This is a genomic window from Methylobacterium phyllostachyos (assembly GCF_900103445.1).
In the GTDB taxonomy this organism is placed as follows: Bacteria; Pseudomonadota; Alphaproteobacteria; order Rhizobiales; family Beijerinckiaceae; genus Methylobacterium; species Methylobacterium phyllostachyos.
This window is the reverse complement of the sequence record NZ_FNHS01000011.1, coordinates 1-227,601: the sequence shown is the minus strand read 5'-3', so window position 1 is coordinate 227,601 and position 227,601 is coordinate 1. Positions and strand designations below refer to the sequence as shown.

Here is a 227,601-nt window from a genome sequence, read left to right as displayed (position 1 = left end):
AACTCGTCCTGGGGCAGCCCGCCGCCCACGGACAATTACAACACCATCCCAGGCTTACGCCAAGCCTACACGAAATTCGACGGCCAGCTCGGCTATGTCGATGCCTTGTCCGATGTCGCCAAGCAGTACGGCATCATCCAGGTCTTCGCTGCGGGAAACACCGGCTGGGACAATCCAAATGTCCGCTCGTCCCTGCCGTATTTCAGGCCCGAAATCGAGAAGAACTGGCTCGCGGTCGGCGCGGCCGATCGAGGCATCAACAAAAGCACGGACCCGGACGATGTCATCCTCGCCGGATTCTCGAACCGCGCCGGCGTCGCCAAGTATTGGTATGTCGTTGCCCCGGGCGAGGACATCAACAGTACGGTGCCGACGTACACGCGAAGCGCCGTCTGGAACGCCAATGAATGGGGCATCGATCCGAACCATCAGACCGGCTACACCACGGTCGGCGGGACCTCGATGGCGGCGCCGCACGCCACCGGCGCGCTGGCGGTCATCATGCAGCGCTATCCGTACATGACCAACACGCAGGCCCGCGACGTCCTGCTCACCACCGCCTATCACCGCGATGCCGTCGATGGCGTGCCCGACGCCAATCCCAATGCACCCAATGCGGTCTGGGGCTGGGGCTTGATCGACCTCGACAAGGCCATGCGGGGGCCCGGCCAGTTCCTGGGATCCGTCGCCGCGAACCTCCCCGCGGGCGTGAAGGACACGTGGTCCAACGATATCTCCGAGGACGCGCTGATCCAGCGCAAACAGGAGAACGACGCCGAGGCGGCCACCTGGGCGACCCGCAAGGCCACCCTCGATTCACGCCTTCAGACGCCGGTCCTGACGGCCGGCCTCCCGGCCAGCCGAACCGCGCTCGACGGCGTCGTCAGCGCCCTGCGCAACGGCAGCGAATCCGGGATCACGAACGCCATCAAGGCCGCCAACGACGATCCCGTCGCCAATCAGGTCCTGGCGACGTTCATCCGGTCCAACGGATATGACAGCGTCTGGCCGCTCACGGACCCGGCCTACGCCTCTGCCCGCACCGATGTGGGCAACCTCCTGAACAGCTATATCTCGGGGCTGACGAGCGCCGATTACGACAGCACCATCGCTCAGATCGTCCGCGATTGGCAGAACGAGTCTCGGTTCGAGCCCCTGCGGATCGCCGCGTTCGCCGACATCCCCACCCAGGGTAGCTTGATCAAGCTCGGGGATGGCACGCTGACGCTCTCCGGTACCAACACCTTCTCGGGCGGCGTCACCTTCGCGGGCGGCACCCTCTCGGTCGCGCGGGATGCCAACCTCGGCGCCGCGGGCGGTCCCCTCGCCTTCGACGGCGGAACCCTCCAGATCACCGGAACCGCCTTCACCGCCACGACCCGCCCGATCACCTGGGGCCAGAACGGCGGCGGTCTCGACATCGCCGATCCCGCCAACACCTTCACCCTCGCCCAGGCGCTTTCCGGACCCGGGGGCCTGACCAAGCTCGGCGCCGGAACCCTCGCCCTGGCCGGCACCAACACCTACACCGGCGCCACCACCCTCGCGGAAGGCACCCTCCTGGCGCAGGGCGGGCAGGCCATCGGCGATCTCAGCGCCGTCACCATCGCGGCCGGCGCAACCCTGGCGCTCGCCGACGGCGAGACCATCGGATCCCTCGCCGGGCAGGGCCGCGTCGCGCTGGTCTCCGCCCGCCTCACCGCCGGCGGGGACAACACCTCCACCACCTTCGCCGGAACCCTCGACGGAACCGGCGGCCTGACCAAGGCCGGTGCCGGCACCCTGACCCTGACCGGCGCCAGCACCTACACCGGCGGCACCACCATCGCGGCCGGTACACTCAGCGCGGCCAACGCCGCGGCGCTCGGCACCTCCGTCGCCACCGTCACCGCCGGTGGAACCCTCGACGTGAACAGCGTCACCCTCGCCAACGCCCTGACGCTGGCTGGCACCGGCGCGGGCGGCGTCGGCGCGCTCACCGGTACCGGCACCGCCGGCGTCTCGGGGGCGATCACGCTGGCCGGCAACGCAGCCCTCGGCGGCAGCGGCACCCTGACCCTCTCCGGCACCATCGGCGACGGCGGCAATGGCTACGGGCTGTCGAAGGTTGGCACCGGCACCGCCATCCTCACCGGCGCCAACACCTATACCGGCACCACCACGATCTCCGGCGGTACCCTGGCGCTGGCCGGGGCCGGCTCGCTCAGCGCCGCCAGCGGCGTGGCGCTGGCCACCGGCGCCCGCTTCGACATCGCGGGCCTGGCCGGGGCCGGCACCACGATCGCCGGCCTCGTCGACACGGCCGCCGGCCAGGCCGGCACCGTCACCCTCGGCAGCAAGACCCTGACCCTGGCCGATGCCAGCGGCAGTTTCGGCGGCAGCATCGCCGGCACCGGCGGCCTGACCCTCACGGCGGGCACCCAGACGCTGACCGGGACCAGCACCTACTCCGGCCGCACCACGATCGCGGGCGGCACCCTGGCACTGGCCGGGGCCGGCTCGCTCGGCGCCGCCAGCGGCGTCGCGCTCGCCACCGGCGCGCGCTTCGACATCGCGGGCCTGGCCGGGGCCGGCACCACGATCGCGAGCCTGTCGGATACCGCCGCGGGCCAGGCCGGCACCGTCGCGCTCGGCGCCAAGACTTTGACGATCGCCAGCGCCAGCGGCAGCTTCGGCGGTGGGATCAGCGGAACCGGCAGCCTGAGCCTGACCGGCGGCACCCAGGCGCTGACCGGCGCCAGCACCTATTCCGGCGGCACCACCATCGCGGCCGGCGCGCTCAGCGTGGCCAATGCCGCAGCGCTCGGCACCGGAGCGGCGACGGTCGCGGCGGCGGCCACCCTCGACGTGAACAGCGTCACCATCGCCAACACCCTGACGCTGGCAGGCACCGGCGCGGGCGGCGTCGGCGCGCTCACCGGCACCGGCACCGCCGGCGTCTCGGGGGCGATCACGCTGGCCGGCAACGCCGCGCTCGGCGGCAGCGGCACCCTGACCCTCTCCGGCCCCATCGGCGACGGCGGCAACGGCTACGGCCTGTCCAAAATCGGCACCGGCACCGCCATCCTCACCGGCGCCAGCAGCTACACGGGCGCCACCACGATCTGGGGCGGCACCCTGGCGCTGGCCGGGGCCGGGTCCCTCGGCGCGAGCGGCGTGGCGCTCGCCGCCGGCGCCCGCTTCGACATTGCGGGTCTGGCCGGCGCCGGCACCACGATCGCCGGCCTCGCCGACGCCGCGGGCGAGGCCGGCACCGTGACCCTCGGCAGCAAGACCCTGACCCTGGCCGACGCCAGCGGCAGCTTCAGCGGCAGCATCGCCGGCACCGGCGGCCTGAGCCTGACCGGCGGCCGGCAGATCCTGACCGGGACCAGCACCTACACGGGCGCGACCACCGTGGCGGACGCCACGCTGGAGATCGACGGCGTGCTCAGCGCCTCCGAGGTGACGGTCCGGCGCGGGGGCACGCTGTCGGGCACGGGCAAGATCGGCGATCCGCTGATCGAGGCCGGCGGCCGGCTGGCACCGGGCAGCGCCGCGGCCATCGGCACCCTGGCGATCCACGGCCCGCTGACCTTCGCGCCGGGCGCGTTCTACACGGTCCGGATCACGCCCACCGCCAACGACCGCACCGACGTGACCGGACCGGTGACGATCCAGGGCGGCACCGTGCAGGTGCTGGCGGGTTCGGGCACCTACACGCCGGCGCTGCGCTACACGCTGCTCACCGCCACCGGCGGCATCACCGGCACGTTCACCAGCCTGCAGACCACGAGCAACCTCGCCTTCCTGACGCCGTCGCTGAGCTACGAGACCCACGGCATCGCCCTCGGCTTCGCCCAGACGGCCCCGCTCACCAGCGTGGCCACGTCGCCGAACCAGGCCAGGATCGCGGGTGCCCTCAACGGCACCGGGCCGACCGTCACCAGCACGCCGACCACGGCCGGCGGCGCGCCCGCCGTGACCACGAGCGTGTCGGCCACAGGCACGGTCACGACCGCGGTGAGCACCGGCACCGGCACGACCACGGTCGTGTCGAGCCCGGCCGCGCAGGTGACCACGGCGCTGCTGAACCAGACCGCGTCCGGCGCCGTGCGGGCGCTCAACAGCCTATCGGGTGAGATCCAGGGCTCGGCCGCCTCCGTGCGGGCGCAGACCGCCGTCGCCGCGCAGGGCAGCCTGCTTGAGCACCTGCGCTTCGGCGCCGGTCCGGCCGGTGGTCTCGGCCTGACCGGCGCTGCCGGCCAGCGTTTCGCCCCCGGCACCACGCTGACGGCCGGCTACGCGGCCCTCACCCCGGATGAGCCTGCCACCGGTCTCGTGCCGGTGCGGCCGCTCGCGCCGCGCTACGCCGTCTGGGGGCAAGCCTTCGGGGTGTTCGGTTCGAGCGATGCCACCCGCAACACCGCCCGTCTCACCCGGGAGACCGGCGGCTTCGTGCTTGGCGCCGAGACCGGCCCGGGCGTGCTCGGCGACGGGCTGGGCGCTGTCCTCGACGGTTGGCGCTTCGGCGTAGCGGGCGGCACCAGCGTCACGCAGTTCGACGCGACCACCCGCCAGTCGTCCGGTCGGATCGAGGGCAGCTTCGGCGGGGCTTACATCAACGGAACGCTCGGACCCGTGCAGGTCCGGCTCGGGGCCCTGTATGGCAGGGACGCCCTCGACACCCGCCGGACGGTGCTGTTCCCGGGCTTCTCGCAGGCAGTCAGCGGCCGCGCTGGCGGCAGCACGCTGCAGGGCTTCGGCGAGATCGGCTACCGGATCGGCGGGGCGGAGCGCTATGTCGAGCCGTTCGTGGGCGGGGCGGTATTGCGCATGCGTCGGGACGGCTTCACCGAGACGGGGGGCTCGGCGGCGCTGGCGGCGTTCGGGCGGACCGATCTGATCGAGACGGCCACGGCCGGCGTTCAGGCACAGGCGGTGGTGGCGGATCTGTTCGGGGGCGCCGGCCCCCTGCTGGCGCAGGGTCTGATCGGCTACCGGCGGGCGTTCGGGGACGTGGCGCCGGCCGCGCTGGTGACATTCCGGGGCAGCACGGCCTTCCGGACGGCGGGCGCGCCGCTGGCCCCGGACGCAGCGGTGGCGTCGGCTGGCCTGGACTGGGCGGTGGCGCGGGGAACGGTGGTGGGTCTGAGCTATGACGGCCAGCTCGGGGTGCGGACGCGCGAGCACGCCATCAAGGCCAGCCTCTCGTACCGCTGGTGAACGCGGCGGGCCGGCCTCAACCCGACGCCGGGGCGACTGTCGCCGCCCCCCGGCGTGTCCGTATCGGCTCCTCTTCACTATGCCGACGCGCGGACGTGGAGACCGGTCAAAGGGTCGCGGAAGCCGTGGCCGCAGGTGACTCGAAGCTGGCCTGGTTGAAGGCTGCCGGAGGGTCACGCTGGGCCAGCGCGGGATCAAGACCTCGGACGCCAGGAAGCCCCCTCACGCATTCTGGGCGGACTTCAAGGATCAGGCAGACCTGGACGCGCGCGGACAAACGTCACGCGCCCAGGCCGACACACGACCCGCACCCGCGCACAAACCTGTGCCGGTAGACGAAGTTTGTCGGCGCACGCCTTCTAAACCCTCGATATCGCTGACCGCGGATCTCCGGTGTGCAGCGCGTGTGGCGGCCTCTGAGTACGACGTTTATCGGGCAAGCTGATGCAAGGCTCCTGCGGACCGTCTTGCTCCGCGTCGCACCGGCCGGTGGGTGAAGAGGCAACAGTAGTTTCCGGCGATGTTTGAGCTGCCCCTTCAATCTGAACGAGCAACCTGGTGAACCCTCGATGGCGTTCCCGGCCGCAAAGTCGGGCGGTTTCCAATCAATCCGGTTTCGGGTGGCGAAACCGAAGAATCGGACGCTCGATCCGAGGGAAGCATCCGGCAACTTTGCGCCTTGAGCGAATGTCGGCTGCACGCCCGGGAGCAGATATTCAGTTTCAGGTCGGCGTCCGTTCGGCCTCGACCCCACGCAGTCATTCACGCGCGGTCGTACGGATCCCAGAAGCGAAAGATTGTTTCGCTGCGCCTATGGTGGTGATGTGTCCAATCCGGTCCTCGAGTGCTGAAGAGCGGGGCCCCGAACGCAGACACAAAGGCGTTTCGAGCGCCACCCGCACATCCGTGCCAAGTTGAGCCGTCCTCGAAGCGCACATGGCTGACCCAACTTCAAGTTCCGCTACGGCTTCCCGAACAGAGAAGGCTGGCGGGCACGGCGCCGTCGACGCCCCGTCCGAAGCCAGCACCACGGTTGTCTGAACGATCAAGACCGGCCCGGGCGGCTCAGATGCCCGCACGTGCGATGCGGTCGGCCGCCCAGGCTATGCGCGTCGCTGGCCCGAGGAGGCATGCCTCAAGCGGCGGATGTCCGCTTCGACACCGATGCCAGAGGCGGGGCATGCCGCAGGTCGGGCGGTGTCTTGAAGTCCCGGGCCGCGCCGCGGGACGCCTGGACGCCGCGCGGGAAGCCGCTGCGATCCCGGTAGGAGCGTTTCCGGCCCACCGCGCGGCTGTGCCGGGCCGTGCTGGCCTGGGCGTCGATCAGGTCGACCGCTGTGATGCCAATGAGCAGGGCCAGGGCGATGGCGACGTTGCCGCGCTTCGGGTTGTCCGGCCGGAACGCCGTCAGCACGGTCGCGATGTCGAGGCCGTCCCCGGCGACCCGGCTCCACAGGCCGAGGTTCTTGTCGACCGACAACGAGAGGATGCCGCTGCCGATCTCCCGGGCGCCGTAGACGCGCACCAGCGCCTCCTTGCCCTCCATGCCGAGCGCCCGGGTGATGCTCCGGGGCGCCAGGAGTTCGGTGAGGCCGAGGCCGAGGCTGAACCAGCCGAGACCCTTGGCGAGGCTGTCCGGCACGCCGCGCGAACTCGGCCCGGAGCGCAGGACCTTCGGATCGCCCTCGGACCGCGTGATGTTCGAGAGGCTCGCTAGGCTTGAGATGTTGGTCATGGTCTTCCTCGCGAAGGGTCAGGGCTTGAGTACGACCTTGATGCAGCTGTCCTGCTTGTCCCGGAACGTCCGGTACATCTCGGGTCCCCGGTCGAGCGGGACCTCGTGCGTGATGACGAAGGAGGGGTCGATCTGCTCCTCCTCGATCCGGCGCAGGAGATCGCCGGTCCACCGCTGGACGTGGGTCTGGCCCATGCGGAACGTCAGGCCCTTGTTCATGGCCGCGCCCATCGGGACCTTGTCGGCGAAGCCCCCGTAGACCCCCGGGATCGAGATCAGGCCGCCCGGTCGGCAGACGTAGATCATCTCCCGCAGCACGTGCGGCCGGTCGCTCTCGGCCAGGAGGATCTGCTTGGCCCGGTCGTAGACCGTATCGGGCATGGCGGGGCTGACGTGGCTCTCCATGCCGATGCAGTCGATGCACTTCTCGGGGCCCTCGCCGCCGGTCAGCTCGTTGAGCCGCTCGACGACGTTCTCGGTCTCGAAGTTGATCGTGATGGCGCCCGCTGCCTCGGCCATCTCCAGCCGCTCCGGCAGACAGTCGATCGCGACCACCTGCTCGGCGCCGAGGAGGATGGCCGAGCGGATCGCCATCTGGCCGACGGGCCCGCAACCCCAGATCGCGACGGTGTCGGTGGGCTGGATGTCGGCCTGCACCGCCGCCTGCCAGCCGGTCGGGAAGATGTCCGAGAGGAACAGCAGCTTCTCGTCGGGGATGCCCTCGGGCACCTTCTGGACCGTCGTGTCGGCGAACGGCACGCGCAGGTACTCGGCCTGACCGCCCGGATAGCCGCCGGTGAGATGCGTGTAGCCGAACAGGCCCGCGGTGGTGTGGCCGAAAACCTTGTCGGCGAGATGCTTCTTGCGGTTGCTGCGCTGGCAGACGGAAAAGTAGCCGCGCTTGCACTGGTCGCATTCGCCGCAGACGATGGTGAACGGCACCACCACACGGTCGCCCTTCTTCACCTTGCCGTTGAGGCCGCGCCCGGTCTCGACGACCTCGCCCATGGTCTCGTGGCCCATGACGTCGCCCGGCAGCATGGCGGGGATGAAATTGTGAAACAGGTGCAGGTCGGAGCCGCAGATCGCGCAGCTCGTGACCTTGATGATGGCGTCGCGCCCGTCCTCGATCTCCGGATCGCTGACGGTGTCGCAGCGGATGTCTTCCTTCCCGTGCCAAACCAGGGCTCGCATAGCCGTCTTCTCCCATCGGCTGAGATGCGAGCGCCAGATCCGGGCGGTACGACCGGTTCGGGCTGGGCGCTCGCGGGGATGGTGGTCGGTGTTGCAACGAGGCGAACCGAGGCGGCAGCCGGCCCGTTCCTGCGGACGATCCCCTAGGAGACCTCCGGCGTGAGCAGGCGTTTCGGGCCGGGAAGGGACCGTACGCTCGGGCGGTCGGGCTCGCGAGGGACCGATGCAGAGACCCGGATCGTCCGGAAGGACGCGCACCGCATGGGGGCTCGGGAGCTCGTCCGCCGTCGCGTCCGGTCCGTGCCGGGATCCTCAGGCATCCGGCAGCGGATCGCATCTCTGGACGAAGGCCTGGGTGGCATGGATCGAGCGCAAAGTGCCTGGATCCGCACCGCGCTCCAGCGCCTCGCGCTCAAGCGCGCGGAGCTGCTCCAGCAGGAGAACTCGGCCCTGCTGCGCCGAGTTCGGCAGCCGCTCCCGCACCAGCGCAACCAGCTTGTGCATCATCGGATCGTCGACCGGCTTGGACGGGTTCTGCATGCGGCACCTCTCACAGTGCTGCCGACCGGCCGGAGACGATCGCACGGAGCCGCGTGCCGGCGATGCCAAGACGAGGTTGCCAAGTCGATGTTGCCAAGACGATGACGTGACGCGCGATCACCGTCATCCGGATGAACGGGCCTGACCGGCCGCCTCGTCGGACACGTCCTGCCTGGTCTTTGCCCCCGACAGCCTTTGAAAGCCGAGCGGGATCGCTCGAAGCGCGTCGCGGGTGCGAGGCTGTTCCGTTGCCCCGGGACGGATGCGTAAGCCCGCCCGGCACGATCGCCGAGCGGGCTGCCGCGGCGGCAGGATGCGAACCCGCCGCGCAACGCTTGGGTCAGCGCGAGCCTGACGCGGCGCGTGCGTCGCCGCTGCCTTGTCCAGCGGCCGCGTCGGACTTGGCGGAGCCGCCATCCGCAGCGCCCGATGCGGAGCCGCCCGAACCGTTGAAGGACCCGGTCGTCTGCGGGTTCGGATTGCCCGGCGTGTTCGCACCCGCCGTCATGCCGCCCATGAACTCACCCCGCTCCCAGCGCGACATGCCCACCGTGGCGAGCAGGTTCGTGGTCAGCGTGCCGGTGGGCTCAAGACCTTGCGCCTGCTGGAAATGCGTCGCGGCGATCGTCGTGTCGTTGTTCCAGTTGCCGTCGAGATGGCCGGCGGCATAGCCCCGCTGGTTCAGCACCTGCTGGATCTGGCGCACGCCGTCGGCATTCATCCAGATCGGCTCGCCGGGGCTGTCCGTGCGCTCCACGGCGATGCGCTGGTTGTCGACCTGCCGGTCGCCGCCAGGACCCGCCGCCTGGGTCGGCTGCGGCCGTGCCGCGTTGGCGGCCTGCGGGCCCGTACCGTGCCCGGCCGAGAAGATCGAGTCGGTCAGGCCGAGGGCAGCGACGAGGCCGACCTCAAGCCGCCCCGTCGGCTCGAGCGCATGCGCCTGCTGGTAGCTGCGCGTCGCCTGAACGGTCGCGGGCCCCCAGCGTCCGTCCACCTGCCCCGTGTTCCAGCCCTGCTGGTTCAGCGCCTGCTGGATCTGCCGGATGCCGGCCGGGCTGACATAGAGCGGCGTGCCGCGGCTATCGGCCCGCTCGACGACGATGCGCTGATTGTCGGCCTGCTTGGTCCCCTGATCGCCGCCCTGGCCGCCACCCTGCCGGTCGCGATTGCCGAAGATGATATCCTGCTCGAGACCGAGACCGTAGACGAGCGGGATGGTGAGCGTGCCGGTCGGCTCCATGTTCTGCGCCTGCTGGAAGCTGCGCGCCGCCGTCGCGGTCTGCGGATTCCAGCGCCCGTCGACCGCGCCCGTGCTGTAGCCCTTCTGGGTCAGGGCCTGCTGGATCTGCCGCACGCCCGCCGAGCTGACGTAGATCTGTGTCCCCTGCCCATCCGCCTGATCCTGGGTGACGCGCTGGTTGCTGACGGCCGATTGCTGAGCCTGCGCGTAACCGCCGGCCAAGGCCACGATTATCGTGCTGGCGAGAAAGACTTTCTTCAGTGCCATGAAGACCTCCTGGTGTGGACGAAGGGACGAACCGGGCCGGCAAGCGGTCGTTTCCTCCGGGTGAATCCGTAGGAGCTCTCCGATGGCGGTGAATTTCTGAGGCGGAGAAAGAACTTACTGGAACAATTCGATCGGATCCGCGCCGAGCCTACGGAGATGACCGGATCGTACCGGGAAACGTTGACCGTTACTGTCACGCCCCCGAGCGCGCCCAGGCCGCCGGTCCGGAGAGGCGCCATGACCGATCTCGTCTCGGATGCAGACTGCGATGCCTGCGCACGTGAAGCCGCCGCAGCGATCGAGGCGGTCCTCGACCAGCGGTGCCCGGAACTGAAGCGCGCCTTCTGGAGCGCCGTCGCGAAGCACTATCGGATGAGCTTCGGACAGAGCGGTCAACCCCCGGCAGCACCGAGGCCGACCCCGGAGGCTCGGCCGCCGGCCTGATCCTGATCGGGATTGCCCTAAGGATGGATCGCCGGAACGGGGCCGTCAGTGGCCGGTTCGCGACCAGAGTGGCGACGGCGCACGGGGCCTCGCGACAGGCTGATTGATCATGGTGTCCGTCCTCGAACGCATGTCGGGCGTCCTCGTGATGGGAATCGTCCTCCTCGACGTCTTCCTCACCGTTCTCTACGCCCGCATCGGCACCGGCCTGATCGCCGATCGTGCCGCGCACCTCACCTGGATGGCCTTCCGCCGCGCGGCCGAGGCGGCCGGGTCGCATCGCGGCGCGGTGCTGTCGTTCTGCGGACCCGTCATCCTCCTCCTCTACGTCCTGCTCTGGGCCATCGGCCTGACGCTCGGCGCCGGGCTCATCATCCATCCCGGGCTCGGAGCGGACGTGCAGGCCAGCAATGGCCCGACTCCCACGGATCTCCTCACGGCGCTGTATGCCGGGGGCAGCAGCATGGCGATCGTCGGGGCCAGCGACTTCAGGCCCGCGACCGACGCCTACCGGCTCGTCTACCTGGTGAATTCCTTGATCGGGGTGTCGGTGACTTCGCTGGTCCTGACCTACGTCATGCAGGTCTACGGCGCCCTGCGGCAGCGCAACGCGCTCGGCCTTCAGTTCCATCTCCTCTCGGCGGGAACCTCCGACGCGGGTGAATTGCTGGCCCGGCTCGGACCCAGCGGGCAGTTCAGCGCCGGCTACAGCCACCTTATCTCGCTCGGCGACGCGATGGCCGCGATGAAGGAGACCCACCACTTCTACCCGGTCCTGTTCTACTTCCGGTTCCAGAAACCCTACTATGCGGTCTCGGCACAGGCCTACCTCGCCCTCGACACCGTGTCGCTGATCCGCAGCACGCTCGCGGGCGAGGACACGGCTTGGTTGAAGGAGGCTGCGGCGGTCGAGGCGCTCTGGCGGGTGGCCCAGATGCTGGTCGTCACCCTCGAGACGACGTTCCTGCCGGGTGATCCGCCGACCGCGAACGCCCTTGATCCGCGCGAGCAGCAGCGCTGGCGCACCCATTGGGAGCGGGCTGCGACCCGGCTTGCCGAAGCGGGCATCGCGGTCGCCCGCAAGGAGGCGGCTGCACAGGCCTATCTCGACCTGCGCGCGCAGTGGTGGCCGCACATTGCCCGGCTCGCCCCCGCGATGGCCTATCGGACCACGGAGATCGATGAGCGCGGATCGGAGGCGTCCTAAGGAACGGGCCGGATGTACGCGCCGCGTCGGAACGGGTGAATAGAGTCCCCATCTTGGAGCAAGCCCAATGGAGACAATCGTCCCGGTCACCGTGATGAATTCCACCGGACCCGAACCTGCTGATCCCTCGCGGCGGACGGCTCCGGAGGAAGCCGACCCCGTCTCGGCACTGATCTGCAGGCTTGATGGATTTGCCCCGCTCACGGAGCCGGAACGGGCGGCGCTCTTGGGCTTGGCCCGCTATGTCCGGACGGTCGAACGGCACACGATCCTCGTGGAGCAGGACGGCGTGGCCGACCACGCTCTCATCGTCTTCTCCGGGTTCGCCAGCCGGTACAAGCGTCGCGCGTCGGGCCGGCGCCAGATCCTGGCCTATCTCATCCCCGGGGATTTCTGCGACCGCGGCGCCCTCCACGGGTACCCGCTCGATCACACGATCGAGGCTCTGACCCGCTGCCGGATCGCCAAGGTTCCGCGCGCGGTCTACCTGGAGCTGCTTGGCCAGCATCCCGGCATCGCGCTCGCGTTGCAGAGGGCGAAGCTCGCCGAGGAGGCGACGGCCCACGAGTGGTTGGCCAATATCGGCATGCGCTCGGGCCCTGAGCGCATGGCCCATCTCCTGTGCGAGCTGCTGGAACGCCTCGGATCCATCGGCCAGGTCGTGGCCGGCCAGTTCGAGATGCCGTTGACCCAGACGGATCTGGCGGAAACGCTCGGCCTGTCGAGTGTCCACGTGAACCGCGTGCTGCAAGCCCTGCGGCGCGAGGGGCTGATCGCATTGCGGGGCCGTCACGTGCGGATCCTCGCGCCGCGACAGCTGCGGGAACTCGCGGAGTTCGAGGCGGGGTATCTCTAGAACGCCCTCCCGAGTGCCGGGGGCCGGCCCTCGGGAGGCCGCGAGATCACCGGCCAGAGGCATTTCCCCGGTTCAGGTTTCCGGGACGGTGCTTCACCGTTCGCCGCGGTCGCACGGCGGGCGGCTTCTATCGTTCGCCGATCTCGACCGCGTCGCTGTCCTGCTGAGCGGGGCGCACGCCCGCGTCCGACGCGATGAGGACGGCCTCGGGCAGGGTATGGGCGCCGAGCGTCTCCATCACCCGAGCCCGGTGGATCTCGACCGTACGCGGGCTCAGGCCCAGCGTCCGGGCGATGGTCTTGTTGGTCCCGCCCGCGAGCAACCCCTCCAGAACCGCGCGCTCGCGGCCCGACAAGGTTGCAATCCGATCCCGAGACTCGTCGCGCGCGCGCGACCGCTCCGCGACGTCCCGGATGCCGGCCAGGGCCGTCCCCACCGCGAGGAGCAGCAGCTCCGATGTCCAGGGCGCATCGAGGAAATCGACCGCCCCCGCCTTCATGGCGCGGACGCCGAAGCCAACATCGCCCCCGCTGGCGCCGACTGCCACGACGGGCAGCTGCGCGCGGAAGGCCTTCATCTGGCTTGCGGTCACGAATCCGCTCGCCGCCTCCAAGTCGAGCACGACGCAGCCCGGGATCAGGGAACCCGCCATCTTGAGGAGCGTCTGATCGTGCGCGAAAGCCTGAACGGCGTACCCGCCGGCCTGCAGGGCGCCGACGAGCTGTTCGCGGCTGTCGTCCCGGGCCGCAACGACGTAGGCGCGCTGGCCGGTATCGACGGTGACGTCCTGCGCGATCCCACCCGCCGATCGGATGCGTCCGTCCTCCGCCGGGACCGGGAAAAAGGTATCGCGGATCCGGCGCACGGCCTGGTCCGACGCGCGCAGGATCCGGTACTCCAGAACCAACGTCTCACCGGTACCGACACGCGCCAAGGCATGCGCAGCCGCGTCGCGATCGTCCGGGTGGACGCTCGCGAGCCAAGCCGCGATATCCGGCATGTCCGCGCAGGGCATGCCCCAGACCTGTGCGAAGGCCGGGCTGAGGTAATCGAGCCGTCCGCTCTCGAGATCGGCGAGCCAGAGGACGTTCGCCGAATGCGCGGCGTAGCGCCGGAAGCGCTCCTCACTCTCGCGCAGGGCGGTCTCGGCGCGCTTCTCCCGATCGACGTCCTGCACCACCACGATGGCTTGGCGGATCCGGCCCTCGCCGTCATGGACCGGAATACCGCTGATACGCATCCAGCACTCGTTGCCCTCCCTTGTCTGATGCAGAAAGCTCACGTTCTGCGTGAGCTCGCCCCGCATCGCCCGCGCGAAGGGGTAATCGTGCGGGCTCAAGACCCGGCCCTCCGGGTCGAAGCCGGTCCAGTGCGGCTGCTCCTCCGGATCGAGGGAGGGGGGCCTGCCGGCGGGGAGATATTCTCGGAGGAGCGAATTGGTGAGCAGGGCTCGTCCGTCGACGTCGAACAGCCCAGCCCCGAACGGGAGATGCTCGATCAGGGCGTCAAAGCGCGTCTGTTGCGTCTCGATCTCCCCTAAGGCGGACCGGAGACGCTGCTCTGTGTGAATCCGGGAGGTGGTTTCGTGCACCTGACAGAGCACGCCCTGCACGCTGCCGCCTGCATCCCGCACCGGAGAGTACGCAAATGTCCAGACACTCTGCTCCCGCGTGCCATGGCGATCCACCGTGACGGCGTAGTCCTGCAAGTAACTGGCCTCACCCCGCAGCGCGCGCTCCGTCAACGGCCCAACCTGCTCCCAGGCCTCCGCCCAGACCTCGGGGAAGGGGCGGCCCAGTGCCTCGGGCTTGATGCCGAGGATGGGCCGGTAGGCGTCGTTGTAGAAGCTGATCAGGCCCGGCCCCCAGGCAAGGTAAGTGGGAAAGGCCGAATTGAGCATGCCGCTGAGCGTGTACCGCAGCGCATGGGGCCACGTTTTGATCGGACCGAGCGGCGTGGGCCTCCAGTCATGCTCACGGATGCGCATGGCAACCTGACCGCCACCCGTGAGAAAATCTCCGGCCTCCACGTCCTCCGCCTCCCTGGCTCGCGTCGGAGCAGCGGATCGGGGTGCGGCCCCGATCCGCAGCCGTCATCGTCCGCCCCATCGTTGGATCTGCCGTGGGGGCTTAAAATCAAATAGGTTAGAATACCGGTCTCTGAATCCGACAACTGCGAGCTTTGTTAGGCCAATCAACGGCGATAGTCCCGGTTGATATTACCTGGGTCGGCCGCGATGATATCTACGGCAAAGCTCTTCTTGGGCGTGGAAGCGAATTGCTATTTTCCGAAGGCGAGGTTGATGGTGACCACGATCGAGGTGGTCTCGTACGCGGTCGCGGCCTGGGATCTCGTTGATCGGCGTGCCATCGAAGGCGATCTCGGCGAATCCTTGGCCAGGAGCAGCTTGGCGATCGTCCGAAGCAGCCGGTATAGGGTACCGGCTCCGCCCGCTCGGCGTCGAACCGCTCCCAGACGGTGCGCTCCCGCTCCGCGGGATGAGGGTGGGCCTTGGCGAGCGATCACACCGTCGAGCAGCAGAGCGTTCCGTTCGTCGTAGCTCCTCACCCGGATGCGCGGCGTGAACAGGCGCTCGCGCACCAAGTCGATCTGGTTCTCGACCCAACCCGTCTCCCATCCTGAGGAAGGCGTGCAGGCCACCGGCGCGACGAGGCCGTGCGAGCACATCTGCGGGAAGCGGCGGTTGTAGGCGCTCGCGCCCGACGGAGATCGTCTCCACCGCGGTCTTCATGGTGTCGGAGATCCTGCGGCTCATGGAGGATACGTTCGGCACCGCCGCGACGTTCAGGAGCGGCGGCGCCTGGACCTTCCGGGCCGATCCAGACGGCGCAGAGGTGACGATCTGAGCCGAGTCGGTGGCGCGGCGCGTGGTGTGACAGGCTCGGACGACCCTGGCGGCAACAGTGTTGCCTCCCTGTGGGTCGCACTTCATGCGGGCAAGCCGATCGTAGCGCGGCGAAATCGCCGGGCGTTACAGGAATGGCCGCCTTCGAGAAGCGCCCACAACTGTCAGTGCTGCTGGCATTGGTCAGGAGGTACCCATCCGCTTTCGCGGCGGTTCCCCTCCGACCAGACGAACGGCTTTCCGATACGCGACGACGCTGGCAGAGCGAGATGCAAGGGACACTGCTCGCCCCCCAGCAATCAGCGTGATTTGACGTCCGCTGGTGATCGGGACAGCCCCTACCGCGCCATCACCGATGACGCCTGACATCAGCACCCGAGACGTGCAAACTGAAGACCCTGCAAAAGCCCGCGGTCCTTTAATCTAAGCTTCACGAGGTACAGCCTTGGAGACTGGGCTTTCCAGCTAACCTTGCGGATTGATTTCGCTCACCTTGATCCAGTGCGGCTCGCCATCCCATGCAGGCGTTGTGTGGGCCGAATGGCGCGACCTCAGGCCGGTGGGATCGCGGCGCCGGCGACGCGCAGGGCCCTGATCAGCCAAGTCCGGATCGCCCAAACGCTCCGAATGAGGACGGCTATCGCATAGGCAGAGCTGGCCGCGAACAAGGCCGCACCGATGAGAGTGTTACCAGTATCGTCGTACTTCATCGAATCCGTAAGCGGCAAAAACATCACATAGGAGTGCGAGAACGCGAACAGGCCGAACAAGGACCAAGCCAGAATGATCACAAATGCGCCGACAATCCAAAGATCCAGTTCACGCATAGTCCGCTCCCCCTCATGTCAGCTTCATACTCATAATGATCTTTCAAAACCATCCTAGTTCCTGGTTTGTAATTTGAAATCGAAATGAAACTTCGAAAATAAATGACAGGGACGTGACCGAATTTAAGAAATTGAAGTTTCAGGGTGCAGCCTACGAACGGACGGCTGCATAGCTGCTGCTCAGATCGAGCCCGGGCACGCCCTCCGTGGCGCTCGCGACCGCAAGACACGGCGTCCGGGCCAGGTGTTCGATTTGAAATCGAAATTCTCATTTAGAATTGCAATATCAATTTCCAGAGCAAATCGCAATTTATTTGTCTAAGAAAGATCGTTTCGATACGGTCAAGCTGCCGGCTTCGTTGACGGCCAAATCTCTTAAATACTGCGGCAGACTGCTGGAAACGAAAGCATTTCGTGGCCTGAACGCGGAGCTTTGGGTTGGCGCGTGCACGCACGTGCTCGCGGTGTCGTATGCGGGGACCACATGACTGATCTCAAAACGCTTCTGTTGTGCAGTTCGGCTGTCTTAGTTTCGGGCGTCGCGGCGGAGGCGGCCGACCTTCCGACCACGAAGGCCGCGCCGATCGAATATGTGCGCGTGTGCAACGCCTATGGTGCAGGCTTTTTCTATATTCCCGGCAGCGATACCTGTATCCGCATTTCGGGTCGTGCGCGGTACGATTTCCTGTATCAGACCAGCAAGGTTCGCACCGGAACCGGCGGCGACCAGACCGGCTATCTCGGGCTCATGCGGATCAACCTCGATGCCCGCACACAAACCGATTACGGGTCGCTCCGCGCCTTCCTGCGTCTCGACATCGCCGACCGCAGCGGCCCCTTCCTCACCTCGGGATCGCGCCAGCGGGAGGGCTTGGCCTTCCCAGGCCTCGGGGCCGACGCCTTCAATCGGACCCAGACCTACGTCAACGCCGACAAGGCCTTCATCCAGTTCGCCGGGCTGACCGCCGGCCGGGCCTCCTCGTTCTTCGATTTCTACGCGCACGACTTCGAACTGATCGGCGGCACAGCCGGTTCAGATACGTTCAGCACGAACGTGCTGGCCTACACGGCGACGCTCGGCAACGGCGTCACCATGAGCGCCGCGATGGAGGATCCGACCTATCGCCGCTTCCCGATCTTCGGAACCGGTTCCGCGGTCGGCGCCTTCACGGGCGCAGGCGGGTTTGCCGGTTACAGCAATGCCTTCAATCCCTTCACCCCCTCGACCTTCCTGGCTCCCATCGTCATAGGGCCCGGCAACGTCGCCTTCGTCGACGTGACCCAGAAGGTCCGCATGCCCGACTTCATCGGCGTCGCGCGCATTGATCAGGCTTGGGGGTCGGCCCAGCTGTCGGCGGCAGTCCACGAGATCAATGCCGGCGACGCCAGCAGCGCGGTGGCCGGTGTCACGACGGCGACGACCGCCCTCGGCATCTCGCCCACCGGCCGTGCCGCGAGCGCCTACGGCTGGGCGGTGCAGGGCGGCCTGAAGGTCAATCTGCCGTTCATAGCAGTGGGCGATACCCTCTACCTTCAGGGCGCTTACGGCCAGGGCGCCCTGAGCTACACGGGTATCTCGAACTACACGGCTCCGTACGACGCTCTCGCGGCGGCGCCGGTGGGCGGTGGCTCCTTCGCGCAATACTACGCCGACGCCGTACTGAATCCGAACACAGGTCGGCTTGAGCTGTCGACCACATTCTCGGCCGTCGCTTCGCTGCTCCATTACTGGGGGCCCGCCTGGCGCTCGGCGTTCTTCGGAAGCTACGCGGAAATTGACTACAACCAGAAGGGCCGCAACGCCCTCGGTCTCCTCGGCTTCGGCTTCGCGCCCGCGGGCGCCAGCGCCGCCAACGCTTTGGCTTTCGCGACGAGCCCGGTGCTGCGCGGCAACAACCAGATCGTCACCGGCGCAAGCCTGATCTGGACCCCGGTGAAGGATCTCGATATCGGAGTCGAGGGTGAGTACGTCCGCACGGCGCTCAACAGTGGTGTCACGCCGGATATCTCGAAGAACGCGCTGCGCTACGTGAATGCACAGGACGCGGCGCAATTCCGGTTCCGCGTGCAGCGGGATTTCTAGCGCGATCGCTCCACATCTCGTCTGCCGTTCGATTGTCGAGGGCTTGGCCGAAAGGTCGAGCCCTCATTTATGTTCTGAATAGATTGCGGCTTAAGCATTTAAAATCTATTTTTATTGCGCGTCCCCCAGGGTATTGTACAAGTCAATCAGCTCCTCGGAGGCCTTTCTTGTCGCTGAGCGGGCGTTGGCTGCGGGTTCGAATTCGGCGGGCTCAGGTACCGGGGCAGGTCGTATCGAACCCAAAGCTTCAGACCCATACGACTTCGCCGACCGGGCAACCGGTCGGCTTTTTCGTGTTGCAGCCTCGCTCCCGGGCATTTCACCGGCGTCGCCGGAGCCTCCACGCGGTCGTCCGACGCGATGGCCGCGTCCCGGCTTCGCGGTGCCTCACGGACGATCGCCGCCCCCGCGACCATCCCTCCGGCAGGGCCGCAGGGCGGGATGGTGAGGGCCGAGCGCCAGGGGCCGAACGCGAGAGATCAGGGGTCGGAGCATCAGGCGCGGTGGCAGCAACTACGGGTAGATCCGCTTGAAACAGGTTTTATAAATTCAAACCCGTTCAAAGACCGAAAGAATTATTCCGCAAGAAAACATAGAATTTAAATCGAGGCTGCCGCACTGTGTACTCCCGTCGCTGATACGCGATAGTTCAGATAAGAGATCGGGTCATGAAAAATCTTGTTCTGGCGTGCTCGTTCGGCGCGATGCTGATCTCGGGCTCTGCCTTCGCCCAGGAAGCCGGCGCGCAGATCGATCCCAGCCTCATCGTCCGGACGAACGGCAGTGGTCTCGACGCGTGGTCTTACGCCGAGGGGAACGATAAGTCGGGTGGCATGTGGGAGGGCGCGACCGGCTACAGCGCGCCCGTGCCGCAGCAGCCCATCTATACCGGGTCCGTTCCGTCGAACCGCCAGTGGAGCCATCTCACCACCCGCCCGCGCCGTCACCGCGCGCCGGCCTACTGACCGGTCCCAGCGGCTCGTCGCCTGCCGCGGCAGGCGACGCCAGCCCTGGTGCGACGCCCGCCGGGTATGGCGCGGACCTCAGACGGCTTCGGTCGTGGCTGCGGCGAGAGCGATCGATACGTGGCCCTGATCGGGCCAGAGCAGCGTGACCCGACAGCCCGCCCCATCGCTGGCGATGTCGAAGACCGCGCTGTGCAGCCGCGCAATCGAATCGACCAGGCTCAGCCCGATTCCGAACCCGCTCTTATCGGTCCTGGACGCGCCGCGGCGGTACCGGGCTCGGACGGCGGTCAGCTCCGCGGCCGGGATGCCGCAGCCGTTATCGGTGACGCGGATGGCCGTGGGGTTCTGCAGGAGTGCGACTTCGACCCAGCCTCCGGACGGGGTGAATTTCAGGGCGTTGTCGATCAGGTTGCTCACGGCCTCGAAGATTAAGCTGCGGTCGCCCTCCACCACGGAGGCACCGTCGGGTCGCACCCATCGGAGCTGGATGTCCCGCTCAGCCGCGAGCGGCTCGTAATACTCGACGGCATCCTCAAGCAGCCGGCTCAGGTCGACCAGCGTGAAGCCCGATCGGCGCAGGCGATCCTCCATCTCGGAGATGCGCAGCAACGCCGAGAACCGGATGACGATCGACTTCACTTCGGCGAGCACGTCCTCGTTGCAACTGCGGAACGCCTCGATGGTGTCGGCCTTGCGCAGGGACCGCTCCAGCGTGCCGACGACCCGGGTGAGCGGCGTCCGCAGGTCGTGGGCGATGTTCTCGTTGACGCCCTTGATCTCCAGCATCAGCCGCTCGAGCTGGTCGAGCATGTCGTTCACCACGCGGGTGAGGTGGGCGAGGTCGGCCGAGACGCCGCGCGTCGGCAGCCGTTCGCTCAGGTCGCCGCGCATGATGCGGACCACCGCCGAGGTGATCGCGTCGTTCTGACGGAGCGATCCGACACCGAAGATCACGGCGCCGATCAGGCCGATGACGATGGTGGCCGCCATGCCCCAGGAGAAGGTCTCGACCAGGGCGTTCTCGAGGGACTGGAGATCCTTGGCCGAGCGGCTGACCAGGACGTACTCGCCGCTCGGCAGCTGCGTGAGCTCGCTGAACAGGGTACGCGTCCCGTGCTCCGTCTGCTGCGTCAGGACGAAGGGATGCCCGATCGGCGCCGTCGCCGGGTAGGGGATCGGCGCACCGGCGCGGCGCGCATGATCCGGTCCGAACAGTACGAGCGGGCGCCCGCCCTCCGCGAAATCCTCCGACGCGTCGATGCGGTCGCGCAGGGCCCGGGGCGGCAGGCTCAGGAGGTGCTTCGACTCCCACTCCACCCACTCGAACGCGGCCTTGCGGCCGTAGCTGCGCGTGTCGACATACAGGAAGCCGCACAGGGCGAGCGACGCGCCGCCGAAGGTCGCGAAGAACAGGCTCGCGACCCGGAAGCCGCTGGTGCGGCGAACCTCAAGAAGGCGCACGGAGGATGAAGCCCGTATTGCGCACCGTGTGGATCCGGGGATTCATCCCGTCCGGATCGAGCTTCTTGCGGATCTTGCCGATATGCACGTCGATGACGCTCGACTGATGGTTGAAGCTATAGCCCCAGACCGACTCGAAGATCATCTTGCGGCTCACCAGCACGCCGGCGTTCTGCATCAGGAACTCGATGATGGCGAACTCCTTGGGCAGCAGCTCGACTTCGCGCCCGGCGCAGCGCAGGACCCGCTCGATCAGGTTGAGGCGCAGGTCGCCGACGACCAGTTCGCTGACCGTCTCGGCGGCCATCTTGCGGCGGGCCAGCGCATCGACCCGGGCGGTCAGTTCGATGAACTCGAAAGGCTTAGCCAGATAGTCGTCGCCGCCGGCGCGCAGGCCGTCGACGCGCTCGTTGACGGCCGACAGCGCGCTGAGGATCAGCACGGGCGTCGAGACCTTGGCGGCGCGCAGCTTGGTGAGCAGCGACAGGCCGTCGATCTCCGGCAACATGCGATCCAAGACGATCACGTCGAAGTTACCCTCCAGCGCCTTCCGCAGACCGGTTGTCCCGCTCGGCGCCTCGTCGACCTGGAAGCCGTATTCGGCGAGCGCCAAACCGATCTCGGCGGCAACGCGGCGATCATCCTCAACGACCAATACACTGGGCATTCTTTTTTCCTTCTTATTTTGTATTCGGCTGGTCGGTTTGGTCTCCTGCGGTTTCGCAGGGGGGCTGGACTTATCCTCTTCAGGCGCGCTGTCAAATGGCGTTCGGTCTGCGCCGGCGGAATGCGTCATTTGGCCGGCAAAGCCTACGCGATCGTGAGGGGACTGGACCATGCGCCTCACTCCGCACTGGCCTGCTCGGGCAGCTTGGCGGTTGCCGCCGTTACGGCGGAATCGCCCTTCGGATCGACCCGGTCGCCGTCCCGAAGGGTCGCGGGTGGATTGAGGACGACCGTCTCGCCGGTCTTGAGCCCGGTGCGCAGCTCCAGCCGGGTGCCGAGATCGCGCGCAATCGTGATCGGGCGGAGCTGCACCGTGTCGTCGGGCTGAACGACCGCGACCCGTGTGCCCGTCGCATCGAAGATCAACGCCTCGGAGGGCACGGTCACGCGGGGATGCGTGCGCGGCACCGCGAAAGTGACCGTGACGTAGAGGCCGGGACGCAGGATCCCGCCCGGGTTCTTCACGTCGACCTCGGTGTCGAGGGTCCGCACGGAGGAGCGCAGGGCGACCGAGCTGCGCGAGACCGTCCCGTCGAACACGTGATCCGGCATCTGCGCGACGCGCACGCGGGCCTGCACACCGTCATGGATGCCCACCGCCGCCGATTGCGGCACCTGAACCGTGACGCGCAGGACATCCGTGCTGTCGATGGAGAAGAGCGGTGTCCCTCCACCGGAATCGGCGTGGACGAGGTCGCCCACATCGACCATGCGGGCGGTCACGACACCGTCGAAGGGCGCGACCACGTTCTCGAACGTGGTCAGCGTCCGCAGCCGGTCGACGGTGGCCTGCTGGGCCGTGATGTTCGCCTCGGCGACCTTCACCTTCGCGTCGGCGGCGGTCAGGGCCGCGGTGGCCGTCAGCATGCCGGCGCGGGTCTGATCGGCGTTCTGCTTCGAGGCCCAGCCCTGGCCGGCCAGCGTCGTGGTCCGGGCATCGGTGGCGTTGGCCAGCGTGACGTTGGCCTTGGCCTGCTCGACATCCGCGCGGGCGACGGCAAGCTGGGCCTGAAACTGGCCGAGCTGGGCCTCGGCCTGGCGTGCCTGCTGATCGAGGTCGGGGGCGGCGATGCGCACGAGCAGGTCGCCCTTCTTCACCCGCGAGCCGATATCCACCCGGCGCTCGGCGATGTAGCCGGTGGCGCGGGCGAAGATGTCGGCATGGTCGAAGGCCTCGGTCTGGCCCGGCAGGGTCAGGGATGTCGGCCGATCGTCCTCTGTGGCCGACAGGGTGCGCACCGTGGGAACGAAGTCGACCGCCTCGGCCTGCGTCTCCAGCGAGGCCTGGTAGGTCTGCCAATGGTGCCAGCCGCCGAGGCCGAGGGCGCTTCCGAGTGCCAGGACCGCCACCAGGAACGGCCGCTTGCGCGGGGGCGGCAGATCGGCGTGCGCCAGCGTCTCCCCGGCCCCGTCCTGCCGCAGCGGATCGATCTCGACGGCGTGGCGATGTGCCCGCTCGGCGGCCGCGTGGGCGTCGAACGCGTGAGCGTCGGAATCTAGGCGCATCAATAATCCTCGAGGGGCTTGATCGGGTTGTGCCGGAGCAGGGTGTAGAGGAGCGGGACGAAGAGCAGCGTCGAGAGCGTGCCCATGCCGATCCCGCCCATGACCGCGCGGGCGAGGGCGGCGTTCTGCTCGGCGCCTTCGCCCGATCCGATCGCCATCGGGATCAGGCCGAGGAACATCGCGGAGGCGGTCATCAGCACCGGCCGCAGCCGGGTATGGCCGGCCATCAGGGCGGCCTCGCGCGCCGAGCAGCCCGTGGCCTCCCGGTGTTCCTTGGCGAAGGTGACGAGCAGGATTGAGTTCGCGCTCGCCACGCCCACCGACATGATCGCCCCGAAGAGGGCCGGGATCGAGAAGGCCGTGCCGGTGATGAACAGGCTCATCACGATGCCGCAGAAGGCGAGCGGCAGCGCGGCGATGACCACGAAGGGATCGACCCAGGTCTGGTAGTTCAGGACGAGCAGCAGGTAGACCGCCACCAGCGCGATCCCGAGCCCGATCTCGATGCGCGTGAAGGCGCTCTCCATGCTCTCGATCTGGCCACGAACCCGGATCTTGTCCGGGGCCGGCAGACGGGCCTGGGCCTCGGCGACGATCGCGTCCACGGCGTTGCGGACGCTGCCGAGATCGGCATCCTGGACGTTGGCGAGGATGTCGAAGGTCGGCTGCTGGTTGACGTGATTGATCACCGTCTGCTCCGGCTGCCGCTGCATCGTGGCGATGTTCGACAGCAGGATCGGAATGCCCGGCCTGTCATGGCCGGTCGCATGGACCGAAACCGGCGTATTCATCAGCTGGTCGATGTCGGCGTTGCGCCATTCCGGCGTCTGGACCCAGAGCTGATAGGGCATCCCAGACTTCGGATCGGCCCAGAAGTTCGGACTGACCTGGAAGGAGCCCGACAGCGAGACATTCATGTTCTGCGCGATGGACTGTTCGCTGACGCCCATCTCCGAGGCGAGCCTGCGGTCGACGTTCACGGACATCTGCGGCGCGTCGACGATCTGGTGGAGGTGGACATCGACCGCCCCGCGGACCGCCGAGATTCGCCGTACGAGATCGCGTGCCACGGCCAGATCCTGGGCGTCGTGGCGTCCCGACACCTGTACGTCGATCTGCGCGATCGTGCCGAAGTTCAGGATCTGCGTGATGATGTCGGAGGGCTGGAAATAGAAGACATCGTCCGGGAAGGCATCGCGCAGGACCCTGCGCAGGCGCTTCTCGTAGAAGGAGATCGGCTTGTGCTCGCCCTTCAGGTTGATCAGCATCTGACCGTCGTTGTAGGCGACGAACGATGCATCCATGAAGGCGAAATTGTAGTTCGAGGCCGGCAGGCCGATATTGTCCAAGATGAGGCCGAGCTCGTCCTTGGGGACCACCTGCCGGACGACGTCCTCGACCTGCGCGAACCGTTTTTCAGCCTGCTCGATCCGCTGGCCCGGACGGGTGCGGATATGCAGCGTCATCTGGCTGGATTCGATCGGCGGGAAGTAATCCTGCCCCACGAGGGGGAAGATCGCCGCGGTCAACACGAAGACGGAGAGCACGCCGGACAGGGCGCGGCCGGGGTGGCGGAGCACCGCGGAGAGAAGGCCGACATAACCCGCGTGGAACCGCGTGAAGCCCCGCTCGAAGGCGCTTCGGAAGGCGAGCGCGCCGCGCAGCGGATACCGCAACACCCAGAGGAGCGGGCGTCGCGCAAAGCCGAGCAGCCGGCCGAGGAGCGAACGCCGTCGCTGCGGCGCCACCCCGTCGGCTGCCGGCTTCGGGCCGCCGTGATGCCGGGCGTATTCCGGGGCCACGAGGACGTCGATCAGGATGGCGACGAGCGTCCGCGACAGCAGGTATGAGGTCAGCATCGCGAACACCACCGCCTCGGCCTGCGGCACGAACAGGTAGCGGGGCGCGTCGGTGAGGAAGAAGACCGCCGAGAAGGCCGAGCAGATCGCCAGTGTCGAGATCAGCGCCGGCTTGGCGATGCCCGCGACGCCCTCGACCACCGAGCGCCGGAACGGGAACCCCTCCTCGAACATCCGGTAGGTGTTCTCGATCGCCACCGTTGCGTCGTCCACCAGGATGCCGACCGCGAGCGCAAGGCCGCCCAGCGTCATCACGTTGATGGTCTGCCCGATGGCGACCAGGATCGACAGGGACGTCAGGATGCAGAGCGGGATCGAGACGAGCACCACGAGGGTCGAGCGCCACGAGCCCAGGAACAGCAGGATCGCGAGACCGGTGAGGCCGGCCGCGATCACGGCCTCGCGCACCACGTCGGCGATGGCGTCCGAGACGAAGACCGACTGATCGAACAGCGGCGTGATCGTCATGCCCTTCGGCGCGGCCGCATGGATGTCGGGCAGGGCGGCCTTGACCGCGTTCACGACGTCGAGGGTCGAGGCCGCGCCGTTCTTCAGCACCTGCAGGAGGACGGAGTGGTGACCGTCGGCGCGGACGATGTTGATCTGCGGCGGCGAGCCGTCCCGGACCTGGGCGACGTCCCGGAGGAGGACCGGCTGGTTGTTCTCGACCTTGATCGGGATGCGATTGAGCTGATCGACGAGGAGCGGGCTCGAATTCAGCCGGACCGTGTATTGCTGCATCCCGATCTTTGCGAGCCCGGAGGGCACGACGAGGTTCTGCTTGAGCACCGCGTTCAGGACATCGAGCGGCGTCATGCCGATCGCGCGCAGCTTGGCGGGGTCGAGATCGACCATCACCTGACGCGGCGCACCGCCATACGGGGACGGCAGGGTCGAGCCCGGCACCTCGGCGAGCCGTCGGCGGGTCCGATACTGGGCGTAATCGAACACCTTGGTGAGGGGCGGCGCGGACGACGACAGGGCCATCTGGATGACGGGGACCGAGGATGCGGAGAACCGCATGATCACCGGCGGCTGCACCCCGGGCGGCATACGCGAGCGGATGGCGTTCATGGCCGAATCGACCTGCGTCATCGCGAGATCGATACTGACCGCGGAATCGAAGTAGATCCGTTCGGTCACGGTCCCCTGGATCGAGGTCGACTCGATCCGCCGGATGTTGTTCACGTTGCTCGACAGCGAGAACTCGCTGTAGTTCGTGATGCGCTGGACCATATCGGTCGCGTCAAGGCCGTTATAGGTCCAGACCACGACGACGACGGGTATATCCACGGACGGCAGCACGTCCTTCGGCGCCACCGCGATCGAGCCGATGCCCGCGAGGAACATGAGAACGGCAAGAACATAGAAGCTCTTGCGGAATTTCAGGGCGAACCGAACAAGATCCATCGGTCAATCGCGTTTTTCGCCAAAATTCTGCGGCTCTTCAGGCCGTGTTTCGGGCCTCAGTCAAAGACGGCAGAAGGAGGCTCGGATTGTGGAGGGGGAGCGGGACTTATGCTCTGCTTCACGGTTATATAAATCACTCCCGAGAGTGCTTCGAATGAATTCGCCCTTACATCTTGAACAATTTTTTTGTTACCGAAAAAGACGTCTCCGGTATTTTAATAACTGAGCTTCGGGGTGCATGTGCATCCCAGCCCTATGACGGGACCGCAGAGGGATCGTTTCAGCAATGAAATTGGTTTTTAGAAATTAAATCCGGTTTGATTTTCTAGCATCGTGTTCAATTGCGTTCGGCACGGGCGACGTATAGCTAAATGGTGATCGTTGTTGATTTATCGATAATTAATCTTCGACTCATTGGCTCATTGATCTTATGCGATCAGCCCATGGAGTTGTCTTGATCATATTGAAATAGACTCTCTAACGATCGCATGATCTCAGTCCGATATTTCGCTTAAGCTGTCCAATTTTCGATGAACGATGCTGTAAATCTTATCGATGTCTCGACACATACACCTTAATCATTGCAATGAATGTCGGAATTGATCTGTTTGGAAAAACCAATGCTTTTCCGAAAAAGTCTCATCGTCTCTATCCTTCTAACCTCGTTCGGCCTGATGACGCCGGCGTGCTCTGAAAGCGAGATGCCTGCCGGCGGCGCATTCATGAGTAGTTACACATCCGATCCCTATTTCGATCCGCGATCACAATACTCTCAGCGTCACGCGTTGGGGGACATCGGCGGACAAACCATGCTGGCAGAACCTTTGGGCGCTCAGCCACCGTGCGCCCTTTTTGATAAGCCGTGTGCCGACCGGTTCGAGCGGACACGGCACCATGCTTATCCTTAGAACCGGTTGATCGCCGTCCGAGCTGCGACCGGCCGGCCACCGCAGCCCGATACCGCGCACTTCGGAGGCCTGTGGCCATGCCGGGTGTAAGCAGCCGGCTGGGCTGAGGATGCTACAGCGCAGGCCGTGCCCACCCTCGATCGCTTGCGAAAGGCCGCTGAACGGCTGGATCGGGCGTGTCATTGCTAGAACGGCGGCAAAACAGACGACCGCTTCCGCGAACTGCACGGCCACGTGTGGTCGCCTGCGTTGGGGTGTCAGGAGGCCGTTTTCGGCCAGACTGCGCCATGCTGGACCGCCATCCAGCGCAAAGCCAGCCATTCGGCTTCGCGCCCAATCAGGACATCCAGCCGGCGCATCGCGAAAGCAGACGCGTCTGGGCGCCTCTGACGTGAGGGAGCAGGGGCCACTCTCGGTCGTGACAGCATCGAAGCGGACCGGCGTCAGCGCCGAAGCGCAGCCTCTCAAGACCGCCAGAGGTGCCCGGAACTGTCCCGATCACCTGTGGTTCCCCAATCGCATGGCCCGTTGCTTCCGAGGTGTATCGTGCGTGTTCGCGAGCCCGTCTCACGCCGTCGCCTGATCCAGTCCGGAGCTGTCGCCGCCACGAGTACCTTGATCGGGATCAGAGGAGCCGCAGGCTTGGAGACGACGTCCGACCGGCCGACCGACGCTCCAACAGGGCGTCGAACGAAAACCCTCGATCCGAACTACTTCCAGGGAATGTACGCGACCGAAGCGGATCCGTGGCACTTCGCCACGAGCCCGTACGAGCGCGACAAGTACGCCGCGACGCTGGCTGCCCTGCCGCGCGCCCATTACGCATCCGCCCTGGAAGTCGGCTGCTCGATCGGCGTGTTCACGCACCAGCTCTGTCGCCGCTGCGACACGCTGATCGGCCTCGACGTGGTGCCGTCCGTTCTGGAGGCGGCTCGTGCGCGATGCGCCGATTGCCCGAATGCGCACTTCCAGCTGGCGGCCGTCCCTGGCGCTTGGCCGGACGGGCGGTTCGACCTCATCGTGATCTCGGAGGTGGCGTACTATCTCGACCGCGCCGATCTCGCGCGTCTGGTCGCACGGGTCGAAGGCGCCCTGTTACCCCAAGCCGATATCGTTCTGGTCCACTGGCTTGGCGTGACCCACTATCCACTCTCCGGCGACGAGGCGGCCGAAGGCTTCATCGCAGGCGCGCGGGACTTCGCGACGGTCGTGAAGCAGGCGAGGACGGCCGAGTATCGGCTCGACGTGCTGCGCGCCAGCAAATCCGACGCCGGCTAGAGTTCGGTGACAAGAGTACGGGTGCATGGCCGTCAGGCTCTGCGCCGTCTTCGCACCGTCGCGAGCGCGTACAGGACGAGGCCAGCCAGCATCATGAGCAGACCCGCCAGGGACTGGAAGGGTCTCACCGCCACGAGATAGACCATCATGAACAGGGTCACCGCGAGGAAGACCAGCGGCGTGAACGGATAGCCCCAGGTCCGGCACGGTCGTGGAAGGTCGGGCCGGGTGATCCGGAGCTTGATCAGGCCGAGCACGGTCAGGAAGGAGCAGGCGATCAGGCCGAACTGGACGAAGGCCAGCACCGCCTCGAAGCTCTGCGTCAGGAGGAGGAGGCTGGCGACGCCGCCTTGAAGCAGGATTGCGGCGGTCGGTACGCCGTTGCGCGCGCGGCGCGCGAACAGCCGCAGGGGCGCCACGTCCTCACCCATCGCCACCGTCACGCGGGGACCGATCCACATCATCGCGCTGATCGTCGGAATCAGGCCGGCGCAGATCAGGAGGCCGACGAGGCGGCCACCCGCCTCGCCGAAGACGTGACGCCCGGCGATCACGGCGACCTCGACTTGGCCGGCGAGCTCCGTCAGCGGCGTCGTGTAGAGGAACACCGCGTTCAGCGCGACGTAGAGCACCACCACGCAACCCGTCCCGGCCAGCAAGGCCCGCGGCAGGCTGCGCTGCGGATCGCGGAGCTCGCCGACGATGTAGGTCGCGGCGTTCCAGCCTGAATACGCGTACATCACGAAGACCAGGCTGACCGCGAAGCCGGCGCTGACGATCTGCGTGAGGTCCTGCGCGCCGGGGGCGAATCCGATGGGTTGCCCCCCGCCTCGGGTGACCCCCACCCCGATGAACACGACGATCAGGGCGAGCTTCAGCACCGTGAAGCCGACCTGAAACACGCTGCTGTGGCGCAGGCCGCGCAGGTGAACGGCCGAGACGAGCCCGATCACCGCCAGACCGAGTAGAAGCGCGGGCGCGCCGGGCAGAACAGCCTCGGCGTATTGCCCGAACGCCATGGCGGCGAGCGCCACCGGCGCGGCGAACCCGACGGTGGCCGAGAGCCAGCCGGCCATGAACCCGACCGCCGGACCGTACATGTGCGAGAGGAACGTGTACTCGCCGCCGGAGCGGGGAAACATCGTGGCGAGTTCGGCGTAGCAGAGCGCCCCACAGAGCGCGACGCCGCCGCCGACGGCCCACAGCAGGACCAGGGCGAAGCCGGACGGGACGTCCCGGGCCTGGAATCCAAGGCTGGTGAAGACCCCGACGCCGATCATGTCGGACACCACGATGGCCGTCGCCGTCAGCGTCGAGACAGCTGGCAAGCTCCGGGTGGCCCTTGGTCGATCAACCATCACTGCCACCTGCCGGGATCCGTGGCGCTCATGACAAGCCGAATGAGCGCCAGCCAGTGCTGCGTCTGTGAGAAACCAACTGAACGGCGGTCGCGGAGCCGTCGATTAAGTCGCAGGCCGCGATGGCTCGCAAACCGGGAGACTGGACTATCGTCCGGCAGCACCCGCGCGCCGACGCGTGACCGCGCGAGCCCGACGCGGATTGCGGCTCGTCGAGAGGCTACGATGAAGCGGCGCGCGCTCCTGGGTTAGGAGCGCGGACCGCGGCGCGGAGCCGGGTGTCTCCGGGCTCGCCCCGGTGCGCAGGCGTTCGCGCGCCGCAGAGCTGGATCCGATACGAAGGCGAGACCGATGACGACCCAGGATCTGCCAGACTTTCCGCCCGAGGCGTTCGCGAAGCCTGATCCTGCGCCCGACTCGCTCTTCTACGCGCAGCCGCGCTTCGTCACGCATATCGACGCCGCGGCGATCGCCGCCGTCACCGATCTCTACAGAACGGTCGTCCCCGAGGGCGGCATCGTCCTCGACCTGATGTCGAGTTGGGTCAGCCACCTCCCGGACGAGGTCGCCTACGCGCGCGTCATCGGCCACGGATTGAATGCGGCGGAACTCGCCGCCAACCCGCGCCTGACCCAACACTTCGTGCAGGACCTCAACGCAGAGACGAACCTGCCCCTCGAGACCGCGAGCGTCGACGCCGCTTTGATGTGCGTCTCGGTGCAGTACCTGCAGCGGCCCGGGGCCGTCCTGTCCGAGGTCGCGCGCGTGCTGCGTCCCGGCGCCCCAGTGGTGATCAGTTTCTCCAACCGGTGCTTCCCGACCAAGGCGGTCGCCATCTGGAATGCCCTCGACGGCGCGGGGCATGCCCAGCTTGTCGGTCTGTACCTTCAACGCGCCGGCTTCGCCCGTATCGAGGGCCATGCCCTCAAGCCTGAGGGAGGGCCCGGCGATCCCATGATGGCGGTGATCGGATGGACGGCTGCGGGTTGAGTCACCCTGCAGAGGTCGGTCCCGTCGGACAATCCGTCCTGGTTCGTGCGCGCCGATCGCCTTGACGCCGCTCCGACCGTCAGGACGCCGCGTCCGCGTCGGATCAGACCATTCCGGACGGGTCGTGCGCCGGGAACCAGTTGCCGTGAAAGCCCGACGGGATCCGGTGCCCGAGGCGGCCCGGCTCGTCGAGCCCGCCCCCGATAGCGGTGAACACCGTGGCGTAGGCGATCACGTCCAGGATCACCTGCCCGTCCGCGTCCTCGTAGGCGTTGGCTATGTGGAACACGAAGCAGGGATCGACCTCGCACCGGAGGATGTCGGCGCCGTCGCCTTGCCGGGGCAGGAGGCCCACCCGAGCCCCGTGGCGGGGGTTCCATCGGAACGGGAAGCGGTACCCGGCGAGCAGGGCCCGGAACGAGAAGGTCACGGGTAGATCGAGCACGATCACGAAGCGTGCCGTGAACGCGCAGTCATGGATGCAGGGGCCATGCGCGACCGGGATCGCCACATCCCGCACGACCTGCCCGGTCGGCGCGACGACGACGTGGCGGACGCTGTCCCAGACGCGGCCGTCGTAGGCGATCGCGTGGGTCTCGCCGGTCCGCGGGTCGCGATGCGGGTGCCCGGTGAAGGACCCGGCCAGGGTGCCGTCGAACGATCGCCTTGCCGGACCGTGCTTGCGACGCCGCGCGGCCGTGAGCCCACGACAGGTCGGTCAGACCGTGCGTGGCCTCGCGCATCGATCCGACGGGTCCACGGTGTCCCCTGGCGGATCCAGGATCGACGATGCGCAGGAACCGGGGTCTCTCATGGTGATTGGCTTGCCGAGCCGGCGTCCTCGCCGGCCGGGAGGATGACATGTCCGAGGATACCGAAAAGCACCGGGCCTTGCTCAGCGCCCTCAGGGCCGCACAGGGGACGGGCGATGGCTCCTTCGAGCAGGCTGTCACGAAGGCCTTCGAGCACGTCTTCGACCATCTCGGACGCCTCAACGATCACGTCTCCCCCGGTGGCCCCGATGGCGAAGACCGCCACCTGAAACCCGGCGAGTCGCCGACCCTGCGATAGGACAGGAGGGGCCGTCAGGTGACGCGCACGCGCACCCGGTGCCAGCAGGTGCAGAGGTAGCCCTTGTGGTTCCAGACGTCGTCGGGCAGCGCCGGCTGGGTCTGGCCGGCCGAGTCCCAGGCCCGGACGGCGAGGTCGTGCTCCCCTGGCGGCAGGTCGAGCTCGGCGGTCCAGAAGGTCCAGGCGAACGGCGCGTCGGGGGCGTGTTCGAGCGCTGCCTGGATCCAGCTCCGCCCGCCATCCCCGGAGACATCGACGCGGATGACGGCCCGGTCGCCCGCGACCGCGTAGCCCCGGATCCGGCACGCCCCGGGCCCCAGAACGGCGCCGCGTGCGGGCTCGCAGATCGCCGCGTTCAGCGGCAGGGTGTCGATGGTGTGGCCCCGGGCCGGATCAGCGGTCTCGGCGGTTACATCCGGCGGATACAGCTTGTAGTCGCCCGCCTGGATCGGGTGGTCCGAGGGATGATCCTGCACCGTGATGCGCCGCAGCCATTTGGGGCTGCGCACGCCCGCGAAGCCCGGCACCACCGCGCGCATCGGGAAGCCGTGCTCGGGCAGCAGGGGTTCGCCGTTCATGGCGAAGGCCAGCAGGGTATCGTGAGCCAGCGCCTTGGCGAGGGGGATGGAGACTCCGTAGGGGCGGCCATCGACCACGTCGTGGCTCTCGAAGGCGACGTGGCGGTCCGTGCCTGTGCGGGCCCCGGCGGCGCGCAGGAGGTCGCCCAGGCGGACGCCCGTCCAGTCGGCCGTGCCGATGGCGCCGCCGTCCCAGGGGTCTCCCGAAACGGGCGCGACGGCACGCATGTCGGCCCGCCGATTGCCGGCGCACTGCAGCGTCGCCGTCACCGTGACGGTGCGGAAACGGCCACGCAGATCATCCAGCGAGACGTCCATCGGCGTGTCCACAGCGCCATCGAGGGTGAGGCGCGATGTCTCCGCGTCGATCTCCGGCACGTCGCCGTGGCAACGGACGTAGAAGTCGCCGGCACGGGTCCGGTACGCGGCGCGCAGACGGTCCAGGGGCGGCTCGGCATTGTAGGGTCGGTCGCCGTGGACGATCAGGCGCGCCTTGCGCTCGGTCAGACTCGACATCGGGGCTTCGGCTCCATGGGTCCACGGCGTGCATTCGGTGGGCGAAGTATGCCGGAGGGCAAGCCGTCACCGACCCGGCCAGACCGGTTTCCCGACGCGCGGCCGCCCTCTCCCGCCGCGTGCAGGCCCGTTATTCAGCCTTGCGATGACCGCGCCCGTGCTGATCCTTGTCGGCGCCTGCCGCCGCGGCGGCTTCCTTCTCGGCCTTTCCCGCAGTTGCATGACTCGTGGCAGCGTCGCTGGTCGCGCCGGCCTGTGCGTTCGACGCGGCCGATTTCGGGTGGCCCTTGCCCTCCGTCGGCGCCTCAGCCTTCCCACCCTCAGCGACCATAGGATGGCCGGCATCGGCCTTGGCGCTTCCGGCCGCTTGGACCTCGGCCGCCTTCTGCTCCTGCGCGCTCCTCGTCGTGTGCTGCTGTCCGTCGCCGGACTGACCCTTCGCGGGATTCGACATCGTGACCTCATCTGCCGTGGTCACGCGGCAACGGCCCATTGCGGTCGCAGTTCGGATGAGGCGATCCGGTGCGACGAATGGCCGAACGCGGCGCACCGCCCGCGCGGCGTCCCGCCCAGACATTTCGACGACGTGTGGGCCTGGACGCGCCAGGGCGATCACCGTCGTCATCGTCGGTCCCTGCCGCCCGACCGCTTCGAGCAGGCGGACAACCGCGCCGTCATCGGCGAAGCCCCCCGCTCTCTGGCGGTTTGGGGGCTGCAGTCCGCTCGAAGGCTTTGTCGTCGGCGAATGGGTTGGATCGCGGCGCCGGTTCGCTTCTCCAACAGCTGGTTTGGGGAACGGACGGGGCGCTTTCGGCCCCATGCTGTCGGCCACGCTGCTCGATCTGCCGGCGAGCGGACGTTCCGGAAGCCTGCGTTGGGCGGTGCCTAGCCTTAAAGATACGCGGACCGGATGGCGGCACTTGGCGCGGAGCGGAACTGGTCGTCGCGGCCTTGGTTGCTAAGCCATGTTTTCACCATGTCCCCTCCGGCCCCGCAGCCTGGCTTTCGCGTGAGCGTCGATCTCAACGTCGGCCAAGGCTACGCGCAGTGCTGCCACGCCGCGCCCCAGCACTTCCGTATCGAGGGACGCGAGGCGCTGTTCTCCGACCGCGCACCCGCCGCGTGGGACCGCGCCAAGATCGAGCGCGCATGGATCGCCTGTCCCGTTCCGGTGATCCGGGTCGAAGGCAACGGCCAAGAAGGTGCATGAGATGGGCCATGGCCAGCCCCGCCGCGCGGTGCCGGCCTCGCAGCCCTGCGCGGGGCCGAGGCGATGCGGGATGCAGGCTTCTCCGGCTCTCTCACGATGGTCGGGGCCGCACCCTGCCAACTCTACGACCGGCCGCTTCCTCGCCCTCTACGGCCGAGAGGGATGGTGTATCGCGGCCGTAGAGGGCGATGGCGGGCGCTGGCTGCCAGCCTATGCCGAGCAGATCGCGGCAGCTGCACCCGTCCCGCCCGGGGAGACGGTCATCGACCGGGCGGGCTCACGCGCCATCCTGGCCCCCGGCTTTTCTTGACGCGCAGGCACCGGATCCAACATGGCCGACGCAACTCTCCTCAACCAGATCAAGGACTTCTCCAACCGCGCCGACCCGTACCCGCTGTACGCCCGGCTGCGGCAGACCCCGGTCTCGCGCCAGAACGACGTGGGTCCGGAGACCGAGTCTCCGAAGGACGAAGCACAGGGTGTGTGGGTGGCAGCGAGCCACGATGCGATCCTGCGCTTGCAGAACGACCCGCGCATCAGCGTCGAAACCACACCACCGACGAAGCGCCCGTCCACCGGCAATCCAGTCACGGACTACCTCGTCAATCCGATCAAGAACCGGATCACCGACAGACACCAGCCATTCTTGTTCCGCGACCCGCCCGCGCACGACCTCCTGCGCGCGGCCACCGTTCATCAGTTCACCCCTACGCGCGTCCAGGCGATGCGCGCCCGCTCGGAGAAGCTGGTCGGCGAGATGCTAGACCGCAAGCTGGGCTCACGCGAGATCGACGTCGTCGCCGACCTCGCCTACCCCCTGCCCGTCGCGGTGATCTGCGAGTTGTTCGGCGTACCGGAGGGGGACGAAGCGAGTTTCCATGACTGGTCGAGCCAGCTTGCCACGGCGGTGGAGCCTGGTGTTGTCGTCAGCGAAGAGACGCGCATCGAGAACGCCCGGATCTTCGATGCCATCTCGGATTACTTGGCCGACCTCGTGGCCGAGAAGCGTCGCCGACCGCGCAACGACCTCCTCTCAGGGCTGGCCAACCACGCCACGCCTGACGGCTACAGGATGGGCGATCTCGATCTGATCTCGACGGCGATCCTGATCCTCGTCGCCGGTCACGAGACCGCGGTGAACCTGATCAGCAACGCTTGGCTCACGCTGATGCGCCACCCGGACGAGTTGGAACGCCTGCGCGCCGATCCGGGCCGTGCCCCGCGCGTGGTCGAGGAGGTGATGCGCTACGATCCTCCGGTGCAACTCGTCAGCCGCAAGACCCTCAGCGCCATCGACATCGCCGGCACAACGATCCCAGAGGGCGAGGCTCTCGTCCTGATGCTCGCCGCCGGCAATCGCGATCCCGCCGCGTTCACGGACCCGGATCGGTTTGATCCGGATCGCTCTGGCACGCGCCACCTCGGCTTCGGCGGGGGCCTTCACTACTGCGTCGGCGCGCCCTTGGGCCGGTTCGAGGCCGAGGCCGCACTGACGGCACTGGCTCGCCGCCTGCAGGCTCCGCGCCTGATCGAGGATCCTCCGCCCTACCGCCGCCCGGCGACCCTGCGCGGACCTGAGTGTTTGCGAGTGGCCGTCGAGAGGATCCTATAGCCTGCATCAGCGTCCGACAGGCTGTTCCCAGCCGACTGCTTCGCGCCCAACGCAATGACGCGAAGGGCGTGCGCAGCGCCCCCGCGGCGACATGGCCTGCTGCCCGCGACACGCCTCCCCTGATCTGCCGCTGACCAGGAGCGAGCGAGATACCGGTCAGGAAGTCGTTTCTGTCGTGCAGGACATGCACCGGTACGCAGGCCCTCGCACATCCGGCCGGGCGTTCTTGGAGACGAAACGCGGGTCGCGACGTTATGGAGAAGCTGTCTGGTGCCAGGCAGCGAGGAGTTTGCGTATGCCAATCGATGTGCCGGACGCCCTGAAGCCGCCTGCCCAGGTGCCTCCGCCGCTCGTGCCGGGCCTGCGGGGCCTCCTGACCCTCGCCGTCGGCGTCGTGCTGGTTGCAGCCCTGTATTTCGGCCGCGAGGCGTTCGTTCCCCTCGTGCTGGCCATTCTACTCAGCTTTGTCCTGGCGCCCGTGGTCCAGCTGCTGCGGCGGATCAAGTTCGGGCGCGTTCCCTCGGTCATCGTCGCCGTCTTGCTGGCGCTGGCCGTGGTCGGCGGCATCGGTGCGGTCATCGGCACCCAGGTCGCTGGGCTCGCCGGCAACCTGCCGCAGTACCAATCCACAATTCAGAAGAAGTTCGCCGGCCTGCAGCAGGGTTGGCTCGGCGAGGCGAACAAGCTCCTGCAGAAATTCAATCACCAAGTCCAGGACGTTACGCAGAAGGCTGACGCCGCCGGCACGACCGCTGCGACCGGCCCAACCGGCGACACGCCGAAGGCGCAACTCGTGCGCGTCCAGGAGCCCGAGCCCTCGCCCCTGGCGCTGGCCGAGAAGGTGCTCGGCCCGGTCGTCTCGCCGCTGACCGACGTCGGCATCATCCTCGTCGTCGTCGTGTTCCTGCTCCTGCAGCGTGAAGATTTGCGCAACCGCATGATCCGCCTGTTCGGGTCGAGCGATCTGCACCGCACGACGGTGGCGATGGACGACGCGGCCGGCCGGCTCGGCACCTACTTCCTGGCCCAGCTCGGCATGAACGCGACCTTCGGCGTCATCGTCGGTGTCGGGCTCTGGTTCATCGGTGTGCCCAACCCGCTGCTGTGGGGCGTGCTGTCGGCGATCATGCGCTTCATCCCGTATATCGGCGCCATCGTCTCGGGCGTGTTCCCGGTGGCGCTGGCCGCTGCGGTCGACCCGGGCTGGTCAATGGTGATCGCCACCGCCGCCCTGTTCCTGATCGCCGAGCCGGTGTTCGGGCAGGTGGTCGAGCCGCTGCTCTACGGTCACTCGACCGGCCTCTCGCCCTTCGCGGTGATCGTCTCGACGCTGTTCTGGGGCTTCCTGTGGGGGCCCATCGGTCTGATCCTGGCAACCCCGTTCACGGTTTGCCTGGTGGTGCTTGGACGGCACGTGGACAGCCTCGAGTTCTTCGACGTGCTGCTCGGGGACCGGCCGCCGCTGACCCCCGTCGAGAATTTCTATCAGCGTATGCTGGCTGGCGACCCCGATGAGGTGCGGGAGATCGCCGAGGGCATGCTGAAGGACCGTTCGCTGTCGTCGTACTACGACGAGGTGGCGCTCAAGGGGCTTCAGCTCGCCGCCAACGACCACGCCCGCGGCGTCGTCACCCCTGCCCAACTGGAGAATATCCGCGCCTCAGCACGCTCCCTCGTGGCGGACTTCGACGGCCTCGACGACGTCGAGCCGTCCGTCGACCCCAAAGCGGTCAACCCATCCGAAACCCCGACCCTGGCCGAGCGCGTGCATCCAAAAACCGAGGCGGTGCCGGCTCATGCCCCACCGCGGGATGCCCTGCCCGAAGCTTGGCGGGGCGATGCGCCGGTGCTGTGCATAGCCGGCCGCGGGCCGCTCGACGAAGCGTCCTCGGCGATGCTGGCCCAGTTGCTGCGCAAGCACGGGCTTGGCGCGCAGGTGACCCCGTACCAATCCGCCTCCCGCGAGGGCATCCGCGCGCTCGACCTCTCCGGCGTCGCAATGGTGTGCATCTCCTACCTCGACATCACCGGGAACCCCTCGCACCTCCGCTACCTGCTGGAGCGGTTGAAGCGACGCGCGCCGGGTATTCCCATCCTGGTGGGCCTCTGGCCGGTCGGCGAGAAGGTGCTCACCGACGCGGCGCTCGGCCGGGAGGTTGGTGCGGATGCCTACGTCTCGTCGCTGCGCGAGGCCGTGGATGCCTGCCTGAGGGTCGCGACCGAATCCGCGCCGTCTCAGGGGTCACCCACCGCCGTACGGGCGGCTTGACCGGTTGTCGGGGATTCACCCCCGTGACCTGCAACGTCGCGGCGGACGGATGCCGAGACTGAGATCGAACGCTGACAGCCGTACTGGGTCTGCCGCAGCAGGACCCGGTACGCCCAACCGGTTTGGCAGGAACTTCGAAGGTCGGCCCTCATGCAACGGCCAGGGGAAGCGTCTCGGCGGTCTCGTGGCACGCATGTTTGGGCATGGCGTAGGTCAGCAGGCGATCGCCCGCCTCGATGGCGGCTTGTTCGTGATCGACGGAGATGAATTCGACCGTTCCATCCGACTTGATGATCAACAAGCGTATGGCGTCTGACGCCAGAGCGGATTCCGCAGGAACGACGTCGAACTGCCAACCGGCGTCGTGGTGTCGTGCAAGGGTGTCGAAGTCGGTCTTGCCCCCACCCAGCACCTTTCCGCGGGCATCTCGGCTCACGCCCGTATCCTCGTGCAGGAGGTGGTCGGCCGATGGAGCCAGTTGGTACACGCGCTCGCGGCCGATCTCGGGGGCCAGTCTGGTGCAGACCAGGGCGTTGTAGAGTTCGTCGCGGGTCGCCGCGAGCAGATGGTCCGGCGGATTGTCGGCGAGGCCTTCCTCGGCATGGCGGGACAGGAGTTCGGCCTGCAGCGTCGGGACACCTGCCTCCTGCGCCGCGTGCAAGGCACCGGGATAGGTGTCGATCAGGACGACCGGCACGCCCGCACGGTGGAGGGCGACGACCATGTCGGTCGACCACGGGCAGGCGCCAACGACTGCGAGTCGCTGGCTCTCGGCCGCTGCGGAGAGGCCGAACCGGCGGGAGAGCGGCCCCAGGGAAAAGCCGTGCAGGATCACCGTCGCGACGATGACCGCGAACACGGTCGGTTGGATGAGATCGCCGCCGGGGTATCCCGCCTCGGTGAGGCGGGGGCCGGCCACGCCCGCGACGGCCGCCGCGACGATGCCGCGGGGCCCGATCCAGCCAACGAAGATGCGCTCCTGCCGCGATAGGTCGCTGTTCAGCGTCGCCAGCCAGGTGGCGGCTGGACGGACCAGAAACACGATGGCGGCGGCCAGGCCGATGATGGGCAGGGACAACTTGCCGAGGACCCCGAGGTCGAGGTCGGCCGTCAGCACCACGAAGAGGCAGGAGACCAGCAGGACGACCAGGGCTTCCTTGAACCGCCGCAACTCCGCGATGCCCGGCACATGCCGGTTGGCGAGTGCGATGCCGAAGACCGTGGCGCCGATCAGCCCCGCCTCGTGCATGAAAAGATTCGGGACGACGTAGGCGATGAGCGCCAATGCGAGGAGCACCGGGGTCTTCAGGGTCTCGGACACGAGGTCGCGCCGGAACGCCCAGGCTACCAGGAAGGCCGAGCCCACGCCGAGGGCGACGGCCACCATGACGCCCTCGGCGAGATGGAGCGTGAGTGCGATGACAGGATTCTCCCCGGCCTGATGCGGCACGCCCACCAGGATCTCGATCACGACCGCCGTGAGGATGGCCCCGACCGGGTCGTTGATGATGGCCTCCCACCTGAGGAAGGCGGCCGAGCGTCGCTCCAGGCGCGCGTGACGCAGCAGCGGCAGGATCACCGTGGGACCCGTCACGACGAGGATCGCACCGAACACTGCCGAGGGGCCCCACATCATCCCGCCGACCAGGTGGGCCGCGAGCGTGCCGAGGACGAAGTTCATCGGGAGGGCGAAGGCGGTCAGCCGTAACACGCCCTCGCCGGATGCCCGGAGTTCGCGGAAGTCGAGGGCGAGGCCGCCCTCGAACACCACGATGGCCACCGCGAGCCCGATCAGCGGCCGGAGATTGTCCCCGAAGTCCCGGGTCGGGTGCAGCAGGCCGAGCACGGGCCCCACGAGGAACCCGAGCCCGAGCAGCAGCACGATGGCCGGGATGCGCAGACGAGCGGCGAGAACCTGGGCGGCGATCCCACCGCCCACGATGCACAGCACAGCCGTCGTCAGTCCGTGTTCCATGCGCGATGCTCCGGACGAATGTCCGGAGATGCCCAAGGGCGTCCGAACCGGGTTTCAGGTGCTAGGGACGTCGAGGGCCGCGCGGCTCCCCCGGACAGGCGGAGACTTGGCAGTGCGATAGCAACAATCTCGGTGCAGGATCTCGGTTCCCCTGAGCGCCTTCGCCTAGCCTAGCTCTCCGGCACCTCCGATTCACGGGGTCCTATCCGACGGGGAGACGCGTCGGCTCTTCGAACGTCACGGCGCTGTTCCCGGCACGGTGAGCACGGGCGGCGGCGTAGGCGGGGCGCCCGCATGATCGGGCCAGGCGGCCGATGCGCGGCCAACCCCGTCCAGGGGTTGAAAGCCGAGCGGTCCTCCACCTGCTGGCGATGTGCGTCGGACCACGTCTCCTGAGGGAGGGCGCAGTCAGGTCCCTCGGTGCCGACGTCGAGCATGCTCTGACCCTGGCTGAAGGAACCGAGATTTGAGCGTTCGGCCCCGCGGCTTCATTGTCGAGGGGCTTCGAGACCGGCGCGGCAGCAAAGCGCCTATATCGGACGCTGAGGGAGCCGTAATACCGTCTCCAAAGCGGGCTTCGCGCGGAGATGCGCCGATCCTGGATCGCTGGCGCCATCCTTGCCTCGGGTGATGTGTCCGAAGCCGGAGCCGCATGCCATGACTGTCACCGATCATGCCCTCGCCTGGACACAGCTGTTCGGGGACCTCGACCGGAGTGGCTTGGCGCTACACCTGCAGATCCGTCGGGCGATCGTGACGGCCATCGAACGGGGGTTGTTCACCGCAGAGGCCCGGCTGCCTTCGACGCGTCAGCTGGCGGCGCTGCTCGGGGTCGCCCGCAACACCGTGGTGAACGCGTACCAGCAACTCATCGATGAGGGTTTCCTGGTCGCTCACGAGCGCAGCGGGATCTTCCTGGCGCCGGATCTGACCGTCTCCGAGACACGCGGACCGACCCATGGACGAACCATCGCGTGGTCGCGGCGCTTCGCGGTCCGGCCGGCGCAGTTGCGGCAGATCACCAAGCCCCGGGACTGGCTCGACTATCCCTATCCCTTCCTGTTCGGCCAGTTCGATCCGTCCCTATTCCCGGCCAACGATTGGCGCGAGAGCGTGCGGGCCGCCTCCGGAGTATCCGAGATCAACGCCTGGGCGGGCGACCTGATCGACGAGGACGATGCCGATCTCGTGGAGCAGCTCCGCCTGCAGGTGCTGCCGCGGCGGGGCATCTTCGCGAGCGCCGACGAGGTGATGGTCACCATCGGCTCGCAGCAGGCCCTCTCGCTGCTGATCCAGCTGCTGGTCGGCCGCGACACCCCGGCGGGCGTCGAGGATCCCAGCTACCCCGATACCCGCAACATGCTGACCCTTGCCACCGACGACCTCGCGACGCTCGCCATCGACCGGCACGGGGTCGTGCCCGATGCCGCCTTCACCAGCCGGGACGTGGCGTTCGTCACCGTGGGGCATCAGTGCCCGACAACCGCGGTGATGCCGCTGGAGCGACGCCGCGCCCTCCTCGAGGCCGCGCGGCGCCACGACGTCGTCCTGGTCGAGGATGATTACGAGGCCGACCTCGCCCTGGCGGACGAGATCCCGTCCCTCAAGAGCCTCGATGCGGATGGCCGCGTGATCTATGTCGGCAGCTTCTCGAAGGTGCTCGCCCCGGGCCTGCGGGTTGGCTACGTGGTGGCGCCCCGGGCGGTGATCGCGGAGCTGCGCGTGCTGCGGCGGCTGATGCTGCGCCACCCCCCCTCGAACAATCAGCGCGCTACCGCGATGTTCGTGGCGCTCGGGCATTACCGCACGCATCTGCGCCGGACCGCCACCGTCCTGGAGGAGCGCGCCGCCCGGATCGCCGGCCTGCTGCCCCGCCTCCTGCCCGCCTTCCGCTGGCGGCGCGATCCGGGGGCCACGAGCTTCTGGGTGGAGGGGCCTGCGGGCCTCGATGCCCGGGATCTCAGCGTGCGCGCCCGCGCCCGCGGTGTCCTGATCGAGCCTGGCGACATCTTCTACGCCGATCCGGAGGCCGGCCGGGCTTGCTTCCGCCTGGGCTTCGCCTCGATCCGCACCGACCGGATCGAGGCGGGTCTCACCCGCCTCGCGGGACTGGTCACGTCGGCTGGAATCCTCGCGTCACAGGGGATGCCCGAGCAGGTCTGAGACCGCCTGCGCCACGCTCGTGACCGCGACGGCGCAGAGCAGCAGGATCGACAGGGCGCGATGCCCCCGTCCGCCGCCGCGATGGAGGATCGCCTCGCCGAGCCGGCTGCCGGTGACGATGAGCGGGACGCCGATCATCACCGGGATCGCCAGGGAGGCCCTGAACAGCCCGGCGGTCGCGAGGCTGACGGCGCTGGCGATCGACGTCGCCAGGAAGAACACCAGCAGCGAGGCGCGTCCCTGCTGCGGCGAGAGAGGCGTCGCGAGATAGTAGGCGACCACGGGGGGACCCGGCATGGCCGCAAGCCCGTTGCACAGGCCGGCGGCCAGCCCGACCGCCAGGGTCGCACCGCCGCGCGGGAGCCCGGCGAAGCGGAAGCCGCGCAGGAGCGCGACGGTCCCGCAGCCGCAGACCAGCGCGATGCCGAGCCGGGCGACGTCCGGGCTCGCCGCAGCCAGCGCGGCCACGCCGAGCGGCGATCCGACCACCGTGCCGGCGACGAGCCAGCGGAGCGACGGCCAATGGCAGGTCCGGCGCGCCCGCGGGAGGTCGGACAGGCTCGCGCAGAACTGGAGGGCGACGGCGAGTGGGACGCACTGGCTCGGCGGGAGCGAGAAGCCGAGCAGCGGCACGGCCGCCAGGGCGAACCCGAAGCCCGTGAAGCCGCGGATGAGCGCCGCGGCGAAGATGGCCGCCGCGATGGCGACCAGGGATCCCAGCTCAGGCACGAGGACGGTGGGAACGGGGCCCATGCCCTAGCGCATGTCGACCACGATGGTCTTCTTGCGGGTGAAGTGCTCCAGCATCGACTCCAGGGAGGCCTCCTTGCCGAGACCCGACTTCTTGAAGCCGCCGTAACTGAGGTTGGGCTGGATCGTCAGGTTCTGGTTGACCTGGACATAGCCTGCATCCAGCGCGTGCGATACGCGCAGCGCCCGGCGCAAGTCCTGCGTCCACACCGTCGCGGCGAGGCCGAAATCGCCCGCATTCGCCGCCTGCAGGACGGCTCCCTCGTCGGAGAACGGCACGACGCAGGCGACCGGACCGAAGATCTCGTCGCGCATGAGCGGGCTGTCCTCGGTCAGACCGGTGAACAGGACCGGCTCGACGAACAGGCCCTCGGCGAGATCCGGCGCGGCCGGCAGGCGCCCGCACCGCACGGCCCGCGCGCCCGGCGTCGCCTCGCCTTGAGCGATGTAGTCCAAGATCTTGGCGCGCTGCCGGGCGTTGATCACGGTGCCGATATCGGTGGCCTCGTCCAGGGGGTCGCCCATCCGGAGGTTCGAGACGGCGGCGGCGAGTCGCTCCACGAACCGGTCGTGCAGCTGAGCGTCTACGTAGATCCGGCTGGAGGCGGTGCAGCTCTGGCCCTGTCGGGTGAAGCGCATCCCGGCCACCGCGCCGGCGACGGCCCGGTCGAGGTCCGCATCCGCGAAGATCAGCATGGGGCTCTTGCCGCCGAGTTCCAGGCTCACCGGGATCAGCTTGTCCGCGGCCTCGCGGTAGATCGCCTCCCCCACCGCCTGCGAGCCCGTGAAGGTGACCTTGGCAACGTCAGGATGCCGGACCAGCGGCGCCCCGCAGGCGGGACCGGTCCCGCAGATCACGTTGAGGACGCCGGGCGGCAGGAGCTCGGCCAGGAGGCGCGCGGCCTCGATCGTCGCGAAGGGCGCCTCCTCGGAGGCCTTCACCACCACGGTGTTGCCGGCGACCAGGGCCGGTCCGATCTTGAGCGCCATCAACACGAGGGGCACGTTCCAGGGCAGGATCGCCGCCACCACGCCCAGGGGCTCGCGCGTTGTCAGCGCGAGCATGTCCGGGCTGAACGGCAGCGTCTCGCCCTTCAGTTCGGTGGCGAGACCGCCGAACATCGCGAGGATGTCGGCCGCGGTGGCGATCTCGGGTCGGCACTCGGTGCGGATCGCCTTGCCGGTCTCAGCCGCCAGCAGCGGGGCGAGACCCGGGGACGCCGCCGCGATCCGGCGCCCGCCCTCCGCCACCAAGCGACCGCGCTCCCGGGCCGGTACCCGCGCCCAGGCCCGGCCGGCGGCGCGGGCCGCCGCGACCGCGGCCTCGACATCCGCCGGGCCGGCCGCCGGTGCCTCGGCCAGGGCGAGCCCGGTGGCCGGATCGAGGACGGTGAGGCAAGCGCCGCCCGCCGGGCCCACCAACGCGTTGCCGATCAGGTGGCGGCCGGCTAGCGCGGCCAGGAGGTCGCCCACGCCCCGGGGAAGACGCGCTCGCCCACGCGTCGGGCTCTCGGGGTCGTTCGACATGGGCGGCTCACTCGTGCGGACTGGGGCGTCCCGCCGTCGATAGGGGTGCCTCCGCCGCCGGGACAGGTCCAGCCGGCGGCGCGTGAGGGGGCCAGGGCGAGCCCGGGCTGCCCTCAGGCCTTCCCTTTCCAGGGCACCAGCACGCGCTCGAGCTGCCGCAGGCCGACCTCGAACAGGGTCGCGAACAGGCCGATCAGCAGGATCCCCATCACCACCACGTCGGTGCGCAGGAAGTTGGAGGCGTTGAGGACGAGCTGGCCGAGGCCGGCCTGGGCCGCCACCATCTCGGCGGCGACTAGGGTGGTCCAGCCCACGCCCATGCCGATCCGCAGGCCGATCAGGATCTCCGGCAGCGCCGCCGGGAGCACCACGTAGCGCAGGACCTGCAGGCGGTTCGCCCCGAGGGCGCGGGCCGCGTTGATCTGGTCGGCGGAGGCCGAGAGCACGCCGGAACGGGTCGCCAGCGCCACCGGGGCGAAGCAGGCGAGGACGATCAGCAGCACCTTCGACAATTCGCCGATCCCGAACCAGATGATCATCAGCGGCAGGTAGGCGAGCGGCGGCAGCGGCCGGTAGAACTCGATCAACGGATCGAGGATGCCCCGGGCGATCCGGCTCGTTCCCATGGCCAGCCCGGCCGGGATGCCGAGCAACGTGGCGACCCCGAACGCCCCGAGGACGCGCATCAGGCTGTCGCGGACATGGATGCCGAGGGGAGCACCGTCCAGGTCACCGTTCCAAGCCTGGCCGAGGGCCGACAGGATTGCCTCCGGCGGCGGCAGGAACAGCGGCTTGATCCAGCCGCTATGGGTCGCGGCCGCCCAGAGGCCGAGGCAGGCCAGCACCGTGGCGGTGCTGACGATCGGCACCAGCGCGCCGCTGCGGCGGATGCCGCGCCGGGGGCGGGATCGCGGCGTTTCGGAGACGGCCGTCGCGTCGAGGGGCAGGCCGCTCATCGGGAGCCCCCGAGCGCCGGATCGGTCCGGTGATGGATACGCGCGAGCACGCGCTCCCGCACGGCGATGAAGTCGGGGTCCGACTTGACCGCCCGGGCCTCCCGCCCGGCCACGACCGCGCGCGAGAACGGCAGGTCGATCGTCTCGACGATGCGGCCCGGCCGCGGGCTCATGATCAGGAGTTTCGTGGCCAGGAACACCGCCTCCTCGACGTCGTGCGTGATGAAGAAGGCCATCTTGCCGGTCCGGTGCCAGATTCGGAGGATCAGTTCCTGGACCTGCTCGCGCGTGAACGCATCAAGGGCGCCCAGCGGCTCGTCCATCAGCAGGGCGCGCGGGTCGGCGGCCAGCGCCCGGGCGATGCCGACCCGCTGCTGCATGCCGCCGGAGAGTTCGTAGACCTTCCGGTCGGCGCATTCGGCGAGGCCGACGAGGTCCAGCATCGCCTCGGCGATCCGGCGCCGCTCCGGGCGCGCGACGCCGCGCAGCTTGGGACCGAACGCCACGTTCTCGGCCACGCTCAGCCAGGGCATCAGGGCGTGGCGCTGGAACACCACCCCCCGGTCGGCCCCCGGCCCCCGGATTGGCACGCCGTCGAGGAGGATGCTGCCCTCGGTCGGTTCGAGGAACCCCGCGATCGCCGAGAGCAGGGTGGTCTTGCCGCAGCCCGAGGCGCCGAGCGCGACCACGAATTCACCGGGCCGGATCGTCAGGTTCACCTGCGAGAGGGCGACGATTCCGGCCTCGCCCTCCCCGTAATGGACGCTGACGTTGCGGATCTCGATCATGCCGCCCTCCGAAGCCGCCGCCTACTGCCGGGCCGCCGCCACGTACTCCCCGGTGACGAACCGGCCGTAATCGGGCGCCAGGGCCTGGACGCGGCCCTGGGCCTTGAGGAAGGCGGCGGTCTCGGTCAGCGCCTTGGCGGCCCCGCCGCCGAGCCAGGCCGGGGAGGCCTGCGCGTCGAGGGTCGGGAAGCGGTAGCTCGCGAGGCTCGCCGGCACATCGGCGGGATCCGCGCCGGTGATCTTGGCCACCGCCTTCACCTCGGGCGAACCGGCGGCCCAGGGCTTGGCCGCGTAGGCGGCGTCCTCGGCGGCGATCAGCTTCACCAGCGTGACCAGGAAATCCCGGTTCTGCGCCGCCCAGGCCCGGTCGACCACGAGGCCGTCGAAGGTCGCCTTGCCCTTGCGGGCGATGTCGCCGGCCGAGATCACCACCGTGCCGGACTTCTTCACCCGTGCGAGCACTGGATCCCAGATGAAGGTCGCGTCGATGTCGCCGCGCTCCCAGGCTGCGGCGATCTCAGGCGGGCGCATGTTGAGGATCGTCACGTCCTTCTGGCTCAGCCCGGCCTCCGCCAGGGCGGCGATCAGCTGGTAATGCGAGGTCGAGACGAACGGCACCGCGACGGTCTTGCCGCGCAGGTCGGCCACGCTTGTGATGCCGGTGCCGTTGCGCGCCACGAGCTGCTCGGCATCGGCGATCTGGTCGAGGATCCAGAACAGCTGGATGTCGAGCCCCTGGGAGGCCGCCGCCGCGATCGGGCTCGAGCCCGCCTCGCCGATCTGGACGTTGCCCGACGCCATGGCGCGGATGACGTCGCCGCCGCCGCCGAACTTGCGCCACGTCACCGTGTAGCCGGTGGCCTTCTCGATCGCCCCCGAGGCCATCAGGGCCCGGAACGGCACCACCATGTCTTGGTGGGCGAAGGTGACCGCCTTCTCGGCTGCCCGCGCGGGGCCGGGCGCGAGGAGGCCCAGAACCAGGGGCGTCAGCGCCGCCAGGGCGGCCAGGGTCGCTCGCCCCACGGAGCGGCGCGGGTTCGATCGCGGTCTTACGCTGTCCATGTCCACACTCCCCTCGGGCCCCCCGGATCGATGCGACTCGGCGTGCCCGCGACAAGGTCCGACAAGGCAAGCCCCGTGCACAAGGGGCCAGACGCCGTTCAAATCCCCTCCGACTGGCTCCTGCATGTCCGACGAGCCCCGGCGCGAACGGCCAACTGGATGCGTCTTTGGCACCGCTCTGGATCTCGCCCGCCGGCCCGCGGCGGCGCTAGGTCGTCGCGAACGACAGCCGCCTGCGGGCGCGCAAGGGGAGCGCGGGTCCATGAGTGAAGCGACGATCGAAGCCGAGCGCCACGCCCTGCTGGAGCGCCTGTTCGCGGCCTTCAACCGCCACGACGCCGACGGCGTCATGGCCTGCTTCACGCCGGGGGTCGTGTTCGACACCGCAGCCGGACTGGAGGCACACGGCCGCCGGCTGACCGGACAGGACGCGGTGCGGGCGGCCTTCGTGGCGGTCTGGACCGACATGCCGGACGTGGCCTGGACGGTGTCGCGCCACACGCTGGCGGGGGAGCGGGCGACGTCGGAATGGCTGTTCACCGGCACCCGGGCCGATGGCGGCCGGGTCGCCGTGGAGGGCGTCGACCTGTTCGTGTTCGAAGGTGGGCTGATCGCCCGCAAGAGCGCCTTCCGCAAGGATCGCCCGGTCCAGGCGGCGTAAGGGAGGCGGAGCGTGAGCCTGACCCCCGATCCCGTCCCGCGTCCGACCGGTGCACCTTATGATCCGACCTACGACCCGCTGACCGACGCTACCCCGGGGACGGACCGCGCCTATGCGCCGACCTACTGGGTCGCCACCGCAGGCCCGCCGCCGGAGGATGACGGCCCGATCACGGGGGACGTCGATGCGGATGTGGTGATCGTCGGCTCGGGCTTCACCGGATTGTCCTGCGCGCTCAGCCTCGCCCGCGATCATGGCATCAAGGCCACCGTGCTGGAGGCCAACCGGGTCGCCTGGGGCTGCAGCACCCGCAACGGCGGCCAGGGGCAGAACGCCTCGGGCCGGCTCAGCCGCTCGCAATGGATCGCCCGCTACGGCCGCGAGACCGCGCTCCGGCTCCACGCCGAGATCCTGGAGGGCTTCGAGTATTTCACCGGCCTCGTGCGTGAGTTCGACCCGGATCCGCAACCCGGCGGCCACATCTACGTCGCCCATCGGCCCCGCACCTTCGCCAAGCTCTCGGCCGAGTCCGAGGTCGCTAACTCGGTCTTCGGCTACCGCACCCGGATGCTAGGCGCGGACGAGCTGCGGCGCGACTGGATGGACGAGGCCGGGGCGGTCGGCGCGCTCCACGAGCCGCTCGGGATCGGCATCCATCCGGCCAAGTTCGCCTTCGGCTATCTCCGGGCCGCACGGGCGGCCGGGGCCAAGGTTCACCCCGCCAGTCCGGTGCTCGGGATCGATCGCGACGGCGGCGGTTTCCGGGTGCGGACGCCCCACGGGACCGTGCGGGCCCGCGCCGTGGCGATTGCCACCGGGGGCTACACCAGCCAGGGGCTGCACCCGCGCCTGCGCAGCCGGATCATGCCGATCCTGTCGAATTCCCTCGTCACGCGGCCCCTGACCGCCGACGAGACCGCCGCGACGCTGCGCACCACGACCTTCGTCACCGACACGCGCACCCTGCGGTTCTACTACCGCCGGCTGCCCGACGGCCGGGTGCAGATCGGCAGCCGCAGCGCCATCACCGGCGCGGACGCGACGCATCCGCGCCACCTGCGCCTGCTGGTCGACGGCCTGCACCAGAAGTTCCCGGCCTTGGAAGGGATCGCGATCGATTATTCGTGGTGGGGCTGGGTCGATGTCAGCCACGACATGATGCCCCGCATCGTCCAGCCCGAGCCGGGCGAGCCCTTGTTCTACGCTCTGGGCTACGGCGGCAACGGCGTCTCGTTCTCGGCCCAGGCCGGCCGCCGGCTCGCCGGGCTGGTGGCCGGGCGCAGGCCCGCCGGCCTGCCGATCTTCGAGGGGGCGCTCCCGGGCCACCCCTTCGCTCCGTTCCGGCGCATCGGGCAGCGGATGCTGTATCGCTGGTACCACCACCGCGACGAGGCGGCCTGAAACGGCTGCACGACGGATTGAATGGGCCGCCCCGTGCGTTTGGGGCGGCCTTTTTCGTAGGAGGAACAGGGCGAGTTCAGGCCGCCTGCGCTCGGTCGAAATCCGGCGCTTCGATCTCGCCGACCCGGTGACAGGCGACGTAGTGGCCCGGGCCGGTCGCCAGCAGGGCGGGATCCTCGGCGCGGCAGCGCTCGACCGCGAACGGGCACCGCCCGGCGAACCGGCAGCCAGCGGGCGGATCGATCGGGCTCGGCGGCTCGCCGCGCACGAGATAGCGCGCCTTCAGGGCGTCCCGCGCGGGACCGGCCGGCACCGCCGCCGAGATCAGCGACCAGCTATAGGGATGGCGCGGGGCGGAGAAGAACGTCCGGGTCGGCGCCTGCTCGACGATGCGGCCGAGATACATCACCGCCACTTCGTCGCAGAGGTGCTGCACGACGCCGAGGTCGTGCGAGATGAAGATGTAGGCGAGGCCGCGCTCGGCCTGGAGCTTGGCCAGGAGATTGAGGATCTGCGCCTGGATCGCGACGTCGAGGGCCGACACCGCCTCGTCGCAGACGATGATGTCGGGCTCGGTCGCCAGCGCCCTGGCGATGCACAGGCGCTGGCGCTGCCCGCCCGAGAACTGGTGCGGGAACAGGCTGCGCGCCTCGGACGGCAGGCCCACCGCGGCGAACAGCGCGTCGAGCCGTGCCGCCGCCTGCCTGCGCGAAAGCCCTTCCAGCAGCCGCAGCGGCTCGGCCACGAGATCCCCGGCGCAGCGGCGGGGATCGAGGGACGCGAACGGGTCCTGGAACACCATCTGGATGTGGCGCCGCGCCTGCCGGAGCCGGGCGCCCCGGAGGCCGAGGATGTCGGCGCCGCGCAGGACCACCTGACCCGCGGTCGCCGGGACGAGGCGCATGATGCCCTGCGCCGTGGTCGACTTGCCCGAGCCGGATTCCCCGACGATGCCGAAGCTGGCGCCCCGGCGCACGACGAAGCTCACGCCATCGACCGCGTGGACCCGCCCGCCACCCGGGACTGGGAAGTGAACCTTCAGGTCGTTGACCTGCAGGAGATCCGCCCCGGTCGGGGCCGATGCGGCGTTCGACGTCATGCTGCGCGGGCCTCCGGGTGCCAGCAGGCCACCGCCCGGGCCGGGCCGGCTTCGGCCAGGGGCGGCTGGGGATTGTCCAGGCAGGTGGCGTCGGCTCGGCCGCAGCGGTCCGCGAAGGCGCAGATCGCCGGCCGCCGGCCGAGCGGCGGGACGAGGCCCGGGATCTCCCGCAGCGGCCCCGTTCCCGCATCGGCCGCCGCGCCGAGGCGCAGGTGCGGCGTGCAGCCCATCAGTCCCCGCGTATAGGGATGCTGCGGCGCGCGCATCACCGACCGGGTGTCGCCCTGCTCGATACAGCGCCCGGCGTAGAGTACCGCCACGGTGTCGGCGATGTCGGCCACCGCCCCGAGGTCGTGGGTGATCAGCACGATGGCGGTGCCCATCTCGTCCTGCAGGGCCTTCAGCAGGTCAAAGACCTGCGCCTGGACGGTCACGTCGAGGGCCGTGGTCGGCTCGTCGGCGATCAGGAGCTTGGGCCGGCAGGCCAGCGCCATGGCGATCATCACCCGCTGGCGCATGCCGCCGGAGAGTTCGTGCGGGTAAGCGTGCAGGCGCCGCTCGGCCGCGGGGATCTGCACGGCCCTGAGCATCGCCAGCGCCCGCTCCAGGGCGGCGCGGCGCCCGAGCCGCTGGTGCAGGCGCAGCGCCTCGGCGATCTGGTCGCCGACCGTGTAGACCGGGTTCAGGGCCGTCATCGGCTCCTGGAAGATCATCGACAGGGCGCTGCCGCGCAGAGCCCGCAGCCGGGACGGCTGGGCGGCCGCGATATCCTCCCCGGCGAGCCGGATGCGGCCGTCGGTGCGGGCGAAGCCCTCCGGCAGCAGGCCCATGATCGCCAGCGCCGTCATGCTCTTGCCGCAGCCGGATTCACCGACCAGCGCGACGGTGCGGCCGGCCTCGACGGAGAAGCTCAGGCGTTCCAGGACCGGCACGGGGCCGTCCGGCCGCGTCAGGGTCACGGTCAGGTCCTCGACGGCGAGAACGGGGTCCATCGCTCAGCTCCGCTTGCGCAGGCGCGGATTGACCGCGTCGTTGACCGCGTCGCCCACCAGGCTGACCCCGAGGACCGCGAGGAAGATCGCCGCCCCGGGCAGCAGCACCGTCCACCACGCCTCGAGGGCGTAGGCGCGGTTCTGGCCGATCATCAGCCCCCAGCTCATCACGTTGGGGTCGCCCAGCCCGAGGAAGCTCAGGGCCCCCTCGAACAGCACGGCGGTGCCGATCGCCAGCGTCGCGGAGACCACGATCGGCGGCGCGGCGTTCGGCAGGATCACCCGGCCGATCAGGTAGAGCGGTCCGGCGCCGGCCGCTCGGGCCGCCTTGACGAAGTCGAGGCCGCGCAGGCGCAGGAACTCGGCCCGGGTCAACCGGGCGGTGGGCGGCCAGGAGACGATGCCGATCGCGATCGTCGTGATGGCGATCCTCTGGCCGAACAGGGTGACCAGAACCATCGCGAACAACAGGGTCGGCAGCACCTGGAAGAACTCGGTGACCTTCATCAGCGCCGCGTCGACCCGGCCGCCGAAGAAGCCGGCGAGCGCCCCGAAGGTCACGCCGATCACGACGGTGATGAGCGCCGCCGAGAACCCGACCAGCAGGGTCGCGCGGCCGCCCTGGAGCAGGGCCGCGAGGATATCCTGGCCGAGGTAATCGGTGCCCAGCAGCGGGTCGCCCCCCGGCGGCTGGAACGGGGCGCCGACGATCTCGAACGGATCGACCCCGTAGAGGTGCGGGCCCGCCAGCGCGGCGAACAGGAGGCCGATCAGGATAAGGGAACCCAGGAGCCCGCTCGGGTTGCGCAGGAACAGGCGCAGGGCGGCGAGGCCGGGATTCACCGCCGGGCGTGGCATTGGGGCCGCCGCCTCGGAACGCATCGGCTCGGGCCGCACCGCCGGCTCGGCCGCGACGAGGGCGCTCATGCCGGCCTCCCGGCGCGGATCCGCGGATCGATCAGGCGATAGAGGAGGTCGGTGACGAGGTTCGCCGCGATGACCAGCAGCGCCGAGCAGAACAGGATGCCGAGCAGCGTCGGGTAATCGCGCCGCAGGATCGAGTCGAAGGTCAGCCGACCGAGCCCCGGCCACGCGAACACGGTCTCCACCAGGATCGCCCCGGCGAAGAGCTGCCCGAACTGGAGCCCGACCATGGTGACGAGGGGGATCAGCGCGTTGCGCAGGGCGTGCTTGCCGACCACGATCCGCTCCGGCAGGCCCTTGGCCCGGGCGGTCCGGACGTAGTCGGCGTTGAGCGCGTCGATCATGCTGGCGCGCATCAGGCGGCTGTACTGCGCGACGTAGACGATGCCGAGGGTCAGCGCCGGCAGGACCAGGTGCTGGGCGACGTCGAGACCGTAGGCGAGGCCGTGGCGCGGGGTGGCCACGTCCTCCATCCCGGCGACCGGGAGCACCGGCCACAGGGAGGCGAACACGACCAGCAGCATCAGACCGGTCCAGAACACCGGCGCGGCGTTGCCGGCGATCGCCACCAGGGAGACCACGTGACTGAGGAGGCCGTTCGGCCTGCGGGCACCCAGGATCCCGAGGCCGGCGCCGGCCAGCACCGCGAGGCCGAGGGACGACAGGACCAGCAGGGCGGTGGCCGGCAGCCGACCCAGGATCAGCCGCGAGACCGGCTCGTTGAAGAAGAACGAGTAGCCGAGATCGCCCCGCACCACCTTACCGACATAGGTTGCGAGCTGCTCGGGCAGGCTGCGGTCGAGGCCGTAGCGCGTGCGGATCTCCGCCATTATTTCCGGCGAGGCGCCGCCCATCTCCCCGGCGATGACCTGCGCCGGATCGCCCGGCGCCGCCTGGATCAGCAGGAAGTTCAGCACCACCACGGCGAGCAGCAGGCCGGCGGCGTTCGCCGCCGTCGCGCCGAGCCTGCGCAGGCCCGTCATCGCTCGGCTCCGGCGGCGCCCTGCGCCCAGGCGACCTCGTCGAGGGGCGAGAGCGGTCCCCAGATCGACAGGGGCAGGTTCGTCAGGCGCTTGTCGTAGACCGCCTTGTAGGGCGTGAGGTTGAGATAGGCGATCGGCGCCTCGGATACGACGATCTTTTGGAATTCGTCGTAGAGCGCCTTGCGCTTCTGCAGGTCGGTCTCGACCGCGGCGGCGTTCAGCAGCTCGTCGACCTTCGGGTTCTTGTACTGCTGGGTGTTCGACCAGATCACACCCTTGCGGATGTTGGTCGACAGGTAGGTCCGCGCCACGCCAATCACCGGGTCGCCCCAGTTGAAGACGTTGTCCATGGTCAGGTCGAAGTCGAAGTTGGAGACGCGCTGCGCCCAGGTCGGGAAGTCCGGCGCGGCCCGGACCTGGAGGGCGATGCCGATCCGCTTGAGGCCGGCCCGCAGGTACTCGGCGACGTTGCGCTGCTGGTCGTTGTCGTTGGGGATGTAGTCGATGGTGAGCGAGAACCGCGTGCCGTCCGGCCCCTTCTTCAGCCCGGCCTCGTCGAGCAGGGCGTCCGCCTTGGCGATGTCGAGCTTGTAGAGGTCGACGGCGGGCTCGTAGAACGGCGAGCCCGGCACGATCGGGCCGGTGGCCGCCTTCGCCACGCCGCCGAGCAGCTTGCCGGTGATGAAGTCGCGGTTGGCCGCCAGCGCGATGGCCCGACGGACGCGCACGTCGTCGAGGGGCTTCTTCCCGCAGTTGAAGGCCAGCCAGTTGATCGGGCCGATCCCCTCGAAGCCGCGATCCGTCACCGTCAGGGTCGGCGCCTTGGCGAGCCGTTCGATGTCGCGCACCGAGGACAGGAACGGCAGCATGCCGATCTCGCGCCTTTCGGTGGCGATGACGAGGCTGTTCTGGTCCGGCAGGATCCGGTAGACGAGCCGCGCCAGCTTGGGCCGCCCGGGGATGAAGAACCGGTCGAACCGCTCGAGCTGGATCGACTCGCCCTGCTTGTACTCGACGAACTTGAACGGGCCGGAGCCGACGGGCTTCAGGTTGGCCGGGTGGGTCTTGATGTCCTGGCCGTCGCCGTAGACGTGCTTGGGCAGGATCGGCATCAGGCCGGGCGACATGGCCAGCAGCAGCGCCGGGTGCGGGCGCGCGAGCCGGATGATGACCGTATGGGCGTCCGGGGTCTCGACCGTCGAGACCGGCTCCAGCATGGTCTGGAACGGATGGTTGGCCTTGATCACTCCGATCGAGAAGGCGACATCCTCGGCGGTCAGCGGGTGTCCGTCGTGGAAGACGGCGTCCTCCACAAGGTGAAGCGTCACGCTCAAATTATCGGGGGCGACGACCCAGGATTTCGCCAGGTAGGGTTGCGGGTTCCACTGGTCGTCGTAGCGCAGCGGGCTCGCGAAGATCTGCGTCGAGACCATCCCGGTGGCGATGCCGGACTGCACGGCGCCGTTGAAGTGGCGCGGCACTTGATTGGTGCCGATCACCAGCGGCGCGGTCGCGTCGTCGGCCAGAGCCTCCGGCAGGCCGAGGATCGGGGCCGTCAGGGGCGCGGCGAGGACCGAGAGGCCGGCGCCGAGGAGCGTGCGTTTGGTCAGGCGCATCGGGTTCGGTCTCCGTGTGGGATGTGCAGGGGGCGCAGCGCGGCGTCGAGGAGGCCGGCCAGCGCTGGGCCGGCTTCGGGATCGGTGGCCGCGATACCGACGAGCTCGGCCGCGTCGGGCGCGGGCTCCGGCAGCAGCGACAGGCTCCAGCGGCGCCCGACCATCTGAAGCAGATGCATCCCGGGCCTGTCGGCCAGACCGAGGCGCCCCTTCAGCCGCAGGAGCGCGGCCGGCATGCCGGTGAGCGCGCGCTCGAGCGCGACGCGGTCGAATGCGCCCGTGCGCCGGTACAGCAGGCGCTGGAAGGCCTCCTCGTGCGGGACCGCCTCGGCCCGCAGCCGGGTCGATCCCCGCCGGGCCCGGTCCGGACCCGCGCCGCCCAGATCGAAGATGGCCGCAGGCAGCGCGGCCGCCACGGTCTCGACCACCGGGACGCCCGGCGCGAGGGCGGCGAGCGTATCCCGGGCTGCCGCGCGGCCCGCTTCATCCACGAGGTCGCGCTTGTTCAGCACAAGGAGATCGGCGGCGCGGATCTGGCGGGCGAGCGTATCGCCCAGGCGCGGGTCTGCGGCGAGGCCGGGCAGGCGCTCGGCATCCGCCAGCACGACGACGCCGCGCAGGACGAGGCCGGGCTCCACCAGGGCAATCTCCGCGATGGCGCCCGGATCGCCGACGCCGCTCGCCTCGATCACGATGTGATCGAAGGGCTCGGGCTCCGCGAGGACGCGCATCAGCGTGTCGAGGAAGCCGTCGGCGAGGCTGCAGCAGACGCAGCCATTGGTCAGCCGCAGGGTCTGTCCATCATGGTCCTGGATCAGGCCCGCATCGACGTTGATCGCCCCGAAATCGTTGACCAGCACCGCGTAGCGGCCCTGCGAGCCGGCGAGCAGCCGGTTCAGCAGCGTCGTCTTTCCGGCGCCGAGGAAGCCGCCGACGACCGTGAGCGGGCAGCGCGTCGCCGGCGCGGGAAGCCCGCGCCTCATGCCGGCGGCACCGCGAAGACGCGGCCGCCCAGCACCGTGGCGTAGACCGGGATGTCCTTGAGCGCCTCCAGGGGCGTCTCGAACGGATCTGCGTCGAGGACGGCGAAGTCGGCGAATTTCCCGGCCTCGATGGAGCCGACGCACTGGTCCATCCGCAGGGTGTAGGCGGCCCCCAGCGTCACGGCGTGCAAGGCTTGGGCGACGCTCAGCCGCTCCTCGGGGCCGAGCACGCGCCCCGACGACGTGGTCCGGTTGACGGCGCACCAGGCGGTGAACAGCGGTCCCAGCGGCGTCACCGGCGCGTCCGAATGGATCGCCAGCGGGATACCGAGCCGCGCCGCGCTCCCGGCGGCGTCGATCCGGGCCGCCCGCTCCGGCCCCATCGTCAGGTCGTGATGGGCGTCGCCCCAGTAATAGAGATGGTTCGAGAACAGGTTGAGGCACAGGCCCAGGGCCTTGACCCGCCGCAGCTGCGCCTCGGTCGCCATCTGGCAATGCTGGAGGGTGTGCCGGTGGTCGGGCCGGGGATGGGTGATCTGCGCCTTCTCGACCGCGTCGAGCGCCGCCTCGGTGGCCTCGTTGCCGTTGGTGTGGATGTGAAGCTGGATGCCGGCGGCGTGGTAGATGCCGACGATCCGGTCGAGATCCTCGGGGGCGACGTACCAAAGGCCGTTCGGCGCGCCGTTGTGATAGCCCGGCGGCAGGAGCCGGGCGGTGAAACCCTGGATCGACCCGTCGACGACGATCTTCACGATGCCGAAGCGGAGGCGATCGGTGCTAGCCGCGGCGAGGCGGCCGATCTTGGCGACCCCGTCTTCCGGGGGGCACGAGACCGAGGCCAGAGCCGGCACGATCCGCACCGGAAGGCCCTCGGTGCAGGCGGCCCCGTAGACCGCCACGGTCGCGTCCGTGAGGTCGTTGTGCAGGTCGGCGATGGTCGTGATGCCCTGGAGTTGCGCGGCCGCGCCGAACCGGGCCACGTCGGCGGCGTCGAGGGTCCCGCTCATCGGGTTGTAGCCGAGCCCCCGGAACAGGCGCAGCCGGGCGGCGATGCCCTGCAATTCCCCGGACGGTGTGCCGTCCGGAAGCTTCGGCACGCCGTCGATGGCCGTGTTCTCATCGAAGCCCGCCATCTCCAGGAGCAGGCTGTTGACGTTGGTGATGTGCAGGCTGGCGTGGTGGACCATCACCGGCCGGGTGGTCGAGACCCGGTCGAGGTCGTGCCGGGTCAGGCGCGCGCCGCCGAGATGCAGCGGATCGAATCCCCAGCCGTAGAGCAGCTGGTCCGGGTCGGCGATGGACCGGTCCGCCTCCGAGAGGCGGTCCACGACGGCGCCGATGTCGCGCAGGCCCGGCACGCGGCGTCCGTCCGGGCTGCGGCGGTCGCCGGCGCCGACATAGGTCTGACGCCAGAGGGTCCCCTCCATCACGTGGGCGTGCCCCTCGACGAAGCCGGGGAGGATGACCTTGTCGGCGAAGCGGCGGTCCAGAACCGCGTCGAGCCCGTCGAACTCGGGCTGCGTCCCAACCATCAGCACGCGCCCGTCCCGCACGGCGATATGCGTCGCATCCGGCCGCGACGGATTCATCGTGATGACCCGCCGGGCCTCGAAGAGGGTGATCTCGCTCGGCATGGCTGTCCTCGGCACGACGCCCAGGATGTCTGCCGTTCGCCCGGGCCGCTAGCGCCAGACGGCGGGGATGAAGGGAGCCAGGGCGCGGCGCCGCGAAATGGGGACCCCCGGGTTACGCGGAGATGCGGGCGGTACCGGCGGCATACAGCGTGGGCGCACTCGACCTCTGAGCCATGGTCTCACGGCCGGCCGCCGTCCGTTTCCGCGGTCGACCTGCTCCGCAGCGGACATTCTGCTTCCGGCCAGTTTCGGACGGCTTGGCTCGGTCTTGTCGCGGGCAGCGAACGGATCTTCAGGCGACCGATGCCACGTTGATTGGAGCGCCCGCCCGCCAAGCGGCGATGACCGACACCACATCGCGAAAGAACAGGCGGTATGATCCTTCGGTAACATAGCCGAGGTGTGGCGTGAGGTAGGCATTCCCCAGGCTGCGCAGAGGGTGATCGGCAGGCAAGGGCTCCTGATCGTACACGTCGAGCGCCGCACCACGGATCCGGCCGGCGCGCAAAGTCTCGATCAGCGCATTCTCGTCGATCAAGGGACCGCGCGACGTATTCACGAGGAGCGCTTCCGGCCTCATCAGGCCGAGTTCGAACGCGCCGACGAGATGCTGAGTCGCTGGGCTGAGCACCATGTGCAGGGTAAGAACGTCCGAGGTCGCAAACAGCCTGTCCTTGTCGACCAGGGTCACGCCAGCAGCCTCGGCACGCTCGGCGGTGAGATTGGGACTCCAGGCGATACGCTGCATCCCGAAGGCCGCGCCGATCGTCGCCACGCGCTGCCCGAGCTTACCGAGACCGAGCAGGCCAAGGGTCCGACCCTCGAGAACGGTGCCGACCGTCGTCTGCCAGCCGCTGTCCCGCATGCCCGCCATCTCGCTCGGCAGATGGCGCATCGCTGACAGGATCAGGCCCCAGGTCAGCTCGGCTGTCGCCGGCTGCATCTCCCCGCCCCCCGTGTGGCAAGCGATGATCCCCCGCTCGGCGAGCGCCGCGAAATCGATCGAGCGCGTTCGAACGCCCGTGAAGATCACGAGCCTGAGGTTCGGCAAAGCCTCGATCAGCCCGCTTGGCAGAGCCATGCGCTCGCGCATGAGGCAGAGTACGTCGTAGGGCGCGAGCGCAACCTTCCCCTCTTCACGATCGAGATTGCGGTCGAACACAGTCACGTCGAGGTCGGGGCCGAGCCGTTCCCAATCTCCATATTCGAGTGCCACGCGCTGGTAGTCGTCGAGAACGGCCACCCGGAGGCTGCGGCCTACAGGGCTGTTCGAGACTTCGGTTGATGCGGCGTCGTTCATGTCAGGCGACCACAGTCTTGGAGGTCGGCTCGGAAGTGGCGAGCCGGTCATTGAGGAGCGCGGCGATCAGGGCGGCCAGGAACGCAAAGCAGGCCAGCGCGGCCAGCGCCGCCGTGAAGCTGCCGGCCCAATCGCGGACCACACCGGTCATCCAGGGACCGATGAGGCCGCCGAGCTGGGCCAGCGTGTTGATGAGCGCGATACCGGCAGCGCGGGCTCCCCCGGAGAGAAAATCACCGGTGAGGCTCCAGAAGATCCCCAGGCCGCCCCAGATTCCGGCGGCTGCCACGCACAGACATGCGAAGCTCGCCAGCTTGTCCGGCGCATAAGCACTGCCCAGAAGCCCGAGACCGCCCAGACTCAGCGCGGCCGCCAAGTGCCATTTGCGCTCCCGCTTGCGGTCGGAGTGGCGCCCCCAGAGCAGCATCGCGGTCGCGCCGCACAGGAACGGCAGAGCCGAGAGCAGGCCGACCGCGACGTCCGTGAGGCCACCGAACGCCTTGACGATCTGCGGCAGCCACAGCAGCACGCCGTAGAACGCGGTGAGGAAGCAGGTGAAGAGCGCGGCCAGGGCCCATACCCGCCCAAGTCTGGCGACCCGCCAGAATGGGAGATCACCCTGTGTTGCCGTGAGGCTCTCCTCCTCACGCAGACGTCGTGCCAGCCAAGCCTTCTCGTCGGCTGGCAGCCAATCTGCAGTCTCTGGGCGTTCTGTCAGCCAGAATAGGACGGCGATACCCAGTAGAACTGCTGGGATGGCCTCGACGAGGAACATCCACTGCCAACTGCGCAAGCCGAGAACTTCAGGCATGTAGGTCAGGATCGCACCCGAAAGGGGTGAGCCGACCACGGACGCCACGGCAGTCGCCGCGACCACGCCCGAGTTCGCCTTGGAGCGGTGTTCGATCGGGAACCACTGGGTGAGATAGTAAACGATGCCGGGCAGAAATCCGCCCTCCGCGACGCCGAGGAGGAAGCGGAGGATGTAGAAGCTCGTCTCGCCTTGGACGAAGGCCATGCAGCCCGAGACCAGCCCCCAACTGACGAGAATGCGGGCGATCCAGACGCGCGCTCCGACCTTATGCAGGATCAGATTCGAGGGGACCTCGAACAGGGCATAGCCGACGAAGAAGATGCTGGCCCCGAAACCGAATGCGGTAGCGCTGAGACCGAGATCGGCATTCATGCGCAGGGCGGCAAAACCGATGTTGACCCGGTCGAGATAGTTGACGACCAAGAGGAGGAACAGGAACGGGATCAGCCGCCAGTAGACGCGACGCATGGTGCGCGCCTCGATGTCGTCGCTCATGCGTTCCTCTCTCAAACGTATTCTTTGCTGTACGAGGCTCAGGACCTCCTGCGCGAACGGAACACCGCCGCGGTTGGCCACGGCTTTTCGCTCTTGAGCTCGCAAGATCGCCACGGACGTGAGGAGCATTCTTTCGAAGTATTGTTTCTGAACGATGCGACTGTCGGTGCGCCCCATGAATCAATCGCCTCACGAGTGCGTCATCCGACGATTCCTTCCTCGATCGAACAGCACGCGCTGGGAGCCCCTCATTTCGGCAGCGCTGATGGCGTGATCCTGACGACGTTCAGTTCGGTGGGGCCTGAGACTTCCGGCAGGGGGGCTGGCCACAGGGGTCCAACCGCGACGGCCCTTGCCAAGCGTGCGGATTGAGGCGCGGGCTGAAGGCGATGCGGTCCATGCCGACGCCAAGGGGCGAGCCTCCGCACGCAAGCGCGGGATCTGCGAGCAGCGACGAGATCGTGGTCAGTGCCTGCGCTGCAGGTTGTGGTAGCCGAGGGCTTCCCGCGCTTCCTTGAGGCTCTTGCCCCGCGCGATCTCCCCACGGATCTGATGCTCGACAGCCTCGATCTCGCGAGCGAGTTTGGCGACCTCGCGGACGTGTTCCCGCGGCACCACGACCACACCGTTTGCATCGGCCACGACGATGTCGCGTGGGCCTACGCGCGCTTGACCGACGGAGATGGTGACGTTCACCGCCTCCACCTGCACCCGGTCCTTGCCGGTCCGCATGAAGCGGCCACGCGTGAACATCGGATAACCGTCGCCGAGCGCCTTGGCCACATCGCGGCAGACCCCATCGATGACCGTTCCAGCAAAGCGGCGCGCGCCGGCGTATTGGGTCATGATGTCCCCCCACACCGTACAGTCGGTCCGACCGTCGTTGTCGATCACGACGACGTCGCCCTCGGCAACGTCGTCGATGAAGTCGCCGACCGTGCCGGGTGGGGTCGTCGCCGGCACGTACTTTACCGTGAACGCCGGCCCGACCACCGTCTTCGTGTAGTCGTCGAGGGGGGCGATGCCGAAGCATTGTCCCGGCAGGCCGAGCTTGTCCATCGCGTCAGAGACGCTTGGCGTATCGAGCCCCTCGAACAAGGCGACGAGTTCCTTGTCATCCTCCGCCATAGCGCTGTTTCCGCCCCCGAGAGCTGAGTCTGCACATATTCCTGCCGGATCGACCCGCCAGAATGCGAGATTACCTTGACGACGGTCCGCTCGTTCTGCGAGCCCACTCCTCAGTAACCCTGCCGCTGACGGCCGAGTTCGGCCCGCTGTCAGGCAGATTTCGGCAGTTCGCCGGCTTCGGCGATGGCATCCCGCGCGATCTTGACTGTCACGCCCATCACGTGACGTCGCAGAAGACGGGACAATCGAGCGGCATTGCGAACCTTTAGGGCGCCCATGATGGCGTGGTGATCCCGCACCGCGGCCTGCCAGTTCTCCGGGCTCTTGCGAGCCACGAAGCGAAACGCTCGAGTGCGCGTCAGGATCTGCATGTAGCTCGCTGTCAGCGTGGCGTTTCCAGCCGCGGACACGAGGGTTTCGTGGAAGCTGCGGTTCGCCTGCAGATATGTCGGCTCATCCTCGACAGCGTGAGCGCTCATCATGTGATCGTGGATGGCGCTGAGTTGCGCCAAGTCGGCATCGCTGGCGTGCTTACATACCAGTTCACCCGCGAGCGCCTCGAGCGCCGCCATTATGGGGAACAGCTCGTCGATCTCCTCCGGGCTGACGCTCGCCACGACGGCGCCGCGTCGGGGCAGCAGCTGGAGCATGCCTTCCGAGCCAAGGACCTTCAGCGCTTCCCGCAACGGCGTACGCGAGACCCCGAATCGCTGGCAGAGCGCTTGTTCCGAGATTTTGTCGCCCGGGCGCAGCACCCCGGCGATTACCATCTCGCGAATGCCGGCGACGAGCATGTCGTGGAGGTTGGTCCGAGTAAGGGGCGTCGGCTGCATCATCGCGGTCGTCAGAAGGTCTCTTTGTCCTGCCGTTTCATAGCGAACCTGTCCGTCCGGTAACATCCTAAGGTGGCGGCATCGACTTAAACCGCGTTTCCGGGCACCCCCGTCGGCGACAGACTGGATGCTGCCTTGCTCGCCGTCACTTCACCGCGCGGCAGGCCCCGCCAAGCCAAGACCGCCCCGACGAGCAGCAAGGCGATCGAACCGACGAACGGTAGGGCGTAACTCCCCGAGAGCTGGGCGATCACCCCGAAGGCCAAAGGTGAGACGATACCGGCGATCGCCGAGCCGGTGTTCATGATGCCGCTAGCGGTGCCCGCATGCTTCGGAGCCACGTCCATCGGGATCGCCCAGATCGGGCCGACCGTCAGTTCGAGGAAGAAGAACGCACCGCTCAGACAGAGGGCGACGACCGCCAGCTCGTGAACGAAGAGCACCGGGAGCAAGCAGACCATCGAACCGAGCAGGCTCACCACGATGACCGTGCGGCGCGCCCGCGCAAGGTCGTTGGTACGGCGATAGATGCGGTCGGCCCAGATACCGCCCAAAGCATCGCCGACGACGCCGGCGCCGAACACCCCGAAGGCGAAGAACGCCGACTCCTTGATGTTGAGACCCTGCGCCTTGACGAAGTAGCTCGGCAGCCACGTCACGTAGAGCCACAGCGTCCAGTTGTAGCAGAAGTACACCAACGTCGTCGGCAGCATGCCGCGCAGGAGCGCCGCCCAAGGGGTCGCGTCCGATGGGCCACCGGCCGACTTGCGCGGCGCCGGCAGCTCCGCCAGCTCCTCCGGCGTGCAGCCCGGATGGGCACTGGGCTCATCCCGAAAATACAGGCCCCAGACAACAATCCAGCACAGGCTGACCGCTGCGAGCGCCATGAAGGTGCCCCGCCAGCCAAAATAGGTGGCCATCAGGACGACGAGGGGTGGCGTCACGGTGTTGGCCAGACGCGAGCAGGAATGCACGACACCTTGAGCGTAGCCGCGCTCGGCGGTCGGAACCCAGCGCGTCATTGCGGTCGTCGCAGCCGGGAAGGTCGCGCCCTCGCCGACGCCCAAGAGCAGGCGCGCGAGGACGAGGGAGAGCAGGCCACCGACGAACCCGGTCAGCAGCGTTCCGACCGTCCACACGATCCCGCACAGGACCAAGGTCCGACGCGCGCCGAGCCGGTCCGCGGTCATCCCGCCCAGGATCTGGAACAGCGCGTAGGTGTAGCCGAACGAGGAGAGGGCAAAGCCGAGTTCGACGTTGTCGAGGTGAAGGTCGGTCGCCATCAGCGGCGCCAGCGTCGAGAGGTTCACCCGATCGACGTAGGTGATGAAGTAAACGAGGCACAGCAGGGCGAAAACGCGCCCCCTCGTCGTTGTGAACGTGCGGCGCAGGGCGTGCGTGACGCCGCCGGATCCAAGGCTCATACGCTGTTCCTCCCGTGAGTGCGGTTGGCTCCGCACCCATCGCATGTTGCTGCTTGTCTTCGTTCAGACTGCGCGCGGGAACCGGGCTGCACAAGATGAATTCTGCACGCAAAATGCATTTTTTCGCGTGTGGTCCGGAATTCGGTTGCATGCCCCGGAAATCGCCTTATGCATGCAGAATGCAAAAGGCGACGCCCCGAATGCGTCGCGGGAGGAGAGCCCCAGATGGATGAGATCGGCCGTCTCAACGATCGCTCGGCTCAGGCGCTGGAGGACGGGGAGGCTTCAGCGACCGCCCGTCCGCTGCCGCTCGCGGGGCTGCGGGTTTTGGACGTCACGCAGGTGATGGCAGGTCCGTTCTGCAGCATGCTGCTGGCGGATCTTGGCGCCGACGTCATCAAGGTCGAGCCGCCCGGCACGGGTGACCAAACCCGCAGCGCCATGGGGTTCAAGATGAAGGGGCCCGACAGCATGGGCTTCCTCAACATGAACCGGAACAAGCGCAGCATCGCCCTCAACCTGAAGAGCGAGGCTGGCCGCGCGCTGTTCATGAAGCTCGTCGCCACGGCCGATATCCTGGTCGAGAACTACCGGCCTGGTGTGATGAAGAAGCTCGGGCTCGGCTACGAGGTGCTACGCGAGCACAATCCGCGCCTGATCTACGCCAGCATCTCGGGCTTCGGTCAGTCCGGTCCCTGGGCGATGCGGCCGGGATACGACCTGATGGCTCAGGCGATGTCGGGGGTGATGAGCGTGACCGGCCATGCCGGTGGGCCGCCCGTCAAAGCGGGCGTCCCGGTGGCCGATATCGGCTGTGCGCTGTTTTGCGTCTACGGGATCCTGAGCGCATACATTGGCCGGCAGACGAGCGGTGAAGGCCAGTATATCGACGCGTCGCTGTTTGACTCCGCCCTGGCATTCTCGATCTGGGACATCTCGGAGTACTGGGGCACCGGCCGCATTCCCAAACCGCTCGGAACCGCGAACCTGATGAGCGCGCCCTACCAGGCCGTGCGCGCCTCGGACGGCTACTTCGTCATGGGCGCAACCAATCAGAAGCTTTGGCGGCTGCTCTGCGATGTGCTTGCGCGGGCTGACCTCGTCGATGATTGCCGCTTCGCCGACATCCCAGCGCGCCTCGCCAACCGGGATGTGCTGATCGAGGAGTTGGAGAAGAGCTTCGCCGAACGGACCGCTGAGGAATGGGTGACCCATCTCCTCGCGGTCGGCATACCGGCGGGGCGAATGAACACCTATCCGGAAGCGTTCGAGAGTGAGCACGGCCGCCATCGTCAGATGCGGATCGAGGTTCCACATCCGAACGAGGGCAGCGTGCCCAACATCGGCTTCCCTGTGAAGTTCTCGGGTACGCCGCCACGCACCCGGATGCATGCTCCGCTTTTGGGCGAGCATACAGAAAGCTTGCTTCGGGAACTCGGTCTTGACGACGAAGACACCGAGGCGCTGCGCGCGGGCGGCGCGTTCGCACCGTGAGCGCGTCCGAGCGGCAGGGCGAAGTTCGCTATCGCGCCGAGGGCGGCGTCGCCCATTTGACTTTCGACCGGCCCGCCGCCCGCAATGCAATGACGTGGCGGATGTACGAGGAGTTGGCCGACGGCCTCGCTCGGATCGAGGCCGACCCGGCGATCCGCGTCGCCGTCCTGCGCGGGGCCGGCGGCAGAGCTTTCGTGGCCGGGACCGATATTGAGCAATTCGTGGGTTTCTCCGGAGAGGACGGGGTGGCCTACGAGATACGGATCGACTCCTATGTCGCCGCCCTGGAGCGGGTCCGTGTGCCGACCATCGCAGTGGTGGAAGGGCTGGCGGTCGGCGGCGGCCTCGCGATCGCCAATGCCTGCGACCTGCGCGTGGCCACACCGGGGGCGCGGTTCGGCGCTCCGATCGCCCGCACCCTCGGCAATTGCCTGTCGCCCGCGAACTTGCGTCGCCTCACAGCGACGCTGGGCCTGAGCACCGTCAAACGGATGCTTCTGCTCGCCGATATGCCGACGGCCGAGAGCCTGGAACCGCTTGGCTACCTCGTCGCCATCGAGAGCCCCGAGACCCTCGATGCTTGCGTGGTGCAGATCTGCCAACGCTTGATCAGCCACGCGCCGGTGACCATGCGCGTCACCCGGGAGATGCTGGCTGCGCTCGCCCTAGATCCAGATGCTGACGGCAGCGCCGGCATCCGGACCTGTTACGGCAGCCTGGACTTCGCCGAGGGCGTTCGGGCATTCCTCGACAAACGACCTGCGGCTTGGTCGGGCGCCTGATGTCGCCACTCTGAGCCAACAATCGGCACGGCTCGTCCGCGGTGGCACTGGAGGCGGGCCCGTCCGTCATGGATTGGTTGGCGCCCGTCTGCATCTTCGGAGAGCCTGCTCTGAAACGGACTGGCTGCGTCCGGCCAATATCAGCTGTTGCGGCTGATTGTGCGGGCATCTGGGCTGGGTGGATGTCCGCCCGTCTGTACGTGGCAGCGATGGCATCAGCGCAGACAACGCTGCCTCCTCCGGAGCCGTATGGCCATCAATCCCCTTGTTGGCCGCCCGAGGTGGGTCGATAGGCGGCCGTCCGCCGTCCCAGCAATCCCTCTCCAGAGCGGACGAGCCGCTTTCGCCCGTCTCCGGCCGACCGTTTCGCGCCCATCGCAGACATCGGGCGACGTCCGCCGGCACCGAGCGTCTCCGGGCAGCGATCCGGCGCGGCGGAGCTGGCTTCAATCGAAGGCGTCGGACGCCTCGGAAAGGGGCGCACCGAAGCGGGGCACGAACCTCGGGGGGCCATCACGCGGCGACCCCAACGCTGTCCTCGCGGGCGATGGTTGCCGCTGCACCGTGCTGCTTGAGCGGCCGGTTACCCGAGAGGCGTCGGAGCAATACATAGAAGACTGGGGTCAGGAATAGGCCGAAGGCCGTCACGCCGATCATGCCAGAGAAGACCGCCACGCCCATGGCGCTGCGCATCTCGGAACCGGCGCCCGTGGCGGTGACGAGGGGCAGGACGCCCATGATGAAGGCCATGGAGGTCATCAAGATCGGGCGCAGCCGCAGGCGACTCGCCTCGATGGCCGCGTGAATCGGGCTCCGACCGGCAAATTCCAGTTCGCGGGCGAATTCCACGATCAGGATGGCGTTTTTCGCCGAGAGTCCGACCAGCACGATAAGGCCAATCTGCGTGAAGACGTTGTTGTCTCCGGCCGAGAGCCAGACCCCGAACATCGCCGCGAGCAGGCCCATCGGCACGATCAACAGGATGGCGAGCGGCAGGGCGAGACTTTCGTACTGCGCGGCGAGCACGAGGAACACCAGCAGCAAGGCCAGGGGGAAAACCCAGATGCCAGAATTGCCGGCGATGAACTCTTGGTAGGTCAGGTCGGTCCACTCGAAGGCGAAGCCCCGCGGCAGCGTTTCGGCGGCGATTCGGGCCGCCGCGTCCTGGGCCTGCCCCGAGGAGAAGCCAGGGGCGGCGGCGGCGTTGATATCGGCGGAGAGGAAGCCGTTGTAGCGCATGGCCCGCTCCGGCCCCGCCGTCTGGCGGACGCGCAGCAGGGCCGAAAGCGGCACCATCTCCCCCGATCCGGCGCGGAGCTTGAGCAGCCCGATATCGTCCTGCCGCGCGCGGAACGGCGCGTCCGCCTGGACGCGGACCGAGTAGGTGCGGCCGAACTTGTTGAAGTCGTTGACGTAGAGTGAGCCGAGATAAATCTGGAGCGTGTCGAAGACGTCCGTCACCGGAATGCGGAGTTGGCGCGCCTTGGTCCGGTCGATGTCGGCGAAGAGCTGAGGCACGTTCATCTGAAAGCTGGAGAACAGGCCGGCCAATTCGGGCGCCTTGGCGGCCTTGGCCATGAACGCCTTCGTGGCCTCGTTCAGCGCCTCGTAGCCGAGGCCGGCCCGATCCTCGATCTGCATCTTGAAGCCGCCAATGGTGCCGAGCCCATTCACCGGCGGGGGCGGGAACATCGCGATGAAGGCGTCGGGAATGGCGGCGTATTTCCTGTTCAGGGATTGCGCGATGGCAACGCCGTTCAGCGCCGGAGCCTTCCGCTCGTCAAACGGCTTCAGCGTCGAGAACACGATCCCCGAGTTCGAGCTGTTGGTGAAGCCGTTGATCGAGAGGCCGGGGAAGGCCACCGCGCTTTCGACGCCGGGCTCCTTCAGGGCGATCTCGCTCATCCGACGGATCACCTCCTCGGTCCGGTCGAGGGTGGCGCCGTCGGGAAGCTGGGCGAAGCCGACGAGGTACTGCTTGTCCTGGCCCGGCACGAAGCCGCCGGGGATCTGGCGGAACAGCGCCACGGTCACGCCCACGAGGACGAGGTAGACGACCAGCATCGCGCCCTTGCGTGAGACAACGCCGCCGACGCTCCGCCCGTAGCCGCCGGAGGCCGCCCCGAAGGCGCGGTTGAAGCGGCGGAAGAACCATCCGAGCAGCGTGTCGAGGACGCGGGTCAGCCGGTCCTTCGGGGCGTGGTGATCCTTCAGGAGCAGCGCCGAGAGGGCCGGTGACAGGGTCAGCGAGTTGATCGCGGAGATCACGGTCGAGATCGCGATGGTCAGAGCGAACTGCTTATAGAACTGGCCCGTCAGCCCGCTGATGAAGGCCAGCGGCACGAAGACAGCGACCAACACGAGGGCGATGGCGATGATCGGCCCCGAGACCTCGCGCATGGCCTGGTAGCTCGCCTCCCGCGGGGACAGGCCCGCCTCGATGTTGCGCTCGACGTTCTCGACCACGACGATGGCGTCGTCCACGACGATGCCGATGGCGAGGACGAGGCCGAACAGGCTCAGCGCGTTGATCGAGAAGCCGAAGACATGCATCACCGCGAAGGTGCCGACGATGGAGATCGGCACGGCGAGCAGCGGGATGATCGAGGCCCGCCACGTCTGCAGGAACAGGATCACCACCAGCACGACGAGGGCGATGGCCTCAAGCAGCGTGTGGATCACCGCCTCGATCGAGGCGCGCACGAACTGCGTGGGATCGTAGACGATCTGGTAGTCGACCCCCTCCGGCATGTTGTTCTTGATCTCGGCCATGGTCCGGCGGACCGCGTCCGAGATCTGGATCGCGTTCGAGCCCGGCGATTGCGAGATCGGGATCGCCACGGCCGACTTGTTGTCGAGGAGCGAGCGCAGGGCATAGTCCGACGCGCCGAGCTCGACCCGTGCGATGTCGCGCAGCCGCGTGATTTCGCCGTTGTCCCCGGTCTTCACGACGATGTCGCCGAACTGCTCCTCGCTGGTGAGCCGCCCCTCGGCGTTGAGGGACAGTTGGAGGTCGAGGCCGGGCACGGCGGGCGACGCACCGATGACGCCCGCCGCCGCCTCCACGTTCTGCGCCTGAATTTCGCGCACCACGTCGCCCGCTGAGAGGCCGTGCTCGGCGACCTTTTGCGGATCGAGCCAGATCCGCATCGCGTAGTCGCCCGAGCCGAACAGCTGCACCTGGCCGACCCCGTCGAGGCGGGCCAGCCGGTCCCTGATGTTCAGCACCGCGTAATTGCGCAGATACGTCATGTCGTAGCGCCCGTTGGGCGAGACGAGGTGCACCACCATGGTGAGATCCGGCGAGGATTTCACCGTGACCACGCCGAGCTGGCGCACGATGGCGGGGAGGCGCGGCTCGGCCTGCGACACGCGGTTCTGGACGAGCTGCTGCGCCTTGTCGGGATCGGTGCCGAGCCGGAACGTGACGGTCAGCGTCATGATGCCGTCGGTCGTGGCTTGGCTCGACATGTAGAGCATGCCCTCGACACCGTTGATCTGCTCCTCGATCGGCGTCGCCACGGTCTCGACGATGACCTTCGGGTTGGCGCCTGGGAAGGTCGCCCGCACCACGACGGAGGGCGGCACCACGTCCGGGTATTCGGAGATCGGCATCGCGAACAGCGAGATGAGGCCGCCGATGAAGATGAGCACCGAGAGCACGCCCGCGAAGATCGGGCGGTCGATGAAGAACTTGGACAGGTTCATGGCGCCCTCGGAGATTAGGCACGGGGGGACCGGGCGGCCGCCCTGGGGGCGGTCGCGGGGTATCTTCTGGGAGTGCCGGAAGGGTTAGGAGGCGGTCAGCGCTCGGCGAACCGGCGCGGGGTGCCCGGACGGTCGCCCATCGCCACCGGCTCGGGCCTCAGGAGCATGCCGGGGCGCAGTCGCTGCAGGCCGTTGACGACGATGCGCTCGCCGCCGGAGAGACCTGACGTGACGACGCGCAGGCCATCGACCGCGCGCCCGAGGGTGATCGCCCGAAACGCGGCACGGCTGTCCGCCCCGACGACGAGGACGAACTTCTTGTCCTGATCGGTCCCCACGGCCCGCTCGTCCACGAGGAGCAGAGGCTCGGGCTTGGCTTGGCCGAGGCGCATCCGCGCGAACTGGCCGGGGATGAGGTGGCCGTCGCTGTTGGCGAAGGTGGCCCGTACCCGCACCGTGCCGCTCCGGGCATCGACCTTGTTGTCGATGAACTGGAGGTGCCCCTTGGCGCGGGTGCCCTCCACCGTCTCCATTTCGACGGGGATCTGGTCGAGCTTGCCGCGCCCCCCCGCTGTCCCGGCGATGGAGGAAAGGGCCTTGAGGACGACGCCCTCGTCCGCGTCGAAGCTCGCGTAGACGGGATCGACGGAGACGAGGGTCGTGAGCACCGCGGCACCCGCGCCGGTCGCTACGAGGTTGCCCGGCGTGATCTCGCGGCGGCCGACGCGCCCGCCCACCGCCGCCCTGACCTCCGTGAAGCTCAGGTTCAGCCGCGCCGACTCCAGCGCTGCCTTGGCCGCATCGAGGCTCGCTTGCGCCTCCTTGAAGGCGTTGGCGCGAACGTCGAGATCGCGCGCCGTGACGATCTGCTGGTCGGAGAGCCGACGCCCGCGCTCCCAGTCGCTCGCCGTGAGGGCGACCCGCGCCTCGGCCCCGGCCACCTGGGCCTCCAGGCGCCGGACCTCGGCCGCGTAGGGCGCCGGGTCGATGGTCACGAGGAGGTCGCCGGCCTTTACCAGTTCGCCTTCCACGAAGTGCGTTGCCTGGATCGCGCCGCCGACGCGAGCCCGGACGTCGATGCGCTCGACGGCTTCGAGGCGGCCCGAGAACTCATCCCACAGGATGACGTCGCGGGGCTGGACGGTGGCGACCGGAACGGCCGCCGCCTGTTCGGGCTCCGGGGTCGCGGCGACGGCCGGGCCGGTGGGCAGGAGCGCGGTGGGGGCCAGCCGATAAGACGCACCCGCCAGCAGGGCGAGGGCCAGAGCGACACCAGCGCTGCGCCGGACGGGAAAATGGCTTAAGGAAACGTCGCGATGAGAGTCCACGGCCGGCTCCGACATCTGTAGAGTTCACTACACATGTCGGCATGGACGAGGCACGTCAAGAGACTTATCTACCACTCGTTACAAAAGCTGGAGCCCGCGGACAATGGTGATGGGGCGACCCCGGTCGTTCGACACGGACAAGGCCCTCGACGACGCGATGGAGGTGTTCTGGCGCCATGGCTACGACGGCGCGAGCCTCGCGATGCTGACCCGGGCGATGGGCATCAAGGCGCCGAGCCTCTATGCCGCCTTCGGCAGCAAGGAGGGGCTCTTACGGGCGGCCCTCGACCGATATGCCCAGCGCCGATCCGAGCACATGCGTTACGTGCTGGCCGCGACCAGCGCCCGCGAGGTGGCGGAGCGATTCCTGAACAGCATCGCCGAGAGCCACACCGACCCAGCCAATCCACCCGGTTGCCTGCTGGTGCAGGGCGGCCTGGCCTGCGGCGAGGGCTCGGAGAACATCCCGTTCGAGCTGGCCTCCCGGCGGGCGCTGAGCGAAACCGAGCTGCGTGAGCGATTCATCCGGGCCCAAGAAGACGGGGACCTTGCAGAGTCCTCCGACCCCGGCGCGCTGGCGCGCTTCCTCTCGACGGTCGCCTCGGGCATGGGCGTCTTGGCTTCGTCCGGCGCTGATCGAGACGCCCTGCGCGAGGTCGCTCTCGTGTCGCTGAGCGCATTTCCACAACAGGCCGGTCGCTGAGCACTCAATCCGGGCGGCTGGCCGACTGCCGGTGGTGTGTGCGCCGTTGCTGGTCCATATCCCTTCGCAGTTCGCCGCCCGATCAAGCGCAACAGGTCTCGGGCCCGTTTCAACAGCTCGCGGCCTCAACCTATGGGTTGAGTTTGCGTTTTCGAGCGTAACCCAACAGCTTCCGATCCTGGTCGAGACTGCGCCCGCTTATCCGTCATGAGGGGTCGGGGGTTTGAGTCCCGCTTGCAGCACGGCTTGAGGCATTGCCGGATCCCGCTTGTTAGGCCCGTGAGCCTGCTCCGGGCTCGTTCGAAGCCACCCGAATCTTACGGTACGGGAGTCCGGCAGCGACCACCTCAGGCCTCTGGCATGGTACGGGGACTCAACTACGCCGAAGAGAGACACGCAGCGCCCGCCGCAATCCGCGCCGGTGAAGACCTGCGCAGATCTTCGTTCAGGCCCGCAGGAATCCCGCGATGGCCTCCGCGATGACGGCGGCATGCGTTTCCAAGGCAAAGTGACCCGTATCGAGGAACCGCACCTGGGCATCCGGGATGTCGCGCCGGAACGCCTCCGCGCCGGCCGGCAGGAAAAACGGGTCGTTGCGGCCCCAGATGGCCAAGAGCCGCGGCCGGTGCGCGCGGAAATAGGCCTGGAAGTCGGGGTAGAGCGCCACGTTGCTGGCATAGTCGCCGAACAGGTCGAGTTGGATCTCGTCGACCTCCGGCCGCTGGATGTACCACGCGTCGAGGGCGCTCCCGTCGGGCGAGACCAACGCAGTGTCCGGCACGCCATGCTCATACTGCCAGCGGATCGAGGCCGGGGTCAGCAGGTCGCGCAACGCCTGCCGGTTGGCGTCGCTCCGGTCGCGCCAGTAGCGCTGGATCGGGTTCCAGCCCTCGCTCAGCCCCTCCTCATAGGCGTTGCCGTTCTGTGAGACGATGGCGGTCACCCGTTCGGGATGCGCCATGGCCAGGCGGAAGCCGGTGGGCGCGCCGTAATCAAAGACGTAGAGCGCGTAGGTGTTCAGTCCGATCACCTCCGTGAAGCGGCCGATCACCTTCGCGAGCGCGTCGAAGCTGTAGGCGAAGGTGTCGCGCGGCTTCACCTCCGACAGACCGAAGCCCGGCAGATCGGGGGCGACGAGGTGGAAGCGGTCCGCGAGCAGCGGGATCAGGTCGCGGAACATGTGGCCGGACGAGGGGAAGCCGTGCAGCAGCAGGAGCGTCGGCTTCGCGGGGTCTCCTGCCTCCCGGTAAAAGACGTTGAAGCCGTCGACGTCGACGGTGCGATAGGCTGTCTGGGTCATCGTTCGCCCTCCGGTGCGGGCGATGCAGCCCCTGCTGCACGCCGTCGGTAGGGCCTGGATACCGGCTTGCGGTCTACGGTATAATCGAGCTTTCCCAAGAGTGACCTTTGCCGAAAACGAGAGGGTTGGATGGATCGGCTGGAGGCCATGACCCTGCTGGTCGCCGCCGTGGAGGCCGGAAGCCTGTCGGCCGCCGGGCGCAAGCTCGGCATCCCCCTGCCCAGCGTGAGTCGCAAGATCGCGGATCTGGAAGCCCATCTCGGGGTCCGTCTCCTGATCCGCACCACCCGCAAGCTCACCCCCACCGACGCGGGGGCGGCCTATATCGAGGCGTGCCGGCGCCTCCTGAGTGCGGTGGAGGAGACCGAGCGGGCGGTGAAGGGCGAGTACACCGAGCCCCGCGGCGAGTTGACGATGACGGCCCCGCTGGTCTTCGGGCGCCTCCACGTCCTGCCGGTTGTCACGGCCTTCCTGTCCCGGTTCCCCGACATCACCGTACGCCTCGTCCTGACCGACCGGGCCCTTGATCTGGTCGAGGACCACGTGGACTTGGCGGTCCGCATCGCGCACCTGCCGGACAGTGACCTGGTGACGGCGCGGCTGGGCATGGTCACGCGCGTGGTCTGCGGCTGCCCGAACTTCCTCGCCGCCCACGGAACGCCCCGGACGCTGTCCGACCTCGCCGAGATCCCGTGCGTGACCTTCAGCGACCAAGCCGCCGGCCCGGCCTGGCACTTCGCCACGCCCGACAGGAAGGCCGTCCAGGCGGTCCGGGTGCGCTCGCGCCTCCACGTCAACACGGCCGAGGCGGCCCTCGACGCGGCGGCGGCCGGCGTCGGCCTCACGCAGGTGCTGTCGTACCAGGCGGCGCCCCTCGTCGCCGCGGGGCGCCAAGTCCTCGTGCTGCGGTCCTTCGAGCTCGACCCGGTCCCGGTCAGCGCCGTCCATGTCGGCCACGGCCGCCTCCCGCTCAAGCTGCGGGCGTTCCTCGACTTCGCGACGCCGCGCATCCGCGCGTCCCTGGGGGCCGTGATCCAGCCGACATAGGGGCCGGTGCGTCCGCGCCCCGGAACGATCAGTGGCCGGGTGAGGCAATCCCGGTCCCGTCAGGGATGCCGGACGGCCGACCTCTCGGAATCCGTAACGGTGCGTCTCGAAAACCCCGTGTTCTCGCGAGTGCCGAGAGCGTTCATCGTGCTCATACCGTCCGGTCCCGAGCCTGGGAGCCGCGGCACGGGCGGGGCTATCGCGGCGCGGGCCGGTGCATCCCCCGATGGGCTCGACATAAGCGGTCGCGAGGCGGGCGATCCGGACGTTCCCGGACGCGTGGATAGGGGAGTGGCGCGATGAGGCAGGACACGGAAGTCCGGACATTCCGGGACGGACCTTCCCCGGCGACGCGGCGGCGTGTCCTCGCCGGCGGCGCCCTGGCGGCGGGCTTGGGCGGCGTCGGTGCCGCTGCGTCGGAAGCCCGGACCGCCGAGGTCGGAGGAGTCCGGCACGGCACGGTCCGGGCCGACGGCGTGGACGTCTTCTATCGCGAGGCCGGCAGACCCGACGCCCCGGTGTTCTTGCTGCTGCACGGCTTCGCGAACTCGTCCTTCTACTTCCGCCACCTCATGCCGCGGCTCGCGGACCGGTTTCGCCTGATCGCGCCGGACCTCCCGTCCTTCGGCTTCACGGTGGTCCCGGACGACCGCGGCTACGTCTACGACTTCGCGTCGCTGTCACGCACGGTCGGGGCCTTCGTCGACGCCCTCGGCCTCCGGCGCTATCTCCTCTACACCTTCGACTACGGAGCCCCCGTCGGTTGGGACCTGGCGCTCGCCCATCCCGAACGTATCGCCGGCATCGTGTCCCAGAACGGCAACGCCTACCTGGAGGGGCTCGGGGAGGCGGCCTGGGCACCGCTGCGGGCCTACTGGGCGAAGCCGAACGCGGCCGCCGTGGAGTCCATCCGCGCCCGCATGACCCTCGACGGCGTCAAGGCGCCCTATTTTCACGGCGTGCCCGACCCGTCGGTCATCGAGCCCGAGTCCTACACGCTTGACGCCGCCATCCTGGCCCGGCCGGGCAACGCGGACCGACAAGTCACGCTCAAGCTCGACTATAAGCGCAACCTGGAGCGCTATCCGCTGATCCAGGCCTATTTCCGCGAGCGACGCCCGAAGCTTCTCGCCGTTTGGGGCCGCAACGATCTCTTCTTCATCCCGCCCGGAGCGGAGGCGTTCCGACGTGACATCCCGGACGCGCGGGTCCGCTTCCTCGACACCGGCCACTTCGCCCTCGAAACGAACGGGGACGACATCGCCCGGGAGATCCGGGATTTCTTCTGAGCCTCCGGCGCGCTGGGCCATCCGCGCGGGCCCGACACGCCGGGGGATCGGGCGCGCAGTCAGCTCTGGGCGGCCATGGTCCGCGCCACGTCGGCGGCGCTGATGCCCTCAAGGGCCAGCCCGTAGCCGGTTCCCTCCTCGACGAGCCGCCGCAGGCGCTGTGTCAGTGCGATCCGGGTGTAGCGGCCGGTGAGCGGCGGCAGGGCCGCGATGCCGTCCGCGATCTCATGCGCCCGGGCCAGCAGCCGGTCCCGCGGCACGATCTCGTTGACCACGCCCCAGTCCTGGGCGGTCTGGGCATCCAGCACCTGCCGCGTCAGCAGGAAGTACCGCCCGCGGATCGAGCCGATCACCTCGGGCCACAGGATGTGCATGCCATCGCCCGGCACGATGCCGAACTCGAAATGCGGCTTGTCCTGGAAGACCGTCTCCGGTGTCGCCAGCACGATGTCGGTGAGCAGCGCGTACTCGCTGTGCAGCAGGACCGGGCCGTTCAGCGCGGTGATCATCGGCACCTCGATGTCGAGGATGTTGCCGAGCACCTTGCGGCCCTCCCGCAGGATCTTGTCGTAGCCCTGCGGCGAGAAGAAATCGAAGCCCTCGGGGCTGATCGCGTCCATGAAGGCGTCGCCCGTTCCGGTGAGGATCACCGCCCGGTTGTCGCGGTCCTCGCCGATGGCGTGGAACAGGTCGACGAACTGCTCGTGGGTGTGGCCGTCGAAGACGAGCTTGCCGCCCCCGGTGTGGAGCATGACCTCCAGCACGCCGTTCGGCTTGCGGGTCAGGCGGGCATTGGGGAAGGCGTCGCGGTAGGTGTCGAAACGGGCCATCGGTGCTGTCCTCGTGGTGGCCGGCCCCGTTCGGTCGGCATGGGGACGAGGTAGACCGATCGGTCCGGCGACGGAGGACGGTGCGCGGCGATAAGGCTTATGCCGCCACGGAATGGGGCTCGCCGGTCCCGGCCATGGCGGCCTGGACGAAATCGGCGAACAGCCGCGCCTTGGCGCTGGCCATGCGGCCGGTCGGGAAGACCGCCCAGAGGTCGATGGCGGGCAGCGCCCAGGGCTGCAGCAGCCGCCGCACCGCGCCGCTCGCGAGGTCCGGGGCGAACATCCAGTCTGAGGCGATGGTGAGGCCGATATCGGCCAGCACGGCCGCACGCAGACCCTCGGCCGCGCTGACCCGCACGCGGCCGTGAACCGCGACCGAGACCGCGGCGCCATCCCGGGTGAAGGACCAGGCGTCGGGCTGCTGGCTGTAGACCACCGCCTCGTGCCCGGCGAGGTCTGCGGGACTGAGCGGCTCGCCGGCGCGGGTGAGATAGGCGGGCGTGGCGAGCACCGAGCGGCCGCCGGTGGCGAGCTTGCGCGCGACGGCGGCCGAGTCGGGCAGGGCCCCCATGCGCAGGGACAGGTCGATCCCCTCGCTGACGAGGTCGATCACCCGGTCGTCGAGGATGATCTCGATGTCGAGGTCCGGGTGCGCGGCGAGGAAGCGCGGCAGCAGCGGCACCACGTGGAGCCGCGCGAAGGTGGTCGCCGCCGAAACCCGCAGCCGCCCCGAGAGCCCGGCGCCCGCGCCGCGGGCGGCGCGCTCGGCCTCGTCCGCCTCGGCGATGGCGGCCCGCGCCCGCTCGTAGAAGCGCAGGCCCGCCTCCGTGGGGCTCAGGCCGTGGGTCGAGCGGACGAGCAGGCTGACCTGCAGCCGGTTCTCCAGCTGCGCGATCGTCTTCGAGACGGCGGGCTGGCCGACGTTCAGGAGCCGGGCGGCCCCCGAGAAGGATCCCGATTCCACGACCCGCACGAAGGTGGCCATCGCCTGATACCGGTCCACGCCATTCCTCCCTGGAATGAGCGTTATCGCCCCGGGCTGCCTGCCCTGTCCATTGTTGGCGGCGCATCACTCCGGCCGTCTTCACCGCGTCGCCTCGGCGATGTCTCCGGAGCCCGCGCCATGACCCTGCAATCCAAGCTCGACGCATTCAAGTCCGGCTTTGAGGCCGGCAAGCCGCCCTACAGCGTCCCACCCTCGGTCATCGCAACGATGCACCGGGCGACCGCGGAGCTGATCGCCTCCGGCGCCGCGAGCCGCGCCCTCAGGGCTGGCGACCGAGCGCCGGCGTTCACGCTCAACGACCCGGACGGCCAGCCCGTCTCGTCCGCTGACCTGCTGGCGCGCGGGCCGCTCGTGATCAGCTTCTACCGCGGCGTATGGTGCCCCTACTGCAACATGGAGCTGCAGGCGCTCCAGGAGACGCTGCCACGGTTCGCGGCGCTCGGGGCGAGCCTTGTCGCCGTCTCGCCGCAGACGGCGGCCAACAGCCGCAAATCGGTCCGTCAGAACGCGGTCGGCTTCCCGATCCTGTCGGATCCGCACAACGCCGTCGCGGCTGCGTTCGGCCTGCGCTTCGCGCTGCCCGATTATCTGGTCGATCTCTACAAGAGCCTGAAGAACGATCTGCCGGCGTTCAACGGCGACGCGAGCTGGACGCTGCCGATGCCCGGGCGCTTCGTCGTCGGGCGGGACGGCGTGATCCTCTACGCCGAGGTGAACCCGGACTACACCCGCCGACCCGAGCCCGCGGACATGCTGCCGGCGCTCCGCCGCGCGGCTTCCGTCCCCGCCTGATCGAGCACGGATGCCAGGAGATTCCGAAATGTCCAGAACCTATCTCGTGACCGGTGCCAGCAAGGGCATCGGGCTGGCGCTGGCCCATCGTCTGGCCGGTGAGGGCCACCACGTCGTCGGCCTCGCGCGCCGCGGTCTCGACGGCTTCCCCGGCACGCTCGTGCCGGTCGACCTCGCCGACGGCGACGCCACCGACGCGGTCCTCGCCGACCTCACCGGACGCTTCGCCTTCGACGGCGTGGTCAACAATGTCGGACTGGTGCGGCCGCAGCGGCTCGGGGCGGTCGAGATCCCCGCGCTGGACGAGGTCCTGCGCGTCAACCTCCATCCGGCGGTCCAGACCGTGCAGGCCCTGTTGCCGGCCATGCGCCAGCGCGGCTGGGGCCGGGTCGTCAACATCGCCAGCCTGACCGTGCTCGGCAGCGTGGAGCGCACGGCCTACGCGGCCGCGAAGGCGGCGCTCGTCAGCTTCACCCGTTCCTGGGCGCTCGAACTCGCCGTGACAGGGATCACCGTCAACGCGGTGGCGCCGGGGCCGACCGAGACCGAGCTGTTCCGGGCCAACAACCCACCGGGCAGCGCGGGCGAGACGCGCTACCTCGCCGGCGTGCCGATGGGCCGCTTCGGACGGCCGGAGGAGATCGCAGCAGCCATCGCGTTCCTGATGTCGGACGAGGCGGCGTTCATGACGGGGCAGACCCTCTACGTCGATGGCGGTGCCTCGATCGGCCGGGCGGCTTTATAGCGCCGGGACGCAGCTCAACGCGTTCCGGATGCATCGAGCTCGTACTCACGGCCAGCAGCTGCAGATACCCGTCCCTGACGGCGCGGACCTTGGCGATGCGAGGCTGCCGCGACGGGTCAATTTGCGTCGCCAAACTTCTCCCCAGCCTATGTCCGCGTTCGGGCAGCCCTCGTCGCTGCTTGTCCGACCGCGTTGGGTTGAGGCTGTGTCACAACGCGGTGTTCCTGTTCGCCAGCGCCGATCAGTTGGATGACGACGGCGCGGTGGGCCGCTTCAGGCTCGGATGGACTGGGATCGGCGTTCCATGATGAGGCAGGCCTGGACGCGCGCCGACACACTTCGCGCGCCCAGGCCGACACACGACCCGCGCCTGCCGACAAACGTCCTGCGCGCACACAAAGTGTGCCGGTAGCCGAAGTTCGTCCGCGCACGCCCCTTTAGATCCTTGATATTGCTCACTGCGGATCTTGGGTGTGCAGCGCGTGTGTCGGCCCCTGAGGACGATGTTTGTCGGTCAAGCCGATGCAAAGCTCCCGTGGACCTTTTTGATCCGCTTCGCATGGGGCGGTGCGTGAAGAGGCAACGGAAATCTTCCGAAGGTGTTCGAGCCGCCGCGGCGATCTGAGTGAGCGGCGCGGAGAACCAACGACGGCGTTGCCGGCGACGGGGTCGGGTGGTTGAACGAACCAACCCGTGCGGGATGGGTAGCAGCTTCGAGATCTGCGTGTTGATCCGAGCGTCCCGCCTTGATTGAGCGTCGCCCGATCCGGGCGGACGATGCCGGTTCCCTTCATCCGAGCGGAGCCATTTCTCGCTCGCGATGCTGGCCTACCAGACCCGGCGTATCCGGCAGATCCTGAACGGCGAACCCGCCGGGCAGGTGGTCCCGCGCTGCCCGATGCCACCAGCGTCGGGCCACCCACCCCATCTGGATACATATCTAGCAAGTTATAATACCAATAGTATTTGGTCGCTATCGATCAATCAGGATAATTTCGCCAGTTTTTTCGATGTAATTGGTATTTGTCAAGATAAAATCTCGGATTGTCGCGCATTTGTCATCATGTCGACCTAACGCGGCGGCTGGTACGGGGGTGTTTTATCTTGGAACAGCGTAAGGTCCGCATCGGTGTCGCCGCGCTGGCGGCGCTGTCCGCCGAGGTTTGGACTCCGCCAGCCTGCGCGACCGACTATCCGGTGCCGGCGAACACGAAGGACTCCGCAGTCAAGACGGTGTCGGGCACGGATACCGTCACGGTCGAGGCTGGCGGCAAGCTGTCGGTCAACAAGAAGGCGGCCATCGACTGGAACAACGCCTCGACCGACTTGAAGATCACCAATTCCGGCACGATCGAGTCGACCAAGACGGGCGGCCGGGCGATCGACGCCTCGGGCGACGCCAACAACCGCAGCCTGACCCTGGAGAACAAGAAGGACGCGATCATCACGTCCGATGACGACGCGGTTCGCATCAACGTCAACCCGACCGGCGGCACCATCACGGTGAACAATGCCGGGACGATCCAATCGACTGGGACGAGGCAAACGACATCGAACCTCGGGCAGGCCCTGGATTTCGATAAGGCTGCCAGCGGGCTCGCGACGATCACAATCAACAACGCCGCCACCGGGACGATCACGTCCGGCGGCGACGACGCGATCCGGCCCGGCCAGGGGGCGACAATCAACAATTCCGGCACGATCCGGACGGATGGTCTGGCCGTCGACAAGGCGGACGGCATCGATTTCAAGGGCGCCACCGCCGGGACGGTGAACAACAAGGACAGCGGCACGATCTCCGGCGCCCGCCACGGCGTCACCCTGGGCGGCAACAACGGCGCCGGCTCCGTCACCGTGACCAACGCGGCGGGCGCCACCATCACCGGCCGCAGCGGCTCGGGCGTCGGTTCGGATGCCGGCGGTACGGTCACGAATTACGGTACGATCGAGGGGGCCTATTCCGGTACGGGCGACGGCGACGGCGACGGGGTCGATATCGACTTCGCCGGCACGATCACCAATTCCGGCACGATCAAGGGCACCGGCGCCGGCGGCTACGACAAAGGCGGCCGGAAAAACAACAGCGAAGGCATCTCGCTCGGCGGCGGCACCATCACCAATTCCGGCACGGTCTCGGGCGCCAAGTACGGGATCGTGGTCAACAACGACTCGAATCCCGATAACAGCCGCAGCGGCGTCGCCGCGACCACGATCACCAACGAGGTCGGCGGCACGATCGAGGGCAAGGACGGCTACGCGATCCGGCTGGAGAACAAGCTCGGCACCGCGGCCGACAACGACACGATCGTCAATAAGGGCACGATCATCGGCAACGGCACGATCCCGGATCCGACCGCGGTGGTGCTCCTCCAGAGCGGCAGCGTGGACGGCGGCTCGGTCGGCACGCTGGACGGCGTGCGCTACACCGGCACCGGCTCGGCGCGGTTCATCCAAGGTGACGGCGCCGCGATCCAGATGGGCGAGGGCGACGACACCCTGACCAATTCCGGCACGATCACCGGCAACACCGGCCGGGCGATCAGCCTGGAGGGCGGCAACGACACCCTCAATCTCTTCACCGGCTCGTCGATCACCGGCCGGATCGACGGCGGCACCGGCACCGACACGCTCAACCTGGACAAGGCCGAGACGGGGACCGGCGCCGGCACGCTGGCGAACGTGATCAATTTCGAGGTGCTGAAGGTCAAGGGCGGCACCTGGAAGCTCCTGGACGACCAGACCTACGCGAACGTCGCCACGGTTGCGGCCGGGGCGACGCTGCAGGTCGGCGACGGCGCCACCGCGGGATCGCTGGCGGCCGATATCGCCAATGGCGGCGCGCTGATCTTCAACCGGACCGACGCGTCGAGCTACGCCGGGGTTATTTCCGGCAGCGGCAGCCTGACCAAGGCGGGCACCGGAACCCTGACCCTGACGGGCGCAAACACCTATACCGGTGCCACCACGGTGTCGGCCGGGACGCTCACGATCCAGAACGCGACGGCTTTAGGCGCAGCGGACGGCACGGCGGCCACCGGCACGACGGTCGCCGACGGCGCGACCCTGGCGCTGCAGGGCGGCATCGCGGTGGGCAACGAGGCGCTGTCGCTCACCGGATACAGCCTGAACGCCTGCGGTGCCCTGTGCAACGTCTCCGGCATCAACAGTTATGCCGGGGCGATCACCCTGAGCGGCACCACGAGGATCGGCGCGGATGCCGGCAGGCTGACCCTGTCGGGCCCGATCACGGGCGGCGCCGAGCTGGACCTGGGCGGTGCTGGGGACGGTATCGTCGCAGGCGACATCCGGAATGTCGGCACCGTCATCAAGCTCGGAGCCGGCACCTGGACGCTGACCGGGAAGAGCAGCCTCAGTGACCTCCTGTACGCATTCGGCGGAGCCCTGCGGCTGGAGGGGGGCGGCACGGTCGCGAGCGACAGGGGCATCGTTGGCAGCGACACCACCACGACGGCTTCCGCGACGGTGACGGGCTCTGGCTCGACGTGGACGAACCGGAGCACGCTCGTCGTCGGTGACATCAACGGCACCGGCATCCTCACCGTGGCGGCGGGCGGCACCGTGTCGATCGGAACGAACGGTGCCGGTACGATGACGCTGGCGAAAGGCAGCAACTCGAGCGGCACGCTCAACATCGGTTCCGCGGCGGGCGAGACGGCGGTTGCTGCCGGCACGGTCACGGCCGGCGAGGTGCATTTCGGCGGCGGCACCGGCACGATCACGTTCAACCATACTGGCAACCCGGACGGTTCGGCCGTCACCTTCGCACCGACGATCACCGGTGCGGGCAGCGTGAGCCAGCTCGCCGGCATCACGATCCTGACCGGAGCCAACACCTATACCGGCGCCACCATGGTCTCGGGCGGCACGCTCACCCTCCAGAACGCCACGGCGCTTGGCGCGGCGGACGGCACGGCGGCCAACGGCACCACGGTCGCCTCCGGTGCGACCCTGACGCTGCAGGGCGGGATCGCGGTGGGCAACGAGGCGCTGTCGCTCGCCGGCACGGGCGTGGACAACGGCGGCGCCCTGCGCGGCGTGTCGGGCACCAACAGCTTCGCCGGCGCGATCACGCTGACCGACGCCGCGCGGATCAACGTCGATGCCGGAACCCTGGCCCTGTCGGGTGCGGTCGCGGGTGCCGCCGGGAGCGACCGCGATCTGACGCTGGGCGGGGCTGGCGCGGGCCGCGTGACGGGCGCGCTGGCCGGTAACATCGGCAGGCTCACCAAGGACGGGGCCGGCAGCTGGACCCTGACCGGGCAGGACACGCTCTCGGGCGATGTCCGCGTGAATGGCGGTGCGCTGACGGTCGCCGAAGGCGGCCACGCGTCGAATTACCGAGGTTATCTCGGTTACGATGCCGCCTCGTCCGGGACGGTGACAGTGACCGGGACGGGCTCGACCTGGACCAATAACAACAGCCTCTATGTCGGCCACAGCGGCACGGGCACGCTCGCTGTCCAGGCCGGTGGCCAGGTGTCGGACACCTCTGGCGTCCTCGGCAACTTCACCGGCTCATCCGGGACGGCGACGGTTTCGGGGACCGGCTCGGCCTGGATCAACAGCAGCAACCTTTATGTCGGCAACAGCGGCACGGGCGCGCTCGCCATCCAGGGCGGCGGCCGGGTATCGGCCAATCACAGCGTCCTCGCCGCCGATCCCCACTCATCCGGGGCGGCGACAGTGACGGGGCTGGGCTCGACCTGGACCAACAGCGGTGACCTCTACGTCGGCGCCGTCGGCACGGGCACGCTCGTCGTCCAGGCGGGCGGTCAGGTGTCGAACGGGTACGGCTATCTCGGCCACTTCTCAGGCTCATCCGGGGCGGCGACGGTGGCGGGGGCGGGCTCGACCTGGACCAACACCGATGTTCTCAATGTCGGCAGTAGTGGCACCGGCACGCTCACGGTGGCGGATGGTGGCCTCGTATCGGCCGGCGCCAATGGCACGGGCACCGTGTCGGTTGCCTCCCTGAGCGGCTCGACCGGCACGCTCGCCATCGGTGCGGCCGCGGGGCAGCCGGCGGTTGTCGCCGGCACGGTGCAGGCGAGCAAGGTGGCGTTCGGCGCCGGCACCGGCACGATCACGTTCAATCATACCGGCAACCCGGACGGAACGGCCGTCACCTTCGCGCCGATGATCACCGGAACCGGTACGGTCAGCGATCTCGCCGGCACCACGATCCTGACCGGCGCCAACACCTATTCCGGCACCACCACGGTCTCGGGCGGCACGCTCAGCGCCGCCAACGCCACGGCTCTCGGCACCTCAGCCACGACGGTCACGGCCGGTGGCTCCCTCGACGTCAACGGCGTCACCCTCGCCAACACCCTGACGCTGTCCGGCACCGGCGCGGGCGGCATCGGCGCGCTCACCGGAACCGGTACGGCCGGGGTCTCGGGCCCGATCACGCTGGCCGGCAACACGGCGCTCGGCGGCGCCGGTACCCTGACCGTTTCAGGCGCCATCGGCGACGGCGGCAACGGCTATGGACTGTCGAAGCTCGGCACCGGCACCGCGATCCTCACCGCCGCCAACACCTATACCGGCACCACCACGATCTCCGGCGGCACGCTGTCCCTGAGCGGCGCCGGCACGCTCGCCAGCTCCAGCGGGGTGGCGCTGGCCACCGGCGGCACTTTCGACATCTCCAACGTCACCGGCGGTGGCGCCACGATCGCTGGCTTGTCCGATACTGCCGCCGGCCAGGCCGGCACCGTCACGCTGGGCACCAAGACCCTGGCCCTGTCCAACGGCACCGGCAGCTACGGTGGAAGCGTCGTCGGCACCGGCGGCCTGACCTTCGCCGGCGGCGTGCAGACCTTCATGGGCGCCAGCACCTATTCAGGCGCCACCACGGTCTCGGGCGGCACGCTCACGATCCAGAACGCGACGGCTTTGGGCACGGCCGACGGCACGGCGGCGACCGGCACCACGGTCGTCTCGGGCGCGACCCTGGCGCTGCAGGGCGGCATCGCGGTGGGCAACGAGGCGCTGTCGCTCGCCGGGTTGGGCGTGGGCAATGGCGGCGCCCTGCGCAGCCTCTCGGGCGACAACAGCTATGCCGGGGCGATCACGCTGACCGACCGCAGCCGGATCGGTGTGGATGCGGGCACGCTCACCCTGTCCGGCGATATCGCCGGCGTCCAGAACCCCAACCTGATCCTGAGTGGCCAGGGCACCGGTGTGGTGTCGGGCAATATCCGCGACGTCAATATGCTGTCCAAGCGAGGGGACGGCACCTGGAGTCTGACCGGCCAGACCGCGCTGGTCACCAACACGTATGTCGATAGTGGCACCCTCCGTGTGGCGGCCGGCGGCACGCTGTCCGACGTGACGGGCCATGTCTCTTCCGAAGGCGGAGGGGCCGCCGCCGCTCTGGTGACCGGCACGGGCTCTCGCTGGATCAGCACCCGGGATCTCTTTGTCGGCGAAGCCGGCACCGGTACGCTCACCGTTGCGGCGGGGGGCAGCGTCTCGGTCGGGACCGACGGCACCGGCACCCTCACCATCGCCAAGGGCCGGAGCGTGAGCGGCACGCTGAATATCGGCGCAGCGGTGGGTCAGGTGGCGGTCGCCGCCGGTACGGTGGCGGCCGGGGAGGTGCATTTCGGCGCCGGCACCGGCACGATCACGTTCAACCACACCGGCAAGCCGGACGGCTCGCCCGTCACCTTCGCACCGAGGATCACCGGTGCCGGCAGCGTGAGCCAACTCTCCGGCACGACGATCCTGGCCGGCGCCAACACCTATACCGGCACCACCACGGTCGCGGGCGGCATCCTCAGCGCCGCCCATGCCGCCGCGCTCGGCACCTCCGCCGCCGCCGTCACGCCCGGCGGCACGCTGGACGTCGGCGGCGTGACGATCGCCAATGCCCTGACGCTGTCGGGCACCGGCGCCGGCGGAATCGGCGCGCTCACCGGTACCGGCACGGCCGGGGTCACCGGCCCGATCACGCTGGCCGGCAATGCCGCGCTCGGCGGCAGCGGCACCCTGACCATCACGGGCAGCATCGGCGATCGCGGTAACGGCTACGGCCTATCGAAGACCGGCACCGGTACCGCGATCCTCACCGGCGCCAACACCTATACCGGCGCCACCACGGTCGCGGGCGGCATCCTCAGCGCCGCCCATGCCGCCGCGCTCGGCGCCTCCGCCGCCGCCGTCACGCCCGGCGGCACGCTGGACGTGAACGGCGTCACCCTCGCCAATGCCCTGACGCTGTCGGGCACCGGCGCCGGTGGGATCGGCGCGCTGACCGGCACCGGGACGGCCGGGGTCATGGGGACGGTCACGCTCGCCGGCGATGCCGCGCTCGGCGGCAGCGGCACCCTGACCGTGGCGGGCAGTATCGGCGATCGCGGCGCCGGCTACAGCCTGTCGAAGACCGGCACCGGTACCGCGATCCTCACCGCCGCCAACACCTATACCGGCACCACCACGATCTCCGGCGGCACGCTGTCCCTGTCGGGCGCCGGCACCCTGGGCAGTGCCGGGGCCACCACCACGATCGCGGGCGCCACCAGCGTGCTCGATCTCGGCGGCACCCACCAGACCCAGGCCGCCGTCAGCCTCAGCCAGGGCGCGACCCTGCAGAACGGCGTGCTCGCCGCGCCCGTTACCTCTACGGGTGGAATCCTCGCACGGATCTCCGGCGCCGCCACGCTCACCACGACCGGGGGCACCACCGTCACGACGGCCAACACCTACACCGGCGCCACCACGGTCGGCGACGGATCGGTCCTGAAGGCGGGCGGCGCGGGCGGCTTCTCGGCGGCCTCCACCTACACCCTGGCCGGCTCTGGGACCCTGGACCTCGCGGGCGCGGCCAACACCGTCGGCGCCCTGGCCAGCGCCTCGCCGACCGCGACCGTGACCAGCAGCGCGGGCAGTCCAGCCGTCCTGACGGTGGCCGGCGTGAGCGCCAGCCGCTTCGCCGGAACGATCCGGGACGGCGCCGGTCCGCTCGGCCTGACCCTGGCGGGCGACACCCTCACGCTGACCGGCACCAACACCTACACGGGCGCGACCACGATCGGCCGCGGCGCCACCCTGCGGCTCGGCGACGGCGGCACAGCCGGCGCGATCGCGGCGACCTCAGGGGTCGCCAACGACGGCGCCCTGGTGTTCGACCGGGCCGACGCCGTGAGCTTCGCCCCCGCCATCTCGGGCTCGGGCAGCCTGACCCAGGCCGGCTCCGGCACCACCGTGCTCACCGGCCGCAACACCTACACGGGCGCCACGACGATCAGCGGCGGCACCCTGCAGATCGACGGCGTGCTCGCCGCCTCCGAGGTGACGGTCAGGCGCGGCGGGACGCTGGCCGGCTCGGGCAAGATCGGCGACCCGCTGATCGAGGCCGGCGGCCGGCTGGCACCGGGCAGCGCCGCGGCCATCGGCACCCTGGCGATCCACGGCCCGCTGACCTTCACAGCGGGCTCGTTCTACACGGTCAAGGTCACGCCCACCGCCAACGATCGCGCCGCGGTGACCGGCCCGGTCACGATCCAGGGCGGCACCGTGCAGGTGCTGGCGGGGGCGGGCACCTACACGCCGGCGCTGCGCTACATCCTGCTCACCGCCACGGGCGGCGTGACCGGTCAGTTCAGCAACCTAGAGACGACGAGCAACCTTGCCTTCCTGACGCCGTCGCTGGCCTATGACGGCAGCAGCGTGGCGCTGGGCTTCGCCCAGACGGCGCCGATCGCCAGCGTGGCCACGACGCCCAACCAGGGGGGCCTCGCCCAGGCCCTGAACGGCGCAGGACCCATCGTGACCACGACGGCCCCGGCCCCCCCGGCCGGCAGCCCGCCAAAGGCCGCCGCGATCAGCGGATTAGCCGCGGGCGCGGTCCCGACCGTCAGCCCGCCGGCGACCATCACGACACGCGTATCACCTGCCGGCACGATCACGACCACGGTGAGCACCGCCACCGGCACCACAACAGTGGACGCGAGCCCGGCCGCGCAGGTGGCGACCGCGGTACTCAACCAGACGGCGCCCGGGGCGGTGCAGGCGCTCAACAGCCTGTCGGGCGAGATCCAGGCCTCGGCGGTGAGCGCGCGGGCGCAGGCCGCCCTGGCCGTGCAGGGGACGCTGCTCGAGCACCTGCGCTTCGGCACCGGCCCGACCCGCGGGCTCAGCCTGAGCGGCGCCGTCGGCCAGCGCTTCGCGCCCGGCACGACCCTGCCGGCCGGCTACGCGGCCCTCACCCCGGAGGAGCCCGCCCCCGGACTGGTGGCGGTGCGGCCGCTCGCGCCGGGCTACGGGCTCTGGGGCCAAGCCTTCGGGGCGTTCGGCTCGACCGAGGCCACGCGCAACGCCGCCCGCCTCACCCGGCAGACCGGCGGCTTCGTGCTCGGCGCCGAGACCGGCCCGGGCGTGCTGGCGGGCGGGCTGGGCGACTGGCGCGCGGGCGTCGCGGCCGGCTATGGCTTCACGCAGTTCGACGTGAGCGCCCGCCAGTCCTCCGGCCGGATCGAGAGCGGCTTCGGCGCCGCCTACGCCAGCGGCGCGCTCGGTGCCGTGCAGGTGCGGCTCGGGGCGGTGTACGGCGGCGACGCGCTGGATACGCACCGGACGGTGCTGTTCCCGGGCTTCTCGCAGGCGATCAGCGGCCGGGCGGGCGGCACGACGCTGCAGGGCTTCGGCGAGGTCGGCTACCGGATTGGCGAGGCGGCGCGCTATGTCGAGCCGTTCGTGGGCGCGGCGGCGCTGCGGCTGCACGGGGACGGGTTCAGCGAGACGGGCGGTTCGGCGGCTTTGGGCGTGTTCGGCCGGAGCTATTGGGTGGAGACGGCCACGGCGGGTGTGCAGGCGCAGGCGGTGGTGGCGGACCTGTTCGGGGGCGCGGGGCCGCTGATGGCGCGGGGGCTGATCGGCTACCGGCGGGCGTTCGGGGACGTGACGCCCGCTGCCTTGGTGGCGTTCCGGGGCGGGGGCACGGCGTTCCGCACGGCGGGTGCGCCGCTGGCCGAGGACGCGGCGGTGGCGTCGGCGGGCCTGGACTGGGAGGTCGCGCCGGGCACGCTCGTGGGCCTGGCGTATGACGGCCAGATCGGGCGGCGGGCGCAGGACCATGCCGTCAAGGGGAGCCTCTCGTACCGCTGGTGAAGGCGGCAAGCTGGTCCCAGGGCCGGGCGACCCCGGGGCACGTTCCGCCGGCCCAGCCATGACGACCCTATTGCCGTCATCGAACACCGTCCTCGCCCCGTCGGGTAGATCCTGGCTTTAGGCCAGGGGGTGATGCTGTCGATCTTCTTGAGCAGTCCAAGGGGGGAGGGGCGTTCAGGCGCGCCGCCGCGCCGAGCTGGGTCGGGATGTATGACGTCGCCGAGGAACGACAGGGCGGCCTCGTGCGAGACCTTGAGGAACGGTTATCGATGGTCGCGCGAGGTGACGGCCGGTTTGCCGCCCTGGTCCACGCGCCGACCCACTTCGCGCGCTCAGGCCGACACACGACCCGCGCGCACACCAATCAGTCGCGCACGACCACCTTGGTGCCGACCCGGGCGCGATCGTAGAGATCGACCACGTCCTTGTTGGTCATGCGGATGCAGCCCGACGAGACCGCCGCGCCCATCGTCTCGGGCTCGTTCGAGCCGTGGATGCGGTAGAGCGAGGAGCCGAGATACAGGGCACGGGCGCCGAGCGGGTTGTCCTGGCCGCCGGCCATGTAGCGCGGCAGGTCCGGGCGGCGGGCCAGCATCTGCTGCGGCGGGCGCCAATCCGGCCATTCCTTCTTCATGGTGACCGTCTTGGTGCCCGACCACGAGAAGCCCTGCCGGCCGACGCCGACCCCGTAGCGGATCGCCTCGCCACCGCCCAGCACGTAGTAGAGCCGGCGCTGGCGGGTCGAGACCACGATCGTGCCGGGCTTCTCCTTGCCGGTCCACGCCACCGTCTCGCGGGGGATCGCCTGGCTGCGGAAGACGTTGAGGAAATCCGCGATCGGCCCCCGGTCCAGCGGGTTGGCCGACGCGGGGGCGCTCGCCAGCAGGGCGCCGGCGAGCGCGAGCAGCGCAATCCGTCTCGACATGGTCTCCATCCTTCCTCGATCGCGGCGCGGGCCTTCGCGGCGGCCGCACAGTTCTGCGCCGACCCGGCCCCGACTTCGCGGCAAGGTTGAGGCCGGGTCGCCGGGGAGGGTGCTTCCGGGCGTGGCCGTTGCGTTCATGCCACAGGGGCCGATCGGCGCGACGTCACGGGTGATTGAACCCGGCGACGGCCGTGCTTATCTCAGGTTCGTGATCCGATCCGTCGCCCTTCTGGCCCGCCGCGTCGCGGGTTCGCCGGACCGCCTCGCCCGGGGCCTTGCCGTGCTGGCGCTGCTCGTCCTCGCGACGGCGGCCGTGATCGCCATGCCTGCGCCGGCCGAGGCCGCGCGGGTGGAGGGGCCGGCCTGTACCGTCGCGGGCGCCCGGATGGCGGTCCTGTCGGGGACGCCGGATACGCAGTCTGAGACCGGGCGTTCGGCTCTCGGCCGCACCGACCTCTGCGCTGCCGACAGCGAGATCCTCACCGAGCTGGGTCTGCCACGACCGCCGGTTGAGGCGCCGCGGCCTCGTCACACTCTCTCCGCATCGTTCGACTACAGCTCCGATGTCATGCCGGCCTCCGCGCCGGACGGCCTGCTGCACCGGCCTCCACGACTGGCCTGACGCACGCCCCGGCCCGATGGCCGGCGAGGGTGTGCCTGTCCTGATCCATTGACCGGTCGCGGATCGGTCCCCGGATCGCCTCGTCGATGCGCGGGCCCATGCGCCGCGCCAGCCTCAGCAGACGCATGTTTTCAGGAGCGTCGGTACTCGTGACCCGCAATTTGCCTGCCCGAATCCCATCCCCCCGCCGCGTCCCGGCGATCCTGCCCGCGGCCCTGCTGCTCGTCGGCCTTGCGGCCTGCAACCCGAAGCAGGTTGCCGCGCCGACGCCGCCCGTGCCCGAGGTCGGCTTCGTCACCGTGGAGCCCCAGGCGATCCCGTATGTGCGCGATCTGCCGGGCCGCGTCGCGCCGATGCGCATCGCCGAGGTGCGCTCCCGGGTCTCCGGCCTCGTGGTGAAGCGGCTGTTCGAGCAGGGCAGTCAGGTCAAGGAAGGCGACATCCTCTACAAGATCGACCCGGCGCCCTACGAGGTCGAGCTTGCCAGCGCCGAGGCGTCGTTGGCCCGCCAGGAGGCGGCGCTCGTGCTCGCCCGCCAGCAGGCCGACCGGCTCGAACAGCTCCTCTCCCGCGCCACCGCGAGCCAGGCCCAGTACGACGCGGCCTACGCGGCCAAGAAGCAGGCCGAGGCCGAGGTGGCGGGCGCCAAGGCGAGCCGCCAGAAGGCGCAGCTCAACCTCGACTGGACCGACGTGCGCGCGCCGATCACCGGCCGCATCGGCCGGGCGCTGCTCACCGAGGGTACGCTGATCGAGCCGGGCTCCATGGGGGCGCTGGCCACGATCCAGCAGCTCGACCCGATCTACGTCGACATCACCCAGTCGGTGGGCGAATTGAACCGCCTGCGCCGGGACCTCGCCAGCGGCGAGCTCGCGCGGCTGGAGGACAACACCGCCAACGTCCACCTGATCATGGACGACAATTCCCTCTACCCGCTGGCCGGGCGCCTGCTGTTCTCGGACGTCACCGCCGATCCGAGCACCGGGCAGGTGACCCTGCGCGTGCAGTTCCCGAACCCGCACGACGAGCTGTTTCCCGGCATGTATGTCCGGGCGCGGATCAAGCAGGGCATCGATTCCGACGCGATCGCGGTGCCGCAGCAGGCGATCCAGCGCACCGATGACGGACGCGCCGAGGTCTGGGTGGTGCGCGCCGACGAGACCGTCATGCGCCAGCCCGTCGAGGTCGGGCCGGTGGTCGGCCAGAATTGGCTCATCCGCTCCGGCCTCAAGGCCGGCCAGCGCGTCGTGACCGACGGCTTCCAGAAGATCACCGCGGGCATCAAGGTGAAGCCCCTCGACCAGACCCCGGTCCACGGCGAGACCGGGCCGAAGCACGATGCCGACGAGGCCGCCGAGGTCCCCGGCGACCAGAGTTCCGGCGGTAAGGCGGAGGTCGCCCCGCGCGCCGCTGCCGCCCAGCAGCGCCACTGAGCCCGGGAGAGCCCGACCATGGCCCGCTTCTTCATCGACCGCCCGGTCTTCGCCTGGGTGGTGGCCCTGTTCATCTGCCTCGGCGGCGCGCTCGCCATCCCGAACCTGCCGGTGGCGCAGTACCCGGTGATCGCCCCGCCGCAGATCGCCCTGTCTACGGCCTATCCCGGCGCCTCCGTGGAGAGCCTCTACGTCGGCACGACCCGGCTCATCGAGGATGAGCTGAACGGGGCCGCCAATATCATGAACTTCGAGTCGACCACCGACTCGTTCGGCTCGGTCAACATCACCGCCACCTTCCAACCCGGCACCGACTCGTCGCTCGCTTCCGTGGAGGTGCAGAACCGCCTGAAGCGCGTGGAGGCGCGCCTGCCCGTAGAGGTGCGCCAGAACGGCATCCTCGTGGAGGAGGCCTCGGCCGCGACCCTCAACATCATCACCCTCGTCTCCAAGGACGGGTCGATGGACGAGGTGGGCTTGGGCGACTTCCTCATCCGCAACGTCATCAACGAGATCCGCCGCATCCCCGGCGTCGGCCGCGCGACCCTCTACTCGACCGAGCGGTCGCTCCGGGTCTGGGTCGATCCCGACAAGCTGCGCGGGCTCTCGCTCAACGCCTCGGAGGTCACCGAGGCGATCCGCAACCAGAACGTCCAGGTCGCCTCCGGGGCGGTCGGCGCGCAGCCGAGCCCGACCCGGACGGCGCTGACCATGCCGATCATCGTGAAGGGCCAGCTCGGCACGATCGAGGAATTCGGCGCCATCGTGCTGCGGGCCAATTCCGACGGCTCGAACGTGCGCCTGCGCGACGTCGCCCGGATCGAGCTCGGCGGCGACGCCTACCAGTTCTCCACGCGCCTCAACGGCGGCCCGGCCGCCGGCATCTCGGTGACGCTCGCCCCCGACGGCAACGCGCTGGAGACCGCCAAGGCGATCCGCGCCAAGATGGTGGAGCTGTCCCAGTTCTTCCCGCCGGACCTGAAGTGGGACATCCCCTACGATATCACCCCGGCGGTCGAGGCCTCGATCGAGAAGGTGCTGCACACGCTGGTCGAGGCGGTGGTGCTGGTCTTCCTCGTGATGTTCCTGTTCCTGCAGAACATCCGCTACACCCTGATCCCCACCATCGTGGTGCCGATCGCCCTGATGGGCACCGTCACGGTGATGTGGCTTTCGGGCTTCTCGGTGAACGTGCTCACCATGTTCGGCATGGTGCTGGCCATCGGCATCCTGGTCGACGACGCCATCGTGGTGGTGGAGAACGTCGAGCGGATCATGAACGAGGAGGGGCTGCCCCCCAAGGAGGCCACCAAGAAGGCCATGGGGCAGATCACCGGCGCGATCATCGGCATCACCCTGGTGCTGATGGCGGTGTTCGTGCCGATGGCGTTCTTCCCCGGCTCGGTCGGCATCATCTACCGCCAGTTCTCGATCGCGATGGTGACCTCCATCGCGTTCTCGGCGCTGCTCGCCCTGTCGCTGACGCCGGCGCTCTGCGCCACCTTCCTGAAGCCGGTCGCCAAGGGCCACGGCCATGCCAAGGGCGGCGTGTTCGGGATGTTCAACCGGTTCGTCGACCGGGAGACCGCCCGCTACGGTCGCGGCACCGCAGCGTTCATCCGCAAGTCCGGCCGGGTGATGCTGGTCTACCTCGCGCTGGTGGCGGGGACCGCCTACGCCTTCGTCAACCTGCCGGAGGGCTTCCTGCCGGTTGAGGATCAGGGCTTCTTCACCGTGGACATCCAGACCCCGCCCGGCGCCTCCTACAACCGCACCCAGGAGGCGGTCCGCAAGGTCGAGGAGTACCTGCTGGCGCAGCCCGGCGTCGCCACCGTGACGATGCTGAACGGCTACTCGTTCTCCGGTCAGGCGCCGAGCACCAGCCAGGCCTTCGTCACCCTGAAGCCCTGGTCGGAGCGCGACGCCAAGAACTCGGCCGCCGCCCTCGTGGCCGGCACCAACGCGGCGCTTGCGAGCTACCGCGACGCCACCGTGGACGCCCAGGAGCCGCCGCCGGTGGACAACCTCGGCAATGCGGCGGGCTTCTCGTTCCGCCTGCAGGACCGGGCGAACCGCGGCTACGCGGCCCTGCTCTCGGCCCAGGAGCAGCTCCTCAAGCTCGCCTCGCAGAGCCCGATCCTCCAGAAGGTGAAGATCGAGGGCCTGCCACCGACCCCGCAGGCGGAGCTGGTGATCGACCGCGAGAAGGCGGCGGCCTTGGGCGTGAAGTTCGAGGACATCAACGCCACGATCCAGCTCAACCTCGGCTCGGTCTACCCGAACGACTTCCCCAACCGGGGCAAGATGCAGCGGGTCTACGTCCAGGCCGAGCAGCTCCAGCGCATGAACGCGTCGGACATCCTCAACTACGCGGTGAAGAACGCCACGGGCACGATGGTGCCGATGTCGTCCTTCGCGGAGTTGAAATGGGGCATGGGGCCGAGCCAGATCGTCGGCTACAACGGCTACCAGTCGGTGCGCTTTACCGGCGAGCCGAACCCCGGCTACACGTCGGGCGACGCGATCGCCGAGATGGAGCGGCTGATGCTCCAACTGCCCAAGGGTTTTGGCTACGCCTGGACCGGCCAGTCCTTCCAGGAGAAGCAGGCTGGGAGCCAGGCGACCCTGCTGCTGGCGCTCTCGGTGGTGATCGTGTTCCTGTGCCTCGCCGCGCTCTACGAGAGCTGGGCCATTCCCGTGTCGGTGATGCTGGTCATCCCGCTTGGCGTGATCGGCGCGTTGGCGGCCGTGTATCTGCGCGGCATGCCCAACGACGTGTACTTCAAGATCGGGCTGATCACGATCATCGGCCTTTCGGCCAAGAACGCGATCCTGATCGTGGAATTCGCCAAGGACCTCTGGAAGCCCGGGACCTCGGTGGTGCGGGCCGCGGTCGAGGCGGCGACGCTCCGGTTCCGGCCGATCGTGATGACGTCACTGGCCTTCATCTTCGGCGTGGTGCCGCTCGCCATCGCCACCGGCGCCGCCTCGAAGAGCCAGCAGGCGATCGGCACCGGCGTGATGGGCGGCATGATCACCGCGACCGTGCTGGCGGTGTTCTTCGTGCCGGTGTTCTTCGTCGTGGTGATGCGCCTGTTCCGGCGGAAGGCCGTGGCGGAGGGCGAGGCGGCGGAGGCCGAGGTGCGGCCCGAGCCGGCGCGGGTGGCGGCGGAGTGAGGCTGCTGGCGCGCAGCTAGGTTCCCCTCGCCCCGCTTGCGGGGAGAGGGCCGCGTCTCCCCCTCGTCGGGGAGCGCGGCGAGGCGGCAGCCGAAGGTGAGGGGGCCGTTCAGGACGAGACTCTTCCGGAATCGCCCCCTCACCGCCGCTCCGGCCTCGCCTCCGCTTCCCGCAGGCACAACAGGGTGCCTGCGGGCCTCTCCCCGCGCGCGGGGAGAGGGGGATGCGCACGCAGCTTCGCGCCTAATCCTCGGTCGAAAATCCCCGAACAGCCTCCGATACCGCCGAGATCGGCCCCTCAACCACTCCCCTGGTCCGAACCTTACTGTGGGCGCCGCGCGCTGTTGGTTTGCCGACGCGCGGTGGCCGGTCTAAGCCTCAACCACCGCTTCCGCGGGACGGCCTGCGCTCAACTTTCACGGTTCCGGAGATCCGATTGTCCCGTTCTGCCCTGAAGACCCTCGCCCGCGGCGTGTCCGCGGTCGCGGTCGCGACGTTTGCCTTCGCCGCGCTGCCCGCGCAGGCCGCCAACGTCTTCCGCTTCGCCTTCCAGGGTGATCTGAAATCCCTCGATCCGTACTCCCTCAAGGAGAGCTTCACGGAGGGGATGCAGGAGGCCGCCTACGAGCCCCTCGTCACCCTCGATAAGAACCTGAAATTCGCGCCGGCGCTGGCGGAATCCTGGGAGACGCCCGAGCCGACCCGCTGGCGCTTCCATCTGCGCAAGAACGTCAAGTTCCACGACGGCTCGCCCTTCACCGCCGACGACGTGATCTTCTCCGCCCAGCGCGTCCGCGCCCCGGGCTCGAACTTCACCACCAACGTGCCCGCCGACGCCGAGTTCGTGAAGGTCGATGACTACACCGTCGACATGGTGCTGAAGAAGCCGAACCCCATCGCCATCGCCCAGTTCCCGACCTGGGTGATCATGTCGAAGGCATGGTCCGAGAAGAACGGCGTCGTGCAGCCGACGCCGCCCAGCGCCACGAGCCCCAGCTACGCCACCCTGCATGAGAACGGCACCGGCCCGTTCGTGATCGCCGAGCACCAGCCCGGCGTGAAGACCGTGTTCAAGAAGTTCGACGGCTACTGGGGCAAGGTCGAGTCGAACCTCGACGAGGCGATCCTCACCACCATCGCCAACCCGGCGACCCGGGTCGCGGCGCTGCTTTCCGGCGAGGTCGACTGGATCGACCCCGTGCCGCTGCAGGACCAGCAGCGGGTCAATGCCAGCGGCACCGCCACTGTGATGGCGGGCCCCGAGCTGCGCACGATCTTCCTGGGCATGGACCAGGACCGGGACGAGCTGAAGGATTCGAGCGTCAAGGGCAAGAACCCATTCAAGGACATCAAGGTGCGCGAGGCCTTCTACCTCGCCATCGACGAGGACACGATCGCCAAGCGCGTGATGCGCGGGCAGGCGGTGCCCTCCGCGCTGATGATCGCCCCGGCCCTCTACGACCGCGCCGCCGAGTTCAAGCGCCCGGCCACCGACCTCAAGAAGGCCAAGGAACTGATGGCCCAGGCCGGCTACCCGGACGGGTTCTCGCTCACCATGGATTGCCCGAACGACCGCTACGTCAACGACGAGGCGATCTGCCAGGCGGTGGTCTCGATGCTGGCGCGCATCAACGTCAAGGTGAACCTCAACGCCCAGCCGAAGGCCAAGTACTTCGCCAAGGTGCTGGCGCCGAACTACGACACCTCGTTCTACCTGCTCGGCTGGACCCCGTCGTCCCTCGACAGCCACAACATCCTCTACGAGATCGTCGGCTGCCGGAAGCCCGGCGACAAGTCGGGCCGCGGCGGCTGGAACCTCGCGGGCTATTGCGATCCGAAGATCGACGAGATCGCCGACAAGGTCGAATCCGAGACCGACAAGACCAAGCGCGACGCCCTGATCAAGGACGGCTTCGACGTCCTCAACGCCGATTGGGGCTACATCCCGCTGCACCAGCAGGCGCTCGCCTGGGGCGTCTCCAAGAAGGTCCACCTGACCCAGCGGGCCGACAACCTGCTGCTGCTCTACTGGGTGTCGAAGGACCCGTCGTAGGAGGCTGAGGCGTGCTCGCCTTCCTCCTGCGCCGGGTGATCCAGGCGGCCGCGGTCCTCGCGGTCGTCGGGCTCATCGCCTTCGCGATGTTCCGGTTCGCGGGCGATCCCGTGAACCAGATCGTCGGGCCCGACACCACCGTGGCCGAGCGGGCTCAGATCCGGACGGATCTGGGCCTCGACGACCCGGTGCTGGTCCAGTTCGTCCGCTACGCCGGCAACGTGGTGCGGGGCCGGTTCGGCATCTCGTACCAGTTCCGGCAGCCGGTCTCGCAGCTCTTGGCCGAGCGCATGCCGGCGACGCTGGAGCTCGCCTTCTGCGCCACGGTCTTCGCCCTGGTGGTGGGGATCCTGATGGGGGTGTACTGCGCGCTCTTCCGCGACTCCTGGCTCGCCGGGCTGTTCCAGGCGGTCTCGCTGATCGGGATCAGTCTGCCGACCTTCCTGATCGGCATCCTGCTGATCTACCTGTTCTCGGTGACGCTCGGCTGGCTGCCCTCCTACGGGCGGGGCGACACGGTGCGGCTCGGCTGGTGGACCACCGGCTTCCTGACCGCCTCCGGGCTCAAGGCGCTGATCCTGCCCTCGGTGACCCTCGGCCTGTTCCAGATGACGCTGATCATGCGGCTGGTGCGTGCCGAGATGCTGGAGGTCTTACGCACCGACTACATCCGCTTCGCCCGGGCGCGGGGGCTCACCACCCGCGCCGTCCACCTGCGGCACGCCCTCAAGAACACGCTGGTGCCGGTGATCACCATCGCGGGGCTTCAGCTCGGCTCGGTCATCGCCTTCTCGATCATCACCGAGACGGTGTTCCAGTGGCCCGGCATGGGCCTGCTCTTCGTCCAGGCCGTGCAGAACGTCGATATCCCGATCATGTCCGCGTATCTGCTGCTCGTCGCGCTGATCTTCGTGACCATCAATCTCGTGGTCGACATCCTCTACACGGTGGTGGACCCGCGCCTGCGGCTGCCCGCCGGACGGACGGCGTGAGGGCGCACGCATGAGCGGACGCGACATCGACGCGGGTGATGCCCCGCCAGTCCCCTTGGTCGAGGTGCCACCCTCCCGGCTCGCGCGCTGGCGCGATTCCGACCTGCTGGCCAATTTCCTGCGCTCGAAGACGGCTGTGGCGGCGCTGATCGCCACCGTCCTGATGGTGGGCCTCGCCTTCGCGTCGCCGTGGATCGCGCCGCAGAACCCCTACGACCCGGCCCAGCTCGACCTGATCAACTCCAACCTGCCTCCGATCTGGCAGGCAGACGGGCAGGCGCCCTACTATCTCGGCACCGACGACCAGGGCCGGGACGTGCTCTCGGCGGTGCTCTACGGCCTGCGCCTGTCGCTGATCGTCGGCGTGCTCGGGGTGGTGACCTCCGGCATCCTCGGCATCGCGCTCGGCCTGATCGCCGGCTACGCGGGCGGGGCGGTCGACACGCTGATCATGCGGGTCGCCGACGTGCAGCTCACTTTCCCGGCGATCCTGATCGCCCTGGTGGTCGACGGCGTCGCCAAGGCGAGTTTTGGCAGCGCGCTGGATGTCGGGCCCTTGATCGGGCTGATCGTGGTCTCGATCGGCCTGTCGTTCTGGGTGCAGTACGCCCGGACCGTGCGCTCCTCCGTGATGGTCGAGAAGGGCAAGGATTACGTCCAGGCGGCGCGGCTGATCGGCCTGTCGCCGCCGGTGATCATGGTCCGCCACGTCCTGCCGAACGTCACCGGGCCGGTCTTCGTCATCGCGACGATCAACTTGGCGCTCGCCATCATCACCGAGGCGACGCTGTCGTTCTTAGGGACAGGTCTGCCCGAGACCATGCCGTCGCTGGGCACCCTGATCCGCACCGGCAACCGGTTCCTGTTCTCCGGCGAGTGGTGGATCGTCGCCTTCCCAGGGCTGGCGCTGGCCGGGCTGGTCATCGCCATCAACCTCCTGGGGGATTGGCTGCGTGACGCGCTCAATCCGAAGCTGCAATGATTGGGCATCGTCATCGCGAGCGCAGCGAAGCGACCCAGGGCAGCGCGATCTCGGTGAACGTGGCGTCGCTGGATTGCTTCGCTCCGCTCGCAAAGACGGGGGTGGCCGTCCGACGGCCGAACGCCGGAACAGCCAAGGCATGACCGAAACCATCCTCTCCGTGCGCGACCTGACGGTCGCCTTCGACACCCGCCGCGGGCCGCTCACCGCCATCGACCGGGTCTCGTTCGACATCGGCCGCGGCGAGATTCTGGGCGTCGTCGGCGAATCCGGGGCCGGCAAGTCGGTGACCGGCTCGGCGGTGATCGGCCTGATCGACCGGCCCGGCCGGATCGCCGGCGGCGAGATCCGCCTGCGGGGCGAGCGCATCGACAATCTCTCCCCCGAGGCGATGCGGCGGGTGCGGGGCCGGCGCATCGGCATGATCTTCCAGGATCCGCTGACCTCGCTCGACCCGCTATTCCGGGTCGGCGACCAGATCGTCGAGACCCTGCGCACCCACACCAATCTCTCCGCGAAGGCCGCCCGGACCCGCGCCATCGACCTCCTGGCCGAGGTCGGCATCCCGGCGCCCGAGCGGCGGATCGACGGCTACCCGCACGAGTTCTCCGGCGGCATGCGCCAGCGGGTGGTAATTGCCCTCGCGCTCGCCGCCGAGCCCGAGCTGATCATCGCCGACGAGCCGACCACGGCTTTGGATGTCTCGGTCCAGGCCCAGATCATCACGCTGCTGAAGCGCCTCTGCCGCGAGCACGGCACCGCGGTGATGCTGGTGACCCACGATATGGGCGTGATCGCCGAGGCCGCCGACCGGGTCGCGGTGATGTATGCCGGGCGCGTGGCCGAGATCGGCCCGGTCGCCTCGGTGATCGCCAAGCCGCACCATCCCTATGCGGTCGGCCTGATGGGCGCGATCCCGACCCTGTCGCAGGAGGCCGACCGGCTCAGCCAGATCCCCGGCGCGATGCCGCGGCTCACCGCCATCCCGAAGGGCTGCGCCTTCAACCCGCGTTGCCCGAAGGTCTTTGCCCGCTGCCGCGTTGAGCGGCCGGAGCCGATCCCGGTCGATGCGAGCCGGGTCGCCTGTCACCTGTACGATGCAGCGGAGCAAGCGGCGTGAGCGCCTACGTCGAAGTCACCGACCTGCGCCGCCGGTTCGACGTCTCGAAACCCTGGCTCAACCGGGTGATCGAGCGCGAGCCGCGCAAGTTCCTCACCGCGGTCGATCGGGTCGGCTTCGCCATCGAGAAGGGCGAGACCTTCGCGATCGTCGGCGAGTCGGGTTCCGGCAAGTCGACGGTGGCCCGGATGGTGGTCGGCCTGCTGCCGCCCTCCGCCGGCGAGGTGACGATCACCGGCGTCTCGATGACCGACCCGCGCCAGGCCGCCGCCCGGCGGCGCCTGCGGTCGCGCATCCAGATGATCTTCCAGGACCCCTATGCGTCCATGAACCCGCGCTGGCGGGTCGGAAAGATCATCGCCGAGCCGATCCGGGCCTTCGATCTGATCCAGGGGGAGGGGGCGATCCGCGCCCGGGTGAGCGAACTGCTGGGACTCGTCGGTCTCCACGCGGACGACGCGAAGAAGTACCCGCATGAGTTCTCCGGCGGCCAGCGCCAGCGCGTCGCCATCGCCCGGGCCCTGGCGAGCCAGGCCGAGTTCCTCGTGGGGGATGAGCCGACCTCGGCGCTCGATGTCTCGGTGCAGGCGCAGATCCTCAACCTGATGCGCGACCTGCAGGACCAGCTGGGGCTGACCTACCTGTTCATCTCCCACAACCTCGCAGTGGTCCGCCACATGGCGACCCGGGTGGGTGTGATGTATCTCGGCCGCCTCGTGGAGGTCGCCGCCGCCAGGGACCTGTTCGCGACGCCGCGCCATCCCTACACACGGATGTTGCTCGACGCGGTTCCGGACCTCGCCCATGTCGGCCGCGCCCGGGTCCCGGTCTCCGGCGAGATTCCGAACCCGATCGACCCGCCCTCCGGCTGCACTTTCCACCCGCGCTGCCCGCTGGCGAACGACCGCTGCCGCGCCGAGGTGCCGGCCTTGCTCGACGGTGTCGCCTGCCACGCGGTGCAGGAAGGGCGGGCCTGAGGGGCCCTAAGGCCGGATCGCTGCGCATGCCGGCACCGCTCGTTGGCGGTGTTGCTCGGGTTGCGCCAAGCATGCAGCAGTCGTGTGTCTATCTTCATACAGTTGATCGTGTCCCGCCGGACACATCCGCGCGATTGAAATCGCTTCCTGGTTGCGGCCGCCCGCAGGCGGAGCCATACGGCTGCCGCCATGCAGACTATATTTTCCACCGATGAAGTACAGCCGAAGGACCGATTCCGTCATTGGCGGGATGTATGTGAGAATCGCTTGGTCCCGATGGTTCAGAACCGCGTGGATGACGGTCCCTTCCAGGCGACAATCTCGGGCGTCACTATCGGAAATCTGATGTTGACGAAATTTTCGTTGAGCAACTTAAAAGCGATTACCACGCCGCAGACACTTCGACACGAAAACAACAAGACCGATCATTTATTCATGAGCATGGTACTGAAAGGAGCAGTATCAGCGGACCAATACGATCGATCGAGTACGGATAAGGCAGATGATTTCTCGATCCGCGACACCAATACGCCCTGGACGATTGAGCACGCCGGATACAGCGAGGTGCTGGCGATCCAGATCCCGCGCGAGCGGCTGGAAAGCATGCTGGGCGCCACCCGCCGGTTTGCCGGACTGACCGTGGAGGGCACCCTGCCGACCGCGATCCTGGCGCGGTCGTACCTGTGCAATCTCGCGCGCCTGGCGGGACAGCTGACGCCTCAGGTGGCCGACCGTCTTGTCGGCGTGGGCCTCGACTTGGTCATCGCCAGCGTGGCCGAGCGCATGGCGCTGGAGACGCCGAAGGCCCTGCAGGGCACGCTGATCGTCCAGCGCGCCAAGGCCCATGTCGCGGCCCATCTCGGCGACGCCGACCTCGATCCCGCGCAGCTCGCCGCCGCGGTGGCCGTGTCCCTACGCCATCTGCAGGCGCTGTTCCGTGCGGAGGGGCTCAACGTCGCCGCCTGGATCTGGCAGCGCCGATTGGAGGCCGCCGCGCAGCGCCTGTCCGACCCGGCTTGCCTGGCCCTGCAGATCGGCGAAATTGCCTATCGCTGCGGCTTTGCCGACCAAGCGCATTTTTCCCGCCGCTTCCGCGACCGCTACGGCGCGAGCCCGCGCGCGTACCGCCACGCGGCCCTGACTCAAGCGGCGGCGTCCTGACGGGCGTCCCCGTCACGCGTCGCGCCATTCGGAGAAGGTTGCGGCTTGGCCGAACGCCACGCCGTTGCGGTCGAGCTGCCAGACCACTGCGCGCTCGATCCAGAAGCGGCGCCCGTCCTTGGCGATGCGCAGCCCGCGGTAGTTTCGGCTGAACCCGTCCCGGGTCACGGCGTCGAGCAACCGCTGGCGCTCGGCGCGCTCGGGGGCCTCTGCGGAGAGCCGCGACGGCAGGCCGACCAGCTCCGCGCGGCTGTATCCGAAACAGGCTTGCGCGGCCCGGTTGGCGTAGACGAAGCACGGATCCGCGCCGCCGTCATGGGCCAGGACCGCGAACGGTGCCTGCCCGTAGAGCCACGCCGCGTCCGCGCCCTCCGGCACCAGCGGCTCGCCCAGGCGCCGCGCGTAGCTGCCGGTGAGCACGGCGAAGAAGTCCGGGTCGTGCGAAAGGTCGGTCATGGCGTGCCGGAATGCGGGCGACCCTGGCGGCCGCGAATCGCTGGGAGACATTCAGAGCCCCTCCGTCTCCGAGGCGCAACGGTGATCCATCGCCATGCGTGCTGACAAATGCGTTCGGGTGAATATGCCAAATAAAACGTTCGTCTGATTTTCGGGATTAAAAATATATCTTCCACACAGCATCTGCAGTTTTTTATTGACTGGTATGCGGAATACTCAATAGTTTTATCTTTGAATATAAACAGGTTTATCTATTAATTGAATGTCTTGACCGGTTTGCATGATGCACGTTACAGGCCGATCAGTATCGCGTCTGCGACAGACAGATCGCCGGGGGTGCCGGTCACGGGGCGCGAAGAAATCAGGCGCGCGCCGGGATCCGTCTTTTTCCGGTCTCGATCCGGATGCTTATGTTGCACGCTCCCGATCCGATCCGGAGGGCCGCCCGTCGGCCTCAGGTGTTCACAGCCCCGTCGTCATGATGCCCGGAATACCATCATTCAAGCGGGATCGCGCATGCGCGAGTCGCGGGTCGAGGACCCCGGTCCGGGACACGGGCCCTGTCGGCGGTTTCCCATCGGACTGGGGCGGCCGTTCGGCGATCGCACGCGGGGTGCGACGGAAATACGGGCGGTCGACAGGTGGAATACATGGATCCTGAAGGGTCCGGGATCGAGCCCGGGACTTCGCCTCGACCGGCGGGCCGGCCGCTGCGGATCCTCGCAGTCGCCGTCCAGAAGGGCGGCACCGGCAAGACGACGCTGGCCGCATCCCTGGCGGTCGCCGCCGCGGAGGCGGGCGAGCGCGTGACCGCGCTCGATCTCGATCCACAGAGCTCCCTAGCGGGTTGGGGCGCCCTGCGAACGAACGGTTCCGTCGTGGTCGATCGGGTCCAGCCCTGGGAGATCGCGCAGCTCCCCGAGATCCTGGGTCTCCTTGCCGACCAAGGCACCACGCTCGCCGTCCTCGACACCGCGGGCAGTTCCGCCGGGCTCGCGCCGGCCCTGAAGATGGCCGATTTCGTGCTCCTCCCGGTGCGGCCGTCCCGGCTCGACATCGTGGCGGCCCGCCCGACGCTCCAGGCGCTCGTCGGCCTTGGGCTGCGCGGACGGCTGGCCCTGGCGCTCAACCAGTGCCCACCGCCGCCTTCACCCCGCACCAACGCCTACGCAGCGCAGCTACGGTCGCTGGGGGTGCTGGCCGAGCCCGGCATCATCCACCGGGTGGACCATCAGGACGCCCTCGCGACGGGCCTCGGCGTTACCGAATATGCCCCCGGCGGGCCGGCCGCCGAGGAGATTCGGGCCCTCTGGGCCTGGATCGACGCGAAGATGCGGGCGACCACCCCCCGCTGAGATCAGCCCCGGCTCAGCGCCGTGAGGATCCGCGCCCAGGAGCGCGTGCCCTTGTGGAAGCTCGTCAGGTCGTACTTCTCGTTGGGCGAGTGGATGCGGTCGTCGTCGAGGCCGAAGCCGATCAGCAGGGTGTCGCGCCCGAGGATCCGCTTGAAGTCGCCGACGATCGGGATCGAGCCCCCCGCGCCGACCGTGACGGCCGGCACGCCCCATTCCTCGGCGAGCGCGGCCTTGGCGGCACCGAGCTGCGGCATGTCGAAGGGCAGGCTGATCGCCCGCGAGCCCTTGTAGGTGATGAAATCGACCGAACAATCCGCCGGGATGCGTTCCCGCACGAAGGCCTCGAAGTTCCGCGCCAGCGCCTGCGGGTCCTGATCGTCCACGAGTCGGAACGAGATCTTGGCCGAGGCCGTGGAGGCAATCACCGTCTTGGTGCCCTCGCCGGTATAGCCGCCGATGATGCCGTTGGCGTCGCAGGAGGGGCGCGACTGCACCAGCTCGATCGGCAGGCGCCCGCGCTCGCCCGCGGGCTCCTTCAGGCCGATCGGTCCAAGCAGCTTCTCCGGCGTCAGGCCGAGGCCGCGCCATTGTTCCAGAACCTCCGGCGGGCGCTCATGCACGCCCTCGTAGAAGCCCGGGATGGTCACCCGGCCATCGGCGTCGTGGAGGTCGGCGATGATCTTGGCGAGGACGTGGATCGGGTTGCGCGCCGCGCCGCCGAAGAAGCCCGAATGCAGGTCGCGGTCGGCGCAGGTGACCTTCACCTCGAAATACGCGAGGCCGCGCAAGCTGGACGTGATGGCCGGGGTGGCGCGGTCCCACATGGTGGTGTCGCAGACCAGCACCACGTCGCAGCCGAGCTTGTCGCGGTTTGCTGCGACCCATTCGGGCAGGCCCTGCGAGCCGCTCTCCTCGGCGCCCTCGACCAGGATGGTGACGCCGCAGGGCAGCTCGCCGCTCATGGCGATATGGGCCCGACAGGCCTCCACGAAGGTCATCACCTGACCCTTGTCGTCGGAGGAGCCGCGCCCGACGATCTTTTTCCCACCTTGCCCGTCGTCAGCGATGTGCGGCTCGAAGGGCGGCGTCGTCCAGAGGTCGAGGGGATCGACCGGTTGCACGTCGTAATGGCCGTAGAACAGGACATGCGGCGCGCCGGGCTTGGGCTTGTGGGCCAGCACCACCGGGTGAAGGGAGGTCTCCTCGACGGAGGTCTCGAAGCCCAGCGCCGTCAGGTCGTTGGCGAGCCAGGCCGCGGCCTCGCGGCAATGGCCGGCATAGGCCGGGTCGGTGGAGATCGACGGGATCCGCAGGAAGGCGAACAGCCGCTCCAGGGCGTTCTCCAGATCGGCGTCGATGTCGTTGAGGATCGCGTCGAGCGCGGCCATCGGAGGCTCCAGGATTTTTTCGCAGGACGAGGGTTAGCCGAGGCAGGGTGCGGGCGGCAATGTCGGAGGGGCGCGACGGGCACCTGAGCGGTCCGATCCGAGACCGAGCATCTCCGCTCGGAACGGGCGCAGATTGGAACGGTTATCGACAGAACCCGCCGCCCCACACCATGGACACCCCATGCGCCTCGAGACACAGCCGCCCGTGTCGGCGGATACGCCCATCGGCATCACGCTCACGATCAACGGGCAGCGGCGCGAATTACAGGTCGCTCCGTGGACCACGCTCCTCGATCTCCTGCGCGAAAAACTCGATCTCACTGGCACCAAGAAGGGCTGCGACCACGGCCAGTGCGGCGCCTGCACGGTGCTGGTGAACGGTACGCGGGTGAATTCCTGCCTGACGCTGGCCGTGATGAAGGACGGGGCCGAGATCACCACGGTGGAAGGGCTCGCGAGCCTCGGCGACCGGGCGGGCAGCAACGCCCTCCACCCGATCCAGGAGGCGTTCATCGAGCACGACGCCTTCCAGTGCGGCTACTGCACCCCGGGCCAGCTCTGCTCGTCGGTCGGCCTCATGAACGAGGGCCACGCCCACACCCGGGACGAGATCCGCGAGGCGATGAGCGGCAACATCTGCCGCTGCGGCGCCTACACCAACATCGTCGACGCCATTGAGGACGTCATGCAGGGGGGCGCCCGATGAACCGCTTCGATTACGTCCGCGCCGGCACGGTGGCGGAGGCGGTGCAGGCCTTCGGGGCGGGCGCGCGCTTCATCGCCGGCGGCACCAACCTGATCGACCTGATGAAGTACGATGTCGAGAAGCCGGCCCGGCTGATCGATATCACCCGCCTGCCCCTCGACAAGATCGAGGATCACGGGAACGGCCTGCGGATCGGCGCGCTCGCCACCAACGCCAAGGTCGCCTACGACGACCGCGTCACCGCGCGCTACCCGCTGCTGCGCAACGCCATCCTGGCCGGCGCCTCGGCGCAGCTGCGCAACGCCGCTTCGACCGGCGGCAACCTGCTCCAGCGGACCCGCTGCTACTATTTTTACGACACGGCCACCGCCTGCAACAAGCGCGAGCCCGGCTCCGGCTGCGCGGCCATCGGCGGGATGACTCGCATCCACGCGATCTTCGGGACGAGCGAGCACTGCATCGCCACCCACCCGTCCGACATGTGCATCGCGCTGGCCGCCCTTGAGGCGACCGTTCAGGTCAGCGGGCCGCAGGGCGACCGGTCGATTCCGTTCTCGGAGTTCCATCGCCTCCCGGGCGACACGCCGGAGAAGGAGACGAACCTCGCCCCCGGCGAGATCATCGTTGCGGTGGATCTGCCGGACAGCCGCTTCCCGCAGCACTACACTTACCTGAAGCTGCGCGACCGGCTCTCCTACGCCTTCGCGCTGGTCTCGGTGGCGGCGGCCCTCGAACTCGACGGCGACACGGTGAAGACCGCGCGTCTGGCGCTCGGTGGGGTCGCCCACAAGCCCTGGCGCAACCGGGAGGCCGAGGCCCTACTGGAAGGCAAGCCCGCCACCCGCGAAACCTTCCAGGCGGCGGCCGACCTCATCGTGTCCGAGGCGAAGCCCCAGTCGGAGAACGGGTTCAAGATCGATCTCGCCCGGCGCGCCATCGTGCGCGGCCTCGAACAGGCCGCCGCCGGCACGCCCCAGTCGCTCAGCGACAAGCGCATCCAGTAGGTCCCGCCATGACCCAGACGTTCAGCTCCACGGGCCGCGACACCTTCGTCGGCTCTCCGCGCAGCCGCATCGACGGCCCCGCCAAGGTCACCGGCCTCGCCAAATATGCCGGCGAGTTCGCCGCCCCCGATCTCACCTACGGGTACGTGGTGTCGAGCGCCATCGCCAAGGGCCGGATCGTGGCGATCGACTCCGCCAAGGCCGAGGCGGTGCCGGGCGTCCTCAAGGTGATCACCCATGAGAACCGGCCGCGCACCGCGTGGCGGGACAAGAACTTTCAGGATCAGGTGGCGCCCCCCGGCTCGCCGTTCCGCGCCCTCTACGACGACCTGATCGCGTTCAGCGGCCAGCCGGTCGCCCTGGTGGTGGCCGAGGATTTCGAGACGGCGCGCTACGCGGCCTCGCTTGTCCACGTAACCTATGCGGCGCAGGAGCCGGAGACCGATCTGGGGGCCCAGCGCGGCACCGCCTACGAGCCGCCCTACAAGCGCCAGGGCATCAAGCCGCCGCCGGAGCCCTGGGGCGATGCCGACAAGGCGTTCGACAGCGCGCCGGTCCGCGTGAAGGGCAGCTACAGCCTCGCCGACGAGCACCACAACCCGATGGAGCCGCACGCCTCCACGGTGGTGGTGGAGCCGGACGGGACCTACACGGTCTACGACAAGATCCAGGGCGTCTCGAACAGCCACCAGTATCTGATCAACGTGTTCGGCCTGAAGCCCGATCAGGTGCGGGTGCTCAACCCCTATCTCGGCGGTGGCTTCGGCTCGGGTCTGCGCCCGCAATACCAGCTGTTCCTGGCCATGCTGGCCGCGCAGGAGCTGAAGCGCTCCGTGCGGGTGACCCTGACCCGCGACCAGATGTGGAGCTTCACCTACCGCTCCGAGGCGCTGCAGACGATCGCGCTTGGCGCCGAGCCGGACGGCACGCTGACGGCCCTCCGGCATGACGCTGTCCAAGGTACGTCGCAGTACGAGGATTACCAGGAGGTCGTCGTCAACTGGTCAGGCGTCCTCTACCGTTGCGACAACGTTGCCCTGGGCTACCGGCTGGTGAAGCTCGACACGCCGACGCCGGGCGACATGCGGGCGCCTGGGGCGGTCACCGGCGTCTTCGCCATCGAGACCGCCATGGACGAACTCGCCTACGCGACCGGCATGGACCCGATCGCGTTGCGGTTGAAGAACTATACCGAATCCGACGCCACCGCCGAGGGCAAGCCGTTCGGCTCGAAGGAGCTTCGCCGCTGCTTCGAGCGCGGCGCCGAGCGGTTCGGTTGGGCCAAGCGCAACCCCGAGCCGCGCTCCACCCGTGAGGGCCGGGAGCTGGTCGGCTGGGGTGTGGCCACCGGCGTCTGGGAATCGATGATGATGCAGTCAAGCGCCATCGCGACCCTGACGCCGGACGGCCGCCTGACGGTCGGCAACTCCACCGGCGACATCGGCACCGGCACCTACACGATCCTCACCCAGATCGCCGCCGACACCCTGGGCCTGCCGATGGACGCGGTGACCACGAAGCTCGGCGACACCCGCCTGCCGGAGGCTCCGGTCGCGGGCGGCTCATGGACCGCGGCCTCCTCGGGCACCGCTGTGATGAAGGCTTGCCGCAACGTCGGCGCCCAGGTGTTCAAGCTCGCCCGCGGACTTGAGAACTCGCCGCTCGCCAATGTCGATTTCGACCGCGCGGTGTTCGCGGACGGCCGCATCGCGGTCGCAGGCGATCCGGGTCGCAGCGTCTCCCTGGTGGAGGTGTTGCAGGCGGCGGGCGTCGACAAGGTCGAAGCCGTCGAGGAGGCCGGGCCCGACAAGGACTTCAACCAGGCCTACGAGGCCTACACCCACTCGGCGATTTTCGCCGAGGTGAAAGTCGACGCGGAGCTGGGGCAGGTCCGGGTCACCCGCATCGTCTCGGCGATCGCGGCCGGGAAGATCCTGAACCCGAAGACCGCCCGCAGCCAGATCCTCGGCGGCGTGGTGATGGGGATCGGCTCGGCGCTGGAGGAGGAGTCGATGCTCGATCACCGGATCGGCCGGTTCATGAACCACAATCTCGGCGAGTACCACGTGCCGGTGAACGCCGACATCTACGACATCGACGTGATCTTCGTGGACGAGGAGGACAAGGCGAATCCCCTCGGCGTGAAGGGTCTCGGCGAGATCGGCATCGTCGGCACCGCGGCGGCGATCACCAACGCGGTGTTCCACGCCACTGGCAAGCGGGTGCGCCACCTGCCGATCACCCCCGACAAGCTCCTGTGAGCATCGAATGTTTCACGGGAAACATTTACGATCCGGCAGGGAGTCCGAGCGCAGGCGATCCGTCGTCCCCAGGGCGCGACGGCGCGAAGTTCTTATTTTGACGCGCTCTCCAGCGACGACCCCGTAGCCCCCTCGGCAGAGAGCACTCCCGCCGACACGGCATTCCCGGGGGCGAGCCGTACTGCTTCGTCAGCGTGCGTGTCGCGAAGCCATCCAGGGCTGCGCACGTTCGACTGACGCAGGGGCGTCGCTGGCGGAGCGTCCCGGCTCCGCTGTTTCCGGGCCCTGTCGCTCGGCGATTCCGCGCGGGTCGTGCCCCTCGACACGCTCAGCATCATGCTGATGATGATCCTCGGCGCGGGCCTCCTTGGCGATACCCTGAGCCCCGCGGCCGCAGCGGGCGTCGCACTGATCGCCGCCGGGGCCGCGCGCGTCGCCTCAGGCGGGTGAGAGTCCTTGGGTGCCCGCGCACCGATTCGTTAACCCGGCCGGCGCATGCTGGTGATCCCTCGCGAAAGGGACCGCCATGGATTGGGTCTACCGCGGCTTCGAGACCTCGCTTCTCGGTCTCGCCCTCTGTCTCGGCCTCGCCGCCTGCTTGTCGCTCGGTCCCGGGCGGGTGGCGCCCGGCTCGCTCTCGGTCACCCTGCCGATGCTCACGGTGACCGCCCCCGCACCCTGACGCCAGGAGGCGGTCCGATCCGCTGGGTCGTCAGGCGGCGCCCTGCGTGGCGCGGAACAGAAACCGCCTCGCCTCGTCGTCCACCTCGGCCTTGAACGTGTGGCGACCCTTCAGCGCCTCGGCCGCCTGGGCAGCCGGGCGTGCGTTGATCGCGTCGAGAAGACGCTTCACGTTGGGCAGATCCTCGAAAGCCCCTTCGCCGAGCACGAACGGCACCATCCGGGCCCAGCCCCAGGCGGCCATGTCGACGATCGTGTAGGTGTCGCCCAGGATGTAGGGCCGGTCCCTCAGCCGCTGATCGAGGACGCCCCAGTGGCGCCGTGCTTCGTAGATGTAGCGCTCGGTGGCGTAGGCGCCGCCGTCCTGTGCGTAGTGGCGGAAATGCACGCATTGGCCGGAGAACGGCCCGATGCCGGTGGCTACGAACATCAACCAGGACAGCATCTCGCCCCGCACCGGCTCGCCCTCGGGCAGGAACAGGCCGGTCTTGCCCGCGAGGTAGAGCAGGATCGCATTCGAATCGAAGACGGTCACGTCGCCATCGACGATCGTCGGCACCTTCCCGTTCGGGTTGAGCGCCAGATAGGCGGGGTCGAATTGCTCACCCTTGCGCGGATCCACCGGAACGGGCTCGTAGGGTAGCCCCATCTCTTCCAGACAGAGGGCGACCTTCATGGGATTGGGGCTGAGATTATAAAAGAATCGAATCACGGGGCTCTCCCTGAACGATCCGGGAAGGATCTCCGTGGCCGCGCCCGGCACAAGCCGTGGCGGCGCAGGACGGCTATTCCGTCACGATCTTGTAGCTCCGGCCCGGCACCAGCGGGGCGCCCCGCTCCAGTCCGTTGAGGACGAGGAAGCGTTCGAGCGCCCGGTCGGGCACCGCCATGCGGCGGGCGAGTTCCTCGGCGCTGGGCGAGGTCGCCTGGACCACCTGCAGCCGCAGGGGACGCAGGATTGCCTCCTGGGGCGCGATCGCCCCGAGGCTCGCGGTCCAGCGGCGGAAGTCCGGATCGGGATCGGTCGCGCCCTTGGCGGCCATGATCAGCCGGTAGGTCGAATCGCCGATCCGGATCGCCGCGAGGCGGAAGGTCCATTCCTTGCCCCGCGAAAGCGCGAAGGCCGCCGGGTGGCCGCCGACCTCCCGGGTCTCGAAGCCCGCCGGATCGAAGGCGTCGTTCCAGCTCGCCTTCAGCACGGCGTCGAGGGGCTGCCCGTCCTTGGCCTCGATCTGATCGAACAGCAGGCGCCGGTTGCCGTCCGCGGTCGTGCCGAGAACCGCCGAGCGGGTGTTCTCCAGGGTGAATCCGTCTGGCACCTCGAAGGCGATGCCGAGGCTCGGATGGATGAAGCGGTGGCCCCGCACCGCGCCGTCGCGGGGGTTGTCGCCATAGGCGAGCCCATCCACCGCGGCGAGATAGGCGGCCCGGTCGTCGGTGCCGATGCCCGGCGCGCCGATGCGGCGGGCTGCCCGGGTAACCTGGGTGATGCGCTCGACCGTGCCCGGATGGGTCGCCAGCATGTCGGGCTCGCTGCCGCCGTTGGCCTTCAGCCCCGTCGAGCGGTTGAGGGCGGTGAGGAAGCGGCCGGCCGCGAACGGATCGTAGCCGGCCTTGGCCAAGGTCCGAACGCCGGTGGCGTCGGCCTCCAGCTCCTGCTCGCGGGAGAAGCGGGCCAGCGCGAAGCGCGACTGGTTCTTGAGCTGCGCACCGGTATCGGGGTCGTTCAGCACATCGCTCACGACCCGGCTGACCAGCGCCGAGCGCAGCTCCAGCTCGCTGCGGGCCGTGGCGTGGTTGAGCGTCACGTGCGCCATCTCATGCGCCAACACGGCGGCCACCTCGGAGGTGTCGCTCGCCAGTGCCACGAGCCCGCGCGTGACGTAGAGCCGCCCGTTCGGCAGCGCGAAGGCGTTGACCACCGGCGAATCGAGGAGCGTCACCACGTAGGTCTGGTCCGGCCGGTCGCTCGCCTTCACGAGCCGGTCGGTCACCTCCGTGAGCATCCGCGTCACGTTGGGCGCGCGCGCCTCGCCCCCGAAGGAGGCGACGAGCTTGAGGTGGTCGGCATCCGCCACGCGCTCGCGGCCGGTGGTCCGCGGCGCCTCCACGGGCACCCGCACCACGGCCGGCTGTACAGTCGCGACACTCTGGTCGGCCACGCAGGCGCCCAGGAGCAGGCTCGCCGACAAAGCCACGGCCCAGGGGGCCACCGGCCTCGGCGAGACACGCTTCGCCGCCCGAAAAAATCCCCCTGTGATCCCGCCCATGCGATCAGCGCCGCAGCCCCCGTTCCGTCTCCGGGCCGGCCTCGGGCCGGTCCGCCTCGCCGAGGACCTCGATGGCATCGGGCCCGGCCTCCAGGGTCGGGCCGCGCCAGATGTCCAGGATGCCACGCACCCGCACAAGCCGGCCTTCGAGCGAGGCCGCACTCAAACCACGGGCACGCACCATTCGCCAAGTGCGTTTCGATACCGTCACCGTGAGCGCGTCCGCGCCCCGTGTGCCGAAATCGAGATAGGTCCGGTTGCTGCGCTCGCCGACATGACGCAGCCGGCCTTCCACCACCACGAAGCGCCCGGCGCGCGCGCGCAGCGCCGCACCATCGGCCGCGTCCGGCAGCGGCTCGCGCCACAGGCCATGTCCCTTCGCCCGCGCGTCGGCCTCGACCAGACGCAGCGCCGGCCGGCACAGCGAATCGGCCTCGTTGGCGTCGGCAAAGGCGAGGCCTGCACCGATCAGGCCACCCGCGAGATCCGTGTCGCCCTCCGCCACCTGGATGTCGGCCCGCTCTCGGTCCCAGCGGTCGGGCCGCCCACGCGGCATGACCGCGAGTTCGGCGCCCCGTCGGGCGTCGAGCCAGGCCCGTGCCGCCGCGGCGACGTCCGGCGCGTCCGGCCATCGAAGGGAATCCAGAATCACCCGGGCACCCGAGGCGAGGCGAATCTCACCGCGGATTCCGATGTCCGCCAGAACCTCAGCGCGCACCGGCCCGGTCATGCAATCGGGCACGCCCACCTGCGGCGCCGCCCGCAGGGGAGCCCGCGGCAGCAGAAGCGCCAGGAGCGCCGCGCCGATTCGCCCTGTCGATCCCACCAACCCGCGCATTCAACCCCCGGAGCCATCATGCGCCGCGGGGACGGCGTGTCCACCGGGTGCGGTTGGACTGCGGCGACGGGAATGCTATGGAACACGCGGTTGTCTCCGTAGCTCAGCTGGACAGAGCACAGGTTTCCTAAATCAGGTTCAATTGGGCGCCGCGCCGGGAAACCACGCGGCGGATCCGCTCAAAGTCGGGGAAAGCTTCCGGCGCCGGCGCTTCGTCGTCCGGCACCCTGCCGATCCCGAGCCAAGCCCGCAGGGCGCGTCCGCGTCCCACGGGAAGGTGTAGAGACTAGACGGGCGGCACCTAAAGGCTGGCGGCACGCCGGCCCACGGTGAAGGGATAGTCCAGGCCACGAACGCGCCCTTCGGGGACGCGGCGGCGAAAGCCGAAGTGGTATGAAACCTGGGGTCGCAGGTTCGAGCCCTGCCGGGGACGCCATCATTCGAGGTTGGAAGGGCTGCGTGGGCCTGAGGGCGCGGCCACACCCATTACTCTAGGGGCCTTCGACCGGTGACAAGGTCATCGGTTCGCGCTAAGCTTGGCTGCCCAAAATGGTGGCAAGGGGGTCGACGAGCTCTTCGATGGCGGGTCAGAAAACCGATCAGCGCGACGTCTATGTCGGGCAGCGCATCGCCGAGCAGCGGCGGAAAGCATCCCTCACCCAGCGCCGTGTCGCGCAAAGCTTCGGTATGTCTGCCGCTCAGCTCCAGAAGTACGAGAAGGGCACCAACCGGATCAGCGCCGTCCACCTCGACATCTTCTCCCGGATGACCGGCGTACCGATGGATTACTTCTTCAAGGGTATGCCGCGGTCGGACGATTTCGTCGCTCCGGGCTTCGGCGAGCGTGAGCAGGCGGCTCTGTCCGAGGGCGGACTGAAGGGGCTAGCCGAGGTTGTTGGGCGCCACATCACCGAGAACTTCTCCGAGGAGGCGCGCCGCGACGTCGCCGACGCCATCCGGGCGCTGGAGAACAAGCTCGGCAGCTAGTGCATCGCCTCGAAAGCTGGCCTCCGCTCTCGGAAACAAGATGATGCGGGGGCCAAAACCTCGAGTATTGCGCCGCTTCTGATATCCGGAATGGTGCTTTAGGTATTCGGCGCGGCCGTTTTTCCACTCACATCGTCCGTTATAGCGGATCCGTTCGGCAATCCGTCTTGACCCGACTCGGGTCGGGTGCGAGAACCCCGACCCCAAGAAGGGTCAAGCGCCGCGATCGCGCCGGCGTGCTCTGCAGCCGAGGCCGACCGATGCCACGTTCCAATTACCTGTTCACCAGCGAGTCCGTTTCCGAAGGGCACCCGGACAAGGTCTGCGACAGGATCTCGGATACCGTGGTCGATGCCTACCTGTCGGCGATGCCGGAGGCGCGGCTCGGCGTCGAGACGCTGGCTACCACCAACCGGATCGTCATCGCCGGCGAGGTGCGTGGGCCGGATTCGGTCACCTTCAAGGATCTCGAGGCCCTGACCCGCGAGGCGGTGAAGGATATCGGTTACGAGCAGTCGGGCTTCCACTGGAAGAACAACGACGTCGCCATCCACCTGCATGCGCAGTCGGCCGACATCGCCCAGGGCGTGGACGCGGCCGGCAACAAGGACGAGGGCGCGGGCGACCAGGGCATCATGTTCGGCTATGCGGCCGACGAGACGCCCGAGCTGATGCCGGCCCCGATCTTCTACGCCCACCGGATCCTCAAGGATCTCGCCGACGCCCGCCGGGCCAAGCAGGGTGATGCCGCCAAGCTCGGCCCCGATGCCAAGAGCCAGGTGACGATCCGCTACGAGAACGGCCGCCCGGTCGAGGTTACCCAGATCGTGCTCTCGACCCAGCACCTCGACGAGTCCCTGGATTCGGCGGACGTGCGCGCCATCGTCGAGCCCTACATCCGCAAGGCCCTGCCGGAGGGCTGGATCAACGAGGGCACCGCCTGGCACGTGAACCCGACCGGCAAGTTCGTGATCGGCGGTCCGGACGGTGATGCCGGCCTCACCGGCCGCAAGATCATCGTGGACACCTACGGCGGCGCGGCGCCCCACGGCGGCGGCGCCTTCTCGGGCAAGGATCCGACGAAGGTCGATCGCTCGGCGGCCTACGCGGCCCGCTACCTCGCCAAGAACGTCGTGGCCGCCGGCCTCGCCCGCCGCGCGACGATCCAGCTCGCCTACGCGATCGGCGTCTCGAAGCCGCTCTCGATCTACGTGGACCTGCACGGCACCGGGAACGTGGACGAGGCCAAGCTCGAGGGCGTGCTGATGGACGCCCTGGACCTCTCGCCCCGCGGCATCCGTACGGCGCTCGGCCTCAACAAGCCGATCTACGCGCGCACCGCGGCCTACGGCCATTTCGGCCGCGCCCCTGAGGCCGATGGCGGCTTCTCCTGGGAGCGCACAGACCTCGCCGACAAGCTGAAGTCCGCGCTGGCCTGAGCCTCGCGCAGCCTGGTTTCAAAAGGTCGAGACCTTTTGCGGGTGCAGGGCTCAAGCCCTGCTGTCGGGCTCCGCCCGATCGTCGGGCTCCGCCCTGACGACCCGCCAAAGGGCTCGCGCCCTTTGGAAACCCTTCCCTCTTGCGTTGAACGGGCCGAAACCAAGTCGTTGCCATGTCTGAGATGAGCCGGCCGCCCGGTCCCGTGGCCGAGGAGCCGGAGCGCGCCTTCTTCGGCCGGCGCAAGGGTAAGCGCCTGCGCGGGGAGCAGGAGCGGCGCCTCGCCGAGCTGCTGCCCGGGCTGCGCGTTACCCTGCCGCCGGACGACCGGCCGCTCGATCCGCGCACGCTCTTCCCCGACCCGCCCGGGGCGGTCTGGCTGGAGATCGGCTTCGGGGGCGGAGAGCATCTCGCCGCGCAGGCCGCGGCGCATCCGGACATCGGCTTCATCGGGGCCGAGCCCTTCGTCAATGGCGTGGTGAAGCTGCTCGCCGCGGTCGAGGCGCGGGGCTTGCGCAACATCCGCATCCGCGATGAGGACGTTACCGCCCTGCTGGCGCGCTTGCCGGATGCCTGCCTGGACCGGGTCTACCTGCTCTATCCCGATCCCTGGCCGAAGCGGCGCCAGCGCAAGCGCCGGTTCGTGTCGGATGCCTCGCTCGCCGAGATCGGCCGGGTCCTGAAGGATGGCGGCCTGTTCCGCTTCGCCAGCGACATCGACGACTATGCCGGCTGGACCCTGGTGCGGGCGGCGCGCTGCCCGGTCCTGACCTGGACGGCGCAGCGGGCTTTGGACTGGACGAACGCCTTCCAGGGCTGGCCCGGCACCCGCTACGAGGCCAAGGCGCTGCAGGCCGGACGGCGACCGACCTATCTGGAATTTGCCCGCCTGCCGCGCGGTTGTGAATCCTCAGCCTGACGCGCGCCCTTGACGCCGGTGCCCGCGCGGGTTCCGCTCCCCCGGATAGGTCGGGTTCCAGACCCTCGGGCCGGATACCAGAACCGGCACGATGGTCCAGAGCTTTGATCTGGCATCATCTTTTCCGCGGGCCGGGGCCCTCGTGGGAGATAATGCTTTAGACCCGTAGGGATGGAAGGCCGCATTCCCGGTGAACGCCTTGCCACGGTCACGCTCGGACGCCATCCTGAGGCCCGCTCGCGGGTCGCGACGGGCCTGGGGTCATCTCCTGCGGGAGCGCGTCAGAACGCGTTCGAGGATTCGTCCAAGTGAGTGAGTGGGTGGCGCAGGACCCGGCCGCGGACGACCCGTACCGCATCGGCTTCGACGAGGCCGCGGTCGGCCTCGTCGTGCTTTCGGCGGACGAGACCGTGATCGTCGCCGCCAACCGGGCGCTCCATGACCTGATCGGCTGGGCGCCGGGCACGCTCCCCGGGCGGGCCATCGCGGAACTCCTCGCCGAAGCCCCCGGAGGGCTCCAGGCCAGCCTGCAGTTCTGGCGGCGCGCGGATGGCAGCAGCCTCGACGTGCGGGTACGCCGGGCTGGCCGTACCCTCGTGGTCGAATCCGTCGATGTGGACACGGCCGCCCATTCCGAGGCGAACAGCGAGGCGCTCGCCGCCGCGGGCCTCGGGGAATGGCGCTGGGACCGGGCGACGGGTCTCCTGACCCTGTCGCGCCGGGCCGCGCGGATCCTGGGCCGGCCGCCGGGCCGCTCCGTATCCTGGGACGAACTGAAGACCGGGCTGTCCGAGACGGAACTCGCCCGGCTCGGCGCGATCATCGCGGAGGCCGGTGCGGCCGGAACACCCTACCAGTTCGACACCCCCACCACGGTAGCCGGGCGCACGGTGATCCTGCGGGTCCGTGGTCAGGTGGTGGCGGGCCCCGACGGTGCACCCGCCAGCATGGTCGGCGTCATCCAGGACATCACCACCCGCGTCGAAGCCCGGGACGAGATTCTGTCCCGCGACCAGCGCCTGCGGGTCGCCACCACGATCGCTAAGCTCGGCATCTTCGAGTGGCACATGCTCGAGGACCAGGCGATCTGGGAAAACGAGCATATGTACGAGATCTTCGGGCACGCGCCCGAGGACGGCACCATCGGCAAGGCCGAGTTCCTCAACGACATCCTCCATCCGGAAGACCGGCCTGCCGTCCGCAAGGCGATCTCGCGGGCCCTGCGCGAGGACGGGATCCTGCAGATCGGCGGCCGCATCCGGCGCAAGTCGGACGGCGCGTGGCGCACGATCGACATGGCCGGCCGGTTCGAGCGCGACGCGCCCGGCCGCCTGCCGCGCCGCCTGATCGGCGTGGTGGCGGACGTGACCGACCGGCGCCTCGCCGAGGAACGCCAGAGCCTGCTGATCCGTGAGCTGCACCACCGGGTGAAGAACACGCTCGCCACCGTCCAGGCGATCGTGGGTTCCACGGCACGCACGGCCTCGAGCATCGAGAGCTTCTACGAAGCCTTCGTGGGGCGCATCAAATCGCTGGCCCACACCCACTCGGTGCTCACCGAGGACACATGGCAGATGGCCTCGCTGGAGAACCTCCTGCTCAACGAGCTGAAGCCGTACGCGGAGGTCACCGCGGACGGGGGCGCCGAGGGCCGGATCAGCCTGTCGGGGCCGGCGATCGACCTGCCCTCCGAGATCGCCGTGCCGATCGGGATGGCGATCCACGAACTCACCACCAACGCCGCCAAGTACGGGGCGCTCTCGAACCGTACCGGGCGGGTCGCGGTGGACTGGACGCTGGAGCCCGGCGGCCCGGCGGGGATCCTGCGCTTCTCCTGGCGGGAAACCGGTGGGCCGCCGGTGGCGCCGCCGAGCCGCCAGGGTTTCGGTTCGCGGTTGCTCCAGAGGGTTCTGATCGCGCAGGTTCAGGCCGAGGTGACCACCGACTACGCCCCCGGTGGCTTCACCCTGACCATGCGGGCGCCGATCCCGCCACGCAACGACAGCCTCAACCCGCTGGTCTGATCAGGCCGCGCCCCGCGTGCCGGATTCCCCGCCGCCGTCCACGAAGGCCTTCAGCTCGTCCAGGGACGAGAAGGTGAAGCGGCCCTGCGGTGTCTCTGCCTCGATCGATCCGTTCTCGAACATCACGTAGGTGTTGCCGCCGGAGGCGTAGCGCCCGACCACGGTGCGTGACTCCGGCTTCGGGGCGGCGGGCTCCGGATCGCGGTTCGGACGCGCGGACGGCTCAGCCACCCGTCCTGGGGGCGGCTCGGGCGCGACGAACAGATCGTCCTCGGGCGCGATCACGGCCATGGGTGCGGGGCCCTCGGATGTGGGGGCTTCCTTGGGCGGAGGGACCGGTCCCTGCGGGACGACCGGCGGCGCGGGTGGCTGCGGGACCGGTTCGGCCCGGAGCGGCTTCGGCAGATCGGCCGCCACCGGCAGGACCGGTTCCGCGCCCGTCCGGAGATCCAGGTTCGGCTCGATCCGGGGGCGCTCGGGATCGAAGGGCGGCTCGACCGCCGACGGCACGATGAAGGCCGGGGCGGCGGGCAGGATCGGCGGTGTCCGAGGTCGGCCTTCCTCGACGGTGGCCGGTGCGGAAGCGGGGGCGGCCTCCCGTGCGCCGCGGGTCGGAGCCTGCGCGATGGCCCGCGCGACGCCCCGGAAGCTCAGGGCGAGCACGCCCAGACCCAGCAGCACCGCCCCCGAGGACGCGGCCACCGAGCCCGCGATCACCATCGCGAGCCCGCTCTCCAGACGCACATACGGGAAGCCCTGGATCACGGCGGCGCAGCCCCCGATGATCATGGCGGCGGCGAGCGCGAACAGCGCAGCGATCATGAGACTCTCTAACACGTGCCGGCCCCCGGCCGGCCCTCAAGGCGTAGCGCACAGTAAGGCCTGGCCGGGATATTGCAAAACCGGACGGCGAGATCCCCCAGGGAAAGTGCAGGCCGCCGGTTGTCTGCAGGTGGCCCCGCGGCCGGGCGGGCCCTGTTTCTGGGGCTTCCCACGCGGCTGGCCCGGAACGGCGTTGCCGTCCCGCGGCGCCCGACTTACCTAGCGGTCTCTCGACTCGGAAAGCCCCCGCCGGGGACGAGGCGCCCCCTGCAATGTTCTTTGCCAAGCGGAGACAGACGCGATGACCTTCACCCTGCCGGAACTGCCCTACGCCTACGACGCGCTCGGGCCGTACATGTCGAAGGAAACCCTCGAGTTCCACCACGACAAGCACCACAAGGCCTATGTGGATACGGGCAACAAGCTGCTCGAAGGCACCGATCTTCAGGGCAAGAGCGTCGAGGAGATCGTGAAGGCGGCCTACAACACCAATCAGCCGCTCTTCAACAATGCCGGCCAGCACTACAACCACATCCACTTCTGGCAGTGGATGAAGCCGAATGGCGGCGGCGCGATCCCCGGCGCGCTCGCCAAGAAGATCGATGAGGATCTCGGCGGTGCGGAGAAGTTCAAGGCGGACTTCATCCAGGCGGGCGTCGGCCAGTTCGGCTCGGGCTGGGCGTGGCTCGCCGTGAAGGACGGCAAGCTCGCGATCATGAAGACCCCGAACGGCGAGAACCCGCTGGTCCACGGCGCCAAGCCGATCCTCGGCGTCGACGTGTGGGAGCACTCCTACTACATCGACTACCGCAATCGCCGGCCCGATTACCTGAAGGCGTTCATCGAGAACCTCGTGAACTGGGAGCACGTGGAGAAGATGTACGCCGAGGCGACCGCCTGAGGCGTCCCGCCGGTGCCGCGGGCCTCGTGTCCGCGGCACCCTTGAGGTGGCCGACGAAACAGTCTCTTGATGCGCGCATCGCCGGATGACCCGGTGGAGAAGGGCCCGGCCATTCCCCTGCGACCGACATTCGCGACGCCGCTACAGCGCTCCCTCCCCCCATTGCGGGGGAGGGTGGCCCCTGCATCGGCAGGGCTCGGAAGAGGGGAACCCGGTTTCAGGATCTGGCGTGACCGTCATGGAGGCGGGCGCTCATTTCTGCACCGTCGCTCCCCTCTCCCGACCCCCTGCGGGGGACACACTCCCCCGCCGAGGGGGGAGGGGAATTGCGGAGCCCGCGTGGCCCGATGATCCGCTCCATCCTCTCGGTCGGCGGCTGGACCCTGGTCTCGCGCGTCACGGGCTTCGCCCGCGACGTGGTGATGGCCGCCGTGATGGGCGCGGGGCCCATGGCGGACGCCTTCGTGGTCGCGTTCCGGTTGCCGAACCATTTCCGCGCGATCTTCGGCGAGGGGGCGTTCAACACCGCCTTCGTGCCGGCCTATGCCGGGCTCGCGGAGGCGGGCGCCCCGGGGGACGCGCACCGGTTCGCCGACCGGGTCTTCACCCTGATGCTGATCGTGCAGCTCGTGCTGCTGAATCTCGCCCTGCCGGCGATGCCCTGGGTGGTCCACGCCCTGGCGCCGGGCTTCGCCGAGGATGGCGAGCGCTTCCGGCTCGCGGTGGCGCTGACCCGGATCACCTTCCCGTACCTGCTGTTCATGACGCTGGTGACGCTGCTGTCGGGCATTCTCAACGCCCACCGGCACTTCGCCGTGGCGGCGGGCGCCCCGGTTCTGCTCAACCTCGCCATGCTGGCGGCCTTAGGCTTGAGCTTCCTGTTCCCGAATGCGGCCTACGCGGCTGCTTGGGGCGTCGCCGTCTCGGGCGTGCTCCAGTTCGGCCTGCTCTGGTGGGGCTGCCGCCGCGTCCGCGTGATGCCGGACCTCGCCGTGCCGCGGCTCGATCCCGCGCTGAACCGCTTCTTCGCCGTGCTCGGGCCGGCGGTCATCGGCTCGGCCGGTTTCCAGATCGCGGCGTTTGCCGACACGATCATCGCGAGCTGGCTACCCACCGGGGCGGTCTCGGCGCTCTACTATGCCGACCGGCTCTACCAGCTTCCGTTCGGGGTCATCGCCATCGCGGCCGGCACCGTGCTGCTGCCCGAGATGAGCCGCCGGATCGCAGCCGGCGACGTCGCTGGGGCGCATGCGGCGCAGAACCGGGCCGCCGGCTTCTCCCTGGCGCTCTCGGCGCCGTTCACCGTGGCGTTCCTGACCATCCCGGGCCTGATCATGGCGGCCCTGTTCGAGCGCGGCGCCTTCAGCGCGGAGGATGCCGCCCGGGCCGGCTCAGTCCTGGCGGCCTACGGCTTCGCGCTGCCCGCCGTGGTGCTGGTGCGCAGCGCGACGGCGAGCTTTTACGCCCGCCAGGACACCAAGACCCCGCTGTGGGCCTCGCTCACGGCGATCGGGGTCAACGTCGCCCTCAAGCTCTGGCTCACCGGCCCCTACGGCGTCACCGGGCTGGCGCTCGCCACCGCGGTCAGCCAGTGGGTGAACCTGCTGCTGCTGCTGGTGTTGGCCAAGCGCCGGAACTGGACGGCGCCGGGGCGTACCCTCGGGCTTACCGCCGCGGGAGTGGTGCTGGCCTGCCTCGGGCTGGCCGTCGTTGCAATCTACGGACAGGGGCTCGCCCAGGCGCTGGTGCCGGCTCTCCCGCACGGGCGCGAGCTTGTCGTCCTGGCGCTGCTCGGGCTTGCCGGCGCGGCGGTCTATGGCGGCCTGCTGGCAGGGTTGCTGCACTTGTTCGGCCTGCGCCTGCGCCGGACGTGAGAAAAAGGTCGGGCTCGCCGCGGCGCAGTCCCAGCCCCAGATCGGGCGAGAGCACCCAGAGAGGACCGCCATGACCGACGCATCAGGATCGCTCGCGGGCGTAAAGGCCGCCGTGTTCGACGCCTACGGCACGCTGTTCGACGTCAACGCCGCGGTCCAGCGCTACGCCGAGGCGGTGGGGCCGGATGCGGACCATCTCTCCGAGGTCTGGCGCAACAAGCAGCTCGAATACAGCTGGACCCTGGCGCTGATGGGCCGCTACGCCGCCTTCTGGGACCTCACCGTGCGGGCCCTCGACTACGCGCTCGCGCTCCACCCGAAGGTCGATCCCGGCCTGCGGGAGCGCCTCCTCGACGCCTACCGCGACCTCGATGCCTATCCGGAGGTGCCGGGCGTGCTGGCTTCCTTACGCAAGCGCGGGATCCGCACCGCGATCCTCACCAACGGCAACGCCGCCATGGTCGACCGGGCGGTGGCCTCGGCGGGGCTCGCCGATCACCTCGACGCGGTCCTGTCGGTGGACGACGCGCAGGTGTTCAAGACCCATCCCGATGCCTACCGGAGCGCCCTGACCCGGCTGGCGGTCGGGGCCGGAGACGTCCTGTTCTGTTCCTCGAACCGGTGGGACGTGGCTGGGGCCGCCGCTTTCGGGTTCCGCACCGCCTGGGTGAACCGCAAGGGCCTGCCGGAGGAATACGCCGACCTCGCCCCGTCAAGTGTGGTCGAAAGCCTCGACGGGCTGCTGTGAGAGCCGCTTCGCCTGCAAACCCAGCAGGGATGCCGAATCATGGACTAAAGTCGAACTTGCAACGTGCCGCCCACGCTCTCGGTTTGTCCCTGACTCGCGCGCCGCACCAGAGAGCGCCGCGGGCTAGGGAGCGTCTGATGAAGTCTGTGCTGTTGGCTGCCGCCGCGATCTGCGTCGGTGTGGCGGGGCCGGCCTGGGCCCTCGAAGTCACCAAGTCGGTGGACGTCGCCGCGTCGCCTGAGGCCGTGTGGAAGACCATTGGCGGGTTCTGTGGGATCGGCGACTGGCACCCGGTGATCGAGAAATGCGTCCTGTCCAAGAAGGGCGGCAAGGAGGTCCGGACGCTGAGCTTGAAGGGCGGCGGGACGATCGTCGAGGAAGAAGAGTCCCGCAGCGACAAGAAGATGGACTACACCTACACGATCCTGGAGGGCCCGCTCCCCGTCACGGATTACCATTCGACCATCATGGTCGCGAAGGCCGGCAGCGGCTCCAAGGTGACCTGGAAGGGGACGTTCAAGGCCAAGGGCGCCCCCGATGCCAAGGCCGAGGAGGCCATCGCGGGCGTTTACGACGCAGGCCTGAAGGGCATCGCCGACAAGGCCAAATAAACACGGCGCCGTAAGGCCGGCCGGCCCGGAGGGGAACACACTCCGCCTCCGCGGCACCCGCCCGTGATCGAGTCGGATCCCACACGCGATCGAACCGCGCGGCTTCGGGGATTTTTAATCCTCCCGGTGTTGGATCAACCTCAACACGAACGGGAGATATTTCGCGTGTCCTTCACCGGTTCCTTCACGCTAATCCGCGCCGGGGCCGTCGCCCTCGCGGCGACCCTGGTGCTCGGGGCCGTCGCCCCAGCCACCGCCCGCGACCAGACCGGCGCGATCGTCGGCGGCCTCGCGGCCGGCGTGGTCGGCGGTGTCGTGGGCAGCGCTCTCATCAACGGCGCCAACAATCCGCCGCCGCCCCCGCCGCCGGAGTACCGCCCGCGCCGCGTCCTGGTCGAAGAGCCTGAGCCCGTCGTGATCCGCGAGCGCCGCGGCCCGATCTGCCACTACGAGCGCCGCAAGGAGTGGCTCGGCGACGGCGAGTTCACCTACCGCCGCGTCGAGGTCTGCGAATAAGGTTTTCGCACCGCCCGCAGCACCAAACCGCGCGCCGCGTCCCTCCCGGGCGCGGCGCATCTCATTTCACCACGAGCCAGTCCTCGACCACGAGGGCGTCGAGGCCGGTGGTGTAGAACATCAGGATCGCATCCTCCGCGCTGTGGAGGATCGGCTTGCCCATCACGTTGAAGCTGGTGTTGAGCAGGATCGGCACGCCTGTGATCTCGGCGAAGGCCGCGATCAGGGCCGCATAGGCGGGGTTGCGCTCCGCCGTGACACTCTGGAGCCGGCCGGTGCCGTCTGCGTGGACCACCGCCGGCACGCGGGCGCGGACCGCCTCCCGCCAGACCAGGGTACGCTCCATGTAGGGGCTGTCGGCATAGTCCTCGAACCAGTCCGGCCCGGCCTCCGCCAGGATCGAGGGCGCGAAGGGCCGGAAGGCTTCCCGGTACTTCACCTTGGCGTTGAGCGCGTCCTTGGCGCCCTCCGGCCGCGGGTCGGCCAGGATCGAGCGGTTGCCGAGCGCCCGGGGGCCGAACTCGGCCCGCCCCTGCACCCAGCCGACGAGGCCGCCCTCCGCCAGGATCCGCGCCGCCGCCTGCGTCGCCTCCGTGTGACCGACCCGTTTGGCGCGGGGCTCCTGCTCGGCGAGCCGCTCCATGGGGGCGGTCGAGACCCGCAAGCCGAGATAGGGCGTGAGCGGGCGCTGCGCCGATGGCGGACCGGCCCAGTCGGGATGGTCTTCCGCATAGGCGAGCCAGGCCGCGCCGACCGCGTTGCCGTCGTCGGCCGGGGCCGAGGGGACGTGCAGCCGCCGGAACCCGGACTGGCTTAGCACGCGGCCATTGTAGGACGAATTCAGCCCACAGCCGCCGGCGATCACGAGGTTTTCGGAGGGCGCCAGCGCGTAGGCCTCCGCCACCAGGGCGTTCATGAGAACCCCAAAAAGATCCTGGCCGCAGCGGGCGAGGGCGGGCCAGCCGTTCTCCAGGGCATCGGCCGGGCGGCGGGCGCGGATCTCTTCGGCGACCGCCCGGATCGTCTCCGCATCGGCGTAGCGCAGCCGGCCGTCTTCCACGGTGCAGAGGCGCCCGAGGAGCGCAGCGAGGTCCGGATCGGGTCGGCCGTAGGGGGCGAGCCCCATGATCTTCCATTCCTCGCCCTTCACCTGATCGAAGCCTGCGAGGTCGGTAATCAGCCCGTACAGGAAGCCGAGCGACCCGCGCCCGCGATGGCGGCGCAGCTCGCTGATCCGGCCATCCTCCAGCCGGTAGATCGCGGCCGCGCCGGTCTCGCCCATGCCGTCGACCACGAGGGCGGTGGCGTCGGTAAAGGGGCTGCCCAAGAGGCCGTAGGCGGCGTGGCAGAGGTGGTGCGGGTAGCGCCGCTGCCCGGTGATCGTCGCCCGGGGGGCCGCGCCGGTGATCCGCGCCTCCTGGTTGAGCGCCAGCAGGGTGCCATGACCGGCCCGCTCCTGCGCGCCGTGGAGGTCGGCGATGAAGACCCGCTCGGCCTGCTCGGGCACGAAGGAGCGGTTGAGCGCGGTGGTGTGGGCGGACAGCGCCATCAGGTCGAAGGCGCCGGCCCCGGCCTGGCCCCGCAGGAAGTCGGTGAATTGCGGGCCCCAGGTGGACGCGATGATGAGTTCCGAGCCCGGCGGCACGTGCGCCTTCAGAAGCGCGGCCATCTGGGACGGGGCGTCCGGCTCGCAGTTCGGCGCGCGCTTGTACTGGAGGTGGCGCTCCGCGGCCTCGGCGAACAGCAGGGTCCCGTCGGGGCCGACCAGGGCCAGGGCGGGATCGTGGAAGGTGGTGGCGAGGCCGAGATAGAAGCGCATACGCAAGCGGGGTAGCGCATTTCGCCGCGTGCGGCGAAGCCGAGGTCGGCCGGGCGGGTTCAGGCCCTCGCGACACGAGGCCGGGCGAGGAGGAGAATCGCCGCACCGGCGAGCCCCGATAGGGCGGAGCCCGCGAGCACGCCGAGCTTCACGGTGGTCTCGTGCTGCGGATCCGCGAAGGCGAGGCCGCCGATGAACAGGCTCATGGTGAAGCCGATGCCGCAGAGCACGGCAACACCGTAGACCTGCCCCCAGCCCGCCCCGGCCGGGCGCTGCCCAAGGCGGAGTGCGACGGCGAGCCGCAGGCTCGCGAACACGCCGGCCTGCTTCCCGACGAACAGGCCCGCCGCGATGCCGAGCGTCACGGGCTGGAGCAGCGCGTCGGCACTCAGGCCGGTCAGGTTCACGCCCGCGTTGGCAAAGCCGAAGACCGGCACGACGAGATAGGTGGTCCAGGGGGCCAGCGCATGCTCCAGCCGGTGGAGCGGCGACTGCACGTCCTCCGGCCGCCCCGGGCTGACCCGGATCGGGATGGTGAGCGCCAGCAGCACGCCCGCGATCGTCGCGTGGATCCCGGAGCGCAGCACGAGCACCCAGAGCACGAGGCCGAGCATCAGATAGGCCGGAAGCCACGTCACGCCGGTTCTGTTGAGGCCGTAGAGGCCGGCGACCACCAAGGCGGCCAGCCCCAGCATCGTGAGGTCGAGGCCGGAACTGTAGAACAGCGCGATCACCAGTACGGCGCCGAGGTCGTCGATGATCGCCACCGCGCTGAGAAAGATCTTGAGCGAGACCGGCGCCCGGGACCCGAGGAGGGCCAGGACGCCGAGTGCGAAGGCGATGTCGGTGGCGGCCGGGATCGCCCAGCCCCGCAGGGTCGGGGACCCGAGATTGGCGAGGGCGTAGACCCCGGCCGGCACCGCCATGCCGCCGAGCGCCGCGAAGCCGGGCAGCATCCGGTCCGGCCAGGTGCGCAACCGCCCGTCGAGGGCCTCGCGCTTGATCTCCAGGCCGACCAGCAGAAAGAACGCGGCCATCAACCCGTCGTTGATCCAGTGCTGCACGCTCATCGGCCCGAGGGCGGCGTGGAGCGCTTGCGCGTAGGTCTCGGCGAAGGGCCCGTTGGCGACGACGAGGGCGAGCGCCGCCGCGCCCATCAGGATCAGCCCGCCCGCCGCCTCACTGGCGAGCAGCGTGCGGATGGCCGAGAGGGGGCGCGGGCCGCGCCTCGGCGGGGTGCTGTCTCTGGAATGTGATGTCATCGCGGCAGGACTTGCCGCGCATTGGAGGCAGGGGCAAGCGTTGAGGGCACGCGCTTCCGGCATTACCAGCGACCGTCCGGCGCCTTGCGAGGTCTGGCGAGCCTCCTGTATCTTCAGAGCATGTCAGACCGGCTGCTCTCGCTGGTGGTCGACAGCCGTCCCGCTGAGGACCGGGCGCCGACAGGAGCTCTGTTCCGGGAACTCGACCGGGTTCGAACCCTCACCGACACCGTTGGTGAGGATGGCGAACCTGTACCTGCGGGCAGCACGGGCACCATCGTTGCGGTCTGGAACGGGGGCGCTGCCTTCGACGTCGAGTTCACGCGACCGGTCGAGGCACTCGCGGCTATTGCCCCGAATCAGCTCGCCCTTGTGGAGCGCGCCGAAGGTTGAGCGATGCCATCGGCTACCCGGCGCAATTCCGGGTCGATGACGACAAGGTCCGCCGCTACCTGCTCGATCCGAAGCACGAGGATGGCGGGGCGAAATGCGCGTTCCTCCTTAGCGTCGGCTTCACCCTCGATGATCCGGTGACGCTCATGACGGCGCTCATCGAACACCCGACACCGCAGACCTTGGTGCGAGCCTACGCCGTGCTCCACGGCCTGCGCTATCACTTCGAGGGGCCGATGCGATGTCCCGGCGGGATCTCGGCGCAGGTTCGGACCGTCTGGCAGATCGATGCCCGACCGGGCCTGCATCCGGCCCGCTTCATCACGCTCAAGCCCCTGCGCAAGACGCGCGTCGGCTTTTAGGGCCTTCCGCCCTTCACGACGTCCGCCCTAGCGCCGCGCGGATCAGCGCCAGCCCATCCGGGCTCGACCATGCCGCCGGCCCCTTCATCACCCCGATGGTGCAGCCCTGCGCGTCGATCAGCATCGTGGTGGGCAGGCCGGGCGATTGGGTGTCGCGCTGGATCGCCGGAAGCACACGCCCGCCCGGATCGGCATAGAAGGCGAGGTCGCGGATGCCGGCCTGCTTCAGCCATTCCGGCGGCTTCTCCAAGTTGCGGGTGTCGACGTTGATGGCGACCACCTGGAAATCCGGCCCGCCGAGCTGGGCCTGAAGGTGGTCGAGCGCCGGCATCTCGGCCTTGCAGGGGGCGCACCACGTCGCCCAGAGATTGACCAGCAGCAGCTTCCCCTTGAGGTCGGCGAGCCCGGTCTCGGCCCCGTCCGGACCCTTGAACCGGATCTCGGGGGCGGGCCGGGCCTGCACCGGCGCCTGCATGGCGGCGACCTCGCCCTTGGCGGCGGCATCGACCCGGGCGAGGGCCGGCTTGGCGGCGGCGCAGGGCTGAAGGGCGCCGCCCGTGTTGCCGGGCAGGAGACCGCTCCCGTATAGGGCGATCCCGAGGACGGCGAGCGCGGCGAGCCCCGCGCCGGCCAGGATGGGTGTGCGGCTGGGCATCAGGTTTGCCTGCCGGGACGTTCAGGGCGCGGAAGGATCGACATGAGCAACCGGATGTGGGGCGGCCGCTTCGCGAGCGGCCCGGCGGAGATCATGGAGGAGATCAACGCCTCCATCGGATTCGACAAGCGCCTCGCGCCCCAGGATATCCGCGGCTCGCTGGCGCATGTGGCGATGCTCGGCCAAGCCGGCATCCTGCCGGCTGAGGATGTGGCCGCGATCGAGGCCGGGCTCAAGTCCGTGCGCGACGAGATCGAGGCCGGGAGCTTCACGTTCAAGCGCGAGCTCGAAGACATCCACATGTCGGTGGAGAGCCGGCTGACCGAGATCGTCGGCCCCGCCGCCGGGCGCCTGCACACGGCGCGCTCGCGCAACGATCAGGTCGCCACCGATATGAAGCTCTGGGTGCGCGACACCCTCGACTCCCTCGACCAGCAGGCCGCCGACCTGCAGCGGGCGCTTAGCCAGAAGTCGCTGAAGCACGCCGATACCGTGATGCCGGGCTTCACCCATCTGCAATCCGCCCAGCCGGTGACCTTCGGCCACCATTGCCTCGCCTATGTCGAGATGCTGGCCCGCGACCGGGGCCGGTTCCGCGACGCCCGGGCGCGGCTCAACGAGTGCCCGCTCGGCGCCGCGGCGCTCGCCGGCACGTCCTTCCCGATCGACCGGCACGCCACCGCTTCGGCGCTGGGCTTCGACCGGCCGACCGCCAATTCCCTCGATTCGGTGGCCGACCGCGACTTCGCCCTGGAGTCCCTGGCAGCGGCCTCGATCTGCGCCGTGCATCTCTCGCGCTTCGCCGAGGAGCTGGTGGTCTGGACTTCGGCCCAGTTCAACTTCGTGCGGCTGTCGGACGGGTTCACCACCGGCTCGTCGATCATGCCGCAGAAGCGCAACCCCGACGCCGCCGAGCTGGTGCGGGCCAAGAGCGGCCGGATCATCGGCGCACTCACTGGCCTTCTCATCGTGATGAAGGGCCTGCCGCTCGCCTATTCGAAGGACATGCAGGAGGACAAGGAGGGTACGTTCGACGCCCTCCAGGCGCTGTCCCTGTGCCTTGCCGCCCTCACCGGCATGGTGAAGGATCTGGAACCCAACGCCGAGGTGCTCGCCCAAGCCGCCGGCTCCGGCTACGCCACCGCCACCGACCTCGCCGACTGGCTGGTGCGTGAACTCGGCCTGCCGTTCCGGCAGGCGCACCACGTCACCGGCCGCCTCGTGGGTGCGGCCTCCGCCAAGGGGGTCGGGCTAGAGGAGCTGTCATTACCCGAGATGCAGGAAGCCGAGCCGCGCATCACCGAGGCGGTCTACGCGGTGCTCGGCGTCGCGAACTCGGTGGCGAGCCGCACCAGCTACGGCGGCACCGCGCCCGAGAACGTGCGTCAGCAGGCGCAGAGCTGGATCGAGCGGCTGGCCTGATCGCGCTGCCCAAATCCTCCGGCGCCGGGATCTAGCCGCGTCGGAGGAAGGCTTCGCGCTGATCGTTCATCGACCGTGAGATGCGGCCGGCCACGCCGCGCTCACGGAGGCAGAAAGAGTTCCCAAGGGCCAGACCGGGATCGGCTCGACTGGCTCGGCATGGCCTGCCCGGGCTGGCCGCTCGCTGATCAGCGCCGCCATTGCGTGCAGCAGATCCACGGCCTCTTCGAACAGCCTGTGGGCTTTGACCAGGATGTCCTCGTCGCGCGGGGCCCCCGATGCGGGTGGGGCAGCGCTGTCTGGCGCGGGACCTGGGTCCGCCGGCCGTTGAACGTCTCGGCTCCCGCTATCGGCCTCGGCCTGCTCCGGCCTTGCCGTGTCCGGCCCGTCCGGTTCCGACGCGGCCTGCGTCACCTCGGCGGCGGCCGAAGCGGCTTCGCCAACCAGCGCCTCAGCGTCGACCGCCTCTCCGGCCCTGGCCGGAGAGGCGGCATTCATCCGCGCGGCGGCCCTGGCCAGGGCGGGCGATACGACGTCCGGCTGCGCCTCCGCGACGGCGTAGTCCTGAGCGGCGTCGGCGATCGCGCGGGCGATCACGGCCAGATCCCGGGCGATCAGGCGGGCGGCCTTACGGTCACCAGAGGCCGCCGCCACCCGGGCCTCCGCCTTGAGCCGCACGAGCTTCCGCTCCGCTTCCTGCAGGGTATGGGCCGCCATGGCGCGGGTGGCCGGCGGAGCGGAGGCCATGCTGGCGAGCAGGGTCTCCATCTCGGCCCGCCGCGCGCGGCGCACGGCTTCCAGGGCAGGGTCGATCCGGGCGTCGTCCTGAACCCGTGCTTGGCGCTCGCCGGGAGCCGGCTCCCTTGCCACCGTCCCGTAGCGCGGGATCGGCGGCACCCTGGACACGGCTCCGACCATGGCGGCTCCACCGCCCGTGGGAGCGGCCCTGTATTGATGGGGAGAATCAGACGATGCGGCGAAGAAATGATCCCGCATCGATGCCGGGTTGGCAAGTCGAAAAAGACAGACCACAAGATATTATGGCGTCATCTGAAAGTAGAAAACGCCATCTTTGGCAGATGTTTGACTTGGCTGGATCTGTCCGGGCCGCTCTGGCGCGGAGGATCCAAGCAGCAGGGCAGTTCACGGATATGTCCGGATGCCCCTTCGTCCCGTCCGCAATGCGATGGTGACCAGCCGGCGCGCGGCGCTGGTCCCGGAACACCCCCATCCGGCGTGGACGCCATCCCGCTTACCCACAGGCGTCGAAGAAAATTGTGCGGCGCAACCATCGCTCAAGCCGCGCGTTCACCCTCTGGCTAAGTCCGCCCCGCTAGAAGCTTCGCCGTGTGAAACGGAGTGCGCAGGATGCCTGTCGAGAGTTGGCTGAATCCGGAAGAGGTGCCGGATCTCGCGGCACGGGCAACAGCGATGATTGATGCCGCCTTGACCGGCTCGGGCCTGACCCGGGAGGCCTATTGGTTTGCCGTGCGCAAGGGCTACAACACCCCATACAACGATCCGCCCCGCAAACGCGCCGCACCGGCCCAGCCGAACGCGGTGCCGTCCCCCCTCGGGGAGGCTGTCGAACCGGTCACGGCGCCGGTGGCGGTGATCGCCGCCCAGGCTGCGGAAGCACGCGCGATCTGACGCGGATGGCGCCGTCTCGCCATCTTGCCGACGCTTTACGCAAGCTTCACTAATCCTGCACCCCGGTGTGGCCCTCAAGAGGGCTGCCCGTCGTCAGGAAGTGAAGATGGTCCGCGTTCCACGCCTGCTCCCGGTCGGAGCCCTCGTGCTGCTCTCATCCGGCCTCGTCACCGGTTTCGTCGGAGATCTCGTCGGCGCAACCGGGCTGTCCGCCACGGTCGCCCAGGCGCAGGAGGCCGCGCCTGATACGAGCGCTGACGATGCGGCCCCGGCTCAGCGCGGCCGCCGGCGCGGCCGCCAGCGGCCGAGCCGTCACGAGAAGAAGGCGGCGACGCCCCCAGGCATGCAGCAGGCTACGCCGGTGGCGATCTTCGGCGACTGGAACGTGTTCGTGAACGGCGATGGCCGCAACAAGCTCTGCTACGCCATCGCGCAGCCGCAGGCGCGCTCGCCCAAGACGCTGAAGCGCGACACCGCTTACCTGTTCGTGAGCGTGCGCAAGGGCGAGAACGTGCAGAACGAGGTGGCGGTGATGCTGGGCTTCCCGTCGAAGCCCGCAGCCGCCCAGGTCAAGCCCGGCTCGGCTGCCGCACCCACCGACCCGAGCCTCAATCTCGGCGCCAGCCGGTACGGACTCGTGGTGAAGGACGGCAATGCGTGGCTGCAGAACCCGGCCGAGGAGGCGCGGGTCGTCTCCGAGATGAGCGCCCGCAACCCGAAGCTCATCATCAAGACCACGTCGCTGCGCGGCAACCCGACGAGCGACGAATACGCGCTGGGCGGTTTCGCCGAGGCCATGAAGCGCACCCGCGAGGAATGCGCCCGCTAGGTCGATCGCGGCGAAGGCTCCACCCTCCGCCGCGGCGGCGAAGACCGCGGCGGAGTGGCTTTCCGTGGGCCGGTCAGGCGCGGCGCAGCCGGGCCCGGTCCGGTCCGGTCTCAGCCGGGGCCCGGGCACGGATGCGCGCGCGGGCCGCGCGGGCCGCCTGCTCGGCGGTGCGGAACACGGCGCCGTCGAGCCCGTCGAAATCGCGGGCCGACGAGAAGAACCGCACGCCGCGCCCCTCCGGCACGGCGATTCCGGCCGTGACCTCGCCGATCTCGATCACCCGTGGCGGTTCGTTCCGGGTTGGCGCGGAGACAAGGGCCGGATCGGCGCCTGCGAGGCGGTCGTCGGGTTTCAGCTCTGTGTAGAGACTGTCCATGGCACGTGAGGCTCCCTGGGCTGGCGTGAAGCCATGCCGGATCGCGATGACTGCTGCATGATGGTCGGCGGGCTAGCGTCGACAGCGCCGCCATGGGGCGCGGGAGCAGGGCGCGTTAAGGGATATGGGGGCGTCGAAAGGCAGTCGGTTCGACATCGGATGTCCTCCAGACTGAAGGACCGCGCGGCGCACAAGGCCGTCGCAGTGCTTTAGCGTTTGATGACGCGGCGCAAGCTACGCTTCTCAAATGACCGCGACCGCGGCGGGAACCGTCCCGTGGCGGCACCACTGAAGATGGAGGTATGGCCGCGGCCCGTCAACGGAAGCGATTTCCGTTTTTCCGATCGCGTCTGGCACGGTACGGTTCCGGCCGGGCCCGGCGGAGGCGGGATTCTTCAGGCCTCGGCGATAATGGTCGCGAGGTCGGAAAAATCCGAAAAGATCCGGGCCGCGCCGGCGCGCACCAAGTCCGATCCCGCGGGATCGTGGCCCCAGTGACCGCCGCCGGTGAAACCGGCGACCCGCATGCCCGCGCTCCGGGCCGCTGTGACCCCGGGCACGCTGTCCTCGACGACCAGACACGCCCCGGGCGGGACCCCCATGCGCTCGGCCGCGAACAGGAACAGGTCCGGGAAGGGCTTGCCCCGCTTCACCTGTGCCGAGGAGAAGACATGCGCGCCGAACAGCGGCAGCAGCCCCGTCAACGTCAGGGAATGGCGCAGCCGCACCGGGTCGCTGCTCGACGCCACGCAGGCCGGCAGGCCAAGCGCCGCGACCGCTTCGGCGACGCCGCGCATCGCCTGCAACTCGGTATCGAACAGCGCCAGGGTCTCGGCCTTGACCGTCTCCACGAAGCCGTCGGGCGCCGTGACCCCGTAATCCCGGGCGATATGCGCCATGATCGACGGCATGGACGTACCGGTGAAGCGCGCCCGCACGGTGGCAAGGTCGATCGCCACGCCGATCCGGTTGAGGCCGGTTGTGAGGCAGGCGAGGCTGAGAGGCTCGCTGTCGATCAGGACGCCGTCGCAATCGAAGATCACAAGGCCGAGGTGGTGTGTCGTCGCGCGCGCGTCCAAGGCCGACCGTTCCCGTACGGCCCGCCGCCGCCCGACGCCCTGTGACACGTGCTCCCCGGACCGGCAACCGCGGGTTGCCGGCGCTTGCGCCCGGCGGCCGGGACCCATACTCCGGGCCGGGCGCCGGCCAGGCGCGCATGAGGCTTCGAAGACGTCCGCGATGATCCGCTTTCTGGTCCGCGTCCTGGGCTTCCTGCTGCTGGCCGGCGGCTTCGTCGCCTTGGTCTATGACGGTGCCCGCTCCATCGCCAATAACGGCCTGCGGGTCACGCCGCTCTCCGAGGTGATCGCCACCCTGTTCAAGGACCGGGCCGGCGCCCTGCAGGGCAGCGTCGAGGGGGCGGCACCCTGGCTCTGGCACGTGCTGGGCCTGCCGCTCACCCTGGCGCCGGCCTCCCTGATCGGGCTGGTCCTCGGCGCGGTTCTGCTCTGGCTCGGCCAGCCGGGCCGCGAGCCGATCGGCTTCCTGACGAAGCCCTGAGCGCGAACCGCGATCCAGGATCGGGATGATGCCAGGACGATGACGGCGCGCATCGGGCCGTTCCGGTTTTCGGGACGATGGCCCCAAGCTTTCTCGCGGCCCGATGCGACTCCATATGGGACACATCTGTTGGAGACCGAGGGCAAGCCGATGTTCCTGTTCCGCAAGCGCCCCGAGATGCCGGGCCCCGCCGAGGCCCTGCCGGGGCGCCCGACGCCGCTTCCCACGGCCGAGACCCATTACGTCAACGGCAACCCGCTCAAAGGTCCCTATCCGCCCGGCACCGAGACGATCGCCCTCGGGCTCGGCTGCTTCTGGGGCGCCGAGCGCCGGTTCTGGCAACTGCCCGAAGGCGTGTTCGTGACCGCCGTGGGCTATGCCGGCGGCTACACCCCGAACCCGACCTACGAGGAGGTCTGCACCGGTCAGACCGGCCACAACGAGGTCGTGCTGGTGGCCTTCGACCCGGCAGTGCTGCCGCTGGATGCGGTGCTGCGGACCTTCTTCGAGAGCCACGACCCGACCCAGGGCATGCGCCAGGGCAACGATGTCGGCACGCAGTACCGTTCCGGTATCTACACGAACGGGCCCGTCCAGGAAGAGACCGCCCGCGCCGTGCGCGAGGCCTATGCCGAGGCGCTGCGGGCGCGAGGCTTCCCGGACATCACCACGGAGATCAAGCCGCTGGAGCAGTTCTACTTCGCGGAAGGCTACCACCAGCAATACCTGGCCAAGAACCCGGGCGGCTATTGCGGCCTGGGCGGCACCGGCGTCAGCTGCCCGGTCGGGACCGGCGTCGCGGCCTGATTGGTTTCAGGACGTGCCGCCGGGGGTTCCTTACCGGCTGCCGCCGGATGCTCCTTCCGAGCTGCCGCCGGGTGCTTCTTCTGGCCTCCCGCCGGGCTTGGGCGGCATGCCCGGCGCCGCCGGGGCGGAGACAGGGCCGCCGAGTTGCGGCGTGCTGTTCGGGCTGCGCAGCACGATCAGCACGCTGCCGAGCACCGAGAGGGCGACGGCGGTGACGAGGATGAGGAAGAGCCAGCGGGGCATCCTGGGGCGTTAGCACATCGCGCGGGTTCGTGAACCGCCCCCGATCGCCTCACGGCGCCTTCAGCACCGCCCGGCAGGCGGCCGGCAGCGCCGCCATCGTCATGGCGGGCTTGGGCTTCGGCGGCACCTTCGGAGGCTTCGGATGCAGCACCGCGTCCGAGAACCAGTAGCCGAGGTCGTCGCAACCGTCGCCGCCGGGGGGCGGGGCCTGCGGCTGGCAATCCTCCTGGCCGGCCGGGCAGGCGAGCCGGATATGGTAGTGGTAATTGTGCCCGTACATCGGGCGCACCTTGGACATCCAGCGGCTGCCGGCGGCGTCGCGGCAGAGCGCCTTCTTGATCGCCGCGTTGACGAAGATGCGCTCTACTTCCGGCTGCTCGGCGGTGAGCTTGATCAATTGCAGGTGCGTCGGCGTCCAGACCTCCGGGTCGATGTCGAGGCGGTCGGGCCGGACCATGTCGGTGGCCGAGGTCTCCTCGCGCTCCGCCCGGCTCATGCGGTGGTCGGGCATCGGCGTCAGCCAGACGTCGGCATCGATGCCGATCTGGTGCGAGGCATGGCCGGTGATCATCGGGCCGCCCCGGGGCTGGGCCATGTCGCCGACGAGCAGGCCCGGCCAGCCGACCCGCGCGGCCTTCTGCGACAGCCGCTCGACGAAATCGACGAGGTAGGGCGTGCCCCACATCCGGTTGCGGGACGGGCGCATGACCTGCCAGTTCGGCCCGTCCAGAGGCAGCGCCTCGCCGCCCGCGAAACAGCCCTTGGCGTAGAACCCGTAGATATGGGCCGGACCCGCGGTGGCCTTCGTGACGCGGCCGAACAGCGCCTTGGCGGGGGTCGAGGGCGCGTCCGGGTGCTCCAGGGGCGGCAGAGGTTTCGGGCTGACGCTGCCGCGGTCCTGGGCCTGGGCGACGGCGGGCAGGAGCAGCGCGGCCAGCGCGAGGCTCCTGGCGAGGAGCGGGGAAACAGGCGAGGGGAGGCGCGGCATGCGGGGCTGTTCGTCCGGATGAGAGGGCGCGCGGGCGCACGCCGGAACGTGGCCCCCGCCCGGGGCGTTTTTCGGGCAGACGTCACCGTCATATCGGGAGACGACCATGCACATCGGGAGGCGACCATGACGGCAACCGGCCAACCCGCCACGCGCGATCCCCGCCGCCTGATCGCCAGCGACCGGGTAATCGGCACCGATATCCGCCGGCCGGATGGGACCCGGATCGGCCGAATCGAGCGCCTGATGCTCGACAAGGCCTCCGGCCGGGTCGCCTACGCGGTGATGAGCTTCGGCGGCTTCCTGGGCCTCGGCGAGGATTTCTATACCCTGCCCTGGTCGGTGCTGCGGTTCGAGCCCCGGCAGGACGCCTATGTGCTCGACATCCCGGAGGAGCAACTCCGCGCCGCTCCGGCCCGCACCCCCGAGGGCACCGATCCTGCCACGGACGGTGCCTGGGAGGAGCAGATCCACCGCTACTACGACGCGGCGCCTTACTGGGGAATCTGATCAGCCCTCCGACGGGCCGCACCAACCCGGGAGGTAGCCGGCCTCCTTGGACTTGGCCAGCGCCATGGCCTTCTCCAGGGCGGCCGAGAAGTCGTGCTCGACGCGCTTCTCCTTGATGTTGCGCCGGAGGAAGTCCGCCCACAGGAACTCGCTGAACGGCGTCGTGTCCTTCGCGAAGCCGCCGGCCCGGCGCAACTCGCCCGCGAGGCTCCGGAAGGGATCGTCCGCCAGATCGGTGATCGCCTTCGGAAGATCCTTGAAATCGCGCCGCACCCCGTCGGCATCGTAGGGATAGACCCACGATTTGTGGTCGCAGACCGTCCAGAAGGCATCCTTCTCGAGATGGTGCAGGTCGGCGATCACGGTCACCAGCACGTCCTTGACGCCCTCCTCCAGCAGGGCGCGGGAGAGGTGATGATGATCGACGACGTAGTGGCGCTTCTTGGGGCCCAGCACCGTCGGAATCTGATGCGCGCCGAGGAATTCCCGCTTCTTCTCGCCGTCATAGGCGCGCCAGCGGCGGCGCTTCTCCGCCACCTCCCGGTAGCCCACGGTCATCTGGGTCGGCCGCAGCTCCGCGATCGGGACGGGCTTGAGCAGCGGTTCGCGTGTGGTCATGAGTCGCAAGTCCTGCGTGGTTCTGTCGCGCAGATGTCACAAGATGCGGCAAGCCGGAAGGTCAACCCGGTGCGCGGTCACATTTGCTGGATCGGCGGCGCGCGCACGGCTTCCAGCACGAACACCCGGATCGCCGAGGACAGGTTCTGACCGCCGCGTCCGGCATCGATTGCTCCGATCAGCGCCTGGACTGACTGGCCCCGCGCCTCCGCGACCTCGCGCAGAGCCGCCCAGAACGGATCCTCAAGGGATACGCTGGTGCGGTGGCCGGCGATCATCACAGAGTGCTTGGTGAGGCCGGCCCTCATGCCGAGACGGCGCGCCCCGTCTTGGCGAGCGGAGCGAAGCAATCCAGGGCAGCGCAACCTGGGCCAGCGTGGCGCTCCTGGGTTGCTTCGCTCTGCTCGCAAAGACGGCCGGGCCGTCCCATCCCGTTGGCGTTCGCTCTCATTCGGAAGAATCCAAATCGCCCCGCTCGAGCCGGTGGCCCTCGTGGCGCTCGGTCTCCAGGGCCTTGCGCCGCTGCTGGAGGGTCTTGGCCTTCTTCGGCTGGCCGAAGGCGATCCGGTTCGACTCGGCCTTCGCGTCCTCAGCCGCCCGGACCTTCGCCTTGCGGACCTGACGCAGGTTGATGATCTCGGCCATGGATCGCCTCCCAAAGCCGACGCGAGCGGACCCGCGCCGGGCCAAGTCCCAAAAGCATCAATCGGCGCTGGGGGCCAGCATGGTCTCCGGCCGGACCACGCGCTCGAACTCCTCCTCGGTCACGTAGCCGAGGCGCAGCGCCTCCTGCTTGAGGGTCGTCCCGTTCTTGTGCGCGGTCTTGGCGATCTCGGCGGCCTTGTCGTAGCCGATCGACGGGGCGAGCGCGGTCACCAGCATGAGCGACCGGCTCATCAGGTCGGCGATCTTGTCCTCATTGGCCTTGATGCCGACCACGCAATTGTCGGTGAAGCTGATCGCCGCATCGGCCAGCAGGCGGATCGACTGCAGCACCGCGTTGGCGATCACCGGCTTGAACACGTTGAGCTCGAAATTGCCCTGGGAGCCGGCGAAGCTCACCGTGGTGCCGTTGCCGATCACCTGGGCGCAGACCATCGTCAGGGCCTCGCACTGGGTCGGGTTGACCTTGCCGGGCATGATCGAGGAGCCGGGCTCGTTCTCGGGCAGCGACAGCTCGCCGAGGCCCGAGCGCGGGCCCGAGCCGAGGAAGCGGATGTCCTGGGCGATCTTGAACAGGCCGGCGGCGAGGGCGCCCAGCGCGCCCTGTGTGAACACCAGGGCGTCATGAGTGGCCAGCGCCTCGAACTTGTTCTCGGCCGAGGTGAAGGGCAGGCCGGTCAGCTCCGCGACCTTGGCGGCGAAGCGCTCGGCGAATTCCGGATGGGCGTTCAGACCGGTGCCGACCGCGGTGCCGCCCTGGGCGAGCGCCAGGACTCCCGGCAGGGTCGCGGCGACCCGCGAGCCGCCGAGCGCGACCTGCGCGGCGTAGCCCGAGAATTCCTGGCCGAGGGAGACCGGCGTCGCGTCCTGCAGGTGCGTGCGGCCGATCTTGACGATCGATTCGAACGCCTTGGCCTTGGCGTCGAGCGCCCCGTGCAGGTGGGAGAGCGCCGGCAGCAGGCGGCCCTGGATCTCGCGGGCCACCGCGATGTGCATGGCGGTCGGGAAGGTGTCGTTCGAGGACTGGCCGCGGTTGCAATGGTCGTTCGGGTGGACCGGCGACTTGCCGCCGCGCTGACCACCCAGCCGCTCGTTGGCGAGGCTCGCGATCACCTCGTTGGCGTTCATGTTGGACTGCGTGCCCGAGCCGGTCTGGTAGATGACCAGCGGGAACTCGTCGTCGTAGCGACCATCCACCACCTCGGCGGCCGCGGCCGCGATGGCGTCGGCGAGCTTCGGCTCCAGGGCGCCGAGATCCTTGTTCACCAGGGCCGCGGCCTGCTTCACGAGGCCCAGCGCGTGCACCAGCGGCGCCGGCATCCGGTCGGTGCCGATCTTGAAGTTCTGGATCGAGCGCTGCGTCTGCGCGCCCCAGTAGCGATGCGCCGGAACCTCAATCGGACCGAAGGTATCGGACTCGGTGCGGGTGGCGGTCTCGGTGGGCGACATCGTGGCCTCTACGTCTGGTGCAGTGCGGTGCCTACTTAAATGAGGCGCGGGTGAATCGCGATGCCGGTTTGGGCCGGCGCACCGACAAGGGCGGGGCTCTGTTCCCGCCGGACAAGGAGCCGATGAGCGCGACGATCGACCTGCCCGAGCCCGCCACCCGGTTCCGCCCGACCGTGCCGCCTCCGCTGAAGGAGCCGCTCGGCCTGTTCGAGTTCCTGCGGGCGGCGCGGAAGAACCCGATCACCACCTGGATGGACGTGCATTTCAAGTTGCCGGTGGTGGCGGCCGAGGGCGCGATGGGCCGGATCACCCTGGTGAGCGACCCGGCGCTGATTCGCTCCGTGCTGATCGAGAAGGCCGAGAATTACCGCAAGGACGATCTCCAGCGCCGGGTGCTGGCCCCCGGGCTCGGCAACGGCCTGCTCAGCGCCGAGGGTGACGAGTGGCGGCTCCAGCGTCGGACACTGGCGCCGATCTTCAACGCCCGCACGGTCCAGGGCTTTTCCGACGCGATGAACGCCGCCGGCGCGCGCCTCGGCCGGCGCCTCGCCCGCCGGGCCGGCAAACAGGTCGATGTCGCCTTGGAGATGACCCGCGTCACGCTGGACGTGCTGGAGCGGACGATTTTTACGCACGGCTTGCCGAGCGATCCGGACGCTTTGGGGCGCGCCATCACGCGCTTCCTGGAGGCGGTGGGGCCGATCGACCCGCTCGACGTGTTCGGCGTGCCGGATTTCGTGCCGCGGATCGGCCGCCTGCGGGCGCGCCCGGCCGGGCGCTTCTTCGCCGAGGTGGTCGACGCACTGATCGCCCGGCGTAAGGCGCTGATGGCGCAGGGCGAGGCGCCACGGGATCTGCTGACGCTGCTGCTCGCCGCGCAGGACCCCGAGACCGGTACCGGCCTCTCGGACCTCGCCGTGAAGGCCAACATCGTCACCTTCATCGCGGCCGGTCATGAAACCACCGCCAATTCCCTGACCTGGACGCTGTACTGCCTGTCGCAGGATCCCGCCGCCCAGGCCCGGCTCGAGGCCGAGGTCGACGCCGCCGGGCCCGGCGACTTTGCCGTGGAGCGGCTGCCCTACACGCGGGCGGTGATCGAGGAGGCGATGCGCCTGTTCCCGCCAGTGCCGTTCCTCAGCCGGCAGGCCGTGCGGGACGATCGGTTCGGCCGGATCAAGGTGCCGCGGGGCTCGCTGGTGATGGTGGCCCCCTGGGTGCTCCACCGCCACGAGCTGCTGTGGGACGATCCCGAAGCCTTCGTGCCGGAGCGGTTCCTGCCCGAGAACCGCGACAGCATCGCGCGCTTCACCTACCTGCCGTTCGGGGCGGGGCCGCGGGTCTGCATCGGGCAGAGTTTTTCGGTGCAGGAGGCGGTGATCCTGCTGGCGCATATCGTGCGGGCGGTGCGGTTCCACCTGCCGGCCGATCACCCCCCGGTCACGCCGCTGCACCGGGTGACGCTGCGGCCCGAGCACGGGTTGCGCATGGAGGCCGAGGGACGGGCGTGAGCGAGTTGACGGGGACCCGGGCGTTCTCACATTGCTGACGCGCGCACGTGAGTCGCCCCGGCTGGAATCAGGCACGAATCGCGATGGCCGATACCGCTGCTCCCGCAACGCTGGACTACGCCGAGCAGGTTGCCCGCGTCCTGCGCTCCAATGCGGAGACGGAAAAGTTCGTCGCCGAGCAGCGTAAGCTGATCGACGAGCAGACCAAGCTCCAGGCCAAGGCGGCGAAGCTGCACGCCGAGACACTGAAGCTCGGTCGAGACCGCGTCTTGGCGCCGCTCTCCATCGCTTTTGCTGGCATGGCGGCCGCATTCTTTGGCGCGGGCGCCGCGTTCGTCAAATTGCTGAGCCCGTGATCGTCCCAGGACTGTCCGTTTGTGAGGGCACTACTGGACGATCGGCGCGGCTCGTCGAGATGGTCCCAGATGAGGCGTTTGGCCGTCCGTACCTGCGACTGCGGCCGTTAATCGCCCCGACGCGCCTCTAACTGGCGGGTCTTGCGGTCGTAGATCCGGCTCGCGATCCAGACACCGACGAAGAATGTCGCCGACATGGCAAGGGCGAGCCCGAGGATCTGATTGGCATAAGCTTGGGTCATGCGATCAATCCTCCGGACGTAGGAATCTGATCAAGAGCTGACCCATCAGATGTAGGACGATTGCTGCCAACAGCAAAGTCCAACCGCCGTCGGCGAGCAGATCGAAATGGCGTTGCGCGAGGGGATTGATGACCGCAATGCCGATCGTGGCAATGGCCGACGAGTTCAGCAAAGTCGCAGCCAGCTTCAGCCCCTCGTTGAAGCGCTTGGCGCGGTGCTTCCGCTCGCCCGCCGACAGACCCGCCTGCGCGATCCCTTCATCCACCCTTGAACCCCCCGGGCCGTCGATTCGGCCTCGGAAGAATTCAGCTCTTCTTACGGAACGCGTCCAGGCTCACGACTTCGGCGCCGGCCTCCTCCCCCTCCTTCTTGGCGGCGGGGCGAGATGCCTTCTCGTCCGGCTTGGGCGAGCCCTTGTCGCTCGCCGCCGCGGGCGCCGGCAGGCCCTTCGGTGCGGCCGCACCGATCGTGGCGACACCGGCACTCTTGGGCCGGACCTCGCCGGGCTCGGAACCCGCGCCGCGCGGGCCGGCCTTGGCCGGGGCGGCGTTCGCCTCCTCGGGCGCCTCGCCGGCCTCGCTGAGGTCGAACTTCAGGCCGAACTGCACGGAGGGGTCAAAGAAGCCCGACAGGGCGTCGAACGGCACCAGCAGCCGCTCCGGCACGCCCGAGAAGGACAGGCCGACCTCGAAGGCGTGCTCGGTGACGTTGAGGTCCCAGAACTGGTGCTGCAGGACGATCGTCATATCCTGCGGGTACTTCTCGCGCAGGGCCTGCGACATCCGCACGCCGGGCGCCTCCGTTCGGAACGAGACGTAGAAATGGTGCTCGCCCATCAGCCCCTCGCGGGCCGCGTCGGTCAGCACCTTGCGCACGACGCCGCGCAGGGCGTCCTGTACCAGAAGATCGTAGCGGATCAGGTCGTCTGCCATCTGCGGTCGCGCTCTCGCCCGGTCTGCCCGGCGCCCCGCCGCGGATGGCCGGACCGAGGAATTGGAAGTGGAGGCTTCTGTTGCCAGGTGCCTCCGAACCCCGCCTATGCGGTGCTACCCGCTAGGACTTCAATTTGGTATTGGGGACCGCTTACGCGGCCACCGCCACCGGAGCAAAGTTGTCGTTGGCAACTATTGCAAAGGCCCGATAACGGCGGAACCATGCCGAGCGAAAGTTCAACCTTTACGCCCTCGTCGATCCTATTTCGCCCCCGCCGGAACCCAGGCTCGCGGTCATACGCCTTGCGGCAGCATGTCCTGGGTTCGGGTGGAGGCGCCGGGTACCGCCCCCGGGTCCGATAGGTTTATTGCGAAGAACGTTTATCGCCATAGCCGGACTCGCGACCGGCTCCCGAGATATAGAGGGGATCGGTCCGGTTTTGAAGCCCGATCGTGTCGCGCCTGCGCCTCTTATCGCGCCTCCGGCCGAGGATGTGGTCGGAAGTGCGCAGTCCCATGCCTCCGCGCCGGACGGGCGGGGCCGTCTCGACCGGATCTGGACCGCGACGTGGCGTCTCGGCGCCCTGATCGGGCTCGTGGTCCTCTATCTCGGGGCGGCGAGCCTGCTGTCGCTGGCCGCCGTGCGCGTCGGATTCGATCTGTGGAAGGGGATCGACCCGTTCCTGCCGCCGGAGCGGCGCCCCTTCCTGGGTGCCGTGGAACTCGCCCACCGGGCCTTCGCGGTCGACGCGCTGCGGCAGGTCTTCCTCGCCCTCCTGGTGATCGGCGGGGCTTGGCTGCGGGACCGGGCCGGGTGGCGTCGTCGCCTCGCCCTCGACCGGGAGCGACCGAACGGGATGCGGCCCGTCATCCTGCTGGGGATCTTGCTGGTCTGGCCGGTGCTGCACATAGCCTGGGTGACCGGCACGGCGGAACTGTTCGGCGCGAGCTTCGGCCAGCACGTGCGGCTCTCGCCGTTCATGAGCCAGGCCGCGGTGGCGGCGTGGCTCGCCTACCTCACCATCCTGGCCCCCGTGGCCGAGGAGCTGCTGCTGCGCGGCGAGGCGTTCGCCCGCGCCCAGGCCGCCGTGGGGCCGATGGGGGCGATCCCGGTCACCGCCCTGATCTTCGCAGCGGCTCATGTCTCGTCCTGGGGGCTCGCCCGGCCGGTCTCGCTGCTGCCCCTGGCCTTCGCCCTCGGCTGGCTGCGCTGGCGGACCGGGCGGCTCTGGCCCGGCATCGCCCTCCACGGCTGGTCGAACCTCGCGCTCGTGACCTATCTGCTCTGGCCAAGCTGATCACCATGATGCGCGACGGCGGTGCATAGATGTCGCCGGCGCGCTTGCCGCGTGCCCCGGCGGCGCGCAGAAATGGCGGATGGACGCTTATCACGACCTGCTCCGGCGCATCCTCGACGCGGGCGCCGCCAAGGAGGACCGGACCGGAACTGGCACGCTCTCGGTGTTCGGCCATCAGATGCGCTTCGACCTGTCGGCCGGCTTCCCCCTGGTCACCACGAAGCGCCTGCACCTGCGCTCGATCATCCACGAGCTGCTCTGGTTCCTGGCCGGCGACACCAACGTGGCGGCCCTCCGGGCGAACGGCGTGACGATCTGGGACGAGTGGGCCGACGCGCACGGCGACCTCGGGCCCGTCTACGGCAAGCAGTGGCGCTCCTGGCAGAAGCCTGATGGCGGCACGGTCGATCAGATCGCCTGGGTACTCGACGAGATCCGGCGCAACCCGGACTCCCGCCGCCTGATCGTCTCGGCCTGGAACCCGGCCGACCTCGACAAGATGGCGCTCGCCCCCTGCCACTGCCTGTTCCAGTTCTACGTGAGCGAGGGGCGGCTCTCCTGCCAGCTCTACCAGCGCTCGGCCGACGCCTTCCTCGGCGTGCCGTTCAACATCGCGAGCTACGCGCTCCTGACCCACATGATCGCGCAGGTGACGGGCCTCGGGGTCGGCGACTTCGTCCACACCTTCGGCGACGCGCATCTCTACCGGAACCACCTTGAGCAGACCCGGACCCTGCTGGCCCGGGAGCCGCGCCCGCTGCCGCAGTTGCGGCTGAACCCGGCGGTGCGTGACCTGTTCGCCTTCCGGTACGAGGACATCACAATCGAGAATTACGACCCGCACCCGGCCATCGCGGCGCCGGTGGCGGTATGAGACCGACTGTTTCGCTCGTCGCAGCCGTCGCCCGCAACGGCGTGATCGGCCGCGACAACGGCCTTGCCTGGCATCTGTCGAGCGACCTGAAGCGGTTCAAGGCGCTCACCATGGGCAAGCCGATGCTGATGGGCCGCCGGACCTGGGACTCGATCGGCCGGCCATTGCCGGGCCGCCGGACCCTCGTGCTGACCCGCGACCGTGGCTTCCGGGCCGAGGGCACGGAGGCCGTCCACGACTGGGAGGCCGCGCTGGCGGCCGCCGCCGGTACGGAGCTGATGGTGGTGGGCGGCGCAGAGATCTACGCCCTCGCCCTGCCGCAGGCCGATCGGCTCCACCTCACCGAGGTCGAGGCGGAACCGGAGGGCGATGTGCGATTCCCGGATTTCGACCGGGCGCAGTTCCGCGAGACCTTTCGCGAGGCGTACCCCGCCGGCCCGCGCGACGAGCACGCCTTCGCGTTCGTGGATTGGGAACGCGTGCGCTGAGGCGCGCCGCCGCATTTGCCTTCTGTGCTCTGCATGCCCACCTGCCAGCCTTGACAGCACGGGGCATGCACCCGCAGGTGCCTGTCGGGTGCGCGTGCTCACGTCGGGCCTGCGCATCCTGCGGGAAGATGCGCCCGTGCAAGTGCTTAGGCCTCCGCTCGGGCCGGATCGCAGCGCGATCTGCCGGACGGCCGGGACTAGGCGGGCGAGCGTGGCCGTTCAGGCAAGGGGCGCTGACCGGCACATCGGTCGGGCGCGGACAGGCGGGAGACGACGGCTAGGATGCCTTGGAGCAATCAGAGCGGCGGCGGAGGCCCCTGGGGCCGGCCCGGCGGCAACGGCGGTGGTGGTGGTCCGTGGGGCAACGGCGGCAAGACTCCGCCGAACCTCGAGGATCTGCTCCGCCGCGGGCAGGACCGGCTGCGTGGCCTGATTCCGGGCGGCGGCGGTTCCGGCGGCTATGGCGGGGGCGGATCGACCGGCCTCGGCGGCGGCCGCAGCGCGGCGGTGATCGCGGCGCTCGCTGTGGCGGTCTGGCTCGCCACCGGCTTCTACACCGTCTACCCGCGGCAGGTCGGCATCGAGACGATCTTCGGCCGCTATGTCGGCACCAAGGGCGAGGGCCTGCGCTACAACTTCCCCTATCCGATCGGCGGCGTGGTCAAGCCGGATGTCGGCTCGCAGAACTCGATCCAGATCGGCTTCCGCTCCGGCCCCGGCGGCCAGGGCCGCAACCGCGACGTGCCGGACGAGAGCCTGATGCTCACCGGTGATGAGAACATCGTCGATCTCGACTTCGAGGTGCAGTGGCGGGTCAACCCGCTGAAGGCCTCCGACTTCGTGTTCAACCTCCAGAACCCGGAGGGCACCATCAAGGCGATCTCCGAGAGCGCGATGCGCGAGGTGATCGGCCGCCGCAACATCCAGGCGATCCTCACCAACGAGCAGTCGAGCATCGCCCAGGAGGTGAAGGAGATGGTCCAGAAGGCGCTGGACGAATACGGCGCGGGCGTGCGCATCGAGGTGGTGCAGCTCGTCTCGGTCAACCCGCCGCCGGAGGTGCGCCCCGCCTTCATCGACGTGAACGCCGCCCAGCAGGACGCCGACACGGCGCAGAACGAGGCCAAGACCTACGCGAGCCGCGAGGTGCCGCAGGCCCGCGGCAAGGCGTCCCAGATCGTCCAGCAGGCCGAGGCCTACCGGACCAAGGCGACGGCCGACGCCACCGGTCAGGCGGCGCGCTTCAGCGAGGTCTACGCCTCCTACAAGGCCGCCCCGGCGATCAGCCGCGAGCGGATCTTCCTGGAGACGATGGAGAAGGTTCTGGGCTCCGTGAACAAGGTGATCATCGACCAGAACGGCACGCAGCCCGGCACCGCGACCGCGGCCGGCGTGCTGCCGGTGCTGCCGCTCTCGGAGTTCGGCGCCCGGGCCCAGACCCAGACGGGGGCCGGCCGATGAAACAGGCGCTCCGCACCGGCCTGATCGCGGTCGCCGCGATCGTCGCGATCGGGCTCTACGCCTCGATCTTCACCGTCGGCCAGATGCAGCAGGCGCTCGTCCTGCAGTTCGGCCGCGTCCGCGCCGTCCTCAACGCCACCGGCGAGGACAAGCCCGGCCTCTACTTCAAGATCCCGTTCATGGAGAACGTGGTCATCTTCGACAAGCGCGTGCTCGACCTCGATCTGCCGGTGCAGACGGTGCTGACCGCCGACCGGCAAAACTTGGAGGTCGACGCCTTCGCCCGCTACCGGATCCTCGATCCGCTGCGCTTCTACCAAGCGGTGGGCAATGTCGGGCTGGCCAACCAGCGGCTGGCCAGCTTCACCAATTCCGGCCTGCGCAACGTGCTGGCCCGCTCGACGCGCGACGCGATCGTCAAGACCGAGCGCGGCGAGCTGATGCACCAGATCCAGGAGGACGTGAACCGGCAGGCCAAGTTCCTGGGCATCGAGATCGTGGATCTGCGCATGACCCGCGTCGATCTGCCCGCGCAGAACTCGGCCGCCGTCTACAAGCGGATGAAGACCGAGCGCGAGCGCGAGGCCGCCGACATCCGCGCCAACGGCGACCAGATCGCCGCCACGATCCGCGCCAAGGCCGATCGCGAGGTCACGGTGATCCTGGCCGAGGCGACGCAGAAATCCGAGCAGCTGCGCGGCCAGGGCGACGCCGACAAGAACCGGATCCTCGCCGAGGCGTTCGGTAAGGATCCGGACTTCTTCAGCTTCTACCGGTCGATGCAGGCCTACGAGGTGGGGCTGAAGGGATCCGACACGCGTCTGGTGATCAGCCCGAACACGGACTTCTTCCGCTACTTCAGCGACCCGCAGGGCCGGGCCGCTGCGGCAGCGTCGCGTCCGCCCCGCGGGCCGGCCGATCCGAGCGCGACCACCGGGTCCACCGCGGGCGCCCCACGCTGAGCGTGTTGGTGCCCCGGCACCCGGGAACTATCTTGTGCGACAACACGCGGACCCTGATCTCCGGTCGGGGATCCGCGGAGCCGGAAACGCGGTCTTGAAGAGGTCGATCATGCACCCCGTCGCGCGCCCCCCCGAGGCGCCCTTCGGCCGCGCCAAGGCGCAGCCCCGTTCCCGCGCCCGCAGCCTGATGGCGGCCGTCCTCGTCGGCGCCTCCATGGCGACGGCAGCCCTGCCGGTCCCGGCCTTCGCCAAGGGACCGGCTTCGCTGGCCGACCTCGCCGAGCAGGTGACCGACGCGGTGGTGAACATCTCGGCCTCCACCACGGTCGAGGCGCGCGGCGGCCGCGCCGGGCCGCAGGTGCCCCCGGGTACCCCGTTCGAGGATCTGTTCGAGGAGTTCTTCAACCGCCGCGGCGGCCGCGGCGGCGGAGGAGGGGGCGGCGACGGGGATGCACCGCGGACCCAGCGCAAGTCCAACTCGTTGGGCTCCGGCTTCATCATCGACGCCGCCGGCCTCGTGGTGACCAACAACCACGTCATCGGCGACGCCAATGACATCCAGGTCATCCTGCACGACGGCACCAAGCTGAAGGCCGAGATCGTCGGCAAGGATTCGAAGATCGATCTCGCCGTCCTGCGGGTGAAGCCCCCGGCCGATCATCCGCTCAAGGCGGTACCGTTCGGCGATTCCGACAAGATGCGGCCGGGCGATTGGGTGATCGCCATCGGCAACCCGTTCGGCCTCGGCGGCTCGGTCTCGGCCGGCATCGTCTCGGCCCGGGGCCGGAACATCGAGTCCGGACCCTACGACAATTACATTCAGACCGACGCGGCCATCAACAAGGGCAATTCGGGCGGTCCGCTGTTCAACATGGACGGCGAGGTGATCGGCATCAACACCGCGATCCTGTCGCCCACCGGCGGCTCGGTCGGCATCGGCTTCGCGGTGCCCTCCGATACGGCGAAGCCCGTGATCGACCAGCTGCGCGACTTCGGTGAGGTCCGCCGCGGCTGGCTCGGCGTGCGCATCCAGAACGTCGATGACGCCACCGCGGAGGCGCTGAACCTGAAGGGCGGCGCGCGCGGCGCCCTTGTGGCCGGCGTCGACGAGAAGGGTCCGGCCAAGACCGCCGGTATCGAGGTCGGCGACGTGATCCTGAAGTTCAACGGGACACCGGTGAAGGCCTCCGGCGACCTGCCGCGGATCGTGGCCTCCACCCCGGTGGGCCAGAAGGTCGACGTGGTCGTCATGCGCAAGGGCGAGGAGGTGACGAAGCCCGTCACCCTCGGGCGCCTTGAGGACAGCGACAAGCCGCAGCCCGCCAACCTGCGGCAGCCGGAGCCCGAGAGCGCGACCCGTCAGGCGCTCGGCCTCAACCTGTCCGGTATGACCGACGATCTGCGCAAGAAGTATTCGATCAAGGACACCGTGAAGGGCGTGGTCGTCACCCGCGTCGACCCGAACTCGACGGCGGCCGACAAGCGGATCCAGCCCGGAGAGGTGATCGTCGAGGTCGGCCAGGAGTCGGTGAACAGCCCGGCCGACGTGACCAAGCGGATCGACGCGTTGAAGAAGGACGGGCGCAAGTCTGTCCTCCTGCTGGTGGCGAGCGCCACCGGCGACGTGCGCTTCGTGGCCCTTGGGCTCGACTGAGCGGCATCATCGGACGAAGGATCTCAGGCCGTCGCTTCGCGAGAAGCGGCGGCCTTCGCGCGTCTGCGAGCGCCGATTGACGTCGCGCCGCGCGGCGGCACACTGATGCAGCGAGTCGGTGTGGCTCGGACGATCTTGGACAGATGACGGCCGTCGCTTTCGATACCCTGAAGTTCGCCCGCGCGCTGCGGGAGAAGGCTAAACTGTCGCCCGAACAGGCGGAGGGCTTGGCGGACGCACTTGTTGACGTCCTCGACAGCAACCTCGCTACAAAAGCCGATATCCGCGAGCTGCGAGCCGATATTCAGGTGGTCCGCGGCGACATCGAAGCCCTGAAAATCCAGTCCCGTGCCGACATAGAAGCGCTTCGGCTCGCGACCCAGGGGGACATCGAGAGCCTTCGCGTAACGACCAAGGCCGACAGCGATAATCTCCGGCTTTCGACCAGCTCAGATATCGAGGCACTTCGCCTTTCGACCACGGCCGGCCTTGAAGGTCTACGTGTGGAGACCAAAGCAGGACTGGACGGGCTGCGCCTCGAAACAAAGGCCGAGATCGAAGCGGTAAAGGGCGCGATCGCCGCCGCGAAGGTCGAGACGGTGCACTGGCTGGTTGGGGCGATCGGCTTTCAGACGCTGGCGGTGCTGGGCGCCGTGGTGGCTCTGACCCGGACCCTCCACTGAGCGCTCACCCCACGAACTCCGCCGCTGCGTAACCCTGCAAGTACAGGAGCGCCGTAAGATCGCCGTGCTCGACGCGGACCTGTGCCGCGGCGGCGACTGCCGGCTTCGCCCGGAACGCCACGCCGAGGCCGGCCTCGGCCAGCATGTCGAGGTCGTTGGCGCCGTCACCCACCGCGAGTGTGTCCGCCGGGCCGAGGCCGAGCGTGCCGCGGTGTTCGATCAGCGTGGCGCGCTTCTCGGCCTTGCCGACGATCGGATCCTCGACGGTGCCGGTCAGGCGGCCGTCCGCCACGCCGAGCACATTCGAGCGGTGCTCGTGAAAGCCGATCATCGCGGCGATCGGGCCGGTGAACAGGGTGAAGCCCCCCGAGACGAGGCAGGTCTGGGCACCGTGTGCTCGCATCGTCCGCACCAGGGTGGGGCCGCCCGGCGTGAGGCTCAGCCGGTCGGCGATCAGCCCGTCGATCGCTCCAACCGGAATGTCCTTCAGCAGCGCCACGCGCTCGCGGAGCGCCGGCTCGAAGGCGATCTCGCCGCGCATCGCGCGCTCGGTGATCGCCGCCACGTGATCCTTGAGGCCGAGCGTCCCGGCGAGCTCGTCGATGCATTCCTGCTCGATCATGGTCGAGTCCATGTCGGCCAGGAACAGGCGCTTGCGCCGATGCGTGTTGGCAGGCAGCACGGCGAGGTCGATGGGCTCACCGGCGAGGGCCGTCCGAAGCGTGTCCGTGAGGGCCGCCGCGGCGGCGGGCTCGCCCGGGACCAGCAGCTCGGCTGCGACCTCCCCGTGCAGGATCCGGGGCTGATGCTCCGTCCGCAGCACGGCGCGGGTCTCCGCCAGCACCGCGTCGGTGATGGACGGCCGATCGGGGTTTGCTATCAGGACCGCGACCAGCATCGTGGAGGTTCGCCTTGCCAGACCGGGAAGAGGCCGGGGGGCGCCCGGCGGCGATCCTCATCGCAGGGCCCACCGCGTCGGGCAAGTCGGCGCTCGCCGCCCGGCTGGCGGAACGCCAGGGCGGCGTGGTGATCAACACCGATTCCATGCAGGTCTACGCGGATCTGCGGTGCCTGACCGCCCGGCCCGATCCCGATGAGGAAGCCCGGGTGCCCCACCGGCTCTACGGCCATGTCGACGGCGCGGTGAACTACTCCGTGGGGCACTTCGCGCGGGATGCGGCGGCGTTGCTCCAGAGCCTCGACGGGCGGTTGCCGGTCTTCGTCGGCGGCACCGGCCTCTATTTCCGGGCACTGGAGCAGGGCTTTTCGGAGCTTCCGCCCGTGCCCGAAGCGGTGCGCACCCAGGTGCGGGACGCGGCGGAGGGCCGTCCAACGGAGGCGCTGCACGCCGACCTCGCCCGGCACGATCCTGAGGGGGCAGCGCGCCTGCGCCCGAGCGACCGGATGCGGGTGATGCGCGCCCTGGAGATCTTTTTCGCTACGGGCCGCCCGATCGCCAGCTTCTACGGCGATCCCGTTCCCGGTCCGCTGGCGGGCCGGCCTCTCCAAAAGATCTTCCTGGCGCCCGACCGTGAACAGCTGCGCGCCCGCATCGACGCTCGGTTCCGAACCATGATCGCGGAGGGTGCGCTGGATGAGGTTGGCCGCCTATGGGCGCGAAAACTCGATCCGATGCTGCCGGTGATGCGGGCCCACGGCGTGCCGGGCCTGATCGCCCATCTCGACGGGGTGATGAGCCTCGAAGACGCGATCACCCGGGGGCAGGCGGATACGCGCGCCTACGCGAAACGCCAGTTCACGTGGTTCCGCCACCAGATGGGGGACAGCTGGCGCTGGATGGATCCGGAGGCGGCGGGGGCCGAGCTGTGAGCTTGCCGCATCTCTCCCTCTCTCGCAGAGGGGAGAGATGCGGGGATTGTTTCGCAACGCGCGAAAAGAGCGCTCAGCGCTCCAGCCGCGCCACGAGGCTCGACGTATCCCAGCGGTTGCCGCCCATGGCCTGCACCTCGGCGTAGAACTGGTCCACCAGCGCCGAGACCGGGAGCTTCGCGCCGTTGCGGCGGGCCTCGTCGAGCAGGATGCCCAGGTCCTTGCGCATCCAGTCGACCGCGAAGCCGAAGTCGAACTTGCCCTGGTTCATGGTCTTGCCGCGGTTCTCCATCTGCCAGGAGCCGGCGGCCCCCTTGGAGATCACGTCGAGCACCGCCTCCACGTCGAGGCCGGCCCGCTTGGCGAAGTGGACGCCCTCCGAGAGGCCCTGGACCAGACCGGCGATGCAGATCTGGTTGACCATCTTGGTCAGCTGGCCGGACCCCACCGGGCCCATCAGCCGGCACGCCCGGGCGAAGGATCCGATCGCGCCCTCGACCTTGGCGTAGGTCGCCGCGTCGCCGCCGCACATGACGGTGAGCACGCCGTTCTCGGCGCCCGCCTGGCCGCCGGAGACCGGGGCGTCGATGAAGCCGACACCCTTGGCCTCCGCGGCCGCGGCGAGTTCCCGGGCGACCTCGGCCGAGGCCGTGGTGTGGTCCACGAAGATCGCGCCGGGCTTCATGCCGGCGAGCGCTCCGTCCTCGCCCAGCACGACGCTGCGCAGGTCGTCGTCGTTGCCGACGCAGGCGAACACGATCTCGGCGCCCTCGACGGCCTGCCGGGGCGTGGGCGCGAAGGCGCCGCCGTAGGTCTTCACCCAGGCTTCCGCCTTCGGCGTGGTCCGGTTGTAGACCGTGACGTCGTGGCCCCCCTTCTTGGCGAGGTGGCCCGCCATCGGGCCGCCCATCACGCCGAGGCCCAGGAATGCGACCTTCGCCATTGTGCTCTCCTCAAACAGGGTTCCGGGGGGCTCAGCGCCCCGCCGCGACGGCCGTATTCCGGCCGCCCAGGCTCAGCGCCGCGTTCACCACCACCGCCACGACGATGTTCACGGCGAGCGCCAGCAGCCCGGTGTAGAGCGTGAGCTTCGCGTCGCCGAAGGTCAGGCTGTGCAGGGGCTTCAGGCCATCCGACCACGCGATGATGCTGCCGGCCACGAAGCCGACCGCCCAGCCCGCCAGCAGCGCCGGCGCACGGAACCACGAGCCGTAGAGGCCGAACACCAGGGCCGGCAGGGTCTGCAGGATCCACAGGCCGCCGAGCAGCTGGAGATCGAGGGCGAACTGCGTCGGCAGGACCAGGATCGCCACCAGCGCGCCGATCTTGACCAGCATCGAGGTGATCTTGGCGACCTGCGCCTCGCCCGACGGGGTGACGTTCGGGTTGACGTAGGCCTTCCAGACGTTGCGCGAGAACAGGTTGGCCGCGCCGATCGACATCACCGCCGCCGGCACCAGGGCGCCGATGGCGATCGCCGCGAAGGCGAAGCCCGCGAACCAGCCCGGGAACAGGGTCTTGAACAGGGCCGGCACGACGTCGTTGTTGCTCGTCACCTTCAGGCCGGCCGCGTGGCCCATGTAGCCGAGCATCGCGAGCAGGCCGAGGAGCAGCGTGTAGGCCGGGAGCAGCACCGCGTTCTTGCGGATCGTGTTGCCGCCCGAGGAAGCGAAAATGCCGGTCAGCGTATGCGGGTACATGAAGGCCGCGAGCGCCGAGCCGAGCGCCAGCGACGCGTAGGGCAGGACCTGCGCCGGGCTCAGCAGGATGCCGCCCGAACCCTTGGCCTTGAAGGCGGCGTCGGCCGCGTCGAACACCGCGCCGTAGCCGCCGAGCTTCGACGGCACGATCGCCACCGCCACCAGCACCACGACGTAGATCATGATGTCCTTGACGAAGGCGATCAGCGCCGGCGCCCGCAGGCCCGACGAGTAGGTGTAGAAGGCCAGCACCAGGAAGGCGAGGATCAGCGGGATCTCGCCGTGCAGGCCCAAAGCCTTGATGGCCACCTCCATGCCGATCAGCTGGAGCGCGATGTACGGCATGGTAGCGATCACGCCAGTGAGCGCGACCGCGAGCTCCAGCGTCCGCGAACCGTAGGTGCCGTACACGACGTCGCCCGCCGTGACGTAGCCCTTGTCCTTGGCGGCCTGCCACAGGACCGGCATCACCGCAAAGACGAACGGGTAGACGATGATCGTGTAGGGCAGCGCGAAGAAGCCGTAGGCGCCCACCGCGTAGACCAGGGCCGGCACCGCAATGACGGTATAGGCGGTGTAGAAGTCGCCGCCGATCAGGAACCACGTGATCCAGGTGCCGAACTTGCGCCCGCCGAGGCCCCACTCGTCGAGATGGGCGAGCGTCTCGGGCCGGCGCCAGCGGGCGGCCACGAAGCCCATCACGGTTACCAGCAAGAAGAAGAAGACGAAGACCGACAGCGCCGGGATATCGAGATCAGCGGTCATCGCGCACGGCCCGGTAGACGACGTAGAGGATCAGCGAGGTCAGCGGCACCCAGGCCAGCTGGTACCAGTAGAAGAACGGGAAGCCGAGCAGCACCGGATCGTGCTGGTTGTAGAACGGCACCCAAAGCAGCCCCAGGAAGGGCAGCAGCAGGAGCCACATCAGCGGCGAGCGGCGTCGGGATTCCATCGGTGCGGCCCGGATGAGTAAGACAGGTCCGCCACGAATGTCCGTTGTTACACGGAGCGTTCATCGTGCGGTCTGAAGCGCTGCATCACAGTTCGGATCGCTTGCGTCAACGGGAGACGGATAGGATAAACCAGTCCTGTCGCACGGGATCCACGAATCCCGGCCGGAGGCTCGGGGGAGCCGTCCGAGCTCAAGGCGGCACTCTGGGAGGGAACGATGGGTACGGCGCTCGGCAGGCATGGGCCTTGGGCCCTGGTAGGCGCACTCGGCGCCGCGGCGCTGGCGATCGTGGCGAGCCAACGGGGCGAAACGATCAACGCCCTCTGGATCGTGGTCGCGGCCGTCTGCGTCTACCTGATCGCCTACCGCTATTACGCGAAATTCATCGCCGACAAGGTGATGCGCCTCGACCCCAAACGTGTGACGCCCGCCGTGCGCCACAATGACGGGCTCGACTACGTGCCTACCAACCGCGGCGTGCTGTTCGGCCACCATTTCGCGGCGATCGCGGGGGCGGGGCCGCTGGTCGGCCCGGTGCTGGCCGCCCAGATGGGCTACCTGCCCGGCATGCTCTGGATCCTGGCCGGCGTGGTTCTCGCCGGCGCCGTGCAGGACTTCATGGTCCTGTTCGTGTCGATGCGCCGGGACGGCCGCTCCCTCGGCGAGCTGATCCGGGCCGAACTCGGCACGATTCCCGGCATCATCGCGTTGTTCGGCACCTTCCTGATCATGGTGATCCTGCTCGCGGTGCTCGCGCTGATCGTCGTCAAGGCGCTCGCCGAGAGCCCCTGGGGCACCTTCACGGTGATGTCGACGATCCCGATCGCCATGCTGATGGGCGTCTATTCCCGCTACATCCGCCCCGGAAAAATCGGCGAGGTCTCGATCCTGGGCTTCGTGCTGCTGATGTTGGCGATCGTGGCCGGCGGCTCGGTCGCGTCGAGCCCGGTCTGGGGCCCGGCCTTCACCTTCACCGGCCCGCAGCTCTGCTGGATGCTAATCGGTTACGGCTTCGTGGCTTCGATCCTGCCGGTCTGGCTGCTGCTCGCCCCGCGCGACTATCTGTCGACCTTCCTCAAGATCGGCACCATCGTCGGCCTCGCCCTCGGCATCGCCTTCGTCGCCCCGCACATGCAGATGCCGGCGATGACCAAGTTCGTGGACGGCACCGGCCCGGTCTGGGCGGGCAGCCTGTTCCCGTTCCTGTTCATCACCATCGCGTGCGGCGCAGTCTCGGGTTTCCACGCGCTGATCTCGTCGGGCACCACCCCGAAGCTGATCGCCAGCGAGTCGGATGCCCGCTTCATCGGCTATGGCGGCATGCTGATGGAATCCTTCGTGGCGATCATGGCCTTGGTCTCGGCCTGCGTGATCGACCCGGGCGTCTACTTCACCATGAACTCGCCCGCGGCGCTCATCGGCACCACGCCGGAGACGGCGGCCGCGGCCGTGAGCAAGCTCGGCTTTGCCACGACACCCGAGATCATCACTCAGACCGCCGCGGATGTTGGTGAGCGCACCATCATCTCGCGCGCCGGCGGCGCGCCGACGCTCGCGGTCGGCATGGCCCACATCATCTCGTCGGCCATTGGCGGCAAGGCTATGATGGCCTTCTGGTACCACTTCGCGATCCTGTTCGAGGCTTTGTTCATCCTCACGGCTGTGGATGCGGGGACGCGCGCCTGCCGGTTCATGGTGCAGGATCTCGTCGCGCTGGCGGTGCCTTCGTTCAAGAACACCACGTCGTGGGGGCCGAGCATCGCGGCCACCGCCATCTCGGTCGGCGCCTGGGGCTACTTCCTCTACCAGGGGGTGACCGACCCGCTCGGCGGCATCAACACCCTGTGGCCGCTCTTCGGCATCTCGAACCAGATGCTGGCCGCGGTGGCGCTGACGCTCTGCACGGTGGTGATCTTCAAGATGAAGCGCGAGCGCTACGCCTTCGTGACCATCATCCCGACCGCGTGGCTGTGCCTGTGCACCCTCACGGCCGGCTGGCAGAAGATCTTCTCCGCCGACCCGAAGATCGGGTTCCTGGCCCATGCCGAGCGCTACGCGGGGGCCGCCGCGGAGGGCAAGATCCTGGCGCCCGCCAAGAACGCCGACCAGATGAGCCAGATCATCCTGAACGACCGGATCGACGCGGTGCTGGCGGCCCTGTTCATCGGCCTCGTCATCGCCATCGCGGGCTTCGGCATCGCCGCCTGCCTGAAGGCGTGGCGCGCCGATCGTTGGACCGCGCTGGAGACCGAGCCGCGCCTGGTCGCGGCGGAGTAGGGCGATGCAGCAGCCGAACCTGCGGGACCGCCTCCGGACGCTGTCCAAATGCGTCTGCGACGGCGCCCGGCTGATGGTGGGGCAGGGGGATTACGCGGCCTACGCCGAGCATATCCGCCGCACCCATCCCGACCGGGCGCCGATGACCGAGGTGGAGTTCTTTCGCAATCGGGAGAACGCCCGCTTCGGGGTGGGCAATACGTCCGGCTTCCGCTGCTGCTGATTCTCGAGGCCGTCGCAAATCGTAGCTACGATCTGATTGACCGTTCGCGGTCCGGATCGTAGCTGAAGGCATGCGCGTTGTCTGGGACGAGTCGAAGCGGGGGATCAATCTCGCCAAGCACGGCCTCGATTTCGCGGATGCGCGCGACCGCCTCCTATTCGAGGATTCGGTAGTCGTTCCGTCCTATCCAGGACCGGACGGTCGGCCCCGCTTCGTGGCGATCGGTGTGCTCGATGGGCTCCTCGTCGCGGCGGTGATCGCGCCACTGGGAACGGAGGCGCTGTCACTGATCAGCCTGCGTCCGGCAAGCCGCGCGGAACGGAGGATCTACGAGGATGCCTAAGCTCGATCTGCCGCTGATTACCGATGCCGACGAGGCACGCATTCAGGCCGGCATCGCGGACGACCCGGACAATCCCGAGGTCACCGCGGAGCAGGCTAGGGCTGCGCGACCTTTTGCTGAGGCCTTCCCTGAACTGGCAGCCAATCTACGTCGCTCCCGCGGGCCGCAGAAGGCACCGACCAAGCAACTCGTGAGCCTGCGCCTCGATGCCGAGACCGTCGCGGCATTCAAGGCCACGGGCCCGGGCTGGCAGGGTCGGATGAACGACGCCCTGCGAGCCGCCGCCCGTGTCCTCCGCACTGGGTAAGGGCTAAGAGCAGAGCGCATCTGTCCCGACCGCACGCCGCAATCGCGAGAATGCTCGCTTCGGGGTGGGCAATACGTCGGGCTTCCGCTGCTGCTGATCGGACCCTATCGGCCCCGGCCGGCGTTTGTCACGCCGGGGGCCATTAGCCCTCGCGAGTCGCGGAGGGCCGATGGTCGACGAGAGCGTGCAGGATCCGACCGAGCCCAGGGCTGTGAACGTCGCCCATGCCTGGGAACGGGCCTACTGGGCGCGCCGGTTCATGGTGCCGGTGGAGCAGGTCGAGGCCGCCGTGGCGGAGGTCGGCGACGAACCGGCCCGCGTGGCGGCCCATCTCGGACGGGACTGGCCGGGGCACGAACCCGCCACCTGAGGCCGGCATCCCCGGGGCAAGCTCGGCTGCATCTTGACTCGGCGGCCACAATATCCGCCACTTCAGGCTGGACGGGAGTCGGCATGAGCATTTTCCAGGACGCCATCCTTCGGTTCGGCCGCACGATCATGTCGTATGCGGGCGATGCCGTTTTCCTGCAGTCGGCGGTCTCGTCCGCCGCCAACGTCATCGTGGCGGATGGCGATGTGGCCGAGGAGGAGATCGAATCGGCGATCAGCGGAATCCGCGCCAACCCGATCCTCGAGAAATCCTACGACACCCTGCGGGTCGAACAGGAGCTCTACGAGGCGATCGCCCGGGCCAAGACCCGGGCCGGTCGGCTGGAGAACCTGCGCCTCGTCGGCGCCATCGCGGAGCGGCCGATCGAGCAACGGCAGGACGTGTTCCTGATCGGCGCCGACGTGGCCGACATCGACGGGATCAGCACCGTCGAGCACACGGCGCTCGACGAGATCGCCGCAGCCCTGCAGGTCGATAAGTCTGCGCTGCTGCGCTGATCCGGCCCGCCCCGACGCCGCCCTGCGGCGACACGGCCCGCACCTTGCCTGCCCCGGACGTGATAGCGAAACAGTCCGGGTGTAACGGCTAGCCGCTACACAACGCGGAGTTGCCGGCCCCGCGCCGGCCGGCGGAGACGGCATGGGCCTCGTCCTCTACGCGCTCAAGTTCCGGATCACGACCTACGTGCTCGCGGTGCTGATGATGTTCGGCGGCATCGGCGCGATCGTCGTCATGCCCAAGGACGTGCTGCCGGTCGTCGATATCCCGGTGGTCGTGGTGGTCTGGACCTATACCGGCCTGTCCGCGCCGGAGATGGAACAGCGCATCACCACCTATGCCGAGTATGGCATCTCCAACAACGTCAACAACATCCGCCGTGCCGAATCGACGACCCTCCAGGGCACGGCGGTGCAGCGGATCTACTTTGACCCCTCGGTCAGCCTCGATCTCGCGATCGCCCAGGTGGTCTCCTCGACCAACTCGATCCGCGCCGTGATGCCCCCCGGCACGCAGCCGCCGGTGATCGTGCGCTATTCCGCCTCCTCGGTGCCGGTGATCCAGCTCGCCCTGACCTCGGCCAAGCAGAGCCTCAACGAGGTCTACGACTACGCCCAGTACCGGATCCGCCAGACGCTCGCGCAGGTGCCGGGCTCGACCCTGCCGTCGCCCTTCGGCGGCGCGCCCCGGCAGATCATGGTCGATCTCGACCTCAACGCCCTCCAGGCGCTCGGCCTGACGCCGCTCGACGTCACCAACGCCATGACGGCCCAGAACCTGACCGTGCCGTCCGGCCTCGCCAAGATCGGCGAGCAGCAATACCCGGTCCAGCTCAACGCCACCCCGCCCTCGATCGAGACCCTGAACCTCGCGCCCATCAAGGTGGTGGCCGGCCAGCCCATCCTGATCCGCGACGTGGCCTATGTCCGCGACGGCGGCCCGCCGCAGGTCAACGTGGTCAGCGCCGACGGCCAGCAGGCCGTGCTGATGCAGATCATCAAGAACGGCACCGCCTCGACGCTGAACGTCGTCAACAACGTCAAGGCCGCGATGCCGACGATCCGCGCGGCGGCCCCCGAGGGGTTGTCGATCAAGCAGCTGTTCGACCAATCGGTCTTCGTCTCGAACGCCATCGAGGGCGTGCTGCACGAGGCGCTGACCGCCGCGGCCCTGACCGGCCTCGCCATCCTGCTGTTCCTCGGCTCCTGGCGCTCGACCATCATCGTGCTGATCTCGATCCCGCTCTGCGTGATGACCTCGCTCGCCGTGCTGGCGGCGCTCGGCGAGACCATCAACGTGATGACGCTGGGCGGCCTCGCGCTCGCGGTCGGCATCCTGGTGGACGACGCCACGGTGGCGATCGAGAACACCTACCGGCTGTTCGAGGAGGGTGAGGAGTTCCGCGAGAGCGTGGTCCACGGCGCCGCCGGCATCGCGAAGCCGGCGCTGATCTCGACGCTGGCGATCTGCGCGGCCTTCACGGCGGTGTTCGCGCTCACCGACACGCCAAAATACCTGTTCACCCCGCAGGCGCTCGCGGTCGTGTTCGCGATGCTGACCTCCTACCTGCTGTCGCGCACCCTGGTGCCGCTGCTGATCGACGTGATCGTGGCGCCGGAATACCGGCAGAAGCACGCCAAGGACCGGGACCAGCAGGAGCCGCCCCGCCGCGGTCGGATTGCCCGCGCCGTCGGCGTCGTCGGGGCGCCGGTCATGCGGCTTTCCGGCTGGATTCACGGCCACTTCGAGCGCGGCTTCACGCGCTTCCACCGGGGCTATGTCGGCCTGCTGCATGCGGTTTTACGCCACCGGATCGTGACGCTCGGCCTCGTCGGCATCGTGCTCGGGATGACCGGCGTGCTGTTCGTCTTCGTCGGGCAGGACTACTTCCCGCAGATCGAGGCGAGCCAGATGACCATGCATCTGCGCACCCGCACCGGCATGCGCATCGAGACCACCCGGCAGGTCTTCGCCGAGATCGAGGGCACCGTCCGCGCCATCATCCCGCCGAACGAGGTCGACCAGATCCTCCAGAACATCGGCCTGCCGTCGAACAACTACAACTTTGCGTTCTCGGACGGCTCGTTCGTCTCCTACAACGACGGCCAGATGCTGATCAGCCTGAAGGATGGCCACGGCTCGGTGGCGGGCTACACCAAGCGCCTGCGGGACGTGCTGATGAAGCGCTTCCCCGACGTAACCGTGTATTTCCAGCCCGCCGACATGATCACCCAGATCCTGAACTTCGGCGTCATCACGCCGATCGACGTGCAGGTCTCCGGCCGGCACAAGGAGAAGGATCTCGAGGTCGCCCAGCGCATCGTCCAGCGGCTGAAGCACACCAAGGGCCTCGTCGACGTCCACCTGCAGCAGATCGTCAACGAGCCGCAATTCTACGTCGACGTCGACCGGCGCCTCGCCTCCGAACTCGGGCTCACCGAGCAGCAGGTGGCGCAGAACATGAACATCTCGCTGTCGGGCAGCTATCAGGTCACGCCGAACTTCTGGCCCGATCCGAAGACCGGAATCCCCTACCAGCTCTGGGTGCAGACGCCCGAATACCGCAACAGCTCGCTCACCGATCTGCGCAACACGCCGATGTTCGTGCGCGCGGCCGCGACTTCGGGCTCAGGCCCCGGCGTGCTGACGCTGCTCTCCAGCCTCGCCGACCTGCGCCGGACGCCGACGCAGACCATGATCAGCCACGTCAACATCCAACCGACCTTCGACATCTACGCGGCGGTGCAGGATCGCGACCTCGGCTCGGTGGCGCGGGACATCGACGCGATCGTGCAGGACGAGCAGAAGAACCTGGAGGCACCCGACAAGATCGCGGTGCGCGGGCAGATCGAGAACATGCGCTCGGCCTTCTTCCGCCTGGAGATCGGCCTCGGCATCGCGCTGATCGCTGTCTATCTCCTGATGGCGGTGAACTACCAGAGCTGGGGCGACCCGTTCGTGGTGATCGCCGCCCTGCCGATGGCGTTCTGCGGCATCACCTTCGCGCTGTTCATCACGGGAACCGCCTTCTCGATCCCGTCGATCTTCGGGGCGATCATGTCGGTGGGCATCGCCTCGGCGAATTCTATCCTGCTCGTGACCTTCGCTAAGGAGCACCGGGAGGCGACGGGCTGCAGCGCCCTGGAGGCGGCGATCACCGCGGGCGAGACCCGGCTGCGCCCGGTGCTGATGACCGCCTCGGCGATGTTTTTGGGACTGATCCCAATGGCGCTCGGCACCGGCGAGGGCGGCGAGCAGAACGCGGCGCTGGCCCGCGCGGTGATGGGCGGCATCGCCTTCGCGACGCCGGCCACGCTGCTGCTGGTGCCGTTCCTCTACGTGTTAATGCGGAGCGGGCCGGCACAGCCGGTGCAGGATTACCTGGAGCCGGAGGGGCAGCCGGCGGCGGCATAGGGCACCGAGACGTGCGCCGCACGTCCCTCCCCCCTCTGCGGGGGAGGGTGGCCCGCGAAGCGGGGCGGGAGAGGGGAGCGACGGTGCAGGATCAGGCTGAGACCTTCACGACGGTCGCGCCCTTTTCTGAGCCCGGGTTCCCCTCTCCCGACCCCTGCTGACGCAGGGGCCACCCTCCCCCCGCAAAGGGGGGAGGAGGAGTCCCTTTGCTCGCTCAGCCCTCCTTGAAGCCATATTCCGGCGTGTCGTCGTCGTTGCCGTAATACTTGTACGGCAGGAACTTGCCCGACATGGTGAGCTTCACGCGGTCGCCCTTGTTGTTGGCCTCCCGGGCCATCTCCATGTTGAAGTCGATCGCCGACATGATGCCGTCGCCGAACTCCTCCTGAATCAGCTCCTTGAAGGTTGTGCCGTAGACCATCACCAGCTCGTAGAAGCGGTAGATCAGCGGATCGGTGGGCGGCATGGACGGGATCGAGCCCCGGTAGGGCGCCTCGTTGAGCATCCGCTCCTCGGCCGCATTGAGCCCGAACAGCTCGGCTGCCCGCTTGGCTTGAGCCTTGGGTAGCTTCATCTGGCCCATGCAGGCCGCGGTGATCAGGAACGGCGACAGGCCGCCGATCGCGTCGTGGATGTGCTTCCAGCTCCAGCCCTTCTCGCGCTTGATGTCGAGAAGCTTCTCGGTGAGGTCCTCACGCTTCATCGTTTCCTCCTTGCCTGATAATTCAGCCGGATTGCGGCAGCCCGGACCGGCGATGTGGCCGCGCCGCTTTGGCAAGCCGTATGCCAAACGTGGCCGCGGGAGCCCCGCGAGCGTGCTTTCGGTGCACCGGATGGGCGGGAAGCGCACAACCGCGGCCAGAAACCCTTGCATCCGGAGCGTGTTTTCGGACCATGCGTCTTCGGGTCTCGGAGGCGGCTTTGGACGGAGACGATCGGGACGGGCAAGGGACCGGCGGGCCGGCGGGCGCAGCTGCGCCGGCGGCGCCGTGGGAATTCCTGTTGCCGGAGGAGCCCGCCACCGAGGATCTCGGCCTGTTCCTGTCGGAGTTCCTGCTCCCGGGGGACGTCGTGGCGCTCTCCGGAGGCCTGGGCGGCGGCAAGACCACTTTGGCGCGGGCGATCATCCGGGAACTGGCCGGCGATCCACATCTGGAGGTGCCGAGCCCCACCTTCACGCTGATCCAGCCCTACACGGCCCGGGACGGCCGGCCGATCATCCACGCCGACCTGTATCGCCTGCGCGACGCCGACGAGTTGGTGGAACTCGGCTTCGACGAGATGGCCGAGGATGCCATCACCTTGGTCGAGTGGCCCGACCGGATGCCGCCCCGTGACGGCCCGGTGCTCACCATCGACCTGTCCCTGCGGGCGGAGTTCGGCCCCGGGGCGCGGCTCGCCCGGATCGACGGCTCCGGCGGCATGCGGGCCCGCATCGACCGGGCCCGGGCGGTGCGCCGCCTCCTCGACCGCAGCGGCTGGGACATCGCCGAGCGCGTGCTGATGCAGGGCGACGCCTCCTCCCGCGCCTACGAGCGCCTGACCAAGCCCGACGGGACCAGCGCCGTCCTGATGATCGCCCCGCCCCGGCCGGACGGGCCGCCGGTGCGCGACGGCAAGCCCTACAGCGCGATCGTGCATCTGGCCGAGAGCGTCCACGCCTTCGTGGCCCTCGACCGGGGCCTGCGGGCCTTGGGCTTCTCGGCGCCGAAGATCTACGGCGAGGACCTCGCCGAGGGGCTGCTGATCCTGGAGGATCTCGGCAGCGAGCCGGTGATCGAGGCCGGCGCCCCGCGGCCCGAGCGCTACGCCGAGGCGGTGCGGCTGCTCGCCAAGCTCCACGCCACGCCGCTGCCCGCGACCCTGCCGGTGGCGGAGGGGATCGACCACGTGCTGCCGCCCTACGACACGGAGGCGCTGCTGTTCGAGGCGGAACTGATGCCCGAGTGGTACGCCCCCGCGATCCGGGACGTCACCCTGTCGGCTGAGGCGCGGTCGGACTTCGTGGATCTGTGGCGGGACGCGCTCAAGGGCGCGATCCCCGACCGGCCGACCTGGACGCTGCGCGACTACCATTCCCCCAACCTGATCTGGCTGCCCGAGCGGGACGGGCTGGAGCGGGTTGGGGTGATCGACTTCCAGGACGCTGTCATGGGCCACCCAGCCTACGACGTCGCCTCGCTGCTGCAGGACGCCCGGGTCGATGCCAGCGCCGAGTTCGAGCTGCGGCTGCTGGGCCTCTACGCGCGGGAGCGGCGCGGCCGCGACCCCGCCTTCGATGTCGGTGCCTTCGCGACCGCCTACGCGTTGCTGGCCGCGCAGCGGGCCACGAAAATCCTCGGCATCTTCGCGCGCCTCGACCGGCGCGACGGCAAGCCCGGCTACCTCGCCCACCTCCCGCGGATCGAGGGCTACCTCGCGCGCAACCTCGCCCATCCGGCCCTGGCCGAGCTGAAGGCCTGGCACGCGGAGCATCTGCCTGGCCTGGCCGCCGCCATCTCCGAACCCTGACCATCGGATCCGTCACCGCATGAGCGACCCCGAGCCCGCCGTCAGCCGCGCCTTCGTCCTGGCCGCGGGTTTGGGCAAGCGCATGCGGCCGGTGACCGCGACCGTGCCGAAACCCCTGGTGGAGGTGGCCGGCAAGGCGCTCCTCGACCACGCCCTCGATCGGGTTGCCGAGGCGGGGATCGGTACGGCCGTGGTGAACGTCCACTATCTCGCCGACCTGATCGAGGGCCATCTCGCCCGGCGGGCCGAGGGCCCGAGCGAAGGCCCGTCCACGATCATATCCGACGAGCGTGCGGCGCTCCTGGAAACGGGCGGGGGCATCCGCAAGGCGCTGCCGCTCTTGGGGGATGCGCCCTTCGCGGTTCTGAACTCGGATTCGTTCTGGCTGGAGGGGCCGGCCTCCAACCTGCGCCGGCTGATCGAGACCTGGGACGCACAGCGCATGGACGTGCTGCTTCTGGTGGCCCCGACCACCACCAGCCTTGGCTACGAGGGCGCCGGCGACTTCGTGATGGACGCGGACGGGCGCCTGGAGCGCCGTGGCGAGCGCGCTGTCGCGCCCTTCATCTACGCAGGCGTGGCGATTCTCAGCCCAAGCCTGTTCGCCGACACGCCGGAGGGGGCCTTTTCGCTGAACCTCCTGTTCGACCGGGCGATCGCGGCGGGGCGGCTGTTCGGCATGCGCCTCGACGGCCAATGGCTGCATGTCGGCACGCCGGAGGCGATCCGGGCCGCGGAGGAGCGGGTGAAGGCGAGCGCCCGGGTTCTTTGAGGACCGAAGGACCGGTTGTCGCAAACTCGTTGTCCGGACCGTCTTGCCAAGCCCGATCGGAGCCTCTAGAAGCCCCCTCACACCGGCGGGACAAGACCCCGCTGCCGTGTCAGGCGCCCGTAGCTCAGCTGGATAGAGCACCAGACTACGAATCTGGGGGTCAGAGGTTCGAATCCTTTCGGGCGCGCCAATGCATTTCGTCGGAACGACGAGGCCCTTGCGCCTTGGATCTGGCGCCAGCCAAACTCACCAGCCTTAACTGGTCCTGAATCGCCACTAGCTGAACAGATCTCGTGGCCAACATCCGCGAGCGGAACAGTGAATGGCGGGCGCAGGCCCGTGACCTGAGCGGCCAGCTTTCGACTGGGCTGATTGGGCGGATCATCTTGGACCAGAGGAGTCGGGGATGATGCGGGGGCAGAAGACGAGCGCGAAGCGAAGTGCAGACGGCGCCCGGCAAGCGCATCGCCGCCGCGTGCGAGGAGACGGCTGTCTCCGAGCGTAGCCATCGCACTGGCAAGGCGTCCGGCGGTCTGAAGGTCGATCAGGCCAAGACGATGAAGGATCTGGAGCGCGAGAACGCGCGGCTTCGTCGTCCGGTGGCCGATCCGTCTCTGGTGAGCCAGGTGCTGGCGGACATCGCCTTGAAAAACGCGTAGTTCCCGAGCGTCGCAGGCCGCCGACTGGAGGGTGGGCCAGGATTGACTTCAGCGCATCCGGCGGTTCGCGGCTGAAGGTCCCCCGCCGACATCGACCGCCGAGCCGCCTATGGCTCAACGAAGGTTTGGGCAAACGGCTGCGTCCGCTTCACCGCAGCCACATCTGGATCTTCCACTTCGTGCAAGCGCAGACCCGCGGCCGGCGGAGCTTGCGCATCCCGGCGCTGCTCGACGCGCACAGCCGAGCTTGATTCTCTTGGAAGGTAGCTCGGCGTGATCGACGCCCCGGCCGATGTCAGCCCTGTACGGCCCCCAGAGGACATCCGTTGCGGCAACGGCCCTGAACCGATGGCAGTGGAAGACATCCACACCATCGGTCGCCTCGATGGACCCCGTCCTCGTGGCTGGCGATGTCATCAGCTTCGTCGCTGAAGATCTTGCCTACGCGGCCGATAGCCTCGACTCCGGCGGCTTCCCAGTTCGGCAGCTCAGAGCCGTGCATGTCCCGACTGTGCACGTCCCAGCTGCGCGTGCCGGCGTGAAGGCAGGCTGGCAATCACGAGCCGGACGTGGACGCCCTGCCTGTGGTTCGACCACGGCCGATCACGCGATCGCCTACAAGGGGGGACGAGCGGCACCCGCTGGGTCGGCTGCGACAGGCGCCGTGCAGACGGCTTTTCGTCTGATATGCCCGTCGCGCCCGGAGCCACAACGGGAGACATCCGGACCCGCCGCTGAGGGCGGGCAGCCGGTCAATGCGGGCAGGATTTTATTAATGCCTCCCCCCTATTGTCGGCTGCCTCGTGCAGGACGCGCCCGGGTCGGGTGCAGGGGCCCAGCCATGACCTGTCTCAGTGTGATCTGCCTGATCTCGGGGACTGTGCTGGCCGGGATGGCCCCGCAGCGCTCGGTTCAGCAAGCGACCCTCGAAGGCGCGGGCGGCGGCCTGATCGTCCTGGGCCTCGTAATCATCGGCGTAGGCCTGCCCCTGTTCCGATAGGCCGCCCACCGCAAAGACGACCCCACCCGGATCGGCTCAGAGGCCCCGCCGGTCCCCACGGGTGCGGATCGCCGCCACATCGGTTCCGACGGCGTCCAGCGCGCAGCGGACGCGCTCGAGAGCGGTGGACATCATCGCCACGTTGGGATTGACGACCCCCGATATCTCTTCGGGGCCGAAGCCATCCCGAAGGTAAGGCATCATCTTGACGTGGAGCGCCGCATACGCGCCAGGATTCGACAGCTCGTACACGACCGCAAGAGCGTGATAGGCTCGGGCCAGGATCTCAAGTGCGATCTCCGCACTGCATGCGACCCGCTCACAATCGTCGCTGCCCATCATCACGCATATAGTTTTATTGCTGTCGATTCGACGGGTAACACGCTCTGTTAAGACTGTCGATGTTTGGAGCGATTGCTATTCAGGCGCTTTAGTGCGGCGAATCGTTTAGCGCCGGATTATGGCTCGACTGCAACACTTGGTCGGTCCGGCCATCGGGACTAAGTAGCCATCTGCCCGCGCAGATGTCGGGAGGGCCGGATCATCGTCGCGATCCTGTTTTCCGCCTCGGTCAGGATGCTGTTCACAAGGTGAGTCGCCGCCTCGACGGTCCCAGCGTCGAGAGTTCCGCTCCGGCTCGTTTCCTCGTTGATTCGGAAATTGTCCGCGACGAAAGCGCGGATCTTGTGCTGAGCGTCATCGAACTCGCCCGGATGCGCGGTTTCATACAGAAGGGCCAGCGCCAGATAGGCGCGGCCGACCATATCAAGTGCCAGACCCACGCTCGCGTCGCGATTCACAATCTCGGTTGAGGGCACGGCGGGAGAATCCCTGTCGAACGCATCCACGAAAGCTAGCACGATCTTGCGGATTCGCCAATCGCTCAAGTTGTTCCCGGTACGGTTTTCTCGTAAGTCTTGGATGTCCCGGATCGGCCGGGATCCGGTCAAGTTATCCTCCCCGGAAAGTGCCGCGGATGCGGGGTAATCCGGGGGCCGGGGCCCGCTTCGCCGAAGCCGTTTGCGGGGAGGCTCCCAGCGGCGGGGCCGAGCCGGCGCGGTGTATCCTCGAGCCTGCGGAAATCCGAACGCTTTCGCGAAGCTGTGGCCGGATCCGCCCGCGCGCCTGTGGTCTCGCGCGGCCAAGCCGATTATCGACACGCACAATGTCCGATCGGCCCATGGGGCCAGCCGCGCGCCGAAAGCCCGGTAAAGCCAGAGTTCGAGGAGAGTTGTGACCGTGCCCGACAGCACCCCGCGCCCCGTGATGCTCGTGATCCTCGACGGTTGGGGCCTCCGGGATGACATTGCCGACAACGCCGTCCACCAGGCGCGGACGCCGGTCTTCGACGGGCTGATGCGGGAACGACCCCGGGCGCGGCTGCGGACCTTCGGCGCGGATGTCGGGCTCCCCGAGGGGCAGATGGGCAATTCCGAGGTCGGCCACCTGAATATCGGCGCGGGCCGTGTGGTCCTGCAGGACCTGCCGCGGATCGACACCGCCATCGCGGATGGTTCGCTGGCCGGCAATCCTGCGCTGACCCGGTTCATCGAGGCCCTGCGCGCCACGGGCGGCACCTGCCACCTGATGGGGCTCCTGTCCCCGGGTGGCGTCCACGCGCACCAGGACCACGCGGTGGCCCTGGCGCGGATCGTGGTCGCGGCGGGCGTGCCGGTCCGGCTCCACGGCTTCACGGATGGGCGCGACATGCCGCCCCGCTCGGCCGCTACCTGCATCGCCGCCGTCGAGGCCGCGCTGCCCCAGGGCGCGCGCATCGCCACCCTGTGCGGCCGCTATTTCGGGATGGACCGGGACCGGCGCTGGGAGCGGGTCACGATCGCTTACGACGCCCTGACCGAGGGGCGCGGGACCCGCTTCGCCCGGGCCGGGCAGGCGGTGGCGGCCGCCTACGCGCAAGACGTCTCGGACGAGTTCATGAAGCCCGCCATCATCGGCGACTATGCCGGCATGCGGGACGGCGACGGCCTGCTGAGCTTCAACTTCCGCGCCGACCGGACCCGGCAGATCCTCGACGCGCTCCTCGACCCGGACTTTTCCGGCTTTCCCCGGTCCCGGACGGTCCGCTTCGCCGCCGCCCTGGGCATCGTCCAGTACAGCGTCGAACTCGACGCCTTCGCCGACACCCTGTTCGGCGCCCTCGATCTGCCGAACGGGCTCGGCGAGACCGTGGCCCGGGCCGGACGCAGGCAGCTGCGCATGGCCGAGACCGAGAAGTACCCCCACGTCACCTACTTCATGAACGGCGGCCGGGAGGCGCCGTTCGAGGGCCAGGACGCGATCCTCGTGCCCTCGCCGAAAGTCGCGACCTACGATCTGCAGCCGGAGATGTCGGCCCCGGAACTCACCGACCGCGCCGTCGCGGCGATCGGCTCCGGGCGCTACGACTTGATCATCCTGAACTTCGCCAACCCCGACATGGTTGGCCATACCGGCAGCCTTGCGGCCGCCGTGAAGGCGGTGGAGACGGTCGATTCCTGCCTCGGCCGTGTCATCGAGGCGGTGACCGCGCAGGGTGGGGCGCTGCTGGTCACCGCCGACCACGGTAATTGCGAGACCATGCGCGACCCGGAGACCGGCGAGCCCCACACCGCCCACACGCTCAATCCGGTCCCGGTGGCGCTGGTCGGCGTCGATCGCGTGTCGCTGGCCGACGGCCGGCTCGCCGACGTGGCGCCGACGCTCCTCGACCTGATGGGCCTCGACCAGCCGGCCGAGATGACCGGCACATCCCTGATCCGCCGGGCGGGCTGATGGCGCGGCATGGCGGCTGCACCGGTCGGGCCGTCATGCATCAGGCTTCCGCCATACGTCCCGCCACGGGACCGGATCGTGCCAGAGCGGGGCGGGGGTGGGGCGTGCGTGTGCGGGATCCACATGCCCTGCTCGACGGCTCTGCCGACTACCGTTCTCCCACATCGTGTGCGGCGCCGCCGCGGCAGCATGAAGCGCTGGTCCCCTCTCCCGTGCGGGAGAGGGACAGGGTGAGGGATGAGAATTTTCAGGATCGGGCGTGCCAGGGCCGCGCCGACAGGGTGTGCCTCGCTCTGAGAGTTCTCGTCCCTCACCCCAACCCTCTCCCGCACGGGAGAGGGGGCAGGTCGCGCTCTGTCGCTCGCTTCGGGCAGAGATCCGGGGATCTGCTGGGCCGCCTGGGAGCGGCGGCCTCCTTTGGCCCCCGCTCATGATCGCCCGGCACAGCCTGATCTATGTCGGCTCGCGCGGCTTCGCCGCCGCCCTGAACATGGCCTCGGTGGCGGTATTCACCCGGCTGGCACCGGCGGCGAGCTACGGCACCTACCTGTACGTCCTGTCCTGGGCGCTGGTGCTCTACGGGGCGACCTGCCAGTGGCCGAAATTCGCGTTCTTCGCCCTCTACGACGAGGCCCGGGAGCCGGCTCAGGTCGGCACCGTAGTGCGCATCCTGGGCGGGACGCTGCTGCTCGCCGGGCTCGGCAGCGTGCTGGCGGCCGAACTCGGCCTGGTCCCGGGCCGGATGGCCGCCGCCATCCTGGCGCTCGCCTGCGGCACCACCCTGTTCGAGGGCGCGACCGAGATCGCCCGCACGCGCCTGCGGGTCGGGGCGGTGGCGGCCTCGGTGATGACCCGGGCGGTGCTGATCCTCGGCCTCGGCAGCCTCGCGCTGCACCTCTCGAGTGATCCGCTCGACCTCGCCTTCGCGGTGGCTACCGCCAACGCGGTGGCCTCGCTCCCGGCCGCCGCCACCATCGCGCCGATGATGCCCGGGCGCGGCAGCCGGGCCGAGGCCCTGCGCCTGTTCAAGTATGGCTGGCCGCTGGTGCTCTCCTTCGGCACCGCGGCGCTGGCCCAGAGCCTCGACCGGCTGATCATCGCGAAGACCGTGGGGCCGGCTGGCCTCGGCGCCTACGGGGCGCTGGCCGACTTCCTGCGGCAGAGCTTCATCGTGTTCGGTGAGGCGATTGCCCTGTCGCTGATCTCGCTTGCCAAGCGGGAGGCGCGCACCGGCGGCATGCTGGCGGCCGAAGGCGTGCTGAGCGACGCCGCCCGGGCCATGACGCTGATCGCGGCCTTCGGCGCCGTGTTCTTCCTCTGCTTTGACGACCTCGTGGTCACGGTGCTGCTTGGGCCCGACTACCGCGCCGAGGCGCGCCACCTCGCCCCCGTGCTGGTCCTGGCGAGCATCCTGATGATGTTCCGCGCCTATTATTTCGGACAGGTAATCTACTTCACCCGGACCAGTGGCCTGGAGGCCGCGGCGGCCTTCGCGACGCTCGCGACCGTGGCGGCGCTCTCGCTCCTGCTGATCCCGACCTTCGGCGCCCCCGGGGCGGCGCTCGCCTTTGCGGGCGGGCAGAGCGCCGCCTGCCTCGTGCTGGTGTTCGGCGCCCGGCGGGAGGGGACGACGATGCCCCTGCCGCTTGCCGACATGGCGGGTATCGCCGGGATCGCCGCCGCATGCGGCGCCGTGAATGCCGGAATCGGGCTGATGCCGGGGGGCTTCATGGTGCCGGGGCAGGTGCTGCGCATGATGCTGCTCGCCGCCGGGGCGGGGGCAGCAGCGTGGCGCTACGACGTCCTCGGCTTCGCCGGGGCGATCCGCCACCGGCTCGCGGCGTGACGGCCCCGATGCCGGACACCGCCACGCTCCCGCAGGGTCTCGTCGCGGCGGTCCGCCCCCTCGATCCAGGGGCACCCTGGATCCCGGCCTGGCGGGCGCTGGGTGCTGGGTCTGCTATCCGAAACCCGTTCTACGAGGCGGGCTATGCGCTCGCCGGCCGCGAAGCCTTCGGCGCCGGGGTGCGCCTGCTGATCGTGGCCGACCGTCCCCCCGACGCGCCCGGGGCGCGGTTTCACGCTGCCTGGCCGTTCCGGGTCTCGCGGCGGCGCTGGGGCCTGCCGCTGCCGGTGCTGATGGGCTGGACCCACGGCTACGGTCCCTTCGGCGCCCCGCTCCTCGACGGCGCCGACCCGGCGGGGGCGCTGGCGGCCCTCCTGGCATCCCCGCGGGCGCTGGGCCTGCCGTCGCGGCTCCTGCTGCCGAACGCCCCTGCGGACGGGCTCCTGCCGGATCTCCTGGTGGCGCAGCGAGCCACGCATGCCACCTACTGGCCGCACGCGCGCGGCCTGCTCGACCTGGGCGTCCACGCCCCGGAGGCGCGGGCGGGCTATCTCAGCCATCTCTCCGGCCAACGGCGGCGCAAGCTGCGCCGCGCCCAGGCGCGCCTGGAGGCTGAGGGCGCCGTGGCGTTCGAGATGCTCGACGCGCCGGCCGATCTCGACCGGGCGCTCACCGAGCACGTCGCCCTCGAAGCGGCCGGCTGGAAGGGCCGGGCCGGCACCAGCCTGGGCCAGCGGCCCGCGGAGGTCGCCTTCCTGCGCGCCGCCCTGGCCGACCTGGGGACGGAGGGCGGCGTGCGGATCGCACGCCTGCGCCGGGCGGACCGGACGCTCGCCTCCCTGATCCTGCCGGTCACCGGCTCCGAGGCCTGGGTGCTGAAGATCGCCCATGACGAGACGGAGCCGGAGGCTGCCCCCGGGATCCAGCTGGTCCATCGCCTGACCGAGGCGGTGGTGTCCGGAACCTGGGCGATCGACCGGATCGATTCCTGCGCACCGCCGGATTTCGCCCTCAGCTCTTTGTTCTGGACCGAGCGGCGAAGGATCGCCCACCTCCTCGTTGCGGCGGAGCGCGATCCCCTGTTCCCGCTCGCCTGCGCCCTGGAGTGCGCCCGGGAGCACGTCGCCCGAATGCGGCTCGTCGGTCGGCGCCTTACCAGCCGAAGCGCGCGATCTGCGCCAGCCGCGCCTGCGTCTGCGCCGGGTCGCGACCCATGACGGCAAGGCGGCCCGACAGATCGTAGCAGGTCGCACAGAAGGGGAATTGCGCCACGATAATCCCGTCGTCGCGGGCGCGGGCGACCGAGGCGATCAGGCAGGGCAGGACCGGGGCATCAACGGGGCCGCCGAGGCAATCGGCCCGGGGGCTGCCGAAGAGCGGGCGATTTGGCCAGGTCAGCAGCAGCGTGGTGCCGCCCCGCCGGTCGGGCGCCGGCGGCAGGGTGTAGCTGCGCAGGACCAGCGCGCAGGCCAGCAGCACCAGCCCCGGCAGGATCAGCACCCGCATCCGCCTCAATCCCCCTCGTCGAACCGGGTGCGATAGAAGACCTCGCGGCCGGCGCCGTCGATCACCCGGACGGCCTGGGCCGGCTCGCCCGACCGCTGAGGGACGCGGGCGCGGGCGAACAGGCGCAGCGCCCGCTCCTGCGCGGTCTCCAGGCTGCCGACGCGCACGGAAATCCGCGTCTGGATCTCGTCCGGTTCGGGGCCGAGGACTTCGATATGGAAGGTCTCGCGCAAGGTGTTCTGCCTGATCGAGGGTCTTCAGCCGCCGGATTCTGCGCTCCGGCCCGGGCGCCATAGCACGTTCCGGCGCGATGGCGGCCCAAGTCGCCGCGCTCCGACCGCCAGGATCTATGCCGCACGACACCGATCTTGGCGCCAAGTCCAATTGCCCCGCGGCGGGCCCCGGCTCTAAGAGGGCCACTCCACCCGAGGAGACACCGCCGGAGATCCCCGTGGACCCGCTCAAGGCCGCCGCCGCGACGCTGCTCTGCCTCGCCCTGTTCTGGCTGGCCTTCCGGCTGACCCGGCGGCTGGTCGATCTCGCCATCGCGGGGGGCTACGCCGAGGAGCGTCGGCGGCTCGCCGAGGAAGAGGCCGCTCAAGCCGAGGCCGGTGCCGTGCCGCAGGCCTCTGCCATCCGGGCGACCTCGGCGAGCTTGGCCTCAAACAGGGACCAATCGTCCGCAGCGGCGATCGGCGCCCACAGCCCCTCGACCTCGTCGATCAGCAGGGTGCAGGGCGCCGCCGCGAAATAGGGGTGGTCGAGCCGCGCGCCGGCCACGGGGGCGAGGGGCTCCAACGCGGCCCGCACCGGCGCGAAGGCTTCGCTCGTGTAATGGCCGGCTGACGGGCTGGCCTGCGCCCGCTCGGCGCTGGCCAGCCCGCCGTACCAGTCGAAAAAGAACCGCTCGAAGGGTGCCCGGGTCTCGCCCAGGAAGCGCCAGACGGCCGAAACCAAACGGTCGGTCTCGGGTCGTGGCGCCTCCGCGAGGCCGAGGCGACGGAACAGGGCCTGCGCGAAGGCCTCCTGCAGGGCCGGACCGAACCGTGAGAGCGCCGCTTCTAGGCGCGCCTGAGGCGCCAGCACCAGCAGGCAGTCGGCCAGCCGGCAGAGGTTCCAGAACAGGGCCTCCGGTTGGCGGCCGAAGCTGTAGAGCCCCGTCTCGTCGAAATAGGCGGCTGTAAAGTCCGGGTCGAAATACGGCAGGAAGCGCCAGGGTCCGTAATCGAAGCTCTCGCCGGTGACGTTGATGTTGTCGCTGTTGAGCACCCCGTGGACGAAGCCGGCGGCGGCCCATTGCGCCCCCATCCGGGCGACCCGCAACACGACGTCCTCCAGAAAGGCGACGCCCCGGTCCTCCAGCCCGTCGCGCCAGAGTTCGGGCCGATGGTTCTCGATCGTGTGGTCCAGGAGCCGAGCGATGTTGTCCGGCTCGCTCAAGGCCAGGAAGCGCTGGAAGCTGCCGATGCGGATATGCCCGTGGGACAGGCGCACCAGCACCGCGGAGCGGGCAGGCGACGGCTCGTCGCCGCGCACGAGATCCTCGCCGGTCTCGATCAGGCTGAAGCTCTTCGAAGTATAGACGCCCTGCGCCTCCAGCAGCGCGGTCGCCAGGACCTCACGCACGCCGCCCTTCAGGGTGAGCCGCCCGTCGGCGCCGCGGGAGTAGGGCGTCGTGCCGCTGCCCTTGGTGCCGAGATCGAGGAGGCGCCCGTCCATGCGGTCGTGGAGCTGCGCGAACAGGAAGCCGCGGCCATCGCCCAATTCCGGGTTGTAGGAGCGGAACTGGTGGCCGTGGTAGCGCAGGGCCATCGGGGTCTCGAAGCTGCCGGGCAGGGGCTCGAACCGGCCGAAATGGGCGATCCACGCCGCCTCCGAGAGGCCGCCCAGGCCGACACGCTCCGCCCACGGCTGGTTGCGGTAGCGCAGAAGCGTCTGCGGGAACCGCGCCGGCGCGACGGGATCGAAGAAGGCGGCTCCGAGATCGGCGTGGCGCCGGGAGGGCCTGTAGGCGGGGTCGTCCATGAGGCGTGTCCCTCGGGGCGGGGATCGAGCCCCGTCGTACCAAGCGGGCGGGACGGGATCCGTTGCTTCGGCCCAGCGCTTGCGCGCGGGAGGATGGAGCGGGGTGTTCGCAGGATATCCCTTGTCGCGCGCCGCTCGGATGTTCGCTCCTGTTCGCGGGACGGCCGTCGATCGAGGGGCCTCCCGTATCGGGTGAGGCGCGCGATCCGCTTGGCCGTGTTGGCGGCTGCTCGGGCTCGCGATTGGAATGGCCGGTTGGGACGGATCGGAACGATCGCGGGACCTGGAAGGCCGCCCGCCCCGTGCGGCGTCGGCAAGATTCCGGCGTGTGCCGCCCGTCACCGCATGTTCGAGAAGACAGTCTACGATCCTGCATGGTTCGACGGGCGGACATGATGTTCTGATCCGCGCAAGGTCAGCATACAGGAAGAAGGGGTGGTTCGATGAAGGCGTTGCTCGCAGCCGCCATGGTGTTCGGATCGACTGCCGGCGCGATGGCGGATGAGTCGTATGGAGACTATCGTGACTACTTCGATGCGAAGCCCGCGACGGTGGCAAGCGCGCCGCGCCGCGCGCCCAAGATGACGTACCCCATCGATATGCGCCGCCTCGGCCCCGCTGACCGCGTCGAGAGGTACGGCTACGAGAATGGCGGCACCGGGAGGACGGCTGACGTGAGGCCTCGCAGCTGGGACGGCGGGTACGTTCCCATGGATCCGCGGGCTGCGTCGCGGGACGGCTTCTGGAGCCCGCTCGTTCAGTCATCCGAGGGCCGTGAACCGAACCAGCATTCCTATGTGGATCGGGCAGGTCACCAGCGTTTCTGGTGAGGCTGCAGCCTTGTGGGCACGGGGGGAGCTGTCGGCCTCTCCTCTTCCGCGTGGCGGCGGGTCTCCTCTTGGGGCAGGGATTTTGGGCCCGCCCTCGGCCGCCGCGCGATCAGGGCATCGACGCTCCGGCAGGTTCTTGCGGCGCCAACTGGCTGCTGTGGAGTGCTGCCGGGATGACCGTGGGGCGTCGAAGCCGGCTGCTCGAACGTCCCGCGGATCGAACGCAACTCTTAATCACCCGGCCCCGCCCCCTGCCGCAGCGCCTCGCCGGCGATCATCGCGGCCGCCACCGCCACGTTGAGGGAGCGCAGGCCCGGCCGGATCGGCACCACCACCCGGGCATCGGCCGCCGCATGCACCGTCTCGGGCACACCCGCGGATTCGCGGCCCACCATCAGGCAATCGTCCGGGCGGAAGGCGAACGCCGTGTAGGGCAGGGCGCCCGCCGTGGTGGCGAGCACGAGCCGGATGCCGGCCTCGGCCCGCCACGCCGCGAAGGCCGCGAAGGAGCGGTGCCGGGTGATCGCCACGTGGTCGAGGTAGTCGAGGCCGGAGCGGCGCAGGTGCCGGTCCGAGACGTCGAAGCCCGCCGGCTCGATGATCTCCACCGCGAGCCCCAGGCAGGCGGCCATGCGCAGCATCGTGCCGGTGTTCTGGGGGATGTCGGGCTGGTAGAGGGCGAGGCGGAGCATGGTCTGCGCCTTGTGAGGGCCGGGCGCCGCGCCGTCAAAGGGCCGCCGGGGGTGTGCTCAGCCGGCAAACCGTCACGCCGCCGCCTGCGCCGGGGCGATTGGCGCGGAACTTAAGCTCCGCCAAAGCCTTAAGGCGGCGCACCCTGTTCGCGGCCATCTCGAAAGACCTGACCCGATGCGCACACCACTTCTCGCCTCGGCCCTCCTGTTGGCCGGCCTCGCCACCGCCTCAGCCCAGACTGCCAGCCCGAACGCGGGTGGCGCCAGCCCCGCGGCCCCGGTCCCGGGGCAGCCCGCGACCATGGCCGACAATCTGCGACCGACTTTCGTGGCCCAGACCCCCAACGACAGGGTCGCCAGCAAGCTCATCGGCACGAGCGTGGTGAACGGTGCCAACGAGACGATCGGGCAGATCGCCGACATCGTCCTCGACGAGAACAACGCCGTGAAGTCCTGGGTGATCGGGGTCGGCGGCTTCCTGGGGCTCGGCTCGAAATACGTCGCGGTCGATCCCTCCGTGCTGAAGATCGACCGGACCGACGACAAGACCCTCCAGGCCCGGATCGACACCACCAAGGATCAGCTCCGCGCGGCGCCGGAATACATCTACCTCGGCAAGGAGCCGCCGAAGGGGGCTGCGCCCGCCAGCCCCGCGGGGGACCCGGCCAAGAAACCCTGAGGGCAGTCCTGAGGGAAGCCCCGACGGAGGCGGCGGGCGGGCCGGCGACACCCGGTCCGCTTGCCTCTGCGCGCCGTTCCGTGCTGTGCCAACCTCCGTCCCGAGGTCGGAGTCCGACACGATGCGCCGCGCCCTCATCCCGCTCCTCGCCTTCTGCCTCGGCCTCGTCGGCATCACCGGGGCGGCGGTGTTCGCCGTCATGCCCGATAAGGCGCCGGTGGGCGTGCCCGGGGTCGGCGGCCCGTTCACGCTGGTCGATCAGGACGGCCGCACCGTCACCGAGCGCGATTTCGCGGGGGCGCCGCACCTCGTGTTCTTCGGCTTCACCCATTGCCCGGATGTCTGCCCCACGACCCTGCAGCAGGTCTCGGACGTGCTGGCCGCCCTCGGGCCCAAGGCCGCGCACATGCGGGTGGCCTTCGTCACGGTCGACCCCGAGCGCGACGACCCAGCGAGCCTGAAGGCCTATCTGTCGAGCTTCGACCCGCGGATCACCGGGCTGACCGGCAGCCCCGAGCAGGTCGCCGCCGCCGAGAAGGCGTATCGCGCCTATGCCCGCAAGGTCCCAGCCAAGGACGGCGACTACACGATGGAGCACACCGCCATCGTGTACGTGATGGACGCGCAGAATCGGTTCCTCGGCGCCCTGGACCTCTCCCGGCCAGCTGCCGACACCGCGGCCCAACTCGCCAAGAAGATCTGACATCGGGGATATCCGAAGGGATCATCCCTCTGGCGGTGTTGCGGGTCAGAACTCCGAGGATCTCGATCCCGAGGCGTCGGTCTTTGGCCGACTCCGGGCTTTGCCCGACAGCGGGGCGCTGACCTGCACCGGCGCCGGTCCGCCTACAGCGTCATCCCGGCGTGGAAGCGGTCCGCGGAGAGCGGCAGCAGGAACTGCACGCCGAACCCACCCTCGAAGTAGCGCACCAGCCGCCCCGGGGTGCTGCCCACGGTCACGGCGGTCCCGAGCGGCAGCGTCATCGGACAGGCGATCGCGGCGCCCGACATCGAGATGTCGATGAGCCGGGCCTTGATTTCCTGATGGCCGTCGATGCGCAGGGTCACCCCCGGTTGCGTCGGCACGAGACGCTCGTGGGACCGGCCCTCTGGCAGACCCAGCATCTCCCGGTTGGCAAGCCAGGTCAGCTGGGAGGCGAGCTTGTCGCGCTTGCGTGGGGTGGCGTTGAGCTGGACCGCGAATCCGTCGGCGCAGTGGCGGGCGATCAGGCCCTCGATCCGGCCGATATGCTCCAGGTAGAGCACCACCCGCTCGCCGATTTCGCCCCTCACCGCGCAGCTCAGGCGCACGCCGCCCGGTGACATGTCCACGGTCTGGCAGGGATATTCGCGCCGGTCCGCCAGCATGTAGCGACCGAGAACCGCGACCCGCACGCGCTGGTGGCGGCGCTCGTCCGTGGCGCCCCGCGCCGGAGGAGACACCCCGTGCAGTTCCAGTCCGGCGGTAACGTCGACCGCGATCATCCCAGGATTGATCCTTCAGCGCGATCCGCACGAGCCAGACTAGACCGGGACTGTTACGAAACCGTTTTTTCTACTCAGCGCTGTATCTACCTCGCGTCAATTCCCGTGAGACGATAGGGGTCGCCGTCAGCCCCGGCCCCCGGCATGGACGAGGAGGTGTCCGCGGCGGACCGGCCCCGGATAATTGGCGCTCGAGCGGACGGAGGGCCGCGGCGGGGGCATGGGTTCGGGCCGGCGGCTCGGCAGGATGCGCAGGGAGGTGGTCTCCGCCTCCACGAGCGGGCGCAGGCCGATCCAGGGAGGCGTGCCGTCGAGGCTCAGAGCGCCGAGCGCCCGGACCTGGGTGCGGCCCCGGTGGCGGAGGGGCAGCAGCAGCAGTTCGAGGTCTGCGGTCTCGCCGGCCGCGTTGGTGCCGCGCAGGCCTGCCACGACGCCGAGCGTATCGCTGGCTACGATCTCGACGATCCGCCAGGGATCCGTCACCTGTGCACCCCACAGCTGCGCGAAGGATTGCCCCTTCAACTCCCGGCCGTGGAGGGCGCAGACCCGTGTCCCCGCGAGCCGGATGGTGGCCGAGCACGCGGCCATGTCGAGTTCCAGGATCAGGCTGTCGGCCAGGAGGTGCCGGATCTCGCCCGGCTCGATCTCGCCCCGTTCCGGCGCGGCGCGCTCGCCGCGCAGGCGCTCCCAGTAGGCGTGGAGCATGCGACTGGTGGGATGCTTCATCGGTGTCCCGACTCTAAACGCCTGTGGTTCATCCCTGGATCGTTCTGGCACATCCGTGAGGCTGTAGCCGGCCGGTCCGGGCATTTCAGGGATCCGGGCGCACGCCCTGTGCCGGCGCGGTGCCCGGCGGTACCGCTTCGGCGCCGGCGAGACAATCGCGAGATGGTTCCGGTTGCGGGGCGGATCGGGCGTTCCCAGGCCGGTGGCGGACCCTGGCGACCCGGCCTTCGCATGTTTCGATTAGTCATCGCGCCAGATCATTGGCCGACGAGCAGTATGGCTTCTGTTGGATTCAATACGTCGCCGGGGCTTGCCCACCCGCCCCGAGCCCCGACATGGTGCCGCGATGGATGCCTCCCCCGAATTCCCGCGGCAGAGCCGCGTGCCCGTGTTCAACCTGCCGGGGGTGGTCACGCTCTCGATCGGGCTGCTGCTGGCGATCCAGGCGGTGCGCGAGTTCCTGTTGCCGGACACCTGGGACATCAGCCTCGTTCTCGATCTGGCGCTGGTTCCAGCCCGCTGGACCCTCTGGTTCGATCCCGGCCAGGCCACCGAGGTGATCCGCGCGGCCGGTGATTCGGGTGATCCTAGCCTGCAGGCGGCGCGTGAGGCCTTCGCCCGCTATATCGCGGGCGAGCACGCGCTCCAGCCCTGGACGCTCGCCACCTACGCGCTGCTCCACGGCTCGTGGATGCACGTGATCTTCAACAGCGTGTGGCTCGCCGCCTTCGGTTCGCCGGTCGCCCGTCGCTGTGGTCCCTGGCGCTATGGCGTGCTCGCGCTCGCCGGCACCGTCGCGGGCGGCCTGCTGCACGTGCTGGTCGATCCCCTGAGCGCCGGGCCGCTCGTCGGCGCCTCGGCGGGGATCTCGGCCCTGATGGCGGCGGCGGCCCGGTTCGTGTTCCAGCCGCCGGTCTCCGGCTATGGCGGCCCGCCCTGGCAGTTGCCGCCGCACCGGCCGGTCGAGACCATTCCCGAACTCCTGCGTAACCGGACCGCGGTCTCCTTCCTGGCGATCTGGCTGGTCACCAACCTGCTGTTCGGCCTGATCAGCATGCCGCTGGTGGGCGAGAGTGCCGCCATCGCCTGGGATGCGCATCTCGGCGGGTTCATCGTGGGCTTCCTGCTGTTCCCGTTCCTCGACCCGCGGGAGACGGTGAAGGCCTGACCACCTTGCCAACGGGGCGAAACGGCCACACACTCGCCGCATTGTGAACGAGCTGGGGTCAACCCGGCCGACTGCGTAATCCAGGCGCCGCGGGCTGGCGGTGCAACGGACGCGTCACAAGGGAGAGAGCCATGACCGTCGCACGCATCCTCGCCGAGAAGGGGAGCTCCGTCGTCACCGTGAGCCCCGACAAGACCCTCGAGGAGGTCATCCAGATCCTCGCCGACCGGCGCATCGGCGCCCTGGTGGTCGCCCATGACGACGGGTCGGTGGCCGGCATCATCTCCGAGCGGGACATCATGCGGGCGCTGGCGGGGCACGGGGGCTCGGCCTTCGACGCACCGGTCTCCGCGCACATGACCGCGGATGTCACCACCTGTGGGCGGAGCGCGACGATCGAGGAGGTCATGGCGCTGATGACCGACGGCCGCTTCCGCCACGTGCCGGTCTGCGAGGATGGGCGCCTGATCGGGCTGGTCTCGATCGGCGACGTGGTGGCGCGCAAGATCGCCACCGTGGAGGCCGAGCATCAGGCGCTGCGGGATTACATCACGATGGCGTAGGAGGGCCGACTCTTCCTCCCCCGCAGAGGCTACGAAGTTCGCAGATCCGGGTCGGACACCGAGGCCCGCGGCAGAGCGCGACGCGCCCCCTCTCCCGGGCGGGAGAGGGTTGGGGTGAGGGACCAGAACGCTCAGGATACAGCGCATCCCTGAAGCGCCGACAGGTCGCGCCTTCTCCGGACAGTTCTCATCCCTCACCCTGTCCCGCTCCCGCATGGGAGAGGGGACCCGCGGTCTGTTCTACCGCCGCAGCGCCATACCCGATGCGTGAATCCGCAGGCCCGCAAAGGGGAAGGGGAATGCGCTGCTGACGTAGTCCCAAAAAAAGCGCCCGCTCACGCCTTCACGGGGTCGAGCGTGACGTGCCACAGATCCGTATCGGCCGCGTCCTTGAGCGTCACCGTCATCTGCTCGGTCCGGCCATCGACCGCCACATGGCCGAAGAACTGGTAGCCGGCGGCCGGTGACAGGTTCACCTGCCCCTTCTCGGGCGCCTTCACGAAGCGCAGCTGCGGCCCAAAGGTGTTGTCCAGCGCGTTCGGGCCGAAGGTGCCCGCGTGCAGCGGCCCGGAGACGAACTCCCAGAACGGCTCGAAATCCTGAAACTGCGCCTTGTTGGGATCGTAGTAATGCGCGGCCGTGTAGTGAACGTCGGCCGTGAACCACACCGTGTTGCGGATGCCCGCGTTCTTGATGAAGCGCAGCAGGTCGGCGATCTCCAACTCACGCCCCAGCGCCGGCCCGTCGCCCTGCGCCACCGCCTCCGAGCCGAAGTTTTTATCGACGTCGTACGTCACCACGAGGCCGAGCGGCATGTCGGCGGCGATCACCTTCCAGGTGGCGCGGGAGTCGAGCAGCGCCCGCTTCAGCCACGCGATCTGCTGCGGGCCGAGGAAGTAGGCATCCGGCCCGTAGGCCGTCTGCGTGTTCGCGCCGTTCGGCCCCCGGTAGGAGCGCATGTCGAGCATGAACACGTCGACCATCGGGCCGTAGCCGATCTTGCGGTAGACCCGGCCGGGCTCGGACGGCTCGAAGCGCATCGGCATGTATTCGTGGAACGCGCGGGCCGCGCGGAGTTGCAGGGCCAGCACGTTCGGGTCGGCGTATTTCTTCTTCAGGTGCTCGGCCCGGGTCAGCGGCTCGCCCGGCCACCAGTTGTTGGTGACCTCGTGGTCGTCCCACTGCGCCAGGATCGGCACGGCGGCGTTCATCGCCAGCACGTTCCGGTCGGTGAGGTTGTACTTGTGGCGGCCGCGGAATTCTTCGAGGGTTTCGGCGGGCTTGGAGACCGCCTCGGTCACGCGGTTGCGCCAGAGGCTGCCATCGGGGAGCTTCACCTCGGCCTGGATCGGCCCGTCGGCGTAGATCGTGTCGCCGGAATGGATGAAGAAGTCCGGCCGGTTCTTCAGGATGGCGGAATAGATCGTCATGCCGCCGCGGGCCTCGTCGATGCCCCAGCCCTGGCCGGCCGTGTCGCCTGACCAGCAGAACGAGACCGAGCGCCGATCCGCCGGCGCGGTGCTGAACCGCCCGACCTGGGCCGGCCCGACGATGGTCGGCGCGGCGATGTCCTGGAGGCGGACGCGATAAAAGACGTCCTGGCCCGCCGGCAGGCCGGTCAGCGCCACCTTCACGGTGCCGTCGGTCTCCGGGAGCGCGTCGACGAAGACGCCGTGGATGTTGGAAAAGCTCTCGGTGGTCGCCCACTCGATGATCGCCCGGGCCGGCCGGTCGGAGCGTGCCCAGACCACCGCCGAGTCGGTGCCGACATCGCCCGATTGCAGGCCGTGGGTCAGGAGCGGGCGGTCGGCGGCGCGGCTGAGGCTGGGACGGGCGAGGCCGGAGGCCAGCCCGACGAGGCCGGCGCCTCCGGACAGCAGGATCTGACGGCGACTCGCGGACATTGGAACCCCTCCAAATGGTGGAGCGCCCATCGCAGGCCGGCGCGACAGGGGGATGACGGGTGCAGGGGGCAAGCAGGGGCGGGAGCCTCTTCAAGTCTTCCAACCCATCTCCCGCATCCTGAGGTGCCGGAGCGCAGCGGAGGCCTCGAAGGAGCTCTCCAGCCAGCCGCACGGTTCCTGGAGCCCTCCTTCGAGGCCCGCTCGCGCGGGCACCTCAGGATGAGGCGGATGCGCGGGATTGACCCGGCCCCATACGTTTTCAGGCCCGCGCCTCAGCCCCCGCTACCACAGCCCGGATCCGCGGCAGCGCCGCCCGCGCGGCCCGATACCCGAGGGCGATCCCCTCATCGGCCCGGTGGAAATCGAACAGTCCGAACTTCGCCACGTCCGGCCCGATCGCCACGTCCGGCGGGTCGCGCTCCAATCGGGAGCGGGAGATCCGGTCCTGGGTGATGTTGAATGCGTCGAGCACCACCCGGGCGAGGCCCGGCACGGGGATCTCGGGCTCCGGGCGCGGAAAACCCCGCAGGCGGTCGCGCAGCGCGCTCAGGAAGCCGCGGCGGGGGACGTAGGCCGGCACCTCGCGCACCACCGGGCCGCCGGTATCACCGTTGAGGTTCACGCAGATCACGAGGTCGGCCCCCAGCGCCCGGGCCAAAGCCACCGGCACCGGGTTGACCAGCGTGCCATCCATCAGCACCCGGCCCTCATGGGTCACCGGCGGGAACAGGCCGGGGATCGCGTAGGAGGCGCGCACCGCGTCCACCGCCGGCCCCTCGGTCAGGCAGACCTCCTGGCCGGTGCCGTACTCGGTGGCGACGCAGCCGAACCGGATCGGCAGGCGCTCGATCCGGCGCTCGCCCAGATCGGCGTGGAGCCGCTGGCGCAGGCGGTTGCCGGCGATCAGGCTGGAACCCGGCAGCCGCGGATCGATCAGCCCCACCACCCGGCGCCGGGTCAGGGCCCGCGCGAAGGCTTCCAGCCGGTCGAGCCGCCCGGCCGCGTAGCAGGCGCCGACGACAGCCCCGATCGAGCAGCCCGCGACCACGGTGGGGTGGATGCCGGCCTCCTCCAGGGCGCGCAGCACGCCAATATGGGCCCAGCCCCGGGCCGAGCCGCCGCCGAGCGCCAGCCCGATCCGCGGCCCCGCCTTCGGCAGCGGCCGGATCGGCTCGACGGCGCCGGGCAGGAGATACGAGACGGCGGGACACTCTTGCCACCCGGTCGCGGCAAGGGTCGCGCTCATATCCCGGCAAATTCCAGGGCGGCGCGGCCGTCCGGTTGCCGGACGACGGCACGGTAGAAGCAATCCCGCCGGCCGGTGTGACAGCAGCCGCCATCGCCGCCGACCTCCACGCGGATCAGCAGGGCGTCTTGGTCGCAATCGACCCGCATCTCGACGAGGCGCTGGATCTGCCCGCTCGTGGCGCCCTTGTGCCAGAGCTCGCCCCGCGAGCGCGACCAGTACCACGCCTCCCCGGTCTCGAGGGTGCGCGCCAGCGATTCGGCGTTCATGTGGGCGAGCATCAGCACCCGGCCGTCCCGGGCATCGACCGCGATGCAGGTGATCAGCCCGTCCCGATCGAAGCGGGGCGTGAAGGCTTGGCCCTCCTCGACCGCGGCGCGGGGGCCGGGGGGATCGAAGGCGATGTTGCGCGCGGTCATGGCGTGATGAAGCGGTCCCTGACTCGGCGCGAGCTATAGGCTACTTGGCGCCGCCGCGCACCAGGGTCAGGAAGCGGACCTGCTCGTTGGCGTTGTCCTTGAACACGCCGCGGAACTGGCTGGTGATGGTCGAGACCCCGGCCTTCTGGACGCCGCGCATCGCCATGCAGAGGTGCTCGGCCTCCACCATCACGGCGACGCCGCGGGGCTTGAGGATGCTCTCGATCACGTCGGCGATCTGGGCCGTCATGGTCTCCTGCGTCTGCAGGCGGCGGGCGAAGGTGTCGACCACCCGGGCGAGCTTCGACAGGCCGACCACGCCCCGGGTCGGGTAATAGGCGATGTGAGCCAGCCCCATGAACGGCACCATGTGGTGCTCGCAATGGGAGTGGAACGGGATGTCGCGCACCAGCACGATATCCGAGTAGCCCTCGACCTCCTCGAACACCCGCTCCAGCAGCTTCTCGGCATCGACGCCGTAGCCGCCGAACAGCTGCTCGTAGGCCTTGGTCACCCGGGCGGGGGTATCCAGCAGGCCCTCGCGGGTCGGGTCGTCGCCGGCCCAGCGCAGCAGGGTGCGCACGGCGGCCTCGGCCTCGGCGCGGCTCGGGCGGCCGGTCTCGATTCCGTCAGGGACGCGGGTGGCGGAGGCCGGCTCCGGGGCGACCTCGACGGGACGCGCCTCATCCACCGGCCGATTGTCATTGCGCATGCCGTCTAGACCTTGCCCGTCGATCCCGTTCGGGGGAAAACCCTGGCCGCTGCTCGGATACGACAGGGACTTGAGCGCGGCATCCATGGCATCTCCGGCCCGTGCGATCCGGGACTTCATCGGGGTGCTGTCGGGCTTGGCGTACATCGTCGGTATCGCGTCGGGCGTGTGAGGGAAGATCCCGGGCCTGAAAAGGTTTCAAGCCGGCGCCCCGGTCTGGCCAGAGCCATGGTACCACCTTGGCCGTGGGCGCGACCCTGGTCGATGGCCTGCCTCCTCGCGAAGCAGCCGTAGGGCGCCTATATCATCGTTCGCGGGGCAACGCGCAATGCGCGAACCGCGCGGCAGTGTCCCGACGGGACCTGTACACACGGCCGAGGACCCGATGCTCGACGATATCTACAACCGCCGCATCCTCGAACTGGCCGCCGATATCCCCCGGCTCGGCCGGCTGGAGCACCCGGATGCCAGCGCCACCGCGCATTCCCGCCTGTGCGGCTCGACCGTGACGGTGGATCTCGTGCTGGGCGAGGACGGCCGGGTGGCGGACTTCGCTCAGGAGGTCCGGGCCTGCGCGCTCGGTCAGGCCTCCTCGTCGCTCATGGGCCGCCACGTGGTCGGCGCCAGCGCGGAGGAGTTGCGCGGCGTCCGCGAGACCATGCGGGCGATGCTCAAGGAGAACGGCCCGGCCCCCGACGGCGCCTGGGCGGATCTCGCGGTTCTGGAGCCGGTGCGGGAGTTCAAGGCGCGGCACGCGTCGACGCTCCTGACCTTCGACGCGGTGGTGGACGCCCTCGACCAGATCGCCGCCAAGCGGCAGGCCGCCTGAGGGCATGATCCGGCGGGCGGCGCATTGGGGGATCCGCGCCTATCAGCTGACCCTGTCGGGGCTGATCGGCCGCCAGTGCCGCCACTGGCCGAGTTGTTCGGAATATACCGACACCGCCATCACCCGGTACGGACTGTGGCCGGGGGGCTGGATGGGGTTCGCCCGGATCTGCAGGTGCGGGCCTTTCGGCACCCACGGGATCGACCTCGTGCCTGAGCGGCTGCCGGCGGGGGCGGTCTGGTATCGCCCCTGGGCCTATGCCCGCTGGCGCGGCGTCGAGGCGCCGCCTTCGCCGTTCGCCTGCGAGGCCGTGGGGGAGGGGGCTGCTGGCGACGGGGGGTGAGCGGCCGTGTTCTTGTTTTGTTTCACGTGAAACATGGCTGACAACACGGGCTCTTTTCTCGATCGTCGTCCGAACCCGCTTGCGCTCTCTCCTCCCCCTTGTGGGGAGGAGTTGGAGGTGGGGGTGGTGCAGAAGGCACCGCTGCGCCTCATCCTGAACCACCCCCACCCCTGACCCCTCCCCACAAGGGGGAGGGGAAAACGCGCTTGGTCCTAAATCGCTAGCTCACGCAGCCTGCCGGTTCGCCGCCAGCCGCTCGGCGAACTCGATCGCCTCGATCAGGCTGCGCTCGTTGGCGATGCCCGTCCCGGCGATGTCGAAGGCGGTGCCGTGATCGACCGAGGTGCGGATGATCGGCAGGCCGAGCGTGATGTTCACCCCCGACAGGTCCATCCACTTTCCCGTCGCGGGGTCGATCTCGAACCCCAGCAGCTTCACCGGGATGTGCCCCTGGTCATGGTACATTGCCACCACGGCGTCGTACTGGCCGGCGCGCAGCTTCACGAACACCGTGTCGCCCGGCACCGGGCCGTGCACGTCGAGCCCGTCGGCATTGGCCTGCGCGATCACCGGCGTGCTGACGTCGATGTCCTGGCGCCCGAACAGCCCGCCCTCGCCGGCGTGCGGGTTGAGCGCCGCCACCGCGATCTTCGGCCGGGCGAGACCCAGGCCCTTCAGTGCCTTGTCGGTGAGGTCGAGGACGAGGCGCAGGCGCTCCGGGGTCAGGCGCTTCGGCACATCCTCCAGGGCGACGTGGGTGGTGACGTGCGAGACCCGCATGTTGCCGTGGGCCAGCATCATCACCGAGCCACGCACGCCGGTCAGCTCCGCCAGCATCTCGGTATGGCCGGCATAGTGGTAGCCGGCCTTGTTGAGCGCTTCCTTGTTCAGCGGCGCCGTGACGATCCCGCCGATCTTGTCCGCCAGGGCGAGTCGCACCCCGGCCTCGATCGCCTTGTAGGCGAAGCGTCCGCCATCGGCCGAGAGCCGGCCCGGTTCGATCGGCGCGCCCTCCGCGTCGGCCTGGAGGCAGCACAAAGCCGGCCAGTCGCCATCCTCGGCGACCTCGGGAATGGGTTCGGGCAGGAGCCCGAGCGCGGCTTCCGCCCGATGCAGAGCCGGGGCGCTGCCGATGACCACGAGCTTCAGGTCGCCCGCGGCGATCCGGTCCTTCAGGCGGGCGGCGGCCTTGACGATGATCTCCGGGCCGATCCCGGCCGGATCGCCCATGGTGATGGCGAGATGCTGCGTCATGGGTCGCTCCTGTCGGGCGTGAGACCGTTTCGATGGAGTAGATCGCGCCAGACGCCCTCTGTTCCGAAGGCGCCGGATTTCGAGATCACCGCGAGCCCGTCCCAGCGCCCGCCCCGGAGGGTCGAGCGCGGCAGGCCCGGGGCGATCTGGCCGGTGACGTCGAGGCGTTCGACCCGAAGCGCGAGGCAGAGCGCCTTCAGGGTCTCGCCGCCGGCGACCAGCAGAGTGCCGGGCTTCGGGATCTGGTCAACCACATCCGCGAAGGTCGCGGCGATCCGTGCGGCGGCGGCCTCCCGAGCGGTGCCGGCGGGTAGGGCGAGGCTCGCCATCACGACGCCGTTCCGGGCGAGCCGTTCGCCGACCGGGACAGCATGGTCCGTCGCCTCCGGCGACAGGACGAGGCGGTGAGACCCGCAGGCGTCGAGCTGTGCGGCAGTTTCCGGCCGGTCCGAGCCGAACAGGCCGAGCACGGGGCCGGTGAGGCGATCGTCGCCGGGCGCCGCCATGCCTCGGGCCAGGGCCGCCGCGAGGCCGCCGCTGCCGCACCAGAGCACGTCTCCGGCTTGGCCGAGTTCGGCGATCCGGGCGAGATCGTCGTCGCTCGACGCGTCGTACACCGCCACGCCCGCAACCGGGCCATCCGCGAGGGCGGCCCGGCGCGCCGGCAGACCCGCCGCCCGGAGGATTTCGGCGATGTCGCCGGAGACCGGTTCCCAGTTGCCGTCACGCCGGCCGCACTGTCGGCCCGCCTCCGTGCGGCGCCCTTGATACGGGAAGGCCGGCGCCACGATGCAGCGCGTCCAGGCGCCCAGCCGCATCACCGCGGCGAGTTCCGCCGCCCAGGGACCGCGCAGCAGGCTGTCGACCTTCTTGAAGGCGATGTCGGCGTCCCGCAGCCGGGGCGCGAGATCCCCGACGATCCGGTCGGCTTGCGCGGACGAGACTTCCCGGGTGCCGGAATCGATCGCAAGGGACCCGGATCCATCCGCCGGCAGGATTTCCGGCCATGCGACCGGGATCGGCCCGCACAGGCCGGTGAAGCCGGCGGCGGTGTCGAGGGTGCCGGTCAGGTCGTCGGCGATGAGGCGCAGGCGGGTCATGGCCGGGACATCGGTGTTCATCGAAAGACCTGCGCCGCTCACTGCGCGCCAAGTCGGCCTCATCGGCAATGGGTAGGCTCAGTGTCAATAGAGGGCGATTCTACTGCCAAGTTGCACCCGCTTGTCGAAAGGTTGTAGCAGCGCCCCGGGGGGAACGGTTTCAGGTGACAGGCCCGGGACAGCGGCCGCACCGGAGGACGACCCATGCAGATTCCGATCAAGCGCTCGCTGGAGCGCGTCCCGGGCGGCCTGATGGTGGTGCCGCTGTTCCTCGGCGCGATCCTCCACACGCTGTTCCCGAACACCGCGACCTTCTTCGGCTCGTTCACCGGGGCGCTGTTCAACGGTGCCCTGCCGATCCTGGCGGTGTTCTTCGTCTGCATGGGGGCGGGCATCGATTTCCGCGCCACCCCGGCGATCGCCCGCAAGGGTGGCGTGCTGCTGGCCACCAAGGTCGGCGTCGCGGCGATCCTGGGCGTGGTGTTCGGCCATCTCCTGGGCGAGGCGCCGATCACGGCCGGCGCCTTCGCGGGGCTCTCGACGCTGGCGATCGTCGCCGCCATGAACGACACCAACGGCGGGCTCTACCTCGCCCTGATGGGCCAGTTCGGCCGCCCGAAGGATGCGGGCGCCTACGCGATCATGAGCCTCGAATCCGGCCCGTTCCTCACCATGGTCACGCTCGGACTCGCGGGCCTCTCGGCCTTTCCGTGGCCGACGCTGGTGGGCAGCATCCTGCCGCTCGTGATCGGCATGGTGCTTGGCAACCTCGACCGCGACATGCGCGCCTTCCTGTCCGGCGCCGCCCCGGTGATGATCCCGTTCTTCGCCTTCGCGCTGGGCTTCGGGCTCGACCTCGCCAAGATCTGGCAGGCGGGCCTGCTCGGGATCGGGCTCGGGGCCGCGGTGGTGGCGGTCACGGGGGCGGCCCTGTTCGTGGCCGACCGGCTCACCGGGGGCAACGGCGTCGCCGGCGTGGCAGCCGCCTCCACGGCGGGCAACGCCGCCGCCGTGCCGGCGATCATCGCGGCCGCCAACCCCGCCTACGCGGAGGCCGCCGGCCCCGCGACGGTGCTGGTGGCGGCGAGCGTCGTGGTGACCGCCCTGCTGGTGCCGCTGCTCACCGCCTTCGTGGCGGCCCGGATACCGCGGGAGGCGGAGCCGTCCGAGCCGCTGCTCGACCCGGCGGCACGGCCCGCGACACCGGGCCCTGATCGATCCACAGGCGCGCTTCGGCCCGGCAACCGAAGGCGGTGACGCCCGGTTGTCCTGGCAGACAGCCCGGCACCGCCGCGGCACAGCCAGAGACCGGAGCGGGCACGCCATGTCCACCCAAGCCAGAGGCAAGACGCATCTCGACATCTACGACCGCGCCACCCGCGAGGCCTGGGCCCAACGCTTCGGCGTGAGCGAGGACCGGCTGCGCAAGGCCGTCACGATGGTGGGGAGCCGGATCACCAGCGTGGCCGCCTATCTCGACAGGCCAGCGACCTGAGCGGGGCGGGCGCCGCCATGAAGTCCGACACCTATCCGTCTCCGGGGGCGACGACCCCGGAACCCCCGTCCTACGCCGCGGGAGCCTCGTCCATGTCCGACGACCAGCCCGCGTCCTCTCCCGCCCCTTCCGCCCCGGGGCCGGACGCCATCACGTTCGAGCGGATTCGCGAGCGCGCCTATGAATTGTGGGAGCGCAACCACCGGCCGGAGGGATTCGAGATCGAGTTCTGGCTCTTGGCCGAGCGGGAGTTGCGCAAGGAACGCGAGCGCCGGAAGGCCAATGATGGATCCACCGCGCCCGAACCGCCGTCGCAATAGCCATTTCCCGTTCCTGGCGTGTCCCTTGCACGCGGCGTGAACGATCGCCGTCCGCGATCCGACGACCGGTCGCATGATGGGAGCCCGCCGTGGAGATATCGCCCCTGACCCGCCGCAGCTTCACCGGACTCGGTCTCGGGGGTGCTGCGGCAGCCGCATCCGGCGGCGTCCTGGCGCAGGCAGGCCCGGCGCCGTCAACGGCTTCCGACAAGACCGCCCCGCTCGCGCATGCCCCGGTCTCACAGGCTGGCCTCGGCCCGCGCCTGACGCTGCACGCCATCGACAATTTCCACGGCACTCCGGCCGCCGGCATGGTCTGCGACCTTGCTTGGCGCGAGGGTGACAGCCTTGCGCCGATCAAGACCGTCACGACCGCGGCCAACGGCCGGCCGGCCGAGCCGTTACTGACGGACGCCGCACTCCGGCCCGGCCATTACGAGCTGCTGCTGCATCTCGGGGCCTATTTCGCCGCCCGCGGTGTGAGCCTGCCGAGCCCGAACTTCCTTGATCGCGTGCCGATTCGCTTCCGGATCCGCGATGCGGGCCAGCGCCACCACCTGCCGGTGCTGTTCACGCCCTGGGGCTATTCCTACTATCGCGGCAGTTAGAGCATCGTCACGCCATGGCCGGCATTTCGACCCACGTCCTCGATACCGATCGCGGCCGTCCCGCCGCGGGGGTCCGCATCGACTTCTCCGTTCTGGAGGGCGAGGCATCGGAAGGCGGGACATCGAAGGGCGGGACGTGGCGGCTCGTGAAGAGCGTGGTCACGAACGCGGATGGCCGCACCGACCAGCCGATCCTGGCACCGAGCGAGGCGAAGGTCGGCCAGTACCAGCTGGTCTTCCACGTGGAGGACTATTTCCGCGACCGTCCCGGCACCGCAGAGGCCGACATCTTCATCGACAACCCGGTGGTGCGCTTCGCGATCTTCGATCCGGCGCAGCACTACCACGTGCCGATGCTGTGCGCCCCCGGCAGCTTCACCACATACCGCGGCAGCTGAGGCGGTGCCTGACCTCACCACCGTGAACCGGATGGAGGCGAGCGCCTTCGTGGCCTTGCTCAGGGGCGTGTTCGAGCACGCCGCCTGGGTGGCCGAGGCCGTCGCGCCGCAGCGCCCCTTCGTCAGCATCGGCGACCTGCACGCGGCGATGATGCGAGCCCTGCGCTCCGCACCCGACGAGGTGCAGCTGACGTTCCTCAACGGCCATCCGGAACTCGCCGGCCCCGAGGCGCGGGCGCGGGCCCTCACGGCCGACTCGGCGAGCGAGCAGGGCAGCGCCGGGCTCGACCGCATGGCGGAGGCCGAGGCAGCGGCCTTCGCGCGGTTGAACACGGCCTACCGCGCCCGGTTCGGCTTCCCGTTCATCGTCGCGGTGCGGGGGCGCAGCCGGGGCGAGATCCTCTCGGTCTTCGAGGTCCGGCTCGGCCGGGATCCGGCGGCCGAGCGAGAGACCGCGCTGGAGGAGGTCGCGCAGATCACCCGCATGCGGCTGGATCGCCTGATCGACGCCTGAAAGCGTCCGCGGCCGCTCAGGCGACGGCCGACCGCGTGTCCTTGATGGCCGCCTCGAAGGCGACGAAGGCGGTGGTCGCTTCGTCCCAGGCCTGGGCGCGGACATGGCGGAGCATCGCCGCCGCCTGTTCGCGGGCCTGCGCCAGGGGCGTCTCAACGGCGGCCGGCCGCGCCGGGTTGGCGGCCACCGCCACGGGCGGGTTGTCGGCCGAGCGCATGCCGACCAGGGTCGCCGCGATGGCGCGCCGCCAAGCGGCGAGGTCGGCCGGAAGGCGCGCCGTATGCGCCTCCGCTGCCTGGCCGCCGTCCTGCCGGTCGAGCAGGTTGCGGCCGAGCGCCTCGATCTGTTCGAGTTCGGTCAGCGCGTCTCCGATCTCCCGGCGCGCCTTGTCGGTGCCCTCCGCGATCCGGCCAACGTTGTTGGCGATGTCGCCGGTGGCCTGGATCTGCTGGTTCAGGATCTCGGAGGCCTCGCGCATCTGCGACGCGACGGTCGCGACGGCGCCGCTCTCGGCCTCGACGCGGGCATTGGCCCGCACCATGGCGGCGGCCCCGGTCTCGACCGCGCCGCGGCTGCGCGTGACCGCGGCCTGCATGGCCGCCATCTCCTCGCGCAGGCCCGCCACGCGGGCGCGGATCTCGTCGGTCGCCTTAGCGGTCTGGGCCGACAAGGTCTTCACCTCGGCAGCCACCACGGCGAAGCCGCGGCCCGCCTCGCCGGCGCGCGCCGCCTCGATCGTGGCGTTGAGCGCCAGGAGGTTAGTCTGGGCCGAGATTGCCGCAATGGTGCCGGCCATCTCCTCGATCCGCAGGGCCGCGGTCGAGAAGCTGTCGAGCCGGTTGCCGATCTCCTCGGTTCCCTCCTCGATCCCGCGCATGCCATCGGCGGCACGTTGCAGGTCGCCGACGCAGGTGGCGATCCCGGCGCGGGCGGTCTCGGCGGTCTCTGCGGCCGAGGCGGAGCGGGCCGCGATCTCTCCCGTGGTGGCGGCGAGTTCCTCGCTCGCGGCCGCGATCAGCCGGGCCTGCTCGGCGGTGCCGGAGGCGTCATGGGTCATCCAGCCGATCGAGGTGCCGGCATCCGAGGCCGCGGCCGACATGCGCGCCAGCAGCGATTGCCATTCGCGATCGAAGGCCGGGACGGCGGCAGGCTGCGGTTCCGGCGCGGCCGCGACGATGACCGGTGCCTGCACCGGCGCAGCGGCCCTTTGCAGGGAGCTGGACGCGCCCGTCTCCGAGCGCTTGCGGTTCAGGCCGAACATGCGGGGTCCTCCGATTGGCGAATCGGGGCGGACCTTCGCACGGATCTTTCAACCAATGATGAAGGCTAATCTTGCCTGATTCTAATTGATCAAAGAAGTTGCAATTCGAGGGGGGAGCGACCTCCCCCCCCTGCGCGGTTCGACGCCACCGGCCGCAACGGGCCGGTGGCGCGCGCTCACTCGCCGGTCAGCGCGGCCTTGGTGCGGGACCACCAGCCGGCGCGCTTGGGCCGGTCCGGATCGGACGGGGGCGTCAGCACGACCGCCACGGGCTCGGGCGCCGGCTCAGCCGGCGACGCGGGGGACAGCTCGGTGGCACCGTTGGTCGGGTGGGTCTCGGTGGCCTCCGGCTCATGCGCCGTGGCGACCGGCAGGTCCACCGCCGTCTCGCCGCGGCTGGCCTCGGGGGCGGCCTCGATGATCTCGGCCACGGCCTGACCGCTCACCGGCTCCTCCGCCGGCAATGCGAGCGCTTCGTTGTCGGAAGCCACGGCCTCCTCCGCCTCGGCGCCCTCACGGGTGCGGCCCTCGCCGCGCCCACGTCCACCCCGGCGGCCGCGGCGACGGCGGCGTCCGCCCTCGTCCTCTGCCTGGACGGCTTCGTCCGGGGCCGCCACGGCGGCATCGGATACGCCGCCCTCGACCGCGACGGCTGCCTCAACCGGTTCGCCGGTCGCTGCCTCGGCGGTCGCCTCGTTGGCGTTCGCCGGCTCGTCGCCGTCCCACTCCTCGTCCCCGCCGTTCTCGTCGGAACCCGAGGCGCCCTGACGCTCCTCCTCGGAACGCCCTTCCGAGCGGCCGCCCCGACGCCGGCGGCGACGGCGGCGACGGCGGCCATCGCCCTCGTCGCGCGTGCCGTCCTCCCGGGCCTCGGCGCGGGTCTCCCCGGCCTCACCCTCGGCTTCGCCCTCGGCTTCGCCCTCGGCATCCGCCTCGATCTCGGTCTCGGCCTCGGCCTCTTCGATCTCCTCGTCGTCGTCGTCGAACTCGGTGGTCGGCGAGATCGCCTGGGCGCGCACGCCCGTCACCGGGCCCTCGGCCCGCTGGGCCGGCTCGCCGCGATCGAGCTGGAAGGCGGCGGTTGCCGCCAGCCGCTCGTCGGCCGCGATCGTGATGGTCACGCCGAACCGGACCTCCAGCTCACGCAGATGCCCGCGCTTCTGGTTGAGGATGTAGAGGGCGACCTCGGTGCGGGTGCGCAGCACGAGGTTGTGCGAGGCCGACTTGAGCAGCGCCTCCTCGATCGACCGCAGGATGTGGAGCGCCACCGACGCCGTGGCGCGCACGTAGCCCGAGCCGCCGCAATGCGCGCAGGGGATCGAGGAGGATTCGAGCACGCCGGTGCGGATGCGCTGGCGGCTCATCTCCAGGAGGCCGAAGGGCGAGATCCGGCCGACCTGGATGCGGGCGCGGTCGTTCTTCAGGCACTCGTTGAGCTTCTTCTCGACGGCGCGGTTGTTGCGCTTCTCCTCCATGTCGATGAAGTCGATGACGATCAGGCCCGCGAGGTCGCGCAGGCGCAGCTGGCGGGCGACCTCCTCGGCGGCCTCCAGGTTCGTCTTGAGGGCGGTGTCCTCGATGTCGTGCTCGCGAGTGGCGCGGCCCGAGTTCACGTCGATCGAGACCAGGGCCTCGGTCGGGTTGATCACGAGGTAGCCGCCGGACTTCAGCGAGACGTGGGTGGAGAACATCGCGTCGAGCTGCTGCTCGACCCCGTAGCGGGCGAAGATCGGCGTCGGGTCGCGGTAGGGCTTCACGACCTTCGACTGGCCGGGCATCAGCATCCGCATGAAGTCCTTGGCCTCGCGGTAGGCGTCCTCGCCGGCGACCAGAACCTCGTCCAGATCCTTGTTGTAGAGGTCACGGATGGCGCGCTTGATCAGCGAGCCCTCCTCGTAGACCAGGGCTGGGGCCATCGAGGTCAGCGTCAGCTCGCGGACCGATTCCCACAGGCGCATCAGGTACTCGAAGTCCCGGGCGATCTCGGGCTTGGAGCGCGAGGCGCCGGCGGTGCGCAGGATGACGCCCATCCCCTCGGGCACCTCCAGATCCTGCACGACCTCCTTGAGGCGCTTGCGGTCGGCCGCCGAGGTGATTTTTCGCGATATGCCACCACCGCGGCCGGTATTGGGCATCAGCACCGAGTAGCGGCCGGCCAGCGACAGGTAGGTGGTGAGCGCCGCGCCCTTCGTGCCGCGCTCCTCCTTGACCACCTGCACCAGGATGATCTGGCGGCGCTTGATCACCTCCTGGATCTTGTACTGACGGCGATAGTGGCGGGGCCGCTCGGGGATCTCGGCCAGCGCGTCGCCGTTGCCGCCGACCTGGGCGATCTTGGGCTCGGCGTCGGGGTCGTCGGACTCCTCGTCCGAATCGTCATCCTCGTCGGACTCGTCCTCGTCGTCCTCCGACTCGTCCTCATCCTCCTCGTCGTCGTCGGACTCATCCTCTTCGGACTCGTCCTCATCCGACAGCTCGTCGAGCTCGCCGGTCGCCGCAGCACCGCGGGCCGCCGCGACATCCTCCGCGACAGTTTCGGCCGGCTCCTCGGCCACGGTCAGGGCTTCCGCCACGGCGATCCGGGCCTCGGGCTCGGCCGGATCGTCCTGGTCGGTCGCGGCCTCTTCGGCCTGCGCCGCGACCGGGGCGGACTCGACGGCTTCGGCGGCCGGCGCGGCATGATGCTCGCCGGCAGCGTGCGCCGGCTCGCCCTGCGGCTCGGCGATATCCCCGGCCGCACTCTCGGAGGCGAGCGCCTCCTGCACCGCCTCGGGGTTCTCGGCGAGCGTATCGGGCATGCCGGCGGGCGCGATCCCGGCCTCCGGGGAGGTCTCGACGTGATCGGCGACCTGAGCCGCCTCACCCTCGAACTGCCCCTCGACCTGGGCAGCCTCGTGCGCGTCCTCGGCGCTCACCGTCTCGTCGGCGCTGCGGGCGCGGGCCTCGGCGCGGCGGCCGCGGGAGCGGCGGGGCGAACGGCGGCGGCGCTCCTCGCGCTCGCGATGCTCCTCGGCGTCGCGGGCCTCCTCCTCAAGAAGGGCCTGCCGGTCGGCGAGCGGGATCTGGTAGTAGTCGGGGTGGATCTCGTTGAAGGCCAGGAAGCCGTGGCGGTTGCCGCCATACTCCACGAAGGCTGCCTGAAGCGACGGCTCCACGCGGGTGACCTTGGCGAGGTAGATGTTGCCGCGCAGCTGGCGCCGGTTGGCGGCTTCGAAGTCGAACTCCTCGACCCTAGACCCTTGGACCGTGACGACCCGGGTCTCCTCCGGGTGCATCGCGTCGATCAGCATTTTGTTGGCCATGTCGGACTCTCGGCATGGCGGCCGACGTCGTTCTCCGTGCCCGTGGTCCCGGCGGCGCCTCGCCCGACGTCAATGCTGTCGGGCAGGGTGCCGGCCTCGTCGCCGAGGCGGATGGGTTCGAGGGGAAATTGCCGTCAACCGCCGGTCGGCGCAAAGGGCGCCTGGGGTTGAACCTGGCCGGGTCGAGGGACGGACCGGCGCGACGCAGCTCTTGCGCCACCGGGGCACGCGCAGCTTTATGCTGGGCCGTGCGTCCGTCCATCGTGGTCCCGACCTCGCGAAATGCTCTCGGCCGGATCGGACCGGCCGTGAATTCCTGGGGTGCGGCGGAGAACCCGCCGCGACGTGCGACACCTGTCCGATCGGGGACGACACCCGTCGCCGCCAGACGGGCCGACAGGGCCCGCCGCGACACCGCCGCCGTTTTCTCGAGGAATTCGGCAACGTCCGCGGGCCGTTGCGGCGGCCGGCGGGACCGGAAAGGGTCGACATCATTACAGACCGCTGCGCGGATTTGGCAAGGGTCAACCGTGAATAGATGTCACGGGGGTGTCACGGGGTGCGGCTGTGGTGGCCGGCAAGCGTTCCGAATGGTCACGCCGCTACAGCGAGCCGCACGCCGAAGGCCTTCAGCACGCGCAGCAGCGTGTCGAGCGTTGGATTGCCGTTGTCGCTGAACGCCTTGTAGAGCGCCTCGCGGCTGATCCCCGTCTCGCGCGCGAGCGCCGACATGCCCTTCGACCGGGCGATGGTGTTGAGGGCCTGGAGTATCTCCTCCTGCGTCCCGTCCTCCAGGTAGGTGTCGAGATAGGCTGCGATATCTGCAGGTGTGTTCAGCACCTCAGCAGCATCCCAAGGCTGTGTTTCAAGAGGCATCCCTCAGACCTCCCGTGCCATGACCTTCGCCCGCGCGATGTCCCGGGCCTGCGAGCCCTTGTCGCCGCCGCACAGCAAGATCACGACGACATCACCGCGTAGCGTATAATAAACCCGGTATCCCGGGCCGAAGTCGAAGCGCAATTCGCTCACCCCATCGCCGACCGACTTGGTATTGCCGAAGTTGCCCGCGGCCATCCGGTTGATCCGCTTGGTGATCCGCGTACGGGCCTGGACGTCCCGCAAGGCCATCAGCCAAGCGATGAATTCGGCGGTGCGACGCACGGCGAACATGTGAACTATAGATCACATAATTCCAAAAAATGTCAACTCTGGTTCACAGATCAGGGGGGCGCACCGTCCTCACTCGGCCGCCTCAAGCCGCGGCGTCACCCCGGCCAGTGCGGCCGGCTTCGGGCCGCCGGTCGCCCAGTCCAGAAGCTCCACCGTGTGGACGATCGGGATGCCGGTGCCCTTCCCGATCTGCGTGGCGCAGCCGATATTGCCGGTGGCGATCACGTCCGGGCGCACGCGCTCGATGTTGGCGACCTTCCGGGCCCGCAGCTTCGCGGCGAGTTCCGGCTGCAGGATGTTGTAGGTCCCCGCCGAGCCGCAGCAGATATGGCCCTCGGGCACGTCCTTCACGGTAAAGCCAGCGCGCTTCAGCAGCGTCTTGGGTTCCAGGCGGATGCCCTGGCCGTGCTGCATCGAGCAGGCCGAATGGTAGGCCACCACGAGATCGGTCTCGGCGACGGGGGCGAGATCGAGCCGCGCGAGATACTCGGTGACGTCCTTGGCAAGCGCCGACACCCGCTTGGCCTTCTCGGCATAGGCCGGGTCGTCGCGGAACATGAAGCCGTAATCCTTGATCGTCGTGCCGCAGCCCGAAGCCGTCACCAGGATCGCGTCGAGCCCCTTGGCGATCTCGGCGTCCCAGGCGTCGATCGCCTGCTTGGCGAGCGCGTGGGCCGAATTCGCCTTGCCCATGTGGTGGGTCAGCGCTCCGCAGCAGCCCTCCTGGGCGTGGACGACCTCCACCCCGTGCCGGTTGAGCAGGCGGATCGCCGCCGCGTTGAAGTCCGGACGGAGCACGCTCTGGGCGCAGCCGCGCAGCAGGGCGACGCGCTTGGAGGCTGTCCCGGCCGCTGCCGGGAAGCGGCCGGGCCGGTTGGTCGGCTCGCGAGGCGGCATGCCGGCTGGGGCGAGGTCGAGCATGGCGGCGAGCCGGTTGCCCACCCGCGGCAGCCGGGCCACCAGACCGCGGAACGGGGCGCCGATCTTGGCGGCTGCGAGCGCGACGCGGAAGCGGTTCGGATAGGGCAATACCTGCGCCAGCAGCGCCCGCAGGAAGCGGTCGCCGGCGGGGCGCGCGTAGGTCTCCTCGATATGCGTCCGGGCATGATCGACGAGGTGCATGTAGTGCACGCCCGAGGGGCAGGTCGTCATGCAGGACAGGCAGGAGAGGCAGCGGTCGACGTGCTTGACCACCTCCGGCGAGGCCGGCTTGCCGCCCTCCAGCATGTCCTTGATCAGGTAGATGCGGCCGCGCGGGGAGTCGAGTTCGTCGCCAAGGAGCAGGTAGGTCGGACAGGTCGCCGTGCAGAAGCCGCAATGCACGCAGGTCCGCAGGATCTTTTCGGACGCCGCCATAGCGGGATCGGCGAGCTGGGCGGGGGCGAAGTTGGTTTGCACGGTTTCTTCCTGCCTGCTCTCCTCTCCCTTGTGGAGAGGAGTGGAAGGCGGGGGGCAGGGGGCGCCGCAGCGCTCGATCCTGAACCACCCCCACCCCTGACCCCTCCCCGCAGGGGGGAGGGGATGAACGTCACACCTGCGCGTACATCCGGCCCGGGTTGAGCACACCGTTCGGATCGTGCGCGGCCTTGATGCCCGCGGTGAGCCGCATCAGCGGCTCGGCCAGGGGCTCGAACACCGGCACGGCGGCCCGCACGGCGTCGGGCGCGCGCACGAGCGTGGCGTGGCCGCCCTGCGCCCGCACGGCCTTGCGCACCGCCTCCGCTCCGGCATCGCCCTGCGCGCCGGTGGCAAGCCAGATCAGGCCGCCGCCCCAGTCGAAGAACCAGCGCGCGTCCCGCTCCGCCGCCACCGCGGCCGCGAGCGCCGGCCCGTGGGTCGGCGCCGTGGAAATCCGCCAGAGGGCCGCGTCCCGGGGCTCGGCGAGCGGGGCGGCGTCGCGCACGCTCCGCCAGAGGGCGGTGCCGGCCGCGCCGTCGACGATCTCCGGCTGGCCGTAGCGCTTCAGCAGGCGCCGCAACTCGCCGGTGCGGTAATCGATCGACTCCGAAAAGCCTTCGAGCCGCATCAGCGTGCGCGCCTCCGGGGCGTCGATCCCGGCCGGCAGGTGCGCCGCCCCGGTCAGCTCGAAGGGCGAGCCCAGGGCCTCCGACAGGGCGGTGATCGCCCGGGCATCGTCGAGGCCCGAGAAGACCAGGGTGGCGACGCGCTCGCTCGCCGGCAGGACCTTGAAGGTCACCTCGGTGAGGAGCCCGAGGGTGCCGTGCGCCCCGGCCATCAGCTTTACGAGGTCGAGGCCGGTGACGTTCTTCATCACCCGCCCGCCCGACTTGATCGCCTCGCCGCGTCCGTTGACGAAGCGCACGCCGATCAGGCTGTCCCGGGCCGCGCCGGCATTGATCCGCCGGGGGCCGGCATTGTTGATCGCCGCCACCGCCCCGAGGGTCGGTTCGCCGGCGGTGCCGTAGAGGCCGCGCAGGTCCATCGGCTCGAAGGGCAGCATCTGGCCCTTCCCGGCGAGCAGCGCCTCGACCTCGGCCAGCGGCGTCCCGGCCCGGGCCGCCACCACCATCTCGGCGGGCTCGTAGAGCGTGACGCCGGTGAGCTTCCTGGCCGAGAGCGTCGCGGTATCCTGCGCCGGCCGCCCGAGGCCCGTGGCGGTGCCGCCGCCCTCGAGCCGCAGGCGCTCGCCGCGCCCGGCCGCCGCCCGCACGATCTCGGCGGCCTCCGCCTCGGTGCCGGGCTCGTAGACGCCCATCGTTTCCGCCCCGGTCTTGTTTGGATCCATTCCACGACGGGTGTCGCCAAAACCGGTGCCGGATTCAAGCGCAGGTGGAGTCGCGGGGTTTCAGCGCGTTGGTTTCCTTGCGGACTGGGGTCGGCCTCACTCCGCCGCCACGGCCCGCGCCGGGCGCAGCCGCGCGCTGACCTGACGGCGCAGCCCGGCAATATCGAAAACCCAGACCAAAGCCCCATAGAGGACCATCCCGGCCGGGACCAGCACCGCCAGCGCGGTTCCCGGCGGCAAGTGGCGGAAGGGCGCGAGCGCCACGCCCATCGCCGCGCAGGCCAGCGCCGCTGCCCCGATCGAGCCCCAGGGCAGGCGGATGCGCTCCGGGCCCGTGAGGGCGCGCCAGCCGAGCCACAGCCCGGCGGCGGCGAGCCCGGCGCTCTGCGCCAGCGCGACCCCGATCCCACCGAGGCGATCCGGCAGCACCAGCAGGCCCGCCCCGTTGACCGCAAGCCCGACCAGCGCGGCGGCGATCACCGGAAAGGTCCGGCGTCGGATCTGGAAGACCGGGTTGAGCGCGTAGAACATCATCGTCAGGCAGAACAGGCCCGGCATCAGCACGACGCTGTAGCTCTCGAACGGGCCACGATAGGCATCGGGTACCACCAGCGCCTGGAGGGCCGGCAGCACGGCCCAGAAGCCGACCGCGCAGGGCGCCAGCAGCGCGAACACCATGCCGGCATTCTCGGCAACCTGGGCCTCGGCGGCGGCGCGGCCCTGCCGCTCCTCGGCCTGGACGGCGAGCTGGAACAGCAGCAGATCGAGGGCGGTGCCGAGCGTCATCAGGGCGCGCGACGTGACGTCGGCCGCGAGGGCGAAGTAGCCGGCCTCCGCGAAGCCGGCGTGGCCCGCGACCGCCCCCCGGTTGACGAAGGCGAGGCATTGATAGGCCGTGTTGGCAGCGATCAGCGGCAATCCGTACGTGGCGAAGACCCGCCAGGTCGCCGACAGGCGGGGTCGCTCGAACGGCGTGCGCGGGTCGCGCAGGGGATGGCGCAGCAGGATAACCGCCAGGAACTGGCTCAAGCCCGCTGCCGCCAGCACCCAGGCCGGCTGCGGCAGCCACCACGCGGCGGCGGCCATCAGGGCGAAGGCCAGCACGTTCTTCACCGCCACGAGGCCGAGATAGAGCTTCCCGTCGAACCGGGCCCGGGCCAGGGCCGCGTGATAGTCGAATACGCCGATCCCCAGGGCCGCCAGTCCGGTGCCGCACAGGATTGCCTCGCGCCCGTCCGCGCCGTGGGCGAAGCCGAAGGCCCCGCACAGGGCGGCGGCGGCGAGCAGCAGCAGACCGATGCGCAGATAGGCCCGATCGAGCCCGTGGCGGATCCAGGGTTCGTCCACCCGAACCCGACCCGAATAGAAGCGCGTCGCCGAGAGGCGGAGCCACTCGAACAGCACCGTGTTGAGCACGATCGCCCCGGTGGTCGCCAGGGCGAAGCGGCCGAAATCGGCCGGGCCGAGCAGCTTGGCGATCAGCAGGCCCAGGACGAAGTTGAGCCCCGCATTGATGACGAAGGCGGCGATCACGGCCATGGACGAAGTCTCACGAGCGGCGGGGTCCCCCGGGATAATCCCGAAGACCTAACGCGAGACTTGTAAAACACCTCTAACCCGGCAGGATCGGGGCAGGCAGACTACGGCTACAGCAGGCGCTCGTAACGCCACGCCTCCATCCCGTCCTCATAATAATCCGGGCGCACCGCGAAGCGGGTGTAGCCCCGGCGCTCATAGAGTCGAATGCCGGCGCCGTTATCGGCCCGCACCTCGAGCCGCAGGCGGTCGCAGCCGTTGGCGCGGGCGCGCGCCTCGGCGGCGTCGAGGAGCTTGCCGCCGAGCCCGAGGCCGCCGCGGTTCGGTGCCACCGCGATCGAGGACAGCCGGGCGATCCGGCTGCTGCGCCGCCGCTCCAGCACCGCCGCGCCGACCAGCACCGGGGTCGGATCCCCATCCGGCAATTCGATCAGCGCAGCCAGCACATCCATGGTGGGTGACTGGATCGCGTGGCGGATCGCCCGGCGCTCGGCCCGGTCGGTGGCGAAGGCGGCGTGCTCCAGGGCAACGAGGGCGTCGAGATCGGCGAGGGTGGCGGTGCGGATCGCCGGCTCGGGGAGCCCGGCGCCCACGGGATTGCGCAGAGGGGCGCTCACGCCCGCGCCGTCGCGATGGAACTGTCCGGCCCGCCCATCGATCAACCACCCGCCCGAATACGCCGCCCTGCCGTCAGATGCCCGCTTCTGCCGATCTTGGGAAGCCCGCCGGGGCGCCCGGCATGCGCTGTTTTTGCAACGGCCGGCCCGGGCTGTGGATGACGGGCGAAAAACCCAGTCCTCCAGGTTGTATCGCCCTTGCCCGCAGGGTGCGTTCCCCATATATGCGCCTTGCCCAATTTCGCACGTGCCTGTGGCCGCGTGTCGGTTGGTGGGCATCCGGTCAACTGCCGGACAGCCGCCAGGGGTCTTAAAGGATCGATGGTCGCAAGGGTGGATCCCTACGGCCGGCATCCAGGTGGCAACACCGGACCCCGACAACAACCGGCAGCCGGAGGCGAAACCGGCGAACCCCGCTCTCCACGGGGGACGCAGCTTAAAGCAACGACGAACGGGCTTTTTTGGTCTCGTCGGCCCTCCACAGGCCGGCACCGAAGAGGCTTGTTTCTCTTTGCCCGGCGTGCGGTGGGGTCTCTCCCTTCCAATCCACGGCAGCTTCCGGGTGCTCTGCGCCCGCACGGATGTGCGCGTCTCCAACACGCGTGGGTCTGCGCGACGCATCGCCCCCTGACGCCGACGGCCTGTCAGGCCGTCACACTCGCTCGACAACGCGCCCCACGCTGGGCGCTCGCGAACCCGTGCCGGGAGACGATCATGACCGACCGCATCCGTGACTACCTGCGCGTGCGCCGCGACCTCGGTCAGGACGAGGGCCCCGTGATGGTCCTCGATCTCGACGTCGTGCGCGACAACTACACCGCCTTCGCGCGCTCCCTGCCGGACACCCGGGTGTTCTACGCCGTGAAGGCGAACCCGGCCCCCGAGGTGCTGCGCCTGCTCGCCGAGATGGGCTCCTGCTTCGACACGGCCTCGGTCGCCGAGATGGAGATGGTGCTGGCCGCCGGCGCCACCGCTGACCGGATCTCCTTCGGCAACACCATCAAGAAGGAGCGCTGCATCGGCCGCGCCCTCGCCCTCGGCATCCGCCTGTTCGCAGTCGATTGCCAGGTCGAGGTGGAGAAGATCGCCCGAGCCGCCGAGGCGCACGGCGTGCCGACCGGTGAGATCCGGGTGTTCTGCCGCATCCTGTGCGACGGCGCGGGCGCCGACTGGCCGCTCTCGCGCAAGTTCGGCTGCGTGCCCGAGATGGCCGCGGACGTGCTGGAGCACGCCCATCGCCAGGGGCTCGAGGCCTATGGCATCTCGTTCCATGTCGGCTCGCAGCAGGGCAATACCGAGGCCTGGGACGGGGCCCTCGGCTCCGCGGCGGCGGTCTTCCACGAGTGCGCGGAGCGCGGCATCGGCCTGTCGATGGTCAATCTCGGCGGCGGCTTCCCGACCCAGTACCTGAAGGCGGTGCCGGGCGTGGAGAGCTACGGCGAGGCGATCTTCCGCGGGCTGACCAAGCATTTCGGCAACCGGATCCCCGAGACGATCATCGAGCCGGGCCGCGGTATGGTGGGCAATGCCGGCCTGATCGAGGCGGAAGTTGTTCTCGTGTCGCGCAAGTCCGCGGATGCCGACGAGGTCCGATGGGTCTACCTCGACATCGGCAAGTTCGGCGGTCTCGCCGAGACCATGGACGAGGCGATCCGCTACCCGATCCGCACCGCGCGGGACGGGGAGGCGACCGAGCCCTGCGTCATCGCCGGCCCGACCTGCGATTCGGTCGACGTGCTCTACGAGCGGCAGCTCTACCCGCTGCCGGTCTCGCTCTCGATCGGCGACAAGGTGCTGATCGAAGGTGCGGGCGCCTACACCACCACCTACGCGGCGGTGGCGTTCAACGGCTTCCCGCCCCTTCAGCAGATCGTGATCTGATCGCGCGCGCCGCCCGGGATGCTCCGGGCGGCTCCCGTCCGAGATCGCTTCCGGGGGCCGCTGGCGGCATGATGGGGACGCACGGACTTTGTTTGTCCGGAACCATCCTGCGGTCATGCGGCGTTAAGGGCCGCTGTCGTTTCTGCGGAAGCGTCGGCCAGCCCTAATCGCCCGCCGGGACGATCCTTCGCTTCTCCCGCATGTCGGCCCCGGGGAGGGCCCTGTCATGATCGAGATCCGCGCGGAGCATTTGCACGACATCCCGGCGCGCGAGCGCCTCCTCGACACGTGCTTTCCCGGCCATCGTCGTGCCAAGACCTCGGAGCGCCTGCGCGAGGGGCGTCTGCCCGCCCGCGGCCTCGCCTTCGCGGCGACCCGGCGCGGCCGCCTCGTCGGAACGCTGCGGCTGTGGCACGTCGAGACCGGCGATGCGCGCCCGGCTCTGTTGCTCGGGCCGCTGGCAGTCGATCCGGCGATCCAGGGCCAGGGGCTCGGCTCGGTGATGATGCAGGCCGCCCTGGGTCGGGCCGAGTCGCTCGGCCACGGCGCCGTGCTGCTGGTCGGCGACGCGCCCTATTACGCCCGTTTCGGCTTCGACCGGGCGCTCGCGGAGGGCCTGACCCTGCCGGGTCCGTTCGAGCGCGCGCGCTTCCTTGGGCTGGAGCTGCGCGCTGGGGCGCTCGCGGGCGCAGAGGGTCTCGTCCGGGCGACCGGCGTGCTGTCGCCGGTCGAAGCGGTGGCGAACGAGGCCCAGGTCGCGCGACGACGCGCTGCCTGAGCGGGGGCATCTTTGACCGGGGGCACCGGGTTTCCAAGGGCTCGCCCTGTCGAAACCCGGACTTGGGACGACGTCCACCGTCCTGGCCGGCCTCATGCATTGCGCCGGATGGTCGCGATCCCGCATAGACGGTCCGCCGGCCTCCGGAGAAGGTTGCTCGACCGATGCAGATCGCCACGCCCTACCTGATGTTCCTGGGCGACGTGCCCGACACGCTGGCGGCCAAGACCGCCTACGGGATCAAGGACTGGCGCCCAGACTGGTGCGTCGGTCAGATGCGCCTGCCGGGCTGCGCCGCCGATCTCGGAATCCCCGACATGACCCTGCCCGAGGCCCTGGCGAAGGGCTGCCGGACCCTCGTGATCGGCGTCGTGAACGCCGGCGGCGTGCTGCCCGATCACTGGGTGAAGGAGATCGTGGCGGCGATCGAGGCCGGCCTCGACGTGGCGAGCGGCCTGCACGTGAAGCTCGGCGCGGTGCCGGCCATCGCGGAGGCCGCCGCCCGGCGCGGCCGCCAGCTCCACGACGTGCGCCACACCGATGAGCGCTTCCCCACCGGCAAGGGCACCAAGCGGACGGGGCGGCGCCTGCTCACCGTCGGCACCGATTGCTCGGTCGGCAAGAAGTACACCGTGCTGGCTTTGGAGCAGGCCATGCGCGCGCGCGGCCTCGATGCCGATTTCTGCGCCACCGGCCAGACCGGCGTGTTCATCTCCGGCAAGGGCGTCGCGATCGATGCGGTAGTGGCCGACTTCATCTCCGGCGCCGTCGAGACGATCTCGCCCGACGCGGACCCGAATCACTGGGACCTGATCGAGGGCCAGGGCTCGCTCTACCATCCGTCCTTCGCGGGGGTGAGCCTCGGCCTGCTGCATGGCGCCCAGGCCGATGCCTTCGTGGTCTGCCACGAGCCGACCCGCACCACGATGCGCGGCGTGAAGCATCCGCTGCCGACGATCCAGCAGGTCATCGACCTCACCGTCCAGCTCGGCAGCCTGACCAATCCCGCCATCAAGCCCGTCGGGATCGCGGTGAACACGCAGGCGCTCGCCGAGGCCGAGGCCCGGGCGTTCCTGGAGAAGGTCGCGTCCGAGCACGGCCTGCCCGCCACCGACCCGGTGCGGTTCGGTGTCGACGGGCTGGTGGACCGGATCGTCGCCGACTTTCCGGGAGCCTGACATGGCCCGCCGCCTGACCCTCGCCGTCGAGCGCTTCCCGATCGCGGGGGCCTTCACGATCTCCCGCGGCAGCCGCACGGAGATCGCCGTGGTGGTGGCCACCATCACGGACGCGAACGGCGTTGGGCGCGGCGAATGCGTGCCCTATCCGCGCTACGGCGAGAGCGTCGAGAGCGTCAGCGCCCTGATCGAGGGGCAGGCGGAGGCGATCGCGGCCGGGATCGGGCGCGACGAGCTGATGACCCGCATGAAGGCCGGCGCCGCGCGCAATGCCCTCGATTGCGCGCTGTACGACCTCGAAGCCAAGCTCCAGGGTCGCCCGGCCTGGGCCATCGCCGGCCTCGCCGAGCCGCGCCCGGCCATCACCGCCTACACGCTGAGCCTCGGCACCCCGGAGAGCATGGAGGAGGCCGCCCGCAAGGCGGCGCATCGTCCGCTCCTGAAGGTGAAGCTCGGCGGGGCAGGGGATCCCGAGCGCATCGCCGCCGTCCGGGCGGGGGCGCCCGAGGCGCGACTGATCGTCGATGCCAACGAGGCATGGCGGCCGGAGACCATCGAGGCCAATCTGGAGGCCTGCCTGAAGGCCGGCGTCGCGCTGATCGAGCAGCCGCTACCGGCCGACGCCGACGCGCTGCTCGCTGAGATCCCGCATCCGGTCCCGGTCTGCGCCGACGAGAGCCTGCACGACCGCGCCGGCCTCGACGCGCTGGCCGGTCGCTACGACGCGATCAACATCAAGCTCGACAAGACCGGGGGCCTGACCGAGGCGGTGATGCTCGCCCGCGAGGCGAAAGCGCGGGGGCTCTCGATCATGGTCGGCTGCATGCTCGGCACCTCGCTCGGCATGGCGCCGGCCGCTCTGCTGGCGAATGACGCCGACTTCGTCGATCTCGACGGCCCGCTGCTGCTTGCCCGCGACCGCGATACGCCACTGCGCTACGAGGGGAGCCTGATGTATCCTCCTGCGCCGGAGCTGTGGGGATAGGATTCGCTCCGCCTGTCACCCAGGGGGCATCACACGCGCTTTGGGATTAGGTATACCAGAAGGCTTGCCTTCCTCTCGCCCGGCTGCCATCCATCGCGTGTGCGATTGGGGTCATGGCGGCGACGCGCTGTTCCCAGCAGCCAGACAACACACAGCAAGTCTCAATGCTGGGGAGGATAAACGTGGCCAAGAATATCCTGATCCTGGGGGCCTCCTACGGCTCTCTCCTGGGCACCAAGCTCCTGATGGCCGGTCACAACGTGACCCTGGTTTGCCGCAGGAAGACCGCCGACCTGATCAACCGCGAGGGCACCGAGGTCCGCATCAAGCTCCGCGACGAGAAGGAGCATCGGGCGATCTTCTCGCGCGATCTGCCCGGCAAGGTCGACGCGATGCCCCCGGAGGATGTCGACGTCTCGCGCTACGACCTCGTCGGCCTCGCCATGCAGGAGCCGCAGTACAACAACCACACGATCCGCGTGCTGATGATCAAGATCGCGGCGGCGAAGCTGCCCTGCCTGTCGATCATGAACATGCCGCCGCTGCCCTATCTCAAGCGGATCCCGGCGCTGGCCGCCATGGATCTCGAGGACGCCTACACCAATGCCGGCGTCTGGGACCGGTTCGAGCCGGGCCTCGTGTCGCTCTGCTCCCCCGATCCGCAGGCCTTCCGGCCGCCGGAGGAGGAGGCGAACGTCCTCCATGTCGGCCTGCCTACGAACTTCAAGGCCGCGACCTTTGCGGATGAGGCGCACAACACGCTGCTTCGGCAACTGGAGGCCGATATCGACGCCGTCCGCCTCGACGGGCACGACGTGCCGGTGAAGCTCAAGGTGTTCGATTCGCTGTTCGTGCCGTTGGCCAAGTGGTCGATGCTGCTCACCGGCAATTACCGCTGCATCACCCCGGGCGAGCCCCGATCGATCCACGACGCGGTGCACGGCGATCTCGCCCGCTCCCGGGCGATTTACGACCACGTCGACAGCATTGCCCGGAAGCTCGGCGCCGATCCGGCCGATCAGGTGCCGTTCGAGAAATACGCCAAGGCGGCCGAGAGCCTGCTCAAGCCCTCCTCGGCGGCGCGCGCGGTGGCGAACGGTGCGCCCTACATCGAGCGCGTCGACCTGCTGGTGAAGCTGATCTCGCACCAGCTCGGGGAGCCGAACACCGAGATCGACCACACGGTCGCGACCGTGGACCGGAAGCTCGACGAGCGCATCATCGAGGGCTGATGCTCGCGTCGTCGGGCGCAGCGCCCCTGTCTGTCCTGCTCGGGGGCGTTCTGCCCTCCGCGTCTGCAGGCATGGGGTGCAGGCGCCGACGATGACATCGCGATCGCCGCGCAGCGTGGCCTTCAAAATCAGGCGGCGCGGACCGTGGCGAGGAAGCGGGCGACCTCGACGCCGAGATGCTCGGATTGCCGCGACAACTCGGAGGCCGCCGAGAGCACCTGGGAGGCCGCGGACCCGGTCTTCTCCGAGACCTGCACCACGCCGGCGATGTTGCCGGTCACCTCGTTGGTCCCCGCCGAGGCCTGGGTCACGTTGCGCACGATCTCCTGCATCGCCGCACTCTGCTGATCCACGGCCGCCGCGATCGAGGTCGCCACGGTGTCGATCTCCCGGATCCGGCCGGTGATGCCGCCGATTGCCGTCACCGCCTGCGCAGTCACCCCCTGGACCTCGCCGATCTGCCGGACGATCTCCTCGGTCGCTTTTGCGGTCTGCTCGGCCAAGCTCTTCACCTCGGAAGCCACCACCGCGAAGCCGCGCCCTGCCGCCCCGGCACGGGCCGACTCGATGGTCGCGTTCAGCGCTAGCAAGTTGGTCTGGCCTGCGATGCCCGAGATCATGCCGACCATGGCGCCGATCCGGGCGGCGTTCTGGCTGAGAGCCTGGACGAGCATCGCGGTCTGATCGGCTTCGCCCACCGCGGCCTGGGCAAGGCTGGCCGAACCTGTCACCTGCCGCCCGATCTCCCGGACCGAGGCGCCGAGTTCCTCGGCGGCGGCGGCGACGGTGTTCACGTTGGTGGCGGCCTGCTCGGCGGCGGCCGCCACGGTTGCAGACTGCGTGGCCGTCTCGGTAGCCGCGGCCGTCATGGTCTGAGCCGTGACTTGCAGTTCGGCCGCCGAGGACGAGACCGTGCCAACGATCCCCCCGACGGCCCGCTCGAACGTATCCGCCAACCGGATCATGGTATTCTTGCGCTCCGCTTCGGCGGCCGAGCGCAGATCCTGCGCTTCGCGCTCCAGCATGGTGTTGCGGACCAACTGATCCTTGAAGATCTGGATCGCCGCGGACATCCTCCCGACCTCATCACGGCGCTCGCGATAGGCGATCTCGACGTTCAAATCTTCATTGGAAAGTTTGGATAGCGTCTCGGTGATCACACGAATCGGTTTGAACAGCCGCCGTTGCAGGAGTGCGATGCCACAAGCGATCAGGACGATGACGGCCAACAACGCGCCGGCGCTCCAGACGAAGGTCGCTTTCGCCCTGTCGCTGTGATCCTTCGCGACGTCCACCACGGCGTTCATCGATATCGTGGAGACGTCGGTAATGGAATTGATCGCGGGAATCAGCATCTGCAACCAGGAGGAAAATTCCATGGTCGGCATTCGGTTCGATTTGATGTCCGTGATGATGCGGGTTTGGAGGTCGGCGAATTCCTTTCCGAAATAGGCATTCGTCGCAAACGCGACGGCCTTCTTGACCTTCTCAGGCAATCCGTCCGAGGCCGCGATTTGGTGCGTGAGATCCCAGTACGATGTCGTCTGGCCCTGGATGAAGATGATCCTGTCCTTCTGCGCCTGGTCGAGCCATTTGCCGCCGGTATAGGTTCCGTGAACGATCTCCCACACGGAGCCGCCGATGCTGCGGGTCTGCCAGGCCAACTGCTTGATCTGAGTCAGGCGCGATACAAGCGGGTCGGAATCACTGATCGCGTGATCCAAGGCGCTCGACAAAGCGTCGAGCGATGACATCAGGTTCGTTCCGGCCGCCAGGATGGCTTGGCCAACCGCAAGATCGCGTTGCTCGCGGGATAACGAATAATTTCTGTCCAGCTCTTGGCGAGTTCTCTTTAGCTCGCCATAACGCTTCAAGAAATCATTGGCCAGATGCTGTTTTTCCTGATCTTTGATGTCGTTCAATAGTTTCTCAGCTCGATTAAACCCTGCGTCGACGGTCTGGCGGTTCTGACCGACAGAGTGCCGCGCACTTTCGAAGGCCTTTCCCTCCAAGACAAGCACGTTGGGACTATCCGCTCGCTCCGAAAGCAGGCCCTTCTGTACCGTCAGAAGCGCATCCTCGATATCTGCGTAAAGCTCGACCGTCAGAAAGTCCGTATATGTGTTCCAGGCCAAAATGGCAGATCGCAAGCTGTATATCGAAGCAACCGCGCTTATAGATACGATGACGCTGATCGTTAGCGTGCGTATAGAATGTGTAAGACCATCGATGATGGTCGTTTTATAAGTCTCAGATTGTAATCTGCTTGTCATAATGATCTCGCTTTGCAATTGACATGCGATCGATTTGTTCAATTCGTCACAGTCGGTTGCGCATATGATCTATCCTTATACGGAAAAACCGACAAGTGACGGCAGGGCGGTCCGGGCGCGCCGATGCGCGGATTGGATTTATTCTTGTAATAATTGAATCCGCTCTCGGCGGCGGTGGGTCCTGAAGGATCCAGTGCGAGGGCGCGGGTGTCAGGAGTGGACAATGCAGGGGCGGACCGCGCAGCCGCGAGAGCCGCGGCTCGACACCGGCGCCAACGTCAAGTCTCTTCGAGTCTGGAGACAGGCGGTCTGAGCGAGCCTGAAGACCGGATGGAGGCTGGTCAGCTTGATCAGCCCGGTCGCACACGCAAGCAGGTCGCACGAGCCGATAGGGTCATCGTCCACTGCCCCGCCGTCCGCTGCTGGACGCCGCTGGCGAGCCTGCCCAACTTGAATCGACCCGCCCGGGACTGCCCTGTTCACGGGCGTACTCGGCGGCTCTTCGATCACTCCGCCAAGTCTAGGAAGTGCCGGCCCTTGCGGTCATCGATCTCGATGATCCAGAGATCGGAATCGAACCGGATCTCCTTCGTCAGGCGCTCCTCCACGTCGAGCGGGCTACCGCCGGTGGCCAGGGCGACGAAGCGGCGGTCGCCGCTGTCCTCGGACTCGAACAGGGCCTGCGGGGCCGGTCCGTAGAGATCGGCGCCGCCGTCGAGGCGATCGACTTTCACGAAGATTGCGCCCGCCTCCGCGGCCCCGCGTCGACGCAGCACCGCCGGGATGCCCGCGACGTCGAGGCGACGCAGATGGGCCGAGACCCAGAAATCGGAACGCAGGCGCATGCGGAGGTGCCTCCCGGAGATCCGATCGGGATGCGCGAAGGGCAGGGCCGTGGCAACCCGGCGCCCGGCCAGCGGTCCGGGATGAAGCCTAACCGTGGCTCGCCCGGGCCATCAGCTCGCGCAGGGTCCGGCCCGTGGCCTCGCCGGTCACCGGCAGCTTGGCGCTGCGCTCGAACTTCTCGATCGCCGCGCGGGTCCCAGGGCCCATCGCGCCGTCGGGCTTGACCGGATAGCCGAGTTTGGACAGCGCCTTCTGGGCCCGCAGGACCCGGTCGGACTCCGCCTCGGCTTTCTTGGCAGGCCCCTTGGCCGAATCCTTGGCGGTCTCCTTGGCGGCCGGTTTAGCGGCGACCCGAACCGGGGCCGCCTTCGGGGTGACCGAGGCGGTGGTCTCGTCGGCGCGGATCAGTTCGCCGATCGTGTCCCGGGCCGCCGGCTTGGCGGGGGCCTTCTCGGGTTCGGACCGGACGGGATCCCGCACGATCTGGCGTACCGGCTCCCGGGCCGCCTCCTGGGCAGCCGGGGCGGGCTCGCGTGCGGGCGGCGTCTTCTGGGCGAGCTTCGGCAGGATCGGGGCCGGATGGCGTCCGGCTTGGTAGCCGAGGGCGTTGACGCAGATGAAGCCGGCTGCAGCCAGGCCCACGAGGCTGCCGAGGACGGTGCCGGGGCTGTTGCGGCAGGTGGTGCCCGTGGCCGTCAGCGCTCCGACGAGGACGGAGCGCCAATCCCCTTGAACCGTGCCGCGCCGCACGGCCGGGCGGCGCGGCCGGCCGGCTTCGCCCGGTACTGTGATCTCGCGGTAGCCTGACATCCTGTCTCCTTCCGGGGATCTTGCGGGGGATCTTGCCGGGGATCTGCGGCTCAGCCCGTGCGACGCAGCATCGCGCCCGGTTCTGCGTTCGGCTCCGCATCGAACAGGCCGAGCGGCAGGCGCACGACCCGGCGTGGTACGGCGGCGCCCCGCACGGCGGTGTGGATCGGAGCGGGGCTGCAGGCCGCCTCCGGCGACCGGCACAGACGGGGCAGCGTCACGGTCACGACCGTGCCGGCCTGCGGCGCGCTCTCGATCCGCATCGCGCCGCCGTGCAGGCCGACCAAACCCTGCACCACCGAGAGGCCGAGCCCGGTCCCCTCGTGCTGGCGCTTGTAATCGCCGGCCCCGGCCTGGAAGAACGGCGTGCCGAGTTTCGACAGATCCTCCGCGCCGACCCCGCAGCCTGTGTCGGTGACGACGATGTCGAGGCCCTCGACGCCGCGACGCAGGGACAGGTCGACCCGGCCGCCCTGCGGGGTGAACTTCACGGCGTTCGAGATGAGGTTGATCAGGATCTGGCGACAGGCCGCAGGATCGGCGGTGATCTCGACCGGGCCCGAGGCCGCGGCCGCCAGGACGACACCTGCGGCCTCGGCCTTGAGGCGCATCAGGTCGCAGCAGGAGTGGAGCAGGCCCGCAATATCGAAGGCCTCCGGCGCGTAGTCGAAATTGCCGCTCTGGATCCGGCTCATGTCGAGGAGCGTGTTGACGACGCCGAGCAGGTGGTGCCCGGAGGCGCCGATGATCCCGGCATAATCCCGTGCTTGATCCGCGCCGAGGTTGGGAGCGCCTTCACCGGCCAGCACCTCGGAGAAGCCGATGATCGCGTTCAGCGGCGTGCGCAACTCGTGGGTGACGTTGGCCAGGAACCGGCCCTTGATGGCATCGGCCCGCTCGGCCTCGGCGCGGGCGCGCTCCAGTTCCTCGGCGTGGCGGTGATGCTCGGTCATGTCGCGGGTCACCGCCACCACCGCGGTGACGTCGTGAGAGCCGTGCGCGATCCGGTGGGCGCGCATCTCGGCGTGGATCAGGCGCGCGCCATCGGCCCGCCCGGCCTCGACGTGAAGGCGCAGCGGCAGGGTGGCGGGACGCCCGGTCGCGGCGACGTCGCTCACCGCCTTGAGGAAAGCCGGCCGGTCGGCCACGTGGACCCGCTCCAGAAGGCCGTGGCCGTGCAGGCGCGCCGGGTCGCTGCCGAGCAGCCGGGTCGCCGACACGGAGGCGTCCACGACGCGGCCATTGCGGTCGTGCCAGGTCACGAGGTCGTCGATCGCCGAGAGCAGCAGCCGGTCCCGGGCCTCGTTGTCACGCAGCTGCGCGCGCCACGCGCCCTCGTTGCGCTTGTGCTCCAGGGCCTGGGCGGCGACGTGGCCGATCGCCGTGAGCGCGAAGGCCGGCAGGGCGAGGCCGGCGGAGATATCCATGACCGGCAGGGTGACCTCGAGGGCGCTGAGACCGGCCACCGCCAGCACGCCCAGCACCGCCATGGCGGAGGCCGCCAGCGTGGCACGCAGCGATCCCGAGATGAGCGCCTCCACGGGGATCGCCACCAGCCAGACCGCGGCCGGGGACACGACGCCCCCCGTGACGCTCGCCAGCGCCACCACGATCCCGGTCAGCCCCGCGGCCGACACCGCGTGGGCGAGCCAGAGGGATCCGGTCCGGACGAGCAGCACGGCGGCGAAGACCGGCAGGAGCAGGCTCGCGATCGCCAGAACCTCGATGCCGGACGGCACGCCGCGCCAGAGCAGGTAGGGCGGCAGCCCGACCATCATCACGGCGCCCGTGGCGAGGCGCGACACGAGGAACCGCTGGTGGCGGCACCGGGCGGCGGCATCATCGGCCGCGGAGGCGTGAACCAGCCCCGCGAGACGGTCGTCGATCAAGGAAGTCAGGACTTTTTTAATAGGCAAGGCTGGCACACGCCGCGATGTATGCGTTTCCGCATCCCTCGCGCCTCCGGTTCGACTTTCGAACGACTTCCGGACGGTCGCAGAGGCGGCTTAAACGAGTGTTGCGCGACTGGTCAGAACGATCAGGATGCTTTCCGCAAGGTAACCAAAGGCATTCGGATAAGCTTCGTTCACCATCGCGCGCGAAAGCCCCGCGCGGTTGAGGCCCGGTTCACGAAACCCGTCGAAGTCTTGGCATCGTGCATCGTCCCGGACGGCGGTCCCGGCCGCGGGACGATGCCGCCCATACCGAGCGGAGACGATACCCATGACCGTCTTGCTGCGCGCCGCGCTGGTGATCGGCGTGCTCTCGTATCTCGCCCTGATGCGTGGCGGCGCGGATCCGGCCGCGGAGGCCCGCAAGCTCACGGGGTCGCTGCCGAGCGCCTCAGCGGTGTTGCCGGCGGCCCTGGAGGCCATTCCGCCCGAAACCCGCGAACGCGCCACCCGGGCTGTCCTCGCCCGCGGCCTGCTGGCGGAACTGAGCCGCCGGGCCGGTGAGCCGGCGGCTTCGACCGATACCCCCTCCACCGACACCCTGGAGGCGGCCGACCGTCAGCCCGCCTGGCGGGGCGTCGACGCCCGCTGACGGCGATCCGTCAGCCCGCTTCCGCCTTGGAGGCCGGGCGGGTGCGGGCCGGCAGGTTCGTGCGCGGCGCGGCGGCGCCCTGGCGCAGCTTGGCCTCCGGACCGTGAAGCGGTTGGTGCGCCTCGCCGCGCCCGCGTTCGGCGAGCGGCCGGTCGAGGATCGCCGCCACGAGATCCCGCGCCGCCGGCCGGCTCACGGTGCGGAACAGGCGGACGAGATCGGCCACGCGCTCGGCCGAACGGGCGACGCCCTGGTTGAGGGTGAGGAAGATGTAGACCGCCTCTTCCTCGTGCAGCCCGGCCGCGCGCAGGCCAAGGGTGAGGAGGTCGTAGCGGGCCCCCGGATCGGCCACCATGGCAAGGAAATCGCGGGGCAGGCCGAGCCCGTCCGCCAGCGCCGCGACGAAGGCCGCCACGTCGTGCGCGGCCGAGAGCCGGGTCAGGGACTCGCCGAGGTCCCGAAGCGGGGGCGGGCAAGGGCGCAGGGCCGCGGTCGCTTCGACGCTCCGGCCGATCACCGCGCGGCGCATCGGGTCGGCGTGGAGGTAGAGGGGTACGAGGTCGGCGGCGGAAACATCCGGGCGCACCAGCAGCAGCCGGGCGAGTTCGGCATCGCAGCGGCCGCGGGAGACGAGCCGGGCGAGCGCCGCGCCGCGCAGGGTGATGCCGAGATTGGCGGCCAGCGCCCGGTCGATCTCGGGGCGGCCCTCGCGGGAGAGTTCGTCCGCCGCTTCGCGGCTGAGCCCGGCCCGGGCGGCGATGCGGTCGGCGATATCGGATCCGTCGGCCAGCGCCGCGTCGATCAGGCTGCGGCTCAGCGTTGGCGTTAGTTCGACCACGGCGTCGCGGGCGCCGCCACCGCGCAATGCCAGCGCTTCCAGCACCGCCGGCGGCGTCTCGGGGCAGGGGGCGAGCTTCCGGGCGACCACCCGGGCCGTCTCCTCGTCCACCGTGGGGATCAGGCCGCAGGCCAGGGATTCGAAGATCTCGGTGGTGGACCGGTCGCGGCCCGGCGCCCGAACGAATAGATCGGTCTGCACCCGCAGGATCACGGGCTTCAGATCGAGGTTCTCGATGCGCGAGAGTTCGAGGAGCCCGGACAGGTCCGGCGGAGCATCGACGGATGGGGGCATGGACGATCGGTTTACGCAGGACTGCAGTAAGCTCACGCTAACCGCATCGACGTGAATCGACCTTTAAGACGCCCCCCGCGGAAGCGTGCCGTCCTGCATCACCGCGCTCCGACGCTGCCGTCCGCCGGCCTCAATGGGTCAGCCAGAGTCCACCGCCGAGCGCCAGGGCCGCGAAGACGATGAAGCCGACAAAGGCGGGCACGACCCAGGGCTGTCGCTGGTGCACGTAGCCGCTCTTCGTCTTCTCCGACGGCGCACGCTCGTTCTGCCGGGCCAGCCGGACCTCCTGCGAAGTCGGTGGCGCTCCACCCGCCTCCTCACAGGTCCCGAGCGGCGCCGCCCCGACATCCATGTGTGGAGTCTTGTCGGCCGTGCGGCCGCTGTCGATGTCGCCCTTGAGCTGCGCGGAGGTTGGCGCCTCCGAATCCGGCGGCGGATCGACGGGCAGGTTGGCGGGCGGCGGCGGGGTCTCGGAACGCAGGGTCATGGGTTGGGCTCCAGCTTGATCTGGTCAACGCCTGGAAACGTCGTCGGCTGCGGCCAGGATGTCGCGGGTCTCACGGTTCGCCGGATCCGCGCTTGAGCAGCGGGCGCTCGTGGAGCTCCATCGTGCCGGCGAAGCCCGCCGCGGCACAGAAGGCGCGCAGGGTGGTCTGCTCCGGGCCGACGCGCAGGACCAGCCGGTCGCACCCGGCTTGGCGCGCCGCCCGCCCGGCCGCCTTAAGCAGCACCCGCCCGATGCCCCGGCGCCGGGACTCGGCCGCGACCACGAGCGTCGTGATCAGGCCGAAGGGCCGCGGCGCGTCGAGGGTGCGGACGGGACTGAGGGCGATGAAGCCGCTCGGCGGACCCCATTCCACGGCGACGAGAACAGTGCCGCCATCCCGCTGCAGGCCTTCGAGCCGGGACGCGAGATCCGCGGCGGTGAGCGGCTCGCCGGCCTCGCCGAGAAGCGTTGCGAGGCCGGCGGCATCGGCGCCCGCGGCCGCCCGGATCTCCAGCCCGTACCGATTGCCCAATCCGCACTCCCGACCGATGGCACGGGCGTCCTCGAACGGTCGCCCCTCAGACCCGGCGCCAGCCCGGCTGCGCCGGGTCGACCAGCCGGTAGTTCACCGGCGCCATGCCGCAGATGGCGATGACCGCCGGTTCCGTCCCGTCGCGGACGACGCCGTCGTAGTGCGGGGTCCCGGCGACCCGGCGGACGAAGCTGCCGGCCTTCACGGGCACGCAGGCGGCGGGGTCGAAATCCGCCCCGCTGTTGCACCACCACGTGCCCGACAGGACCATGCAGAACCGGTCGGACGTATAGGTGTGCGGCGCGCTCATATAACCCGGCCACCAGCGGATCAGGGTGTAGTACAGGCCGGAGCCGTTGATGTCGCCGGTGAGATTGCACCGGTCGACGCTGCGCTCCGGGTAGCCCTTCGACGGCACCCAAGGCAGCGCCTCGGGCGCGCGGATGATGGTCTGCTCCGGGTTGAGCGGGCTGCCTTCCGCCGCATTCGCCAGGAGCAACGGGAGCGTGCCGAGGAGTGAGGCCGCCAGCAGGTCGCGCCGGCTCGCCTCCGGCCGGGTGTGCGTGTCCGTCATCGCGGGGTCCATCCCTGGTCCCGACGGACTGCCCGCCGGGATCCGGTCAGGCAACGCCGATATCCCGGTTTCTCTCCCGGGGCGGAGCCGTGCGATGTTTCAAACGGCGGGACGTATCAGGGGGCTGTGGCGGAACGTACGGGGTCGGACCCGCATTGCCCCGCAGAATCGCCGGGGATGCGCAGCATGGCAGATCAGGTGCAAGATCGATCCCCGGACGGGCGGCCCGATGGGGATCCGCCGGAAACCCAGCAGCTGAAGCAGCCGGTGCGTGGTGCCGATAATGGGCCTGCAGGCTCGGAGCATCGCAAGGCGGAAGCGGAGATCGCCGCCGGCGACGTTGCCGACGATCTCGCCGACTTCGCCTGACGGAGCCGCACCGCGAGGTGTTCCGCGTCGCGCGGATGGCTCACGTCACGGGTATTCGCAGGGCCAGGGCAGAACCCCGGTGAGGGTTTCAGAGGCCGACACGTCAGGGCTTCGCCCTGGGAGCCCGCCAAGACGCTGAAGGCTCTTGGAAACCCAATATTCCGGCCCAACAAAACTTCAACACCCGGGCCCACGCGCCGAACCGTCTGCAGCCCGGCGGGGGCCCGGATGTGCGCGCTCAGGCGGTTTCCTTGGCCTTGCGCGGGCGGCTCGCGCGCTTCGGCTTCTCGGCGACCTCCTCGGTCGGCTCCTCGACGGCCGCGGACTTGCGGCGCTGTTGGCCGAGGCCCAGGCTGCGGGCGAGCTCGGAACGCTGCGCGGAATAGCTCGCCGCCGTCGACGGATAGTCCCGCGGCAGGCCGAAGCGCTCGCGATACTGCTCGATCGTCAAGCCGTTGCGCGAGAGATGGCGCTTGAGCGTCTTGTAGGGCTTGCCGTCGATGAAGGAGATCAGTGCGTCGGGGGTCACCGACTTGCGGATCTGGGCCGGCGTCGGCTTGTCGGCCGCCTCGGTGACGGCCGCCGCGGGGGCGGACAGCTTGGCCAGCGCGGCGTGGACGCCGGCAAGCAGGCCGGGCAGCTCGCTGATCGGCACCGAATTGTTCGAGACATACGCCGAGACGATGTCCGAGGCCTGCTCGATAAAGGTCTGCTGCTGTTCAGGGGCGTTGTCGTCCATCGATGATTCCCTCTATGTGGTGGTGAGACAGTTCTAACGTCTCTGCAGCAAAATCAAGTCGTCGTCGAGGATTTCCCTACACAGCGCGGTGGCCGTTAACACGCATATTATTCAACCGCCCGGTCGAGCTGAAATCGTTACCCGAGAAACCCCATTGGCGGGATGGCCGGTTTCACGAGTTCCAGTCCGCCGCCGCCGTGCCGGCTTGCCTCCGAGCGGGGCCAAGCCGGCCGCTTCGCTGGCAAAGATCGGTTCTCCGTCTGACGAGATCCGTGAAGTCTCGCGGCGCATCCTGTGGCGCTATGGTTGTGTACGCCGTGCCATTTCGAAGATCTCGCCGTAGCGCCCAGGGGGGGGCGGCATGGTGCGGTCCACGCCAGGGTTCGGCGCGTCCGGAAGGCCCGGGCCTGACCGCCCCGGGTCGCGGACCGGCGAGACGCGCCTTGGGGCTGGACGAGGCCTGCGCCATAAGGGGCTTGGCAGGGCGAAACCTGGACGGCGGGCGTGGATCAGGCGGGCGTGGATCAGGATTGGGAGCCGGGCACCGTCTTCGGCGCGCACATTCCCTTCGTGCGGGCCTGCGGGATCGAGGCGCTGGACGTGCACGACGGGCGAACGCGGCTGCGGCTCGCCCTGCGCCCGGATCATGCCAACAATCTCGGCATTGCCCACGGAGGCGTTCTCTGCACCCTGCTCGATGTCGCCCTCGGCACGGCGGCGCGCCTCAGAGTCGGGCGCCCCGTGGTGACCCTCGACATGCAGACGCGCTTCCTGAACCCCGGCCGCGGCCTCCTGCTGGCGGAGGGCCGGGTGACCCGGCCGGGGCGCTCGGTGATCTTCTGCGAGGCCGAGATCCGCGACGCCGACGGAGAGTTGGTGGCGAGTGCCACGGGGCTGCTCAAGCCGGTGAGCCGATCCGCAGATTAGCGGAGGCGTCCGGCCGGGATCGAATTGACGGCGGCCCGGCGGGATGGGAAAGCCTCGGGCATGACGATGCCGGACGACGCGCGCGCAGCCCTGGCTGCGCCTCCCTCCGAGGCCGATGTCACGGCCATGAAATCCGAGGCCGCCGCGTGGTTCGCGACCCTGCGCGACCGCATCCTGGCGGCCCTCGAGGCCCTTGAGGCGGAGGCCGAGGGGCCGTTCCATCCGGATGCGCCCGAAGGGCCGGGCACCTTCGTGAAGACGCCGTGGAACCGCACCGATCATACCGGCCGGCCCGGCGGCGGCGGTGTCATGGCGATGCTCAAGGGCCGGGTGTTCGAGAAGGCCGGCGTCCACATCTCGACCGTGCATGGCGAGTTCGCGCCGGAATTCCGAGCCCAGATGCCGGGCGCCGCCGAGGATCCGCGCTTCTTCGCCACCGGCATCTCGCTGATCGCCCATCCCTGGAACCCGCACGCGCCGACCGTGCACATGAACACCCGCTTCGTCGCGACGACCCGGGCCTGGTTCGGCGGCGGGGCGGATCTCACCCCCGTTCTCGACCGCCGCCGCACCCAGGACGACCCGGACAGCCGCCACTTCCACACCTGCCTGGAGCGGGCCTGCACAGCCCACGGCGTCGACTATGCGCGCTACAAGGCGTGGTGCGACGAATACTTCCATCTCAAGCACCGCAACGAGCCGCGCGGCATCGGCGGAATCTTTTACGATTATCGCTGGACCGGCGACCCGCAGGCCGACCTCGCCTTCACGCGCGACGTGGGGCAGGCCTTCCTGGAGGCCTATCCGAAGATTGTGCGCGACAACGTCCGGACGGCCTGGACCGAGGCCGACCGCACCGAGCAGCAGGTGCGGCGCGGGCGCTACGTCGAGTTCAACCTGCTCTACGACCGGGGCACGATCTTCGGGCTGAAGACCGGCGGCAACGTCGCATCGATCCTGTCGTCGATGCCGCCCACCGTGCGCTGGCCGTGACAGGGCTGTCATGAGCGCGGGCCTGCCCTCGGCCTACGCCCCCCAGCAGGACGCTGCGCTCAAGGCGATCGCGGCGTGGCGGCGGGACGGCGGATCCCAGGTCTTCCGGCTGTTCGGCTATGCCGGCACCGGCAAGACCACCCTCGCCCGGCGAATCGCCGAGGATGTCGACGGCACGGTGGTGTACGGGGCCTTCACCGGCAAGGCCGCCTCGGTGATGCGCCAGAAGGGCTGCTACGACGCCGCCACGATCCACTCGCTGATCTACCGCACCAAGGAGGCGGAGGAGGGCGGCCCGACCTTCACGCTGAACCGCTCCGGCCCCGCCGCCAAGGCGGACCTGATCATCATCGACGAGTGTTCGATGGTGGATTCCGACCTCGGCAACGACCTCCTGTCGTTCGAGCGTCCGGTCCTGGTGCTCGGCGACCCGGCGCAATTGCCGCCAGTGCGCGGCGGCGGCTTCTTCACCGAGGCTGAGCCCGACGTGATGCTCACCGAGGTCCACCGCCAGGCCAAGGACGATCCGATCGTCCGCATGGCGATGACAATCCGCGAGGGCGGCCGGCTGGAGCTCGGCACCTACGGCCAGAGCCGTGTGGTCTCGCGCCGCGCCCTCGACCCGGCCGAGGTGCTGGAATGCGATCAGGTTCTGGTCGGGCTCAACAAGACGCGCCGGCTCTACAACGGTCGACTGCGGGAACTCGCCGGCCACACCGATCCGATGCCGGCGATCGGCGAGAAGCTGGTCTGCCTGCGCAACGACCGGGTGAAGGGCCTGCTCAACGGCTCGACTTGGACGGTCCAGGCCCTGCGCGCGCCGCCGCGGCCGGACCTGATCCGCCTGGACGTGGTGCCGGAGGACGATCCGGGGCTGCGCCGGAAGCCCACCGACATCAAGGTGCTGCGCGCGATGATCACCGGCTCCGACGAGGAGATCCCGCTGTTCCTGCGCCGGGAAACCGACGAGTTCACCTACGGCTACGCCCTGACGGTGCACAAGGCGCAGGGCTCGCAGTGGGACCGGGTGACCCTGTTCGACGAATCCTACGCCTTCCGCGAGCACCGGGCGCGCTGGCTCTACACCGGCCTGACCCGCGCCGCGCAGGCGATCACCGTGGTGGTGTGATCTGTCCCGATCTTCACCTCGCTTGTGAAGCGGCACCGCGCGTGCTAGGCAGCGCCGGTCTCATCGAGGCACCTCGCGGAGAGGTGGCAGAGCGGTTGAATGCACCGCACTCGAAATGCGGCATGCCTGCAAGGGCATCGGGGGTTCGAATCCCCCCCTCTCCGCCAATCCTTCCCCAAGCCTTTGATCCGGAAGAAAGTTCAAGCATCTCAGGTGCTTATGGCCGTCGCGGTGGTACACAAAGGTGGTACACACCATGCCGATGCCGTTCGCGCGCCCCTGGCGCCATCCGAAGACGGGCATGTACTGGTTCCGGCGCCGAGTGCCGAGGGAACTGCAGCCGCTGCTCGGAAGGTGCGAGGAGCGTAGGACGCTCGGAACGAAGGAGCCGGCTCTCGCCAGGACGCGGTATCTTCAGGCAGCCGTCGAGATCGATGAGCGCTGGGGGCTTCTGAGGCGCTCGGCGGCCGCCCTGGCCGCTCTCGCGCCGCCGGAAAGTGCGACCGTCAGCGGGACGGAGGCTCCTTCCAGGCGGCATCGGTCCGATTGTCGTTCCTTTCGAAGCGGCTCCGATCAGGTCGCGCCCGCTTCTTCGAGCATTCCGGCCGTTCCGTCCGCGTTGGCGGGATCGGTTCCTTGGCGTCCGACCTTCGAGGCCTACGCGGCCGAGGCGAAGCTCGCGCCATCCACCATCAAGCGTTGGGCTGGCGTCCTCACGGCGCTCGAGGATACGCTCGGCACCGACGACCTCGCTCTTATCACGCGCGGAGACTTGATCGCCTGGAAGCGCGATCTGCTCGCCGCTGGCCGCAACCCGCGAACCATCCGCGACGCTCACATCGCTGCCACGAAGGCCCTCATGAACTGGGCGGTGGCGAACGGCCGTCTCGACATGAACCCCGCCGCGGGCGTCGTAGTGACGGTGCCCAACAAGCCGCGGCTCCGCGACCGGGATTTCACCGACGGCGAAGCTATGAAAGTCCTTCGGGCCTCGTTCGGTCCCCACGACGTGAGACTTTCTCGGGAGCACGCCGCGGCACGGCGTTGGATTCCTTGGCTGTGCGCGTATGGCGGGGCACGCGTCAACGAGATGACACAGCTGCGAGGTCGCGACGTGCATCAGGACGGTGCCGTATGGGTGATCCGCATCACGCCGGAGGCGGGAAGCGTAAAGACCGGCAGGTGGCGCGATGTGCCGCTTCACCCGCATCTCGTCGAGCAAGGCTTCGTTAACTTCGCCCTCGGCTGCGGATCCGGGCCACTCTTCTACGACCCTGCCCGCGGCCGGAATGGGCAGGCCGCGCATCCGATCTACAAGAAGGTCGGCGAGCGTCTCGCCGCCTGGGTCCGCGCGATCGGCGTCGTCGACCCCGGCGTGGATCCGAATCACGGCTGGCGCCATCGTTTCAAGACCGTCGGCCGCCGCGTCGGGATCGATCCCGGCGTGCTCGATGCGATCCAGGGGCACGCACCGCGCACCGAGGGCGAGCACTACGGACGGTATCCGATCGAGGCGACGTTCGCAGCCATCTGCAGGATGCCTAGATACGATATTGCGGCTGGTTCGAACGACCATCTTTGATCGGGCCATCGAATGACCATGGCTGCGCAATCTCGGAAGTCGCCGAGGCCAAGGTGCTGGGCTCGGGGCCGTCGAGACCACGTTCAACATCCGCGACCTGTAAAGGCAGCGGTGCCTGCGGGTGCGCGCGTCGAACTCTGACGACCGGCAGGGCAGCACGTCAAGATTCTAATGTCCGCAATTCGTTGTCGTCGCCAATCTGCGGCGAGAATGCCTTCTTTAGGCGCCATATCGTAGGTTCCGGCTTGCCCCATTCCGCCGAGTGCTCCCCGCTGCTCAACCTGCGCATGGTCCCAACCTCGATCTCAGCGGAGCCTGTCAGCAAGCCTCGCCGATGCCTTGGGATTGACGCGGTGCAGCCTGGCGACCGCCCGCTCGGCATCTCGCTCGATTGCCTCTTTATACGCCGCCTTCACCTTGTCGACCTGTTGGATCAACTCATCGAGCTTCTCCAAAGGCGTCTTCTCCTAGGTCTCACCGGCCGACACGGTCAGTGCACGGGGTTCTCTATCCGGCGGCATCGCGCCCATCTTCTCGGCCAGTTCTTTGACCGCCTCCGAGATGATCCCCAGTTGCTGACCGAAGCTTCCGACCTCCTTGATGATTGCGATCTCGATCTCGGGAACGCCTTGGTAGGGACTCGCCGAGATGTCTTGACTCACGGCGCCGCTCAACGGGGCGAAGAATGGGAAACTGAACCAAGAGTACCAGGTTGGGCCACCCGTCATGGCAGACCTCGCTCGGCTGGAGATTGCTCGATGATCTGATGTTGAGGGCCACAACTCAAGTTTGCCAGTGTTGATAGCGATTGGGGGCTACGGCAGGCGCTTCGAGACGGCGTCGTGCCACACTGCTCGTCTGCAGCCCTGCCGCAGAGCGTCGTGACCACAAGGGGGCGATCTCGTCAGCGGTCATCCGCTCGACCGCCCGCAATCGGGCATTCGTCTGTCTGACATAACCCCGGCCCTGGCCACGGGGCGTCGTACTCATGCCGCTTCCGCTCAGGGCCTGCTCGCCGAGGTTTGATTAAGCGTGGAATAAGAGCGGCTAACAAAACCGGTGGCGGCGCGTTGAGAGGAGACGGCGAGACCACTCCTTCCCGATGGCCTGTAGGCTGAGATCGCACCGCTGCTGCCGCCTGAGCCAGCCAAGCCGAAGGGCGGTCGCCCGCGAAGATCTGACCGCGTGGCGCTGACGGGCATCCTGTTCGTGCTCCGCTCAGGCACGCCGTGGGAGTTGCTTCCGCGCGAGATGGTCTGCGGCTCCGGCATGACCTGCTGGCGGCGCTTGCGCGATTGGCAGAAGGCTGGGGTGTGGAACCACCTGCAACAGACGCTGCTTGGTCGGCTCGGACGCCGGAACGGCATCGACTTCAGCAGCGCCTCCATCGCTGCAAAAAAGGGGGTCCGGCGTTAGGTCCGATCCCGACCGACCGGGGCAAGTTGGGCACGAAGCGCCACGTCCTCACCGACGCGAAAGGCGTCCCCCTCGCGCTGAAGCTGACGGGGGCCAACGTGCACGACAGCCGGATGCTCGAGGCGGTGGTGGATGCTGTGCCGCCGATCCGCCAGTGCTGGGGACGACCGCGCAAACGCCCGTCCGGGTTGCACGCCGACAAGACCTACGATCACCGCCGCTGTCGTCAGGCTCTCACCCGCCGTCGTATCCAGCACCGCATCGCCCGGCGCGGGAGCGAGAGCAGCCAGCGGCTGGGACGCCGAAGGTGGGTCGTCGAGCGAACCTTGGCTTGGTTCGCCCGGTTCCGCCGCCTCGCCATCCGCTACGAGCGCCGCAGCGACATCCATCTCGCCTTCTCAATGCTTGCCGCAGCCCTCGTCGTCCGGCGCTTCATCGAACGATGGTTTTGTTAGACGCTCTAAATCAGGGCGCGTGTGACGAAGGTCCCCGAACCGGGACGTCCTCAGGCTTGTAGCCGAAGCGTTTGACGACCTGCTCGTCGGTCAGCCCGACATCCTTCATGATTGCGGCGAGCGCGCTCTCTGTGACAGGGGTGCGCCAGAGCAGAGGGGTCGACATCCGATCCCGAGAGGGCTCTTCCGACCCGTGGCTCACTGAAGCACTCTTCCGCAGGTGCCGGAGGTACTCCACTCGTCTCATTCCGGCCTCCTCGCACGGTTCCGTTCCACGCAATCCTTGTAGATCGACATGGCTGCGGAATCTCCAAAATCAAGCTCTCCATACCAACCTATTCCGCTGTCGGCCAGTAAGGCTCGACCGAGCGGAACATCGCGCGGCGGGGCGTCGAAAATCGGCTTGCTCATCACGAGGTCCTCCTCTGCAGCGATAATAGCTATGGCTCGCCCCTTCGACGAGGCGAGCGCAGCGTCGATGCGCGTCCGGGCCTCATCCGAGACCATCTTGCCCAAACCGTCGAGTTTGCTTCGGATCGGAGCCTTGATCTTCTCCCATTCCTCGTCGGTCGGGAAGAAGCCGAACTTGAGCCAAACATACGGACCGGCCTCCAGACCTGCCTTCAGAACGACCTTTCTAGCTCCAACCGTCCGGGCGAGCTCAACGAGATTCGATATCAGCGTGGCACCGATCCCTTGGCCCTGGTGATCGTCATCGACCGATAGCAGGTCGACCTCGGCGTGCTCATCCTGGGGTGCGAGGCTCAACGTATGTCCCGCGAGGTAGACGAGAGTGTTCCCGGCCATGCCTTTCAGCATCACGGAAACTCGCTTGTAGCGGTAATCGAAGCTGAGAAATTCGACGTGATCCTGCCGGTCGAGATCCGCGACGAGGCGGCGGCCGAACTCCAGCGGCGTGATGCCAAAGGGCACGAAGATGTTGGCGTGCCACCAGTTTCCGATCCTCGACGCCACTGCCGGGCTGAACGAGACGACGGAGTCGCCGATGAACCAGTCAGCGGGCCATCGATTTTTGGGTCTGCGCGCCATAAGGACATCCTCGGCTTCGGCCGAGACAAGAACAAGCATGCTTGGCTGCCGCTGATAAATGGCGGCCTGTTTGGAAAGAACTCGCTCGGGCGAGGGGGGCGCAGGTGTTTCGCAATATTGCAACGGCGGCTGAGCAGCCCTCGTGCCGCTACAGCTTGCAGCTATCGTGCTTAGCCACCCGAAGCACCAACAAGCGGCCTCGGCAACATACAATCGACGTCGTCTAGCATCTTTTCGCCGCGAGCATCTGGCCTGCCCCCTGAAAAGTGGTCCTCCCTGAGGTATGGCTTTGAGCCATGTGGAGGATGTCGTCATGGGACGGAAGAAGCATACGGCTGAAGAGATCGTTGCTAAGCTGCGGCAGGTCGATGTCTTGATCTCGCAGGGTCGCAAGGTTGCCGAAGCAATCCGGTCAATCGAGGTGACCGAGGTCACATACTACCGCTGGCGGTCCGAGTACGGCGGCTTGAAGGGTGATCAGGTCGAGCGGCTGAAATCTCTGGAGACCGAGAACCAACGTCTTCGTAGGGCAATCTCGGATCTGACCTTGGAGAAGCTGATTCTGAAGGAGGCCGCCTCGGGAAAC

The 227,601-nt window shown here is 69.2% G+C and carries 202 protein-coding genes, 2 tRNA genes, 1 other RNA gene and 3 pseudogenes (1 of these 208 only partly in view); 107 read left to right on the top strand and 101 right to left on the bottom strand.

All coding sequences use genetic code 11. The annotated features are described in order from the left end of the window. Positions 1-5,205, top strand: the 3' portion of a protein-coding gene (locus BLQ49_RS18905) for a S8 family serine peptidase (RefSeq protein WP_167627737.1). 459 nt of this gene lie to the left of the window's left edge; 5,205 of the gene's 5,664 nt are visible here — the last part of the coding sequence; its start codon lies off the left edge, out of view; the stop codon is at positions 5,203-5,205. A gap of 1,135 nt (positions 5,206-6,340) precedes the next feature. On the opposite strand, the gene BLQ49_RS18900 is transcribed toward BLQ49_RS18905, so the two are convergent. The 4 genes from BLQ49_RS18900 to BLQ49_RS18885 form a co-directional block, all read right to left on the bottom strand. Then, complete coding sequence (locus BLQ49_RS18900; protein WP_091718426.1) at positions 6,341-6,940, bottom strand: hypothetical protein; 600 nt, start codon at positions 6,938-6,940, stop codon at positions 6,341-6,343. An 18-nt stretch (positions 6,941-6,958) separates the two neighbouring features. Then, positions 6,959-8,134 (bottom strand): zinc-dependent alcohol dehydrogenase, encoded by a 1,176-nt coding sequence (locus BLQ49_RS18895; RefSeq protein ID WP_091718424.1) that lies wholly within the window; start codon positions 8,132-8,134, stop codon positions 6,959-6,961. A 312-nt stretch (positions 8,135-8,446) separates the two neighbouring features. Continuing rightward, complete coding sequence (locus tag BLQ49_RS18890; RefSeq protein ID WP_091718422.1) at positions 8,447-8,674, bottom strand: hypothetical protein; 228 nt, start codon at positions 8,672-8,674, stop codon at positions 8,447-8,449. Between the two features lie 340 nt (positions 8,675-9,014). Then, positions 9,015-10,181 carry a peptidoglycan-binding domain-containing protein gene (locus BLQ49_RS18885; protein WP_091718420.1) on the bottom strand — a complete coding sequence of 389 codons (1,167 nt, stop codon included), beginning with the start codon at positions 10,179-10,181 and terminating at the stop codon, positions 9,015-9,017. Between the two features lie 237 nt (positions 10,182-10,418). Between BLQ49_RS18885 and BLQ49_RS18880 the strand changes: the two genes are divergently transcribed. From BLQ49_RS18880 to BLQ49_RS18870, 3 genes are all read left to right on the top strand, one after another. Next, entirely contained in the window at positions 10,419-10,625 is a 207-nt protein-coding gene (locus tag BLQ49_RS18880; protein WP_091718418.1) for a hypothetical protein, read from the top strand. A 109-nt stretch (positions 10,626-10,734) separates the two neighbouring features. Beyond that, positions 10,735-11,832, top strand: a complete 1,098-nt coding sequence (locus BLQ49_RS18875) for a hypothetical protein (protein ID WP_091718416.1) — start codon at positions 10,735-10,737, stop codon at positions 11,830-11,832. 67 nt (positions 11,833-11,899) lie between these two features. Beyond that, entirely contained in the window at positions 11,900-12,688 is a 789-nt protein-coding gene (locus BLQ49_RS18870; RefSeq protein WP_091718414.1) for a Crp/Fnr family transcriptional regulator, read from the top strand. Positions 12,689-12,815: 127 nt separating this feature from the next. Here the strand turns inward: BLQ49_RS18870 and BLQ49_RS18865 are convergent, their stop codons facing one another. The 3 genes and pseudogenes from BLQ49_RS18865 to BLQ49_RS18855 form a co-directional block, all read right to left on the bottom strand. After that, positions 12,816-14,588, bottom strand: a complete 1,773-nt coding sequence (locus BLQ49_RS18865; RefSeq protein ID WP_244507669.1) for a PAS domain S-box protein — start codon at positions 14,586-14,588, stop codon at positions 12,816-12,818. 520 nt (positions 14,589-15,108) lie between these two features. Further along, positions 15,109-15,458 (bottom strand): annotated as a pseudogene (locus BLQ49_RS18860) (IS21 family transposase); the annotation flags it as partial. Positions 15,459-16,105: 647 nt separating this feature from the next. Further along, positions 16,106-16,381, bottom strand: a complete 276-nt coding sequence (locus BLQ49_RS18855) for a hypothetical protein (RefSeq protein WP_091718411.1) — start codon at positions 16,379-16,381, stop codon at positions 16,106-16,108. Between the two features lie 484 nt (positions 16,382-16,865). On the opposite strand from BLQ49_RS18855, the gene BLQ49_RS18850 reads away from it, so the two are divergent. Continuing rightward, positions 16,866-18,464, top strand: a complete 1,599-nt coding sequence (locus tag BLQ49_RS18850; RefSeq protein WP_091718409.1) for a porin — start codon at positions 16,866-16,868, stop codon at positions 18,462-18,464. A gap of 668 nt (positions 18,465-19,132) precedes the next feature. Next, the gene (locus tag BLQ49_RS18845; RefSeq protein WP_091718407.1) at positions 19,133-19,429 is read left to right on the top strand and encodes a hypothetical protein; all 297 of its coding nucleotides are present in this window, start codon (positions 19,133-19,135) and stop codon (positions 19,427-19,429) included. A 78-nt stretch (positions 19,430-19,507) separates the two neighbouring features. Here BLQ49_RS18845 and BLQ49_RS18840 read toward each other — a convergent pair whose 3' ends face one another. From BLQ49_RS18840 to BLQ49_RS18825, 4 genes are all read right to left on the bottom strand, one after another. Beyond that, positions 19,508-20,893: a sensor histidine kinase gene (locus BLQ49_RS18840; RefSeq protein ID WP_091718405.1), complete on the bottom strand. Its 1,386-nt coding sequence runs from the start codon at positions 20,891-20,893 to the stop codon at positions 19,508-19,510. Next, positions 20,880-21,560: a response regulator transcription factor gene (locus BLQ49_RS18835; protein ID WP_091718403.1), complete on the bottom strand. Its 681-nt coding sequence runs from the start codon at positions 21,558-21,560 to the stop codon at positions 20,880-20,882. The genes BLQ49_RS18840 and BLQ49_RS18835 overlap by 14 nt, the downstream gene beginning before the upstream one ends. Before the next feature lie 176 nt (positions 21,561-21,736). After that, positions 21,737-23,125: an efflux RND transporter periplasmic adaptor subunit gene (locus BLQ49_RS18830; protein WP_091718401.1), complete on the bottom strand. Its 1,389-nt coding sequence runs from the start codon at positions 23,123-23,125 to the stop codon at positions 21,737-21,739. Next, complete coding sequence (locus BLQ49_RS18825) at positions 23,125-26,394, bottom strand: efflux RND transporter permease subunit (protein WP_091718400.1); 3,270 nt, start codon at positions 26,392-26,394, stop codon at positions 23,125-23,127. Before BLQ49_RS18825 ends, BLQ49_RS18830 begins: the two co-directional genes overlap by 1 nt. 1,631 nt (positions 26,395-28,025) lie before the next feature. On the opposite strand from BLQ49_RS18825, the gene BLQ49_RS18815 reads away from it, so the two are divergent. Beyond that, complete coding sequence (locus BLQ49_RS18815; protein WP_091718396.1) at positions 28,026-28,580, top strand: SAM-dependent methyltransferase; 555 nt, start codon at positions 28,026-28,028, stop codon at positions 28,578-28,580. Between the two features lie 32 nt (positions 28,581-28,612). Here BLQ49_RS18815 and BLQ49_RS18810 read toward each other — a convergent pair whose 3' ends face one another. Further along, on the bottom strand, positions 28,613-29,938 hold the full coding sequence (locus BLQ49_RS18810; protein ID WP_091718395.1) for an APC family permease: 1,326 nt from the start codon (positions 29,936-29,938) through the stop codon (positions 28,613-28,615). A 351-nt stretch (positions 29,939-30,289) separates the two neighbouring features. On the opposite strand from BLQ49_RS18810, the gene BLQ49_RS18805 reads away from it, so the two are divergent. Continuing rightward, complete coding sequence (locus tag BLQ49_RS18805; protein ID WP_091718393.1) at positions 30,290-30,928, top strand: class I SAM-dependent methyltransferase; 639 nt, start codon at positions 30,290-30,292, stop codon at positions 30,926-30,928. Between the two features lie 103 nt (positions 30,929-31,031). Here the strand turns inward: BLQ49_RS18805 and BLQ49_RS18800 are convergent. After that, positions 31,032-31,577 (bottom strand): annotated as a pseudogene (locus BLQ49_RS18800) (carotenoid oxygenase family protein); the annotation flags it as partial. A gap of 212 nt (positions 31,578-31,789) precedes the next feature. On the opposite strand from BLQ49_RS18800, the gene BLQ49_RS18795 reads away from it, so the two are divergent. Then, on the top strand, positions 31,790-31,999 hold the full coding sequence (locus BLQ49_RS18795) for a hypothetical protein (protein WP_091718391.1): 210 nt from the start codon (positions 31,790-31,792) through the stop codon (positions 31,997-31,999). Positions 32,000-32,013: 14 nt separating this feature from the next. Here BLQ49_RS18795 and BLQ49_RS18790 read toward each other — a convergent pair whose 3' ends face one another. Beyond that, positions 32,014-33,093, bottom strand: coding sequence for a molybdopterin-dependent oxidoreductase (locus BLQ49_RS18790; RefSeq protein WP_091718389.1), 1,080 nt, complete (start codon positions 33,091-33,093; stop codon positions 32,014-32,016). 130 nt (positions 33,094-33,223) lie between these two features. After that, positions 33,224-33,547, bottom strand: coding sequence for a hypothetical protein (locus BLQ49_RS18785; protein WP_091718500.1), 324 nt, complete (start codon positions 33,545-33,547; stop codon positions 33,224-33,226). A gap of 555 nt (positions 33,548-34,102) precedes the next feature. Between BLQ49_RS18785 and BLQ49_RS18780 the strand changes: the two genes are divergently transcribed. The 3 genes from BLQ49_RS18780 to BLQ49_RS18765 all read left to right on the top strand — a co-directional run bounded on the left by BLQ49_RS18780 (position 34,103) and on the right by BLQ49_RS18765 (position 38,184). Then, complete coding sequence (locus tag BLQ49_RS18780; protein WP_425284014.1) at positions 34,103-34,303, top strand: ferredoxin family protein; 201 nt, start codon at positions 34,103-34,105, stop codon at positions 34,301-34,303. Between the two features lie 331 nt (positions 34,304-34,634). Beyond that, positions 34,635-35,915 (top strand): cytochrome P450, encoded by a 1,281-nt coding sequence (locus BLQ49_RS18770; protein ID WP_091718387.1) that lies wholly within the window; start codon positions 34,635-34,637, stop codon positions 35,913-35,915. Between the two features lie 295 nt (positions 35,916-36,210). Beyond that, complete coding sequence (locus tag BLQ49_RS18765) at positions 36,211-38,184, top strand: AI-2E family transporter (RefSeq protein ID WP_091718385.1); 1,974 nt, start codon at positions 36,211-36,213, stop codon at positions 38,182-38,184. 148 nt (positions 38,185-38,332) lie between these two features. On the opposite strand, the gene BLQ49_RS18760 is transcribed toward BLQ49_RS18765, so the two are convergent. Beyond that, positions 38,333-40,159 carry a cation:proton antiporter gene (locus BLQ49_RS18760; RefSeq protein WP_091718383.1) on the bottom strand — a complete coding sequence of 609 codons (1,827 nt, stop codon included), beginning with the start codon at positions 40,157-40,159 and terminating at the stop codon, positions 38,333-38,335. 657 nt (positions 40,160-40,816) lie between these two features. On the opposite strand from BLQ49_RS18760, the gene BLQ49_RS18755 reads away from it, so the two are divergent. After that, positions 40,817-42,322, top strand: a complete 1,506-nt coding sequence (locus BLQ49_RS18755) for an aminotransferase-like domain-containing protein (protein WP_091718496.1) — start codon at positions 40,817-40,819, stop codon at positions 42,320-42,322. Here BLQ49_RS18755 and BLQ49_RS18750 read toward each other — a convergent pair. From BLQ49_RS18750 to tauA, 5 genes are all read right to left on the bottom strand, one after another. Continuing rightward, on the bottom strand, positions 42,296-43,075 hold the full coding sequence (locus BLQ49_RS18750) for a sulfite exporter TauE/SafE family protein (RefSeq protein WP_091718381.1): 780 nt from the start codon (positions 43,073-43,075) through the stop codon (positions 42,296-42,298). The two genes, BLQ49_RS18755 and BLQ49_RS18750, sit on opposite strands and share 27 nt — an antisense overlap. Positions 43,076-43,078: 3 nt before the next feature. After that, a complete protein-coding gene (locus BLQ49_RS18745) occupies positions 43,079-44,599 on the bottom strand; it encodes an aldehyde dehydrogenase family protein (RefSeq protein ID WP_091718379.1) in 1,521 nt (506 codons plus the stop codon). A 113-nt stretch (positions 44,600-44,712) separates the two neighbouring features. Continuing rightward, positions 44,713-45,555 carry an ABC transporter permease subunit gene (locus tag BLQ49_RS18740; protein WP_091718377.1) on the bottom strand — a complete coding sequence of 281 codons (843 nt, stop codon included), beginning with the start codon at positions 45,553-45,555 and terminating at the stop codon, positions 44,713-44,715. Continuing rightward, entirely contained in the window at positions 45,552-46,343 is a 792-nt protein-coding gene (locus tag BLQ49_RS18735) for a taurine ABC transporter ATP-binding protein (RefSeq protein WP_091718375.1), read from the bottom strand. The genes BLQ49_RS18740 and BLQ49_RS18735 overlap by 4 nt, the downstream gene beginning before the upstream one ends. 21 nt (positions 46,344-46,364) lie before the next feature. Beyond that, entirely contained in the window at positions 46,365-47,405 is a 1,041-nt protein-coding gene (tauA, locus tag BLQ49_RS18730; RefSeq protein WP_091718373.1) for a taurine ABC transporter substrate-binding protein, read from the bottom strand. Positions 47,406-47,667: 262 nt separating this feature from the next. Between tauA and BLQ49_RS18725 the strand changes: the two genes are divergently transcribed. Both BLQ49_RS18725 and BLQ49_RS18720 read left to right on the top strand, forming a co-directional pair. After that, positions 47,668-48,066 (top strand): nuclear transport factor 2 family protein, encoded by a 399-nt coding sequence (locus BLQ49_RS18725; protein WP_091718371.1) that lies wholly within the window; start codon positions 47,668-47,670, stop codon positions 48,064-48,066. A 12-nt stretch (positions 48,067-48,078) separates the two neighbouring features. Continuing rightward, positions 48,079-49,467, top strand: coding sequence for an NAD(P)/FAD-dependent oxidoreductase (locus BLQ49_RS18720; protein WP_091718370.1), 1,389 nt, complete (start codon positions 48,079-48,081; stop codon positions 49,465-49,467). A 76-nt stretch (positions 49,468-49,543) separates the two neighbouring features. Here the strand turns inward: BLQ49_RS18720 and BLQ49_RS18715 are convergent, their stop codons facing one another. The 12 genes from BLQ49_RS18715 to BLQ49_RS18660 all read right to left on the bottom strand — a co-directional run bounded on the left by BLQ49_RS18715 (position 49,544) and on the right by BLQ49_RS18660 (position 63,692). Continuing rightward, entirely contained in the window at positions 49,544-50,566 is a 1,023-nt protein-coding gene (locus BLQ49_RS18715) for an ABC transporter ATP-binding protein (protein ID WP_091718369.1), read from the bottom strand. Further along, the gene (locus BLQ49_RS18710) at positions 50,563-51,558 is read right to left on the bottom strand and encodes an ABC transporter ATP-binding protein (RefSeq protein ID WP_091718368.1); all 996 of its coding nucleotides are present in this window, start codon (positions 51,556-51,558) and stop codon (positions 50,563-50,565) included. Before BLQ49_RS18710 ends, BLQ49_RS18715 begins: the two co-directional genes overlap by 4 nt. A 3-nt stretch (positions 51,559-51,561) precedes the next feature. Next, positions 51,562-52,485 carry an ABC transporter permease gene (locus BLQ49_RS18705; RefSeq protein WP_091718367.1) on the bottom strand — a complete coding sequence of 308 codons (924 nt, stop codon included), beginning with the start codon at positions 52,483-52,485 and terminating at the stop codon, positions 51,562-51,564. Further along, complete coding sequence (locus BLQ49_RS18700; protein WP_091718366.1) at positions 52,482-53,465, bottom strand: ABC transporter permease; 984 nt, start codon at positions 53,463-53,465, stop codon at positions 52,482-52,484. The genes BLQ49_RS18705 and BLQ49_RS18700 overlap by 4 nt, the downstream gene beginning before the upstream one ends. After that, on the bottom strand, positions 53,462-55,081 hold the full coding sequence (locus tag BLQ49_RS18695) for an ABC transporter substrate-binding protein (protein WP_091718365.1): 1,620 nt from the start codon (positions 55,079-55,081) through the stop codon (positions 53,462-53,464). Before BLQ49_RS18695 ends, BLQ49_RS18700 begins: the two co-directional genes overlap by 4 nt. Beyond that, on the bottom strand, positions 55,072-56,064 hold the full coding sequence (locus BLQ49_RS18690) for a CobW family GTP-binding protein (protein ID WP_091718364.1): 993 nt from the start codon (positions 56,062-56,064) through the stop codon (positions 55,072-55,074). Before BLQ49_RS18690 ends, BLQ49_RS18695 begins: the two co-directional genes overlap by 10 nt. Beyond that, positions 56,061-57,698, bottom strand: a complete 1,638-nt coding sequence (locus BLQ49_RS18685) for an amidohydrolase (protein ID WP_091718363.1) — start codon at positions 57,696-57,698, stop codon at positions 56,061-56,063. Before BLQ49_RS18685 ends, BLQ49_RS18690 begins: the two co-directional genes overlap by 4 nt. Positions 57,699-57,990: 292 nt before the next feature. After that, the gene (locus BLQ49_RS18680) at positions 57,991-58,998 is read right to left on the bottom strand and encodes a D-2-hydroxyacid dehydrogenase family protein (RefSeq protein WP_091718362.1); all 1,008 of its coding nucleotides are present in this window, start codon (positions 58,996-58,998) and stop codon (positions 57,991-57,993) included. A gap of 1 nt (position 58,999) precedes the next feature. Continuing rightward, complete coding sequence (locus tag BLQ49_RS18675) at positions 59,000-60,484, bottom strand: MFS transporter (protein WP_244507668.1); 1,485 nt, start codon at positions 60,482-60,484, stop codon at positions 59,000-59,002. 288 nt (positions 60,485-60,772) lie between these two features. Next, the gene (locus tag BLQ49_RS18670) at positions 60,773-61,435 is read right to left on the bottom strand and encodes an RraA family protein (RefSeq protein WP_091718360.1); all 663 of its coding nucleotides are present in this window, start codon (positions 61,433-61,435) and stop codon (positions 60,773-60,775) included. A 149-nt stretch (positions 61,436-61,584) separates the two neighbouring features. Beyond that, positions 61,585-62,229: a GntR family transcriptional regulator gene (locus tag BLQ49_RS18665; RefSeq protein WP_244507667.1), complete on the bottom strand. Its 645-nt coding sequence runs from the start codon at positions 62,227-62,229 to the stop codon at positions 61,585-61,587. A gap of 125 nt (positions 62,230-62,354) precedes the next feature. Then, complete coding sequence (locus BLQ49_RS18660) at positions 62,355-63,692, bottom strand: MFS transporter (RefSeq protein WP_091718355.1); 1,338 nt, start codon at positions 63,690-63,692, stop codon at positions 62,355-62,357. A gap of 225 nt (positions 63,693-63,917) precedes the next feature. On the opposite strand from BLQ49_RS18660, the gene BLQ49_RS18655 reads away from it, so the two are divergent. Both BLQ49_RS18655 and BLQ49_RS18650 read left to right on the top strand, forming a co-directional pair. Next, positions 63,918-65,186, top strand: coding sequence for a CaiB/BaiF CoA transferase family protein (locus BLQ49_RS18655; protein ID WP_091718353.1), 1,269 nt, complete (start codon positions 63,918-63,920; stop codon positions 65,184-65,186). Then, positions 65,183-65,968, top strand: a complete 786-nt coding sequence (locus BLQ49_RS18650) for an enoyl-CoA hydratase (protein WP_091718351.1) — start codon at positions 65,183-65,185, stop codon at positions 65,966-65,968. The genes BLQ49_RS18655 and BLQ49_RS18650 overlap by 4 nt, the downstream gene beginning before the upstream one ends. Before the next feature lie 513 nt (positions 65,969-66,481). Here BLQ49_RS18650 and BLQ49_RS18645 read toward each other — a convergent pair. Together BLQ49_RS18645 and BLQ49_RS18640 are read right to left on the bottom strand one after the other, a co-directional pair. Continuing rightward, complete coding sequence (locus BLQ49_RS18645; protein WP_091718349.1) at positions 66,482-69,676, bottom strand: efflux RND transporter permease subunit; 3,195 nt, start codon at positions 69,674-69,676, stop codon at positions 66,482-66,484. 95 nt (positions 69,677-69,771) lie between these two features. Then, positions 69,772-71,019 carry an efflux RND transporter periplasmic adaptor subunit gene (locus BLQ49_RS18640; protein WP_091718347.1) on the bottom strand — a complete coding sequence of 416 codons (1,248 nt, stop codon included), beginning with the start codon at positions 71,017-71,019 and terminating at the stop codon, positions 69,772-69,774. Between the two features lie 88 nt (positions 71,020-71,107). Here BLQ49_RS18640 and BLQ49_RS18635 point away from each other — a divergent pair, with 88 nt between their 5' ends. Next, a complete protein-coding gene (locus BLQ49_RS18635; protein WP_091718345.1) occupies positions 71,108-71,707 on the top strand; it encodes a TetR/AcrR family transcriptional regulator in 600 nt (199 codons plus the stop codon). 445 nt (positions 71,708-72,152) lie between these two features. On the opposite strand, the gene BLQ49_RS18630 is transcribed toward BLQ49_RS18635, so the two are convergent. Next, positions 72,153-73,007: an alpha/beta fold hydrolase gene (locus tag BLQ49_RS18630; protein ID WP_091718343.1), complete on the bottom strand. Its 855-nt coding sequence runs from the start codon at positions 73,005-73,007 to the stop codon at positions 72,153-72,155. Between the two features lie 129 nt (positions 73,008-73,136). Between BLQ49_RS18630 and BLQ49_RS18625 the strand changes: the two genes are divergently transcribed. Together BLQ49_RS18625 and BLQ49_RS18620 are read left to right on the top strand one after the other, a co-directional pair. Continuing rightward, complete coding sequence (locus BLQ49_RS18625; RefSeq protein ID WP_091718341.1) at positions 73,137-74,054, top strand: LysR family transcriptional regulator; 918 nt, start codon at positions 73,137-73,139, stop codon at positions 74,052-74,054. A gap of 299 nt (positions 74,055-74,353) precedes the next feature. Further along, on the top strand, positions 74,354-75,343 hold the full coding sequence (locus BLQ49_RS18620; RefSeq protein WP_208859083.1) for an alpha/beta fold hydrolase: 990 nt from the start codon (positions 74,354-74,356) through the stop codon (positions 75,341-75,343). A gap of 59 nt (positions 75,344-75,402) precedes the next feature. On the opposite strand, the gene BLQ49_RS18615 is transcribed toward BLQ49_RS18620, so the two are convergent. Both BLQ49_RS18615 and BLQ49_RS18610 read right to left on the bottom strand, forming a co-directional pair. Beyond that, the gene (locus BLQ49_RS18615) at positions 75,403-76,173 is read right to left on the bottom strand and encodes an enoyl-CoA hydratase/isomerase family protein (protein ID WP_091718339.1); all 771 of its coding nucleotides are present in this window, start codon (positions 76,171-76,173) and stop codon (positions 75,403-75,405) included. 97 nt (positions 76,174-76,270) lie between these two features. Continuing rightward, positions 76,271-77,176 carry a LysR family transcriptional regulator gene (locus BLQ49_RS18610; RefSeq protein WP_091718337.1) on the bottom strand — a complete coding sequence of 302 codons (906 nt, stop codon included), beginning with the start codon at positions 77,174-77,176 and terminating at the stop codon, positions 76,271-76,273. Between the two features lie 120 nt (positions 77,177-77,296). On the opposite strand from BLQ49_RS18610, the gene BLQ49_RS18605 reads away from it, so the two are divergent. The 3 genes from BLQ49_RS18605 (at position 77,297) to BLQ49_RS18595 (ending at position 88,853) form a co-directional block, all read left to right on the top strand. Further along, on the top strand, positions 77,297-77,971 hold the full coding sequence (locus tag BLQ49_RS18605) for a peroxiredoxin-like family protein (RefSeq protein WP_091718335.1): 675 nt from the start codon (positions 77,297-77,299) through the stop codon (positions 77,969-77,971). 28 nt (positions 77,972-77,999) lie between these two features. Continuing rightward, positions 78,000-78,716, top strand: a complete 717-nt coding sequence (locus BLQ49_RS18600) for an SDR family oxidoreductase (RefSeq protein ID WP_091718333.1) — start codon at positions 78,000-78,002, stop codon at positions 78,714-78,716. A gap of 1,104 nt (positions 78,717-79,820) precedes the next feature. After that, positions 79,821-88,853, top strand: a complete 9,033-nt coding sequence (locus BLQ49_RS18595) for an autotransporter-associated beta strand repeat-containing protein (RefSeq protein WP_091718331.1) — start codon at positions 79,821-79,823, stop codon at positions 88,851-88,853. A 364-nt stretch (positions 88,854-89,217) separates the two neighbouring features. Here the strand turns inward: BLQ49_RS18595 and BLQ49_RS18590 are convergent, their stop codons facing one another. Next, a complete protein-coding gene (locus BLQ49_RS18590) occupies positions 89,218-89,778 on the bottom strand; it encodes a L,D-transpeptidase (protein WP_091718492.1) in 561 nt (186 codons plus the stop codon). A gap of 121 nt (positions 89,779-89,899) precedes the next feature. Between BLQ49_RS18590 and BLQ49_RS18585 the strand changes: the two genes are divergently transcribed. From BLQ49_RS18585 to BLQ49_RS18540, 9 genes are all read left to right on the top strand, one after another. Then, entirely contained in the window at positions 89,900-90,400 is a 501-nt protein-coding gene (locus tag BLQ49_RS18585) for a hypothetical protein (protein ID WP_244507666.1), read from the top strand. 149 nt (positions 90,401-90,549) lie between these two features. Beyond that, positions 90,550-91,833, top strand: coding sequence for an efflux RND transporter periplasmic adaptor subunit (locus BLQ49_RS18580; RefSeq protein ID WP_425284013.1), 1,284 nt, complete (start codon positions 90,550-90,552; stop codon positions 91,831-91,833). Positions 91,834-91,851: 18 nt separating this feature from the next. After that, positions 91,852-95,010 carry an efflux RND transporter permease subunit gene (locus BLQ49_RS18575; protein WP_091718329.1) on the top strand — a complete coding sequence of 1,053 codons (3,159 nt, stop codon included), beginning with the start codon at positions 91,852-91,854 and terminating at the stop codon, positions 95,008-95,010. 436 nt (positions 95,011-95,446) lie between these two features. Beyond that, the gene (locus BLQ49_RS18565) at positions 95,447-97,063 is read left to right on the top strand and encodes an ABC transporter substrate-binding protein (protein ID WP_091718327.1); all 1,617 of its coding nucleotides are present in this window, start codon (positions 95,447-95,449) and stop codon (positions 97,061-97,063) included. Positions 97,064-97,074: 11 nt separating this feature from the next. Next, the gene (locus BLQ49_RS18560) at positions 97,075-98,055 is read left to right on the top strand and encodes an ABC transporter permease (RefSeq protein WP_091718325.1); all 981 of its coding nucleotides are present in this window, start codon (positions 97,075-97,077) and stop codon (positions 98,053-98,055) included. Positions 98,056-98,065: 10 nt separating this feature from the next. Beyond that, positions 98,066-99,037 (top strand): ABC transporter permease, encoded by a 972-nt coding sequence (locus BLQ49_RS18555; RefSeq protein WP_091718322.1) that lies wholly within the window; start codon positions 98,066-98,068, stop codon positions 99,035-99,037. 139 nt (positions 99,038-99,176) lie between these two features. Continuing rightward, complete coding sequence (locus BLQ49_RS18550; RefSeq protein ID WP_091718320.1) at positions 99,177-100,157, top strand: ABC transporter ATP-binding protein; 981 nt, start codon at positions 99,177-99,179, stop codon at positions 100,155-100,157. Next, on the top strand, positions 100,154-101,134 hold the full coding sequence (locus BLQ49_RS18545; RefSeq protein WP_091718317.1) for an ABC transporter ATP-binding protein: 981 nt from the start codon (positions 100,154-100,156) through the stop codon (positions 101,132-101,134). The genes BLQ49_RS18550 and BLQ49_RS18545 overlap by 4 nt, the downstream gene beginning before the upstream one ends. Positions 101,135-101,323: 189 nt before the next feature. Next, on the top strand, positions 101,324-102,295 hold the full coding sequence (locus BLQ49_RS18540; RefSeq protein WP_091718315.1) for a helix-turn-helix domain-containing protein: 972 nt from the start codon (positions 101,324-101,326) through the stop codon (positions 102,293-102,295). Between the two features lie 12 nt (positions 102,296-102,307). Here the strand turns inward: BLQ49_RS18540 and BLQ49_RS18535 are convergent, their stop codons facing one another. Beyond that, positions 102,308-102,751, bottom strand: coding sequence for an MEKHLA domain-containing protein (locus BLQ49_RS18535; RefSeq protein WP_091718313.1), 444 nt, complete (start codon positions 102,749-102,751; stop codon positions 102,308-102,310). Between the two features lie 650 nt (positions 102,752-103,401). Between BLQ49_RS18535 and BLQ49_RS18530 the strand changes: the two genes are divergently transcribed. Next, positions 103,402-104,106: a ParA family protein gene (locus BLQ49_RS18530; RefSeq protein ID WP_091718311.1), complete on the top strand. Its 705-nt coding sequence runs from the start codon at positions 103,402-103,404 to the stop codon at positions 104,104-104,106. A 2-nt stretch (positions 104,107-104,108) separates the two neighbouring features. Here BLQ49_RS18530 and BLQ49_RS18525 read toward each other — a convergent pair whose 3' ends face one another. Then, positions 104,109-105,494 (bottom strand): M20/M25/M40 family metallo-hydrolase, encoded by a 1,386-nt coding sequence (locus BLQ49_RS18525; protein ID WP_091718309.1) that lies wholly within the window; start codon positions 105,492-105,494, stop codon positions 104,109-104,111. Positions 105,495-105,675: 181 nt separating this feature from the next. Here BLQ49_RS18525 and BLQ49_RS18520 point away from each other — a divergent pair, with 181 nt between their 5' ends. The 5 genes from BLQ49_RS18520 to BLQ49_RS29780 all read left to right on the top strand — a co-directional run bounded on the left by BLQ49_RS18520 (position 105,676) and on the right by BLQ49_RS29780 (position 110,147). Then, positions 105,676-106,200 (top strand): (2Fe-2S)-binding protein, encoded by a 525-nt coding sequence (locus tag BLQ49_RS18520; RefSeq protein WP_091718307.1) that lies wholly within the window; start codon positions 105,676-105,678, stop codon positions 106,198-106,200. Next, complete coding sequence (locus BLQ49_RS18515; protein WP_091718305.1) at positions 106,197-107,204, top strand: FAD binding domain-containing protein; 1,008 nt, start codon at positions 106,197-106,199, stop codon at positions 107,202-107,204. The genes BLQ49_RS18520 and BLQ49_RS18515 overlap by 4 nt, the downstream gene beginning before the upstream one ends. 8 nt (positions 107,205-107,212) lie before the next feature. Beyond that, positions 107,213-109,465: a xanthine dehydrogenase family protein molybdopterin-binding subunit gene (locus BLQ49_RS18510; RefSeq protein WP_091718303.1), complete on the top strand. Its 2,253-nt coding sequence runs from the start codon at positions 107,213-107,215 to the stop codon at positions 109,463-109,465. Positions 109,466-109,777: 312 nt separating this feature from the next. Next, positions 109,778-109,915 carry a hypothetical protein gene (locus BLQ49_RS18505; RefSeq protein ID WP_244507663.1) on the top strand — a complete coding sequence of 46 codons (138 nt, stop codon included), beginning with the start codon at positions 109,778-109,780 and terminating at the stop codon, positions 109,913-109,915. Between the two features lie 76 nt (positions 109,916-109,991). Then, on the top strand, positions 109,992-110,147 hold the full coding sequence (locus BLQ49_RS29780) for a hypothetical protein (protein ID WP_167627736.1): 156 nt from the start codon (positions 109,992-109,994) through the stop codon (positions 110,145-110,147). 30 nt (positions 110,148-110,177) lie between these two features. Here BLQ49_RS29780 and BLQ49_RS18500 read toward each other — a convergent pair whose 3' ends face one another. The 3 genes from BLQ49_RS18500 to BLQ49_RS18490 form a co-directional block, all read right to left on the bottom strand. After that, a complete protein-coding gene (locus tag BLQ49_RS18500) occupies positions 110,178-110,858 on the bottom strand; it encodes a glutathione S-transferase family protein (protein ID WP_091718485.1) in 681 nt (226 codons plus the stop codon). A 73-nt stretch (positions 110,859-110,931) separates the two neighbouring features. Further along, entirely contained in the window at positions 110,932-112,416 is a 1,485-nt protein-coding gene (locus BLQ49_RS18495) for a M48 family metalloprotease (RefSeq protein WP_091718301.1), read from the bottom strand. Between the two features lie 4 nt (positions 112,417-112,420). Continuing rightward, positions 112,421-113,254: a DNA-binding protein gene (locus BLQ49_RS18490; protein ID WP_091718299.1), complete on the bottom strand. Its 834-nt coding sequence runs from the start codon at positions 113,252-113,254 to the stop codon at positions 112,421-112,423. 579 nt (positions 113,255-113,833) lie between these two features. On the opposite strand from BLQ49_RS18490, the gene BLQ49_RS18485 reads away from it, so the two are divergent. The 4 genes from BLQ49_RS18485 to BLQ49_RS18470 all read left to right on the top strand — a co-directional run bounded on the left by BLQ49_RS18485 (position 113,834) and on the right by BLQ49_RS18470 (position 118,621). Further along, entirely contained in the window at positions 113,834-114,241 is a 408-nt protein-coding gene (locus tag BLQ49_RS18485) for a helix-turn-helix domain-containing protein (protein WP_091718297.1), read from the top strand. A gap of 260 nt (positions 114,242-114,501) precedes the next feature. After that, on the top strand, positions 114,502-115,680 hold the full coding sequence (metK, locus tag BLQ49_RS18480; protein WP_091718295.1) for a methionine adenosyltransferase: 1,179 nt from the start codon (positions 114,502-114,504) through the stop codon (positions 115,678-115,680). A 173-nt stretch (positions 115,681-115,853) separates the two neighbouring features. Next, positions 115,854-116,597 (top strand): tRNA (guanine(46)-N(7))-methyltransferase TrmB, encoded by a 744-nt coding sequence (gene trmB, locus BLQ49_RS18475; RefSeq protein WP_208859082.1) that lies wholly within the window; start codon positions 115,854-115,856, stop codon positions 116,595-116,597. A gap of 308 nt (positions 116,598-116,905) precedes the next feature. Beyond that, entirely contained in the window at positions 116,906-118,621 is a 1,716-nt protein-coding gene (locus tag BLQ49_RS18470) for a sensor histidine kinase (protein ID WP_091718291.1), read from the top strand. Here BLQ49_RS18470 and BLQ49_RS18465 read toward each other — a convergent pair whose 3' ends face one another. Next, positions 118,622-119,443, bottom strand: coding sequence for a hypothetical protein (locus BLQ49_RS18465; protein ID WP_091718289.1), 822 nt, complete (start codon positions 119,441-119,443; stop codon positions 118,622-118,624). 301 nt (positions 119,444-119,744) lie between these two features. Here BLQ49_RS18465 and BLQ49_RS18460 point away from each other — a divergent pair, with 301 nt between their 5' ends. The 5 genes from BLQ49_RS18460 (at position 119,745) to BLQ49_RS18440 (ending at position 124,093) form a co-directional block, all read left to right on the top strand. Further along, entirely contained in the window at positions 119,745-120,344 is a 600-nt protein-coding gene (locus BLQ49_RS18460; RefSeq protein ID WP_091718287.1) for a superoxide dismutase, read from the top strand. Between the two features lie 347 nt (positions 120,345-120,691). Continuing rightward, positions 120,692-122,218, top strand: coding sequence for a murein biosynthesis integral membrane protein MurJ (gene murJ, locus BLQ49_RS18455; RefSeq protein ID WP_091718285.1), 1,527 nt, complete (start codon positions 120,692-120,694; stop codon positions 122,216-122,218). Positions 122,219-122,288: 70 nt separating this feature from the next. Next, positions 122,289-122,966: a haloacid dehalogenase type II gene (locus BLQ49_RS18450; RefSeq protein ID WP_091718283.1), complete on the top strand. Its 678-nt coding sequence runs from the start codon at positions 122,289-122,291 to the stop codon at positions 122,964-122,966. A gap of 137 nt (positions 122,967-123,103) precedes the next feature. After that, positions 123,104-123,577, top strand: a complete 474-nt coding sequence (locus BLQ49_RS18445; RefSeq protein ID WP_091718281.1) for an SRPBCC family protein — start codon at positions 123,104-123,106, stop codon at positions 123,575-123,577. Positions 123,578-123,742: 165 nt separating this feature from the next. Continuing rightward, positions 123,743-124,093 (top strand): hypothetical protein, encoded by a 351-nt coding sequence (locus BLQ49_RS18440; protein ID WP_091718279.1) that lies wholly within the window; start codon positions 123,743-123,745, stop codon positions 124,091-124,093. Positions 124,094-124,154: 61 nt separating this feature from the next. Here BLQ49_RS18440 and BLQ49_RS18435 read toward each other — a convergent pair whose 3' ends face one another. Both BLQ49_RS18435 and nhaA read right to left on the bottom strand, forming a co-directional pair. Beyond that, the gene (locus BLQ49_RS18435) at positions 124,155-125,912 is read right to left on the bottom strand and encodes a carbamoyltransferase family protein (protein WP_091718278.1); all 1,758 of its coding nucleotides are present in this window, start codon (positions 125,910-125,912) and stop codon (positions 124,155-124,157) included. A 59-nt stretch (positions 125,913-125,971) separates the two neighbouring features. Next, a complete protein-coding gene (gene nhaA, locus BLQ49_RS18430; protein WP_091718276.1) occupies positions 125,972-127,174 on the bottom strand; it encodes a Na+/H+ antiporter NhaA in 1,203 nt (400 codons plus the stop codon). Positions 127,175-127,294: 120 nt separating this feature from the next. Between nhaA and BLQ49_RS18425 the strand changes: the two genes are divergently transcribed. Together BLQ49_RS18425 and BLQ49_RS18420 are read left to right on the top strand one after the other, a co-directional pair. Continuing rightward, positions 127,295-127,567 (top strand): hypothetical protein, encoded by a 273-nt coding sequence (locus BLQ49_RS18425; protein WP_091718483.1) that lies wholly within the window; start codon positions 127,295-127,297, stop codon positions 127,565-127,567. Further along, positions 127,564-127,929 (top strand): DUF6883 domain-containing protein, encoded by a 366-nt coding sequence (locus BLQ49_RS18420; protein WP_091718274.1) that lies wholly within the window; start codon positions 127,564-127,566, stop codon positions 127,927-127,929. The genes BLQ49_RS18425 and BLQ49_RS18420 overlap by 4 nt, the downstream gene beginning before the upstream one ends. Positions 127,930-127,942: 13 nt before the next feature. Here BLQ49_RS18420 and tlpA read toward each other — a convergent pair whose 3' ends face one another. Beyond that, positions 127,943-128,584 carry a thiol:disulfide interchange protein TlpA gene (tlpA, locus tag BLQ49_RS18415; protein ID WP_091718272.1) on the bottom strand — a complete coding sequence of 214 codons (642 nt, stop codon included), beginning with the start codon at positions 128,582-128,584 and terminating at the stop codon, positions 127,943-127,945. 42 nt (positions 128,585-128,626) lie between these two features. On the opposite strand from tlpA, the gene argH reads away from it, so the two are divergent. Next, positions 128,627-130,006 carry an argininosuccinate lyase gene (argH, locus tag BLQ49_RS18410; RefSeq protein WP_091718270.1) on the top strand — a complete coding sequence of 460 codons (1,380 nt, stop codon included), beginning with the start codon at positions 128,627-128,629 and terminating at the stop codon, positions 130,004-130,006. A 66-nt stretch (positions 130,007-130,072) separates the two neighbouring features. Here the strand turns inward: argH and BLQ49_RS18405 are convergent, their stop codons facing one another. Beyond that, complete coding sequence (locus BLQ49_RS18405; protein WP_091718267.1) at positions 130,073-130,924, bottom strand: hypothetical protein; 852 nt, start codon at positions 130,922-130,924, stop codon at positions 130,073-130,075. Between the two features lie 450 nt (positions 130,925-131,374). On the opposite strand from BLQ49_RS18405, the gene BLQ49_RS18400 reads away from it, so the two are divergent. After that, positions 131,375-131,656 (top strand): hypothetical protein, encoded by a 282-nt coding sequence (locus BLQ49_RS18400; RefSeq protein WP_091718264.1) that lies wholly within the window; start codon positions 131,375-131,377, stop codon positions 131,654-131,656. A gap of 106 nt (positions 131,657-131,762) precedes the next feature. Continuing rightward, on the top strand, positions 131,763-132,485 hold the full coding sequence (locus tag BLQ49_RS18395) for an invasion associated locus b family protein (RefSeq protein WP_091718262.1): 723 nt from the start codon (positions 131,763-131,765) through the stop codon (positions 132,483-132,485). A gap of 73 nt (positions 132,486-132,558) precedes the next feature. Here the strand turns inward: BLQ49_RS18395 and BLQ49_RS18390 are convergent, their stop codons facing one another. Both BLQ49_RS18390 and BLQ49_RS18385 read right to left on the bottom strand, forming a co-directional pair. Continuing rightward, positions 132,559-132,861 carry a hypothetical protein gene (locus tag BLQ49_RS18390; protein WP_091718260.1) on the bottom strand — a complete coding sequence of 101 codons (303 nt, stop codon included), beginning with the start codon at positions 132,859-132,861 and terminating at the stop codon, positions 132,559-132,561. A gap of 395 nt (positions 132,862-133,256) precedes the next feature. Continuing rightward, entirely contained in the window at positions 133,257-133,940 is a 684-nt protein-coding gene (locus BLQ49_RS18385) for an HAD family hydrolase (RefSeq protein WP_091718258.1), read from the bottom strand. 160 nt (positions 133,941-134,100) lie between these two features. Between BLQ49_RS18385 and BLQ49_RS18380 the strand changes: the two genes are divergently transcribed. Then, positions 134,101-134,421: a PetM family of cytochrome b6f complex subunit 7 gene (locus tag BLQ49_RS18380; protein WP_091718256.1), complete on the top strand. Its 321-nt coding sequence runs from the start codon at positions 134,101-134,103 to the stop codon at positions 134,419-134,421. Positions 134,422-134,571: 150 nt separating this feature from the next. Then, positions 134,572-135,228, top strand: a complete 657-nt coding sequence (msrA, locus tag BLQ49_RS18375; RefSeq protein ID WP_091718481.1) for a peptide-methionine (S)-S-oxide reductase MsrA — start codon at positions 134,572-134,574, stop codon at positions 135,226-135,228. Between the two features lie 30 nt (positions 135,229-135,258). Here msrA and BLQ49_RS18370 read toward each other — a convergent pair whose 3' ends face one another. Both BLQ49_RS18370 and mepA read right to left on the bottom strand, forming a co-directional pair. Continuing rightward, positions 135,259-135,471: a hypothetical protein gene (locus BLQ49_RS18370; RefSeq protein WP_091718253.1), complete on the bottom strand. Its 213-nt coding sequence runs from the start codon at positions 135,469-135,471 to the stop codon at positions 135,259-135,261. Positions 135,472-135,520: 49 nt separating this feature from the next. Next, complete coding sequence (mepA, locus tag BLQ49_RS18365; RefSeq protein ID WP_091718251.1) at positions 135,521-136,459, bottom strand: penicillin-insensitive murein endopeptidase; 939 nt, start codon at positions 136,457-136,459, stop codon at positions 135,521-135,523. A 126-nt stretch (positions 136,460-136,585) separates the two neighbouring features. Here mepA and BLQ49_RS18360 point away from each other — a divergent pair, with 126 nt between their 5' ends. Beyond that, on the top strand, positions 136,586-136,969 hold the full coding sequence (locus BLQ49_RS18360) for a PRC-barrel domain-containing protein (protein WP_091718249.1): 384 nt from the start codon (positions 136,586-136,588) through the stop codon (positions 136,967-136,969). Here BLQ49_RS18360 and BLQ49_RS18355 read toward each other — a convergent pair whose 3' ends face one another. From BLQ49_RS18355 to fumC, 4 genes are all read right to left on the bottom strand, one after another. Next, entirely contained in the window at positions 136,970-137,587 is a 618-nt protein-coding gene (locus BLQ49_RS18355) for a ParB-like protein (RefSeq protein WP_091718247.1), read from the bottom strand. It abuts the gene before it with no gap. Between the two features lie 77 nt (positions 137,588-137,664). Further along, positions 137,665-137,895 (bottom strand): ribbon-helix-helix domain-containing protein, encoded by a 231-nt coding sequence (locus tag BLQ49_RS18350; RefSeq protein ID WP_091718244.1) that lies wholly within the window; start codon positions 137,893-137,895, stop codon positions 137,665-137,667. Positions 137,896-138,034: 139 nt separating this feature from the next. Further along, positions 138,035-138,232, bottom strand: a complete 198-nt coding sequence (locus tag BLQ49_RS18345; RefSeq protein ID WP_091718241.1) for a DUF4169 family protein — start codon at positions 138,230-138,232, stop codon at positions 138,035-138,037. 57 nt (positions 138,233-138,289) lie between these two features. After that, positions 138,290-139,699, bottom strand: a complete 1,410-nt coding sequence (fumC, locus tag BLQ49_RS18340; RefSeq protein WP_091718239.1) for a class II fumarate hydratase — start codon at positions 139,697-139,699, stop codon at positions 138,290-138,292. Between the two features lie 122 nt (positions 139,700-139,821). On the opposite strand from fumC, the gene BLQ49_RS18335 reads away from it, so the two are divergent. Together BLQ49_RS18335 and BLQ49_RS18330 are read left to right on the top strand one after the other, a co-directional pair. Continuing rightward, complete coding sequence (locus BLQ49_RS18335) at positions 139,822-141,210, top strand: cytochrome P450 (RefSeq protein WP_091718479.1); 1,389 nt, start codon at positions 139,822-139,824, stop codon at positions 141,208-141,210. An 83-nt stretch (positions 141,211-141,293) separates the two neighbouring features. Next, positions 141,294-141,566: a hypothetical protein gene (locus BLQ49_RS18330; RefSeq protein WP_091718237.1), complete on the top strand. Its 273-nt coding sequence runs from the start codon at positions 141,294-141,296 to the stop codon at positions 141,564-141,566. 107 nt (positions 141,567-141,673) lie between these two features. On the opposite strand, the gene BLQ49_RS30640 is transcribed toward BLQ49_RS18330, so the two are convergent. From BLQ49_RS30640 to ssrA, 4 genes are all read right to left on the bottom strand, one after another. Beyond that, entirely contained in the window at positions 141,674-141,808 is a 135-nt protein-coding gene (locus BLQ49_RS30640) for a hypothetical protein (RefSeq protein WP_280140986.1), read from the bottom strand. A gap of 4 nt (positions 141,809-141,812) precedes the next feature. Then, on the bottom strand, positions 141,813-142,073 hold the full coding sequence (locus BLQ49_RS18325) for a hypothetical protein (RefSeq protein ID WP_091718235.1): 261 nt from the start codon (positions 142,071-142,073) through the stop codon (positions 141,813-141,815). A 40-nt stretch (positions 142,074-142,113) separates the two neighbouring features. Next, on the bottom strand, positions 142,114-142,740 hold the full coding sequence (locus tag BLQ49_RS18320) for an SspB family protein (protein WP_091718232.1): 627 nt from the start codon (positions 142,738-142,740) through the stop codon (positions 142,114-142,116). Positions 142,741-142,806: 66 nt separating this feature from the next. Next, positions 142,807-143,189: a transfer-messenger RNA gene (ssrA, locus tag BLQ49_RS18315) on the bottom strand. A 45-nt stretch (positions 143,190-143,234) separates the two neighbouring features. Here ssrA and BLQ49_RS18310 point away from each other — a divergent pair. The 7 genes from BLQ49_RS18310 to BLQ49_RS18280 all read left to right on the top strand — a co-directional run bounded on the left by BLQ49_RS18310 (position 143,235) and on the right by BLQ49_RS18280 (position 150,160). Then, complete coding sequence (locus BLQ49_RS18310; RefSeq protein WP_244507662.1) at positions 143,235-144,038, top strand: CPBP family intramembrane glutamic endopeptidase; 804 nt, start codon at positions 143,235-143,237, stop codon at positions 144,036-144,038. A gap of 79 nt (positions 144,039-144,117) precedes the next feature. Next, positions 144,118-144,912, top strand: a complete 795-nt coding sequence (locus BLQ49_RS18305) for a thymidylate synthase (RefSeq protein ID WP_091718230.1) — start codon at positions 144,118-144,120, stop codon at positions 144,910-144,912. Continuing rightward, complete coding sequence (locus BLQ49_RS18300; protein ID WP_091718228.1) at positions 144,909-145,400, top strand: dihydrofolate reductase; 492 nt, start codon at positions 144,909-144,911, stop codon at positions 145,398-145,400. Before BLQ49_RS18305 ends, BLQ49_RS18300 begins: the two co-directional genes overlap by 4 nt. A 282-nt stretch (positions 145,401-145,682) precedes the next feature. Beyond that, positions 145,683-146,861 carry an FtsH protease activity modulator HflK gene (hflK, locus tag BLQ49_RS18295; protein ID WP_091718226.1) on the top strand — a complete coding sequence of 393 codons (1,179 nt, stop codon included), beginning with the start codon at positions 145,683-145,685 and terminating at the stop codon, positions 146,859-146,861. Next, positions 146,858-147,823 (top strand): protease modulator HflC, encoded by a 966-nt coding sequence (hflC, locus tag BLQ49_RS18290; RefSeq protein ID WP_091718224.1) that lies wholly within the window; start codon positions 146,858-146,860, stop codon positions 147,821-147,823. The genes hflK and hflC overlap by 4 nt, the downstream gene beginning before the upstream one ends. A 109-nt stretch (positions 147,824-147,932) precedes the next feature. Further along, positions 147,933-149,477 (top strand): DegQ family serine endoprotease, encoded by a 1,545-nt coding sequence (locus BLQ49_RS18285; protein ID WP_091718222.1) that lies wholly within the window; start codon positions 147,933-147,935, stop codon positions 149,475-149,477. 143 nt (positions 149,478-149,620) lie between these two features. Then, positions 149,621-150,160, top strand: a complete 540-nt coding sequence (locus tag BLQ49_RS18280) for a coiled-coil domain-containing protein (RefSeq protein WP_091718219.1) — start codon at positions 149,621-149,623, stop codon at positions 150,158-150,160. A gap of 4 nt (positions 150,161-150,164) precedes the next feature. Here the strand turns inward: BLQ49_RS18280 and serB are convergent, their stop codons facing one another. Next, positions 150,165-151,058: a phosphoserine phosphatase SerB gene (serB, locus tag BLQ49_RS18275; protein WP_091718217.1), complete on the bottom strand. Its 894-nt coding sequence runs from the start codon at positions 151,056-151,058 to the stop codon at positions 150,165-150,167. A gap of 14 nt (positions 151,059-151,072) precedes the next feature. On the opposite strand from serB, the gene miaA reads away from it, so the two are divergent. Next, positions 151,073-151,990, top strand: coding sequence for a tRNA (adenosine(37)-N6)-dimethylallyltransferase MiaA (gene miaA, locus BLQ49_RS18270; protein WP_091718215.1), 918 nt, complete (start codon positions 151,073-151,075; stop codon positions 151,988-151,990). 73 nt (positions 151,991-152,063) lie between these two features. On the opposite strand, the gene BLQ49_RS18265 is transcribed toward miaA, so the two are convergent. Genes BLQ49_RS18265 through BLQ49_RS18255 form a run of 3 tightly spaced genes read right to left on the bottom strand, consistent with a single transcriptional unit; the run spans position 152,064 to position 154,642 of the window. Beyond that, on the bottom strand, positions 152,064-152,951 hold the full coding sequence (locus BLQ49_RS18265) for an NAD(P)-dependent oxidoreductase (protein ID WP_280140988.1): 888 nt from the start codon (positions 152,949-152,951) through the stop codon (positions 152,064-152,066). A 13-nt stretch (positions 152,952-152,964) separates the two neighbouring features. Then, positions 152,965-154,455, bottom strand: coding sequence for a monocarboxylate uptake permease MctP (gene mctP / locus BLQ49_RS18260; RefSeq protein ID WP_091718211.1), 1,491 nt, complete (start codon positions 154,453-154,455; stop codon positions 152,965-152,967). Then, positions 154,445-154,642: a DUF3311 domain-containing protein gene (locus BLQ49_RS18255; protein ID WP_091718209.1), complete on the bottom strand. Its 198-nt coding sequence runs from the start codon at positions 154,640-154,642 to the stop codon at positions 154,445-154,447. The genes mctP and BLQ49_RS18255 overlap by 11 nt, the downstream gene beginning before the upstream one ends. Before the next feature lie 216 nt (positions 154,643-154,858). On the opposite strand from BLQ49_RS18255, the gene BLQ49_RS18250 reads away from it, so the two are divergent. The 7 genes from BLQ49_RS18250 to BLQ49_RS18220 all read left to right on the top strand — a co-directional run bounded on the left by BLQ49_RS18250 (position 154,859) and on the right by BLQ49_RS18220 (position 162,095). Continuing rightward, positions 154,859-156,919: a carbon starvation CstA family protein gene (locus BLQ49_RS18250; RefSeq protein WP_091718207.1), complete on the top strand. Its 2,061-nt coding sequence runs from the start codon at positions 154,859-154,861 to the stop codon at positions 156,917-156,919. 4 nt (positions 156,920-156,923) lie between these two features. Beyond that, the gene (locus BLQ49_RS18245) at positions 156,924-157,142 is read left to right on the top strand and encodes a YbdD/YjiX family protein (protein ID WP_091718205.1); all 219 of its coding nucleotides are present in this window, start codon (positions 156,924-156,926) and stop codon (positions 157,140-157,142) included. A gap of 70 nt (positions 157,143-157,212) precedes the next feature. Continuing rightward, positions 157,213-157,485 (top strand): BrnT family toxin, encoded by a 273-nt coding sequence (locus BLQ49_RS18240; protein ID WP_091718203.1) that lies wholly within the window; start codon positions 157,213-157,215, stop codon positions 157,483-157,485. Then, on the top strand, positions 157,478-157,792 hold the full coding sequence (locus BLQ49_RS18235) for a BrnA antitoxin family protein (protein WP_091718201.1): 315 nt from the start codon (positions 157,478-157,480) through the stop codon (positions 157,790-157,792). Before BLQ49_RS18240 ends, BLQ49_RS18235 begins: the two co-directional genes overlap by 8 nt. Positions 157,793-157,961: 169 nt before the next feature. Then, positions 157,962-158,162: a DUF3606 domain-containing protein gene (locus BLQ49_RS18230; RefSeq protein ID WP_091718199.1), complete on the top strand. Its 201-nt coding sequence runs from the start codon at positions 157,962-157,964 to the stop codon at positions 158,160-158,162. A gap of 83 nt (positions 158,163-158,245) precedes the next feature. Continuing rightward, positions 158,246-158,680 carry a tellurite resistance TerB family protein gene (locus BLQ49_RS18225; protein WP_091718197.1) on the top strand — a complete coding sequence of 145 codons (435 nt, stop codon included), beginning with the start codon at positions 158,246-158,248 and terminating at the stop codon, positions 158,678-158,680. A 142-nt stretch (positions 158,681-158,822) separates the two neighbouring features. Further along, positions 158,823-162,095, top strand: a complete 3,273-nt coding sequence (locus tag BLQ49_RS18220) for an efflux RND transporter permease subunit (protein ID WP_091718195.1) — start codon at positions 158,823-158,825, stop codon at positions 162,093-162,095. Between the two features lie 214 nt (positions 162,096-162,309). Here the strand turns inward: BLQ49_RS18220 and cynS are convergent, their stop codons facing one another. Beyond that, a complete protein-coding gene (cynS, locus tag BLQ49_RS18215) occupies positions 162,310-162,798 on the bottom strand; it encodes a cyanase (protein ID WP_091718192.1) in 489 nt (162 codons plus the stop codon). A gap of 191 nt (positions 162,799-162,989) precedes the next feature. Here cynS and tsaE point away from each other — a divergent pair, with 191 nt between their 5' ends. The 5 genes and pseudogenes from tsaE (at position 162,990) to BLQ49_RS29775 (ending at position 167,037) form a co-directional block, all read left to right on the top strand. Further along, positions 162,990-164,606, top strand: coding sequence for a tRNA (adenosine(37)-N6)-threonylcarbamoyltransferase complex ATPase subunit type 1 TsaE (tsaE, locus tag BLQ49_RS18210; RefSeq protein ID WP_244507661.1), 1,617 nt, complete (start codon positions 162,990-162,992; stop codon positions 164,604-164,606). Between the two features lie 19 nt (positions 164,607-164,625). Further along, the gene (locus BLQ49_RS18205; RefSeq protein ID WP_091718190.1) at positions 164,626-165,378 is read left to right on the top strand and encodes a nucleotidyltransferase family protein; all 753 of its coding nucleotides are present in this window, start codon (positions 164,626-164,628) and stop codon (positions 165,376-165,378) included. A gap of 113 nt (positions 165,379-165,491) precedes the next feature. Next, positions 165,492-165,568 (top strand) — tRNA-Arg (locus tag BLQ49_RS18200). Between the two features lie 216 nt (positions 165,569-165,784). Continuing rightward, a pseudogene (locus BLQ49_RS30390) lies at positions 165,785-166,382 on the top strand (IS3 family transposase); the annotation flags it as partial. A 496-nt stretch (positions 166,383-166,878) separates the two neighbouring features. Beyond that, positions 166,879-167,037, top strand: coding sequence for a hypothetical protein (locus tag BLQ49_RS29775; RefSeq protein ID WP_167627733.1), 159 nt, complete (start codon positions 166,879-166,881; stop codon positions 167,035-167,037). A gap of 36 nt (positions 167,038-167,073) precedes the next feature. Here BLQ49_RS29775 and BLQ49_RS18190 read toward each other — a convergent pair whose 3' ends face one another. Then, complete coding sequence (locus tag BLQ49_RS18190) at positions 167,074-167,379, bottom strand: hypothetical protein (RefSeq protein ID WP_244507660.1); 306 nt, start codon at positions 167,377-167,379, stop codon at positions 167,074-167,076. 158 nt (positions 167,380-167,537) lie between these two features. Further along, positions 167,538-167,987: a hypothetical protein gene (locus BLQ49_RS30385; RefSeq protein ID WP_244507659.1), complete on the bottom strand. Its 450-nt coding sequence runs from the start codon at positions 167,985-167,987 to the stop codon at positions 167,538-167,540. 316 nt (positions 167,988-168,303) lie between these two features. Here BLQ49_RS30385 and gpmI point away from each other — a divergent pair, with 316 nt between their 5' ends. The 3 genes from gpmI to BLQ49_RS18170 all read left to right on the top strand — a co-directional run bounded on the left by gpmI (position 168,304) and on the right by BLQ49_RS18170 (position 172,872). Further along, positions 168,304-169,809 (top strand): 2,3-bisphosphoglycerate-independent phosphoglycerate mutase, encoded by a 1,506-nt coding sequence (gene gpmI / locus BLQ49_RS18180; protein ID WP_091718469.1) that lies wholly within the window; start codon positions 168,304-168,306, stop codon positions 169,807-169,809. 430 nt (positions 169,810-170,239) lie between these two features. Next, on the top strand, positions 170,240-171,655 hold the full coding sequence (locus BLQ49_RS18175; RefSeq protein WP_091718186.1) for a lipopolysaccharide biosynthesis protein: 1,416 nt from the start codon (positions 170,240-170,242) through the stop codon (positions 171,653-171,655). An 8-nt stretch (positions 171,656-171,663) separates the two neighbouring features. Then, positions 171,664-172,872, top strand: coding sequence for a GNAT family N-acetyltransferase (locus tag BLQ49_RS18170; RefSeq protein ID WP_091718184.1), 1,209 nt, complete (start codon positions 171,664-171,666; stop codon positions 172,870-172,872). Here the strand turns inward: BLQ49_RS18170 and BLQ49_RS18165 are convergent. The 3 genes from BLQ49_RS18165 to BLQ49_RS18155 all read right to left on the bottom strand — a co-directional run bounded on the left by BLQ49_RS18165 (position 172,808) and on the right by BLQ49_RS18155 (position 175,186). After that, positions 172,808-173,161 (bottom strand): hypothetical protein, encoded by a 354-nt coding sequence (locus BLQ49_RS18165; RefSeq protein WP_091718182.1) that lies wholly within the window; start codon positions 173,159-173,161, stop codon positions 172,808-172,810. The genes BLQ49_RS18170 and BLQ49_RS18165 overlap by 65 nt on opposite strands. A gap of 5 nt (positions 173,162-173,166) precedes the next feature. Beyond that, on the bottom strand, positions 173,167-173,394 hold the full coding sequence (locus tag BLQ49_RS18160; RefSeq protein WP_091718180.1) for a hypothetical protein: 228 nt from the start codon (positions 173,392-173,394) through the stop codon (positions 173,167-173,169). A 364-nt stretch (positions 173,395-173,758) separates the two neighbouring features. After that, a complete protein-coding gene (locus BLQ49_RS18155; RefSeq protein WP_091718178.1) occupies positions 173,759-175,186 on the bottom strand; it encodes a protein adenylyltransferase SelO in 1,428 nt (475 codons plus the stop codon). Positions 175,187-175,629: 443 nt separating this feature from the next. Here BLQ49_RS18155 and BLQ49_RS18150 point away from each other — a divergent pair, with 443 nt between their 5' ends. Next, a complete protein-coding gene (locus tag BLQ49_RS18150) occupies positions 175,630-176,016 on the top strand; it encodes a hypothetical protein (protein ID WP_091718176.1) in 387 nt (128 codons plus the stop codon). Positions 176,017-176,246: 230 nt separating this feature from the next. Here the strand turns inward: BLQ49_RS18150 and BLQ49_RS18145 are convergent, their stop codons facing one another. Then, positions 176,247-176,708, bottom strand: coding sequence for a tRNA (cytidine(34)-2'-O)-methyltransferase (locus tag BLQ49_RS18145; RefSeq protein WP_091718174.1), 462 nt, complete (start codon positions 176,706-176,708; stop codon positions 176,247-176,249). A gap of 175 nt (positions 176,709-176,883) precedes the next feature. On the opposite strand from BLQ49_RS18145, the gene BLQ49_RS18140 reads away from it, so the two are divergent. Together BLQ49_RS18140 and BLQ49_RS18135 are read left to right on the top strand one after the other, a co-directional pair. Further along, complete coding sequence (locus tag BLQ49_RS18140) at positions 176,884-177,387, top strand: PRC-barrel domain-containing protein (protein ID WP_091718172.1); 504 nt, start codon at positions 176,884-176,886, stop codon at positions 177,385-177,387. Positions 177,388-177,508: 121 nt separating this feature from the next. Further along, the gene (locus BLQ49_RS18135; protein ID WP_091718170.1) at positions 177,509-178,090 is read left to right on the top strand and encodes an SCO family protein; all 582 of its coding nucleotides are present in this window, start codon (positions 177,509-177,511) and stop codon (positions 178,088-178,090) included. A gap of 143 nt (positions 178,091-178,233) precedes the next feature. Here the strand turns inward: BLQ49_RS18135 and BLQ49_RS18130 are convergent, their stop codons facing one another. Next, a complete protein-coding gene (locus BLQ49_RS18130; protein WP_091718168.1) occupies positions 178,234-178,872 on the bottom strand; it encodes a PilZ domain-containing protein in 639 nt (212 codons plus the stop codon). A 126-nt stretch (positions 178,873-178,998) separates the two neighbouring features. Continuing rightward, on the bottom strand, positions 178,999-179,598 hold the full coding sequence (locus tag BLQ49_RS18125; protein WP_091718165.1) for a PAS domain-containing protein: 600 nt from the start codon (positions 179,596-179,598) through the stop codon (positions 178,999-179,001). Positions 179,599-179,944: 346 nt separating this feature from the next. On the opposite strand from BLQ49_RS18125, the gene BLQ49_RS18120 reads away from it, so the two are divergent. Then, on the top strand, positions 179,945-180,766 hold the full coding sequence (locus BLQ49_RS18120) for a rhomboid family intramembrane serine protease (protein ID WP_091718163.1): 822 nt from the start codon (positions 179,945-179,947) through the stop codon (positions 180,764-180,766). A 131-nt stretch (positions 180,767-180,897) separates the two neighbouring features. Beyond that, the gene (locus BLQ49_RS18115) at positions 180,898-181,329 is read left to right on the top strand and encodes a CBS domain-containing protein (RefSeq protein WP_091718161.1); all 432 of its coding nucleotides are present in this window, start codon (positions 180,898-180,900) and stop codon (positions 181,327-181,329) included. A gap of 335 nt (positions 181,330-181,664) precedes the next feature. Here the strand turns inward: BLQ49_RS18115 and BLQ49_RS18110 are convergent, their stop codons facing one another. The 4 genes from BLQ49_RS18110 to folE all read right to left on the bottom strand — a co-directional run bounded on the left by BLQ49_RS18110 (position 181,665) and on the right by folE (position 185,610). Beyond that, positions 181,665-183,233 (bottom strand): alkaline phosphatase D family protein, encoded by a 1,569-nt coding sequence (locus tag BLQ49_RS18110; RefSeq protein ID WP_091718159.1) that lies wholly within the window; start codon positions 183,231-183,233, stop codon positions 181,665-181,667. Between the two features lie 259 nt (positions 183,234-183,492). Next, a complete protein-coding gene (locus BLQ49_RS18105) occupies positions 183,493-184,479 on the bottom strand; it encodes a patatin-like phospholipase family protein (protein WP_091718157.1) in 987 nt (328 codons plus the stop codon). After that, positions 184,476-184,898 carry a phosphoribosyl-AMP cyclohydrolase gene (gene hisI, locus BLQ49_RS18100; protein WP_091718155.1) on the bottom strand — a complete coding sequence of 141 codons (423 nt, stop codon included), beginning with the start codon at positions 184,896-184,898 and terminating at the stop codon, positions 184,476-184,478. The genes BLQ49_RS18105 and hisI overlap by 4 nt, the downstream gene beginning before the upstream one ends. Before the next feature lie 40 nt (positions 184,899-184,938). Next, entirely contained in the window at positions 184,939-185,610 is a 672-nt protein-coding gene (folE, locus tag BLQ49_RS18095) for a GTP cyclohydrolase I FolE (protein WP_483127863.1), read from the bottom strand. A 385-nt stretch (positions 185,611-185,995) separates the two neighbouring features. On the opposite strand from folE, the gene BLQ49_RS18090 reads away from it, so the two are divergent. Beyond that, the gene (locus BLQ49_RS18090; RefSeq protein WP_091718151.1) at positions 185,996-186,439 is read left to right on the top strand and encodes an iron-sulfur cluster assembly scaffold protein; all 444 of its coding nucleotides are present in this window, start codon (positions 185,996-185,998) and stop codon (positions 186,437-186,439) included. A 4-nt stretch (positions 186,440-186,443) separates the two neighbouring features. Next, complete coding sequence (gene yidD / locus BLQ49_RS18085; protein ID WP_091718149.1) at positions 186,444-186,782, top strand: membrane protein insertion efficiency factor YidD; 339 nt, start codon at positions 186,444-186,446, stop codon at positions 186,780-186,782. 225 nt (positions 186,783-187,007) lie between these two features. On the opposite strand, the gene pdxA is transcribed toward yidD, so the two are convergent. Together pdxA and BLQ49_RS18075 are read right to left on the bottom strand one after the other, a co-directional pair. Next, positions 187,008-188,036 carry a 4-hydroxythreonine-4-phosphate dehydrogenase PdxA gene (gene pdxA / locus BLQ49_RS18080; protein ID WP_091718147.1) on the bottom strand — a complete coding sequence of 343 codons (1,029 nt, stop codon included), beginning with the start codon at positions 188,034-188,036 and terminating at the stop codon, positions 187,008-187,010. Then, a complete protein-coding gene (locus tag BLQ49_RS18075; RefSeq protein ID WP_091718467.1) occupies positions 188,033-189,136 on the bottom strand; it encodes a four-carbon acid sugar kinase family protein in 1,104 nt (367 codons plus the stop codon). The genes pdxA and BLQ49_RS18075 overlap by 4 nt, the downstream gene beginning before the upstream one ends. 204 nt (positions 189,137-189,340) lie before the next feature. On the opposite strand from BLQ49_RS18075, the gene BLQ49_RS18070 reads away from it, so the two are divergent. The 6 genes from BLQ49_RS18070 (at position 189,341) to uraD (ending at position 192,471) form a co-directional block, all read left to right on the top strand. After that, on the top strand, positions 189,341-190,393 hold the full coding sequence (locus tag BLQ49_RS18070; protein WP_091718146.1) for a 2-keto-3-deoxygluconate permease: 1,053 nt from the start codon (positions 189,341-189,343) through the stop codon (positions 190,391-190,393). A 67-nt stretch (positions 190,394-190,460) separates the two neighbouring features. Beyond that, positions 190,461-190,631, top strand: a complete 171-nt coding sequence (locus BLQ49_RS18065; protein WP_091718144.1) for a DUF3606 domain-containing protein — start codon at positions 190,461-190,463, stop codon at positions 190,629-190,631. Between the two features lie 92 nt (positions 190,632-190,723). Continuing rightward, positions 190,724-190,951, top strand: a complete 228-nt coding sequence (locus BLQ49_RS18060) for a DUF2934 domain-containing protein (protein WP_091718142.1) — start codon at positions 190,724-190,726, stop codon at positions 190,949-190,951. 89 nt (positions 190,952-191,040) lie between these two features. Beyond that, positions 191,041-191,559, top strand: coding sequence for a hydroxyisourate hydrolase (gene uraH, locus BLQ49_RS18055; protein ID WP_091718140.1), 519 nt, complete (start codon positions 191,041-191,043; stop codon positions 191,557-191,559). Between the two features lie 14 nt (positions 191,560-191,573). Next, positions 191,574-191,957 (top strand): hydroxyisourate hydrolase, encoded by a 384-nt coding sequence (gene uraH / locus BLQ49_RS18050; protein WP_091718138.1) that lies wholly within the window; start codon positions 191,574-191,576, stop codon positions 191,955-191,957. A 4-nt stretch (positions 191,958-191,961) separates the two neighbouring features. After that, complete coding sequence (gene uraD / locus BLQ49_RS18045) at positions 191,962-192,471, top strand: 2-oxo-4-hydroxy-4-carboxy-5-ureidoimidazoline decarboxylase (RefSeq protein ID WP_091718136.1); 510 nt, start codon at positions 191,962-191,964, stop codon at positions 192,469-192,471. 16 nt (positions 192,472-192,487) lie between these two features. On the opposite strand, the gene BLQ49_RS18040 is transcribed toward uraD, so the two are convergent. The 8 genes from BLQ49_RS18040 to BLQ49_RS18005 all read right to left on the bottom strand — a co-directional run bounded on the left by BLQ49_RS18040 (position 192,488) and on the right by BLQ49_RS18005 (position 203,103). Next, complete coding sequence (locus BLQ49_RS18040; RefSeq protein WP_091718134.1) at positions 192,488-193,732, bottom strand: methyl-accepting chemotaxis protein; 1,245 nt, start codon at positions 193,730-193,732, stop codon at positions 192,488-192,490. 176 nt (positions 193,733-193,908) lie between these two features. Further along, positions 193,909-197,034: an Rne/Rng family ribonuclease gene (locus tag BLQ49_RS18035; protein WP_091718131.1), complete on the bottom strand. Its 3,126-nt coding sequence runs from the start codon at positions 197,032-197,034 to the stop codon at positions 193,909-193,911. A 594-nt stretch (positions 197,035-197,628) separates the two neighbouring features. Further along, positions 197,629-197,910 carry an addiction module antidote protein gene (locus BLQ49_RS18030; RefSeq protein ID WP_091718129.1) on the bottom strand — a complete coding sequence of 94 codons (282 nt, stop codon included), beginning with the start codon at positions 197,908-197,910 and terminating at the stop codon, positions 197,629-197,631. Between the two features lie 3 nt (positions 197,911-197,913). After that, the gene (locus tag BLQ49_RS18025) at positions 197,914-198,204 is read right to left on the bottom strand and encodes a type II toxin-antitoxin system RelE/ParE family toxin (protein WP_091718127.1); all 291 of its coding nucleotides are present in this window, start codon (positions 198,202-198,204) and stop codon (positions 197,914-197,916) included. Positions 198,205-198,273: 69 nt separating this feature from the next. Further along, positions 198,274-199,602, bottom strand: a complete 1,329-nt coding sequence (glcF, locus tag BLQ49_RS18020; protein ID WP_091718125.1) for a glycolate oxidase subunit GlcF — start codon at positions 199,600-199,602, stop codon at positions 198,274-198,276. A gap of 130 nt (positions 199,603-199,732) precedes the next feature. Further along, complete coding sequence (glcE, locus tag BLQ49_RS18015) at positions 199,733-200,920, bottom strand: glycolate oxidase subunit GlcE (RefSeq protein ID WP_091718465.1); 1,188 nt, start codon at positions 200,918-200,920, stop codon at positions 199,733-199,735. 126 nt (positions 200,921-201,046) lie between these two features. Next, a complete protein-coding gene (locus tag BLQ49_RS18010; protein ID WP_091718123.1) occupies positions 201,047-202,489 on the bottom strand; it encodes a lipopolysaccharide biosynthesis protein in 1,443 nt (480 codons plus the stop codon). A 107-nt stretch (positions 202,490-202,596) separates the two neighbouring features. Beyond that, positions 202,597-203,103: a GNAT family N-acetyltransferase gene (locus tag BLQ49_RS18005; protein WP_091718463.1), complete on the bottom strand. Its 507-nt coding sequence runs from the start codon at positions 203,101-203,103 to the stop codon at positions 202,597-202,599. Positions 203,104-203,817: 714 nt separating this feature from the next. Here BLQ49_RS18005 and BLQ49_RS18000 point away from each other — a divergent pair. The 5 genes from BLQ49_RS18000 to BLQ49_RS17980 all read left to right on the top strand — a co-directional run bounded on the left by BLQ49_RS18000 (position 203,818) and on the right by BLQ49_RS17980 (position 209,157). Continuing rightward, a complete protein-coding gene (locus tag BLQ49_RS18000; RefSeq protein WP_091718121.1) occupies positions 203,818-204,984 on the top strand; it encodes a type III PLP-dependent enzyme in 1,167 nt (388 codons plus the stop codon). A gap of 226 nt (positions 204,985-205,210) precedes the next feature. Then, on the top strand, positions 205,211-205,762 hold the full coding sequence (locus tag BLQ49_RS17995; protein ID WP_091718119.1) for a GNAT family N-acetyltransferase: 552 nt from the start codon (positions 205,211-205,213) through the stop codon (positions 205,760-205,762). 164 nt (positions 205,763-205,926) lie between these two features. Beyond that, positions 205,927-206,940: an N-acetyltransferase DgcN gene (dgcN, locus tag BLQ49_RS17990; protein WP_091718117.1), complete on the top strand. Its 1,014-nt coding sequence runs from the start codon at positions 205,927-205,929 to the stop codon at positions 206,938-206,940. 1 nt (position 206,941) lies between these two features. Beyond that, positions 206,942-207,925, top strand: coding sequence for an N-acetyl-D-Glu racemase DgcA (dgcA, locus tag BLQ49_RS17985; protein WP_091718115.1), 984 nt, complete (start codon positions 206,942-206,944; stop codon positions 207,923-207,925). Positions 207,926-208,107: 182 nt separating this feature from the next. Beyond that, complete coding sequence (locus tag BLQ49_RS17980) at positions 208,108-209,157, top strand: ketopantoate reductase family protein (RefSeq protein ID WP_091718113.1); 1,050 nt, start codon at positions 208,108-208,110, stop codon at positions 209,155-209,157. Positions 209,158-209,285: 128 nt separating this feature from the next. On the opposite strand, the gene BLQ49_RS30380 is transcribed toward BLQ49_RS17980, so the two are convergent. From BLQ49_RS30380 to BLQ49_RS17960, 4 genes are all read right to left on the bottom strand, one after another. Further along, the gene (locus tag BLQ49_RS30380) at positions 209,286-211,292 is read right to left on the bottom strand and encodes a methyl-accepting chemotaxis protein (RefSeq protein WP_244507658.1); all 2,007 of its coding nucleotides are present in this window, start codon (positions 211,290-211,292) and stop codon (positions 209,286-209,288) included. A gap of 644 nt (positions 211,293-211,936) precedes the next feature. After that, positions 211,937-212,275 carry a DUF1491 family protein gene (locus tag BLQ49_RS17970; RefSeq protein ID WP_091718109.1) on the bottom strand — a complete coding sequence of 113 codons (339 nt, stop codon included), beginning with the start codon at positions 212,273-212,275 and terminating at the stop codon, positions 211,937-211,939. 88 nt (positions 212,276-212,363) lie between these two features. Beyond that, positions 212,364-213,086 (bottom strand): peptidoglycan-binding domain-containing protein, encoded by a 723-nt coding sequence (locus BLQ49_RS17965; protein WP_091718107.1) that lies wholly within the window; start codon positions 213,084-213,086, stop codon positions 212,364-212,366. 50 nt (positions 213,087-213,136) lie between these two features. Beyond that, positions 213,137-215,011 (bottom strand): PAS domain-containing sensor histidine kinase, encoded by a 1,875-nt coding sequence (locus tag BLQ49_RS17960; protein WP_091718105.1) that lies wholly within the window; start codon positions 215,009-215,011, stop codon positions 213,137-213,139. 298 nt (positions 215,012-215,309) lie between these two features. Here BLQ49_RS17960 and BLQ49_RS17955 point away from each other — a divergent pair, with 298 nt between their 5' ends. Further along, the gene (locus BLQ49_RS17955) at positions 215,310-215,630 is read left to right on the top strand and encodes a hypothetical protein (protein WP_091718103.1); all 321 of its coding nucleotides are present in this window, start codon (positions 215,310-215,312) and stop codon (positions 215,628-215,630) included. Between the two features lie 10 nt (positions 215,631-215,640). On the opposite strand, the gene BLQ49_RS17950 is transcribed toward BLQ49_RS17955, so the two are convergent. From BLQ49_RS17950 to BLQ49_RS17935, 4 genes are all read right to left on the bottom strand, one after another. Continuing rightward, entirely contained in the window at positions 215,641-216,762 is a 1,122-nt protein-coding gene (locus tag BLQ49_RS17950) for a DUF2336 domain-containing protein (protein WP_091718101.1), read from the bottom strand. A gap of 130 nt (positions 216,763-216,892) precedes the next feature. Continuing rightward, positions 216,893-217,249, bottom strand: coding sequence for a hypothetical protein (locus BLQ49_RS17945; RefSeq protein WP_091718099.1), 357 nt, complete (start codon positions 217,247-217,249; stop codon positions 216,893-216,895). A 70-nt stretch (positions 217,250-217,319) separates the two neighbouring features. Beyond that, positions 217,320-217,781, bottom strand: coding sequence for a GNAT family N-acetyltransferase (locus tag BLQ49_RS17940; RefSeq protein ID WP_091718097.1), 462 nt, complete (start codon positions 217,779-217,781; stop codon positions 217,320-217,322). Positions 217,782-217,827: 46 nt separating this feature from the next. Beyond that, positions 217,828-218,355: a cupin domain-containing protein gene (locus BLQ49_RS17935; RefSeq protein ID WP_091718461.1), complete on the bottom strand. Its 528-nt coding sequence runs from the start codon at positions 218,353-218,355 to the stop codon at positions 217,828-217,830. Positions 218,356-218,532: 177 nt separating this feature from the next. Between BLQ49_RS17935 and BLQ49_RS17930 the strand changes: the two genes are divergently transcribed. Further along, on the top strand, positions 218,533-218,724 hold the full coding sequence (locus tag BLQ49_RS17930) for a hypothetical protein (RefSeq protein WP_244507657.1): 192 nt from the start codon (positions 218,533-218,535) through the stop codon (positions 218,722-218,724). 238 nt (positions 218,725-218,962) lie between these two features. Here the strand turns inward: BLQ49_RS17930 and BLQ49_RS17925 are convergent, their stop codons facing one another. Next, a complete protein-coding gene (locus BLQ49_RS17925; protein WP_091718093.1) occupies positions 218,963-219,463 on the bottom strand; it encodes a Ros/MucR family transcriptional regulator in 501 nt (166 codons plus the stop codon). A 519-nt stretch (positions 219,464-219,982) separates the two neighbouring features. Here BLQ49_RS17925 and BLQ49_RS17920 point away from each other — a divergent pair. The 5 genes from BLQ49_RS17920 to BLQ49_RS17900 all read left to right on the top strand — a co-directional run bounded on the left by BLQ49_RS17920 (position 219,983) and on the right by BLQ49_RS17900 (position 224,094). After that, positions 219,983-220,390 (top strand): PaaI family thioesterase, encoded by a 408-nt coding sequence (locus BLQ49_RS17920; protein WP_091718459.1) that lies wholly within the window; start codon positions 219,983-219,985, stop codon positions 220,388-220,390. 60 nt (positions 220,391-220,450) lie between these two features. Then, positions 220,451-221,383, top strand: a complete 933-nt coding sequence (gene hemF / locus BLQ49_RS17915) for an oxygen-dependent coproporphyrinogen oxidase (protein WP_091718091.1) — start codon at positions 220,451-220,453, stop codon at positions 221,381-221,383. A 10-nt stretch (positions 221,384-221,393) separates the two neighbouring features. Continuing rightward, on the top strand, positions 221,394-222,512 hold the full coding sequence (locus tag BLQ49_RS17910) for an ATP-dependent DNA helicase (RefSeq protein WP_091718089.1): 1,119 nt from the start codon (positions 221,394-221,396) through the stop codon (positions 222,510-222,512). A 77-nt stretch (positions 222,513-222,589) separates the two neighbouring features. After that, positions 222,590-222,679: transfer RNA gene (locus BLQ49_RS17905), tRNA-Ser, on the top strand. Positions 222,680-222,768: 89 nt separating this feature from the next. Continuing rightward, a complete protein-coding gene (locus BLQ49_RS17900; protein WP_143012284.1) occupies positions 222,769-224,094 on the top strand; it encodes a DUF6538 domain-containing protein in 1,326 nt (441 codons plus the stop codon). 305 nt (positions 224,095-224,399) lie between these two features. On the opposite strand, the gene BLQ49_RS30795 is transcribed toward BLQ49_RS17900, so the two are convergent. Continuing rightward, positions 224,400-224,549, bottom strand: a complete 150-nt coding sequence (locus tag BLQ49_RS30795) for a hypothetical protein (RefSeq protein WP_342028196.1) — start codon at positions 224,547-224,549, stop codon at positions 224,400-224,402. Positions 224,550-224,561: 12 nt separating this feature from the next. Next, the gene (locus BLQ49_RS30790) at positions 224,562-224,756 is read right to left on the bottom strand and encodes a hypothetical protein (RefSeq protein ID WP_342028195.1); all 195 of its coding nucleotides are present in this window, start codon (positions 224,754-224,756) and stop codon (positions 224,562-224,564) included. 457 nt (positions 224,757-225,213) lie between these two features. On the opposite strand from BLQ49_RS30790, the gene BLQ49_RS17890 reads away from it, so the two are divergent. Beyond that, positions 225,214-225,965, top strand: a protein-coding gene (locus BLQ49_RS17890) for an IS5 family transposase (RefSeq protein WP_425284015.1) whose coding sequence is annotated in 2 segments (ribosomal slippage) — positions 225,214-225,484 and positions 225,484-225,965 — 753 coding nt in all. Because the reading frame shifts where the segments join, the coding sequence is not laid out codon by codon here. Between the two features lie 10 nt (positions 225,966-225,975). Here the strand turns inward: BLQ49_RS17890 and BLQ49_RS29765 are convergent. Next, positions 225,976-226,131, bottom strand: a complete 156-nt coding sequence (locus BLQ49_RS29765) for a hypothetical protein (RefSeq protein WP_167627732.1) — start codon at positions 226,129-226,131, stop codon at positions 225,976-225,978. A gap of 77 nt (positions 226,132-226,208) precedes the next feature. Then, entirely contained in the window at positions 226,209-227,054 is an 846-nt protein-coding gene (locus BLQ49_RS17885; protein ID WP_167627731.1) for a GNAT family N-acetyltransferase, read from the bottom strand. Between the two features lie 274 nt (positions 227,055-227,328). Between BLQ49_RS17885 and BLQ49_RS17880 the strand changes: the two genes are divergently transcribed. Further along, positions 227,329-227,601: transposase (locus BLQ49_RS17880; protein ID WP_143012283.1), on the top strand; the 273-nt coding region annotated here is incomplete at its 3' end.

Bases quoted from the DNA above. Each gene is read 5' to 3' on its own strand.
- BLQ49_RS18900 (WP_091718426.1), bottom strand. From the start codon at position 6,940: ATGACCAACATCTCAAGCCTAGCGAGCCTCTCGAACATCACGCGGTCC.
- BLQ49_RS18895 (WP_091718424.1), bottom strand. From the start codon at position 8,134: ATGCGAGCCCTGGTTTGGCACGGGAAGGAAGACATCCGCTGCGACACC.
- BLQ49_RS18890 (WP_091718422.1), bottom strand. From the start codon at position 8,674: ATGCAGAACCCGTCCAAGCCGGTCGACGATCCGATGATGCACAAGCTG.
- BLQ49_RS18885 (WP_091718420.1), bottom strand. From the start codon at position 10,181: ATGGCACTGAAGAAAGTCTTTCTCGCCAGCACGATAATCGTGGCCTTG.
- BLQ49_RS18880 (WP_091718418.1), top strand. From the start codon at position 10,419: ATGACCGATCTCGTCTCGGATGCAGACTGCGATGCCTGCGCACGTGAA.
- BLQ49_RS18875 (WP_091718416.1), top strand. From the start codon at position 10,735: ATGGTGTCCGTCCTCGAACGCATGTCGGGCGTCCTCGTGATGGGAATC.
- BLQ49_RS18870 (WP_091718414.1), top strand. From the start codon at position 11,900: ATGGAGACAATCGTCCCGGTCACCGTGATGAATTCCACCGGACCCGAA.
- BLQ49_RS18865 (WP_244507669.1), bottom strand. From the start codon at position 14,588: ATGCTCAATTCGGCCTTTCCCACTTACCTTGCCTGGGGGCCGGGCCTG.
- BLQ49_RS18855 (WP_091718411.1), bottom strand. From the start codon at position 16,381: ATGCGTGAACTGGATCTTTGGATTGTCGGCGCATTTGTGATCATTCTG.
- BLQ49_RS18850 (WP_091718409.1), top strand. From the start codon at position 16,866: ATGACTGATCTCAAAACGCTTCTGTTGTGCAGTTCGGCTGTCTTAGTT.
- BLQ49_RS18845 (WP_091718407.1), top strand. From the start codon at position 19,133: ATGAAAAATCTTGTTCTGGCGTGCTCGTTCGGCGCGATGCTGATCTCG.
- BLQ49_RS18835 (WP_091718403.1), bottom strand. From the start codon at position 21,560: ATGCCCAGTGTATTGGTCGTTGAGGATGATCGCCGCGTTGCCGCCGAG.
- BLQ49_RS18830 (WP_091718401.1), bottom strand. From the start codon at position 23,125: ATGCGCCTAGATTCCGACGCTCACGCGTTCGACGCCCACGCGGCCGCC.
- BLQ49_RS18825 (WP_091718400.1), bottom strand. From the start codon at position 26,394: ATGGATCTTGTTCGGTTCGCCCTGAAATTCCGCAAGAGCTTCTATGTT.
- BLQ49_RS18815 (WP_091718396.1), top strand. From the start codon at position 28,026: ATGTACGCGACCGAAGCGGATCCGTGGCACTTCGCCACGAGCCCGTAC.
- BLQ49_RS18810 (WP_091718395.1), bottom strand. From the start codon at position 29,938: ATGGTTGATCGACCAAGGGCCACCCGGAGCTTGCCAGCTGTCTCGACG.
- BLQ49_RS18805 (WP_091718393.1), top strand. From the start codon at position 30,290: ATGACGACCCAGGATCTGCCAGACTTTCCGCCCGAGGCGTTCGCGAAG.
- BLQ49_RS18795 (WP_091718391.1), top strand. From the start codon at position 31,790: ATGTCCGAGGATACCGAAAAGCACCGGGCCTTGCTCAGCGCCCTCAGG.
- BLQ49_RS18790 (WP_091718389.1), bottom strand. From the start codon at position 33,093: ATGTCGAGTCTGACCGAGCGCAAGGCGCGCCTGATCGTCCACGGCGAC.
- BLQ49_RS18785 (WP_091718500.1), bottom strand. From the start codon at position 33,547: ATGTCGAATCCCGCGAAGGGTCAGTCCGGCGACGGACAGCAGCACACG.
- BLQ49_RS18770 (WP_091718387.1), top strand. From the start codon at position 34,635: ATGGCCGACGCAACTCTCCTCAACCAGATCAAGGACTTCTCCAACCGC.
- BLQ49_RS18765 (WP_091718385.1), top strand. From the start codon at position 36,211: ATGCCAATCGATGTGCCGGACGCCCTGAAGCCGCCTGCCCAGGTGCCT.
- BLQ49_RS18760 (WP_091718383.1), bottom strand. From the start codon at position 40,159: ATGGAACACGGACTGACGACGGCTGTGCTGTGCATCGTGGGCGGTGGG.
- BLQ49_RS18755 (WP_091718496.1), top strand. From the start codon at position 40,817: ATGACTGTCACCGATCATGCCCTCGCCTGGACACAGCTGTTCGGGGAC.
- BLQ49_RS18750 (WP_091718381.1), bottom strand. From the start codon at position 43,075: ATGGGCCCCGTTCCCACCGTCCTCGTGCCTGAGCTGGGATCCCTGGTC.
- BLQ49_RS18745 (WP_091718379.1), bottom strand. From the start codon at position 44,599: ATGTCGAACGACCCCGAGAGCCCGACGCGTGGGCGAGCGCGTCTTCCC.
- BLQ49_RS18740 (WP_091718377.1), bottom strand. From the start codon at position 45,555: ATGAGCGGCCTGCCCCTCGACGCGACGGCCGTCTCCGAAACGCCGCGA.
- BLQ49_RS18735 (WP_091718375.1), bottom strand. From the start codon at position 46,343: ATGATCGAGATCCGCAACGTCAGCGTCCATTACGGGGAGGGCGAGGCC.
- tauA (WP_091718373.1), bottom strand. From the start codon at position 47,405: ATGGACAGCGTAAGACCGCGATCGAACCCGCGCCGCTCCGTGGGGCGA.
- BLQ49_RS18725 (WP_091718371.1), top strand. From the start codon at position 47,668: ATGAGTGAAGCGACGATCGAAGCCGAGCGCCACGCCCTGCTGGAGCGC.
- BLQ49_RS18715 (WP_091718369.1), bottom strand. From the start codon at position 50,566: ATGACGTCGAACGCCGCATCGGCCCCGACCGGGGCGGATCTCCTGCAG.
- BLQ49_RS18710 (WP_091718368.1), bottom strand. From the start codon at position 51,558: ATGGACCCCGTTCTCGCCGTCGAGGACCTGACCGTGACCCTGACGCGG.
- BLQ49_RS18705 (WP_091718367.1), bottom strand. From the start codon at position 52,485: ATGAGCGCCCTCGTCGCGGCCGAGCCGGCGGTGCGGCCCGAGCCGATG.
- BLQ49_RS18700 (WP_091718366.1), bottom strand. From the start codon at position 53,465: ATGACGGGCCTGCGCAGGCTCGGCGCGACGGCGGCGAACGCCGCCGGC.
- BLQ49_RS18695 (WP_091718365.1), bottom strand. From the start codon at position 55,081: ATGCGCCTGACCAAACGCACGCTCCTCGGCGCCGGCCTCTCGGTCCTC.
- BLQ49_RS18690 (WP_091718364.1), bottom strand. From the start codon at position 56,064: ATGAGGCGCGGGCTTCCCGCGCCGGCGACGCGCTGCCCGCTCACGGTC.
- BLQ49_RS18685 (WP_091718363.1), bottom strand. From the start codon at position 57,698: ATGCCGAGCGAGATCACCCTCTTCGAGGCCCGGCGGGTCATCACGATG.
- BLQ49_RS18680 (WP_091718362.1), bottom strand. From the start codon at position 58,998: ATGAACGACGCCGCATCAACCGAAGTCTCGAACAGCCCTGTAGGCCGC.
- BLQ49_RS18675 (WP_244507668.1), bottom strand. From the start codon at position 60,484: ATGGGGCGCACCGACAGTCGCATCGTTCAGAAACAATACTTCGAAAGA.
- BLQ49_RS18670 (WP_091718360.1), bottom strand. From the start codon at position 61,435: ATGGCGGAGGATGACAAGGAACTCGTCGCCTTGTTCGAGGGGCTCGAT.
- BLQ49_RS18665 (WP_244507667.1), bottom strand. From the start codon at position 62,229: ATGCTCGTCGCCGGCATTCGCGAGATGGTAATCGCCGGGGTGCTGCGC.
- BLQ49_RS18660 (WP_091718355.1), bottom strand. From the start codon at position 63,692: ATGAGCCTTGGATCCGGCGGCGTCACGCACGCCCTGCGCCGCACGTTC.
- BLQ49_RS18655 (WP_091718353.1), top strand. From the start codon at position 63,918: ATGGATGAGATCGGCCGTCTCAACGATCGCTCGGCTCAGGCGCTGGAG.
- BLQ49_RS18645 (WP_091718349.1), bottom strand. From the start codon at position 69,676: ATGAACCTGTCCAAGTTCTTCATCGACCGCCCGATCTTCGCGGGCGTG.
- BLQ49_RS18640 (WP_091718347.1), bottom strand. From the start codon at position 71,019: ATGTCGGAGCCGGCCGTGGACTCTCATCGCGACGTTTCCTTAAGCCAT.
- BLQ49_RS18635 (WP_091718345.1), top strand. From the start codon at position 71,108: ATGGTGATGGGGCGACCCCGGTCGTTCGACACGGACAAGGCCCTCGAC.
- BLQ49_RS18630 (WP_091718343.1), bottom strand. From the start codon at position 73,007: ATGACCCAGACAGCCTATCGCACCGTCGACGTCGACGGCTTCAACGTC.
- BLQ49_RS18625 (WP_091718341.1), top strand. From the start codon at position 73,137: ATGGATCGGCTGGAGGCCATGACCCTGCTGGTCGCCGCCGTGGAGGCC.
- BLQ49_RS18620 (WP_208859083.1), top strand. From the start codon at position 74,354: ATGAGGCAGGACACGGAAGTCCGGACATTCCGGGACGGACCTTCCCCG.
- BLQ49_RS18615 (WP_091718339.1), bottom strand. From the start codon at position 76,173: ATGGCCCGTTTCGACACCTACCGCGACGCCTTCCCCAATGCCCGCCTG.
- BLQ49_RS18605 (WP_091718335.1), top strand. From the start codon at position 77,297: ATGACCCTGCAATCCAAGCTCGACGCATTCAAGTCCGGCTTTGAGGCC.
- BLQ49_RS18600 (WP_091718333.1), top strand. From the start codon at position 78,000: ATGTCCAGAACCTATCTCGTGACCGGTGCCAGCAAGGGCATCGGGCTG.
- BLQ49_RS18590 (WP_091718492.1), bottom strand. From the start codon at position 89,778: ATGTCGAGACGGATTGCGCTGCTCGCGCTCGCCGGCGCCCTGCTGGCG.
- BLQ49_RS18575 (WP_091718329.1), top strand. From the start codon at position 91,852: ATGGCCCGCTTCTTCATCGACCGCCCGGTCTTCGCCTGGGTGGTGGCC.
- BLQ49_RS18555 (WP_091718322.1), top strand. From the start codon at position 98,066: ATGAGCGGACGCGACATCGACGCGGGTGATGCCCCGCCAGTCCCCTTG.
- BLQ49_RS18550 (WP_091718320.1), top strand. From the start codon at position 99,177: ATGACCGAAACCATCCTCTCCGTGCGCGACCTGACGGTCGCCTTCGAC.
- BLQ49_RS18540 (WP_091718315.1), top strand. From the start codon at position 101,324: ATGCAGACTATATTTTCCACCGATGAAGTACAGCCGAAGGACCGATTC.
- BLQ49_RS18535 (WP_091718313.1), bottom strand. From the start codon at position 102,751: ATGACCGACCTTTCGCACGACCCGGACTTCTTCGCCGTGCTCACCGGC.
- BLQ49_RS18530 (WP_091718311.1), top strand. From the start codon at position 103,402: ATGGATCCTGAAGGGTCCGGGATCGAGCCCGGGACTTCGCCTCGACCG.
- BLQ49_RS18525 (WP_091718309.1), bottom strand. From the start codon at position 105,494: ATGGCCGCGCTCGACGCGATCCTCAACGACATCGACGCCGATCTGGAG.
- BLQ49_RS18520 (WP_091718307.1), top strand. From the start codon at position 105,676: ATGCGCCTCGAGACACAGCCGCCCGTGTCGGCGGATACGCCCATCGGC.
- BLQ49_RS18515 (WP_091718305.1), top strand. From the start codon at position 106,197: ATGAACCGCTTCGATTACGTCCGCGCCGGCACGGTGGCGGAGGCGGTG.
- BLQ49_RS18510 (WP_091718303.1), top strand. From the start codon at position 107,213: ATGACCCAGACGTTCAGCTCCACGGGCCGCGACACCTTCGTCGGCTCT.
- BLQ49_RS29780 (WP_167627736.1), top strand. From the start codon at position 109,992: ATGGATTGGGTCTACCGCGGCTTCGAGACCTCGCTTCTCGGTCTCGCC.
- BLQ49_RS18495 (WP_091718301.1), bottom strand. From the start codon at position 112,416: ATGGGCGGGATCACAGGGGGATTTTTTCGGGCGGCGAAGCGTGTCTCG.
- BLQ49_RS18490 (WP_091718299.1), bottom strand. From the start codon at position 113,254: ATGCGCGGGTTGGTGGGATCGACAGGGCGAATCGGCGCGGCGCTCCTG.
- BLQ49_RS18485 (WP_091718297.1), top strand. From the start codon at position 113,834: ATGGCGGGTCAGAAAACCGATCAGCGCGACGTCTATGTCGGGCAGCGC.
- metK (WP_091718295.1), top strand. From the start codon at position 114,502: ATGCCACGTTCCAATTACCTGTTCACCAGCGAGTCCGTTTCCGAAGGG.
- trmB (WP_208859082.1), top strand. From the start codon at position 115,854: ATGTCTGAGATGAGCCGGCCGCCCGGTCCCGTGGCCGAGGAGCCGGAG.
- BLQ49_RS18465 (WP_091718289.1), bottom strand. From the start codon at position 119,443: ATGATCGCTGCGCTGTTCGCGCTCGCCGCCGCCATGATCATCGGGGGC.
- BLQ49_RS18460 (WP_091718287.1), top strand. From the start codon at position 119,745: ATGACCTTCACCCTGCCGGAACTGCCCTACGCCTACGACGCGCTCGGG.
- murJ (WP_091718285.1), top strand. From the start codon at position 120,692: ATGATCCGCTCCATCCTCTCGGTCGGCGGCTGGACCCTGGTCTCGCGC.
- BLQ49_RS18450 (WP_091718283.1), top strand. From the start codon at position 122,289: ATGACCGACGCATCAGGATCGCTCGCGGGCGTAAAGGCCGCCGTGTTC.
- BLQ49_RS18445 (WP_091718281.1), top strand. From the start codon at position 123,104: ATGAAGTCTGTGCTGTTGGCTGCCGCCGCGATCTGCGTCGGTGTGGCG.
- BLQ49_RS18435 (WP_091718278.1), bottom strand. From the start codon at position 125,912: ATGCGCTTCTATCTCGGCCTCGCCACCACCTTCCACGATCCCGCCCTG.
- nhaA (WP_091718276.1), bottom strand. From the start codon at position 127,174: ATGACATCACATTCCAGAGACAGCACCCCGCCGAGGCGCGGCCCGCGC.
- BLQ49_RS18425 (WP_091718483.1), top strand. From the start codon at position 127,295: ATGTCAGACCGGCTGCTCTCGCTGGTGGTCGACAGCCGTCCCGCTGAG.
- tlpA (WP_091718272.1), bottom strand. From the start codon at position 128,584: ATGCCCAGCCGCACACCCATCCTGGCCGGCGCGGGGCTCGCCGCGCTC.
- argH (WP_091718270.1), top strand. From the start codon at position 128,627: ATGAGCAACCGGATGTGGGGCGGCCGCTTCGCGAGCGGCCCGGCGGAG.
- BLQ49_RS18405 (WP_091718267.1), bottom strand. From the start codon at position 130,924: ATGGTCGGAGCCGTGTCCAGGGTGCCGCCGATCCCGCGCTACGGGACG.
- BLQ49_RS18400 (WP_091718264.1), top strand. From the start codon at position 131,375: ATGCCTGTCGAGAGTTGGCTGAATCCGGAAGAGGTGCCGGATCTCGCG.
- BLQ49_RS18395 (WP_091718262.1), top strand. From the start codon at position 131,763: ATGGTCCGCGTTCCACGCCTGCTCCCGGTCGGAGCCCTCGTGCTGCTC.
- BLQ49_RS18390 (WP_091718260.1), bottom strand. From the start codon at position 132,861: ATGGACAGTCTCTACACAGAGCTGAAACCCGACGACCGCCTCGCAGGC.
- BLQ49_RS18380 (WP_091718256.1), top strand. From the start codon at position 134,101: ATGATCCGCTTTCTGGTCCGCGTCCTGGGCTTCCTGCTGCTGGCCGGC.
- msrA (WP_091718481.1), top strand. From the start codon at position 134,572: ATGTTCCTGTTCCGCAAGCGCCCCGAGATGCCGGGCCCCGCCGAGGCC.
- BLQ49_RS18370 (WP_091718253.1), bottom strand. From the start codon at position 135,471: ATGCCCCGCTGGCTCTTCCTCATCCTCGTCACCGCCGTCGCCCTCTCG.
- mepA (WP_091718251.1), bottom strand. From the start codon at position 136,459: ATGCCGCGCCTCCCCTCGCCTGTTTCCCCGCTCCTCGCCAGGAGCCTC.
- BLQ49_RS18360 (WP_091718249.1), top strand. From the start codon at position 136,586: ATGACGGCAACCGGCCAACCCGCCACGCGCGATCCCCGCCGCCTGATC.
- BLQ49_RS18355 (WP_091718247.1), bottom strand. From the start codon at position 137,587: ATGACCACACGCGAACCGCTGCTCAAGCCCGTCCCGATCGCGGAGCTG.
- BLQ49_RS18350 (WP_091718244.1), bottom strand. From the start codon at position 137,895: ATGAGGGCCGGCCTCACCAAGCACTCTGTGATGATCGCCGGCCACCGC.
- BLQ49_RS18345 (WP_091718241.1), bottom strand. From the start codon at position 138,232: ATGGCCGAGATCATCAACCTGCGTCAGGTCCGCAAGGCGAAGGTCCGG.
- fumC (WP_091718239.1), bottom strand. From the start codon at position 139,699: ATGTCGCCCACCGAGACCGCCACCCGCACCGAGTCCGATACCTTCGGT.
- BLQ49_RS18335 (WP_091718479.1), top strand. From the start codon at position 139,822: ATGAGCGCGACGATCGACCTGCCCGAGCCCGCCACCCGGTTCCGCCCG.
- BLQ49_RS18330 (WP_091718237.1), top strand. From the start codon at position 141,294: ATGGCCGATACCGCTGCTCCCGCAACGCTGGACTACGCCGAGCAGGTT.
- BLQ49_RS30640 (WP_280140986.1), bottom strand. From the start codon at position 141,808: ATGACCCAAGCTTATGCCAATCAGATCCTCGGGCTCGCCCTTGCCATG.
- BLQ49_RS18320 (WP_091718232.1), bottom strand. From the start codon at position 142,740: ATGGCAGACGACCTGATCCGCTACGATCTTCTGGTACAGGACGCCCTG.
- BLQ49_RS18305 (WP_091718230.1), top strand. From the start codon at position 144,118: ATGGACGCTTATCACGACCTGCTCCGGCGCATCCTCGACGCGGGCGCC.
- BLQ49_RS18300 (WP_091718228.1), top strand. From the start codon at position 144,909: ATGAGACCGACTGTTTCGCTCGTCGCAGCCGTCGCCCGCAACGGCGTG.
- hflK (WP_091718226.1), top strand. From the start codon at position 145,683: ATGCCTTGGAGCAATCAGAGCGGCGGCGGAGGCCCCTGGGGCCGGCCC.
- hflC (WP_091718224.1), top strand. From the start codon at position 146,858: ATGAAACAGGCGCTCCGCACCGGCCTGATCGCGGTCGCCGCGATCGTC.
- BLQ49_RS18285 (WP_091718222.1), top strand. From the start codon at position 147,933: ATGCACCCCGTCGCGCGCCCCCCCGAGGCGCCCTTCGGCCGCGCCAAG.
- BLQ49_RS18280 (WP_091718219.1), top strand. From the start codon at position 149,621: ATGACGGCCGTCGCTTTCGATACCCTGAAGTTCGCCCGCGCGCTGCGG.
- serB (WP_091718217.1), bottom strand. From the start codon at position 151,058: ATGCTGGTCGCGGTCCTGATAGCAAACCCCGATCGGCCGTCCATCACC.
- mctP (WP_091718211.1), bottom strand. From the start codon at position 154,455: ATGACCGCTGATCTCGATATCCCGGCGCTGTCGGTCTTCGTCTTCTTC.
- BLQ49_RS18255 (WP_091718209.1), bottom strand. From the start codon at position 154,642: ATGGAATCCCGACGCCGCTCGCCGCTGATGTGGCTCCTGCTGCTGCCC.
- BLQ49_RS18250 (WP_091718207.1), top strand. From the start codon at position 154,859: ATGGGTACGGCGCTCGGCAGGCATGGGCCTTGGGCCCTGGTAGGCGCA.
- BLQ49_RS18245 (WP_091718205.1), top strand. From the start codon at position 156,924: ATGCAGCAGCCGAACCTGCGGGACCGCCTCCGGACGCTGTCCAAATGC.
- BLQ49_RS18240 (WP_091718203.1), top strand. From the start codon at position 157,213: ATGCGCGTTGTCTGGGACGAGTCGAAGCGGGGGATCAATCTCGCCAAG.
- BLQ49_RS18235 (WP_091718201.1), top strand. From the start codon at position 157,478: ATGCCTAAGCTCGATCTGCCGCTGATTACCGATGCCGACGAGGCACGC.
- BLQ49_RS18230 (WP_091718199.1), top strand. From the start codon at position 157,962: ATGGTCGACGAGAGCGTGCAGGATCCGACCGAGCCCAGGGCTGTGAAC.
- BLQ49_RS18225 (WP_091718197.1), top strand. From the start codon at position 158,246: ATGAGCATTTTCCAGGACGCCATCCTTCGGTTCGGCCGCACGATCATG.
- BLQ49_RS18220 (WP_091718195.1), top strand. From the start codon at position 158,823: ATGGGCCTCGTCCTCTACGCGCTCAAGTTCCGGATCACGACCTACGTG.
- cynS (WP_091718192.1), bottom strand. From the start codon at position 162,798: ATGAAGCGTGAGGACCTCACCGAGAAGCTTCTCGACATCAAGCGCGAG.
- tsaE (WP_244507661.1), top strand. From the start codon at position 162,990: ATGCGTCTTCGGGTCTCGGAGGCGGCTTTGGACGGAGACGATCGGGAC.
- BLQ49_RS18205 (WP_091718190.1), top strand. From the start codon at position 164,626: ATGAGCGACCCCGAGCCCGCCGTCAGCCGCGCCTTCGTCCTGGCCGCG.
- BLQ49_RS29775 (WP_167627733.1), top strand. From the start codon at position 166,879: ATGACCTGTCTCAGTGTGATCTGCCTGATCTCGGGGACTGTGCTGGCC.
- BLQ49_RS18190 (WP_244507660.1), bottom strand. From the start codon at position 167,379: ATGATGGGCAGCGACGATTGTGAGCGGGTCGCATGCAGTGCGGAGATC.
- gpmI (WP_091718469.1), top strand. From the start codon at position 168,304: ATGCTCGTGATCCTCGACGGTTGGGGCCTCCGGGATGACATTGCCGAC.
- BLQ49_RS18175 (WP_091718186.1), top strand. From the start codon at position 170,240: ATGATCGCCCGGCACAGCCTGATCTATGTCGGCTCGCGCGGCTTCGCC.
- BLQ49_RS18170 (WP_091718184.1), top strand. From the start codon at position 171,664: ATGCCGGACACCGCCACGCTCCCGCAGGGTCTCGTCGCGGCGGTCCGC.
- BLQ49_RS18165 (WP_091718182.1), bottom strand. From the start codon at position 173,161: ATGCGGGTGCTGATCCTGCCGGGGCTGGTGCTGCTGGCCTGCGCGCTG.
- BLQ49_RS18155 (WP_091718178.1), bottom strand. From the start codon at position 175,186: ATGGACGACCCCGCCTACAGGCCCTCCCGGCGCCACGCCGATCTCGGA.
- BLQ49_RS18150 (WP_091718176.1), top strand. From the start codon at position 175,630: ATGAAGGCGTTGCTCGCAGCCGCCATGGTGTTCGGATCGACTGCCGGC.
- BLQ49_RS18145 (WP_091718174.1), bottom strand. From the start codon at position 176,708: ATGCTCCGCCTCGCCCTCTACCAGCCCGACATCCCCCAGAACACCGGC.
- BLQ49_RS18140 (WP_091718172.1), top strand. From the start codon at position 176,884: ATGCGCACACCACTTCTCGCCTCGGCCCTCCTGTTGGCCGGCCTCGCC.
- BLQ49_RS18135 (WP_091718170.1), top strand. From the start codon at position 177,509: ATGCGCCGCGCCCTCATCCCGCTCCTCGCCTTCTGCCTCGGCCTCGTC.
- BLQ49_RS18130 (WP_091718168.1), bottom strand. From the start codon at position 178,872: ATGATCGCGGTCGACGTTACCGCCGGACTGGAACTGCACGGGGTGTCT.
- BLQ49_RS18125 (WP_091718165.1), bottom strand. From the start codon at position 179,598: ATGAAGCATCCCACCAGTCGCATGCTCCACGCCTACTGGGAGCGCCTG.
- BLQ49_RS18120 (WP_091718163.1), top strand. From the start codon at position 179,945: ATGGATGCCTCCCCCGAATTCCCGCGGCAGAGCCGCGTGCCCGTGTTC.
- BLQ49_RS18115 (WP_091718161.1), top strand. From the start codon at position 180,898: ATGACCGTCGCACGCATCCTCGCCGAGAAGGGGAGCTCCGTCGTCACC.
- BLQ49_RS18110 (WP_091718159.1), bottom strand. From the start codon at position 183,233: ATGTCCGCGAGTCGCCGTCAGATCCTGCTGTCCGGAGGCGCCGGCCTC.
- BLQ49_RS18105 (WP_091718157.1), bottom strand. From the start codon at position 184,479: ATGAGCGCGACCCTTGCCGCGACCGGGTGGCAAGAGTGTCCCGCCGTC.
- hisI (WP_091718155.1), bottom strand. From the start codon at position 184,898: ATGACCGCGCGCAACATCGCCTTCGATCCCCCCGGCCCCCGCGCCGCG.
- folE (WP_483127863.1), bottom strand. From the start codon at position 185,610: ATGCGCAATGACAATCGGCCGGTGGATGAGGCGCGTCCCGTCGAGGTC.
- BLQ49_RS18090 (WP_091718151.1), top strand. From the start codon at position 185,996: ATGCTCGACGATATCTACAACCGCCGCATCCTCGAACTGGCCGCCGAT.
- yidD (WP_091718149.1), top strand. From the start codon at position 186,444: ATGATCCGGCGGGCGGCGCATTGGGGGATCCGCGCCTATCAGCTGACC.
- pdxA (WP_091718147.1), bottom strand. From the start codon at position 188,036: ATGACGCAGCATCTCGCCATCACCATGGGCGATCCGGCCGGGATCGGC.
- BLQ49_RS18075 (WP_091718467.1), bottom strand. From the start codon at position 189,136: ATGACCCGCCTGCGCCTCATCGCCGACGACCTGACCGGCACCCTCGAC.
- BLQ49_RS18070 (WP_091718146.1), top strand. From the start codon at position 189,341: ATGCAGATTCCGATCAAGCGCTCGCTGGAGCGCGTCCCGGGCGGCCTG.
- BLQ49_RS18065 (WP_091718144.1), top strand. From the start codon at position 190,461: ATGTCCACCCAAGCCAGAGGCAAGACGCATCTCGACATCTACGACCGC.
- BLQ49_RS18060 (WP_091718142.1), top strand. From the start codon at position 190,724: ATGTCCGACGACCAGCCCGCGTCCTCTCCCGCCCCTTCCGCCCCGGGG.
- uraH (WP_091718138.1), top strand. From the start codon at position 191,574: ATGGCCGGCATTTCGACCCACGTCCTCGATACCGATCGCGGCCGTCCC.
- BLQ49_RS18040 (WP_091718134.1), bottom strand. From the start codon at position 193,732: ATGTTCGGCCTGAACCGCAAGCGCTCGGAGACGGGCGCGTCCAGCTCC.
- BLQ49_RS18035 (WP_091718131.1), bottom strand. From the start codon at position 197,034: ATGGCCAACAAAATGCTGATCGACGCGATGCACCCGGAGGAGACCCGG.
- BLQ49_RS18030 (WP_091718129.1), bottom strand. From the start codon at position 197,910: ATGCCTCTTGAAACACAGCCTTGGGATGCTGCTGAGGTGCTGAACACA.
- BLQ49_RS18025 (WP_091718127.1), bottom strand. From the start codon at position 198,204: ATGTTCGCCGTGCGTCGCACCGCCGAATTCATCGCTTGGCTGATGGCC.
- glcE (WP_091718465.1), bottom strand. From the start codon at position 200,920: ATGGGCGTCTACGAGCCCGGCACCGAGGCGGAGGCCGCCGAGATCGTG.
- BLQ49_RS18010 (WP_091718123.1), bottom strand. From the start codon at position 202,489: ATGGCCGTGATCGCCGCCTTCGTCATCAATGCGGGGCTCAACTTCGTC.
- BLQ49_RS18000 (WP_091718121.1), top strand. From the start codon at position 203,818: ATGACCGACCGCATCCGTGACTACCTGCGCGTGCGCCGCGACCTCGGT.
- BLQ49_RS17995 (WP_091718119.1), top strand. From the start codon at position 205,211: ATGATCGAGATCCGCGCGGAGCATTTGCACGACATCCCGGCGCGCGAG.
- dgcN (WP_091718117.1), top strand. From the start codon at position 205,927: ATGCAGATCGCCACGCCCTACCTGATGTTCCTGGGCGACGTGCCCGAC.
- dgcA (WP_091718115.1), top strand. From the start codon at position 206,942: ATGGCCCGCCGCCTGACCCTCGCCGTCGAGCGCTTCCCGATCGCGGGG.
- BLQ49_RS17970 (WP_091718109.1), bottom strand. From the start codon at position 212,275: ATGCGCCTGCGTTCCGATTTCTGGGTCTCGGCCCATCTGCGTCGCCTC.
- BLQ49_RS17965 (WP_091718107.1), bottom strand. From the start codon at position 213,086: ATGTCAGGCTACCGCGAGATCACAGTACCGGGCGAAGCCGGCCGGCCG.
- BLQ49_RS17955 (WP_091718103.1), top strand. From the start codon at position 215,310: ATGACCGTCTTGCTGCGCGCCGCGCTGGTGATCGGCGTGCTCTCGTAT.
- BLQ49_RS17950 (WP_091718101.1), bottom strand. From the start codon at position 216,762: ATGCCCCCATCCGTCGATGCTCCGCCGGACCTGTCCGGGCTCCTCGAA.
- BLQ49_RS17945 (WP_091718099.1), bottom strand. From the start codon at position 217,249: ATGACCCTGCGTTCCGAGACCCCGCCGCCGCCCGCCAACCTGCCCGTC.
- BLQ49_RS17935 (WP_091718461.1), bottom strand. From the start codon at position 218,355: ATGACGGACACGCACACCCGGCCGGAGGCGAGCCGGCGCGACCTGCTG.
- BLQ49_RS17930 (WP_244507657.1), top strand. From the start codon at position 218,533: ATGCGCAGCATGGCAGATCAGGTGCAAGATCGATCCCCGGACGGGCGG.
- BLQ49_RS17925 (WP_091718093.1), bottom strand. From the start codon at position 219,463: ATGGACGACAACGCCCCTGAACAGCAGCAGACCTTTATCGAGCAGGCC.
- hemF (WP_091718091.1), top strand. From the start codon at position 220,451: ATGACGATGCCGGACGACGCGCGCGCAGCCCTGGCTGCGCCTCCCTCC.
- BLQ49_RS17910 (WP_091718089.1), top strand. From the start codon at position 221,394: ATGAGCGCGGGCCTGCCCTCGGCCTACGCCCCCCAGCAGGACGCTGCG.
- BLQ49_RS17900 (WP_143012284.1), top strand. From the start codon at position 222,769: ATGCCGATGCCGTTCGCGCGCCCCTGGCGCCATCCGAAGACGGGCATG.
- BLQ49_RS29765 (WP_167627732.1), bottom strand. From the start codon at position 226,131: ATGTCGACCCCTCTGCTCTGGCGCACCCCTGTCACAGAGAGCGCGCTC.
- BLQ49_RS17885 (WP_167627731.1), bottom strand. From the start codon at position 227,054: ATGCTTGTTCTTGTCTCGGCCGAAGCCGAGGATGTCCTTATGGCGCGC.